This is a genomic window from Nocardiopsis sp. CA-288880 (assembly GCF_050955985.1).
Classification (GTDB): Bacteria; Actinomycetota; Actinomycetes; order Streptosporangiales; family Streptosporangiaceae; genus Nocardiopsis; species Nocardiopsis tropica.
Genome location: NZ_CP192105.1, coordinates 1,593,811 through 1,821,679, shown reverse-complemented (window position 1 = coordinate 1,821,679; position 227,869 = coordinate 1,593,811). Strand labels below are relative to the sequence as shown.

Below are 227,869 nucleotides of genomic sequence, written 5' to 3'. Positions count from 1 at the left end.
GTCAACGAGGACCACCAGGGGGAGACCATGACAGAACAGGCGCTGAGACTGGACGAGGCCGAACTCCGCGGCCTTCTGGACGGCCGCTGGGCCCGCGTCCGCGAACACATCCGCGACACCGTCCGCGGGGATCTGTTCGCCCCCGTCCACGGCCTGTCCGTGGAGGACCACCGGGCCCGCACGCTCGCCCAGCTCAAGGCCCTGGCCAAGACGGACCTTCCCGCGTACGGCTTTCCCGAGTCGGTGGGCGGCAGCGACGACGTCGGCGCCTCCGTCGTCGGCTTCGAGATGCTGGTCGCCGACCTGTCCCTGATGGTGAAGACGGGCGTGCAGTGGGGGCTCTTCGGCGGTGCGATCCGCGCCCTGGGCACCGACCGCCACCACGCCGAGTACCTGCCCGGCGTGATGTCGGTGGAGCTCCCGGGGTGCTTCGCCATGACCGAGACCGGCCACGGGTCGGACGTCCAGCACCTGCGCACCCGGGCGGTCTACGACCCGGCCGCCGAGGAGTTCGTCGTCCACACCCCGGACGAGTCGGCGCGCAAGGACTACATCGGCAACGCGGCCCGCGACGGCCGCATGGCGGTCGTGTTCGCCCAGTTGGAGGTCGACGGCGAGGAGCAGGGCGTGCACGCCCTGATGGTCCCGATCCGGGACGGCGAGGGACGGCCCGCGCCGGGGGTGCGCATCGAGGACTGCGGGCCCAAGGCCGGGCTCAACGGCGTGGACAACGGCCGCCTGTGGTTCGACCGGGTGAGGGTGCCGCGCACCAACCTGCTCAACCGGTACGGGGACGTGGCCCCCGACGGCACCTACTCCAGCCCCATCGGGAGCAAGAACCGGCGCTTCTTCACCATGCTCGGCACGCTCATCCGGGGCCGGATCAGCGTGGCCGGCGGCGCGGGCAGTGCGGCCAAGGCCGCGCTGGCCATCGCCCTGCGCTACTCCGACACCCGCCGCCAGTTCACCCGCCCGGGCGTGGACGGCGAGCCGGAGCAGGAGGTGCGCGTCCTGGACTACCTGGCGCAGCAGCGCAAACTGCTGCCCGCGCTGGCCCGCACCTACGCCCTGCACTTCGCGCAGGAGGAGCTGGTCACCCGGCTGCACGAGCTGTCGCGGTCCGCGGAGGGCGACGACCACGCCCAGCGCGAGCTGGAGTCGCGGGCGGCGGGGCTCAAGGCGGTGGCCACCTGGCACGCCACAGCGACCATCCAGACGTGCCGGGAGGCCTGCGGGGGCGCCGGGTACCTCTCCGAGAACCGCATCCCGCAGCTCAAGGCCGACTCCGACATCTTCACCACGTTCGAGGGCGACAACACCGTCCTGCTGCAGCAGCTCACCAAGGGCCTGCTGACCAACTTCCAGGACTCGTTCGGCGACCTGGACCAGCTGGGCCTGGCCCGGTTCATGGCGGGCAAGGTGTTCGAGACGGTCATCGAGCGCACCGCCGCGCTCCCGCTGATCGACCGCCTGATCGACGCCGCGCCGGGACGCGGCGAGGAGGCCAGCCTCTACAACCGGGGCTGGCAGCTGGAGCTCCTGGAGGACCGGGAGAAGCACGTCGTCGAGGGCCTGGCCGGGCGCCTGCGCCGGGCGCGCAAGGACGGCAGCGACGCCTTCGAGGTGTTCAACCGGGCACAGGACCACGTGCTCGCCGCGGGCCGCGCGCACATGGACCGGGTGGTCCTGGAGGCGTTCGTGGCGGGGATCGACCGCTGCGGCGACAAGGCGACCGCCAAGCTCCTCAACCGGCTGTGCGACCTGTACGTGCTGTCGGTCGTGGAGGAGGACCGCGCCTGGTTCCTGGAGCACGAGCGCCTGTCCACCGCGCGGGCCAAGGCGGTCACCCAGGCGGTGAACGACCTGTGCCGGGGCCTGCGGCCGTACGCGGTCCGGCTCGCCGACGGGTTCGGGCTGCGCGACGAGTGGCTGGCCGCGCCGATCGCGCTGGGCTCCGAGCACGCCCGCCAGGGCGACCCGCAGCCCCCGCGCGGCTGATCCGCCGTCCCGCTGCCGCCCGCGCCCCCGTGCCGGGACCCGTCCGGGCACGGGGGCGCGGGCGGGGGTCGGCGGGATCCGCGAGGCGACAGCAAGCGGAAGATATGCTAGTCAAAGTTGAATAGCGCAGAACGCGCAGAACGCGCAGAACGCGCAGAACGCGCAGAACGCGCAGAACGCGCAGAACGCGCAGAACGCGCAGAACGCGCAGAACGCGCTGGTGAGATGAGGGGTGTGGATGTCGGCCATCCGGTTGCTGGTCCTCGGGGCGGTCCGGCTCCACGGGCGGGCGCACGGCTACCAGGTGCGCAACGACCTGGAGTTCTGGGGCGCGCACGAGTGGTCCACCGCCAAGCCCGGGTCGATCTACCACGCCCTCAAGCAGATGGCGGGGCAGGGGCTGCTGATCGCCCACGAGACGGCCCCCTCCACCGCGGGCGGTCCGCCACGGACCGAGTACGAGATCACGGAGCGGGGCGACGGGGAGTACTTCGCCCTGCTGCGCCGGGCGGTGTCCTCGCACAACGAGCGCGTGGACGTGCTCTCGGCCGGTCTGGGGTTCATCGTCGACCTGCCCCGGCAGGAGGCCCTGGACCTCCTGCGGGAGCGGGTGCGGGGCCTGGAGGGCTGGCGGGTGAGCGTGACCGAGTACTACCTGCCGGAGGAGGGGTCCGAGGAGATGGGGCACATCGGCGAGATCATGGGCATGTGGGTGCACTCCGCGGAGTCGGACGCCGCGTGGACGCGCGGGCTGATCGGGCGGATCGAGAGGGGTGCGTACGTCTTCGCCGGCGAGAGGGGCGAGCCCTACGCGGGGGTCCTCGCCGACGACCCCGTCCACCTCGACGGCGAGGAGCACCGGCCCGGGACCCCGTAGGGCGAGACCCGCCCCACGGTCGTCGCGCACGCCCCGTCCTCCGGGCCGCACAGTGTGCGGCCCGGAGGACGGGGGCCGGGGCCGGGGTCCTCAGCCGCCCAGTCCGCGGAAGCGGGCCGCGGCGAGCGGGAACGCGACCGCGAGCAGCGCCGCGGGCCACAGGACCGCCAGGAGCAGGGCGTTCTCCGCGGGCCAGGACGTCCCTGCCGCGCCGGGGTTGCCGAACAGCTCGCGCACGGCGGTGGCGGTGGCCGACATGGGGTTCCACTCCGCGAGCGCGCCGAGCCACCCGGGCATCGACTCCGGCGAGGCGAAGGCGCTGGAGGTGAACGCCACCGGCCAGACCAGGATCTGCACGGCCATCACCAGCCCCGGCCTGCCGACGATCATCCCGAGCCAGATCCCGCACCACAGCATCGCGAAGCGCAGCAGGAGCAGCAGCCCCACCCCGCCCAGGGCGGCGGCGAGCGAGCCGTGCCAGCGCCAGCCGATCAGGAGTCCGGCGCCGACCATGACGGCCAGCCCGACCACGGACTCCAGCATGTCCGCGACGCTGCGGCCCACCAGGAACGCGGTCGGCGCCATCGGCATGGACCGGAAGCGGTCGACCACCCCCTTCTGGAGGTCCTGGGTGATCGCGGTCATCGTGCCCTCCAGCCCGAAGGCCATGGTGAGCACGAACATGCCCGGGACGAGGAACTCGCCGTAGTCGCCTCCCCCCGCGACCGTCATGCTGCCGCCGAGGAAGAGCGCGAACATGACCAGCATCATCACCGGGAAGGCCAGTCCGATCACGACCCCGACCGGCCGGCGCGCCCAGCGGGCGAGCTCGCGCCGGGTCATGGTCCAGGAGTCGGCCAGCCACCAGCCGAACGCCGGGGCGGGGCCCGGCGCCCGGGAGGGGGCCGGGGGCGCGGCGGACGGTGTCGCGGAGCTCATGCGGACACCTTCCCGCCGTGGCCGGACCGGTCGGCGCGCGCCGCTCCGCCCGCCCGGTCGACCCGGTCGGCGGGACCGCCGGTGAGGTGCATGAACACCTCGTCCAGGGTGGGGCGGCGGACGGAGAGGTCCTCCGCCTCGATCCCGCGGTCGTGGAGCGCCCGGACCACGTGGGTGAGGGCGGCCATCCGGTCGGCGACGGGCGCGCTGACCCTGCGCGCGTCCCCGTCCGTCTCGACGGCCCCGGCCACGGCGACCTCCGCCAGGACGGCGGCGGCCCCGGGCAGCCCGGCCCGGTCGCGCAGGACGACGTCGACGCGGTCGCCGCCCACCATGGCCTTGAGCGTGTCGGCGGTGCCCTCCGCGATCACCCGGCCCCCGTCGAGCACGGAGATGCGGTCGGCGAGCTGGTCGGCCTCCTCCAGGTACTGGGTGGTGAGCAGCACGGTCGTGCCGCCCCCGACCAGTGAACGGACCGCGTTCCACACCTCGGTGCGTCCCCGCGGGTCCAGGCCGGTGGTGGGCTCGTCCAGGAAGAGGACCTCCGGGTCGACGATGAGCGAGGCGGCCAGGTCCAGGCGGCGCCGCATCCCGCCGCTGTAGGCGCCGACGGCCTTGTGCCCGGTCTCCTCCAGCCCGAACCGCTCCAGGAGGGCGTCGGCCCGGGCCGCGGCGCGGGACCGGCCCAGGTGGTGGAGGCGGCCGAACATCTCCAGGTTCTGGCGGCCGGACAGCTCCTCGTCGACCGCCGCGTGCTGTCCGAGGAGGCCGATGCGCCTCCGCACCTCCCGAGGCCGGGCGCCGACGTCGATCCCCGCCACCTCGGCGCGGCCCCGCTCCACCCGCGCCAGGGTGGCCAGGGTGCGGACGAGCGTGGTCTTCCCGGACCCGTTGGGTCCGAGCACCCCGTGCACCGTGCCGCGCGGCACGGTCATGTCGAGCCCGTCGAGGGCCCTCTTGTCCCCGTAGGTCCTGCGCAGGCCCTCGGTTCGGACCGCTGGTACGTGTTCCGTCACGGAACCTCCTATTGATCAAATTTGACTAGTTACTTGTGCGAGCACCCGGGCACACGCGGCCGTGCCGTTTCCCCCCGCCCCCGTCCCGGCCGCGCGCGGCGGAGTCCGCACGCATCCGCGGCACGGGGCCTCCGGACCCCGTGCGCCGCCGGGACCCCGCGGGCGCCCGAGCCCGGAGCGGCGCGGGCCCGCCCCCGGAACGGGCACTACGCCCGGTCGGCGCCCCCGCCGTCCCCGTCCAGCCAGTCGCGCAGGGCGTCGGCGTTGCCCAGCTCCGCCTCGACCCGCTCGCGCTCCTCCCCGGTGAGCACGGTCCCGGCGAGCCTTTCCCGCCACTCCCGCGCCCCCGCCTCGTCGCCCAGCGCGACGGAGAGCTCGACCAGGGTCGCGTACGCCAGCGCCCGGTCCGCGACGGGAGCCCCGTCCCCGTGGCGGCGCAGCGCCGACCTGGCCCTGCGGTGGGCGGCCCGGTCGTCGTTCTTGAACTCCCTGAAGACCCGCACCTGGCCGAGCGCCCCGGCCAGCCCCTCCGGGGAGGCGGGCCCGCCGTACCCCGGTTCGGCGGGCTCGTCCCGCCGGATGAAGATGATCGAGTTCCCCGAGGGGTCCATCAAGGTGAAGCGGCTCGCCCCGGGCCGGTGGCGGGTGATGCGGGGCAGCCCCCTGCCGAGGACCTTCCCGTAGGCGGCGCGCATCGCCCGCGTGAGCTCGGCGTGGTAGGGCGCGACCTCGTCGACCATCACCAGGCAGCCGCCGCTGGTCTCCAGGGCCGGGTCCAACCCCTCCGGCGCCCTGCCGAAGTGCAGGTCGAACCCGCTCCACCGGAACGCCAGGTACAGGTACGGCCTCGTCTGCTCGTGGGTGACCTCGAAGCCGAGGGCCCGGTAGAACGCCAGGGTCTCCTCCGCCGAGACACAGGGCAGCACGGGCACCGTCGTCTCGTCGGGCCGCATCCGCCCCTCCGGTTCCCCGGCCGCCACCGGCCCGGTTCCCGCCATGAGTCCCACCCCCTCGCGATTGATCAAATTTGACTACCGAGCGAGGCTAGGCCCCCGCGCAGAATTAGTCAAACTTGACTACATCGGCGTCCCGGAGTGGCCGGGTTCCGCCCGGGGCCTTCCGCCCCCGGCACGCCCCACCTAACATGAGACGAATTCACGTTAGGTAGGTCACACGTGCGCACACCCCCCGCGCAGCCCTCCCCCGACCCCTTCGCCCCGGTCCCGGACGTCCTGGCCGAACCCGACCGGCCGGTCCGGCGCCTGTGGGTGGCCGGGATCAGCCTCGCCAACCTGGGGATGTGGATGGCCTTCTTCGGCCCCCTCCAGGTCCTGCTCCCCGAACAGGTCGGGATGATCGCCCCCGGCTCCAAGGAGACCGCCCTGGCCTGGGTGACGGGGGTCGGCGCGGTGTTCTCCACGCTGGGCACCCCCCTCGCGGGCGCGCTGTCGGACCGCACCACGGGCCGGTTCGGCCGCCGCCGCCCCTGGATCCTGGCCGGGGCCGCCCTCGGCGGGACCGGCCTCGTGGTCCTGGGACGGCAGGACGACCTGACGGGCGTCCTGCTGGGCTGGTCGTTCGTCCAGGCCGCGCTGTCCTGCCTGAACGCGACCCTGCTCGCGGCCGTGCCCGACCGCGTGCCGGTCCGCCAGCGCGGCGCCGTGTCCGGCTGGATCGGCGTCCCCCAGTCGGCCGGCGTGGTCGTCGCGGTGCTCCTGGTGACCGTGGCGGTCAGCGGGGTCGCCCCCGGCTACGCCCTGATCGGCGCCCTCACGCTGGCGTGCGCCCTGCCGTTCGCGCTGCTGGCGCCCGATCCCCCGCTCCCGCCGGAGGCGCGCCCGCCCTGGCGCGCGTTCGCGCGCGGCCTCTGGGTGTCGCCGCGGCGCCACCCCGACTTCGGGTGGGCGTGGCTGACCCGCTTCCTCATGCAGACCGGCAACGCCATGTTCACGCTCTACCTGCTGTACTTCCTGCGCGACGGGGTGGGCTACGAGGAGCTGTTCCCCGGCTCCTCGGCGGCGGACGGCCTGCTGGTGCTGATCCTCGTCTACACGGCCGCCGTCGTGTCCACCACCGTGGCCGCCGGGCTCGTGTCGGACCGGATCGGCCGCCGCCGGGGGCCGGTGTGCCTGTCCGGCGTCGTGTCGGCCGTCCCGGCGTTCCTGCTCGCCGCGTACCCGACGTGGACGATGAGCCTCGCGTGCGCGGTGGTGCTGGGAGTGGGCTTCGGCATCTACCTGTCCGTGGACAACGCGCTGGTCACCGAGGTCCTGCCGACGGCAGAGGGCCGGGCCAAGGACCTGGGGATCGTCAACATCGCCAGCGCCGGCCCCCAGGTGCTCGCCCCCGCGGTCGCCGGGCCGATCGTCGTCCACCTGGGCGGCTACCCCGTGCTGTACACCGTGTGCGGGCTGCTCACCCTGCTGGGGGCCGCGCTGGTCTGGCGGATCAGGGGGGTCGCCTGACCCCCGGGCGGGGCCCCGCGGACCGCTCCGGGCCCGCGACCGCCGGACCGCCCCACGCCGGCCGACCGCACCCGGACAGCCCGCGCGGCCGGCCCGGACCCGCGCCGCCCGCCGCCCGCCGCCGGACACGTCACCGCACCCGACAGCACCACAGCCGCGACCACACGAAAGGCAGGTCCGTCCATGTCGTCACCGTTCCTGTGGGGGGTGGCCTCCTCCGCCTTCCAGATCGAGGGTGCCCTGGCCGAGGACGGGCGCGCCGCGTCCGTCTGGGACACCTTCGCCCGGAGGCCCGGCGCGATCCGCGACGGCCACAGCCCCGCCGCGGCCTGCGACCACTACCACCGGTGGGAGGAGGACGTGGAGCTGCTGGACCGGCTGGGCGTGAACGCCTACCGGTTCTCGATCGCCTGGCCGCGGGTGGTCCCCCGGGGGCGCGGAGCGGTGAACGGGGCGGGGCTGGACTTCTACGACCGGCTCGTGGACGCCCTGCTGGCCCGGGGCGTCACCCCGCTCCCGACCCTGTTCCACTGGGACCTGCCGCAGGCGCTGGAGGACGGTGGAGGGTGGAGGTCGCGCGACACCGCGCACGCGTTCGCCGAGTACGCCGCGGCGGCGGCCGACCGCCTCGGCGACCGCGTGGGACGGTGGATCACCCTCAACGAACCCCTGGTGCACATGGCGTACGGGCACGCGTTCGGCGTGCACGCCCCCGGCCTGGCCCTGGACGTGCCCGAGGTCCTGGGCGTGGCCCACCACCTCCTGCTCGCGCACGGCCTCGCCGCCCGCGAGCTGCGCTCGCGGGGTCTGGAGTGCCTGCTCACCAACAACCTCTCCCCCGTGCGCCCGGCGACCGCGTCCGCCGGCGACGCCGACGCGGCCGCCGCCTACGACGCACTGCACAACCGGCTGTTCACCGACCCGGTGCTGACGGGCGCCTACCCCGACCTGTCGGCCTTCGGGGCCGACCGCGTGCCCGGGGTGCTCGACGGCGACCTGGAACTGGTCCGCGGCAGCGCCGACGGCATCGGCGTCAACTACTACAACCCGAGCGTCGTCACCGCGCCGGGCCCGGACCCGGGCCTGCCGTTCGACTTCGGCGAGGTCCCCGGGGCCGCGACGACGGCGTTCGGCTGGCCGGTGGCGCCCGAGGGGCTCGCCGACATGCTCGACCTGCTGGTGGAGCGCTACGGCGACGCGCTGCCGCCCCTCTACGTCACCGAGAACGGGGCCTCCTACGCCGACTCCGTCGCACCCGACGGGAGTGTGGCCGACCCCGAGCGGATCGCCTACCTGGAGGGGCACGTGGGGGCGGTCGAGGCGGCGCGCGGGCGCGGCGTCGACGTACGCGGGTACTTCGTGTGGACGCTCACGGACAACTTCGAGTGGGCCGAGGGGTACCACCAGCGCTTCGGGCTCGTGCACGTGGACCACGCGACGCAGGTCCGCACGCCGAAGCACTCGTTCGCCTGGTACCGGGACCTCATCGCCTCGCGTACCGGTTCCTGACCGCCGCCGCGCCTCGGAACCGGCCCCGGGGCGCGGCGGGGGCCGGCGGTGCGGGCACGGCCGTCACGGACGCGCCGGGCCGGGACCGTGTCACCGTCTCCGGTCCGCTCCCGGCCGGCCCCTTTCATCGGGGGTGGCGCGCAGCATCCAGGTCGTCAGGAGCATGAGCGGGAATCCGACCACCGCCATGAACACCGCGAAGAAGGTCGACCGCTGCCAGGACTCGTCGAACAGGAAGTAGCGGACAGGCCACATGACGAGGCCCGTGAACAGGGCCACCGGCAAGGCCGAGAGGACGCGGCCCCTCAGGGTGGACCAGGGGAAGGAGGGCTCGGCCATGCTGCTCCGGGGGACGCGGCGGAAGGGGGCGGGCGGCGGGGTCAGTCGCCGACGGCGTCGAGCGTGCCGCTGTCCACGCGGTCGGGCGCGTCCTCGCCGCGCAGGCGCGCGGGCTCCCACCACCACCAGTGCGTCTCGGGCACCCAGTCGGGCACCTCCTCCTCGCTGACCGGGCTCGCGCTCCCCGCCACCCCGGCGAGGGCCTCGTCGATGCGCGGGACGGCGTCCAGGTCCACGGGGCGGAGGAACTCCTGCCAGGGCACGAACTCGTCGCCGAGCAGCTGGAGCATGGACCGGCGCCAGCAGGCCGGGCGGTACCCCTCGTGGCGGCCGTTCTCGGCCGCCGTCTGGCTGCGCACCACGTACAGGCTGAGCCGGTCGGGGTTGTTGCCGCTCACCAGCAGTCCGGCCAGGGTGGCGTTGAAGCGGCGCCCCGCCGGGGACTGCCGCTCGGACCGCGACGTCGCGCGGTACAGGTCGAAGAGCGCCGCGAAGGCGGTGTCCACCAGGGAATCGCGGTCCCTGCGCCGTGCGGCGCTCTCCGCGAACGCGTCCGCGGCCCGCCTGGCCAGGCCGGGGAGGTCTCTGCCCGGATCCGCGCTCACCAGTCACACCGCCTTGTCCTGTCGGGGGCCCGGCTGCCGGGGGCGGTCGGCCGGGGCTCTCTCGTCCTGTCGGGGCCGTGCCCGACGGGGTTCGATCATAATCTCCCTCCGTGCCGGGCCGGAAGCGGATTCAGCCCGGCGCGCCGCGCAGCTCCGCGTCGAGCACGCGCGCCCACCGGCGCACGATCCGGCGGCGGCGCGGGCCGTCGTCGGCGAGGAGGTTCGCGAGCCCGAGTCCGCGGGCCAGGTCGAGGGTGGCCTGGACCGTCTCCCGGACCCCGGGCGCCGACTCGTCGGCGCCCAGCAGGTCCACGGCGGCACGGTGGACCTCGCGTCCCATCTGCTCCTCCATGGGGAGGATGCGCTCGCGCAGGACGGGGTCGCTGGCGGCGGCGGCCCACAGCTGGAGGGCGGCCTGGAAGTCCACTCCGCTGAACGCGTCCACGACCATCTGCACGACGGCCTCGGTGCGCCCCGGCCCCTCGGGCACGGCGGCGGCGCCGCGCCTGAGCTCCTCCCCCCGGTTGTCGAGCATGTACCGCAGGGCCGCGAGGAACAGGTCCTCGCGGGTGGGGAAGTGGTGCTGGGCGGCCCCCCTGGACACGCCCGCGCGTTCGGCGACCGCGCCCACGGTGGCCCCGGCCGCGCCCCGCTCGGCCAGGCAGGCCACGGCGGCGTCGAGCAGCCGGGCACGGGTGGCCCGGCTGCGTTCCTGCCTCGGCTCGCGGCCGGCTCCGGTGTCCACGGTCGCGTCCCCTCGCTGCGCTGGGCGGGTCCCGGGCCGGTGCGGCGGACGGGATCCCGCGTCCGGCCGCCGGACCGGGCGCGGGGACGCGCCGACGGTCCGCCGGCCGCCGTTCAGTACGACTTGGGCAGGCCGAGGGACTGCTGGGCCACGTAGTTGAGGACCATCTCCCGGCTGACCGGGGCGATGCGCGCCAGGCGGGCGGCGGCGATCGCCGACCCCAGCCCGTACTCGCTCGCCAGCCCGTTGCCGCCGAGGGTCTGCACGGCCTGGTCGACCGCGCGCACGCACGCCTCGGCGGCGGCGTACTTGGCCATGTTGGCCGCCTCGCCCGCCCCCGCGTCGTCGCCGGAATCGTAGCGGAGCGCCGCGTGCTGGGTCATCAGGCGTGCCTGCTCCAGTTCGATCTTGACCTGGGCGAGGGGATGCGCGAGCCCCTGGTGGGCGCCGATGGGCCTGTCCCCCCACACGGTGCGCTCCCTGGCGTAGGCGACGGCCTTGTCGAGGGCGTGCCGCGCGCTCCCGGCGGCCAGGGACGCGGCCATGATGCGTTCGGGGTTGAGGCCGGCGAACAGCTGGAGGAGCCCGGCCTCGGGGTCGCCGACCAGGGCGTCGCCGGGCAGGCGCACGTCGTCCATGAACAGCTGGAACTGGTGGTCGGGGCTGACCAGGTCCATCTCGATCCGCCTGGCCTCGAACCCGGGGGCGCCGGTGGGGACGGCGAAGAGGGCGGCCGACAGGGTGCCGGAGCCCTCGTCCCGGATCCGGGCGACCACGAGGACGGCGTCGGCGACGTCCACGCCGGAGATGAAGGTCTTGCGGCCGGAGAGAACCCACCCGTCGCCGTCGCGGCGGGCGGTGGTGGTGATGCGGTGGGAGTTGGAGCCCGCGTCGGGCTCGGTGATGGCGAAGGCCATGATGGTCCTGCCCGTGGCCAGGCCCGGGAGCCACCGGCGCCGCTGGTCGGGTGTGCCGAAGCGGGCCAGGACGGTGCCGCAGATCGCCGGGGAGACCACCATCATGAGGGTGGGGCATCCGGCCGCGCTCAGCTCTTCCAGGACGGCGGCGAGGTCGCCGATGCCGCCCCCTCCGCCCCCGTACTCCTCGGGGATGTTGACGCCCAGGTAGCCGAGTTCCCCGGCCTCGCGCCACAGCTCGGTGAGGTACTCGCCCTCCCCGGCCCTGGCCCTGTAGTAGCCGGACCCGTATCCGGCGGCGAAGTCGGCCACGACTGCGCGCAGCTCGACGCGTTCGGCGGGTTCGTTGAAGGTCATGGCACCGGTCACGGGTGGGGCCCTTCGTAGTCGAGTACGGCGAGGGGCGCCCCTGCGGGGACCCTCTGGCCCGCCGCGACCGGGATCTCCCGGACGGCGCCGGCGGCGGGTGCGGTGATGCGGTGCTCCATCTTCATGGCCTCGATGCGCAGCAGGGTCTGCCCCTCGGCCACCCGGTCGCCCTCGCGGACGTCCACGGCGACGACGGTGCCGGGCATCGGCGCGGGCAGGGCGCCGGGGTCGACCGCGGCCTCGGGTTCGGGGAGGGGGTCGACGGGGGTGAGGGTGACGGATCCGAGCGAGGACTCGACGTGGACGTCGGGGTCGCCCCCGTAGGTGTGGACGGTGAGGGCGCGCCGCAGGCCGTCCGCCTCCAGGACGACGAGGCCGGGGGCCGCGGAGAGGACGCGCACGCCGGGCTGTTCGGGCTCGTAGGCTCCCCGGACGGTCCGGTAGGCGGTGGTGATCCGGCGGCCTCCGCCGCCCCCGGCGGTGTGGACCCGGGTGTGGGCCCCGGAGGGGAGGTTGCGCCAGTTGGCGGGGATCCCCGCGGGGAGGGGGCTGCCGGGCCCCGGGGCGGCGCCGCCGGCTCCCCCCGGCACGGCCCGGGGGGAGCGGGCCGCCTCGGCCGCGGCCAGGGAGGCGGCGAGCGCGGCGAGGCGTTCGGCGGCCGGGTCGGCGAGAGGCTGGGCGAGCGCCGTGAGCCGGTCGGCGCCGAGGTAGCCGGTGTGGAGCCCGTCCGGGTGCTCGTCGGCGGCCCCGAACGCGGGGTGGCGGAGCACCCGGACGAGCAGGTCGCGGTTGGTCCCCACCCCGTGGACGCGGGCGCCGGCCAGGGCGGAGGCCAGGCGGCGGACCGCGTCGCGGCGGTCGCGTCCGTGGGCGACGACCTTGGCGAGCATGGGGTCGAAGTCGGCGCCGACGGTGTCGCCCGGCTCGACCCCGCTGTCCAGGCGCACGCCGTGCCCGTCGGGGTTCGTGAACCGGGCGGTCGCGTCGGGCACGTCGAAGGCCCGCAGGGTCCCGGTGCGGGGCCGCCAGCCGTCGCGGGGGTCCTCGGCGTACAGCCGCGCCTCGACGGCGTGGCCGCGCGGCGCGGGCGGGCCGCCCCCGGGCAGGGCCCCGCCCTCGGCGATCCGGATCTGCCACTCGACCAGGTCCAGCCCGGTGACGCACTCGGTGACGGGGTGTTCGACCTGGAGGCGGGTGTTCATCTCCAGGAAGACGGGGTCGCCGAGGACGCCGCCGCCGACGGGGACGAGGAACTCGGCGGTCCCGGCCCCGGTGTAGCCGATGGCGCGGGCCAGGGCCCTCGCCGCCTCGTGCAGCCGTTCGCGCAGGTCGCCGGGGAGGCCGGGGGCCGGCGTCTCCTCGACGACCTTCTGGTGCCGGCGCTGGACGGAGCAGTCGCGCTCCCCCAGCGCCCAGACGGCGCCGTGGGAGTCGGCGAGGATCTGGACCTCGACGTGGCGCCCGCGGCGGACGTAGGGCTCGCAGAACACGGCCGGGTCGCCGAACGCCGACGCGGCCTCCGCCCGGGCCGCGGCGGCCTCGGCCGGCAGGTCGGCGAGGTCGTGGACGACCCGCATACCGCGTCCGCCTCCCCCGGAGACGGCCTTGACCAGGACGGGCAGGTGCTCGGGGCGCACGTCCTCGGGGTCGAGGGCGTCGGCGACGGGCACCCCCGCCTCGCGGGCGATCCGCTTGGCGAGGGTCTTGGCGCCCATGCGCTCGACCGCGTCGGCGGAGGGCCCCACCCAGGTGAGCCCGGCCCCGGTGACGGCGCGGGCGAACCCGGGGTTCTCGGACAGGAACCCGTAGCCGGGGTGGACGGCGTCCGCCCCCGCGGAGCGAGCGGCGCGGACCAGGGCGTGCGGGTCGAGGTAGGCGTCGACGGGGCCCCCGCCGCCGGGGACCGGCAGGCGCACCGCAGTGTCGGCCTCGGACACGTGGGCGGCGCCCTCCTCACCGGGTGCGTGGACCGCGACGGTCCCGATGCCCATGGTGCGGCAGGTGCGGAGGACCCGGCGGGCGATCTCGCCGCGGTTGGCGACGAGGAGACGGGTGACGGGGCGGGGCGGGGTGCGGTTCACGGTCTTCTGCCTCACATCCGGAAGACGCCGAAGCGGTCGGTGCCGCGCACCGGCGCGTTGTGGGCGTGGGACAGGCACAGGCCCAGGACGGTGCGCGTGTCCCGGGGGTCGATGACCCCGTCGTCGTAGACCCGGCCGGAGAGGAACAGGGGCAGCGACTCGGCCTCGATCTGGTTCTCGACCATCTCGCGGACGGCGGCGTCCTGCTCCTCGTCGTAGGGGCGCCCCCGCGCGGCCGCGGACCGGCGGGCGACGGTGGACAGGACCTCGGCGAGCTGTCTGGGCCCCATGACGGCGGAGCGCGCGCTGGGCCAGGCGAACAGGAACCGGGGGTCGTAGGCCCTGCCGCACATCCCGTAGTGGCCCGCGCCGTAGGAGGCGCCGATGAGCACCGAGAAATGGGGCACGGTGCTGTTGGAGACGGCGTTGATCATCATGGAGCCGTGCTTGATGATGCCGCCCTGCTCGTACTCCCGGCCGACCATGTAGCCGGTGGTGTTGTGCAGGAACACGAGCGGGGTGTCGGCGCGGTTGGCCAGCTGTATGAACTGGGTGGCCTTGTGCGCCTCGGCGCTGAAGAGCACGCCGTTGTCGTTGGCGAGGACGCCGACGGGGTAGCCGTGCAGCTCGGCCCAGCCGGTGACGAGCCCGCTGCCGTAGGCGGGCTTGAACTCGTCGAACTCCGAGCCGTCCACGATCCGGGCGACGACCTCGCGCGGATCGACCGGCACCTTGAGGTCGGGCGGCATGACGCCGATCAGGTCCTCGGCGGGGTGGAGGGGCTCCGCGGCGGCCCCTCGCGGGGCGGGCCCCTGTTTGCGGTGGTTGAGCCGGGCGACGATCCTCCGTCCGAGGCGCAGGGCGTCGTGCTCGTCCTCGGCGAGGTGGTCGGCGAGCCCGGAGACCTCGGCGTGCATGCGGGCCCCGCCCAGGGACTCCTCGTCGCTGTCCTCGCCGGTGGCCGCCTTGACGAGCGGCGGCCCGCCGAGGAACACCTTGGCGCGGTCGCGGACCATGACCACGTGGTCGCTCATGCCGGGGACGTAGGCGCCGCCCGCGGTGGAGTTGCCGAACACCAGGGCGACGGTGGGGATCCCGGCCGCGGAGAGGCGCGTCAGGTCGCGGAAGGTCCGTCCGCCCGGGACGAAGATCTCCTTCTGCGTGGGCAGGTCGGCGCCGCCGGACTCGACCAGGCTGATCATCGGCATGCGGTTCTGCTCGGCGATCTCGGCGGCCCGCGCCGACTTCCGCAGCGTCCACGGGTTGCTGGACCCGCCGCGGACGGTGGGGTCGTTGGCGACGACGACGCACTCGACGCCGGAGACCACCCCGACACCGGTGACGACGCTCGCGCCGACGTGGAAGTCGCTCCCCCAGGCGGCCAGGGGTGACAGCTCCAGGAAGGGGCTGCCCTCGTCCAGGAGGAGTTCGATCCGCTCCCGGGGCAGCAGCTTGCCCCGGGAGCGGTGGCGTTCGACGTACTTCTCCCCGCCTCCGGCCAGGGCCCTGGCGTGTTCGGCGCCGATCTCGGCGAGCTTGGCGAGCATGGCCTCGCGGGCCTCGGCGTACGCGGGCGAGGCGGGATCGAGCCGGGTTCCCAGGACGCTCACGGCCGCTCCGTCCCCGGCGGGGGCCGGTGCGCTCGGCGGGGCCCGGGGAGGGCGGGGGTCGGGGCGTTCACTGCCGTGCCACCTCCGGGAGGAGCTTCTCGGGGATCAGGGTCCTGCGCGCCCGCAGCCACTCCCCCAGCCCCTTGGCCTGCGGGTCCGGACCCTCGCGCCGGGCGCTGCCGGGGGCGAGCATGCCCTCGATCCAGAAGTTGGCCGCGCGCAGGTTGGGCAGCAGGTGGCGGGTGACCACGAGGTCGGCGGTCTCGGGCAGCAGCTCGCGCAGCAGGGGGACGGTGAGGATGTGGGCGAGCCAGCGCCAGGCGTCGTCGTCGGCCGCCCACACGCCGAGGTTGGCGTCGGCGCCCTTGTCCCCGCTGCGCGCCCCCAGGACCAGGCCGAGCGGCGCCTCGCGCAGCGTCCCCTCCGCGAGGGGCGGTGGGAGCGGGGGTTCGGGGACCTCGGCCAACCGCCGGGTCCGGGGGGCGGGTGCGACGGACACCCGGGCCCCGTCGGGGAGGACGGCGGTGTGCTCCACCTCGCCGGCGGGCACGAGCGCGTGCGTGGCGGCGACGCCGTCCGGGCGCGCGTCGCGCGGCGGCGAGGTGAGGTGGAGACCGGCGTACCCGGCCAGGGCCAGCTCGACGGCGGCCGCCCCGAAGGCCCTGCCGACCCTGGACGCGTCGTGGTCGCGCGCGGTCACCCGCAGCCGCGCGGTGGCGGCGTCCTGGGCGGGCCCGTGCGGGTCCTCGGCGGGAACGAACGCGAAGCGCAGGTCCTCGGGGCGGCGGTGGGCGAGCGCGGCGCGCATCTGTCGTTCGGCGAGCGCCGCCTTGTCCTCGGCGTCCAGCCCGGTGATCAGGAACTCGACGTCGTTGCGGAACCCGGTGAGGCCGGTCAGCCCCACCTTGAGCTCGGCGGGCGGGCGCTCGCCGCGCGTGCCGCTGATCCGGACCCGGTCGGGGCCCTCCTGGGTGAGGCGGACGGTGTCCAGGCGCGTGGTGACGTCGGGCCCGGGGTAGCGGGCGCCCGCGATCTCGTAGACGAGCTGGGCGGTGACGGTCCCGGTGGTGACCGCTCCCCCGGTGCCGGGGTGCTTGGTGACGACCGCGCTGCCGTCGGCGCCGATCTCGGCGATCGGGAAGCCGGGGCGGTCCAGGTCGTGCCCCTCGCGCAGGAGGGCGGCCGCGTAGGCGTAGTTGCCGCCGGTGGCCTGGGCCCCGCACTCGATGACGTGCCCGGCGGCCGTGGCCCCGGCGAGCGCGTCGAGGTCGTCCGGGGTCCACCCGAAGTGGGAGACGGCGGGCCCGACGGTCAGGGAGGCGTCGGTGACCCGTCCGGTGACGACGATGTCGGCCCCGGCGTCCAGGCAGGCGGCGATGCCGAAGGCGCCCAGGTAGGCGTTGGCGGTCAGGGGGCTGCCGAGGTCGAGCTCCTCCGCCCGGTGGAGGAGGTCGTCGCCCGTGACGCAGGCGATGCGGGGGTCGAGGCCGAGCCCGTCGGCGAGCTCGGTGAGCCTGTCGGCCAGGCCACGGGGGTTGAGGCCGCCGGCGTTGGCGACCACCTTGACGCGGCGTTCCGTGATCAGGGCCAGGCAGTCCCGCATCTGGCCGAGGAAGGTCCTGGCGTAGCCGCGCCCCGGGTCGGCGAGCTGGTCGCGACCGAGGATGGCCATGGTGAGTTCGGCCAGGTAGTCGCCGGTGAGGACGTCCACCGGGCCGCCCGTGAGCATCTCGTGGACGGCGGCGAAGCGGTCCCCGTAGAAACCGGAGGCGTTCGCGACCCGCAGGGGGGACGTAGCGGTCATGGACACGAGGGTGACACCGGACACACCGAAAAACAAGCGTGGGTGATTGTTTTTCCCGGGAGGGCCGTGTGTCACGCCGTGGCCGGAACCGGCCACGGAGGGTGGGTTGCAGACCGGGGGAGCGGGCACGCGCGCGGGGTAGTTTGGCGCCGTGAGTACCTCCCCTGAAGACACGAACCCCACCGACGAGACCCCCGGCGCGGCGGCCGGGGACACGAGGGCCGCGGGCGAGACCGGCGCGGCGGCCGAGGACACGAGGGCCGCGGGCGGCACCGGCGCGGGCAGCGCCTTCCTCGAAGGAACCCCGGTCGGCCCGCCGCCCGCCCCGGGCGGGCTCTTCGCCGCCGAGACCTTCAGCGTCATCGGCCTGCTGCTGTTCGCCCTCACCACCGTGCACACCCGGCTGTTCGAGCTCTTCAGCTGGTTCTTCCTCAGCGGCGCGGCCCCGTCGCACAGCGCCCAGCAGGCGGCCGTGCTCTCGGCCGAGGTCGCCGTCGCGGGCGGCCTGAGCGCCTTGTCCGTGCTCGCCGCGGCCGTGGCCCTGTTCCGCGGCGGCGCCGCCACCCGGGCGTGGAGCCGCTGGTGCGCGGCCGCCACCGTCGTCGTGGGCAGCCTGATGCTGATCGTCTCCGTGCTGACCTTCGCCGGCCTGCCCTCCGGGTCCTGAGCCCCGGCCGCGCCGGCGTCCGGCACGGTCCCCGTCCGGGGCGGGCCGGACCGACTGCGGCCCCCGGGCACGACACGGCTGGGCCGTCCCTTAGGCCCCTCTTACGGTGACCAGCGGGTACGTTGGCCGCGTGAGTACCGCACCAGGAGACAACGACAGCCCCGACCGCAACCCCCTCACCCCGAACGAGGCCCCGAAGCCGACGTTCGAGCCCGGGGTCGCGCCGGAAGTGCCCGACTCCGGGGCGGCCCACCCGTCCGACTCCGGCCCACCGACCGGCGAGGCCGCCGACACGAGGGAGGCCGAGGCCGAGGCCGCCGCGGTGACCGCGGCGCCGCACGCACCGGCGGCCTCCGGCGTGTTCTCGACGGAGACCTTCGGCATCGTCGGACTCGTGCTCCTCGCCGTGACCCTGTTCTCCGGCCAGCTGCTGGAGATCCTCACCAGCATGCTCCTCGTCGGCGGCCAGCCCATCGGCGCGGACCAGATCACGCAGATCCGCACGCAGATCATGCTCGGCGGCGCCGTGGCGCTGCTCACCGTGGTGGTGTCCGCGCTCGCGCTGGTGCTCGCCGACGCGAGGACCCGGCCGTGGGGGCGCTGGGTGGCCGCGGCCGCGCTGGTCACCGGACTCCTGTTCGTGGCCGTCGCCGCCGTGTCCTACCTGCTCATCCCCGAGGCGGCCCCGATGATGCCGCCCGTGATGGAGTGACCGAGGGCCCGGTCTGGCGCGCACGGGCCCGGCCGCGGGGCGGCGTCGGACCCGGGCGCCGCGGGGCGGCCGCCCGACCGGCGGCCGCCCCGCGACCGGTCCCGGTCCGCGAGGGGTCCGGGCTCAGGCGATGCGGTCGATGACCAGCGGCGTGGCCTCGTGGCGCCCGTCCGGGTCGATCCCGAACGCGCCCTCCAGGGCCTGCGCCGCCCGCTCGAACCGCTCCTCCTCGTCCGCGTGCAGGGTGAACAGGGGCTCACCCGCCTGCACACGCTCCCCCGGTTTGGCGTGCAGCGTCACCCCCGCGCCGAAGGACACCGCGTCCTCCTTGCGCGCCCTGCCCGCGCCCAGCCGCCACGCCGCCAGCCCGACCCGGTAGGCGTCCAGACGGGTGACGGTGCCCGACGCCGGGGAGAGCACCGCGCGCCGCTCGGCGGCCACCGGCAGGGGTGCGTCCGGGTCGCCCCCCTGCGCCCGGATCAGCCGCTTCCACGACGCCAGCGCGCTCCCGTCCCGCAGGGCCTCGGCCGGGTCCTTGACACCGTTCACACCGGGGGTGAGTCCGGCCGCGGCCAGCATCTCCCGGGCCAGGGCCACGGTCAGCTCCACGACGTCGGCGGGGCCGCCACCGGAGAGGACCTCCACCGCCTCGGCGACCTCCAGGGCGTTGCCGACCTGGCGCCCCAGCGGCGCCTCCATGTCGGTGAGCAGCGCGACGGTGCGGACCCCGTGGTCGTTGCCGATGTCCACCATGGTGCGGGCCAGCTCGCGGGCGGACACGGCGTCCTTCATGAACGCGCCCGATCCCACCTTGACGTCGAGGACGAGCGCCCCGGTCCCCTCGGCGAGCTTCTTGCTCATGATGGAGGCGGCGATGAGCGGGATCGACTCGACCGTCCCGGTGACGTCGCGCAGCGCGTACAGCTTGCGGTCGGCGGGGGCCAGACCGGTCCCCGCCGCGCAGATCACGCCGCCCGTGGCCTCCAGCACGCCGCGCATCTCCTCCGCGGTCAGCGACGCGCGCCACCCGGGGATCGACTCCAGCTTGTCCAGCGTGCCGCCGGTGTGGCCGAGCCCGCGTCCGGACAGCTGCGGCACGGCTGCCCCGCACGCGGCGACGGTCGGGGTGAGCGGCAGGGTGATCTTGTCGCCGACCCCGCCGGTGGAGTGCTTGTCGGTGGTGGGCCGGTCCAGGCCGGAGAAGTCCAGCCGGTCCCCGGACGCGAGCATCGCCTCGGTCCACCGGCCCACCTCGGCACGGTTCATCCCGCGCAGGAAGACCGCCATGGCCAGCGCCGACATCTGCTCCTCGGCCACCGCCCCCCGCGTGTAGGCGTCGATCACCCAGTCGATCTGCCCGGGGGTGAGCTCTCCCCCGTCGCGCTTGGCCCGGATGATCTCGATGACGTCCATGTCTGTTCCTTTCACGTGGCGGGAACTTCGGCGGCACACAGGTCTCCCCGGCCGCCGCCGGGTCGGCGGGGACCGGGGAGACGGCGGGCGCCGGCTATGCGAGGTTGTCCGGACCGAAGGCCTGCGGCAGGATCCGGTCCATGGACAGGATCCCCTCCGGGGTGTCCACGAGCAGGTGCGGCCCGCCGTGCTCGAACAGGAGCTGCCGGCAGCGGCCGCACGGCATGAGGACGCCGCCCCGCCCGTCCACGCAGGCGAACGCCGTCAGGCGCCCTCCCCCGGAGGCGTGCAGGGCGCTGACGAGCCCGCACTCGGCGCACAGTCCGACGCCGTACGAGGCGTTCTCCACGTTGCAGCCGCTGACCACCCGGCCGTCGTCGACCAGGGCCGCCGCTCCCACCGGGTAGTTCGAGTAGGGCGCGTAGGCGTGCGACATGGCCTCGCGGGCGGCGGCCCGCAGCGCCTCCCAGTCCACCGTGTCCGCGCCGGGCGTACCGGCCGTCGGTGTGTGGCTCATGACCGGCTCGCCCTCCACTGCTTGCCGACCCCGGCGGGGGGCCGGAGCCTCTGGGAGGCCAGCGAGAGCACCAGGAGCGTCGCGATGTGCGGGCTGTAGGTGGCCAGCTCGCGCGGCAGGGAGTCGGTCGAGAGGTACCAGAGCAGCAGCAGGACGCCGGTGAGCACGGCGGCGACCGCCAGGCCCTTGCGGTCCTTGCGCACCTGCCAGACCGCCACCGCGAGCAGCGCCACCGCCAGGAGCAGCAGCAGGGCGTGGATCGCGGCACCGCCGCCGCGGATCTGGAGGGCGTCGGTGTAGCCGAACAGGCCCGCGCCCATGGCGAGGCCTCCCGGGCGCCAGTTGCCGAAGATCATGGCGGCCAGGCCGATGTAGCCGCGGCCGCCGGTCTGCCCCTCCTGGTAGATCTGCGACGCCACGATGGCCAGGAACACCCCGCCCATGCCGGCGAGCCCGCCGGAGACGACCACGGCGACGTACTTGAGGCTGTACACCGGCACGCCGAGGGACTCGGCGGCGTCGGGGTTCTCGCCCACCGAGCGCAGCCGCAGGCCGAAGGTGGTCCGCCACAGCACGAGGTAGGTCACCGGGATCATCATGATCGCGATGAACGTCAGGGCCGACATGCGGGTGGTCAGGCCGATCACCAGCGATGCCAGGTCGCTGACCACGAAGATCCCGCTGCCCGCCACGGGCGCGAGCGCGTCGGCGACGAACGGGAGGTTCCACACCGGGAACGGCGGCGTGGTCGGCGACTGCGCGGCTCCCGCGCCGGGCACGTCGGAGTAGACCAGGATCGACAGGTAGCGCATCGCGCCGAGCATGAGGATGTTGATGGCCACGCCGGACACGATGTGGTCGACCGCGAAGGTGACCGTCGCCACGGCGTGCAGCAGCCCCCCGGCCATGCCGGCCAGGACACCGGCCAGCAGGCCCATCCACGGGTTGTCGGTCGACCAGGCGAAGTAGGCGCCGAACCAGGTGCCCAGGATCATCATGCCTTCGAGGCCGATGTTGATGACGCCCGCCCGCTCGGCCCACAGTCCGCCCAGGGCCGCCAGGCCGATGGGCACCGCGAAGGTGATGGTGGTGCGGATGGTGCCCGCGTCGGTGAGCATGTCCTGGCCGGTGATGACGCGCAGCCCCGCCAGGGACACCAGCACCGCGCCGAACAGGGTGAGGAAGCGCCAGCGCGACCAGCCTCCCGGCCTGGGCGGCGCCTTGACCGGTTCCATCACGTTGAGTTCCTGGCTCACTGGGCCTCCCCGCCGCGCTTGCCGTCGGAGCCGGGGGCCGTGTCGCCCCCGCCGTCGGCGGACCCGTCCTCGGGCGCCGTGCCGGAGGGCACGGCCTGCGCGGGTTCAGTGGTGGACTCGGCGGTGGTGCCGAGCTGGTTGCCGATCTGCTGCTGCTGGTAGCGGCGGCCCCAGCGGTGCACGACCTCGTAGACCACGACGACGGTGAGCACGATGGTGGCCTGGGAGATGACCGCGATCTCCTGGGGGATCCCGTCGAAGGGCAGGATGCCCGCCGCCTGGTTGAGGAACGACCAGAAGAGGGCGGCGAAGACGATGCCGACCGGGTGGTTGCGGCCCAGCAGCGCGATGGCGATGCCGATGAAGCCGATGCCGGTCGGGAAGTCCAGGGCGTAGTAGTGCGAGCTGCCCAGCAGCTGGGGCAGGCCGACCAGCCCGGCGACCATGCCCGAGAAGAGCATGGACAGGAACACCATCTTCTTGACGTTGACGCCGCTGGCCTCGGCGGCCGACTGCGACTGGCCGGTGGCCCGCAGCTCGAACCCGAAGCGGGTGCGGTTGAGCATCACCCAGTAGCCGATGCCCACGGCGACCGCGAGGAGGACGAAGCCGAAGATCTCCTGCTCGGAGCCGAGGAAGCCCGCCGGGATGCCGGGCACCCACGAGGACTCGGGCATCGGCGGGGTGCCGATGTTGTTGGTGCTGATCTCCACCGCGAGGCGGTCGGTGCTGAGCAGGTAGGCGGTGATGCCGGTGGCGATGGCGTTGAGCATGATCGTGGAGATCACCTCGGAGACGCCCCTGGCCACCTTGAGGTACCCCGCGATGCCCGCCCACGCGCCGCCGACGGCGACGGCCGTGGCGATGACGACGATCTGGCTGAGCACCGGGGGCAGGACCACGTAGCCGCCGACGGCGGCCGCGAGCAGGGCCGCGAGCCGGTACTGCCCGTCCACGCCGATGTTGAACAGCTTCATCTTGAAGCCGATCGCCACGGCCACGGCGGCCAGGTAGTAGGTGGTGCCGTCGTTGATGATCTTGACCAGGCTGTTGGGCCTGGTGCCGTACTCGATCATCCGCGCGAAGGTGGGCAGCGGCGAGATGCCGCTGAAGAAGAGGACGGCGGCCGTGACGCCGATCGCGATGACCCCGGCGGCGAGGACCGCGGCGAAGGACAGCGCGAGCATGGCGGACAGCCGGTGGAACAGCGTGAACGCCACGGCAGAGCCGACGAGCGCGCCCAGGGCGGCGGCGACCGGCTCGATCAGGGACAGGTCCAGGAACCAGGCGGACAGCAGCCCGGAGGCCAACGCCAGCACCAGCGCGGTCGGCACGACCAGGGTCGTGTGGATCGTGGTGCCCTGCTCCTTCGTGCCGTCGGCGCCGGCCCTGCGCTCGTCCGGGACCAGCGGTCCGGACCAGGCCACGAAGGCGAAGGCCGCCGCGACGCCGATGATCAGCGCGGCCCACCACAGCAGCGCGAGATCGAGGGCGGCGGTGACCCCGACGCCGAGGACGACGGCGACGGCCGCCGCGGCCGGGGCGGGCAGGGTCCTGTCGGGGCGGGGAATCCTACTCATGATCCGCCCTCGTTCCCGTTTCGGTCGGCACCGTCAGCACCGCTGTCACCTTCTGTGCTCGCGTCGCCCCCGCCCAGCCCGGCCCCGGTCATGGCGGAGCCCAGCTGTTCGGGTGTGACGGTGGTCGGGTCGGCCTGCGCGACCAGTCGGCCGCGCAGGATCACGTGCAGGGTGTCGGACATGCCGATCAGCTCGTCCAGGTCGGCGGAGACCAGCAGCACCGCCAGGCCGGCCGCGCGGGCGTCGCGCAGCTGCTCCCAGATGGCGGCCTGGGCGCCGACGTCCACACCGCGGGTGGGGTGGGCGGCCACCAGGAAGCGCGGGGAGCCGCTCATCTCCCGGCCGATGATGAACTTCTGCTGGTTGCCGCCGGACAGGGCGTCGGCGATCACGTCGATGTTGGGGGTGCGCACGTCGTACTCGGCGACGATGCGCTCGGAGTCGGCGCGCGCCCCGGCCCTGTCGATCCAGGGGCCGCGCACGCTGGGCGCCTTGGTCTGGTGGCCGAGGATCCGGTTCTCCCACAGGGGGGACTCCAGCAGCACGCCGTGCCGGTGCCGGTCCTCGGGGATGTAGCCGACCCCCGCCTCGCGGATGCGCAGCGTGGACCAGGACGTGATGTCGTCCGTGCCCAGGGAGATCGTCCCCGAGGTCAGCGGGCGCATGCCCATGATGGCCTCGATCAGCTCCGACTGGCCGTTGCCCTCGACGCCGGCGATGCCGACGATCTCGCCCTCGCGGATGTCCACGGTGACGCCGTCGACGACGGCGCGGCCGTCGGCGGAGCTGACGGTGACCCCGTCCAGGGCCAGGACGACGTTGTCGGTGACGGTCGACTCGCGCAGCTCGGGGACGGGGAGCTCGCCGCCCACCATCAGCGTGGCCAGTTCCCGGGCGGTGGTGGTGCCCGGGTCGGCCGTGGCCACGGTGGTTCCCCGCCGGATCACGGTGATCTCGTCGGCGACGGAGAGCACCTCGTCCAGCTTGTGCGAGATGAAGATGACGGTGAGGCCCTCGCGCTTGAGCTCGCGCAGGTTGTCGAACAGCTCGTCGACCTCCTGCGGGACCAGGACCGCGGTGGGCTCGTCGAGGATGATCGTCCGGGCGCCCCGGTAGAGCACCTTGAGGATCTCCACCCGCTGGCGCTCCCCGACGCCCAGGTCCTCCATGAGCCGGTCGGGGTCGACCCCGAGCCCGTACTGGGAGGAGAGCTCCCGGATGTGCGCGCGGGCGCGGTTGCCGATGCCGAAGCGGCGTTCGGCGCCGAGCACCACGTTTTCCAGCACGGTCAGGTTGTCGGCGAGCATGAAGTGCTGGTGCACCATGCCGATGCCGTGCCTGATGGCGTCGGAGGGCGAGTTGAGCCGGACCTCCGCGCCCCTGACGTAGATCTGTCCCTCGTCCGGCCGGTGCATGCCGTACAGGGTCTTCATCAGCGTGGACTTCCCGGCACCGTTCTCGCCGACGATGGCGTGCACGGTGCCCGGGGCCACGGTGATGTCGATGTCGTGGTTGGCCACGACCCCGGGAAAACGCTTGGTGATCCCGCGCAGCTCAACGGCGGGGGGCGCCGGGGCCCCGTTGCCCGATGGCGTGCTGCTCATCTGTCTCCTCGTGAACGTGCGGCGTGGCGCGGACCGCCGGGCCGGGGGCTCCCGGCGGGCGCCACCGTCGCGGAACGGCAACCGGGGCGGTACCGGACCGGGGGACTCCCCCGGTCCGGTACCGCCCTTGGATGCGGCCGCCGTGGGTCCAACCCGCGGCGGCTCCGCGCGGGGCGCGGCCCCCGGACACCCATCCTGCTACGCGAGCGGCGGTATCCGCGGGACACGCCCGGAGGGCGCGGCCTACGGCGCGGTCGGGACCTCGATCTCGCCGTCGATGATCTGCTGCTTGATCGCGTCCAGCTCCTCCTGGATGGGGCTGATCGCCTCTTCGTTGGAGGTCGTGTAGTCCACACCGCCGTCGGCCAGCTCGAAGCGCTGGATGCCGCCCTCGGGGGTGCCCTCCACCGTGCTGCTGATGAGCTCGAACACGGCGACGTCCACCTGCTTGATGGCGGAGGTGAGCACGTACGGCTTCTGGTTGTCCTCGGCGTTCTCGTACTGGTCGCTGTCCACGCCGATGAAGGTGAAGTCGTTCTCCACCGCGGACTCCAGGACGCCGTTGCCGGAGGCGCCGGCGGCGTGGTAGATCACGTCCGCGCCGCGGTCGTACTGGGCCTGGGCCAGCTCGCGCCCCTTGGCCGGGTCGCTGAAGCCGCTGAAGTCCGGCGGCTGGCTGAGGTAGTCGACCTCGACCGTGATGTCCTCGGTGACGTGCTCGGCGCCCGCGACGTAGCCGGCCTCGAACTTGTGGATCAGCGGGGTCTCGACGCCGCCCACGAAGCCGACGTGGTCCTCCTCGGAGGTCAGGGCGGCGGCGGCGCCGGCCAGGAAGGAGGCCTGCTCCTCGGCGAAGACCAGGCTGGTGACGTTGTCGACGTCCTCGATCTCGGAGTCGACGATGGCGAAGTGCACGTCCGGGTACTCGGGCGCGACGGCCCGGACGGCCCCGTCGTAGGCGAACCCGACGGCGATGACCAGGTCGTAGCCCTCGTCGGCCATGGTCGCCAGGCGCTCCTCCTTGGCGGAGTCGGCCTCTCCGTCGGAGGGCTCGAAGTCCTGGGTCTCGACGCCGAGCTCCTCGGCGGCCTGCTCGAGGCCGCGGTAGGCGGAGTCGTTGAACGAGCGGTCGCCGCGGCCGCCGACGTCGTAGGCCAGGCCGACGCGCACGTCGGCCGAGTCCCCCTCGCCGCCGTCGCCGGAACCGTCGGCCTCCTCCGCTGCACTGTCGCACGCGGTGAGGGCCAGCACACCCGCCGCCGCCACCGCGGCGAACTTGACTGCGTTGCTGCGCTTCACTGGTAACTCTCCCCTTCGCCCTCTCAGCGGCCCACATTCCGTACGACCGAACTGAGTTCTGCGGTCGGACAATATCCGGTGGCCGAAAGTACACCTAACCAACAGGCGGAGTTGTTATGAAGGCGAGAGCGTAGTGAAACGGGGTCTTACCCGGAAGTTACCGAGCACTCACCGGAAGCGGTCGGCCGGGTTTGTGTTCCGGGTTTTGACCTCCCGTTCCCCGGACCCGGCGGGTATTACTACGCATTGCTCCGCGGCGTTCACCCGTTGTCACACCAGCACGTGGGGACATACCGGTCTAGACCGGTATGCGCCGCCTCAGGCGAGGAGGAAGTCCACGACCGCCTGCCGGAAGGCGCGGGAGGACACGGCGTTGCCGTGGTCGCGCCCGGGAACCTCCACGTGCACGCCGCCGCAGCGCCCGGCGAGCCCGGCGGCGCCCTCCGCGACGGCGTCCCGCTCCCCCGAGACGAGCAGGAGCGGAACGCCGTTCAGCAGCGGGTCGGCACTGAAGGGGCGGGAGGCCTGACCGCGCGCGCACGCCGCGAGCGCCGCGGTGTCGTTGCCGGGGAGGGCCGAGACCGCGCGGTAGACGCGGTCGAACGGGGAGTCGCCGGAACCAAGCTCGGACAGGTCGGTCCCGGCGAAGGCGTTAACGGGTCCGAAACCGCCCAGGGCCACACGCCTCACCCGTTCCCGCATGGTCAGCGCCAGTTCCCACCCCAGGCGGGAACCCATCGAGTAGCCCACCACGTCGACCCTCTCCACGCCCAACTCGTCGAGCAGGGAAACGAGATCCGCGACAAAGTGTTCGGGCAGGTAGAAAGCCTCCTCCACGGGTTTGTCACTGGAACCGTGGCCGCGCAGATCCGGACCGATCACCCGTAGCCCTGCGGACTCCAGCGCCCGGGTCCACCCGGTGGCACGCCAATTCATGTCGAAATCGGTGCCGAAACCGTGCAGCAGAAGAACCGGCACCGCATCCGCCGGAGCACTCGGAGGCAAATCCACATAGCGCATTGTCACGTCGCCGGTGAGTTTTGCGGACATGAATCCCCACTCCATTAAATTCTGAAGAACTTGCCGGGCCGCCCGAGGCCCTTTCGGATATTCCTATGAACGGCGCCCCCGTCGGGGCGCCGCCGTTCGTGCGGACCTCCCAACGGCCCCGGCGGCCGGCCCGCGCGGCGGCGGGTCAGGCCGTCGGGGGCTTCAGGCGCACCCGGCGGGCGGGCCGGGCCTCCTCCGGGGGGACCCGGCCGACGATGCCCGCCCGGGGCGCCTCGTCCGCCGCCTCCACCGCGAAGGTCACCAGGGGGTCGCCCACCGGGACCACCTGGTCCTCCGCCGCGTGCAGTTCGGCGATCCGGCCGGCCCGGGGCGAGGGGATGACGACGGCCGACTTGGTCGTCTCCACCTCCACGAGGGGGGCGTTGCGCGCCACGACGTCGCCGACGGCGACCTGCCACTCCAGGACCGTCGCCTCGACGAGCCCCTCTCCCAGGTCGGGGAGGGTGAAGGTGATGCTCTCTTCTGCCATGGTCTGTCTAGTACTCCAGGGTCCGTTGGACCGCGAGCAGGATGCGGTCGATGGTCGGCAGGTACTGGCCCTCCAGGGGCCCGGCCGGGTAGGGCACGTCGAACCCGGTGACGCGCTGGACGGGCGCGGACAGGTCGCGGAAGCAGTTCTCGGTGACGAGCGCGGCGACCTCCGCCCCGAGCCCGGCGGTCAGCGGCGCCTCGTGCACGACTACGGCGCGCCCGGTGCGCGACACCGACGCGGCGAGCCCCGCGGTGTCGACGGGCTTGAGCCAGCGCAGGTCCAGGACCTCCAGCTCCACCCCGTCCTCGGCGGCCAGTTCGGCCACCTGGAGGCACTTGTGCACCATGGCGCCCCAGGCGACGAGGGTGGCGTGGCCGCCCTCGCGCACCACCCGGCTGGTGCCGATGGGGTCGCTGGGCTCGCGCAACCGGACGGGCCTGCGGTCCCAGTAGCGGGCCTTGGGCTCCATGAAGACGACGGGGTCGTCGGAGCGCACCGACTGGAGCAGCAGGGTGTAGGCCTCGGCCGGGTCGGAGGGCGCGACGACCTTGAGCCCGGGGGTGTGCGCGAAGAGCGCCTCCAGGCTCTCCCCGTGGTGCTCGGGCGCCTGGATGCCGCCGAAGGAGGGCAGCCGGAGCGTGATCGGCATCGGCGCCGATCCCCGCGTCCGGTAGTTCATGCGCGCCACCTGGTTCACGATCTGGTCGATCGCCGGATAGGCGAAGCCGTCGAACTGGAGCTCGGGAACGGGCCTCCAGCCGTTCATCGCCAGTCCCACCGCCATCCCCATGATCGCGGACTCGGCCAGGGGGGTGTCGAAGACACGCTTGTCGCCGAACTCCCGCTGGAGCCCGTCGGTGACGCGGAAGACCCCGCCGAGGGCGCCGACGTCCTCGCCGAAGACCAGGACGTCCGGGTCCTCGGCGAGCAGGGTGCGCAGGGCGCGGTTGACGGCCTGCTGCATGGACAGCTCGACGGGCGGGGCTCCGGCGGCGTCGTGGCCGGCGCCGGCCCGTTCGATCAGCTCGGTCACAGCTCGACCTCTTCCTGCCAGGTGCGGTGCTGACGGGTCAGCTCCTCGGTGGTCTCCCGGAAGACGTGGGTGAAGAGCTCGGAGCCGTGGGGCTCCGGGGCCCCGGCCACGCCGTCGCGGATCTCCTCCGCGCGCCCGGCGGCCTCGGCGTCGGCCTCGGCCAGGTCGGCCTCGTCGGCGTGCCCGGCCGCGAGGACGGCCGCGCGCAGCAGGGCGACGGGGTCGCGGTGCACCCGCCAGTGCTCCGCCTCGGTGTCCTCCCGGTAGCGGCCGGGGTCGTCGGAGGTCGAGTGCGGCTCCACCCGGTAGGTGAGCGCCTCGATGAGCGTCGGCCCCCCGCCGGAGCGGGCGCGGGCTACCGCCTCGGCGGTGGCCTCGTACACGGCCCCCGCGTCGTTGCCGTCGACGACGGCCCCGGGCATGCCGTAGCCCTCGGCCCGCGCGGCGACGGAGCCCCCGGCGATCTGGCGCTCGTTGGGCACCGACAGCGCCCACCGGTTGTTCTGGCAGAAGAACACGACCGGCGCCCCGAAGACCCCGGCGAAGTTCATCGCCTCGTGGACGTCGCCCTCGGAGCTGGCGCCGTCGCCGAAGTAGGAGAGGGCCACCCCGTCGCCGCCGCGCAGCCGCTCACCCACGGCCCAGCCGACGGCGTGGGGGACGGGCCCGCCGACCACGGCGTTGACCGCGCCGAACCGGGAGGCCATGACGTCGTAGAGGCCGCCGTGCCACAGGGCGCGGTGGCTCGCCATGTAGCCGACCATGTCCACGCCGTAGGCCAGCGCGGAGGCCATCTCGCGGTAGGTCGGGAAGACGAAGTCGCGCTCGGGGTCGAGCGCGGTGGCGCTCGCGACCTGGGCGGCCTCCTGTCCCCGCACGGACACGTAGGCGGGGAACACGCCCTGGCGCTGGAGGGCGACCGCCTCGGCGTCGAGGTCGCGCGCCGTCCGCATGTCCTGGTACAGGGCGCGGGTGAGGTCCGGATGGAGGTGGTCCACGCTGATGGGTCCGGGTGCGGCCGGCGCGTGGGCGGGCGGGCCTGGGCGCACAGTGCCTCCGTCGAGGGGGGTGTCCCCGTGCTTCCCCCGGAGCGGGCCCCGGGGCGATGGTGAGCGGCGGGCGGGCATGTCGAGCGGCTCCCAACGTGGCCCGCCGCGCGTGGTGGCGCGCCCGGACCGGGTGGTGTCTGTCCTCTACAGCGATTCTCCGGACAACTCGACACTTGCGCTAGATATCCAGGAATAATTGAAACAAAAGAGGACGAAGACTGCCATCACGTTCCTGAATGTCCAACATACGACCTGGTTCACCTGCGAAAACGACATGGTGACCTATACAGCGCTTACTGTCACCAACCCTCACTAACCCCGGAGCATCACCCGAAAACCCCTCGGTTCAGTCGGAGGTAGGGCCTATCATCACGGAACCATCGCGGTTGACTACCAGGGGTGCGTGTTCGACGCCGAGCGCGTACGTTCGGAGCAGCCCGACCACCGAGCCAGGGAACGCCCCCCACGACACGACACATGAGGCCGGAAACGGCCGCCGAGCAAGAAGTCCCGTCACGGCCCGGACACGCCGGCGCGGTTACCCGCCGGTCGGGGAAACCCGCCGCCCGCCGCCCGCGTCAACCATGGGTACAGTCGGACTCCCCGTCGACACGCGCCCCGCACCCCGGATCTCCCGAGACGGTTCCCCCACCCCCGCCCCCCGGTACGCCACCTCCCGGTGACCGGTCGGACACCCATCCGGACGCCATCTCGCCGGCTGAGACTCCGATGGACGCAAACAACGTTTACCTGGTAGTTCGTTAGCCCCGGTCCACGAAGAGGGAAGGGGCTCCATCCTGAGAACAAGAGCACACGAGGAGACCCACATGGCCATGGGCGACCAGCGCAGGAACGGCCGGCGGCCGGACACGACCGACCAGACGATCCTGAGCGCCCTCGCCAAGGACGCGCGAACAGGCATCACCGAGATCGCCGCCCTGGCCAACGTCTCCCGAGCCACGGCCTACAACCGCATCAAGCGGCTCACCGACGAGGGCGTCATCCGCGGGTACTCCGTGGTGACCGACCACTCCAAGATGGGGCTCGGCGTCACCGCGCTCGTCCTCATCTCGGGCAGCCAGCCGGACTGGCGGGCCAACCGGGAGATCCTGTCCTCGTACCCCGAGATCGAGTACTGCTGGTACGTGGTCGGCTCGGCGGACATCGTCCTCCTCGTCCGCGTGGCCAACACCAACCAGCTGCGCGACCTCATCCTGACCCGTCTGCAGTCGCTTCCCGGTGTGACGTCCACCCAGACGCTCACCGTCATCGACGAGGTCGTGCACCGGCCGGTCGTGGAACCCTCGGACGGCGAGTGAGGCCCCTCATCCCCTGACCGCCCCGGCGACCGAGGCCATCAGCTCGGCGAGCATGTCCGAGCCACGCGCGCGGATGGCCGCGACGTCGTCCCCCACCTCCAGCACCACCTCGGCGTACGCCTTCAGCTTGGGCTCGGTCCCCGAGGGACGCAACGTCACGCGTCCCCACGCCCCGCCCTCCAGCCGGAAGCGCAGTGCGTCCGTCGGCGGCAGTCCCGCGTGTCCGCCGGCGAAGTCGTCGACCCCCGCGACCGCGAGGGGGCCGAACGCGGTGGGCGGTTCGGCGCGCAGCCGCCGCATCGCCGCGGAGATGACCGACAGGTCGTCCACCCGCACCGAGAGCTGGTCGCTCAGGTGCAGTCCGTACCGGCGGGCCTGGTCGTCGAGCAGGTCGACCAGGGACCTGCCGCCCCTCTTCGCGTCGTCCGCGAGCGCCGCCGCCACCAGGGCCGCTCCCACCCCGTCCTTGTCGGCGACCGGGCGGCCCCCGTCCCCTCCCACGCAGTAGCCGAGGGCCTCCTCGAAGGCGAAGACCCGCCGCTGCCCGGGACCCCCCGCGCGGGCCAGCCACTTGAAGCCCGTCAGCGTCTCCTCGTAGTGCACGCCGCGGTCGGCGGCGATCTTGCCCAGCAGGCTGGACGAGACGATCGAGGTGGCCACCACGCGGTCCGGCCCGGAGGTGTGGTCCAGCACGTACTCGGCGAGCAGTCCCCCGACCTCGTTGCCGGTGAGCAGGCCGTGCCCGGGGACGGCGAGCGCGAGCCGGTCGGCGTCCGGGTCGTTGGCGATGACCAGGTCGGCGCCGTCGGCGGCGCCGGCCGCCGTCGCCAGGTCCATCGCACCGGGTTCCTCGGGGTTGGGGAACTCCACGGTCGGGAAGTCGGGGTCCGGGTCGAACTGCTCCCGGACCACGGACGGGCGGGCGAACCCGGCCCGCTCCATCGCGGCGAGGAGCACCCTGCCGCCCACCCCGTGCATGGCGGTGTAGGTGGTGGCCAGCGCGCGCTCGCGCCGGGGGACGAGCGCGGTGACCGCCGCCAGGTAGCGGTCCACGGCCTCCTCCCCCAGCACCGTCCACCCCTCCCCCAGGGGGAGGTCGCCGACCGGCCCCGCGGCGTCGATGGCGGCGGAGATCTCGGTGTCCACCGGGGAGACGATCTGGGCCCCCGCGTCGTCCCCCGTCCCGCCGGCGTACACCTTGTAGCCGTTGTCCTGCGGCGGGTTGTGGCTCGCGGTCACCATGATCCCGGCGTCCGCCCCCAGGTCCCGGACGGCGAACGCCAGCACGGGGGTGGGCAGCGGCCCGGGCATCAGGGACACCCGGTGCCCGGCCCCGGTGAGCACGGCGGCGCTGTCGCGGGCGAAGTCCGCCGACCGGTGCCGGGCGTCGTAGCCGACGACCACGTGGGCCCCGGCCCCGCCCCGGCCCCGCAGCCAGGCGGCGACGCCGGCCGCGGCCCGCATCACCACCACGCGGTTCATCCTGTTGGGGCCCGCCCCCAGGGCTCCGCGCAGGCCGGCGGTCCCGAACTCCAGGCGTGCGCCGAAGCGGTCGGCGAGATCGGCCAGGGCGGCGGCCTCGCCCCTGCCGGCGCGCTCCAGCAGCCCCCGCAGCTCCTCGCGGGTGGCGGGGTCGGGGTCCTGGGCGAGCCACTCCCGGGCGAGGGCGGCGGTGTCGGCGGTCATCGGTCCCGTTCCCTCAGAGCCCGGCGACGATGTCGGCGAGCAGTCGGCCGACGGTGCCCGCGGACTCCCGGCCCGTGGCGAGCACGTCCTCGTGGTCGAGGTTGGCGCCCTCCAGCCCGGCGGCGATGTTGGTGACGAGCGACAGACCGAGGACCTGGGCGCCCGCCTCGCGGGCGGCGATGGCCTCCAGGACGGTGGACATGCCGACCAGGTCGGCTCCCATGGCGCGGAGCATGCGGATCTCGGCGGGGGTCTCGAAGTGCGGGCCGGGCATGGCCGCGTAGACGCCCTCGGGCAGGCCCGGGTCCACCCTGCGGGCCAGCTCGCGCAGGGCCGGGGTGTAGGTCTCGGTGAGGTCCACGAAGGTGGCGCCGGTGAGCGGCGACCTCGCGGTCATGTTGAGGTGGTCGGCGATCAGCACCGGGGAGCCCACCGCGTAGGCGGGGTTGATGCCGCCCGCGGCGTTGGTCAGGACGACGGTCCGGGCCCCGGCGGCCACGGCCGTGCGCACGCCGTGCACGACCGCGTCCGTGCCGTGGCCCTCGTACAGGTGGGTGCGGCCCAGGAAGGCGAGCACGCTGCGGCCGCCGTCGCGGATGCTGCGGATCGTGCCGCTGTGCCCCTCCACCGCGGGGGGCCGGAAGCCCGGCAGGTCCGAGGCGGCCAGCTCGTGCCCCGAGTCGCCGAGCAGGTCGGCGGCGGGCGCCCACCCCGATCCCATGACCAGGGCGACGTCGTACTCGTCGACGCCGGTGCGCGAGCGCAGCTCCGCGGCGGCGTCCTCTGCGGCGGCCTGGGGTGTGCGAGTCACTGGGTGCTCTCCGTTCGTTCGTGCCGCGCCGGCGGCGCGGGGTGTCGCCCCGGTGTGCGGGGGCGGGACATGACCGGTCGGGGGCGGTCCGACCCGTCCGCCGGTCCGTGGGCGCCGCCGCTCCTGCGCGCGCGGACCGGCGCCCCGCTCCGGCGCCCCGCTCCGGGGCGCCGGTCCCTCTTCTCTACACCCCGACGGGGTGCCACACCGTCTTGGTCTCCAGGAAGGGGGTCATCCGCGAGGTTCCCGGGTCGGGGTCGAGCCAGGCGTCCTCGCCCCCGCCGGGCGCGGGCCGGGGCCGCAGCACCCGGGTGAGGGTGGTCGCCGCCGCCCGCTCGAACTCGACCGCCAGCTCCCCGGAGCCGGCGAGGTCCAGGGCGTTGACGTCGGCGTGGGAGGCCAGGTGCGGTCCGATCTCGCCCACCCTGCCGGTCAGCAGGTTGACCACCCCGCCGGGGAGGTCGGACGTGGCGAGCACCTCGGCCAGGTCGACGGCGGCCAGGGGCGCGGTCTCGGACGCGACCACCACCGCCGTGTTGCCGGTGGCGATCACCGGCGCGATCACGGAGGTCAGGCCGAGCAGCGGCGCGTCCTGGGGCGCGAACACGGCCACCACGCCGGTCGGCTCGGGGGCCGAGTGGTTGTAGAAGGGGCCGGCCACGGGGTTGGCGCCGCCGAGCACCTGGGCGAACTTGTCGGTCCAGCCGGCGTAGTACACCCACCGGTCGACGGCGGCGGAGACCACCCGGTCGGCGTCCGCGCGGGACAGCCCCTGCGCGGCCGCCGCCTGGGCGGCGAACTGCCCCCGCCGGCCCTCCAGGACCTCCGCGACCCGGTACAGGACCTGGCCCCGGTTGTAGGCGGTGCGCGACGACCAGCCCCCGAAGGCCTTGCGGGCCGCGGTGACGGCGTCGCGCGCGTCCTTGCGCGACGCGAGGGAGGCGTTGGCCAGGTGTTCGCCGTTCGAGGAGGTCACGGGGTAGCTCCTGCCCGACTCCGAGCGGGGGAAGGCCCCGCCCACGTAGAGCTTGTAGGTCTTGCGGACCGCGAGGCGCGCGGGCACGCCGGACGCGGGGGCCGCGCTCCCTCCCCGGCCCTCGGCGGCCCCGGCCGCGCCCCTGCCGGCCTTGCCGGTGCTCCGCCGCTCAGCCAAGGTAGGCCTCCAATCCGTGCCGTCCGCCCTCGCGGCCGTATCCCGACTCCTTGTAGCCGCCGAAGGGGCTGGTGGGGTCGAACTTGTTGAACGTGTTGGACCAGACCACGCCCGCGCGCAGGCGCTCGGCGGTCCACAGCATGCGGGAGCCCTTCTCGGTCCACACGCCCGCGGAGAGGCCGTAGGGGGTGTTGTTGGCCTTCTCCACCGCCTCCTCGGGGGTACGGAAGGTCAGGACGGACAGGACGGGCCCGAAGATCTCCTCGCGGGCGACCCGGTGGGCCTGGCTGACGCCGGTCAGGACCGTGGGGGCGAACCAGTAGCCGTTCTCCGGCAGGTCGCAGGCGGGCGACCAGCGCTCGGCGCCCTCGGCCTCCCCGGTGTCGGTGATCTCGCGGATCCGCTCCAGCTGGGCGGCGGAGTTGATCGCCCCGATGTCGGTGTTCTTGTCCAGGGGGTCGCCCAGGCGCAGCTTGGAGATCCGCGCCTTGAGCAGCGGGAGGAACTCCTCGGCGACCGACTCCTGGACCAGCAGCCGGGAGCCCGCGCAGCACACGTGGCCCTGGTTGAAGAAGATGCCCGAGACGACGCCCTCGACGGCCTGGTCGATCGCCGCGTCGTCGTAGACGATGTTGGCGCCCTTGCCGCCCAGTTCGAGGGTGAGGCGCTTGCCGGTGCCCGCGACGGAGCGGGCGATCCGGCGCCCCACCCCGGTGGAGCCGGTGAAGGCCACCTTGTCGGCGCCGGGGTGCTCGACCAGGGCCTGCCCGGTCTCGCCCGCGCCGGTCAGGATGTTGACCACGCCCGGGGGCAGTTCGGCCTCCTGGCAGATCTGCGCGAAGACCATCGCGGTGAGCGGGGTGGTCTCGGCCGGCTTGAGGACCACGGTGTTGCCGGTGGCCAGGGCGGGGGCGACCTTCCACGCGAGCATGAGCAGCGGGAAGTTCCACGGGATGACCTGCGCGGCGACGCCGAGCGGCTTCGGGTCCGGGCCGAGGCCCGCGTGCGCGAGCTTGTCGGCCCACCCGGCGTAGTAGAAGAAGTGCGCGGCGACCAGCGGCACGTCGACGTCGCGGGTCTCCTTGATGGGCTTGCCGTTGTCCAGCGACTCCAGCACGGCCAGTTCGCGCGAGCGCTCCTGGACGATGCGGGCGATGCGGAACAGGTACTTGCCGCGTTCGGCCCCGCTCATCCGGCCCCACACGGTCTCCTGGGCGCGGCGGGCGGCGGCGACGGCGCGGTCGACGTCGGCGGGCCCGGCGACGGCGACCCGGGCGAGCCCGGTCCCGTCGGCGGGGTTGAGGGTGGTGAGGTACTCCCCGCCCTCGGCGGGGGCGAACCCTCCGTCGACGAACAGGTCGTAGGTCTCGCGCAGGGCGACGACGGAGCGGGACTCCGGTGCGGGCGCGTACTCGAAGATCACGGCTCTAGTCCAGCGTGTAGTAGTCGGGGCCCGGGTAGGTGCCGGTGGTCAGCCTGGTGCGCTGCATGAGCAGGTCGTTGAGGAGGCTGGAGGCGCCGATCCGGAACAGGTCGGGGGTCAGCCAGTCGGGACCGGCGACCTCGTTGACCATGACCAGGTTGCGGATGGCGTCCTTGGTGGTGCGGATGCCCCCGGCGGGTTTGACGCCCACGCGCCGCCCGGTGTCGGCGTGGTGGTCGCGGACGGCCTCCAGCATCACCAGGGTGACCGGCGGCGTCGCGGCCGGGGACACCTTGCCGGTGGAGGTCTTGACGAAGTCGGCCCCGGCCCGGATCGCCAGGTGCGAGGCGCGCCGGACGTTGTCGTAGGTGACGAGTTCGCCGGTCTCCAGGATGACCTTGAGGTGCGCGGCGCCGCAGGCCTCCTTGACGGCGGCGATCTCCTCGAAGACCTTGAGGTAGTCGCCGGACAGGAACGCCCCCCGGTCGATGACCATGTCGATCTCGCTCGCGCCGTCGGCGACGGCGCGGCGGGTGTCGGCGAGCTTGACCTCCATCGGGGCCCGGCCGGACGGGAAGGCGGTGGCCACCGAGGCCACCCCGATCCCGGTGCCGCCCAGCGCCGCGACGGCGGTGGCGACCATGTCCGGGTAGACGCACACGGCGCCGACGCGCGGCACGGTGCGGTCCGAGGGGTCGGGGTTGGCGGCCTTGGCGCACAGGGCCCGGACCTTGCCGACGGTGTCGGCCCCCTCCAGGGTGGTCAGGTCGACCATGCTGATGGCCAGGTCGACGGCCCTGGCCTTGGCGGTGGTCTTGATCGACCGGGTCGCCAGGTCCTGGGCCCGGGACCGCGCGCCGACCTCGTCCACGCCCGGAAGTCCGTGCAGGAACGCCCTGAGGGCGCGGTTGGTCGTCGCCTCGGGCGCGAATGCGGTGTGGGGCACGGGCACCTACTGCTCGATCGGGTTGCTGGCCGGTCCGCCCGCCGAGGTCGGCGGAAGCGGTTCGGGGAAGCGTGCGCGAAGACCCGTTCCCCGGGCGTCCGGCCGGGGTCGCCCCCGGGGCCGGGCACTCAGGCAGTCACCATAACCCCGGGCGGTGCGGCCGTCAGTATCCGCCCTGAGGGCATTGCCGAAGGTTGGAGAAGCCTCCAACCAGGGCCGGTGTCCCGGGTGGTGGTTTCCTCCAACCGGGGTGGGAAAATCCCTGAAAACGGACACTCGGGCCGGGACCTCACCGACATCGGGGGCTTGCGCGGTCTAGACCGGGGTACTCCTCCGCGCCGCCCGGACGGAGTGCGAGACTGGCCCCTTCCGGCCCCCCGCCGGGCTCCGGAAGGGGCCCGGCCGAGTCGACGGGAGCGAGCGGTGGCACCAGCGGACACGACGGGGCGGACCGGTCCGCGCACGGGGGACGGGGACGGGGACGGCGCCGCAGACCGGCCCGGCGCCCGGCGGCCCGGCCCCCCGGGGCTGCGCCTGGTGCGCCTGGACCGGGGAACCGCCGAGTCCGCCCTGCTCAGGGCGGCCGTGCTGGAGCACCGTCCGCTGCCCGGACGGCGCGGGTACGCGAGGGCGCCCGCGGCCACGCTCCCCCTCGCCGACGCCGACCCGGCGCGCACCCCCTTCGCGGTCGTGGCGGGGCCCGAACCGGTGCGGGACGCGGCCGGGGCGCGTGCCTCCTGCGCGGGTTTCGGCGTCCTGGACCGGGCGGTGCACGCGCGCGACCTGGTGCCGGATCCCGCGCACGCGGTGCTGCTGCGCGCCTTCCACGTCGCCCCGGACTGGGAGGGGAGGGGGGTGGGCCGGGCCTCGTGCTCGGCCCCGCTGCTGGACCGGCTCGCGGCGGAGGTCGCGCCGGACGCCTCCGAGCTGGTGCTGTGCGTCGACGAGGCCAACCGGCGGGCGGCTCGGGTGTACGGGGCCGCCGGTTTCTCCTTCACCGGTCGGCGCCTCTTCACCGAGCCGGACGGCATACAGCTGGTGATGGTCCGGCCGCTCGCCGCCGGGGGCGGGTCCTGACACGCCGCCGCCGGGGTCGGCGTACGCTTGCCCCATGGCGGAGTTCCGGATCAGCACCGACGACGACCGCGTCGACCTGCGCAGGATGGCGGCTGCCCTCGTCGAGTCCCAGAGGTGGGCGCGCGACGACGTGAGCATCTGGGACAACCGGCGCGGCGAGGTGATCGTGACGGTCGACGACGCGCTGCTGCGCAAGCCCGAGGCCGACCCGATGCACCGCCCCCGGCACACGCCCCGGGACGTCCACGACGCCTGCGAGACCCTGCGCCGGGAGGACCCGTCGCTGCGCCGCGTGGACTTCCGGTTCCTGCGCGAGGAGACGGCGCGCTTCTTCTCCGCCGGGTGGACCGTCTCCGACGTGCTCCACGCCCTGGGCCACCGCCCAGACGGGGCGCCCTGGCCCCTCGGTCCGGAGCGGCAGGGCACCGACTGGCTCCGCGAGCGCATGCGGGCGTGGCGCACCCCCGACGGGGACATCCGCCCCTCGCAGTCGCAGGAGGGCGCCCAGCTCCGGGTGATCAGCCGCGCGGGTCTGCCGGTGGACATCGGCCTGCCCGAGGACGCCGAGGTGTCCCAGCGGCCCGTGGCGAGCCGGTCGGCGGCGCGCTCCGCGGCCGACGACGCCCGGCGGCTCATCCGGCAGAACTCCCGCACCAGCAGCGACTCCCTCGCCCACCGGGACCGCACCTCCGCGAACATCACCCGCCGGGACGGCCTCCGCTAGCCCGTCTTCGCTCGTCGACGAGGGCGACCGCCCCGTTCGCCGCCTCGCCGAGGAGGAGTTCGGCCGGCCCCCTGCCGACGAGCAGCCTCCAGAGGGTGGCGAACAGGAGGGCTCCGAGGACGAACCACTCCAGCAGCCACGGGGAGGCCCACGCGGATCCGGCGGCCCCGATGACCACCGCCAGGACGAGGATGTGCCCGCTGTAGACGGTGAGCGGCATCCGGCCGACCGAGGTCAGCGGGTACATGGCGATCCGGAACCGGTCGCACAGGAACAGGCAGGCCACGAGCACGAGGAGGCCCTGGCCGACCGCCTCGGCGATCTCGAAGGTGGTGCCGGTGTGCGGCGTGTTGACCGCCAGCCACCACCAGGTGTCGGTCGGGACCTGCCCCGAGATCGACTCCGCGTGGTCGGTGACCGCGTACCGCACCTGCTCCGCCACCGCCGGATCGGCGGCGGCCTCCGGTGTCAGGCCGGTGAGCTCCGGGCCGCTGGCCGCGACGAGCCGGTCCAGTCCGCCCAGGGGGCCGAGTGCCAGCCACGACCCCCCGTAGGCGAACACGGACAGCGCCGCGCCCGTGACCGCCAGGCGCACCCTGACGGCGGTGGCGGTGAGGTCGAGCCGTCCGACGGCCATGCCCGCGACCACGTAGACCATGAAGGTGACCGCCGGGTAGTAGCCGGTCAGGAAGAACTCCGTGAGCGTCGGCACCGAGCCGCTCCGCAGCTGCGGGGGGAAGAAGGCCTCGCGCAGCGCGAACGACAGGAACGGTCCGACGGCGGCCAGGGCGCCCGCCGCCGCCCACAGCGCTCCCGAACGCAGCTTCACCAGCGGCAGAGCCAGCAGGAAGAACCCGGCGTAGTAGGTGAGGATGATCGCGATCGGCACCGCCATGACGTCCAGGACCGCGCCGAGGAGCCCGATGAGGACGGCCCGGGTGAGGATGCGCGCGACCGCCCGGCGCAGCGGTTCCCCGGCGGCGGGGACGGTGCGCCCGGTCATGAGCGCCAGGGAGACCCCGGCGAGGAGGGCGAAGAGCGCCGAGGAGTTGCCCCGCACGATGCCGTGCAGGTCCCACGCGTAGTTCTCGGGTGACAGGAAACCCATCGAGGCCACCCCGAGGTGGACGACGAACATCCCGAAGACGGCGAGGGCGCGGGCCGCGTCGATGCCGTCGATCCGCGCCTTCGGCGAGGGCGGTCCGGCGGGGGCCGTGGAGGTGTCGTCAGACTGGTTCTGTGCCACGCCCGTCAGGCTATGCCCGTTCTGTCCCCCGCAACAATGCGCGGCGCCGCCGCCGCGTGGCCACAGACGGCCACGCGCGGGACGCCGTTCCGCCGGGCCGGTGAGCGGTCACGGCGACGGCCGCGGAGCGGGCGCGGCGAGGAGGATGTCGAGCAGGCCGGGGAAGCGCCCGTCGACGTCCGTCCGGCGCAGGACGAGGTAGAGCCTGCGGCCGTCGGGCCGCTGGCGGATGACCCCGCTCTCCCGGAGCACGCGCAGGTGGTGGGTCATGCTCGACTTCGGGATCTCGGGGACGACCTCGCCGCAGAACCGCTCCTCGCCGTCGGCGAGTGTGCGGGCGACCTCCATCCGGACGGGGTGGCCCAGGGCGGCGAGCACGTCGACGAGCTCGATGTCGGCGGCGTCGGGGTGGTGGAGTCCTGCCATGCGACCACTGTACGGGAATACCGTACGAACAGCGGCCCGAGGGCCTTGACAGCCGGCGCACATCCATACGAGGATCTCGTACAGTTCGTTTGTACGGTTTTTTCGTACAAAAGGACGGCCGCAGCCCCCGGACAGAGGACCCCCACATGACCACGGTCGACCCCCTGAGCGACACCGCGCTCGCACACTCGCTCGACGGCGGCTTCACCAGCCGCCACGCCGACGTCGACGGCGTCCGGCTGCACTACGTCTCCGGCGGCGGCGGGGACGGGGATCCCCTGATCCTGCTGGGCGGCTGGCCGCAGACCTGGTGGCAGTGGAACAAGGTGATGCCCGCGCTGGCGCGCCGCCGGCGGGTGATCGCCGTGGACCTGCGCGGCATGGGCTCCTCCGCCAGGCCCGAGGGGGGCTACGACAAGAGGACCATGGCGCGCGACGTCCACGCCCTCGCCGAACACCTCGGGCTGGCCCGCGTCGACATCGCGGGGCACGACATCGGCGCGATGGTCGCCTACGCCCACGCAGCCCTCTTCCCGGAGGCGACCGGCCGGGTCTGCCTCCTGGACGTCCCCCACCCGGACGGGGACTGGTCCTCCTTCACCCTCCTGCCCGGACCGCACCAGTACGTCGGCCCCGACCGGGCGAGCGTGTCCGGCTCCTACCTGTGGTGGTTCGCCCTCAACCAGGTGCAGGGCCTGCCGGAGGCGTTGCTGGAGGGCCGCTACCGTCTGCTCTCCGACTGGCTCTTCGACCACTCGGCCAAGGACCCCGCCTCGATCGACGAACGCTCCCGGCAGGTCTACGGCCGCGCCTACTCCACGGCGGACGCCATCCGCTCCGGCAACGCCTGGTACCGCGCCTTCAACACCGACATCGAGCACGAGAGGGACTACGGGAAGGTGGAGGCGCCGCTCCTCGCCCTGGGCGGCGACGAGAGCAACTACGCCTACCTGAGGGACATGATGCCCTCCAAGGGCGTCGACGTCCGGGTGGCCGAGATCGCCGGCTGCGGGCACTACCTGCCCGAGGAGCAGCCGGAGGCCGTGGTCGACGCGCTGGAGTCCTTCCTGCGCTGAGGCCGCCCCGGCGCGGGGGGCCGGGCCCGCCTCCGCGGCGGCGCCCGGCCCCCCGGGCGCGTTCGGCGTGGTCCGTCCCGGCAGGCCGGCTGCGCGGGCGGAGGGCCCCGGTCAGCCCTTCAGTTCGCTGAAGCGGTCCAGGGCCTCCGGGTTGGCCAGGGAGTCGCGGCTGGCGACCTTCTCGGGGTCCTCGCCCATGAGGATGCGCTTGACCGGGACCTCCAGCACCTTCCCGGACAGGGTCCGGGGCACGGCCGCGATGGCGCGCACGCGGTCGGGCACGTGGCGGGGCGAGCAGTCGGTGCGGATGCGCCGGGCGATCTCCCCGGGCAGGTCGCCCTCCAGGTCGGCCCCCTCGCGCAGGACGGTGAACAGCTCGATCCTGGAGGAGCCGTCCTCCTGGGGCACGTCCACCACGAGGGCGTCCACGACGTCGTCGAGGGCGAGGACCGCGCGGTAGATCTCGCTGGTGCCCATGCGGACGCCGCCGCGGTTGATGGTGGAGTCCGAGCGGCCGTAGATGATCGCCGTGCCGCGGTCGGTGATCTCGATCCAGTCGCCGTGCCGCCAGATCCCCGGGTAGACGGAAAAGTAGCTGTCGCGGAGGCGTTCACCGTCCTCGTCCCCCCAGAAGAAGACGGGCATGGACGGCGCGGGCTGCGTGACGACGAGCTCGCCCACCTCGCCGGTGAGCTCCCTGCCCTCGGGGTCCCAGGAGGCGACCGCCATGCCGAGCGCCCGGGACTGGATCTCGCCCTCGTAGACCGGCAGCGTGGGCGTTCCGCCGACCAGGCAGCTGCACACGTCGGTGCCGCCGGAGGTCGAGAACAGCCAGAGGTCCGCGCCGAACTCGTCGTAGGCCCAGGAGAACGCCTCGGGGCTGAGGGGGGAGCCGGTGGAGCCGATGGCCTTGAGGCGGGAGAGGTCGCGCCCCTCGCGGGGGTGGACGCCCTCCTTCATCGAGGAGGCCAGGAAGCCCGCGCTGGTACCGAAGACGGTCACCCCTGCGTCGGCGGCCAGGTCCCAGAGCGCGCCCATGTCGGGCGCCGCCGGGCTGCCGTCGTACAGGACGATGGAGGCCGGGGTCAGCAGGACGCTGACCAGGAAGTTCCACATCATCCAGCCGGTGGTGGTGAACCAGAAGACCCGGTCGTCCTCGCGGGCGTCCAGGTGGAGGTGGAGGTTCTTGAGCTGTTCCAGGAGAATGCCGCCGTGTCCGTGCACGATGGCCTTGGGCAGCCCGGTGGTCCCGGAGGAGTAGAGCACCCAGAGGGGGTGGTCGAAGGGGACCGGGGTGAACTCCAGTTCGGCCCCGGCGCCGGACTCCTCCAACCGCCCCCAGGACATGGTGCCGTCGAGGAGGGCGCCGGGGACGAGGTGGTCGAGGAGGACGGTGTGCTCGGCGGTGGGCAGTGCGGCGCGCAGCTCGTCGACCACGGGGCGCCGGTCGAAGTCCTTGCCGCCGTAGCGGTAGCCGTCGACGGCGAGGAGGACCTTCGGCTCGATCTGCGCGAAGCGGTCGATGACGCTGCGGACCCCGAAGTCGGGCGAGCACGAGGACCACACGGCGCCGAGGGAGGCGACGGCGTAGAACGCGGCGACCGTCTCGGGGAGGTTGGGCAGGTACGCGGCCACGCGGTCGCCCGGGCCGACCCCCAGTCCGCGCAGCCCTGCGGCGATGGCGGCGGTGCGCCGACGGAGTTCGCCCCAGGTCCACTCGCCGAGTCCGCGCAGCTCGGTGGCGTGCCGGATGGCGACGCGGGCGTCGTCGCGGCCCTCGAAGACGTGTCGGGCGTAGTTGAGGGTCGCCCCCGGGAACCACGAGGCGCCGGGCATGGCGCGTTCGGCCAGCACCTGCTCGTAGGGGGTCTCGGACCGGACTCCGTAGTACTCCCAGACCGCTTCCCAGAAGCCGTCGACGTCGGTGACCGACCAGCGCCAGAGGGAGTCGTAGTCGAAGGACGCGGCCGGGGAGCCCTCCTCCCCGCCGAACGCACGGACCCCCTTGTTCTCCGAGGCCCACCGGGCGAACGCGACGATGTTCGAGGACTCGGTCCGCGCCTCGTCGGGCTCCCAGAGCACACGGGGCACTCTGCTCTCCGTCATTGGCCCGCCTTCCCAATCGCGTGGCTGTGTGTTGCTGTGAGACCCATCTAACAACACCCCACGGCCGCCGCCGCGCCCCGGCCTCGCGACAGGGAGGACCGGGGCGTGTGGTAGGCGTGCAGGTCACCGGCGCGGCGGTCGCGGCCGGCCCCGGCCCGGGACGCGGTCGGGACGGGCTCCCGCGAGGGGCCGCGCGCTCCCGTGGGAACCGGTCACGGGACGTCCGCGGCCGCGGCGGGTCAGGCGGCGAGCAGAGCCGCGACGGCGGCCACCGGGGAGTCGACCACGGGGGAGCCCGTGGCCTCCAGCCGCTCGCGCGCCATCAGTCCGCTGGCGACCAGGACGGACCTGGCGCCCGCCTCGCGGGCGGCGCGCGCGTCGTCGTCGATGTCGCCGATCAGCACGACGCCGGCCGGGTCGATGCCCTGGTGGTCGAGGTGGCGCACCAGGTGTTCGGCCTTGGAGTCGTGCTCGGTGGCGAACCTGCGGCCGTCGACCCGCGTGAAGTGGGAGGTGAGCCCGCGCTCGGTGACCAGGGGCACCAGGTGCTCGTGCGAGGCCATGGAGAGCAGGGACTGCGTTCCGCCGCCGCCGGACCACCGGTGCAGCACGTCCGGGACGCCCTCGCTCAGCTCGCAGGTGTGCAGGTGCTCCAGGTAGCTGCTGTCGTAGAGCCGCTCCGCGTGCTCCCACTCGCCGTCGGCGAAGGGTCGGCCGAGGAGGTCCTCGTAGCAGGGGATGAGGGGCCGCCGGAAGACGGAGCGCCAGTAGTCCATCTCCACGGGCTCGCGGCCGAACCGCGCGCAGACGGCGTTCACCGCCGCGAGGTTGGCGTGGTTGTCGTCCAGGAGGGTGCCGTTCCAGTCCCAGACGATGTGGGTGATACCGGTTCGGTCGAAGGTCGTTTCAGTCATCGCCAGCACTTTACGGCCCCTCGCCCCGGTTCGTGAATGCGTTTTCGGCCACCTCACCTCGGGTGACCGGGGTCCGGGGCGTCCGGGACGCGGGCCGCGCGCCGCTCCGCCCGGGTCCGGCGCACGCGCCGGACCAGCAGGACGCCGCCGACGACCATCACGGGGAAGAGGACGAGGACGAGCAGCGGCACCAGGATCGCGAGCAGCGAGGTGACCAGGCTGACGAAGTCCTCCAGGAGGGAGACGAGGGGGGCCGAGCAGCCGAGCGAGACGCCGTTGGTCACGACCCGCGCCATCGCCTTGGCGACGTGGAAGAGCAGGGCGACCACCACGCCGGCGATCACCGGGATCCAGGAGACCCCGGTCCCGTCCTCCGCCGCGGCGCCGGAAGCGGCGCCGGTGATCTCGGACAGCTCGACCGTCGAGGCCCCCGCGCCGAAGACGATGCCTCCCGAGGTGGGCCGCACCACGGTCTGGATGACGTCGTTGACGCTGTCGACGGCGGGGAACTTGTCGGCGGCGAACTCCACGACGAGCAGCACGCCGAGGGTCACGAGGGTGACGGGGTGCTCGAGCCACAGCCAGGCGTCGCCGAGCGGGACGAGGTCGGTGAAGCGGGCGAGCAGGCCGACCGCGAGGAGGGGGATGTAGGCGTTGAGCCCCGCCGCGGAGGCCAGGCCCAACCCGGTGAGAGTGGCGAACATGCTCTTCCTTCTGTGCTCCAGGGGGGACGGGGGCCGTGCGCGCGCACGGCCCCCGTCCCGGCGCCGGTGTCACCGTGTGACGCTCACGGGGCACATGAAGTTTCGCCTCGGGCTGCCCGGAACCGCCGGGGCTACTGGCGGTAGTTCTCGACCTCGGAGGCGGGGCGGACCCGGGCCTCGTCCGGGTCCTGGCCGAACTCGCTGCGGGCCCGCCGCTGCCGGAGCAGGTCCCAGCACTGGTCCAGCGCGGCCTCCACCTCCTCCATGCGGCCGCGCTCCTCCGGCTCCAGTCCCCCGGCGGCGGAGCGGAGCGCGTGCTCCTCGTCCATCAGTCCCCGGATGGTGGCCATGATGTCGTTCTCGGCGCTTTCGCTCATACGGCCATCGTCGGCTCGGCCGGTGGCGGGGGCAAGGCCCCGGCCCCGGGCTTGCCCAGATCAGACCGGACGTTTACGGCCCGGGACGGCGAGGCGATCGACCCTCGTTCGTCTGGGAAACTCCTACTACGGCCGCATTGACCACCACGCGCACGGGGCCGGGACGGCGGAATGCGTTCCACACCCCCGCGGTTGGATACCTGTAGGGGGTATGGTAATGGCATCTGGGCAGGAACAACACGGAAGCGGGACCATGGCTGCGACCCACGGTTACAGCAACGACAAGCAGAGTCACATCAACCGGCTGCGCCGGATCGAGGGACAGATCCGCGGGCTCCAGCGCATGGTCGAGGACGACCAGTACTGCATCGACATCCTGACCCAGACGTCGGCCGTGAACAAGGCGCTGCGGTCCTTCTCCCTCGCCATCCTCGACGAGCACCTCAAGCACTGCGTGGCCCACGCCGTCGCCAACGGCGGCGAGGAGGCCGACGAGAAGGTCCGCGAGGCCTCCGAGGCCATCGCCCGCCTCGTCCGCTCCTAGGAGGCGCCCCCGGACTCCCCCCGAGCCGCGGCCGGACACGGCCCGGCCGGCCGCCGGAGCCCCGACGGCCGGGCCCCGCCCGGGGCCCGGCGCACGCCGCCGGCCCGCGCGGCCTCAGTCCTCTCCGTAGCGCTCCCGCTCGTTCTCCAGCAGGCGCGCCCCCTCCTTGCCCGAGGACGCGGCGTCCAGGTAGTCGACCGCCTCGTTGGCGACGAACGACGAGGGGCGGCCGTCGTCGGCGAAGCCCAGCCGCGACACCTCTCCGCCGGTGAACGCCCGGATCCCCCAGTTGGCCAGGATGCGGGCCCGGGCGGTCGGGGACGGCACCGCCATCATGTGGTAGCCGCGGGTGACCCCCAGCGCGGGGAGGCCGGTCAGGTCGAACTTGAGGACCCGCGCGAGCGCGTCCCTGCCGCTCAGGTCCACCACCAGTCCCATGTCCTTGTGCCGGAAATCGCGCAGCGGGCGCCCCAGCAGGGAGGCGACGACGTTCTCGGCGGCGGTGGCGGCCTGGCGGGTGGCGTACTGCGCGGTCGGCGGGCAGTAGGCGCCGCCGTCCTCGGCGAGGTTGGGCACCGCCGCGGCGTCACCGATGGCGAACACCTCCGGGACCCCGGGCACGCGCAGGTCGGCGCCCACCTCCAGACGGCCCCGCTGGGTGGGCCTGTCCAGGGTCTCCATGAGCGGGCTGGGCGAGACGCCCGCCGTCCAGATCAGCGTCCGGCAGGGCAGGGCCCGGCCGTCGGTGAGGACCACCTTGTCGGCGCTCACCTCGCGCACGGACACCTTGAGCTTGACCTCGATCCCCAGGGACCGCAGCAGGTCGAGCGCCTTGCGCCCCAGCCGGTCGCCGAGCTCGGGCAGCACCTTGGGCGCGATGTCGACGAGGTGCCAGCGGATCACCGAGCGCAGCTCCGGGTAGCGCTTGGCCGCCTCCTGGCAGAGCCGCATCAGGGAGGCGGCGGTCTCGACGCCGGTGTAGCCCCCGCCGACCACGACGAAGCGGCAGCGCTCCTCCCGCTCGGCGGGGTCGCGGGTGTCGTTGGCCAGTTCCAGCTGGGCGAGGACGTGGTCGCGCAGGAGCACGGCCTCCGCCAGGGTCTTGGCGCCGTAGGCGTGCTCGGTGAGCCCGGGGATGTCGAAGGCCCGGGTGAGACCCCCGGGCGCGAGCACCAGCCGGTCGTAGCGGAGGGGCGCGAGCTCACCGGTGGGCCGGCGGACGAGGACGACGCGGTCACGGGTGTCCACGCCGACCGCGTGTCCCGGGACGAGCCTGGTCTCCCTGGTGAGCCGGTGCACGGACATGGCGACCGACTGGGGTGTGAGCAGCCCTGAGGCGACCTGGGGCAGCAGCGGGCTGTAGAGCATGTAGTCGTGCGGGGCGACGAGGGCGATGTCGGCCGCCCCCGTCGGGATACGGCGTTCGAGGTGACGCAGGGTGTGGAGTCCACCGAAACCCGCGCCGACCACCACGATCCGAGGCCGAGACATATGTACACCGCTCCTTCTCCGTGTCGTGGTACGGGACGTCATGGTGTGCCTGGGGGACGTTGGACGCAGGCGTACCCACTATCACCGCGGCCAAATGTACGACCGGAGGAGGCGATCCGGGACGTTTCCCGCCGGGGGTCCCGGGGACTTTGTCGCCTCTTGGCCCGGGACGGAAAAGGCATACGCGTCCTTCATCCCCGCGAAACCCGGGGATGACCTGCGATCCGGAACACTGGTGACCGTATGTAACGACACGATCACGAACCGTGTCGCCGCCTAACCTGGAAGGAGCAGTGAAAAAGCATGCGCGCGTTCACCAGGATCGCCGCCACCACCGCCCTGGCCGGAGGACTGACCGTGCTCGGCGCGGGCGCCGCCCTCGCCGCCTCGGCGGAGGGCCCCGGGGAGTGGTCTCCCCACGGGACCTTCGAGGCCGTCACCGCCCAGGCCCTCGTGGACTGGATCGACCGCAACGCCTCCGCCCCCGGGAAGGACGCCGACCCCGTTCCGGCGGACGTTCCCGGGGCACAGGCCCCCGAGGGCGCGCAGGGGCCGACCGGTCCGGCCGGGCCGAGCCAGGGGAACCCTGCGCAGGAGGCTCCGGGCCAGGAGGCTCCGGGCCAGCAGGCGCCCGGACAGCAGGCCCCGGGCCAGGAGGCCCCGGCACAACAGACGCCCGGACAGCAGGCCCCGGGCCAGGAGGCTCCGGGCCAGCAGGCGCCCGGACAGCAGGCGCCCGGGTCCGCCGCCGGGAACGGCGCTCCCGACGGGGCGACCGGCCCCGTGAGGCCGCAGGAGGACGCGCCCGCCGACGCCGACGCCCCGGCGCAGGCCCCGACCGGTGTGGTCGAAGCCCCGTCCGAGGCCACCGCGGAGGAGGCGCCCGCCGACGCGGCCGCCCCGGCGCAGGCCCCGGCGAAGCCCTCCGACGCGACCGGCGCGCGGCCGTAGGCGCGCCGCCGGGAGACCCCTCCGCGGGGAGTCCCGGCGCACTCCCGTGGGGGGCGGGGACGGGCGGCAGGCCGGCCGCCCGTCCCCGCCCGTTCCGCTCACCCGGGACCGGCGCCCCCTCACCGCCCCGGAGCCGGGACCCGCCCGGCGGTCGCCGCCGATCGCCGCTGGACCCCGCCTCACGTCTGCAGGCGCACCCGCACGACCCCCGTCCCCCCCAGGTCCACCCAGACGCTGTCGGGGGTGCGCACCAGCCGCAGGACCAGGGTCCGGCACACCGGGCAGCTCGCCACCAGCCCCGGGCCGTCCACCATCACGTGCAGCTCCGCGAACACCCCGCACGCCCCGCACACCGAGCACCGCCGCTCGGCGGCGGTCAGGTCCACGGACAGGATCTCCGACAGCGGGCCCGCCAGGGCGTTGGCGTCGACGTGCTCCGGTTCGGTCATCTGGCACCTCCACCGGATCCGAACCGCTCGGTCCGGACCCGTCTCGGGTCGTGCCCCAGGGCCACGAGGGCGTCGGACGCCGTCTCCACGAAACCGGTCGGCCCGCACACGAAGCACACCGGGGCGAACTCGGCCGGGAACCCGTGGGTGTTCAGCTCGGCCGCGCCCAGGCGCCCGGGTCCGCGGGGCGAGGCCTCCGGGGTCCGGCGCGTGTAGGCGACGAACAGGTCCACTCCCCCGTCTCCGGGCCGGTGGGCGCCCAACTCCCCCCGGTAGTACCGGTCCTCCGGCGTGCGCACCGAGTACAGGACCCGGAAGAGCGCCCGGCTCCCCACCCTGCGCCGCTCACGCACCATCGCCATCAGGGGCACCACCCCGGAGCCGCCGCCCACCAGGACCACCGGGTCCGGGGACTTGGCGTCCCACACGAACCAGCCGCCCAGCGGGCCGCGCACCTCCACCGCGTCCCCCGGCGCGAACACGTCCACGAGGTAGGGGGAGACCTCCCCGCCCTCCACCCGCTGCACGGTGAGCTCGATCCGCTCCCCCTCGTCGGCAGAGGCCACCGAGTAGCCGCGCTGGGCGGTGTAGCCGTCCTCGGCGGTCAGCCGGACGTCCACGTGCTGGCCCGCGCGGTGGCCGGGCCAGCCGGGCACGTCGAGCACCAGCGTCCGGGCGCTGTCGGTCTCCCAGCGGTCGGCCACCAGGGTCGCGGGCCGCCACGCGACCATCAGTCGCCCCGGTAGCGCTGCTCGCGCCACGGGTCGCCGTAGTCGTGGTACCCGGCCTGCTCCCAGAACCCGGGCTCGTCCTGGTGGAGCAGGCTGATCCCGCGCACCCACTTGGCCGACTTCCAGAAGTACAGGTGCGGCACGATCAGCCGGGCCGGTCCCCCGTGCTCGGGGGCGAGCGGCTCTCCGTCGAAGGTGTGCACGATCCACGCCTGCCCGTCGGTGAGGTCCTGGAGCGGGAGGTTCGTGGTGTAGCCGCCGTAGCTGGACGCGAGGGCGTACTCGGCGGTGGTCTCCACGTCCTCCAGCAGGACGTCGAGGCTGACGCCCTCCCAGTCGGTGTCCAGCTTGGACCAGCGGGTGACGCAGTGGATGTCGACGCGGGGGCGCTCCTGGGGCAGGGCCCGGAACTCCTCCCAGGTCCACACCCGTGTCTGCCCCGTCTCCGCCTCGACCGAGAAGGTCCACTCCCCGGTGTCCACCCGGGGCGTGGGTCCGGCGGACAGCACGGGGAAGTCGTGCGTCTCGTACTGCCCCGGGGGAACCCTCTCGGGGTCCTGGCCCCCGCGCCCGCGAAAGCCCCTGGTCACCACGTTCATGTCCGCCTCCCTGGATCGGTGTCCGGCGGGTCTACCCCGGCCGGGGTCACCCCACGGCATCGCCTCCGCCAAATCCCGGCACCCGCGGCCGGGCCGTCGCCCCCGGCGGCGGTGCAGGAGCGCGGGACCGGGGGACCGGGGGACCGGGGGACCGCGGGCGCAGCGGGGCGCCGGCCCCGCGCTACACGGCCGGAGGCGCGGTGTCGGGGGAGGTGAGGGCGGCGCGGCCCATGGAGAGCAGCAGCTCGGCCATGTGCGGCCGGGGCAGCTCGCCCCTGCTGTGGGGGGTGGAGTTGAGCAGGCCGAACACGGCGTGCACGGCGGCGCGGAGCACGGTCGGGGACGCCCCGGGCCGCAGCTCGGCGAGCACGCCCACCCACTCCTCGACGTAGCCGCGCTGGAGGCGGCGCACGCGCCGCCGGTCGGGTTCGGTGAGGTTGCCCAGCTCCCGGTCGTGCACGGTGATCAGGGAGGGCTCGTCCAGGGCGAACGCGATGTGTCCGCGCAGCAGCGCGTCCAGGGCGCCGTCCGCGCTCGCCGCCTCCGCCACCAGCTCCCTGCCCTGCCTCGCCAGGCGGTCGCTGATGTCGACCAGCACCTCGCCGAGGAGCGCCTGCTTGCCGGGGAAGTGCCGGTACAGGGCGGGGCCGGTGGTGCCGACGGCGCGGCCGAGGTCGTCGATGGACACCCCCCGGTAGCCGCGTTCGGCGAAGAGCCCCGCCGCCGCGCCCAGGATCGCCGTCCGGCGCTCGCCCGTCGGTCTCGGCCCCATCCGCTCCGCCCCTCCTCGCCCGCGGGTGGCTCCGGGGTGACTCGCGCCTCCCGGGCCCTGGACACCCATGTTAGTAGTTACTAACATCACGGTTGTTAGTGAGCATTAACATCCCTCCACGAGAGGACACCATGAGCAGGGCACCAGTGCTCGGCTCGGCGGTGGACACCGCCGGGCCCGCGTTCGCCGCCAACGACGCGGCGAACCGCGCCCTCGCCCTGGAGCTGCGCGAGCGGATCGCCGCCGCCGCGCCGGGCGGCCCGGAGAAGGCCCGGGCACGGCACGTCGGGCGCGGCAAGCTCCTGCCGCGCGACCGCGTCGACCTCCTCCTCGACCCCGGCTCCCCCTTCCTGGAGATCTCCCCGCTGGCCGCCGACGGGCTCTACGGCGAGGACGGACGGGACGCGCCCGGCGCCGGGATGATCGCCGGCGTGGGCCGGGTCACGGGCCGACCGGTGGTCGTGGTCGCCAACGACGCCACGGTCAAGGGCGGCAGCTACTACCCGATGACCGTCAAGAAGCACCTGCGCGCCCAGGAGGTGGCGCTGCACAACCGCCTCCCGTGCGTCTACCTCGCCGACTCGGGCGGCGCGTTCCTGCCGATGCAGGACGACGTCTTCCCCGACCGCGAGCACTTCGGGCGGATCTTCTACAACCAGGCCACCATGTCGAAGCTGGGCATCCCGCAGATCGCCGCGGTGCTGGGCTCGTGCACGGCGGGCGGCGCCTACGTCCCGGCGATGAGCGACGAGGCGGTCATCGTCCGCGACCAGGGGACCGTCTTCCTGGGCGGCCCCCCGCTGGTGAAGGCCGCCACGGGCGAGGTCGTGACCGCCGAGGAGCTGGGCGGCGGCGACCTGCACTCGCGGGTGTCGGGGGTCACCGACCACCTGGCCGACGACGACGCCCACGCGCTCACCATCGTGCGGCGCATCGCCGACACCCTCGCTCCGCCCGGCCCGCCCGCGTGGGAGACGCGCGGGCCGCGGCCGCCCGCGCTGGACCCGGACGAGCTCTACGGGGTGGTCCCCGCCGACACACGCACCCCGTACGACGTGCGGGAGGTGATCGGCCGGATCGTGGACGGCAGCGAGTTCACCGAGTTCAAGGCCGAGTACGGGACGACCCTGGTCACGGGGTTCGCCCACCTCCACGGCCACCCGGTCGGGATCATCGCCAACAACGGCATCCTCTTCGCCGAGTCCGCGCTCAAGGGCGCCCACTTCATCGAGCTGTGCGACCGGCGCGGCGTCCCCCTCGTCTTCCTCCAGAACATCTCCGGGTTCATGGTGGGCCGCGACTACGAGGCGGGCGGCATCGCCAAGCACGGGGCGAAGATGGTCACCGCCGTGGCCTGCGCCCGCGTCCCCAAGTTCACCGTCGTCATCGGCGGGTCGTTCGGCGCGGGCAACTACAGCATGTGCGGCCGGGCGTACTCCCCCCGGTTCCTGTGGATGTGGCCCAACGCCCGCATCTCGGTGATGGGCGGGGAACAGGCCGCCTCGGTGCTGTCCACGGTCCGCCGCGACCAGCTGGAGGGGCGCGGCGAGGCGTGGTCCGCGGAGGACGAGGAGGCCTTCAAGGCGCCCGTCCGCGACCGGTACGAGGAGCAGGGCAGCCCGTACTACTCCACCGCCCGCCTGTGGGACGACGGCGTCATCGACCCCGCCGACACCCGCGACGTGCTCGCCATGGCCCTGTCCGCCGCCCGCCACGCGCCACTGGACCCGGTGGGCTACGGCGTCTTCCGGATGTGAGGAACCCTTGACCACGACGCCACGAACGTCCCACTCCCCCGCGACCGTGCTGGTCGCCAACCGGGGCGAGATCGCCCTGCGGATCATCCGCACCCTGAAGCGCATGGGGATCGGCTCGGTGGCCGTGCACACCGACGCCGACGCCGGCGCACCCCACACGCTCGCCGCCGACCTCGCCCTGCGCGTGGACGGCTACCTGGACTCCGGCGCGATCGTCGCGGCGGCCCTGGAGTCGGGCGCCTCCATGGTGCACCCCGGCTACGGCTTCCTGTCGGAGAACGCCGGGTTCGCCCGGGCCTGCGCCGGGGCGGGCCTGGTCTTCGTCGGACCTCCCGCCCCGGCGATCGAGGCGATGGGCGACAAGATCCGCGCCAAGGACACGGTGGCCGCCGCGGGCGTTCCGGTCCTGGGCGGGTTCGCCGAGGAGCCCGGACAGCCGCTGGACGACGACGCGCTGCTGCACGCCGCCGCGGAGACCGGGTACCCCCTGCTCATCAAGCCCTCCGCGGGCGGCGGCGGCAAGGGCATGCGGGCCGTCCACTCCCCCGACGACCTGGTGGCCGCCGCCGCGGCCGCCCGGCGGGAGGCCCTCGCGTCGTTCGGCGACCCCACCCTGCTGGTGGAGCGCCTGGTCCGGCGGCCCCGGCACATCGAGGTGCAGGTCCTCGCCGACGGCCACGGCAACGTCGTCCACCTCGGCGAGCGCGAGTGCAGCCTCCAGCGCCGCCACCAGAAGGTGGTGGAGGAGGCCCCTTCCCCCCTGCTCACCGCCGCCCAGCGGGAGGCCATGGGCGGGGCGGCCGTGGCCGCCGCGCGCTCGTGCGGCTACACGGGCGCGGGGACGGTCGAGTTCATCGCCGAGGCGTCCGGGGGCGGCGGGGGGCCGGAGCTCTCGTTCTCGTTCCTGGAGATGAACACCCGGCTCCAGGTGGAGCACCCGGTCACCGAGGAGGTCGTCGCGATCCGAGGCGGGCGCGGCATCGACCTGGTCGAGCTCCAGGTCCGGATCGCCCTGGGCGACCCGCTCCCCTTCGGCCAGGACGACGTGTCCTGGCAGGGGCACGCGGTGGAGTCGCGGATCTACGCCGAGGACGCCGACCGGGGGTTCCTGCCCACCGGCGGCCCCGTCCTGGCACTGTCCGAGCCCTCCGGCGCCCGGGTGGACTCCGGTGTCGCGGCGGGGGGCGAGGTGACCTCCGCGTTCGACCCGATGCTCGCCAAGGTCATCACCTGGGGCCCGGACCGGGCCGAGGCGCTGCGCCGGATGGACGCCGCCCTGGGCGCGTACGTGCTGCTGGGGTGCGTCACCAACACCGCGTTCCTGCGCAGGCTGCTGCGCCACCCGCGTGTGGCGGCGGGCGACCTGAGCACCGACCTGATCGAGACGGATCCGCCGGAGCCCGCGCCCGGGGCGCTTCCCGAGCACGTGTACGCGGCGGCGGCCCTGGACCACCAGCTCGACCTGGAACCCGCAGGGGCGGGCCCCTCGGCGGACCGGTTCGCCACCCCCGACGGGTGGCGGATGGGCGGCCCGGCGTGGACCCCGTGGCGCCTGCGCGCGCCCCGGCACGACTCAGCGGTCGTCCGGGTCCGGCGCGACGGCGCGGCCGGGGCCTACCTGGTGCGGGTGGACGACGGCGCGCCCGTCCCCGCGACGGCACGCCGCTCCGCGGACGGATCCCGCCTGACCGTCACCCACGCGGGGCGTACCCGCACCTACGCGCGCGCCGACGACCCCGCCACCGGGCACCGCTGGCTGGGCGCCGGGGGCACGGCGTGGACCCTGCACGAGGAGCCGGTGGCGGCGGCGCTGCGCGACGACGACGCGGCGGTCGACGGCACCGTGCGCAGCCCCATGCCGGGGACGGTGCTGGCCGTCCCCGTTCAGGTGGGCCAGGCGGTCCTCGCCGGGACCCCGCTCGCCGTCGTGGAGGCCATGAAGATGGAGCACTCCGTCCCCTCCCCCTTCGACGGCACCGTCACCGGCGTGGCGGTGCGGCCGGGCGCGTCCGTACCCATGGACGCGCCCCTGGTCACCGTCGAACCCGTCCGGGCCGAGCCCGGCGCCACCCCGCCGGACCCGTCCGTTCCCACCCCCGCCACCAGCGAGGAGCACACGTCATGAGCCGTCACGAGCTGTCGACCGAGCACGCCGACCTCCGGGCCGCCGTGGAGGAGTTCGCCCGGACCGAGGTCGCCCCGGTGATCGGCGACTTCTACGAGCGGGGCGCGTTCCCGTACGAGATCGTCGCCAAGATGGGCCGGATGGGCCTGTTCGGGCTGCCGTTCCCCGAGGAGCACGGGGGGATGGGCGGCGACTACTTCGCCCTGTGCCTGGCCCTGGAGGAGCTCGCCCGGGTGGACTCGTCGGTGGCCATCACCCTGGAGGCGGGGGTGTCGCTGGGCGCCATGCCCATCTACCGGTTCGGCACCGACGAGCAGAGGAAGGCGCACCTGCCCCGGCTCACCTCCGGTGAGGCCCTCGGCGCCTTCGGGCTCACCGAGCCGGGCGGCGGCTCCGACGCCGGGGCGACCCGGACCACTGCGCGGCTGGAGGGCGGCGAGTGGGTGATCAACGGGACCAAGTCGTTCATCACGAACTCGGGCACGGACATCACCTCCCTCGTCACCGTCACCGCCGTCACGGGCCGGCGCGAGGACGGGCGGCCGGAGATCTCCTCGATCCTGGTGCCGAAGGGCACGCCGGGCTTCTCCGTGGGCCAGAAGTACTCCAAGGTCGGGTGGAACGCCTCCGACACCAACGAGCTGGTCTTCGAGGACTGCCGGGTGCCCGAGGCCAACCTGGTGGGCGAACGCGGACGCGGGTACGCGCAGTTCCTGCGGATCCTGGACGAGGGCCGCATCGCCATCGCCGCGCTCTCCGTCGGCCTGGCGCAGGGGTGCGTGGACGAGAGCGTGCGCTACGCCCACGAGCGGCACGCCTTCGGCCACCCGATCGGGCACTACCAGGCGATCCAGTTCAAGATCGCCGAGATGGAGTCGCGTGTGCACGGGGCGCGGCTGGCGTACTACGACGCGGCGTCGCGCATGCTGGCGGGCGAGCCCTTCAAGAAGGAGGCGGCGATCGCGAAGCTGCTGGCCTCCAACGCGGCCATGGACAACGCCCGTGACGCCACGCAGGTGTTCGGCGGCTACGGGTTCATGAACGACTACCCGGTGGGCCGGTTCTACCGCGACGCGAAGATCCTGGAGGTCGGCGAGGGGACGAGCGAGGTGCAGAAGATGCTCATCGCCCGCGAGCTGGGGCTCCCCGCCTAGGTGTACCGACCGGAAGCGGTGCCGGTGCGGCGCCCGGCCGACCGCTACCCGCGGCGCGGCCGGGCGGCCGGGGCGAACAGGTCCACGACGTCGTCCATGACGACGACGAGGAGCCCGGCGACGCCCCCCGCCAGAACGGCCAGCAGCACACCGGCCGGCTCGGGCGCCGCCGCCGGGGCCGGGGCCAGCGCCCCCGCCGCGGCGACGGCGCCCAGCACGGCGTTGCGCGCCACGTGGCGCGGCGCGTAGGCCGCCCCCGCCCTCCCGAAGCAGTGGCAGCGCGCCGACGGCCCGCGCCGGAGGGACGACACGATCACCACCGTGAACACGCACAGCAGGGCGAACGAGCCCCCGAAGGCGACCCGGCCCAGCTGTTCGGCCCCCGACGCGCAGCCCCCGAAGGCCGCGACCACGGCGGCCTCCGCGGCGGGGACGGACCGCGTCGCGAGGGGCAGCAGCCGCGGCGGCAGCAGTCGCAGGGGTTCCAGCGACGCGGCGAAGCCGCGGGGGTCCCGGGCCTTGCCGAACGCCGAGGCGGCGAAGACCGTCGCGAGCAGGGCCGCCGCGCCGGGCAGCAGGTGGTCCCACGGCATCGGCGTCATCCCTCCAACCGGCGCAGCACGGTTCCGACGACGCGGCCCACCGGGACCGGGCCGAACCCGCGCGAGTCGAGGCTGTGGCCCGGGTTGTCGCCCAGGACCACCACGCAGCCCTCCGGGACGGTCCGGGTCCCCCCGGGGCCCGCGACACCGGCGGGCAGCGGGTCGCCGGCCACCGCCGCCACCCGCTTGACCAGGTAGTTGGGCCTGCGCCGGTTGCGCTCGTCACGGATCACCGGGGTCTGCGGATCGCTCAGGACCACGAGTTGGCGCGGGGCGATCACCGTGCCCCTGTTCGTGCGCGCGGAGAGCATCCGGTCCCCGTGGCGGAGCGTGGGCAGCATGCTCTCCCCCGACACCACCGCGACGAAGATCCTGCGGCGGACCCACAGGAGCGCCCCCAGCGCGGCGGCCGGGAGGGCGAGCGCGACCGCCGCGCCGATCGCGGTCAGCACGGGGCCCCCTCGTCCCGGCGACGCCTCTCGTCCTCGTGGTCGCCCCCGTCCCGGCGGTACCCCTCGGCCTGGATCGAGAACAGCCGGGCGTACACGCCGTCCACCGCCATCAGCTCCCCGTGCGTCCCCGACTCGGCGATCGTCCCGCCGTCGAGCACGACGATGCGGTCCGCGTCGCGCAGGGCGCCGAGCCGGTGGGAGACCAGGAGGCTGGTGCGGCCCCGGCGCTGCTCCCTGAGCCGCGTGTGCAGTTCGTACTCGGCCTCCGCGTCCAGCCCGGCGCTGGGCTCGTCGAGGATGAGCAGGTCCCGCTCCTCGCGGAGCAGGGCGCGGGCGATCGCGACCCTCTGCTGCTGCCCGCCGGAGAGGTCGACCCCCTGCCCGTTCCCGTCCCCCTGGTAGAAGATCCGGGTGATGAGCGTGTCGTACCCGTGGGGGAGGGCGGCGACCGCGTCGTGGACACCCGCGCGGCGGGCCGCGGCCTCGATCGCCGCACGGTCCCCGGCCCGGGACCGGTCGCCCAGCCCGATGTTCTCGGCGGCGGTCATGTCATAGGTCATGTAGTCCTGGAACACGGCGCCGATCCGCTCGCGCAGGACCGCGGGGGCGACGTCGCGGATGTCGGTCCCGTCCCAGGCGATGGTGCCGCGGTCGGGGTCGTAGAACCGGCACAGCAGCTTGACGAGGGTGCTCTTGCCCGATCCGTTGAGCCCCACCAGGCCCAGGGCCGTCCCCGCCGGGATGTCCAGGTCCACGCCGCGCAGGACCCAGGGCTGGTCGGGGGTGTAGCGGAACCACACGTCGCGCAGCTCGATACGGCCGGTCAGCGGGCCGACCCCGCCCGTCCCGGAGGCCAGGTCCGGTTCGACCGCGACGACGTCGCGGTAGTGGGTGAACAGGAGCAGGCGCTGGTGGGCCTGGGCCAGGAGCGAGATCATGCCCGCCATCCCCTGCTGCACCGCGCCGACCGCGGCGATGTACAGCGCCACGTCCCCCACGGCCCCCGAGCCGGCGTCCGCCCGGAGGACCACCCACACCAGCCCCCCGCCGGAGATCAGGGCGGACAGGAGTCCGGCGGCGACCTGGACGGACATGTCGCGCCGGTCCATGCGCCGGTTCTCGTCGTTGGCCCTGCGCCGTTCGGTCAGCATGCGCCCGCGGAGCATGTCGCCGAGCCCGAAGAGGCGGATCTCCTTCGCGGCCTCCGCACTCGACATCAGGTCGCGGTAGAACAGCTCCCTGCGCTCGACCGGGCCCAGCCTCCAGATCATGGCGGCCCGTCTGCGCGACAGCCCGAGCTGCCCCCACAGCGCGGGCAGGGTCCCGAGGAGGACGACCCCGGCCAGCACCGGGTGGATCACCACGAGGGAGCCGACGAAGCCGAGGACCGTCACGAGCCCGGCGACCAGCCCGAGAGCGGCCTGGAGGACCTGTGTCGGGGTCTGCCCGCCGTTGTCGGCCGCCAGCCGCAGGCGGTCGAGGAAGGCCGGGTCCTCGAACCGCCCGAGGCCGGGGAGCCGGTTGACGGCCGTGAACAGGCGGTCGTCCGCGTGGAGGCCGACCCTGCGGCCCAGCTCGTCCTCGGCGTACGCCTGCAGCGCCGTGGTCACGGCCGTCGCGACTCCGAGGACCGCCAGCGCGGCGGCCGCGGCGAGGACGGCCGCCGGCGCCGCGCCCACGGCGAGGTCGTTGAGCACCGTGCGCATGAGCCAGGCGTTGGCGACCGGTACCGCGCCCGCCGTCACGGCCAGCGCCGTCAGGCCGAGCGCCCACCAGCGGCCCGCACCCCACACGAGCCGGAGGGCGGGGGGAAGGCCCGCGGCGACCTGGCGCCGGCCGTTCCCGTGCCGCCCGTGCGCGTCCTCCATCGCTCACCCGGCCGCCGGGCCGAGGGCCACGCCGCCGGGCCGGGGCGCGAAGACGCTGGTGGCCGTCACCACGCCCCCGACCACCGTCACGAAGCAGGGGGTCCCCCGGACGTCGAGGAGGCGGGGCAGCGCACCGTCCCAGGGTTCGACCACCACCGGCACGGCCGGCTCCAGCAGGGCGACCATCCCGTCCTCGAGCCCGCCCTCCTCGATCACCACGGCGAGGACCCGCTCGCCCGGACGCCGGGCGGCGTGGTCGAGGACGAGGGGCAGGCGTTCACGGCACGGGGAGCAGTCGGGGGACAGGACGGCCACCAGGAGGGGGACGGCCGTCTCCTCGAAGGCGAGTTCGCAGCCCAGGGTGGAGCGCGCCCGGAACGCGCCGACCCGGGTCCCGACGGGGGCCGCCGACGCGGGGAGGTCGTCGTCGGCCGCACCCGGACGCCCCTCCAGCAGTGCGGTGTGCTCCCGCAGCCTGCGCACCACCCCGATCGCCAACAACAGGTTCAGGATCCCCAGTGCGCCGACCAGGGCCACTGCGACGACCACGAAGACCACGACGTACCTCCTCGTTGCGCACCGGACGGGGGTGGCGGAGCGGGGCCCCGCCACCGGGTCGGCGCCCCGCGCGGGGCGGCCCGACTAGCAGGTGCCGCAGTCCAGCTCGCGCACCTGGGTCTCGCTGCCGCAGGTGCGCTTCTGGTACTGGACCTTGTTGGTCCAGAAGAAGCCGCAGCGGTTGCAGTGCGAGTCCCTCCACGGGCCGCAGGCGGCCGCCTCGACCCTGACCTGCGGAACGACCGACCGGAGTATGCGATCGCCCAGCGACGCGATCATGCTGACCATGTTCGGTTCCTTTCTCGGTGTGCGCCTGGTTGGCAATCGACAGACAACCACCGGCGGGTACACCGGGGGTACACTCCGGATTCATTTCTCCACCCGGCCCGCGGAGCTCTTTTACGGACAGTCCGAATGCCGTAGTATTCGAGGCCCGGACGGCCGGGACCGGCCATTCACGGCTGCCGATCGTGACCCCGTGTTACTCTTCGCACACCATCGGACATGGCCTGTTTGCGCACCAACGGGCGGGTCAGAACGTGAGAAGAATCGGCACTCCGGCCGACAGTCCTGTTTCATGGCGGCGCGCCGGAACGACGACGATCAGAGATACTCATGGACTTCAGATTGCTCGGTCCGCTCGAAGTCATGGACGATTCCGGTAATTCCATACCGATCAACCGCAAAAAGCACCGGCAACTCCTCGCCGCCCTCCTCGTGCGCGCGAATACGGCGGTCCCCTGCGTGCAGTTGATCAACAACGTCTGGGGCGACGGTCCGCCCCGTTCCGCCCGGGGCAACCTCAAGACCTACGTCTCGCAGCTGCGGCAGCGGATCGACCGCATCGAGACCAGCGGGGAGGGCTACCGCATCCGGGTCGGGGAGCACGAGCTGGACTCCGCCGTCTTCGCCGCCATGCTGCGGCGGGGGCTGCGCACGCTCGAGGGGGGACGGCCGGCCGAGGCCGCGCGGACCCTGGAGGAGGCGCTCGGCCTGTGGCGCGGCGCCACCCTCCAGGACACGCCTCTCGACGGCGACCTGGCCCTCACCCACACGCACCTGGACGAACAGCGGCTCACCTGCTTCGAGACCCTCATGGACATCCACCTCTCCCAGGGGCGGCACACCGAGGTCCTCGCGCGGCTGTACCCGGTGATCGGCTCCCACCCGCTGCACGAACGCCTCTGGGGCCTCCAGATGACGGCCCTGTACCGCGACGGCCGCTGCGCCGAGGCGCTCGCCGCGTACCGGACCATGCGCGCCCGCCTGGTGGAGGAGCTGGGGGTGGACCCGAGCCCCGAGCTGGAACGGCTGCACGGCCAGATCCTGGCCCGCGACCCGGCGCTGTCCTCCCCCGCCGGCCTCCCCCCGCGGCCCGCGCCCCGTCGCCCCGCCCCGCGGGCACAGGTCGACGCGCCCGTGGTCTGACGCCCGGACCGTCGCCGCGGAGGCGGCCCCCGGCGCCTCCCCTGCCGCCGCCGTGCCCGGCCGCCCATGCCCGGGAGGTCCGGGGCCGGTCGCGGAGGAGGTGCCATCATGGAGGTGCAGCCCCTCGCCCCGGCCGCGGAGGAGGACCCGGTGGACGACGACGCGAACACCCCCGAACGCCTGCGCGAGGCCCTGGTGGACGGGGTCGCGGCCCGGAGCGCGCGGCTCGGCCGCCCCCTGGCGCCCCGGGTCGAGGCCGCCCTGCGGACGGTGCCCCGCCACCTCTTCCTCCCCGGCCGGTCCCTGGAGCGGGCCTACGCCGACATCCCCGTCGTCACCAGGACGGACCCCGCGGGGCTCCCCACGAGCTCGGTCTCCCAACCGGCCATGGTCGCCACGATGCTCGACCAGCTCCGGGTCGAACCGGGCCACCGCGTCCTGGAGATCGGCTCGGGCGGCTACAACGCCGCCCTGCTCAGCGAACTGGTCGGCCCCGCGGGCTCGGTCACCACCGTCGACATCGACCCCGGCGTCACCGCCCGGGCCCGCTCCGCGCTGGACGGGGCGGGCCACGGCCGGGTGGACGTCGTCCTCGCGGACGGCGAGTTCGGCCTCCCCGACCGCGCGCCCTTCGACCGGATCGTCGTCACCGTCGGAACCTGGGACATCCCGCCCGCGTGGCCCGGACAGCTGGCCCCGGGCGGCCGGATCGTCGCACCGCTCCGCCTGCGCGGCCTCACCCGCTCCCTCGCCCTGGAACCGGACGGCGGCCACCTCGTGAGCCGGTCCGAGGAACCGTGCGGGTTCGTGCCGATGCAGGGGGCGGGCGAGAGCGCCGTGCTCCGCGTGCCGCTGCACGGCGACGAGGTGGGCCTGCTCGTCGAGGACGGTCCGGCCCCCGACGCGGCGCCCCTGGCGGACGCGGCGGCCTCCCCGCGCGTGGACCTGCGCTCGGGGGTCGCGCCCGGGCACGCCGACCCCTTCACCGGACCGGACCTGTGGCTGGCCACCGCCCTTCCGGGCTTCTGCCTGCTCACCGCCACGCCGCAGGCCGTCGCCCGCGGCCTGGTCCGTCCCGCCTGGTCCACGGGCACCCCCGCCCTGGCGGAGGACGGCGGCTTCGCCTACCTGGGCGCGCCCGGGCACGCGGGCGCCGGGACGGGGCGTCCGGAGTTCGTCGTCCACGCGCACGGACGCCGCGCCGAGGACCTCGCGGCCCGGCTCGCGGGACGGATGCGGGACTGGGACCGCGACCACCGGTCCGGTCCGGGCCCGGTCTTCACCGTCCACCCGGCCGGCGTCCCCGACCGGGCGCTCCCGGACGGGTTCGTCATCGACAAGCGCCACACCCGGGTGGTCGTCACCTGGCCCTGAGCCCTCCCGGCCCCGGGAGCGCCGGGACCGGCCGTGCCCCCGCACGGCCGGTCCCGCGGGACGTCAGCGCTTCATGCCGTGCTCGATGGCCTCGATGATCCTCGGCCGCAGTTCGGCGGCGCTGATGATCGCGTCCACCGAGCCGACCTCGACGGCGCGCTGGATGCTGTGCACCGCGTCGAACTCCGCGGCGACCTCACCGAGCTTCTCCGCCCTGACCGCGGACTGCACCTCGGCCAGACGGGCGCTCAGCGCCGCCCGCTCGGCGGCGTCGGCCGCCGAGACCCGGGCGTGCAGCTCCGTCACCCTCGGGTCGTTCGCCGTCCGCTTGTTCACCTCGCCGGAGAACACCACGGCCGCCGCGGGGGCGCCGCCGAGCACGGAGGCGTAGGAGCCCTCCAGCGCCAGCACCGTCATGTTCGGGTTGAGCGCCTTGGAGAACACCACGAACGCGCCGCCGTGGTAGCGGGAGATCACGCAGAACACGATGGGCCCGTCGAAGTTCACGATCGCCCGGCCGATCTCCGCCCCGTACTCCAGCTGGAGGTTGCGCATCGACTCCGGGGAACCGTCGAACCCGGACAGGTTGGCCAGCACGACCAGCGGCCGGTTGCCGGAGGCCGCGTTGATCGCCCGCGCGGTCTTCTTCGACGACCGCGGGAACAGCGTGCCCGCGGTGTAGGTGTCCGGCCCGTCGGTGGGCGGGAAGCCGCGCCGTGCCACCGACCGCGACTCGATGCCGATCAGGCAGACCGGCCAGCCGCCGATGTGCACGTCCTGGACCGCCGACGTGTCGGCGTCGGCCATCCCCGCCCAGCGCTCCAGCGTCAGGTGGTCCTGGTCGGAGAGGGCGCGCATCACCGTGCGGATGTCGAACGGCTTCTTGCGGTCCGGGTTGTGCTCGACGGAGAAGATCTGGCCGACCGTGGTGAAGTCGCTGCCGTCGATCTCGTGCGGGAAGTCCGAGACGTCGCGGTCGACCGGGTCGACCGTGTCCGCCTTGCGCGGCGCCCCCTCCCCCGGGACCACGTAGGTGTGGTCGTAGTGCGCCATCAGCACGTCCCGGGCGGCCGGCAGGTTGGGCGCCCAGTACTGGGCCTGGCCGTTCGGCCCCATCACGCGGTCGTAGCCGCCGATGCCGAAGTTGTCCTCGGCCGACACGCCGCCGGAGAAGTCCAGCGACTGCTTGCCGGTGAGCACCATCGCCGAGTCCGGCGTCATCACGAGGATGCCCTTGGTGTGCATGAGCATCGTCGCCTCGGCGTTCCAGTACGGCTGCGCGCCGACGTTGATGCCCGCGACCACGATGTTGATCTCGCCGCCGTCCTGGGTGTAGGTGACGATCCGCTTCAGAGCGGCCGCGACCCAGTCCATGTTCTCGGTTCCCGAGGACATCGAGATGCGCGCGCCCGCGGAGAGGGCGAACCACTCCAGGGGGACCCGCATCCGCTCGGCCAGGTCGATCGCGGCGACGACCCGCCTGCACTCCGGCTCCGACAGCGCGCCCAGCGCCTTGGTGGGGTCCCCGAGCAGCACGACGCGGGTGACGCCCTCGGGGTGCCGCGCGGTGGGCGTCGTGACGACGCCCGCGACGATCGCCGCGGTGTTCCCGCCCCTGGGCCGGTCCACCGGCGCGAGGACGCCGTGCTCGTCGAGGTCGTGCTCGACGAAGCGGCCCTCCGGGCCGGCGAGCAGGCCGGTCAGCTCGTACGGGTAGGTGGTGCCGCGGCGGGCCGCGCGCAGCACCTTCTGGCGGTAGTCGTCCAGCGGCGGCACCGGTTCGGTCGAGGGCTTGTCGACGTGCATGCGCGCGCCGTGGCCCGGGTCGAGGGTGATCCGCACGGCGACCTCGGTCAGCTCGCCCTCGGCGGTGCGCTGGCGGGCGACGAACTGGACCTCCTCCAGTCCGGCCCCCTCCGTGGTGGGCAGGATGCGCTGGACCAGCGTGTCGAGCTCCTCGGGGGTCAGCTCGGTCGCCGGCCAGACGTACATCATGATCCGGTTGGTGTCGAAGCGCCGGTTCTGCGGCCCCTGCGCCCGGATGTTGCGGATCGCGTCCAGGCAGCCCGCGATCGTGTCCTCCACCACGGGCAGTGCGACGAGGCGGCCGTCGGCGTCGCGCAGCGGCGTCAGGTCGCGGACCTGCCCCATCGCGATGAGGCGCTCGTCGGCCGGGTTGCCGCGCGCCACGGCCTTGAAGAGGTAGATCTCCTCGTCGGCCGACGGCAGGCGCGTGAGGTCGAACTCGCGCAGCCGCTGCAGCTGGAGGCGGCGGGCGATCTGCGGGTGCAGCCCGCGGATCAGCCGGTCCTCGGTGAGGCCGTCGTCGCCGGGCCGGAAGGTGAAGTGGTGGTGCATCACCGCGCCGCTGGTGCCCGCGACGGTGGTGGTGATCCGGCGGACGCCCTCGGGGAGCGGGTGCTCGGTGAGGATCCGTCCGAGCCGCACCGCCATCTCGTCGGCGTCCGGCTGGCCGTCCCACGTGACGTAGAGGTCGGCGACCAGGCCGCGCCCGGCGGCGTCGTCGGCGAACCCGCCGACCGCCCCGACCGCGTCGGGCAGGGAGGCGATGTCGACAGCGGTGGTCACCAGGCGCGTCGCCCCTTCGTGGCCGGTGTGGTCGGCGGTGACGAACCGGCAGCCCGCGGCCTCCCGGACGGCGACGTCGGACAGCCCCCGGTTGCCGTAGTAGCGGCGGGTCAGGACCTCCAGCAGCGGCGCGTGGTCGCGGCCGGGCCGCCCGATCCGCTGGCCGATCAGCCTGACCAGCGGTTCGGCGCTGGCCACCATGGTCTGGATCCGCTCCGCGCGGTCCGGCGCGTCCGGGTTGCGGTCCAGGTAGCGCAGACCGTCGCGCACGGAGGCGTAGACCTCGGCGCGGTTGCGGCGCAGCAGCGGCTGGGCGAACCAGCGGAACACCACGCCGCGGGCGAGGTCGGACACCGCGGGGAAGCGCACCTGCGTGGCCTCGACGAGGTGTTCCAGGGCGCGTCCGGCCCGCTCCCCCAGCGACTCCAGGGGCAGTGGCCCGGCCAGCCAGCGGCGCAGCAGCTCCGACACGACCGCGACGTCGGTCGGCATCCGGTGGAGCGCCAGGCAGATCCGGAAGACCGCGGCCTCCAGCTCGGGCGTGCGGTCGAGGTCGGTGATGCCGTAGTGGGCGAGGACCGTGCGGAGCTTGGTCCGGAAGCTCTCGGGGAGCCCGGCCCGCTCGACGTCCAGGCTCTGGAGGTAGCTGTGGAAGAACTCGCGCGGGCTGTGCACGGGGCTGCGCGGCTCGGTCTCGGTGTCGCCGGCCGGCTTGTTGCGGCTCAGCTCGGACAGGTCGGCGAACACCGTGATCAGGTCCAGCTCGCCCTCGACCGGCCGCCCGCCCAGCTCGGCCCGCGCGGCCAGGTAGTCCGACAGCACGCGCCGGCGGTCGTGGGGGTCCACGTCGAAGCCGAGCAGCAGGCTGCGCAGGTCCTGGAGTCCGCGCTCGACCCGCTCGGCCGCGGACACCGCCTCGGGCTCCGCGGGGAGCTCGATCTCGGCGGTCTCGGCGGTGGCCGCGGCGCCCTCCTCCGCCCCCTCGTCCGCGAGGGGCTCCAGGCGCATCAGCGGGGCGCCGGACTCGACCTGGCTGCCCACCGCCACCGGGCACTCGCGCACCCGGGCACGGAACGGCGCGCGCAGCACCGTCTCCATCTTCATGCTCTCCAGCACCAGGATGGGCGCGCCCGACTCGACCTCGTCACCGACGGCCAAGGGCGTCGACACGACCAGCGCGGGCGCGGGCGAGCGCACGACGCCGCCCTCGTCGCGGCTGATCCGGTGGGTGACCCCGTCGACCTCCACCAGGTGGATCGGCCCGTGGGTGGCCGTCACCAGCCGGAAGCGGCGGCCGTTGACGACGATGCGGCCGCTGTGCTCGTCGAAGCGTTCGACCTCGACGTCCGCCGGGTGCACGTCGCCGCCGCCGGAGACCCCGACGCGGAAGCGCCTCTGTCCGACGCGGGCGACGGCGACGCGGTAGCCCACTCCGCGGAGCTTGAGGTCCAGCGGGCGGCCGCTCTCGTGCTGCACCTGCGGACGGCCGCCGTGGGCGCTGGACAGCAGCCGCCGGCGGCTGACGTCCTCCTCGTCCTGGTAGGCCTCGATCGCGGCGGCCGCCAGGGCGACGGCGGCGTGCCGGTGGCTGGTCAGGCGGCCCTCGGCGCGCACCCTGTCGATCCAGCCGGTGTCGGCGCTGGCGTCGATCACCTCGGGCTGGTCGAGCAGGTCGACGACGAAGCCCTTGTTGGTCGCGCCGCCGTCGATGATGACGGTGGTCTCGGCCATCGCGCGGCGCAGGCGGGCCAGCGCCTGCTCGCGGTCGCGGCCGTAGGCGATGATCTTCGCGATCATCGAGTCGAAGTCGGCCGGGATGGTGTCGCCCTCGCTGACACCGGTGTCGACGCGGATGCCGGGCCCCGCGGGCAGGATCAGGCGGGCGATGCGGCCGGGGGCGGGGGCGAAGTCGCGGTCGGGGTCCTCGGCGTTGAGGCGGGCCTCGACGGCGTGCCCGGTCTCGGAGGGCTGGACGCCGTCCAGCCGCTCCCCGCTCGCCACCTGCAGCTGCAGCCGGACCAGGTCGGTGCCGGTGGTGATCTCGGTGATCGGGTGCTCGACCTGGAGCCGGGTGTTGACCTCCAGGAACGCGAACAGCTTCTCGCCCGGGTGGTAGAGGAACTCCACGGTGCAGGCGCCCCGGTAGCCGACGGCCACGGCGAGGCGTTCGGCGGAGGCCTTGAGCTCCGTGGTCTGCTCCGGGCCCAGGACGGGGGAGGCGGACTCCTCGATGACCTTCTGGTTGCGCCGCTGCACCGAGCAGTCGCGGACGCCCAGGGCCCACGCGGTGCCCTGGCCGTCGGCGATGACCTGGACCTCGACGTGCCGGGCGCCGGTGACCAGGCGCTCCAGGAAGACGACGCCGGAGCCGAAGGCGCGCAGCGCCTCCTGGCTGGTGCGCTCGTAGGCCTCGGCCAGGTCCTCGCCCGAGGCGACCATGCGGATGCCCCGCCCGCCGCCGCCCGCGGTCGCCTTGAGCATCAGCGGGTAGCCGATCTCGTCCCCGGCGCGCAGGGCGTCCTCCAGCGTCGCGACCTCGCCGCGGCTCCAGGGGGCGACGGGGACGCCGACCTCCTCGGCGATGAGCTTGGCGCCGATCTTGTCACCGAGCCTGCGCATCGCCTCCGCGCTCGGACCGACGAAGGTGACGCCGATCTTCTCGCACAGCTCCGCGAAGGCCGGATCCTCGGCGACGAAGCCCCAGCCGACCCAGGCGGCGTCGGCCCCGGTCTCGACCAGGGCCCGCTCCAGGACGGCGTGGTCGAGGTAGGGGCGCGCCGAGGCCGGGCCCAGCGAGTGGGCGATGTCCGCCTCGCGGACGAAGGTCGCGTTGCGGTCGGCGTCGGTGTAGAGGGCGACCGTCTCGATCCGCGTCCCGATCTCCGCGGAAAGATCCCGAACTGCGTGGATGAGGCGCATCGCGGCCTCTCCACGGTTGACGATGGCGACACGACTGAACACCGGTTGAGCCTCCCAAGTACCCACGCACAGAAGGCGACCTCCAAAGCCCGGAGCGTCGCCTCCACCTATCTATACCTTGCTCGATCGCCACCGGGTACAGCAATGTCCCGAATCGCCCATGGCGGATCTGCTGTGTTGTGGGAACCCCACAAAAAGTGCCCGTGGTCCCCCTGCCCGACCCCGGTTCCATGCGAGGTGTGCCACAAAACGGGCGCGCGTCCGCGACGGCACGGCGGGAGTGTCGCACGAGGGCGCCCGGGCCGGGACGGCGGCGCCGGCTCCCCGCGGCGCGACCGCCGGGGGCCCGCCGCCGGGGACCGGCGCGGCTCGGGTCCGCGCCGGGGCCGCCCCGGAGCCGCGGGGACCGGCGCGGCCCCGTCCCCTCCGGACTCCGCGCGCCCGGCGGACCGTGCCGCTCCCCGGGGAACGGCGTTTCGGGCCGCGCTTCACGGACGGCCCCCGTGACCGGTTCCGGACAATTCTCACCCTGAGTGCCTATTGAATCACCTGCAGTTCTGGCGAATGTGGAGAAAGCGCGTCGGCCGAGACCCGGGAATGTCCGCGGACGCGGCGGCCGCGGGCTTTCGCGCAGGTCGCGGCCGGTGCCTCGCATGTGCTTTCGGCGGCGCTCCGCATGTTTCGGGAGGGTATGGGGACAGCTCCACGGGTACGTGAACTCCGCGGTTCACCGGGGGACGACGCCAAGGGGTGACAAGTAACAGCAATGAGCACAGAATGGACCCGTACGGCCAGAGCGGGTCCCTTGTTTTCCGGGCCCGGAAGGCCCGGCCCGCCGCGGCGGGCCCCTCGGGTCCTCGGCCGCCCCACGTTCCCCAGCCGGAGGAGACACCGGATGGAAGGCGCCCTGCCTGTGATCGCTCTGGTCGTCGTCGTGGTGTCGGCCGGCGCGATCGCGGTCGCCGCGCACTTTCGCAAGGAACGCGTCGCGGAGCTCCGCGGCTGGGCCCGCGAGCACGGGTGGGCCTACGCCGAGCACCAGCCGGCCCCGCTGGGCGAAGCGGTCCTGCCGCGTTCCACCAACGGCCCCCACCCGCGCGTCCAGCACGTCCTCTCCGGGCGCCGCGGCCGGCACCCGGTCGTCATCTTCGAGCACACCCACAAGCCGAGGCACGGCGCGGCCGGGGGCCGCCAGGCCTACCGGATCGTCGCGGTCCGCACCCCCGGCCCCAACGCCGAGCTGGAGATCCGCCGCAGGGACCGCCTCACGCCGTCCGACGACGCCTTCGACAGAGCCTTCCACGCCGTCGGCGACGCCGGGTTCGCCCGGGCCGTCCTCGACCGCGCCATGACCGCGTGGCTGCTCTCGGATCCGCGGTCGCGGTCGCTGCCGGTACGCTTCAGCGGCGACTACGTCCTCACCTGGGCCGCCATGCGCCTGGACCCCGACCGGTCCCTCACCGCCGCCGACTACCTGATCGACATGGTGGAGCGCATCCCCGCGGAGGCGTGGAAGCGGCACACCGCGGGCCCCTGACCGGGGTCACGGCTCCCTGCACCCGAACCCGGGCAGGCGGACTCCCCCGCAGGAGACGGATAAGATCCGCTGTGCCACGAAGCAATTAGGAGTAGCAACCCTCATGAGCGACCCCAACTCGACGCACCGCATCTCGCGCGCGGACCTCTTCCGCGACGACGAGGAGGAGCAGAACGCCCCGGACCCCAACGCGACCGCGCGCATCTCCCGCGCGGACCTCTTCCGCGACGACGACGAGTCCACGGCGCCGCGAGAGCAGCGCTGACCCCGTCGCCGCGGCCGCGGCGACGGGTGGAACGGGGAAGCGCCCGCCCGGAGGACCGGGTGGGCGCTCTGCCGTGCGCGTCCGGCGCCGTCCGGGGCCTCTCCCCGGCGGCGCGACGGCGCCCTACCTGCGCTCGCGGACGGCGGCGACGATCTCGGCCACGGCCTCGTCGACCGGCACGCCGTTGTTCTGCGAGCCGTCCCGGAAGCGGAAGGACACCGCGCCCTTGCTGATGTCCTCGTCGCCGGCCAGCAGCATGAAGGGCACCTTCTGTTTCTGGGCGTTGCGGATCTTCTTCTGCATGCGGTCGTCCCCGGCGTCCACCTCGACGCGGATGCCCTCGGCGCGCAGCTTGGCCGCGACCTCCTGGAGGTAGGGCACGTGCTCGTCCGCGATGGGGATGCCCACCGCCTGCACCGGGGCCAGCCAGGCGGGGAAGGCGCCGGCGTAGTGCTCCAGCAGGACGGCGAAGAAGCGCTCGATGGAGCCGAACAGGGCGCGGTGGATCATCACCGGCCGCCGGCGGGAGCCGTCCGGGGCGGTGTACTCCAGGTCGAAGCGCTCGGGCAGGTTGAAGTCCAGCTGGATCGTGGACATCTGCCAGGTGCGGCCGATGGCGTCCTTGGCCTGGACCGAGATCTTGGGGCCGTAGAAGGCGGCGCCCCCCGGGTCCATGACCAGTTCGAGCCCCTGCTTCTCGGCGGCCTCGCGCAGGGTGGCGGTGGCCGTGTCCCAGACCGCGTCGTCCCCGATGTACTTCTCCGGGTCCTTGGTGGACAGCTCCAGGTAGAAGTCGTCCAGGCCGTAGTCGCGCAGCAGCTCCAGCACGAAGGTCAGCAGCGAGTCGAGCTCGTCCGCCATCTGCTCCTCGGTGCAGTAGATGTGGGCGTCGTCCTGGGTGAAGCCCCGGGCCCGGGTCAGGCCGTGCACCACGCCCGACTTCTCGTACCGGTACACGGTGCCGAACTCGAACAGGCGCAGCGGCAGCTCCCGGTAGGAGCGCCCGCGCGCGTCGAAGATCAGGTTGTGCATCGGGCAGTTCATCGGCTTCAGGTAGTAGTCCTGGCCGCCGTCGAGCTTCATGGGGGGGTACATGCCGTCCGCGTACCAGTCCAGGTGCCCCGACTTCTCGAACAGGGTGCTCTTGGTGGCGTGCGGGGAGTAGACGAACTCGTAGCCGCTCTCCTCGTGCCGCTTGCGCGAGTAGTCCTCCATCACCCGGCGGATGATGCCGCCCCGGGGGTGGAAGACCGCGAGGCCGGAGCCGATCTCGTCCGGGATGGAGAACAGGTCCAGCTCGGCGCCGAGCTTGCGGTGGTCCCGCTTCTCGGCCTCCTCCAGGAAGGTCAGGTAGTCCTTGAGGGCTTCCTTGGTCTCCCAGGCGGTGCCGTAGACGCGCTGGAGCTGCGGGTTGGTCTCCTTGCCGCGCCAGTAGGCGGCGGCGGTGCGCATGAGCTTGAACGCGGGGACGGCCCTGGTGGTGGGCAGGTGCGGCCCGCGGCACAGGTCCTTCCAGCACTGCTCGCCGGTGCGCGGGTGGACGTTGTCGTAGATGGTGAGCTCGCCGGCCCCCACCTCGACCCCGGCGCCCTCGGCGGCCTCGGTGGCGCCGCCCTTGAGGCCGATCAGCTCCAGCTTGTAGGGCTCGGTGGCCAGCTCGGCCCGCGCGCCCTCCTCGGTGACGACGCGGCGGTCGAAGCGCTGCCCCTGCTTGATGATCTGCTGCATCTTCTTCTCGATGCTCTTGAGATCGGCGGGGGTGAACGGCTCGGCGACGTCGAAGTCGTAGTAGAAGCCGTTCTCGACGGGCGGGCCGATGCCCAGCCGGGCCTCCGGGAAGAGCTCCTGGACCGCCTGCGCGAGGATGTGCGCGGTGGAGTGGCGCAGGATCGCCCTGCCCTCGTCGGAGTCGATCGCGATCGGCTCGACGACGTCGCCCTCGTGCAGCTCCCGGTCCAGGTCGCGCGGCTCGCCGTTGACGAGCGCCGCGACGACGGTCCTGCCGTCGGCCTCCAGTGCCTGCCCCGCCGTAGTGGTGGCCGCCACCGCACGCGGGGTTCCGGCGAGGGTGATGTGCAGCTCAGGCGCGGCGGACACGGTGACTCCTAAGGACGTGGATGGCGGTCTGACGCGTACCGACCGCCCCGTGGGGCGGCCAGGCGTTTCCCCCCCGATGCTATCGGCTCCGGCGTGGCTCCGCCCCGGCCGTCCACAGGTCCGACGGCGTGCGCCCGGGGCCCGCGCGCCCTCTTCCGGGGCCGCCCGCGCGGCCCCGGGAGCGCACCCCGGAGCGGTTCCGCCCCCGGTGATTCGGTCGGGGAATTCGGCCGTGTCCGCCCAGGCCGACCGGTGCCACCACATCCCGGCGGAACGGTGACAGAAGGGAACCCTCTCCCCCTGGGAAGACGTTCTGTCAAAGAACGTCACCTTTCAGGAAGCTGTCCACAGCCACACCAAAGACCATTGATCCGGGGTTCGAGATCGGTGAGAATCAGCAGACATCCGACCACCGGCCACCGCGGACCCGAATACACCCAGTCTCTGCGACCGAATACTGTGAGCGCATGTCACCGAGCCCACCGACCGGCCCACCGGCCCCGGAGACATCCCCCTCCCGCCGTGCCCACGCGAGGCGGTGGCGACGGCTGCGGGCCAGGCTCCGCCTCTTCCGCAGACGTATGCACACCCACCCGGCGCTGCACCTGCCCTGGCGCATCCTCGTCGGCACGGTCGGCACGCTGGTGATCCTCGCCGGGCTCCTGATGATGGTGATCCCCGGCCCGGGGCTGGCGTCGGTCATCCTGGGGCTGGTCGTCTTCAGCACCGAGTTCCGGTGGGCCCAGAGGCTCGTGCGCCCCGCGCGCGTGTGGTTCCTGCGCGCCGAACAGCTGGGGATGCGCCTCAGGGACGAGGCCTTCCGCCGCTTCCGGGAGCGGCGGGACCGGAGGCGGCGGCGCGCGCTGCCCTGCACCCCGCCGCACGAATAGGCGCGGGCCCCCGCCGGGCGCGGGCCCTTGCCCCGCCCGTGATGCGGACACGACGAAAAGAGGGAGGGCCGGATCCGCTTCACGCGGATCCGGCCCTCCCCTGCTGTGGGCGATACTGGACTCGAACCAGTGACCTCGTCGGTGTGAACGACGCGCTCTAGCCAACTGAGCTAATCGCCCTGAACTGCTGCGCTGCCCGCCCTCTCGGCCGGACAAGAAAAACTTTAGCGCATGTTCGGGGGTGCTCGACGCACACGGCCTGCCCGACGCACCCACCAACCTGTGACAGAGGTCACACGTTACTACCGGCGGGTTCGTGGGAGTGTCTTCTGTCGGTGGTGATTCCCGCCCTGAGAAGGAGTTCCCGCCCCCGTGGCCCCGTCGAGTACCGCCGCGACATTACCTCCGCGTGACGCGGACCACCCGACATGGGGAAATCTTTGGTTTCTCCTGGTCATTACAGTGACGAAGGATCGTGGAGCCGCGTTGCGGCGAGCTGGGCCCGCTGGGCGGGCAGCGAGACCTCCGGTCCCATCCGACCAAGAAAGTCTCCGTACTCACGTCATGTTCCGCGGGAAGCCGCGTTGGAGCGGGTGAGACGGCAACCGACCCGCGCCGCAACGAGCAGGGCCGGACGAGAAAAGGTTTGGCGAACATGAACAGTAGCGACACCACTGCCACCGCCGAGCTGGGCCTGCGGCTCGTGGTTCCCGAACGCACCTCGGTTCCGCTGGTCGCGCGGCTGGACTACAGCTCGGACGACCCCTACGCGATCCGGGTCGCGTTCCACACCGGCGAGGACAACCCCGTCGAGTGGATCTTCGCGCGCGAACTCCTCACCGTCGGCATCGTGCGCCCCGTGGGCGAGGGCGACGTGCGCGTGTGGCCCTCCAAGGACGAGAGCGGCGAGCGCAGCGTGAGCATCGCGCTCTCCTCGCCCTTCGGCCAGGCGGAGTTCGACACCCAGGTCTCCCCGCTGGCGGAGTTCCTGCACAGGACCTACGAGATCGTGCCCGCGGGCCAGGAGGCCCAGTTCGTGGACCTCGACGGGGAGATCCAGCAGCACCTCCACTCCTGAGGCCCCGTACGGGACCCGGGAACCCCTGACACGACGGAGGGGCGGCGCGCCGTGCGCCGCCCCTCCGTCGTGCCGGAGCCCCGCCTCAGGGGGCGCAGGGCCCGCCGCGCCGCCCCCGGTCCGGCCCGCCGCCCGTCACGGGTCGAGGTCGGCGGCGGAGCGCTCCGCGAACACCGCCGCGGCCTCGGCCGTCACCGGGCCCACCCCGGCGGAGACCCGCCTGCCGTCGATGTGCAGGATCGGCTGGACGTCGCGCCCCGTGGAGGTCAGGAACGCCTCGGAGACGTCCGGCAGGCGCTCCATGGGCACGTCGGCCTCCTCCCCGCCGAACCACTCCAGGACCAGCTCCCGGGTGATGCCCGCCAGCGGTCCCGCCGACAGGGGCGGGGTGACCAGGACCCCGTCGAGCACCACGAAGACGTTGCTGCCGGTGCCCTCGCACAGGTTCCCGCTCACGTTGCGGAAGACCGCCTCGCTCGCGCCCCTCTCCTTGGCGTGGGCCAGGGCCCGCACGTTGTCCGCGTAGGAGGTGGTCTTGAGGCCCGCCAGGGCGCCGAACTCGTTGCGCGGCCAGGGGGCCAGCGCCACGTCCGTGTGCGGCGGGATCCCCGGGAAGGGACCCAGCGCCACGATGACGGTCTGCTCGCCCGGCGAGCGGTCCGAGCCCAGCGGCCCCGCGCCGTCGGTCACGGTGATGCGCACACGGGCGTCGGCCAGCTCGGGGTTGGCGGCCACGGCCAGGCCGACGCCGTCGGCGATCAGCTCCAGGTCCGGCTCGGCCATCCCCAGGCCGGAGGCGGAGCGGGCCAGCCTCCGCAGGTGGCGGGTGAGCGCGAACGGGCGGCCGTTCCGGGACCGGACCGTCTCGAACACCCCGTCCCCCACGGTGATCCCGTGGTCGAGCGCGGGGATGCGCGCCTCGCTCTCGTCGACGACGGCGCCGCGGCCGTACCCGGCACCCGCGATCCACACCCTCATTCCAACCCCCAAGTTCTCAAGTGCCCAGGTCGGGCCGGTGTCTTCCCGATACTCCCACCCCGGAGGGCCCCCGAACCCCGGAACCTCCCTACCCGCCGCCCCTCCGGATTGGCAAGGGAAGTGACCGGCACCGGCCTCCGGTCCGGTCCCGGACCCGCCCGAACCCGCCCATCGCGACTGGTCACACGCCTCGGTTCGGAGCGCGGCCCACCCGGTACCCACCGTGTCGGCCGGACAGATAAGTTACGAATGACTATCATCTGGGCAACGCTTATGCGGGACCGGTCGCAGCTGATCAGAACTCTCCCTCCCGGCCGATCCCGCCGCACCCCCAGTGCGCGTGTCCCGGCACGCCCCGACAACCGACAGAGCAAAGAGAGACATGACCCCACCGAGCACCGCCCGCGGAGAACTCAGCTGGCTGCTGGACGACCTCCTCACGCGCGCCTCCGGAACACAGCACGCCATCGTCCTGTCCACCGACGGACTCCTCATGGCCACCTCCAGCGGCCTGGACCGCCCCGCCGCCGAGCACCTGTCGGCCATCGCCTCGGGGCTGCACAGCCTCGCGGGCGGTGCGAGCAAGCAGTTCTCCGCCGGCGACATCCGCCAGAGCATCATCGAGATGGACCGCGCCTTCCTCTTCGTCGCCGCGGCGGGCGAGGGCGCGTGCATGGCGCTGATGTCCGACTCCGACAGCGACGTGGGCCTGATCGCCTACGAGATGAACAAGGTCATCGAGCGGGTCGGCCAGTACCTGTCCGCGCCTCCCCGCCCCGACATGCCCTCCACGCCCGCACACGTGGAGAACTGACTCCTGCCGCCGCGGCAGGTCGTCCGCAGGGCCTGCCACGGCAGGGCGCGGGCGCGTTCCCGCGTGCGCCCCGCCGAATCCGATTTCGCGCTTGGCCGGGAATCCGCTAGAGTTCTTAACGCAGCGAGGGGGACGCACGAGGGAGACCTCGGGGGTCGCCACCACTCGCCGCGCGGACGTGGCTCAGCTGGTAGAGCATCACCTTGCCAAGGTGAGGGTCGCGGGTTCGAATCCCGTCGTCCGCTCGCGAACGGTTCGGCTCCACCATTTCCGGATGGTGGAGCGGTACCGGTGCCGGGTCGTCAGCCCGGCGCACATGCGGACGTGGCTCAGCTGGTAGAGCATCACCTTGCCAAGGTGAGGGTCGCGGGTTCGAATCCCGTCGTCCGCTCGGAGAGGCCCGCATGGGTGTCACTCGACGTTCCCCATGTCGTTTCCTGGCGGAGTGGCCGAGTGGTTGAGGCAAGGGACTGCAAATCCCTGCACACGGGTTCGATTCCCGTCTCCGCCTCGCAGTGCGCAGTACCTCATCCCCCGATGAGGGCGATTAGCTCAGTTGGTTAGAGCGCTACCTCGACACGGTAGAGGTCACAGGTTCGAGTCCTGTATCGCCCACCGGCATCACCCAAGGCCAGAGCTTCGGCTCTGGCCTTCGGCGTTTCCAGGACCCGTACCCCCGGGACCGTTCCGGGAGGCCGTCTCCGGGGCCCGTCCGCCCGGAGGGCGCCGGGCCGACGACGCGGCCCCCTCCCCTCGGGGTCGGCGACCACGCGCAGGAGGCCGGACGGGGACGCGGGGGCGCGTGCCGTCCCCGGCACGGGGGCGCGGACGGCGGGGCCCGCCGGTACCGCGTGCCGGGGAGGAAGCGGTGCGCGCCGGCGCTCAGGCGCCGGTGTGCCCCCCGGGCCCCGGTTCGCCGTCCCGGGCGGGGCCGGAGACCCCGGAGCGGTAGCGGTCGTGCTCCCGGAGCCAGCGCACGAGGGAGGCGGCGACCAGGCTCAGGACGACGATCAGCGGGAAGGCGGTCACGACCGACAGGGTCTGCAACGCGTCGGTTCCGCCCGCGGACATCACCGAGACCGACACCGCCGCGAGGACGAGGGCCCAGAGCACGCGGTTGGGCCGTGAGGGCTCGACCTCGTTCGGCAGGTCGCGGGAGGTGGCCGCTCCCATGGTGTAGGACGCCGAGTCCAGGGTCGTGGCCAGGAAGACCAGCAACAGCAGCAGGAACAGCGGGGTGATGGCCCAGCTGAGCGGGAACGCCTCCAGCGTGGCGAAGATGGCGGACACCGCGCCCTCGGTCTCCAGCGTTTCGACGACCGGGGCCTCCCCCCGCAGCTCGAACGCCATGCCGGAGTTGCCGAGCAGCGCGAACGACAGCCAGCAGCCCAGGCTTCCGAAGCCGCACATGCCGACGATGATCTGCCTGACGGTGCGGCCCTTGGAGATCTTGGCGCAGAACATGCCGACGAAGGGCCCGTAGGAGATCCACCAGCCCCAGTAGAAGACGGTCCAGACCTCCTCGAAGCCCGAGCCGCCGACGGGGTCGGTGTAGGTGCTCATCCGCACGATGTTCTGGGCGAGCAGGCCGACGCTGTTGGTGAAGGTGTCGATGACGAAGACCGTCGGGCCCACCGCCAGGACCAGGGCGCCCAGGGCGGCGGCCAGGTAGAGGTTGAGGTTGGCGAGGCGCTTCAGGCCGCGGTGCAGGCCCAGGGCGACGCTCCCGGCGAACAGCAGGGTCCACAGGCCGATGACGACGGTGTTGAGCGTGGCGCCCGGCTCGACCCCCAGCATGCGGGAGGCGCCCTCCGCGACGGTGGGCACGGCCAGGGCCAGCGAGGTCCCCGCCGCGCCGATCATCCCGAGGATGAAGAAGACGTCGATCACCCGCCCCGGCCAGCCGTCGACGCGGTCGCCGAGCACGCCGCGGCACGCCTCGCTCAGGCGCAGGCGGCGGACCCTGCGTACGTGGTAGGCGTAGGCGAGGGCGAGGGTGGGGACGCAGAAGACCGCCCAGGCGGTGGGGCCCCAGTGGAAGAGGGGGTAGGTCGCCGACCACTCGGCGGCCTCGGTGCCGTGCGGCTCGAGCTGGTACGGGGGAGCCCCGTGGTAGTGCGCCCACTCGATGATCCCCCAGTACATGAGGCCGCCGCCGATCGCGGCGGTGAAGATCATCGCGAGCCAGGTGGGGGTGGAGAACTCGGGACGGTCGTCGGGGTCGCCCATCCTGATGCGGCCGTACCTGCTGAGGACCAGCCAGACGAGCAGTACCGCGAGCCCGGCGACGAACCACATGTAGGCCCAGCCCAGGTCGGACTGGAGCCGGGACAGGACGGCGCCGAGCAGGCGTTCACCCGTCCTCGGCGCGATCACGAACGGCGCGCTGAAGCCGATCACCATGATCAGCGCGGGCCAGAAGACTTTGTTGTCGATGTTCCATCGGATGACTCGGGTCACCTCCGGGTTCGAGGGCGCGGACCATCCAGTTACTACTGTGTTGCGTTTGACTAATCAACCAGTCGGTTATCGCATCGTTGCACTTCACCTCGCCCTCCGATCGCCGTCGGATCACGGAAAGCACATGGCAGTAAGAGCTTCATGGGTTCTTCGCTGTCAAGCCGACGCTTCTACAACGAAGTGGCAACCATGCATGCGTTGCGAAAATCGCTACATCGCTGTTACGTTCTCCCCGTGAGCGACAACGTGGCCGACGACGTGCGCGGCAGGGCCCGCGAGGCGATCCGCCGATCCGGCCTCTCCCAGCGGCAGTTCGCGGCCAGACTCGGCATCGACCCCACCAAACTCTCCAAGTCCCTGACCGGCGCCCGGCGTTTCACCGCCCTGGAACTGGCGGGCATCGCCGACGAGACCGGGGTGACGGTCAACTGGCTGCTCAACGGCCGGGACGACGCCGAGACCGTCTCCGCGGCGCCGCGCGACTCGTCGGCGGTGAGGCCGCCGCCCGCGAGCCTGGCCGACCACCCGGGGGCCGCCCGGGAGCACAACCGCAAGCTCCAGATCATCGAGGCCGCCTGGACCCTCATCGCCGAGCACGGGTACCACTCGGTCCGCGTCGCCCAGGTGGCCCGGGCCTGCGGGACGTCCAGCGCCACCGTCCACTACCACTTCCCCACCCTGGAACACCTCCTCGTGGAGGCGCTGCGCCACTCGGTGAAGCAGGCGTTCGACCGCCAGGTCGCGGGGCTGCACACCGTCGGCGACCCGTACGAGCGCCTCCTCCGGCTCATCGAGCTCCAGCTCCCCGGTTCGGACCGGCTGCGGCTGGAGTGGTCGATCTGGCTCCAGGTCTGGACGGCCGCTGCGCTGGACCCCGAGATGCGGGAGCTGCACGCCGCCTCCTACCGGCGCTGGCACGAGACCATCGCCCGCACCCTCCGGGAGGGGAAGGAGAGCGGGGTCTTCGGGGATTTCGACGTCGAGGAGATGACCCGGCGCCTCACCGCCCTCATCGACGGCCTGGGGATCCAGGTCATGACCGGGATGCCCGGGCGATCCGTCGAGCACATGCGCGACACCCTGCGGTCGGTCATCGACCGCGACGTCCTGGGGCACTGAGCCCTCCGGCGCCCCGCCCCTTCGGACCGCACGGCCCGGCCGCGCCCCTCGCGGTGCCCGACGGCCCGCCCGGTCCGAGCCCGAGAAGCCGCACCCACAGAGACGGAGCACCGCCGTGAGCGACACCATGAACCACAAGCCCATCCTGACCTGCGCCCTCACCGGCGCGGGGGACACCGTCGGCCGGAGCGAGCACGTCCCCGTGACGCCCGCGCAGATCGCCGCCGCCGCGGTCGAGGCGGCCGGAGCCGGCGCCAGCGCGGTGCACATCCACGTCCGCGACCCCGAGACGGGCGCCCCCTCGCGGGACGGCGCCCTCTACCGGGAGGTCGTCGACCGCATCCGCCAGACCGGCACCGACATCGTCATCAACCTCACCGCGGGGATGGGAGGCGACCTGGTGATCGGGCAGGAGGACCCCCTCCGGTTCGAGGAGGGCACCGACCTCGTCAACGGGCTGGACCGCCTGCCGCACGTGGAGGAGCTGCTGCCCGACATCTGCACCCTGGACTGCGGCAGCCTGAACTTCGGCGACGGCAGTCATGTCTACATCTCCACCCCGGACATGCTGCGCGCGGGCGCCAGGCGCATCCAGGAGCTCGGGGTCCGCCCCGAGCTGGAGATCTTCGACACCGGCCAGCTGTGGTTCGCCAGGACCATGCACGCGGAGGGCCTGATCGACGACCCGACGATGTTCCAGCTGTGCACCGGCATCCCCTACGGCGCGCCGTCGGACCCGGGCGTCCTCCTGTCGATGGTGAACATGCTCCCGGCGGGCGCGCAGTGGGCGAGCTTCTCCATCGGCCGCAAGCAGATGCCGTGGGTGGCGCAGTCGGTGCTGCTCGGCGGGCACGCCCGGGTGGGCCTGGAGGACAACCTCTACCTCAGCCGCGGGGTGAAGGCCACCAACGGCCAGCTCACCGAGAAGGCCGTCGGCATCATCGAGCAGCTCGGCGCCCGGGTGGCCACACCGGACGAGACCCGCGCCATGCTCGGACTCCGCGGCGCGGCCTGACCCGCGTCCGACGACGAACGCCACCGCACAACGCCACCACATGAGGAGCACGATGACGGAGAACGCGAGAACCGCCCCCGGGGCCGTGCGCACGGTCGCCTGCGTCGGAGCGGGTGTCATCGGGGGCGGCTGGGTCGCCCACTTCCTGGGCCGCGGCTACCGGGTGGTCGCCTGGGACCCCGCCCCGGACGCCGGGAGGAGGCTGCGCGGGCTGGTCGCCTCGGCCTGGCCCGCCCTGGAGAGCCTGGGCCTGGCGGAGGGGGCCTCCACGGCGAACCTGCGGGTCGCCGACACGCTGGCCGACGCCGTCTCCGGGGCGGACTTCGTCCAGGAGAGCGCACCGGAGCGCCTCGACCTGAAGATCGACCTGCTGGCCGAGATCGACGCCGCCACCCCCGAGGGCGTGGTCATCGCCTCGTCCACCTCCGGCTACAGCATGAGCGAGATGCAGGTGGGGGCGCGCACGCCGGAACGGCTCGTGGTCGGCCACCCGTTCAACCCGCCCTACCTCGTCCCCCTGGTCGAGGTCGTCGGCGGTGCGCGGAGCGAGCGGTGGGCCGTCGACTGGGCCTCGGACTTCTACCGCGCCGCGGGCAAGTCGGTGATCACCATGGAGCAGGAGCTCCCGGGGTTCATCGGCAACCGGATCCAGGAGGCCGCCTGGCGCGAGGCCCTGCACATGGTCGCCGAGGGAGAGGCGACCGTGGAGCAGATCGACCTGGCGATGACCAGCGGCCCCGGGCTGCGCTGGGCCTTCTTCGGCCCCTGCCTGACCTTCCACCTCGCCGGGGGAGAGGGCGGCATGGCGCACATGCTCGACCACTTCGGCCCGTCCCTGAAGTCCCCGTGGACCCGCCTGGAGGCGCCCGAGCTCACCGCCGAACTGCGGGACCGCATGGTGGCGGGCACCGACGAGGTCGTGGCCGGGCGCTCCACCGCCGAGCTGATCGCCCAGCGCGACCGCCGCCTGATCGCGGTGGCCCGGGCGCTCGAGGAGGTCGAACGCGCGGAGGCCGCCGAGCGGGCGGGGGGACAGGCGTGAGCGCGACCCTCGTCCGGCGGCTCCGCCCCGAGTGGATCGACTACAACGGCCACCTCAGCGAGGCCTACTACGTCCTGCTCTTCGGGTTCGCGACGGACGCGCTGATGGACCGGGTCGGCCTGGACGCCGCCTACCGGGAGCGGACCGGCTGTTCGCTGTACACGGTCGAGGCGCACGTGCGGTACCTGCACGAAGTCGCCGCCGACGCCGAGGTCGAGATCCGCACCCGGGTGGTCGGCCCCGGTCCGGACGGCCCCGCCGCCAAGAAGGCGCGGCTCTGCCACGAGATGCGGGTCGGCGGTGTGCTGGCGGCGACCGAGGAGCTCATGGCGCTCCACGTGGACCGGGGCCCGGGCCGGGCGGTGCCCTTCCCCGAGGACGTCGCGGCGGGCCTCGCGGCCCTCGCCGAGCCGGCTCCCGACTACGCGGGCCGCGCCGTCGGCCGGTAGCGCTCCCCCGGCCCGCGTCCGTCAGCAGGGGCGTCGCGGGCCGGGGAGGCCCGTGCCGGGGTGTGCCGCACCCAGGACCGCCCGGTCCGGGCAGAGCGCGTCCTGGCCGGGCCGGCCCGGAAGGTGGACGGTGGATCACGACGGCGCCGCCCCGGCCCGCGAGGCCGGGGCGGCGCCCGTATCCGACCGACCCCCGAGAGAGGGCACACCCGTATGAACCACGCCACGCCTGTCCCCAAGAGTGTTCTGATCACCGGCGCGAGCAGCGGCATCGGCGAGGCGACCGCACGGCGCCTCGCGGCCGACGGCCACCGCGTCTTCCTGGGCGCCCGGCGCACCGACCGCCTCACCCGCCTGGTGGACGAGCTGACGGGGGGCGGCGCGACCGCCGCCTGCCGGCGCCTCGACGTGACCGACGCGGGCTCGGTGGACGCCTTCGTCACCGCGGCGCGGGACGCCTTCGGCCGGGTCGACGTCCTCGTCAACAATGCCGGGGTGATGCCGCTCTCCCCCTTGTCGGCCGGCCTCACCGACGAGTGGGAGCGGATGGTCGACGTGAACGTGCGGGGCGTGCTGCACGGCATCGGCGCCGCACTGCCGGTGATGCGGGCGCAGGGCTCCGGGCACGTGGTGAACGTGGCGTCCGTGGGGGCGTACGAGGTCTCCCCGACCGCGGCCGTCTACTGCGCGAGCAAGTTCGCCGTGCGGGCCCTGACGGAGGGGCTGCGCCAGGAGTCCGGCGGGGCGGTGCGGGTCACGCTCGTCTCGCCCGGTGTGACCGAGTCCGAGCTGGCCGACGGCATCACCGACCCCGAGGCCCGGGAGGCGATGCGGACCTACCGCGCGGTGGCCCTGCCCGCGGCGGCGGTCGCGGACGCCATCGCCTACGCGGTGTCCGCCGCACCCGGCGTCGACGTCAACGAGATCGTGCTGCGCCCGGTCGGGAGCGCGCAGTGAGCCCGGCGCGGGACGGTGTACGGCCCGGTCCCGCGGACGCGGCCGGAACGGTGCGGCGCCTCGGCCTCCTGGAGGACCGCCTGCGCGTCCTGGAGGACCTCGCGGTCAAGGAGTCCCTGCGCGAACTGCTGGTGCGGGGGTGGCGCGCCCTCGACGCGCAGGATTGGGACGCCTGGATCGCCTGCTGGGCGGAGGACGCGGTCCTGGAGTTCGGACCGTGGGAGGCGGTGCGCGGCCGGGAGGAGATCCTGCGCACGGTGCGGGACGCGGAGGAGGCGTACGCGCACATGCAGCACCACCTGCTGAACACGGCGTTCGAGGTGGCGGGCGACCGGGCGACGGGGATCGGCTACATGTGGTTCGTGGCGGTCGGCGGAGAGGCGGACCCGGGCGGGCCGTTCCAGATGGGCGGGCCCTACGACTGGGACTTCGTGCGGACGGACGCGGGGTGGCTGGTGGCGCGGCAGCGGCTCGGGGTGTGGTGGCGGGCCGGGGAGGACCCGGTGGGCAGGCTGTCCTGAACGCGCCCGCGGGGCCGGGCCGGGCCTCCGCCGGCCCGGCGGGTCCGCCCGCCGGGCGCCGCCGACCCTCCTCCGGCGCCGGGGCGCTGCTGCCATGACGGTGCCCCGGCGGCGCGGGCCGCCGCGCCCCGCGCCCGCGAACGTCAGGAAGGCGTCAGGATCCCGGCCCGAACCCGCATGGAAACCGTGAGGACCCGCCCCCGCGCCCCAGGAATCCCCTTCGATGGTTCCGGCGGACCGGACGCGCCGGCCGCGCCGAGCGCCGGCCCCTCCCCCTCGGCACCGGCGGGGACCGCCGGACGCGGGCCCGGCCCCGGCGGCGGGGTCCCGGAACGGAAGGGGGAGGATGGAGCGGATTCCAGGGGTCCTGGTGGTCGACGACGACCTCACCGTCCGGAGGACGCTCGGCATGAACCTCCGCGCGCGGGGGTACGCGCCCCTCTACGCGGCGACCGGGGAGCAGGCGCTGGCCCTGGCCTCCGAACACCGCCCCGACGCGGTCCTCCTCGACCTGTGCCTGCCGTCCCTGGGCGGGTTGGGCGTCCTGCGGAGCCTGCGGGTGTGGAGCGAGGCCCCCGTCCTGGTGGTGTCGGGCGACGACGCGGCCGCGACCAAGGTGGAGGCGCTGGACGCGGGCGCGGACGACTACGTCACCAAGCCCTTCTCCATGGGCGAGCTCTTCGCCCGCCTGCGCTCGGTCATGCGGCGGCGGGCGGCGCCGGACCCGCCCCCTCCCCCGCTCGTCACCGCGGACTTCACCATCGACTTCCGGGCCGAGCGCGTCACGCGGCAGGGGCGGCCCGTGCCCCTGACGCCCCGGCAGTGGCGCATCGTCGAGGTGCTGGCGGCCGAGCCCGGCGCCCTGGTCGGGCGGGACAGGCTGCTGCGTGAGGTGTGGGGGCCCGGGTACGGTACCGAACACCACTACCTGCGCGTGTTCATGTCCCACATCAGGAGGCGGCTGGAACCGGATCCGCGACGGCCACGCTACTTCGTCACCGAGACGGGGGCGGGGTTCCGCTTCCTGCCGGGCGAACCGCCCGGCGGGGACCGGCGGTGAACCCGGGCCGCCCGCCCCGGGCACGTGATCCCCGCGAGGAAAGGAACGACGACATGGGTATCGGCGCACGCGAGATCATGATCCTGCTGGTGATCGCGCTCCTGCTGTTCGGCGCGAGCAGGCTGCCCGCGCTGGCGCGGTCGCTCGGGCGCAGCGCACGGATCCTCAAGGCCGAGGCCAAGGGGCTCAGCGACGAGAACGACCGCCCCGACGGGGAGGCGGCGGCTCCGCCCGACCCCCGGGCCGGGCACGAGCAGGGGCAGCCGCCGGCGGAGCGGACCGGGCACGTCCCGCCCCACGCGCCCTCCCCGGGGTACGACCGGCCCGAGCCGCACGACCCCGGCCGGCACCCGTACCACCAGGCACGGCCTGTCCCCCGGGCCTCCCTGGAGGGACCGGCGCACCGCCCCGGGGACGGGGAGGAGTTCCCGCAGGAGCGGCCCGCCACCGACCGCTGATCCGCGGCCGGCCCCGGCTACGCACGAATAGCGGGGCCGGGGCCGGGGTCGGCGCGGAACCGCGACGGCACGGAGCACCCGCGTCGGCGGCGGCCACGCGCCCCGTGGTTACCGCCGCGGCACACGGGTAGACGGGTAGCTCCCGGGAACACACCCACCACCCCCTCGGAGGCCCCGTGTTCGCCACCGCCGCCGCGGTCCTGTTCGGACTCGCCCTGCTCCTCGAACTCCTCGGGACGGGCATCCAGGACCTCGTCACCACGAGAACCCTCGCCCTCGCCGGCCTGCTGTGCCTCGCACTGCACGTGGCGGGCTACGGCTCCGGCTGGGGGCGCCGCCGCCGGTGACCCCGCCGGTCCGCCGGGGCGGACGGCCCCCGCCCCGGCGCCCGCCGGACCTGCGCACACGCCACGGGAAAACACGGTTTACTCCGGGGCGGACCATCCCCTAAAGTGGCGCACGTCCTGTTGTCGACGACAGAGGTGGACGTTGCGCATCTGAGGTTCGCGATCACCACGCGGTACGGCCCGGCCCGTACACCGGTCACACCCCGACTGGCTTCCACGCCGTCGGTGACCCCGCGTGCTTGCGACCTCGGCGCAGGACGTCCCCGATGCTCCCGGGACCCTTCCCGTCTCCTCAGACGCGGCCGCCGCGTGGTGCTCGCCCACGAAGCCACCCATTCACAGCGCTTGCGACCGCGAGGAACACCATGCCGAGTACGCCCGCCACCGGCGTCTCCCTGACCTGCTCCGCCCTCTCCTTCCGATGGGCGGACGGCACACCCGTCTTCGACGGGCTCTCACTCTCCGTCGGCCGGGGCCGCACCGGGCTCGTCGGGGCCAACGGCGCCGGCAAGTCCACCCTGCTGCGGCTGCTCGCCGGCCGGCTGAGCCCGGCCGGGGGCTCGGTGTCCGCGGGCGGCAGCCTGGCCTACCTTCCGCAGGACGTCACCCTGGACACGTCGCTGCGCGTCGACCAGGCCCTGGGCGTCGCCGAGCGGCGCGCCGCGCTGCGCGCCATCGAGGCCGGGGACGTGGACGAGGCGCACTTCGACGCGGTCGGCGACGACTGGGACGTCGAGGAGCGGGCCCTGGCCACCCTGGGCTCGCTCGGCCTGGGCCACGTCGAGCTGGACCGCACCGTGGAGCAGATGTCCGGCGGGGAGACCGTCCTGCTGCGCCTGGCCGCCCTGCTGCTGGAGCGCCCCGACATCCTCCTCCTGGACGAGCCCACCAACAACCTCGACGTGTTCGCCCGCCGCAGGCTGTACGAGGCCGTCGACGACTGGCGCTCCGGGGTGCTGGTCGTGGTGAGCCACGACCGGGAGCTGCTGGAGCGCGTGGACCGCGTCGCCGAGCTGCGGGCGGGCTCGGTCACCTGGTACGGGGGCAACCTGTCCGCGTACGAGGAGGCGCTGGCCGCCCAGCAGGAGGCGGCGGAGCGGACCCTGCGGGCCGCCGACGCGGACGTGCGCAGGCAGAGGCGCGAGCTGGAGGAGACCCGGATGAAACTGGCCCGCCGCCAGCGCAACGGCAAGCGCCTGGACGCCCGGGGCGGCATCCCCAAGATCATCGCGGGAGGTCTCAAGAGGTCCGCGCAGGAGTCCGCGGGCAAGCTGCGCGGCGTGCACGAGGAGCGCCTCGACGAGGCGCGCGAGCGTCGGGAGGAGGCGGCGGACGCGGTCCGCGACGACGCGGAGATCAGGGTGGACCTCCCGCACACCGCCGTGCCCGGGAGCCGCGTGGTCCTGCGGGCCCGGGGGCTGTCCCTGCCGTACGGGAGCCTGCGGGAGGGGGACCTGGAGCTGCGCGGCCCCGAGCGCGTCGCGCTGATCGGACGCAACGGGGCGGGGAAGACCACGCTGCTGCGCACGCTCTCCGGCCTGCTGGAGCCCTCCTCCGGCGAGGCCGAGGCGTTCGTGCCCCTGCGGTTCCTGCCGCAGCGCCTGGACGTGCTCGACGAGGAGCTGAGCGTGGTGGAGAACGTGTCGCGCATGGCGCCGGGGGTCACCGACCAGCACATCCGGTCCCAGCTCGCGCGGTTCCTGTTCAAGGGCAAGCGCGCCGAGCAGCCCGCGGGCACCCTCTCGGGAGGGGAGCGCTTCCGCGCCGCCCTCGCCGCGACGATGCTCGCCGCGCCCGCCCCGCAGCTGGTCATGCTGGACGAGCCGACCAACAACCTCGACATGGCCAGCGTGCGGCAGCTCTCGGGAGCGCTCGAGTCCTACGAGGGCGCGCTCGTGGTCGCCAGCCACAACCTGCCGTTCCTGGAGTCGATCGGCATCACCCGCTGGCTGCTCCTAGACGAGGAGCTGCGGGAGACCACCGCCGAGGGGGTGCGCGGGGCACTGGCCGGGGAGGAGTGGTCCCGGCCGGTCAGCGGGTCGCGTTCCGATCCGGTGTCCGGTGAGTAGCGTGGTCGCCATGAGCAACGGAGAGAGCGCTGTCCCCGAGATCGACCCGTCCGTCCCGCCGAGCGGGACCGGCTGCCAGGAGTGCCTCGAGGGCGGGGGGTGGTGGGTCCACCTGCGCCGGTGCGCCGCCTGCGGGCACGTCGGCTGCTGCGACTCCTCGCCCGGGCGGCACGCCACGCGCCACCACGAGGGCACCGGGCACCCGATCATCCAGAGCTTCGAGCCGGGCGAGGACTGGTTCTTCGACTTCCGGGGGCAGCAGATGGCGATCGGCCCGGAGCTGGCCCCGCCGAGCAGCCACCCGTCGGACCAGCCCGTTCCCGGACCGGAGGGGCGGGTCCCGCCCGACTGGACGGAGCGCGTCAACCCCTGAGGCCGGGGCGGGCGGGCCCCGGCCGCCGCACCGGCGGGCGCCCGGCGGGGCGACCCGCCGGCCCCACGAAGGGCGCACCCCAGGTGGCGGCCGGGCCCCGCCGTGTGGCTAGGGTGCCCGTGATCCACCCTCCCGTGGGCCCCGGCAACGGCGCCGGACCATGCGCCCCGGCATCACACCTGAACGATCAGGAGGAACCCGGCATGTTCCGCAAAGTGCTCGTGGCCAACCGGGGCGAGATCGCCATCCGCGCCCTGCGCGCCGGATACGAACTCGGCGCCCGCACCGTCGCCGTCTTCCCCCACGAGGACCGCAACTCGCTCCACCGGCTCAAGGCCGACGAGGCCTACCAGATCGGCGAGCCCGGCCACCCGGTCCGCGCCTACCTCTCCGTGGACGAGATCGTCCGCGCCGCCCGCGAGGCCGGGGCGGACGCCGTCTACCCCGGCTACGGCTTCCTGTCCGAGAACCCCGAGCTCGCCCGCTCCTGCGAGAGGGCCGGGATCACCTTCGTCGGTCCCCCCGCCGACGTGCTGGACCTGACCGGCAACAAGGCGAGCGCCGTGGCCGCGGCGAGGGCCGCGGGCGTCCCCGTCCTGGAGTCCAGCGAACCGTCCTCCGACGTGGACGAGCTCGTGGCCGCCGCCGAGGGGATCGGCTTCCCGCTGTTCGTCAAGGCCGTCGCGGGCGGCGGCGGGCGCGGTATGCGCCGCGTCCCGGACGCCGGGCGGCTGCGCGAGTCGGTCGAGGCCGCGATGCGCGAGGCCACCACCGCGTTCGGGGACGCCACGGTGTTCCTGGAGAGGGCCGTGGTGAACCCCCGCCACATCGAGGTGCAGATCCTCGCCGACGGCAGCGGCGGCGTCGTCCACCTCTACGAGCGCGACTGCTCGCTCCAGCGGCGCCACCAGAAGGTCATCGAGCTGGCCCCCGCGCCCAACCTCGACCCCGGCCTGCGGGACCGCATCTGCGCCGACGCCGTGCGCTTCGCCCGGGAGATCGGCTACCGCAACGCGGGCACGGTCGAGTTCCTGGTCGGCGAGGACGGCAGCCACGTCTTCATCGAGATGAACCCGCGCATCCAGGTCGAGCACACGGTGACGGAGGAGGTCACCGACGTCGACCTGGTCCAGGCCCAGCTGAGGATCGCCTCCGGCGAGACCCTGGACGACCTCGGCATCGCCCAGGAGACCGTCTACCTGCGCGGCGCCGCGCTCCAGTGCCGCATCACCACCGAGGACCCGGCCAACGGCTTCCGCCCCGACACGGGCATCATCAGCGCCTACCGCTCCCCCGGCGGCTCGGGCATCCGCCTGGACGGCGGCACCTCGGCCGCGGGCACCGAGATCAGCCCCCACTTCGACTCCCTGCTGGTCAAGCTGACCTGCCGCGGCCGGGACCTGGCCACGGCGGTGAGCCGGGCCCGGAGGGCCGTGGCCGAGTTCCGCATCCGCGGCATCGCCACCAACATCCCCTTCCTCCAGGCGGTGCTGGAGGACCCCGACTTCCAGGCCGGGAGGGCCACCACCTCCTTCATCGAGGAGCGGCCGCAGCTGCTGACCGCCCGGCCCTCCGCGGACCGCGGCACCCGGCTGCTCACCTACCTGGCCGACGTGACCGTGAACAAGCCGCACGGGGAGCGCCCGCACCTGGTGGACCCGGCCACGAAGCTGCCGGCGCTGCCCGCCGGCTCCCCGCCCCCGGGGACGCGCCAGCGCCTGGCCGAGCTGGGGCCGGAGGGGTTCTCGCGCTGGCTGCGCGACTCGCCGCGCCTGGGGGTCACCGACACGACGTTCCGGGACGCCCACCAGTCCCTGCTGGCCACCCGGGTCCGCACCAGGGACCTGCTCGCGGTGGCGCCCGCGGTCGCGCACACCATGCCCGAACTGCTGTCCCTGGAGGCCTGGGGCGGCGCCACCTACGACGTGGCCCTGCGCTTCCTGGCCGAGGACCCCTGGGAGCGGCTGGCCGCGCTCCGCGAGGCCGTGCCCAACATCTGCCTCCAGATGCTGCTGCGCGGTCGCAACACCGTGGGCTACACCCCCTACCCGACCGAGGTGACCGACGCCTTCGTCGGGGAGGCCGCCGCCACGGGCGTGGACATCTTCCGCATCTTCGACGCCCTCAACGACGTCGAGCAGATGCGCCCGGCCATCGAGGCGGTACGCGCGACCGGCACCGGGGTCGCGGAGGTGGCGCTGTGCTACACCTCCGACCTGTCCGACCCCTCGGAGAAGCTGTACACGCTGGACTACTACCTGAGGCTCGCCGAGCGGATCGTCGCCGCGGGCGCGCACGTGATCGCGGTCAAGGACATGGCCGGGCTGCTGCGCGCCCCGGCCGCGGCGCGGCTGGTCTCGGCCCTGCGCCGCGAGTTCGAGCTGCCGGTGCACGTCCACACCCACGACACGACGGGCGGCCAGCTGGCCACCTACCTCGCGGCGGTCGACGCGGGCGCGGACGCCGTGGACGGGGCCGTGTCGTCGATGGCGGGCACGACCTCGCAGCCGTCGCTGTCGGCCGTCGTGGCCGCCTTCGACCACACCGGGCGCGCCACCGGCCTGAGCCTGGACGCGGTCAACGAGATGGAGCCGTACTGGGAGGCCGTGCGCCGGGTCTACGCGCCCTTCGAGGCCGGGCTGACCTCGCCGACGGGACGGGTCTACCACCACGAGATCCCGGGCGGCCAGCTGTCCAACCTGCGCACCCAGGCGGTCGCGCTGGGGCTGGGCGACCACTTCGAGGACGTGGAGGCGATGTACGCCGCCGCCGACCGGATGCTCGGCCACCTCGTGAAGGTCACGCCCTCCTCCAAGGTGGTGGGCGACCTGGCCCTGCACCTGGTCGGCGCCGGGGTGGACCCGGCCGACTTCGAGGCCGATCCGGGCAGGTTCGACGTGCCGGACTCGGTGGTCGGGTTCCTGCGCGGCGAGCTGGGCGTCCCGCCCGGCGGCTGGCCCGAGCCCTTCCGCACGCGGGCCCTGGCCGGCCGCGCGGAGGCGCGCCCCGTGGCGGAGCTGACCGAGGAGGACAGGGCCGGTCTGGCCGAGAACACCCGGGCGACGCTCAACCGGCTGCTGTTCCCCGGCCCGACCAGGGAGTTCGAGGAGCACCGCGACGCCTACGGCGACACCAGCGTGCTGTCCAGCGCGGACTTCTTCTACGGCCTGCGCGCCGGGGAGGAGCACTCGGTCGACCTGTCACCGGGCGTGCGGCTCCTGATCGAGCTGGAGGCCCTGGGCGAGGCCGACGAGCGCGGGGTGCGCACGGTGATGGCGACCCTCAACGACCAGTTGCGGCCGCTCCAGATCCGGGACCGGGCGCTGGCGTCGAAGGTGCGCACGGCGGAGAAGGCGAACAGGTCCGACGCGGGGCACGTCGCCGCCCCCTTCGCGGGCGTGGTCACGCTGGCCGTCGCCGAGGGCGACGAGGTCGAGGCCGGTGCGACGGTGGCCACCATCGAGGCGATGAAGATGGAGGCCTCGATCACCGCGCCGAAGGCGGGGACCGTGTCCCGTCTGGCGATCGACGCCGTGGCCCGGGTGGAGGGCGGCGACCTGCTGGTCTGCCTCGCCTGACCCGTCCGCCGGGCCGCCCGCACGGCGGCCCGGCGCCGCGGCCCCGGGGGCCGGGGCCCTGCGAGGCCGCACGGTCCCCGCCGCCCGGACCGGGACGGAGGGGTCCGGGACGGCGCCCGCAGGGGACGCGCGGGCGGCCGGGGTCCGCTCCGGCCGGCCGCGTACCCTCGAGGGGTGACGACAACACTCGATTCCGTCGACCCCGAGGTCGCGGCGGCCCGGATGCGCGAGGCCCTGGGCCCGGGCCCGGTGGTCGCGCTGACCGGGGCGGGTGTCTCCACGGACTCCGGGATCCCCGACTACCGTGGCCCCGGTTCCCCGCCGCGCAAGCCGATGACGTACCAGCAGTTCGTCGGCGACGCCGCGTTCCGCCGCCACTACTGGGCCCGCAACCACGTCGGCTGGCGCCACGTGCACCGCACCCGGCCCAACGACGGGCACCGGGCGCTGGCCGACCTGGAGGCGGCGGGCGCGGTGTCCGCCGTCATCACGCAGAACGTGGACACCCTGCACGAGGCTGCGGGCAGCCGGAGGGTGGTCGACCTGCACGGCCGCTACGACCGGGTGGTCTGCCTGGGCTGCTCCGAGGTCGTCAGCCGGGCGAGCCTGGCGGAGCGACTCTCCGCCCTGAACCCCGGCTTCGCGGACGGCGTCGCCGACGTCGAGGTGGCGCCGGACGCGGACGCGGTCCTCGCGTCCACCGAGGGGTTCCGGGTGGCCGACTGCGGGGCCTGCGGGGGCATGCTCAAGCCGGACATCGTGTACTTCGGCGAGAACGTGCCCAAGCCGCGTGTGATGGAGGGCTACCGGCTCGTGGACGACGCGTCGGCCCTGCTGGTGGCGGGTTCGTCGCTGACGGTCTTCTCGGGTCGCAGGTACGTCAAGCGCGCCGTCGAGCAGGGCAAGCCGGTGGTGGTCCTGAACAGGGGGGAGACCCGTGCGGACGGCGTGGCCGCGCTCACGGTGGACGCGGGCTGCTCCCAGGTCCTGCGCTCCCTCGCCGGCGCCTACACCGCCTGACCCGTTCCCGGGGCCGGGGCGGCACGCCGCGGCGTGCCGCCCCCGAGCCGCCGGGCGCTGCCCGCGCCCTCGCCGCCCCGGCCGCTCCTCCGGGCCGGGAGGGCGCCGGCTACTCCGCCCCGCCCTCCGCCTCGACGTGGGCGAGGAAGTCCAGGAGGGCCGCGTTGACCTCGTCCGGCCGCTCCTGCTGCGTCCAGTGGCCGCAGCCGGGCAGGGTGACGTCCGCGTGCAGCCGGGGGGCGATCAGGGGCAGGACCTCCCGCAGTTCCGGGATTCCCCGCATGACGGTCACCAGGTCCATGTCCCCCACCATGTAGAGCGCGGGGACGTCGATGCCGCGCCCCTGGAAGGGGGCCATGAGCTCCTGGTTGCGCTCGGTGTTGCGGTACCAGTCGAGTCCGCCGGTGAAGGCCCGGGCCCCGTGCGCCGCGTGGTCGCGGGCGAAGGCCGCCACGTCCTCCTCGGTGAGCCAGGAGGGCAGCTCGTCCGCCGGCGGCAGGGCGTCCAGGAGCGTCCCGCCCTCGGGGACCGTCCACAGGCGGGGCTCGTCCGTCTCGGGGTTGTCGCCGGAGGCGCCGACCAGGATGCGGCGCATGAACGAGGCGGGATCGGCGGCCAGTTCGGCGTCGGCGCGCCCGGGCTCCTGGAAGTAGACCTGGTAGAAGCCCTCCCCGTACATGTGGCGGTTGGCCGAGGGCGCGGGCATCATCGCGGGCGGGAACGGCGGGACGCTCAGTCCCGCGACGCCGCGGACGAGGTCGGGCCGCATCATGGCGGTGGCCCAGGCCACGGGGGCGCCCCAGTCGTGCCCGACGAGGACGGCCTCCTTCTCGCCGAGCGCGGCGATCAGGCCGACGACGTCGCCGACCAGGTGCGGCAGCGTGTAGGAGGCGACGTCCTCGGGCCGGTCGCTGCGGGCGTAGCCGCGCTGGTCGGGGGCGACCACCCGGTACCCGGCCCCGACGAGCGGATCGAACTGGTGGCGCCAGGAGTACCAGGTCTCGGGGAAGCCGTGCAGGAGCAGCACGAGCGGGCCGCTCCCCTGCTCGGCGACGTGCAGCCGAACCCCGTTGACCTCGATGTCCCTGTGTTCGACGTTCATCGTGTGCTCCTCGGTGCCGTGGGCGACAGTGCTGGACACGCTATCCCAGGCGCAGCAGGCCCTCCCGGCCCCCGGAGGGGGACGGGAGGCGGTGCCGTGGGCCGCGGGGTCAGCCCGCGGCGGGGCTCCCGTCCACGGCGGCGGCCCGGCGGTCGAGGAGGGCCAGCACCCTCTCCCCCCAGCGGATGTTCTCCTCCTCCAGGGAGATTCCGCCCAGGAGGGTGAGGTAGGGGCCGATCCGCTCGGCGCGGGCGACGTGCTCGTCCTCGGTGCGCCCGTCGAGGAGTCGCAGGCGCAGGCGTTCGTAGCGGGCCAGCTTGCCGCGCGCCCACGCGACCCGCTCGGCGACGGAGGCGCGGACGGCGTCCGCGTCGCCCGCGTCCACCGCTTGGAGCTGGACGAGGAGTTCGTCGCGCAGGGCGGCGGGGCGGGGACTGCGCTCCGTGTACTCGCGCAGTGCCCGGTACCCGGCGGCGGTCAGGGAGAAGACCCGCTTGTCGGGGCGCCTCTCCTGGCGGACGACGACGGCGTCGATCAGCCCGTCCGCCTCCATCCGGTCCAGCTCGCGGTAGAGCTGCTGGGGGGTGGCCATCCAGAAGTTGGCCACGGAGGCGTCGAAGTTCTTCGCCAGGTCGTATCCGGACGCCGCGCCGTCCAGCAGCGCGGCCATCACAGCGTTGCGCAGTGCCATCCGGGCAGCATAGCCCTTCGATGGTCAACGACGCGTGTAGACAACTCGTTGTCCTTCAGGGCGGGCCCGGTCGCTCCGGGAGGCCACCGCCCCCGCCCCGCAGCCGGACGGGAACGGGCACGGCCGGAGCGGGGAGCGCGGGGGCCGCGCCGACCCCCTTGTCCCGGTCGGCGATCTCGTCGGCGACGACGACCTCCGGCAGGGAGCGCGACCGCGCGCCGGTCCCCGGCGCGCGGTCGTCCCGTGCGGGCGACCCCGGCAGGTCATGGACCGGTCTGCCCGCAACGCGGTCCGGCGCCCGCGCCCCGGCTCACACGAGCACCACGAGGGCGAGCCCGAGCACGAGGAGGACCGCGCCGCCGGCCGCGGAGGCCCTGCGCGTGCCGGCCGCCCCGTCCTCGCCGCGCCGGGGCAGCTCAGGCCAGCGGAACGCCGCGCCGGACAGCGCCGCCGCCACCGGGAGGACCACCAGCCACCACAGGGCCCCGGGCAGGTGGCCCCACTGCACGACGACGAGGAGCAGGAGGGCCGTCGCGGCGAGGTGGAGCGCACGGGACAGGGCGTCCCAGCGGTCCGCGAAGCGGAGGCGGCCCCTGCCGCGCCAGCCGCGGAGCGCGATCAGCGCGGCGTCCAGGGCGAGCCAGGCGACGAGGGCGGCGCCGACGACGAGGGGGAGCCAGGCTGTCACGCGTCCTCCAGGAGCAGGGTGAGGCCGATGTCGTCCACCGGCAGGGAGGAATCGGCCAGGACGACGACCGCCCGGCCTCCCTCCCGGTCCAGGGCGAACATCGAGGAGAACCCGCCGGTGCCGCCGTTGTGCCAGGTCACCGCGGTTCCGTCGTGGTCGTCGATCCACCAGCCGAGGCCGACCTCGCCGCCGTCCCCCGCGTCCCAGCGCGGTTCCATGGCGTCGGCGCCGGGGACGGCCCCCTCCAGCAGGGCGCGGGCCAGGAGCTCCATGTCCCCGGGGGTGGAGCGCACGCCGCCCATCGGGGCGTAGGCGTGGGAGGTCCACGGATCGGCGGTGCGCCCCCGGGCACCGTGTCCGACGGACGCGTCCTCGGGGAGGCCGTCCGGGGTGACGGGCAGCGTGGTCGCGTCCATGCCCACCGGGTCGAGGAGCCGCTCCCGCAGCAGGGTGCGGTAGTCGGTCCCCGCGGCCTCGGCCACGGCCTGGCCGAGGACGGCTGCGCCCATGTTGGAGTAGGCGACCTCGCCGCGGCCCTCCGTCCCGGCCGCCGCGACCTGGGCGACGAGCGCGGCCCGGTCGGCCCGGTAGGGATCGCTCCCCCGGTAGGCCGCGACGGCCGTGCCGACGGTCTCGGCGAGGCCCGTGGGGAGGCGGGGCAGGCCGGAGCGGTGGCTTGCCAGCTCCGCGAGGGTGACCGACGCGGCGGGCGCGTCCCCCAGGTCGAGGATCGCGCCGAGTTCGGTGTCCTCGGCGACCTCGCCCCTCTCCACGGCGTCGGCCAGGAGGAGGGCGGTCATGCCCTTGGTCACCGAGCCGATCTCGTAGACGGTGCCGCCGTCGGCGCCGAAGTGGGCGACGCGGGTCCGGTCTCCGTCGATCACCACGACGCTGGCGCGCTCGCGCGCGTCCGCGGCGAGCAGGGGGCGGGCGCGGTCGAGCAGGCCGGGATCCCCCGACTCCCGGTCCGACAGGGACGGGACCTGCGGGCGCACGGCGAACCCGAGCAGCAGGACCAGGACGGCCACGGCGCAGGCGGCCGCGACGCCGGGCCCGCGCCCCTCCGCGCCCCCTCCTCCCGCGGCGTTCAGGAGGCACCGCCCGCGGCCGTGAGGACGGCCAGCAGGGGGACGACCCGCTCCGGGGGGACGATGTAGTGCCCGCGCCGGACGGTGGTGAGCCATCCGGCCGCCACGAGCAGGTTGACGTGGTGGTAGATCTGGCCGGTGGTGCCGAAGCCGGAGAGCTCGGACAGGCCGGCCACCGTCCCCGTGCCCTCCCAGACCGCGTGCAGCAGGTTGAGCCGGACGGGGTGGCCCAGGGCGTCGAGGACGGAGGCCGCGCGGGACCAGTCGGCCCCGGCCAGCCGGTCCACGGGCAGGCCCTGCTGCCACTCGATCGCGTCCTCGCCGTCCCCGTCCCGGACGATGCCGGCGAAGACCACGGCCCCCCGCCCCGCGGCGTGCCCCCGGAGCGCCTCCAGGGCGAAGAACGCTCCCCCGGGCGCGCCTTCCGCGCCCCCGCCTCCCCCGGGCTGCGCGGGCGCCGCCCCGGCCCGGCCCTCCAGTTCGGCGACCCGGGCCTCCAGGTCGGCCAGACGCTGCTCGGTCGTTCGGTCCACCACGCCCCCAGATAATTCGAAATTCCGTAACTACGTAAAAACCACCTTACCCCTGTGCGGAGCACGCCCGTCCCCGCCCCTCCGCGACACGGGAGATTTGCCCTATCGGGTACGAACAGTGAGATACCGATGACCGGCAGGGGCGGATCATGGAGGGGCGGCGCGCGGCCCGCGCACACGCCAGGGACACCCGAGGGGCCGCCCCGGCCCGGACCGGCAGCACCCCGGGCGCCCGGGCGGCCGGTGAGGAGCCGACATGCGGACAGAGGCAGCCAACGGCTGGCAGTTCTTCGTCGCCACACTCTTGATCGTCATCGGGGCGGTCAACATCATCCAGGGGATGGTGGCGCTGTTCTCCCCCGACTTCTACATCGCCACGGGCACGGACATGCTCTTCCTCGAGTACGGGTCCTGGGGCGTCCTGCTCGGGCTGTGGGGCGTGGTCATGGTCGCCGCAGGCGCCGCCGTGCTGTCCGGCCGCACCTGGGCGCGGGTGTTCGGCATCGTCCTCGCCTCCCTGAACGCCCTCGCGCAGCTGGCCTTCGTGGTGGCCATGCCCCTGTGGTCGATGGTGGCCATCGCCGTGGACATCCTGGTGATCTTCGGGCTGACCGCGGGCTGGCCGACCCGGGCGGGGGGCGCGTCCCCGCGGTCCGACGAGGCCGTCTACCGCAGCGGCTACCGGGCGTCCCACGAGGCGCCGCGCCCGACGCGTTCGCCGGAGCAGCACACCGGCGGGCAGCGGACCACGGGCCAGGGCTCCTGAGCGCGGCCGCCCCCGCCCCCGTTCCGCGGAACGGGGGCGGTTCCGCGCGTCCGCGCCCGCTGCCGGAGGAGGCGGGCACACGCTCCCGCGCGGCCCCCGGGGAGCGGTGCCCCTCGGCCGCCCCCGGAGCGGCCCGCCCCGGGTCGGCGGCCCCCGTCCTCCGCCCCGGGAGGGCGCGCGGCCCGGGGCACGCCCGACGGCTCAGTCCCCGTACAGCGCCGCCAGCGCGTCACCGTACCTCTCCCGGACGACCCGCCGCCGGAGCTTGAGCGACGGCGTCAGCTCACCGGTGTCCGGCCCCCACTCCTCGGCGAGCGACCGGTGGGACTTGACCTGCTCGGCCCGGTTGAGCCGCCTGTTGGCCGCCTCGACCGCGCGCCCCAGCTCCGCCGCCACCTCCGGGTGGGCGGCCAGCGCCTCCCAGTCCCCGCCGGTGTCGATGCCCCGCGCCTCGGCCCACACCGGGGCCGTCTCGCGGTCCAGCACGAGCAGCGCCACGAGGTAGGGCCGCCGGTCGCCGTGGGCGTACGCCTGGCCGATCAGCGGATGCTCCTTCAGCGTGTTCTCCACGAGGGCCGGCGAGACGTTCTTGCCGTTGGAGGTGACGATCAGCTCCTTCTTGCGGTCGGTGATCCACAGGTAGCCGTCCTCGTCCAGGCGCCCCACGTCGCCGGTGGCGAACCACCCGTCCGCGTCGGCGGCGGGCAGGATCCGCCCGTCCGGCCCCAGGTAGCCGCCGAACACCGACTCCCCCCGCAGCAGGATCTCGCCGTCGTCGGCGAGGCGCAGCTCCACACTGCCGATGGGGCGGCCCACCGAACCCAGCCGGAACCCCGAGGAGGGGGCGTTGGCCGTGGCCACGCCCACGGACTCGGTCAGTCCCCAGGCGTCCATGACCAGGATCCCCAGGCCGGCCCAGAACCGCACGACGTCCATCGGCATGGGCGCCGACGCGCTCGACGCCCAGGTGACCCGGTCCAGGCCGACCCCGGCCAGCAGGGGCCGGAAGACCTGCGCCCGGGCCTCGTCGAAGCGCTCCTGGAGTTCGGCGGGCACCCGGCCGCCCCGCTCCCGCACCTCCGCGTGCTCGGTGGCGACGGCCGTCGCCTCCTCCACCGCGGCGCGCCCCTCCGCCGGCAGCCGGGCGATCCCCGCCCGCAGGGCCGACGCCAGCTTCTCCCACACCCGCGGGACGCCGAAGAACTGGGGCGGGCGCACCGCCCGGAGGACGCCCACCACGTCCCCCGGGTCCGGGCACATCCACACGTGGGAGGCGCGCAGCACCGGGAGGTAGATGCCGAGGACCCGCTCGGCGATGTGGGCCAGCGGGAGGTAGCAGATGTGGTCGGGGAACTCCGGCAGGTCCACGACCGCGTCCAGGGCGGCGGCGTTGGCGAGCATGCCGCTGTGGGTGATCGCCACGCCCTTCGGGTCCCCGGTCGTCCCCGACGTGTAGAGGACGGTGAGCAGGTCGTCGGGGTCCAGGTCCCGCCACCGTCCGAACGCGGCGCCGGCCGGGGCGCCGAGCAGGTGCCCGTAGGGGGTGTGGCCGCGCCCGGTGTCGGCTCCCTCGACCACGACCAGGGTCGCCAGGGGCGTGCCGGGGTCGGCGACCAGGTGCTCCCAGGCGGCCGCGGTCGCGGCGCTCTCGACCACCGCGAGCCGGGCCCGGCTGTGCCGGACGATGTGGGCCACCTGTTCCGGCGCGGCGGTGTTGTAGACGGAGGTGGGGACGGCGCCCGCGTGGACCACGGCGAGGTCGCAGAGCCAGTGCTCCGGCCGGTTGCCCATCATCAGCAGGACGTGGTCGCCGGGTTCGACGCCGTGGGCGGCGAAGCCCTCGGTGAGCTCGCCGACCCGGTCGCGTACCTGGGACCAGGTGAGCGTGGACCACCCGGGGGGTCCGTCCGGGGCTCCGGTTCCGCGCCAGGACAGCGCGGGCGCTTCGGGGTGCTCGGCCGCGGTGCGCGCGAGCAGGCTCGGAAGGGTTCGGTCGGTGGGGACAGTGGGGGGCATGCGTGCTCCTGGCGGTCGTCCTGACACTGTGACCTGAAACACACCGGACTTTATCATTTCCCCTGCCGCGCGGATATTCTCCTTCGCCCTTTGTTTTTCCGATAAAACCTCGGATAAACAGGGCGGTCCGCCCCGGGCGGCACGGCCGGGGGTGCGGGAAATGCGCAGGTGGAAGCGGAGCGAGAGGGGGATCGGGCGTGGTCCGGGCCCTTCCGCGGAAGGGCCCGGACCACGCGGCCTGGGCCGCCGGCCCGCGCCCTCCGCCCGGTCAGTTCGCGGGCGGGTGCAGGTGGCTGGTGACCGCGAGCCGGTTGTACAGGTTGATCATCGCGATCGCGGACATGAGCGCGGCCAGCTGCTGGTCGTCGAAGTGCTCGGCGGCGGCGTCGTAGGTCTCGTCGGACACCCCGTGCTCGCCCAGGCGGGTCATCTCGTCGGTGAGCGCGAGGGCGGCCCGCTCCGCGTCGGTGAAGACGGCCCCCGCCTCGTACCAGGCGGAGACGAGGAACAGCCGCCGCTGGGTCTCCCCCTGTTTGAGGGCGACCCGGGTGTGCAGGTCGACGCAGAAGGAGCAGCCGTTGATCACCGAGGAGCGCAGCTTCACCAGCTCCAGGAGGCTCCCCTCCAGGTGGCCGGCGATGACCTTGTCGATCTCGTCCAGCTTGCTGTAGACCTCCGGGAGCTTCTTCGCCCAGATCACACGCGTCCTGGCCACGGAGGACCGCCTTCCTCGTCGGGCGCCCCTCCCCGGACGGGGCGGGGCGTCACGGGTGCACTGGGGTCAAAGCTACCAACTCCCCCGTCGGCGGAGCGGCCCCGGACCGTTTTCTGCCCCTGTTCGCCCTTGGCGGGAAAAATGTCCTCTGATATCGGAGGTCGCCTTTTTGCGGTTCCTCCTTTCGTGGCCGGAGGCGCTACTTTTCTTGGCGTTCACCGACACCCCGGGAGAGAGAACATGCCGGCGAATTCTCCGGGCGGCGGGGGCCGCGAGGCCTCCCCGACCGTCGGGGCCCTGACCCGCGGGATCGCGGGCAAGGCCCTCCCCCTCTACCTCTCCATGCTCGCGACGACGGCGGGCGGCATGGTGACCGCCGCGGTGCTGGGCAACTCCGGCACCGCCGAACTGGCGGCGTACGCGCTGGTCGTCACGGTGGCCAACCCGGCGCTGACGGCGGTGCAGGGAGCTCTGCGCGGGTCCATGCCGTTCATCGCCGAGAACGAGGGCGACGCCGCCTCCCTGGCCCCGGTGGTCCGGAGCGGTCTGTGGCTGGCCCTGCTCCTGGGAGCGCCCGGCGGGCTGCTGGTCGCCTCCACTGCGCTGTGGGGGCGGCTGATCGGCGTGGCCGCCCCGACCCTCGCCGCGCTCGGCCCGTACCCGGTGCTCATGGGCCTGTTCGTGGTCGCGGCGTCGGTGAGGGCGTCGTTGACCGTGCTCCTCATCGGGCTGGGCCACAGCCGCTCCGTGCTGGTCCTGAGCCTCGTCGGCACCGTCCTCGCAGTGGTGCTGACGCCCGCCCTCGTCCTGGGCGCCGGCCCGCTCCCCGCGCTGGGGCTGGCCGGGGCCGGGGTGTCGGCGCTCGCCGAGGGGTCCGCCACGGTCGCCCTGGCCCTGTACGCCTCGCGCCGCCGGACCGTCCTGCGGGGGCACCGGGTCCGGGCGGGGCTCCCCCGCTGGGCCGACGTCGTGGAGATCGCGCGGGTGGGCCTGCCCTCGGGGGCGACGCTGCTGGTCAAGTTCGGGTCGCTGAGCGTGCTCGCGCTGGCGGTCGCCCGGGTCGGCGCCGCGGACGCCGCCGCCCACCAGCTGCTCGTGGTCATCGCCGCCTTCGCGTTCCTCCCCGCGGCCGCGGCGGGCCAGGCCTGTGTGCCGTTCGTCGCGCGTGCCGCCGGGAGGGGGGACCGGGACGGGGTCCGGCGCACGGTCCTGGCGGGCTACGCGGTGGCGGTCCCGGTGGTCGCGGCGGCCATCGGGGCCGTGTGGGCGCTGTCCGGACCGTTCGCGGCCCTGCTCACCGGCGACCCGGAGGTGGCCTCGACCGTGGCGGCCCTGGTCCCGGTGCTGTTCGCCGTGGTCGTGGCGGACGCACTCCAGTCGTTCCCCGGGATGGCCCTGCTGGGGTTGAAGGACCCGCGGCCCTCGCTGTACGCGTTCGCGGCCTGCTACGGCCTGATGGCGGTGGTGTCGGTACCCCTGGCCGGGGCAGGCGGGCTGGAACCGCTCTGGTGGGCGTACGCGGTGGCGACGGCCGGCCTGGTGGTGGGCCAGGGCGTCGCGTTCCGGCGTTCGTCGGCCCGGGTCTGACCGCCGGCTCAGGGCCGCGGCCCGCCCGCCTCCGCTCCGGCCCACTGCCGGAGCACGGTCCGCTCCTCCTCCGCGTCGGGGTGCGCGTCGTCCCACGCGGCGTAGCCGTCGGGGCGCACCAGGAGGACCTCCGCCCCGCCGGGCAGGTCGCCCCTGACCCGCAGGATCCGGACCCGGTCCGCCCAGGGCAGGGCCGCCTCGGCCGCGGCCCCGCCGGGGGAGGCGTCGAGCAGGGTGAAGCGGACGCCGTCCATCAGCTCGTACAGCCGCGCGGGCCGGCCCTCGACGGTGAGCGGCAGGTCGTCCACGCGCGTGCCCGTGGTGTCGGAGACGGTGAGGCCGTCGGGGAGCTCGTAGGAGTGGCCGAGCCCCGCGAGCCGCAGGCGGACCCTGTCCGCGAACGCGTGGACGCCGGCCAGCGCCGGAACCACCCGGGAGCGCACCGCGCGCACGGGCGCCGGGGCGACGGCCGCGCGCAGGATCATGTCGCTGAGGCGGAGGGTGGCGCGGCCGGCCCGGTGGCGCTCGGCCTCGTAGGAGTCGAGGAGCCAGGCGGGGGCCCACCCCTTCTCCGCGGCCGCGAGCTTCCAGGAGAGGTTGGCCGCGTCCTGGAGGCCGGCGCTCGTGCCCATGGCGCCCATGGGCGAGTGGACGTGCGCGGCGTCCCCGGCGAGCAGGACCCTGCCGACGCGGTAGTCCCTCGCCTGACGGCGTTCGCTGAGGAGGCGCTCCGACCAGCGCACCTCCGCGACGTCCACGGCGCCGCCGGAGAGCCGCCGGAGGGACTCGGCGACCTCCTCCGCGTCGACCGGTCCGCCCGGCGGGGCGTCCTGGCGGGCGCGGTCCCAGACGGTGGCGCGGTACCAGCCGTCGCCGTAGGGCGGGAGGAGGGCGACGCCGTCGGGTCCGACGAACGGGTTGACCGCCGGCGGCAGTTCCCGTCCGAGCCGGACGTCGGCGAGCAGGATGCGCGTGTCGTAGCCGTGGCCGCCGAACCGCACCCCCGAAAGCTCCCGGACGGTGCTGTGCGCGCCGTCCGTTCCGACGACGCGGCCGGCCCGTTCGGTGCGCTCGCCGTCGGCGGTGCGGACGGTGAGGTCGACGCCGTCCTCGTCCTGGGCGAGCCCGGTGACCTCGGCGCCCCGGACCACGGGCACGCCGAGCCGTTCGACCCGCTGCCGGAGGAGGGCCTCGGTACGGTTCTGCCGGACCATGAGGACGAACGGGAAGCGGCTCTCGGGGTGGCGCATGTCGAGGGTGAGCCCGCGGCCGTCTCCGAAGGCGACGCGCACCTCGGGGACGGGGAAGCCCTGGCCGACGAGGGTGTCGGCGAGCCCCCGCACGTCGAGCAGTTCGAGGGCGCGGGCGTGGACGGCGAACCCGCGGTCGGGGCCGGTCTCCCGGGCGCGCTTCTCCAGGACCCGGACGTCGATCCCGGCCTCGGCCAGGTCTCCGGCGAGCATGAGGCCGGTGGGCCCCGCTCCGACGATGGTGACGCTCATGGCTGTGCTCCTCGGGGGGCGCGGCGGCTGGTACGCCTCTTCCGGTACTCTGGGTACCGGAACTCCGAGTACCGATACTACGAGTACCTCTACTGCTGTCAAGGCCCGGGAGGAAGCATCATGGGCACCGCGGGAAATGGGGCCAGGGGCGGCCGCCGTCCCGATCCGGCCGTGGACGAGGCGATCCGCGCCGCGGCGCTGGAACTGCTGGTGGAGCGCGGATTCGGGCTGACCTTCGACGAGGTGGCGGCCCGGGCGGGGGTCGGGCGCACGAGTGTGTTCCGGCGCTACCCGACCAAGCGGGACCTGGTGGCGGCCGTCGCCGGGCAGGTCGGCGCCGACCGGATGGAGGTGCCCGACACCGGGTCGCTGGAGGGCGACCTCACCGCAGCGGTCGGCGTCGTCCAGGGGGTGTTCGGCGGGACTCCGCTCCAGGCCCTGGCCCGGCACGCGCTCTCCGACGCCCTCCGGGACGGGGAGGGCGCCGCGGTCCTGCGCTCGCTCCTGGAGCAGCGGACGACCCTGGTCCGGGAGGTCCTCGCCCGCGCCGCCGCGCGCGGGGAGGTCTCCGACCCCGACCGCGCCCCGCTGGTCGCCGACCTGCTGTCCGGGGCGGTCCTGGTCCGCCTGGCCACCGGCACCCCCTTCCCCGAGGGCGGCGAGGCGGACCGCCTCGCGCGGGCCCTGGTCGCGGCCGCCCGGGACTGAGCCCGGCCGACGCGAGCGGCGGAGTGGCGGGACGGCGGGACGGGCGGACGTTCCCGCTCCGGGGCACGCCCGGGGCCGCCGACGGAGGGGCCGCGCGGGCGACCGACGACGGCGGGGCCGCGGCGCGATGCCCGCGGGCGGGTGCGGCGGGCGGGGGCCGCGACCGGGCACGCCCGCCCCCCGCGGCGTCGACGCGCCGTCCACAGGCCCGGGAACCGTCTGGCGCCCCGGGGCGGCGTGCGGTTCGCTGGGAACAGGGGGGTCCCCGGGCCTGCCCCACTCCGCCGTGCCCGGGGCCCGCCCCGCCGTGCCCGGCGCGCGCCGCACCGCTCCGGTCAGTCCTCCGACCGCGCGTCGTGGGTGAGCAGGGCCAGCTGCACGCGGCCGGTCAGGTCCAGCTTGGCGAGCGCGCTGGACACGTGGGACTTCACCGTCCCCATGGACATGTACAGGCGTTCCGCGATCTCCGCGTTGGACAGCCCCGCGGTCACGGCCTCGGCGACCTCCCGCTCCCGCTCCGTGAGCAGCTCCAACCTCTGCCGTGCCCGTTCCCTGCGGGTGGGCGCCTCGGAGCGCTCGGCCGGGTCCTCCCCGGCCACCCGGTCCATCAGCGCGCGGGCCACGCCCGGCGAGAGCACGGGCTCGCCGGCCGCGGCGCGGAGCACCGACTCCACGATGCGCGCGGGCTCGGTGTGCTTGAGCAGGTATCCGGCGGCGCCCGCCCGCAGGGCCCGCACCACCGTGGCGTCGGCGTCGAACGTGGTCAGGACGATGACTTGGGGCCGTGCGCCTTCCCCGCCCGGCGCTCCGCCGCGCAGGCCCTCGGTGGCGGTGATCCCGTCCACGCCGGGCATGCGCACGTCCATCAGCACCACGTCGGGGCGGTGCTCGGCGACGGCCGCGGCGACCTCGGAGCCGTCGCCCGCCCCGCCCACGACCTCGATGCGGTCGTCGCCGGAGAGCATGATCCGCAGCCCCGCACGCACCAGGGGGTCGTCGTCGACGAGGAGTACGCGCACGGGGTCGGTAGGCACGGCCACCACTATGGCACCTCCGGGGGTTCCGGCCACGGCAGGGTCGCGGACAGGCGGAACACCCCGCCCTCCGCCCCGTGGAACAGCTCGCCGCCCTCCAGCGCGACCCGCTCGGCCAGCCCGGTCAGGCCCGCGCCCGCGCCCGGGATCTCGCCGGAGACCACCCCGACCGGCAGTGCGCTGGTCACCGACACCTCCACGCCCCGCCCCGGGCCGCCGGCCACCCGCACGGCCACCCTGGCCCCCGGGGCGTGCTTGCGCGTGTTGGTCAGCCCCTCCTGCACCACCCGGTAGACGGTGCGCGCCACCTGTCCCCCCGGCTCGGCCCCGGCGGGGACGTCGAGCTCCCACCCCACCCGCTGCCCCGCGGCGACCGCCTCCCCGACCAGCCGCCCGGCGCCGGCGAGCCCCGCCGCGGGCGCGGCGGTGCCGGCGTGGTCGTCCGCCCCGCCCGGCAGGGTGTCCGTGGAGCGCAGGACCTCCAGGACCCCGCTGAGCTCCTCCAGGGCGCGGTGCGCGTTGTCCCGGATGACCCGGACCGCGGCGCCGAGCTCCGCGGCCTCCAGCGGCGCGGCGGCGCCCGCCTCGGCCCGTTCGGTCCTGTAGGCGAGGGCTCCGGCGTGCACCGACAGCAGGGACATGCGGTGCGCGACCACGTCGTGCATCTCCCTGGCGATACGGCGCCGTTCCTCGGAGCGGGCGTCCTCCAGCCGCCGATCCCGGTCCGCGCGTTCGCGCCGGACGTCGGCCCGCAGGCGCTCCACCAGCTGGCGGCGGGCGCGGACGGCGACGCCCCAGCCGACGCTGCCCGTGACGAGGGAGGCCGCGAGCGCGACGGAGAGGACGCTCTCGACCCGGCCGGGCGGCACGGTGACGAGCCAGGGCAGGCCCAGGAGCATGGTCAGCGCCACCACCCACGCCGCCTGCTGCCAGGGGCGGCGGATGGCGAGGCCGACGAGGCCGACGACCAGGGCGGCGGTGACCGAGTTGGAGAAGGCCGCCAGGACGCACAGGACCAGGGCCACGGCGAGGGGGCGCCTGCGGCGCAGGAGGAGCACCAGGCAGCCGAGCGCCCCGGAGACGGCGTCGGGCACGAAGAGCCACTCCGGCACATAGTGCGACAGGCCGATGAGGTGCCCGGCGAAGTAGCCGACGGAGACGTTCAGCCACCACAGGAAGGCGGTGGCGAACAGGAGGGCGTCCACGGCCGTGTCCCGCCACCGCCGGCGGGAGCCCCCGGGCGTCCCCGCGGCCCCGGGCGCCGCCCCTTCCCCGTCCTTCCCCCCGGTCGCCGCCGGCGTGGTGCGCACTGGCCGCCCTCCCTCTCGTCGCCACCAGCCTAGAACCGCCGCCCCCCGTCCGCCTCTGTCCGGGGACCGCCCCCCGGGCGGCCGATCGGCCGATCGGCCATGACCACTCGGACGATGCGCCCGGGTCCCCGCAGCGTGAGCATGGGGGTATGAGCGACGACGTGCCCGCGCTGGAACTGGACGGGCTGACCAAGACCTTCAACGAGACCAGGGCGGCCGACGGGGTGTCCCTGTCCGTCCCGCGCGGGGCGATGCTCGGGCTGGTCGGCCCCAACGGGGCCGGCAAGACCACGTCGCTGTCCATGGCGGTGGGGCTGCTCCGCCCGGACAGCGGGACCGCGCGGGTCCTGGGCACGGACGTGTGGGGGGACCCGGTCTCCGCCAAGCGCCTGCTGGGGGTGCTGCCGGACGGCCTGGCCCTGCCGGAGCGCCTGACCGGCGGCGAGCTCCTCGATTACTGGGGGCGGTTGCGGGGGCTCGGACGGGAGGTGGTCCGGGCCCGGACCGAGGAACTGCTGCGCGTGCTGGAGCTGGACGGGGCCGAGGCGGACTCGGTCCTGGTCGCGGAGTACTCGACCGGCATGCGCAAGAAGATCGGCCTGGCCACCGCCCTGCTGCACGCCCCGAAGGTCCTCGTGCTCGACGAGCCGTACGAGGCGGTGGACCCGGTGTCGGCGAGGGTGCTGACGGCGATCCTGCGGCGGTTCACCGACGGCGGCGGCACGGTGGTGGTCTCCAGCCACGTGATGGCGCTGGTGGAGCAGCTGACCGACCGGGTGGCCGTCATCGCCCGGGGCCGGGTGCTGGCCGACGGGTCCCTGGCGGACGTGCGGGGGGCGGACGCCACCCTGGAGGACACCTTCGTCCGCCTGGTGGGCGCCCGCGAGGTCGGGGAGGGGGAACTGGCGTGGCTGTCCTCCTGATCCGGCTGAGGTTCACCCTGCTGGGCCACTCCCCGAGGGGGACGCGCCTGTTCGGGACCGCCCTCGCGGTCCTCGGTCTCGGCACCACCTGGTACTTCGCCCTGGCGGCCGGTTCGGACGCCGTGCGGGCGGACCTGCTGTCCCTGGTGTTCGCGGTGTGGGCCGCGGCGTGGATGCTCGGTCCGACCGTCGCCAACGGCACGGGGGTCCTGCGCTCGCAGTACTTCGCGCTGCTGCCCCTGGACCGGCGCCGTCTGGGCGCGATCCTGCTGCTGACCATGTTCTTCGACATCGGCCCCGCCCTGACCCTGGCGGCGCTGTCCGCCCTGGCCTGGCACGCGCTGGCGGTGGACCCGGCGGCCCTGCTGGTGGCGGTCCCGGGGGTCCTGCTGCTGTGGGTGTTCGTGGTCTCGCTGTCCCGGCTGGTGTTCCGCGCCCTGGGCGCGGCGATGCACTCGCGGCTGGGGATGGAGATCGCGTCGGTGCAGTGGGGCCTGATCCTCGCCGGGATCTTCTTCGGGTGGATGGCGGTCCAGCCCGCGTTCACAGCGACCCTGGCCCTGAGCGAGAACGGTCTGGGCGAGGGCGCGGTCGGCGCGGTGCTGTCCGCCCTGCCGACCTCCTGGCCGGTGCTCGCCGTCCAGGCCGCGGCCGCGGGGTCCTGGGGGGCGGCCTCCGCCTGGATCGGCGCGCTGGCGCTGCTCACCTGGGCGCTGGTCGCGGTGACCGCCGTACTGCTGGCCCCGCGGGTCGGGGCGCGCGGCGTGCGGCGCCGGGGCAGGCCCCTGGGCGCGCGCCCGCCGACGGCCCGCGGGCCCCGGTTCCCCCTGCTGCCGGACACCCCCCTGGGCGCGGTGGTCGGCAAGGAGCTGCGCCAGTGGTGGCGCGACCCGTGGCGCGGCCTGGAACTGCGCGCGTCGCTGTGGGCGGCGCTGTTCATCGGCCTGCTGGCCTGGTCCAGCGGCACGTTCTCCTTCTTCGCCCCGTTCGCCGGGGTGATCGCGGCCTTCATCATGGCGCTGGCCACCTCGAACATGTACGGGCACGACGGGACCGCGCTGTGGCTGTCGGTGGTCGGCCAGGGCCGGGACACGGTGCGGGCGGACGTGCGCGGCCGCCAGGTGGCGATCCTGCTGCTGACCGTGCCGGGCGCGTCCCTGCTGAGCGCGGTGTTCGTCGTGGCGACGGGCTCGCCCTGGGCGTGGCCGTACGCGGTCACCGGGATGGCGGTGTTCTTCGGCGTGGGGAGCGGGCTCGCGCTCCTGCTGTCGGTGGTGGCTCTCTCCCCCGGGGTGGACCCGCAGCTGAGGGTGGACGCCAACGACTCGGGCGACAACCAGGTGCAGGTGTGGATCGCGCTGGTGGCCCTGCCGCTGCTGTCGGCGCCCGCCGTGCTCGCCGCCGTGTTCCTCGGCCTGGCCGGCCTCCCGTGGGCGGCGGCGCCGGTGGGCGTGCTCAACGGGGCGCTCGCGGCGTGGTGGCTCGGCCGGGTCGCGTACCGGCGGTTGGAGGCGCGGCTCCCGGAGGCGTTCGCCCGGATCAGGTACGGCAAGGAGGTCGCCCTGCGGACCGTGCCGGCGAACGGCTCCCTGCTGGACCGGCTGGAGCGCACCGCCATCGAGGGCAACGCCGAGACGAGGCCGACCGGCTCCTGAGCCCGCGGGTCCGGGGACCCGGACAGCCGGCGCGGCGCGGTCCTGGACGGGGACCGCGCCGCGCCTTCCCGCGTGCGCGGTCAGTCGTGGGGTGTGACCCGCACCCTGGCGAAGACGTCGGTGAGCCCGTCCAGGAAGGCCGACAGGGCCAGCTCGAAGCTCGCGTCGTCGATCTCCGCGGCGTGCTCGGCGAGCCGGTGGGCCTGTGACAGGTTGGGGTAGCGGTCCCGGTAGACGCGCACGTCGTCGTCGAACCCCCGGGCGAAGGAGTTGGTCGCGGCTCCCACGATGAGGTACTTCGTGGAGGCGCCGATCATCGTGGCGTAGCGGGGCGGCCAGCCCGCGCCGACGAGCCCGCCGTGCACGGCGTCGGCGCGCCGCAGCGCCTCCTCCCGGCGGCCGGGGCCCGCGGACACGACCGGGAGCAGGTGGGGGTGCTCGGCGAGGGCGTCGCGGTAGGAGCGCGCCCAGACGGTGAGGCCCTCGCGCCAGTCTCCGCCGTCGAACCCCGAGACGTCGATGTGGGCGGTGACCTCGTCCGCGACCTCGGTGAGCAGCTCCTCCTTGGTCCGGTAGTGGCTGTAGAGGGAGGCGGCCTGCACGTCGAGCTCCTGGGCCAGCTTGCGCATCGACAGCCCGTCGAGACCGTCGCGGTCGATGAGCGTGAGCGCGGCCAGTCGGATGGCGGGTCTGCTCAGGATCGGCGTCCTGGGTCGGGCCACGGGGGATCCCTCTCTCCACTGCGGGAGGCGCCCGGTCCGTCCGGCGCCCGGCCCGATCATCGCACGTCAGTACGCGGCGCACGTCCGGCGCCGGGTCCCCGCGGTGTCGGCGGGGCGCTGCCGGGGGAGCCGGTCCCCGCCGGTCCGCGGCCGGAACGCGTGGGAACCCCGATGCCGCGACCTCTTGCACGCACGGCCGGGCACACCGTACCCTCAAATAACCGAACACTGTTAGGTTACTGGGGAGCAGGCCGTGATCGATTTCTCGTTGAGCGAAGAACAGCGCGCCGTACGCGACTGGGTGCGGACCTTCGTCGAGCGGGAGCTGATGCCGCTGGAGAACGAGGTGCTGCGCCGCGAGCGCGAGGGCCGCCCTCCCGGCCTGAACTCCGAGGAGCGCACCCGCCTGCGCGAACTGGCCCGCAAGTCCGACTTCTGGGGCGTGGAGACGCCGACCGAGTACGGCGGCATGGGCCTGGACCCGGTCACCGCGGCGATCATCGAGATCGAACTGGGCAGAACCTTCCTGACCTTCAAGTTCGGCGGCGAGGCCGACAACATCCTGTACCACGCCAACGAGGAGCAGAAGGAGCGCTACCTCCTGCCCACGATCGCCGGTGAGCGCCGCTCCTGCTTCGCCATCACCGAGCCCGGCGCGGGCTCCGACGCCAAGGCCATCCGCGCCCGCGCGGTCCGCGACGGCGACGAGTGGGTGATCAACGGCGAGAAGACCTTCATCACCGGGGGCAACGAGGCCGACTTCGCCATGGTCTTCGCGGTCACCGATCCGGAGAAGGGCGCCGACGGGGGCGTGACCTGCTTCCTCGTCGACCGCGACGCGGGCTGGACCTCCGAGCCCATCGACACCATGGGCGAGCGGCGCCCCGCCTCCCTGGTCTTCCAGGACGTGCGCGTGCCCCACGAGAACATCCTGGGCGAGGAGGGGCGCGGATTCTCCCTCGCCATGAAGTGGATCGGCAAGGGCCGCTACCTGCTGCCCGCCCGCGCGCTCGGCGGGTGCGAGCGCCTGCTGGACATGGCGATCGAGTACTCCCGGACCCGCGAGACGTTCGGGGCGCCCATCGCCGACCGCCAGGCCATCCAGTGGATGATCGCCGACTCCCAGACCGAGATCGAGGCCCTGCGCCTGCTCGTCCTGCACGCCGCCTGGCAGGTGTCGGTGGGGCGGGACTCGCGCCACGCGCAGTCCATCGCCAAGCTCTTCGGCGGGGTGAAGGCCAACGAGATCGTCGACCGGGTCATGCAGATCCACGGCGGCATGGGCTACACCCGCGAACTGCCGATCGAGCGCTTCTACCGCGACGTCCGGCTGCTGCGCATCTTCGAGGGGACCGACGAGATCCAGCGCCGCACGATCGCCCGCGACCTGCTCAAGGGCCACATCAAGGTGGGCGCAACCCTGGGCTAGGCGGACGGAGGGGCCCGCGCCGCGCCCGCGGGCGCGGCGCGGGCCCCTCCGCGCTCCGCGTGTCCGGGGGACCGGCCCCCGGCGCCGGTCGGGTCAGCGGACGCCGACGAGGTCGCAGACGAAGATCAGGGTCTCGCCCGGCTTGATGGCGCCGCCGGCGCCGCGGTCGCCGTAGGCCAGGTGCGGGGGGATGACCAGCTTGCGCCGGCCGCCCACGCGCATGCCCAGGACGCCCTGGTCCCAGCCGGCGATGACCTGGCGGGCGCCCAGCTGGAAGCTCAGCGGTCCTTCGCGGTTCCAGCTGGCGTCGAACTCCTCTCCGCTGGAGAAGGCGACGCCCACGTAGTGGACGTCGACGGTGCTGCCGTGGCCGGCCTGCGCGCCTTCGCCGACCTTGATGTCGGTGATCTCCAGGTCGGCGGGCGGCGGGCCCTCGATGAAGTCGATCTCCGGACGCTCGAGCGCCATGGTGGTACCCCTTGTGTGTTCGGTGGGAACAGAGAGGCCAAGGGTATCGGCGCGCGGACACCTCCCCGCGCGCCCGGGCCGCGCCGGCGCCCCCGTCCGACGCGTGCGGCGGACCGCTCCGTCAGCGGGAGCCGACCGTCGCCGCGACGACGTGCCCGTGCCCCTCGACCTTGATCGGCCCGCTGTCCGCCTGCACGAACACCGACTCCCCGCGTTCCAGGGTCAGGCCCTGGCCGACCTCCGCCACCAGTTCCACCCGCCCGTGCAGGGCCAGCACCACCGTGGGCCCCTCCCCCGGCAGGTGGGCCGCGACGCGGCCCGGCCCGATCTCGTGCAGGGCGAACTCGGGGGCGGCCGGGCGGAACTCCCGCCTCCCGTCCAGGAGGCCGGGCCGCGCGTAGGGGATCGGCAGCACCGAGAAGTCCACCACGTCCAGGAGTTCGGGGGCGTCCACGTGCTTGGCGGTCAGCCCCGCGCGCAGCACGTTGTCCGAGCTGGCCATCACCTCGACCGCCGTCCCCTGGAGGTAGGCGTGCAGGTTGCCGGCGGGCAGGAACAGGGCCTGCCCCGGCCCCAGGGTGACCCTGTTGAGCAGGAGCGACGCGACCGCGCCCGGATCGCCCGGGTAGCGGACGGCGAGGTCGGCGACGATGTCGCCGTGGGTCCCCCGGGGGCCGGACGCGGACCACTCGGCGACGAACTCGTCGAGCAGGCGCTCCCTGCCGCGGTCGGGGAGGGTGAGCAGGCGTGTGAGGGCCGCGCGCAGGGCCGCGTGGGTGTCGGGCACCGCCAGGTCCGCGCGCAGCAGCACGGCCAGCTCGCACGTGAGCCCGCGCAGCTCGGCGTGGGTGGCCGCGGGCTCGCGGAAGCCGCACAGCGCCTCGAAGGGCTCCAGGGCGAGCAGGAGCTCGGGTTTGTGGTGGGGGTCGCGGTAGTTGCGGTGGGGGGCGTCGAGGGGGATGCCCGCGCGCTCCTCGGCGTCGAACCCGGCCCGGGCGCGGGTGGCGTCGGGGTGCACCTGGAGGGAGAGGGGCGCCTCGGCGGCCAGGAACTTGAGGAGGAAGGGGAGCCGTCCGCCGAACCGCTCGGCGGTCCCGTGCCCCAGCACCCGGTGCGGGTCGTCGGCGATCAGGCGGGGCAGGGGCCTGGGCCCGTCCTCGCAGTGGGCGGTGCTGGGCGCGCCGTGGTGGGCGCCCAGCCAGAGCTCGGCCTGGGGCGTGCCGTCGGGGTCGGCGCCCAGCAGGCGCGGGATGGCCGTGCGCGCTCCCCAGGCGTACGGTCGTACCTGGTTGGTGAGCCTGTGCATCCGCCCCCCGCTTTCCCGTCTGCGTGTTCTCACCCCGTGGACGCTCCGGCGAGGTGGCAACAGTCTCGCGAAGGGGGCCGTCCCGGTCGACACGGCACGCCCCACTCGTAGAGGTAGTGCACACTTCACCTCGCGGGGTGGGCAGGCACCCGACTGCTGCGGGGCCCGGCGGCGGCTACGAAGTTACTGGGAAGTAAACCACGATCCCGGACACGTGAACAGCACCACATTGTCACCTTCCGGAGCTTGCGGCGACACCCGGACCGGGGTCCTGGGCGCCCCTCCCCGCGTGCCGGTCGTCGCACCGGACCGCTACCGTGTCCCGGTCATGATCGTTCCCCGAAGCGTGAGGCGGACACATGAGGCTACGGCAGGGAGGCCCGGCCGACCTACCGGCGGTGCTGGAGATGTTCGACCGCACCGTCGCGTGGCTGGCCGCGCGCGGGCGGTCGGGGCAGTGGGGCGACGCACCGTGGTCGCGCGACCCCGACCGGGTGCGGCTCGTCGAGGACCTGGTCTCCGACGGGATGTGGGTGGCCGAGGCGGAGGGCTCCCCGGCCGGGGTCCTGACCGTCCGCGAGGAGGCCCCCGCGTACGCGCCGCCGGCCGGGGAGCCCGAACTCTACGTGCGCCTCCTGCTGGTCTCCCGGGAGCACACCGGGGCCGGCGTCGGCGGCGAGCTGCTCGCCTTCGCCCGGAGGCGGGCCCTCGACCGGGGCATCGGCCTGGTGCGCGTGGACTGCTGGTCCGGCGGCGACGGGGCGCTCATCCGGTACTACGAGGGCCAGGGCTTCACCCCGACCGTGCGGGTCCCCGTGGGCGCGAGGGAGGTGCAGGTCCTCCAGCTCCGGCCCTGAGCCGGCGCCGCTCCCCGGGCCCGCCCTGCGGCGCGCGCCGGGGAGCCCGCGGCCCGCGCCGCCCCTCACCTGGGGCGGCGGACCCTGTCCGAGGCCTCGACCAGGCGGTCGATCATCTCCCGGGTGAGCGCGGGCTCGGGCTGAGGCAGGCCGGCGATCGCCGCCATGTACAGCCCGTCCCCGGCGCGCAGGATGATCTCGGCCAGGACGGGGTCGGTGAGCTCGTCGTGCAGCAGCTCCCCCCAGTGCGAGAACAGGTACTGCACCCTGCGGGTGGCCTCCTCCGGCATGTCCTCCCGGCCGCGCAGGGCGGCGATGACGGCCCAGTACAGCTCGCGCTCCTCGGGGCTCTGCGGCAGGGATGTGCGCAGGAACACGCGGACCACGCCCTCGGGGCCCTCCCGCGCCTCGCGGAACTCCTCCTCCGCCAGCGCGCTCAGGCGCTCGATCAGCCCGGTGAGCATCGCCGCCTTCGACGGGAAGTGGTAGAGCAGCCCTCCCTTGGACACCGAGGCGGCGCGGGCGACGGCCTCCAGGGTCACCCCGGAATAACCCTCGCCGATGAGGATGTCCTGGAGGGAGTCGAGAATTCGGTCGCGGGTGTTCGATGCGTTCACGATTGACACTGTACCGTCCGGACGGTACTGTACCGTCTGGACGGTTGAAGAGTCCTGCGGCGTGCCCGCGGTCGACCAGACTTCCCGCCCCTCCCGACCCGGAGTCCGCTGCCTCCCGTCGGGCCTCCACCGCGCCCCGGTCGGGGTGCCGCGCAACCAGCGATCACGTAACGAGGAAAGATGAGCTCCGCCAAGGCCGGAACCGGCCCCACCGACGCGCACGGACGCGACCGAGCGGCCCCGGCCCTCGCCGGGCCGCGGGAGTGGGCCGCCCTCGCCGTCCTGGTCCTGCCCGTGATCCTGATCTCGGTCGACTCGACCGTGCTCGGATTCGCCGTCCCCGCGCTGAGCGAGGACCTGCGGCCCACCGCGGGCCAGCTGCTGTGGATCGTCGACGTGTACGGCTTCGTCCTGGCCGGCCTGCTCATCACCATGGGCTCGCTCGGCGACCGGATCGGCCGCAGGCGCCTGCTCATGATCGGCTCGGCGGCGTTCGGCGCCGCCTCGCTGATCGCCGCGTTCTCACCCACGGCGCAGACCCTGGTCCTCGCCCGCGCCCTGCTCGGGCTGGCGGGCGCCTCGCTGATGCCGTCCACGCTGTCCCTGCTGCGCAACATCTTCCTCGACGCGCGCCAGCGGCTGCTCGCCATCGCCATCTGGGCCTCCGGGTTCTCCGGCGGCGCGGCGCTCGGCCCGATCCTGGGCGGCTGGCTCCTGGAGCACTTCTCCTGGGGTTCGGTCTTCCTGATCAACCTGCCCGTCATGGTGCTGATCCTGGTCCTGGTGCCGCTGCTGGTCCGCGAGTCGCGCAACCCGGACGCGGGGCGGCTGGACCTCCTGAGCGCGGTCCTGTCCATGGCCGCGATGCTGCCCGCCGTGTACGGGATCAAGAAGCTGGCCACCGAGGGGTTCGGCGTCGTGCCGATCGCCTCCCTGGCCGTCGGCCTCGGCCTGGGCTACCTGTTCGTGCGCCGCCAGCGGCAGCTCCGCGACCCGCTCATCGACGTGGGCCTGTTCCGCTACCGCGTGTTCAGCGTGGCCGTCGCCACGAACCTGATGATCGTGTTCTCGCTGGTGTCGTCGCTGTTCTTCCTGACGCAGTACCTCCAGCTGGTCCTCGGCATCTCGCCCATGCGGGCCGGCCTCGTGCTGGTCCCCGGCCTCGTCCTGTCGGTCCTCGCGGGCCTGGTGGCGGTGCGCCTGTCGCGGCACCTGAGCCTGGCCGCGGTGATTGGCGGGTCCCTGCTGACGACCGCGTCCGGGTTCGCCGTCCTGGTCCTGGCCCCGGAGAGCGGCGTGACCACGGGCGTGGTGACCGTGGCGCTCGGCTTCTCGCTCATCTCCACCGGCGCGGGCTTCGCCGAGACGCTGACCAACGGCGCGATCATGTCCGCGGCCCCGCCCGAGCGCGCGGGCGCGGCCTCGGCGATCTCCGAGACCGCCTACGAACTCGGGGCGGCCCTGGGCGTCGCCGTGCTGGGCAGCGTGCTGACCGCCTCCTACCGGTCGCAGCTGACCGGTGTGGAGGGCGTTCCGGCGGAGGCCGTCGACGCGGCCAGGGAGACCCTGGGCGGCGCCGCGAACGCCGCCGCCGACCTGGGCGGCGGCGCCGGCGACGCCCTCATGGGCGCGGCCCGGTCCGCGTTCACGGACGGGATGCACCTGACCAGCGTCATCGCCGTGGTGATCGTCCTGGCCGCCGCCACCCAGGTCTGGGTGCTGCTGCGGGGAGTGGGCGACCCGACCGTCGAGGCCCCGTCCTCCACCCCGGAGGACGGGGACGGCGCGGACGCGGTCGCGGTGGGCCCCGCCGGTACCGAGGTCCTCGCGGACACCCCGGACGGGGCCGGTACGGCCGGGAGCACGCCGGCCGCGGGGTCCGCGGCGGGCGGCCCGGACCGGGGCGCGCGGTAGCGGGGCGCGGCCGAGCCGCCCCGGCCCACGACGGTCCGGCGGGCGGTGGGGCCGGGCTCCCGCAGGCACCGCCGTCGACCGTGGACCGCCTGCGCGCGCCCGTCGTGCCGCACATGGGCTGGAACACCGCCCGGCCCCCGCGGACACGCGGCTCTTCGCCGGGCCCGAACGGACCACCGGACGGCCGGTGGGAGGAGAGAGGCCCCGTGGCCCCGGAGGACGCCCTCCGGGGCCACACGCGTGTCGGGCGCCGACGGGCAGGGGCCCGCGTCGGCGGCGGCCGGACGCCTCCGCCTCAGGGGAGGCCGACCAGTTCCACCTCGGCGCCGTCCCAGGCCGGGGGCACCACCGCGTAGGCGTCGGCCAGGGCCGCGCCCCGGAGGCTGCCGGGGCGGTCGTGGCCGACGGGCACGGCACGGCCGCCGACCAGGCGCACGGCGACCAGCCTGGTGTCCACCGGGTGGGCCTCGACCCCGCCGTCCAGGACGGCCGCGGGCAGGCTCCCCCGGGGTTCGGCCGCGCCCGCCATGGCCCGCAGCAGGGGCGCCAGCAGCGTCACCGCGGCGACCAGCGCCGCCCCCGGGTTGCCGGGCAGCCCCACGAAGACGGCGCCGTCCGTGTACGCCAGCAGCTGCGGGTGGCCGGGGCGGCAGGCGACCCCGTCCACCACGACGGTGGCCCCGAGGTCGTCCAGGACCGCGCGGAAGTGGTCGGCCGGGCCCCGGGAGGACGAGCCGCACACGGCGACGACGTCGGCGTCGGCGCCCCGCGCCGCCTCCCTGAGCGCCGACCGGTCGTCGCCCAGGTGCCGCACGGACACGAGAGCGCCCCCGGCCCAGTCGACGACCCCCGGCAGCAGCGGCCCGATGGCGTCGCGCACCCTCCCGTCCCCGGGCAGGCCCTCCGTGGCGACCTCGTCCCCCGTCACGAGGGCCGCCACCCGCGGGCGCGCCACGGGCAGGGTCGCGTGCCCCAGGCTCGCGGCCAGCCCGAGCGCCGCGGGTCCGATCACCGTCCCCCTCGTGAGAACGGTCTCACCGGGCGCGGTCTCCTCGCCCGCCCACCGCACGTGGCGGCCGCGCTCCACCCGGCCCTCCACCACGCCGCCGCGGACCGCCGAGCGCTCGTACGGCAGGACGCTCTCGGAGCCCTTGGGAACCCTCGCCCCCGTGGCGATCTCGACCGCCTCGCCGGGACGCAGGCCGGCGCCGTCCGCGGGGGCGCCCGCGAGCCGCCTGCCGACCAGCCGCCAGGGGCCCGGCCCCGCCACCGCGAAGCCGTCCATGGCGGAGGCGTCGAAGGCGGGCAGCCCCACCAGGGCCCGCACGTCCGCGCCGAGGACCCCGCCCAGCGACCGCTCCAGCGGGGTCTCGCGCGGCTCCGCGCCCCGCAGCCCGCCCAGCGCCACGGCCTCCGCGCGCGCCCGGGCCCATGAGAGGTGGGACCCGTGGTCCGCGTGTGTTCCGTGCGTCCGCCCGCCCTCGGGCGTCCCGTGTGTGCCCGGGGCCCCGCCCCGGGGGGCGTCGCCGCGGATGTCGCCGTTCCTGCCCATGCCGCCTCCCGGTCGTCGCACCAGCGCGCCCCCATTGTCCACCCGGGCGCCCCGGGGGCGGGCGCCACCGCTCCGGCCGTCCCGCACGGGGTTGCCGGCGCCGTCCCGCACGGGTCGGCGCCGGGCCGGAGCCGGCGGCGGACCCGGTCCTCCCTGCGTCGATTTGCCGTCTGACGACTTTCCGCTAAAGTTCTTATCAGCAGCACGGCGGGGCCGCGGAGGACGCGGGCACCGGCCAGGCAGCAAGCGGACGTGGCTCAGCTGGTAGAGCATCACCTTGCCAAGGTGAGGGTCGCGGGTTCGAATCCCGTCGTCCGCTCGGAGGAGACGCGAAGGCGCCCAGGCGCTTGCGTGTGACTCGGTGGAGTGGCCGAGAGGCGAGGCAGCGGCCTGCAAAGCCGTCTACACGGGTTCGAATCCCGTCTCCACCTCACACCGCTTCACGCGGGCGATTAGCTCAGTTGGTTAGAGCGCTACCTCGACACGGTAGAGGTCACAGGTTCGAGTCCTGTATCGCCCACCAGCATCACCCAAGGCCAGAGCTTCGGCTCTGGCCTTCGGCGTTCCCCGGGGCCGCCGCGCCGGGAGACGTCCCGGAGGGCGCCTTCCCGAGGGCTTCCGCCGGGGCACGCCCCCGCCCCCGCGGCGTGCCCGTCGAGCACCGGCGCCACGTCGGAGAGCCGCCGTCCGCCTCCCCGAGCCGAGGGGGAGCCGCCGCGCTCCCCCGCCACCGGACTCCGTGCGCACCGGGACCGCGCGGTGCACCGCGGCGTCGCCGCGGGAGGGCCGGGTCCGCGCCCCGGGAACCGGCCCCTCCTCCCGGGGTAAGGAGAATGTAGCCCCGGCCGTGGTCCGGTGGTCAGGGCGGGAGTGGTCCACTCACGGCGCGACCGGACCGGCGCCGCCGGGGACCGATCCCCCCGCTGTTCAGCGGGAACGCGCCGGAGGCCGACCGACCGGGCCGGGACCCCGCCGCCCCCGGGTGGTACCCCGCCCGGTACGGGGGCGGCCCGGCGCCGCGACCACCTCGACCCTTGACCGAGGGTCACGATCCGCCTACCTTCGCCTCACCCCCCGACCCGGGTCCTCCGCTCCCTGGTCATCGAGGAAAGGCTCCGCGCATGAAGCGCTCGTCCCCCCGCCGGCTCCGCGCCGCGACCGCCGTGGCGGCCGCCACCGCCCTCTTCTTCACCCTCATGCCCGCCGGCGTCGCGTCCGCGCACGGCTACGTCTCCAACCCCATGAGCCGCCAGGCCCAGTGCGCCGCGGGCACCGTGGAATGCGGCTCCATCCGCTGGGAGCCGCAGAGCGTCGAAGGCCCCAAGGGCCAGATGCGCTGCGACGGCGGCGTCGGACGGTTCTCCGAGCTCAACGACGACAGCCGCGGCTGGCGGGTCACCGACGTGGGCCGCTCCCAGACCTTCACCTGGACCCTGACGGTGTCGCACGCCACCAGCACCTGGGAGTACTTCATCGGGAACCAGAGGATCGCCGTGTTCAACGACAACGGCGCCCGTCCCGGGTCGACGGTGACCCACAACGTCGACCTGTCCGGGTACAACGGGCGGCACAAGCTCCTGGCCCGCTGGAACATCGCCGACACCGGCAACGCCTTCTACGCCTGCACCGACATCAACATCCGCTGATCCGCAGGGGCCCGTCCGGCGACGGGCCCCGACGGCAGGACGCGCCGACGCCCGCGCCCCCGGCCGCCGCCCCCGGGACCTCCCGGCCCGCGTCCTCCCCGTCCCCGCACCGCGCCAAGGCGGCACCGCGCCCCGGCACGGTGCGCGTCCTCGGCCGAAGCCCCGGTGTCCGGCATAATCTGCGGGGGCGGGACCACCTGCGGTGTCCCCGCGGCGAGGGGCGCTCCCGCCCCGGCCGCGAAGCCCCGGGCGCCCCGCGACCCCGCGGGACGCGCCCGTGTCCGACAGCGGAGGGTGGAAAGCCAGTGGAGCGGCAGGAGGGCGCGCCGGCGCCGGACCCCCGGGGATCCGGGGCGGACATCGGACCCATGGCGGTGGAGCACCTTCCCGAGGTCCTCGACCTGGGGCGCCGGGTGTACGAGACGAGCGCCCTGCCGTACACCGGCTGGTCGCTCACGGCGGCCGCCGTCCACCTGGACAGCCCCCGCTCCTCCTGCCGGGTGGCGCTGAGCGGCACGCGGGTCGTCGGGTTCGTCCTCGGCTCGATGGGCTTCGAGCACCGCGACGACTGGGGCTACATGGAGTGGATCGCCGTGGACCCCGGCCTCCGGGGCCACGGGATCGCCGGACGCCTGGTCCGTGAGTGCTGCGCGGGGCTGGAGGCCCTCGGGGCCTCCCGGATCCTCACCGACGTGGAGACGGGCAACACGGCCTCCCTCGCCCTCATGCGCGGCAGCGGGTTCTCGGAGAACACCACCGTCATGTACCTCGAACGGCGGGTCGGGCCGGAGCGGTAGCGCCGCAGGGCCTGCCCGCGCCGGACGGGACCGGGCGCCGGGCCGGCAGGAGCCCCGGCCGTCACCCCGCGTGCATGCCGCAGGGCCTCCCCGGGGCCCGTCCCCCGACCGGCCGCAGACCCCGCGGCGTGGAGGACTCCCCCTCCGCGGGCCCGGGTGGGCAGGAGCGCTCCTGACGGGAGCGCCCTCCTCGGCCCCGGCCCCGGTACGGCCCCGGCCGCCCTCCCCGCCCCGCGGCCGGATCCCCCGGTGGCACGTCCCCGCCGGGTCTTGCGCCGAGGGCCGTCGGCCCGGGGCCGTTGCTGCCCGCCACCTGTGATCATCGCGCGTCAGAGAAAAGAACTAACCACCACAAAAGCTGACGAAAGCCCCCTGAACGCCATCCCCAATGGTGACTCTCCGCAGTTAAACCATCTCGGCATGTAGGGATGGTCACAGTGCGAGCCCCTTTTTGTTAGGTTAGGCTCCCCTTGCTTGGATTTCGCATCCCTGCACAGCATCGACGCAGTTCATCCCCTCATGCCCACATCCGGCCAACGGATGCCTTTGGCATGCCCGCCTTCAGGAGGACGACCCATGACCTTCCTCGCGAGGTCCGTGCAGGACCCGCCGACCGGGGGACGCGGCTCCACGGACGCCGGGGCCGACGACGCCCCCGATACCCCGCCCGTCCAGGGGACCGACCACCGGGCCCACCTCTTCGACGCCCACAGCGCCGAGCGCTACCGCGTCCTCGCCGGCTCCGCCGTGGACCGGGTCGCCGCCCGGATCGCCCGGGTGGACCGGCCGTTCACGGGGGCCACCGCCGAGGACCTCCGCCCCGGAATGGACAAGGTCGACCTGGACCGCCCGCTCGACGACCCGGCCGCCGCCCTGGACGAGCTCGAGCACCTCTACCTCGACGACGCCGTCTACTTCCACCACCCCCGCTACATGGGCCACCTGAACTGCCCCGTGGTCCTGCCCGCCCTGCTGGGCGAGACCGTCCTGTCCGCCGTGAACTCCTCCCTCGACACCTGGGACCAGAGCGCCGGCGGAACCCTCATCGAACAGCGGCTGATCGACTGGACCGCCGGGCGCATCGGCTTCGGCGAGGACGCCGACGGGGTCTTCACCAGCGGCGGCAGCCAGTCCAACCTCCAGGCCCTGCTCATGGCCCGCGACGAGGCCCACGAGCGCCACGGGGGCCGCCTCTCCGAGCTCCTGCCGCGGATGCGCGTGCTGACGTCCGAGGTCGGGCACTTCAGCGTCGCCAAGTCGGCCGCGCTCCTCGGACTGGGCTACGAGTCCGTGATCACCGTGGCCTGCGACGACCGGCGCCGCATGCGCCCGGACGCCCTGGCGGCCGAGCTGCGCCGCTGCCTCCAGGAGGACCTGATCCCCGTCGCGGTGGTCGCCACGGCCGGGACCACCGACTTCGGCAGCATCGACCCCCTCCCCCGGATCGCCGACCTGTGCTCCCGCCACGGACTGTGGATGCACGTCGACGCGGCCTACGGCTGCGGACTGCTGGTCTCGCGCCACCGGCACCTGCTGAGCGGCGTCGAGCGCGCCGACTCGGTGACCGTGGACTTCCACAAGTCCTTCTTCCAGCCGGTCAGCTCCAGCGCCGTGGTGGTGCGCGAGGGGCGGTCCCTGCGCCACGTCACCTACCACGCCGACTACCTCAACTCCCGCTCCGACGGCAGCACCCCGGCCCTGGCCCCCAACCAGGTGGACAAGAGCCTCCAGACCACGCGCCGCTTCGACGCGCTCAAACTCTGGCTGACCCTGCGCACGATGGGCGCCGAGGGCGTGGGCGCGCTCTTCGACAGCGTGCTGGACCTGGCCGCCGCCGGGTGGTCGCTGCTCGACGCCGACCCCCGGTTCACCGTGGTCACACGGCCCACACTCAGCACCCTGGTGTTCCGGTGCGCCCTGCCCGGGGTCGACGAGGAGACCGCCGACGGCGCCAACCGGTACGCGCGGGAGGCCCTGCTGGCCTCGGGCCGCGCCGTCGCCGCCCGCACCACGGTCGACGGCCGCCCGTACCTGAAGCTCACCCTGCTCAACCCCCGGAGCACGCCGGAGGACGTCGCCGAGGTCCTGGACCTTCTCGCGGGACACGCCCAGCACTACGCCGCCGAGCACGGCGCGGCCGCCGGAACCGTCGGCGCACCGTCCACCGCGCCGACCGGCGCTCCGCACAACCCCGCGCACACCTCCGGGAGGACCCGTTGACAGGCGACCACAGCCCCGGCGCACACGGCGCGGACCGGGTCCACGACTTCGCCGCGATCGGCCTCGGCCCCTTCAACCTCGGCCTGGCCTGCCTGAGCGCGCCCATCGCCGAGCTGGACGGCCTCTTCCTCGACCAGAAGCCGGAGTTCGACTGGCACAGCGGCATGCTGCTGGAGGACGCCGAACTGCAGACCCCGTTCATGTCGGACCTGGTCACCCTGGCCGATCCCACCTCGCCGTACTCCTTCCTCAACTACCTGAAGGAGTCCGGGCGGCTGTACCCGTTCTACATCCGCGAGCGCTTCTACCCCCTCCGCGCGGAGTACAACGACTACTGCCGCTGGGCGTCCCGCAAGCTGGGCGACGCGGTCCGCTTCGGCCGACGGGTCGACGCCGTGGAGTACGACCCCGACCGGTCCCTCTACCTGCTGCACAGCACCGACACCGCGACCGGGGCGCCCGGCCTGCACCGCGCGCGCCGCCTGGTGCTCGGCACCGGGACCCCGCCCTACGTCCCCGAGTCCTGCCGGGGCCTGGGCGGGGACGCCGTGCACAGCTCGGACTACCTGTACGCCGGGGAGGACCTCCGGTCCAAGCGGAGCATCACGGTGGTCGGCAGCGGCCAGAGCGCCGCCGAGATCTTCCACGACCTGCTCCAGGACGTGGACAGGCACGGCTACCAGCTCAACTGGGTCACGCGCTCGCCGCGCTTCTTCCCGCTGGAGTACACCAAGCTCACCCTGGAGATGACCTCCCCGGAGTACGCCGACCACTTCCACTCCCTCCCGGACGCCACCCGCGACCGCCTGGTGAGCTCCCAGAAGAACCTGTACAAGGGCATCGACACCGAGGTGATCAACGCGATCTACGACCTGCTCTACGTCAAGAGCAGGCTCGGCCCGCCCCCCGTGCGCCTGCTGACCGGCACCGAGGTCACCGGGGCCTCCCGGGTGGCGGAGCGGGACGGCTACCGCCTGGAGCTGCGCAACACCGACCAGGGGCGCGACTTCACCCTGGACACGCAGGGACTGGTCCTGGCCACGGGCTACCAGTACCGGCGGCCGGACTTCCTGGGGCCCGTCTCCGACCGGCTGGCCTGGGACGCGGCCGGGCGCTTCCGGGTGCGCCGCGACTACCGGGTGGACGCGCAGGCCCACGGCGCCGGCGGGGACGCGGAGGGACCGGGCGCGCAGGCCCCACCCGGGGCGGTGTTCGTGCAGAACGCCGAGCTGCACACCCACGGGTTCGTCTCCCCCGACCTGGGGATGGGCGCCTACCGCAACTCCTACATCCTCCGCGCGATGCTGGGCCGCGAGCCCTACGCCGTGGAGCGCTCGATCGCCTTCCAGGAGTTCGGCGCGCCCGCGCCGCGGGACCCCGGGGCCCGGGACGGGGGCTCCGCCCCCGCGGGGCCGGACGCGGTGCCGGAGGTGGTCGACCGATGAGCCGCCCCGCGCCTGCCGCCCGTTTCCCGACCGGGCTGACCAGGGACGACCCCGAGCTGGGCCGGTTCGGTGTCCGCCCCGTCGACCCCGACGCCGACATACCGCTCCTGCACGGGTGGCTGACCGAGCCCCGGGCCCGCTTCTGGCTGATGACCGAGGCCGACGAGGAGGACGTGGCCCGCCAGTTCCGGGCCGTGCACGCCTCCGACCACGAGCAGGCCTACATCGGCGCGTGGGAGGGCCGGCCCGTCTTCCTCGCGGAGCTCTACTCGCCCGCGGACAGCGAACTGGCCCACCACTACGAGGTGCTGCCGGGCGACATCGGGATGCACTTCCTGGTGGCGCCCGCCGACACCCCGGTCCACGGGTTCACCCGCGCCGTCATCACGACGGTCATGGAACTGGCCTTCGCGGCCCCGGGGGCCGAGCGCGTCGTCGTCGAGCCGGACGTGCGCAACCGACCCGTCCACGCGCTCAACGAGGCGGTGGGGTTCCGGGTCGAGTCCACCGTCTCCCTCCGGGAGAGCGGCAAGGACGCCTACCTGAGCACCTGTACCCGCGACCGGTTCCGCTCCGCCCTGGCGGCGGCCGCGACCATGAGAGGAGTCGACAGATGACCGTCAGCCACCCCGGTGGGACCTTCACGGCGGAGCCCTCCCCGGGCGTCCGCGCGGCGGACCCCGCCGGCCCCTCGGACACCGCCCGCGAACCGCGGGCCCCCCGGCCGGGCGGGGCCCCGACCGACCCCCGCGAGGGCGTCGCCCACCTGTCCCCGGACCTGTGGGAGCGCGCCAACCGGCTGCTCGTCCGCAAGGCCCTGGCCGAGTTCTCCCACGAACGGCTGCTCACCCCCGAACGCGGCGCCGACGGCGCGTACACCGTCCGCTGCGACAGCGGGGCCGAGTACCGGTTCACGGCGCGCGTCATGGCCCTGGACCACTGGCGGATCGACGCCGACAGCATCGTCCGCCGCGCCCCCGGCGGCGACGGCTCCCCGGCGGCGACGGACGGCCTGGACGCGCTGGAGCTCGTGCTGGACCTGCGCGACACCCTCGGCCTGGGGAAGGAGGTCCTGCCGGTCTACCTGGAGGAGATCACCAGCACCCTGGCGAGCAGCGCCTTCCGCATGGCGGGCGCGCAGCCGGACGCCGCGGAGCTGGCGCGCTCCGGTTTCCAGGCGATCGAGGCGGGGATGACCGAGGGCCACCCGTGCTTCGTCGCCAACAACGGGCGCCTGGGCTTCGGGTCCGACGAGTACCTGGCCTACGCCCCCGAGGCCGCGGCCCCGGTGCGCCTGGTGTGGGTGGCCGCGCGGCGCTCGCGCACCACCTTCTCCCACTCCGCCGACACCGACCCCGGCTCCTTCCTGCGCTCGGAGCTCGGCGACCGCGTCCTGGCCGCCTTCCACGCCGAGCTGGCCGGCCTGGGCCTGGACCCGGGCGACTACCACCTGGTGCCGGTGCACCCGTGGCAGTGGTGGAACCGGCTCTCGGTGACCTTCGCCGCCGACCTGGCCCGCCGCGACCTGGTGTGCCTGGGGTACGGGCCGGACGAGTACCGGGCCCAGCAGTCCATCCGCACCTTCTTCAACGCCTCCGAGCCGGAGAGGCACTACGTCAAGACGGCCCTGTCGGTGCTGAACATGGGGTTCCTGCGCGGGCTGTCGGCGGAGTACATGGAGGCCACCCCGGCGATCAACGACTGGCTGGCCGACCTGGTCGGCAAGGACCCGGTGCTGCGCGCGACCGGGGTCGGGGTGCTGCGCGAGCGCGCCGCGGTGGGCTACCGGACCTCGCACTACGCGCGGGCCGCCGCCAAGGGCTCGCCGTACCTGAAGATGATCGCCGGGCTGTGGCGCGAGAGCCCGGTGCCGAGGCTCGGCCGGGGGGAGCGGCTCGCGACGATGGCGTCGCTGCTGCACACCGACGCGGACGGCGGCTCCCTCGCCGGGGCGCTCATCGCCGAGTCGGGCCTGGCCCCGGCCGTGTGGCTGCGCCGCTACCTGGACGCCTACCTGGTCCCGCTGCTGCACGCGTTCTACGCGCACGACCTGGTGTTCATGCCCCACGGGGAGAACGTGATCCTCGTCCTGCGCGACGGGGTCCCCCAGCGGGTGCTGATGAAGGACATCGCCGAGGAGATCGTGGTGATGGGCGCGGACGCGGAGCTGCCCGAGGCGGTGGAGCGCATCCGCGCCGACGTCCCCGAGGACACGAGGCTGCTGTCGCTCTTCACCGACGTCTTCGACTGCTTCCTGCGGTTCCTCAACGGCATCCTCGCCGACGAGGGCGCCCTGGCGGAGGAGGACTTCTGGCGGACGGTGGCGGAGTGCGTCGCCGACTACCAGGCGTCGGTCCCGTACCTGTCCGAGCGCTTCGAGCGCTACGACGTGTTCGCGGACCGTTTCGCGCTCTCCTGCCTGAACCGGCTCCAGCTCCGCGACAACCGCCAGATGGTGAACCTGGACGACCCCGCGGGGGCCCTCCAGCTGGTCGGCACGCTGGAGAACCCGATCGCCGCCCACCGCCCGGGACGGCTCCCCGGGTAGGGCGCGCCCGGCGGGCGGCGCCCGCCGGGCAGCGGGGCGGGTGTCCGTCCTCCCGTGCCCGGGGCCCCGGGCGCGGGAGGACGACCCGCGGCGGCGGACGGCGCCGTCCGCCGCCGCGGCCCGGGTCATGCGGGGCGGCGGCCCCGCACGGAGTAGACCACGCAGGAGCAGGCCCGGAACGACGGGTCGTCCAGCAGGTCCCGCACCCGTGCCAGCCGCTCGTCCGTCATCCCCTCGCGCACGAACGCGTCGCGCAGGTGCAGGGTGTGGTGGCGGATCAGGCGGACCCCCGGGGAGCCGGCGTCCCACAGTTCCACGTGCGGCCGGGGGTCGACGCCGACCAGCCCGGCGCCGCGCATCGCCTCGGCGGCGTTCCTCCCCCAGGCCGGGTCGGCCCCGGCCCGGGTCATCAGCCGGATCTTCGCCTCCAGGAACTCCTCGTACAGCTCGCGGGCCCCGGCGTCGGGCATGAGCAGCGACGGCCCGTAGGTGATGTCGAACTCGTCCAGCTGCAGCACCCCGCCCGGCTTGAGCGCGCGCACGAGGCGGTTCAGGACCTCGATCCGCTCGGGCAGGTGCAGGAGCACCAGCCGCGAGTGGACGAGGTCGAAGGCCGCCTCCGGCAGGGGGTCCCGGGTGATGTCGTGCTTCCACACCTCCAACCCCTCGGCCGGGGCGATGTGGTCGGGTTTGATGTCGGTGGCGACCACCCCGCCGCCGGGCGCGACTCGCCCCGCCAGCCAGCGGGCGACGCCGCCTCCGCCCGCGCCCACCTCCAGGCAGCGCCACCCGGGTCCGACCCCGGTCTCCGCCAGTCTTCCGGTGGTCAGCGGGTCGTAGGCGGCGGCCAGGAACCGGTGCTGGTCACCGGCGTTCTCGTTGTGGTTGTCGAAGACGTAGCCGGGTCCGGCGGTGGCTGTGTCCGTCATCGTGGGCCTCCTGGGAGTACGGTCGGTCGGTCGCGGACCGCGTCGGCCGCGATCCGGGCCAGGGTGGACGTGCACACCTTCCCGGTCGGGCCGAGCGGCAGCGCGGGGAGGAACAGCACGTGCTCGGGCAGGGCGCGGACGTCCACGCCGTGCCCGTCGCGCAGGTGGGCGAGCAGTTCGCCGCCCGTGGGCGGGTCCACCCCCGGCAGGGGGCAGACGCAGGCGCACATGCGCTCGCCCAGGTCGGGGTCGGGCACGGGGACGCACTGCGCCTCGCCCAGGGCGGGGTGGGCGGCCAGGGCGCGCTCCACCTCGGCGGGGAAGAGGGTGACGCCGCCCCGGATCACCGTGCGGCGCAGGCGGTCCACGACCCACAGCGTCCCGTCGCCGTCCAGGCGGCCCGCGTCACCGGTGCGGACCCATCCGCCGGGGTCGCGCCGCTCGGCGTCGAGTGCGGGGTCCGCGACGTGGCACAGGGGCGTCATCGGTCCCCGTGCCCGGATCTCGCCGACCTCCCCCGGCGGCAGCGGCCGCCCCCGTGGGTCGCACACCCGGATCGCGGCGACGGCCGGGTCGGGGCGCCCGGCCATGCCCGGCTCCCACGCCCCGGGGTCGTGCGCGGTGTGGCAGTTGACCCCGTCGGTGGAGCCGTAGACGTTCACGACCGGTCGGCCGAAACGGCGTTCGCACAGGTCGCGCACCTCCCGGTGCAGGGGGGCGCCGCTGGCCACGAGCGCCCGCAGCGACCCGGTGTCGGCCTCCTCCCCGACCAGCGCGGTGCGCCTGAGCATGGTGGGCACGCCGATCAGGTGGGTGGGGCGGTCCCGTTCGACCGAGCGCAGCACGGCCACGGGGTCGAACCGCCCCGGAAGGACGAGGGTGGCCCCGAGCCGGACCAGGGACACGATGCCCAGCGAGCCGAAGGAGGAGGCCAGCGGCACCGGGATGAGGGCGCGGACGGGCCCGGCGCCCAGCACGGCCCGCGCGTAGTTGCCCCTCCCCCCGGCCATGGCGTTGTGCGAGTAGGCGACCATGGTCGGCTCGCCCTCGGATCCCGAGGAGACGAGGATGCGCGCGGGCGATTCGGCGTCGGGGCGCGCCGGCTCGGGCGCCCTCGCCCCCGCGAGGGGGCCGTCGGGGTCCAGCGTCCCGGCGTCCGCGCACCAGACCGGTGTGCCCGGCGCGTCGTCCGCGCGGGCGGGGGCGGTGACCAGGAGCGCGGCGCGGGAGCGCGCCAGCAGGGAGAGCACGTCGGTGCGGGAGCGCCCGTACGGGACCGGCAGGGCGACCGCCCCGAGTGCGGCGACGGCGAGTTCGACCGCGATCGCGTCCCTGCCGTCGGGCAGCAGGACCGCGACGACGTCGCGCTCGCCGCACCCCCTGGCGGCCAGGGCCGCGGCGGCCCGCCGGGCCCTGGCCGCGAGCCCGGCGCGGTCCAGGCTTCCGCGGCCGTCCACGACCGCCTCGCGCGCGGGGTCCTCCCGTACCCGGTCGAGGAACAGGGAGTACAGGTCCCGGCCGGGGCACAGGCCCTCCGCGACCCACCGGGCGCGCTCCTCGGCGGGGACGAGGTCCGCCAGGACCAGCCCCGCCCCGGAGGTCCAGGCCGTCACAGGTCCTCCCCGTCCAGGGGGGCGAACGTCCACGGGGCGCGCGGGAGGGAGGCCCCGCCGACCGTCGTGAAGGCCCCCGGGAAGGCGTCGGCCGCCTGGGCCGGGCCGGCGACCGGCGGCGTGCCGGAGCGGGGCAGGTGGGCGGTGCCGCGCCCGGCCCACCGGAGCAGGCGCGCGGCGTCGACCAGCCCCGTCCTCGCCACCGCGCCGGTCCCGGTGCGGGCGCGCAGCAGCAGGCCGGCCAGGGCCGCCTCGGCCGCGATGAGGCCGCCGAGCACATCCGTGAGGGTGACCAGGGAGGGGGCGGCGGGCGCTCCGCCGACGGACACCAGGTCCGCGATCCCGCCGTCGGCCTGGACCAGGAAGTCGGTGGCCGGGATCCCCGGCCCGGGGTCCTCGCCGGCCCACCCGTCGGCGTGGACGTGGACCAGTCCCGGGGCGCGGGCGGAGAGGTCGTCCGCCCCCAGCCCGAACCGCTCGGCCCGGCCCGGCGGCCAGTTGTAGAGCAGGACGTGGCCGGAGGCCGCCAGGTCGGCGGCCGCGCGGCGGCCCCCGGGGGCCTTGAGGTCCAGACGGACAGCGTCCTTGCCCCGGTTGAGGGCGGCGAAGCGGGCGGAGAGGTCTCCGGCCAGGGGCGGGACACCGCGCATGGGGTCGCCGCCCGGCGGCTCGACGCGCACGGTGTCGGCGCCGAGGAGGGTCAGCAGCAGACCCGCCAGGGGCCCCTGGACCCGGTTGGTGGCCTCGACCACCCGCAGCCCTGCCAGCGGCCCCGTCCCGGAGGCCGGCCACGGCGGCAGGCCCGGTCCGGGCTCCCCGCCGGCGCCGCGGAGCCGCCACGGCGAGGCGGGGCCCTCCCCGGCGACCTCGGCCAGGGGGCGCAGCGGGACCACGCCCACCCCGCACTCCCGGCCGGTGTCGCGGACGACGGCGAGCGGCAGCGCCGCGAGGGTCGCGAACAGCGCGGCGGGCAGCGGGCACACGGCGGTGGCGAACCTGCGCTGGAAGGGCGCCCATCCGGTGGCGACCGCCCGCGCGGGCGCGCCCAGGGCCTCCCAGAACCGGAGCCACGCCTCGGGGTCGAGGGTCTCGATCTCGAACCGGACGCCGTCGGCGGAGCGGAAGGGCGGCGGTTCGCCCTCCGCCGGGGCGGGCGGCGCCCCCCGCGCGGCGGTGGCGTCGGCGACGTACGGGGCGACCGCGAGGAGCGCCGCACCGGCCACGGAGACCGACGCCCGCAGCGCCGGCCCCCCGCGCAGCGCGCAGAGCACCGCCGCCGCCACCGCCTGCGCCGCGAGCACCCCGGCGCACACCGACGCGTGGTCGACGGGCAGGAAGCGCGGTCCTCCCACGGCGAGGCCGTGCAGGTGCGCCAGGCCGCACGCGGCCTGGACGTCGCGCTCGTCGGCCAACGGCTCCGGGGACGCCGACCACACCAGGTCGCACCCGGCCCGGCCGCCCCCCGGACCGGTGAGCAGGTCGATCCGGCCCGCGGGGGCGCCCGCCGCTGCGGGCCCCCGCACGACCTCGCACCCCAGTGCCCTCAGGCGTGCCGCCGCGACGCGCACCGGTACCGCGTCGCCCGAGGCCAGGACCGCGGTCCCCGCCAGCGGAGGAGCGGCGATCGCCGTCGAGGTCACGTCCACCTCCCCTTGCCGGGGGCGTCGGGGCCCAGGCCGAGGCTCTCCCGCAGCGCGCCCCGGCGGACCTTGCCGGTACCGGTGCGCGGCAGGTCGCCCCAGGTGAGGACCACCGGTTCGGCCATCGTCGGCAGGTCGACGACGGCCTCCTTCCAGATCCCCGGGGCGAGGGTGCCGTCCTCCGTGGCCACGACCGGCACGGGCGGGCCGTCGGCGACCCCCAGCACGACGCAGTCCAGCGCCTGGGGGAGCCGTTCGTCGACGACGTCCTCGATCTCCAGGCAGCCGCCGTCGGACAGGGAGTCCACCTCCCGGTCCACCAGGCGGACCGCGCCGGTGCGGTCGACGGAGCCGATGTCCCCGGTGCTCCACCACTGGCCGACGAGCTTGGAGCGCCAGCGCCCCTCCTCCCCGACGTAGCCGAGGCACAGCGCGTCGGTGCGGCAGAACAGCAGGCCGGGCTCGCCCGCCGGGAGGGGGCGCAGGGTCCTCGTGTCGACGGCGCGCAGCCGGGTCCGCCCGGGGACGGGCCGCCCCAGGTTGCGGGTGGTGGGGTCGACCCACTGCCTGCGGGCCAGCGACCGGCGGGTGAGGAAGCGGAAGGTCAGCGGACCCGTCTCGCTCTGGCCCCACCCCTGCATCCACACCGGCGCCCGCCGGCGGCTGGCGTTGAGGAAGGTGCGGACGGTGGACGGGTGCACGGCGTCGAAGGTGCTGACGAACAACCGCACACGCCCGAACTCCTCCCCCTTCCCGTCGACGTGCCGCTGCCAGCGCACCAGGGTGGAGGGCTGGGCCTCCAGGGTGGTGGGCCGGTGGCGGCGCAGCGCGGGACCGGCCTCGTCCCAGTCGGGCGAGGTGATCAGCGAGACCGCCGCCGGGAACATCCACAGCACCCCGGCCGTCCAGGCCAGGGCACGTCCGTGGGCGTAGGAGAAGGAGGTGGCGACCGTGTCGTCGCGCCGGCTGCCCAGCACCGGCCACCGGTGGGACTCGAAGCCCGCCAGCCGGCGCAGGATGGTGCGTGTGGAGTGCACGGCCAGTTTCGGGACGCCGGTGGTCCCGGAGGTGTGCATGACGGCGAGCGGTGCGTCCAGGTGCGGACGGCGCGGCGGCGGCGCGGAGCCCCCGCGCACGTCGTCCGTGCACAGGGCCCGCTCGGCGCGGCCCCCCACCACCAGGGTGCGCGCGGCGTGGGCGGAGGGGTCGTGCCCCGCGCCGCGGGCGGCCTCCAGCAGGGCGGCGTCGGTGACCAGGAGCGCCGGTTCCAGCCTGCGGAGGAGGATGCCCAGGGTCTCGGGGGACAGGTGGGCCGACAGTGACGCGGGGACGGCGCCCAGGCGTGCGGCGGCGCAGGCCAGAAGCACGTAGTCCCAGTGGTTGCGCTTGGCGATGGCGACGCGGTCGCCCGGCCGCACCCCCGCCTCGGCGAACCAGCCGGAGACCCGGCGCACCAGGTCGGCGGCGGCCGGCACGTCGAGTTCGGAGCCCGCCTCGGGGGCGATGTCCAGGGGCCTGCTCAGCCGCACGGCGGTGGTGGAGCCGCGCGCCGCCAGGTCGTCGAAGAGGGTGCCCAGGTGGAGGGGTTTGCTCAGGAGTGTCATGGCGCCTCGGTCGTGATCGGTTCGCGGGAGGTGGAGAGCAGGGCCGACGTGCGTTCGGCGGCCGTGAAGGCCGAGGCCACCGCCCCCTCGCTGCACGGGCGCAGGGCGGTCCAGTCGCCGGCGTAGTCGACGGGGGCCAGGGGCCGGTCGGCGAAGGCGGGGCGGGCGGCCAGCGCCCGCGGTTCGGGCAGGGGCAGGCCGTGCCGGAAGCGGTGCACGATCGTCCTCCTCACGCGCTCCCCCACCCCGGGCATGAGGCGCTCGGCGCGTGCGGTGAGGCGCGCGCCCACCTCGTCGTCGGGTGCGTCGATGAGGTCGCGCGCCGCCTGCGGGGAGGCGACCAGGGACACCAGGCCGCGTCCCCTGGGCGCCCGGCCGGGGTGCTTGGCGTGGTCCGCGGTGACCACGGCGAGCACGGGGTCGTCGGGCACCAGGACGGCGAAACCGCGGCGCGCCCCGCGCGGGGCCGTGGGGGCGTCCAGCAGCAGGGACACCCGGAGCATGGGCGCGTATCCGCAGGCCTCCAGGTACTCCCGCTCGGCCGGGGGCGCCCCGGGGTGGAGGCGCAGGGCGACGGGGGCCGGCACGGCCAGGACGACGGCGCGCGCGGTCACCGCTCCCCTCGGGGAGTCCAGGCGCACCCCGCCGGGGGCGTGCGCGACACCGGTCACCGGGTGGCCGGTGCGCACGTCCAGCCGGGCCGCCAGCGCCCGGGGCAGCGTGTCCATCCCGTCCCGGTAGGTGCGCCAGGTGGCGGTGCTGCCGGAGGCGGCCAGGTGGGCGGCGAAGGGCGCGGCGGCGGCCCGTTCCGGCGGCCAGCCGAAGAACCCCGCGGCGAGCGGGCCCAGGAGGCGGTCGCGCACCTGCGGGTGGTACCTCCGCAGGAGGTCGGCCACGGTCTCCTCCCCCAGCGCCGCCCTCTCGGGGCGGTCGGGGTCCAGCCCGGCGCGGTCCAGGCGCCGCAACAGGCGTGCGAGGTCGAGACGGGCCCTTGCGGACAGTCCCATGCCGGTGAGCAGCCCCAGGGGGCGTCCGGCGTGGGGGCGGGCGCGCCCGTCCCACCAGACCGCGAGGGCGTCGCGCACCAGGGGGACCGCCTCGGGGTCGGAGTCCAGGCCGGTGGCGCGCACGAGCCGCCAGGTCGCCGGGTAGGCGTCGGCCGAGGGGATCATCTCGGCGCCGGTGTCGACGAGGTAGCCGTCGGAGCGCAGTGTGCGCGTCCTGCCCCCCACGGCGTCGGCGGCCTCCAGGACCCGCACCGTGTGTCCTGCGGCGGCCAGCAGGTGCGCGGTGGCGAGCCCGGCGGGCCCCGCGCCCACCACCGCCGCGTCGAGCGGCGCGCTCACAGGGCGCCCGGCAGGAACGGGGCGAGCAGGTTGGCCCCGATGAGGAGCACGGCCGTGGCCCGGTGCGTGTGGATGGCCGTGCGGCGCGCCCGCAGGATGTCGCCGAGGACGAAACCGGTGTAGAGCTGGACGACCCGCAGGGCGATGACCGGCAGCAGGGCGACGGTGAACCACCAGGGGGCGATCCCGAGCAGGTGGGACCCGGTGACGAGCAGGGTCTCCGTCGCGGTGAGCGCGACGATGAAGGCCGTGTTGGCGCGCGGGGACACCCTCGCGGCGACGGTGATGCGTCCCGCGGCCCGGTCGCCCGCGGCGTCGTTGGTGTTGGAGTACAGGCCGAAGATCATCGGGCCGCCGCCGAACACCAGCGCCTGGACGATCACGAAGCCGTCGACGTGCCCGACGAGCAGGCCGTAGGGGACCAGGACCCAGCCCACCCCCAGGCCGCAGAGGAAGATCTCCTGGAAGCCCCGGTAGCTGAGCTTCAGCCCCCAGGAGTACTGGACCGACGCGACCAGGCACAGGGCCGCCCCGACGACGGCCCACAGGGGCCGGTGCGGGGCCAGCGCGACCACCAGGGCCCACAGGACGACGCTCGCGGCGGTCGCCGCCCGCCCGAAGCGGAGCGCCTGGGGTTCGGTGAGGGTCCCGTGGACCAGGGGTTTGCGGGCGAGCCGGCGCCGCGCGGCGTCGGAGCCGTAGTTGGCGGCGTCCGAGCCGTCACGGTAGCCGGTGACGTCGTCGAAGGAGACCATGGCGGCCACCACCGCCACCTCGGCCACCAGGACGAGCAGGAGGAAACCGAGGGTGTCGGCGCGCGCCCCCAGCAGGGGCAGCGTCATGGCGAACACCAGCGGCAGGCCGATGTAGTAGTCGACGATGTCGAGTTTGGCGAGCCTGGCGTAGGCGCCCGCGGTGGGCCGGGGCGGGGCGGGTGGCGCGGCGGGCGGCGCGGCGGGCGGCGCGGGGGGCGCGGTCGTGCGGTCGGTCATCGGTTCCTCCCGTGGGCGAACGCGCGCACGGCGGTGACCACGTGCTCGACGCGTTCGTCGGTCAGGTGCGGGTACAGGGGCAGGGAGATGTTGCGGCGCGCCGCGTCCCGCGCCCGGGGCCACTGCCCGCCGGGGCGGGCGTGGGGGGCGAAGGCGGGCTGCTCGGGCAGGGCTCGGGGGTAGTAGACGTGGGTGTCGATCCCTTCGGTGGCCAGGTGGTCCCGCAGCCCGTCGCGGTCCTCGCACAGGAGCGTGTAGACGTAGGGGAAGCGTCCGTCCCCGCCCGCGGGGGGCGCCACGACCCCGTCCCCGCGCAGGTCGGCCAGGTGCTCGGAGTAATACGAGCAGATGGCGTTCCGGCGGGCCACGCGCTCCTCCAGCCCCGCCAGGCGGTGCAGCTGGAAGGCGGCCATCACCTCGTCGAACCGGCTGTTGTGGCCGATGCGGTGGTGCAGGAACCGGTGTCGGCCGTCCTGGCCGTGGTTGCGCAGCATCCGCACCCGGTCGGCGAGCCCGGCGTCGGCCGACAGGACCACGCCGCCCTCGCCGGGCATGCCGAAGACCTTGACCTGGACGAAGGAGTACACCCCGGCGTCGCCCCACAGGCCGGCGGGGCGGCCCCGGAGCGTGCCGCCCTGGGCCAGCGCCGCGTCCTCGACGAGCCGCACCCCCGCACGGGAGGCCAGATCGCGCAGGCGGGGCATGTCGGCCATGACGGAGAACATGTGGGCGGGCATGAGGGCCCGGGTCCCGGCGGTGAGGAGCTGCTCGGCGTGGTCGGGGTCCATGGTCAGCGTCACGGGGTCGACGTCGGCGAAGACCGGGGTCGCGCCGCACGACAGGACGGTGCTCGCCAGGGGGGCGCAGCCGAAGGCCGGGACGACCACCTCGTCACCGGGCCCGATGTCCATGGCGGCAAGGACGAGGGTCAGCGCCGAGGTCCCGCTGGAGCAGGCCACGACGTCGCCGGCGCCCAGGGAGTCGCGCAGCGCCTCCTCGAACCGCGCGGTGCGGCGCCCGAGGATGAACTTCTGCTCGGGGTCCGTGCCGACCTCGTACAGGGCCGCGAGGAGCGCCTCGCGCTCGGTCTCGAAGAGGTCGGGGGCGAAGAACGGGACGGTCCGCCCGGTGGCCGCGGTCATCGGGTCCTCCCGGCGAGGAAGCGCTCGATCTCGTCGCAGACCCGGTCGACCCGCTCCTCGGACAGGTCGGCGTACAGCGGCAGCGCCACGGCCGACCGGCACACCTCCTCGGCGCGGGGCAGGTCGCCCGGCCGGTGGCCCAGGTGGGCGAAGCACGGCTGCAGGTGCAGCGGGCGGGGGTAGTAGACCTCGGTGCCCACACCCGCGGCGTCCAGGTGCGCGACGAGGCCGTCGCGGTCGTCCACCTCGACGAGGTGGACGTACACCGCGCGCTCCTCGCCGGGCCGGGCCGCGGCGTCGCCGGGGACGGTCCGTACCCCGGGCAGGCCGCGCAACCGCTCGTCGTAGCGGCGCGACAGTTCGGCGCGGCGCCGGATGTCGGCGTCCAGGCGGGTGAGCTTGGCCAGCAGGACGGCGGCCTGGAGGTCGTCCATCTTGCTGTTGCCGCCGACGACGACCGTCGGGTTGGAGATGCCGGGGAACTCGGCCAGGGTGCGCCCGGACCGGCCGTGGTGGCGCAGCATCCGCGCGGTTTCGGCGACGGCGTCGTCGTCGGTGAGCAGGGCCCCGGCGTCGCCGACGGCCCCCAGGGTCTTGGCGGGGAAGAAGGAGAGGACGCCGCCGGCGCCGAGCAGTCCCGCGTGCTTGCCGTGGAGGCGCATGCCGACGGCCTCCGCGCTGTCCTCCACCACGGTCAGCCCGTGGGCGCGGGCGACCCGGCCGATGCCCTCCATGTCGGCGAGCCGGTCGAAGAGGTGGACCGGCATGACCATGCGGGTGCGCGGGGTGACGGCGTCCGCGACCGCGTCGGGGGAGAGCCCGTACCCGTGCGCCTCGATGTCGGCGAAGACGGGGACGCCGCCGGCGTGCACGACGGCGGTGGCGGTGGCGACGAACGTGTAGGCGGGGACGATCACCTCGTCGCCGGGGCGCAGCCCTGCGGCGCGCAGGAGAATGACGAGCGCGTCGGTCCCCGAATTGACGCCGACGACGTGCCGGGCGCCGGTGTAGCGCTCCATTTCCCGCTCGAATTCAGCCACCATGGAGCCGTGCGAGAACTTACCGTCGTCCATGACGCGGACACAGTTCTCCTCGATCTCCGGCCACAGTCTTCGGAAGGTGTCCGACTGGTCGAAGAAGGGAATGCGCGAACGACCCCCGCCGCGTTCGCCCGCAGCGGGGGAGGAGAGTGCCGACTTCATTTCTTCCGTTCTGCGTGTGGGGGGCCGGAGCCCGGCCGCGCCGTGGCGCGGCCGGGCCGGAAGGGGGACGGGACCCGAGGGGGGTCAGACGCCCAGGAGGGGGATGTCGTTCTTGCCGAGGTGGTAGTCGCGCACCGCGGCGACCAGCTCGGTGACGGTGAGGACGCCGTCGTTGTCGGTGTCGATCTCACCGAAGGCGTCGGCGGCCTGGGCGGTGCTCAGGCCGATGGCGTCGAACCACCGCTCCAGCTCGGTCGGGCTGATCCGGCCGTCGCCGTCGGTGTCGGCGATGGCCATGATCGCCTGGATGGTCGGCTGGAGGACCTCCGAGAAACCGGCGTCGCCCTTGCTGACGATCTCGCTCTCGGCGGCCCGGACGAAGTCCTCCTTGCTCATCCGCTCGGTGCCCGCGGACCGCGCCAGGCGGTCGAACAGGCCGAGGTAGGCGCCACGGAGGCCCTCCGCGCCGGGGGCCGAGGCCTCGACGCCGAAGCGGCTGAGGATGCCCTCGACCTCCTGCTCGAAGTCAGCGCGCTCGATCACGCCGTTGCCGTTGTGGTCCCACAGGCGGAAGCGCTCTTCGAGGCGGTCGTTGGCCTTGACGGCGGTCGTCATCCGTTCTCCTTCAAGAGAATAGTTGGAAACAACAAATGAATAGCAGGGGAAAGGGGACTCGAATGCGATTCGAGAATCACCTTCCCCCGACTCGAATATTACCGAGCCCGGGACCCCGGAAAAGCCAATCCGGGAAAATCATCGATGCTGCGTGAAATTTATTTCGGACATTCTTCGACATTTTTCGCGGACGGTGTCCGGAAGAGCTCGGCCACGGTCCGGGGGCTCCCCTGCCGGAACACCACCGGCTCCTCCGGTCGCAGCGCCAGCTCGCGCCCCGTGGGGGCCGGGTCCGCGTGGATGAGCACGTTGTAGTGGTTCGGCGTGTGGCAGGCGTCGAACCCCAGCACCACGCCCACCCGGCGCGGACCGATCCACACCTCGTCGCCCCGGTCCACGACGCCGGCGGCGGTGATCTCGGCGAACCCCAGGAACCCGACGCGGTCGATCCGGGCGCCCTCCGAGGTGTCGGTGTGGTCGGTGGCGACCAGCTCGTGGACCTCTCCCGCGCGCACGCACCGGCTCGCGAACGGTTCCAGCCGCATGCCGCGCTCGGTCCTGCTGTGGACCAGGACCTTGAGCAGGGTGGCGGCCACGTCGCGCTTGGCTCCGTCCTCGTGCGGGTTCACCGGCCGACCCTCTCCCCGAGCTCCGCCGCGCGGTAGGCCTCGCCGACCAGGCGCAGCGCCGACACCCCCGCGCCGTCGTCGGTCCGCCCTTCGCGCACCCGGCGCGCGAAGTCGGCGGCGATGCCCTCGTACTCGTGCCACAGGGACTCCTTGAAGGCGGGGCGGCCGGCCAGCAGGTCGGCCGCCCACACCTGCCCGTCCGCCGTTCTCACCACCACGTCCTTGCACTCCCCCGGATGGGACCAGTCCAGCAGCACCCGGGCGCGGGCTCCCCCCGCCCGCAGGGCGACGTCCGCCCTCCGGTCCACCCCCGCGCCGTCGTACTCCACCCGGGCCCCGGTCACCTCGGCCCGGCCCAGCAGGGTCTCCACCAGGTCGAAGGCGTTGGGTCCGTTGTCGGCCACGCAGCCGCCGCCGCAGCGGCCCGGATCCAGGTACCAGGTGTCCTCCCCGGCGTGCTCCTCGATCCGCTCCAGGTAGCGCACGGTCACCTCCGCCACCTCGCTCTCCCCGATCCGGTGCCGCAGCGCGGCGAACCCGGAGTTGTACCGGCGGTGGAAGGCCGTGGTCAACGGCACCCCCCGCTCCCGGGACAGGGTGGCCAGGGCCTCCCCCTCCGCGAGGTCCAGGGCGAGCGGCTTCTCCGCGCACACCGCGACACCGGCCGCGAGGGCGTCGGCGCAGATCCGGGCGTGCGCGTCGTTGGGGGCCGTGACCACGACCGCGGCCAGGTCCGCCTCCGCCAGCATCCGCGTGTGGTCGGTGTAGCCCACCGCCCCCGGCGGCGGGTCCGCGATCCTCGACGGGTTCAGGTCGCACACGGCCGCGAGCTCCCAGTCGGCGGAGTCCGAGAGCGCCGCCAGGTGGAACCGGGAGATGACCCCCAGGCCGACCACTCCCACGCGCAGGGGCTCCCTCATCGGCCCTCCCCCGCGCGCGCCGGCGCCGGGATCCCCGCCCGCGCGGCCACGTCCGCCAGTTCGGCGTACAGGCCGGCGGCCAGCGGCACCCCCTTGGCGCGGCGCTCCCGCGCCGTGCGGTGCTCGTGCCAGCCGGGGTAGCGCACCGGGTCGCCGGGGGCGGCCGGAGGGCACGCCGTCACCACGCCGAACAGCTCCTCGGCGTCGGCCGGCGCCCCCTCGCGCAGCGCGTCGGGGGCGATCGCCAGCATCAGGAAGCCGATGTCGTCGTCCCGGCCGGAGGGCCCGCCGTCCCCGGCCAGGGCGTCGGGGTCCGGGCCCCGCCCGGCGCCGGAGACCACCGCGGACAGCACCTCCACCAGCAGTCCGAGGCCGAAGCCCTTGAACCGCCCCGCCTCGCCGCCCAGCCACATCAGGTGCGCACGCCCGGCGTCGAACGCCGCCGGGTCGGTGACGGGGGCGCCGTGGTCGTCGCACAGCACCCCCTCCGGCAGCCGCCGGCCCTCGCGGGCGGCCTGCCGGACCCGGCCGGTGGGCGCCGCCGTGGTGCTCATGTCCAGCAGGAACGGCGGATGCGCACCGGCAGGGGCCGCGGCGCTGAGCGGGTTGGTCCCCAACAGGGCCACGGCCCCGCCCGGCGGCCGCGCGATGCGCTGGCGGCCGCAGTTGCTCGCGACCACGCCGATCATGCCGCGTTCGACGGCGCGCAGTGCGTGGTAGCCGGCGCAGCCCAGGTGCGTGGCCCCGCGTACCGACACCAGGCCCACCCCGTGCTCCCCGGCCCGCTGCGCGGCGAGGTCCATCGCCTCCGACGCGGCCCACAGGCCGAGGGAGCGCCGGGCGTCGAGCAGCACGGCGGCGCCGAGGTCGGCCAGCACGCGGGGTTCCGCGCCGGGGTCGGCCCTCCCCTCGTCGAGCAGGGGGAGGTAGAGCCCGGCCAGGTTGGCGACCCCGTGGGAGTCCATTCCGGTGAGGTCACCGTGGCACAGGGCGCGCGCCGCCTCCGCGGCCCGGCCGTGGGGCAGGCCCCGGCCGGCGAAGACCTCCGTGAGGAAGGCGAGCAGCGCGTCGTGGTCGACCGTCACGGTCGCCCGTTCCTGTGCCGGCGGTGACTCTGGGGAGAGGGTGGTCACGATCCTCCGTCGGTGTCGTCGGTGAAGGCGGTCAGGAGACGGGCCACCGTGTCGGCGTACCCGTCGAGGTCGCTGAGGCGGACGCGCTCGTCGTCGCCGTGCGCGCCGTCGGCGTCCAGGTCGCCCGGTCCCAGCACGACGGTGCAGGTGTCCGGGACGTCCGCCATCCAGATGGCGTCGCAGGTGAAGGCCGGTTCGCCGGCCGGCCAGGCGGGCACCCCCGCCCGGCGCAGCAGGTCGTGCCCCCACCGGTCGCGGTCGTCCAGGACCGGCAGGCCGCGCTTGGGCCAGTCCAGGCGGGTGAGGCGGCGCGCGTCGGCCGCGGTCCGGGCGAAGAGGGCGGTGTCGGCGAAGGCGGAGCCGAACTCCGCCAGCGCGGTGTCGAAGGCGCCCCGCACCGCCTCCTCCAGGGTCCTGCCGGCGCGGGCGTCGGCGTAGGACAGGTTGAGGAGCAGGTCGCCGGAGCCGTACACGCGGTTGTGCAGTGTGCCCGTGTGCAGCCCGGCCACGCACACCGCGCCGTTCCGGGCGTGGGCGTCCAGGGCGCGGCCCATGCGCTGGGCGAGGAACCCCAGCAGCACCGAGGCGTTGTGCCCGCTGTGGGGCCGGTCGTCCACGGCGTCGTCGCCGCGCACCGAGACACGGGCGGTCATCGAGGCCGTGGAGCGGGTGAGGAACCGCCCGGACGTGGGTTCGCAGAACACGTTGACGCGGCCGGTGTGACCCAGCCCGACCAGGGGGCGGGTGCCCAGGACGCCCATGGCGCCGCCCTCCTCCCCCGCGACCGCCTGGACGAGGACGGCGGTGTCGCGGCCCAGGGCCGGCGAGCGCTCCAGGGCGGCGCGCACCCCGGCCAGGAGCGCCACCGCGGGCCCCTTGGCGTCGACGGCGCCGCGTCCGCGGAAGACCTCGCCGTCGAAGGAGGGGGCGGGGCCGCCCGCGACGGTGTCCATGTGCACGTTGAACATCACCGTGCGCTCGCGCGGCACGGCGTCGGGGCCGAGCCTCAGGACCAGGCTGGGCTGGCAGGCGAGGAAGCCGGGGTCGGCTGCGGCCTCGCGCACCGTCTCGGGCACGCCGGGCGCCTCCAGGTCGGCGGGGTCGGCGGGGGCGTGGCGGACCACCCGGAACCCGAGCCGCCCGGCGGCGCGGGCGTAGTCGCGCTGGGCCTCCCACAGCCGGGGCGCCGGGCCCGCGGCCCCGGTCTCCAGGGGGCCGGCCGTGGGAGCGGCCAGCAGCCGCATCAGCAGGGAGCGCTCGTCACCGGTGAGCGTCATCGGACCGCCTCCGTGCGCCAGACCCGGCGCACCGTCTCCTCCAGGGCCCGCCCGTACTCGACGAACCCGGCCGCGTCCCCCCGGCCGGGGTCGCCGCCGGTTCCCCGGAGGTGGGGGCGCAGGTGCAGGTGGGGTTCGATGGACAGTGCGCCCCGGTAGCCGTGGCCGGCCAGGATCCGCAGGCACTCGTCCACCCCGGCCCGTCCCCGGCCGGGCAGCACGTAGGCGGTGTCCCCTCCGGGGGCGTCGACGGCGTCCTTGACGTGGACGTGGGCCACGTACTCCACGAGCGGGCGCAGCATCGCGGCGGCGTCGTAGCCGTGGGCGACGCCGTTGCCGGTGTCGAACAGCACCCGCAGCGCCGGGCTGTCGACGTGGGCCAGCAGGTCTAGGACGCGGGCGGCGTCCTCCCCCGCCCATCCGGCGCAGTTCTCGTGCGCCAGGACCAGGCCGGCGTCCTCGGCGCGGTCGGCCAGCACGCGCATCCGCGTGCGGACCGCGCGCCCCCACTCGGGCTCGGCCAGGCCCCCGGAGGGGAAGGACATGATCCGCACCGTGCGCGTGCCCAGGACCGCGCAGCGCCGGGCGAGCACGTCCAGCTCGGCCAGGTCGACGGCGAAGTCCCCGGTGGCGGGCCGGGACCAGTCGCCGATCTTGGCGGCGACGGCGACCACCTCCACCCCTGCCGCGCGGATGCGCTCCGCGGCCCTCGCGAAGGCGGCGTCGTCCGTCTCGGCGAGCGGCACGCCGTCCAGGGTGCGCAGCTCCAGCAGGTTCCAGCCGAGCGCGCGCACGGCGGCGATCTGGCCGGGCAGCCCGGGGGCGGCCTCGTCGCCGATCCCCGCCAGGCGGGGTGTCTCAGACGCGGACGGCACTGTCGGCCTCCCGGGGGTCGTCGGTGCGGGGGGAGCAGAGGTTCTTCGCCTCGGACAGCAGGCGGACGGCCTCCACGTGGACGGGCAGGTCTCCCCTGGCGCGCCGGGGCCGGGAGTAGCGGGTGTAGCAGGCGCGCAGGAACGCGGTGAAGGCGTCGTCGTGGAAGACCGAGCGGGTGGGGGCCCGTCCCGGCACCGCCACCGACAGCTGGGCGGTGTGGTCGGCCTCGCTGCACGGGTAGTGGCCGGTCAGGACGACCTCGTCGAACTCCAGCACGATGCGCCGCTCGCGCAGCGGGGAGGTCAGGTCGGACTCGATCCGGGTGAGCACGCCGGTGTGGTGCACGAGGTCCAGGCGGGCTCCGCCCAGGCCCGGCAGGCGCGTCCCGTCGACGACCATGTCCTCCAGTCCGGCCGCGGCGACGTCGGCGCCTCCCGCGAGCGCCACGACCACGGCGAGGGCGTGGGGGACCTCGATGTCGAAGGCGGTGGGGTGCCCCGGCGACCCCAGGGACCTGGTGAACCGGGGCTTGTGCTGGAGCACCGTGATCGCGCGCAGCGCCCCGAAGGCGCCGGAGCGCCGGGCCGCCGACAGCCGCCTGCTCAACGCGCTGGCCGACCAGGGGGTGGAGACGGCGAGGTCGAGGTCCCAGCGGCGGCGCAGCCGCGCGATCGCGGCGAGTTCGACGAGGTCCAGGGCCAGCGGCTTCTCCACGATGATGCTGCGGTAGCCCAGGCGGGCCAGGGCCTCCAGCGGCTCCGCGCGCAGGTGGGGCGGGGTGCACAGGTGGACCACGGTGTCCCGCGGCGGGAGGCGGCGCGCCGCCTCCTCGGGGGAGGCGACCGCCAGGAGCCCGTCCGCCCCGGGACACAGGGGGTCGTGGCCCATCACCGGGCCCGGCGCGAAGAGGGAGGGGGCCGCCGCCCGCGCCTTGGCGAGCGACGGCAGGTGCAGCCCTCTTCCCGATCTGCCCAGGCCGACGATGAGGGTGTGCAGCATGGAGGGTGCGCGCCTTTCCGTTCGCCGTCATCCTCGTTCCGCGCCCTTCCGGACGGGCGGAACCATCGAACGGAGACCCAGCGTGGAGCACCACGGAAAAAGCGTCAAAACGCGAAACCTCCACCCGCGTCCCAAACCCTACCCCCAACTACTCCTTAATCGAGGGAAACAAGCGGACAAAGCAGGCGTATTGGGAATGCTTGAATTTGCCGCTTTGTCCGGTATTCGCGGGTCAGGCCACGGAGAAGCTGAACAGGCCGCTGGGCGGGGCGTGCCAGCCCCGGTCGGGCGCCACGGTCACCCCGGGCCCCAGGCACCGCGTCCCGGCGTGGAGGCGCACGTCCGCGTCGGTCAGGTTGACCAGGACGTGGGCCGTCCCGGGGAGGCGCACGCAGCTTCCCGAGGCGGGGTCGGAGTAGCGCACGAGATCCTCGAACTCGGTCGTGAAGACCACGACCTCACCGGTCGCCGCCTGGGCGGGAGAGGCCCCCAGGAGGACACTGCCCAGGAGCGCCGCGGCCACGGTGGACGAAAACTTCATTCCACCATCCTTTCTGATTTCATGTGCGTTTCACGGAGGCGACCTCCTCGCCCGGGGAGGACGCGGAGGTTCGCCGGAACGATCTTCTCCGAAACCCTCGCCCTGCACAACCGGAATGCCGAAAGGCATTTTCGGTCCACCGGCCGACCGTGGATAGAAGCATCACGACGTGGCTACATAAAATCAATAAATGCAATCTTATGCTGACGAAACGGACCCGATTCGGCGCCTTCTCCGACCGTGCGGGGCAGGGGCCCCCGGAGCTCGCGGAAGTCCCGTCCGACGGCCTTCCCCGGCAACGGCCGGGGGCGGCGGCCCGGCACGTGTGCCCCGTCCGGAGGGACGCGGGCCTCCCGGCCCCGGCGTCGCGGCCTGGCGGCCCCGGCGCCGTTCCCCCACGCCGCGCACCCGCCCCTCGGCGTCGCGCGGGACGCGGCCCCGCGGCGGCCCCGGCGTCGCGTCCTCGGGCCGCCGCCCCGGAGGGCTCCGCCCGCGGCCCCGCGGCGCTCTCCGCCCCCGGCGGTGTGCACCGTCCGGACGGTACGGTTCCTCTGGGGGGCTCCACGGCCCGTGGACGGCTCCCACACGCAGCGGGCGAGGCGGACGGGTCCCCGGCCTCGCCCCCGACCCGGAGGATTCGAGTGCCGATCAGGAACAGGAACGTGCTCATCGCGGGCGGCGGGGCGGCCGGCCCCGTGCTCGCCCACTGGCTGGCCCGGCACGGGTTCGCGCCGACGGTCGTCGAACGCGCGCCGGAGCCGGCCGCGGGCGGCCACCTCGTCGAGGTGTCCCCGCAGGGGATGGGCGTGCTGGACCGGATGGGCGTGGGCGAGAGGGTCCGGGCCGAGGGCGGGCCCCTCCCCGACGTGCACTCCTACATCAGCGGGCGCGAACGGCCGATCGTGCTGCCGCAGGGGCACGTGGGCGCGGTCGCGATCAGGAGCGGGAACCTGTCCCGCCTCCTGCGCGACCGCGCGGGGGACGGCGTCGAGTACCTCTTCGGCGACTCCGTCACCTCCCTGGACGAGGACGCCGACGGCGTGGACGTCGGCTTCGCGCACGCGCCCGGACGCCGCTTCGACCTGGTGGTGGGCGCCGACGGCCCGGACTCCCCCGTCCGCCGGCTGGTGTTCGGCTCCGACGCCGACGGACGGGTCGAGCACCTGGACGCCAACCTCGCCGCCTTCGAGATCGACAACCACCTCGGCGTCAGCGACGTGATGATGTGCCGCGTGTGGCCCTACCGGGGGTGCGTCGTCACGACGTTCCCCGGCAACGACCGGCTGGAGGTGGAGTTCCTGATGCGCAACAGGACCCCGGCCGCCCCGGCCGAGATGGACATGGAGGCGAGGTACCGCTTCCTGGAGGAGGTCTACGGGGAGGACGGCTGGGAGGTTCCCGGCCTGCTGCGGGCCATGCGCGGGGCGGACGTGCGCCTCGCTCCGTCGACCCAGGTCAGGCTGGACGTGTGGAGCAGGGGCCGGACCGTCCTGGTGGGCGACGCGGCCCACGCCGCGGACCCGATGGCGGGCCAGGGGACGGCCCTGGCCCTGATGGGCGCGACGGCGCTGGCCGGGGAGCTGGTCTTCGCCGAGGGCGACCACGAGCGCGCCTACTTCTCGTACGAGGCGTCCATGCGCGGGACGGTGCGGGAGGCGCAGAGCCTGGGGCCCGCCCTCACCAGGGACTACGCGCCGGAGGGCAGCAGGGGGGAGGTGTGGCTGCGCGAGCGGGCCGATGCCGCCCTGCTGCTGGGCAGCCGCCTCATGGCCCAGTACGGCGCGCGGTCCGGCTACGAGTACGTGGGCGACGGCTTCCCCGCCGACCGCTACGCGCGCGTCCTCTCCCCCTGACCGGCCCCCGGGGGGGACCCGCCCGGACCGGCGCGGTGAGCCCCACCGGTCCGGGCCGGGCGCGGGTCAGCCGCAGTTGGTGGCGGGCAGGGTGATCGTGGCGTTGCCGATCGTGCCGCCCCAGTTCATGCAGTACCCCGCCCCGCTGCGGTAGACCGGCCCGGCGTAGGTGGTGTAGTCGCCGGAGTCGCGCACCCAGGCGCTCTCCCCCGTCCTGCGGACCATGGCCTCCATGTGGGTGGCGGCGCCGGGGTTCGCGCGCACGGTCACCACGCAGTTGTAGCCGTTGGAACTGTTGTAGGTCAGGAACGCGGTCCCCCGGTTGTCGGGGAACTCGATCCTGTTGACCACGGCGTACCCGCTGCCGCAGGCGCCGTTGTAGGCGGCGGCCGCGGCCGGGGCCGCCGAGAGGAGCGAACCCGCGGCGACGGCCGCGCAGAGCACACTTGTGGCGATGGTTTTCCGGAGCTTGTCCATGTCACTTCCCCGCATCTGTCGCGCCGGGTCCGGCGCGGGGGACATCGTCTCCGGGACGGCTTCCGTTCCCCTTCTCATCCGCTTGCGTCCGGTCCTCCGTCCGGCGGGCGCGGCCGGGGCGTGCCGGAGGACCGGCGGCCCCGCGCGGACGGCCGGAGCGGGCGGCCCCCCGTGGCGGGCATCGGGGACCCGGCGCCCGAACCGGACGACCCGGCGCGCTTCGGCGAGGCCGTGGTCGGCGCGGCCCAGCTGGTCGCCGGCGTGCCGCACCTGCCCCGGGCCCCGGCCCCGGGGCGTCCCCGGGGGCGGCGCGCAGGACCGGACGCGGCGGAAGGGTCCGCCCCGTGTCCCGGACGGATCGCCCCGCCTCCGCGCGGTGCGTACGCTGGCGGCGTCGGCGGATTCCGGAGGACGGGTCCGCCGGCCTGTCGACGGACCCCGGGCACGGCCCGCCGGGGCCCACCCCTCCCCCAGGGCCCGAGTGGAGACCGCCCCGTGAGGATCAGCACCGAGTTCACCGTGAACGCGCCGGTCGGGCGCGTGTGGCGCCTGCTCACCGACGTGGAGGCGGTGGCCCCCTGCGTGCCCGGCGTGAGACTGACCGGCGTCGACGGCCCCCTGTACTCCGGTGCGGTGCGGGTGAAGGTCGGCCCGCTCGTGGCCGCCTACTCCGGTACCGCCCGTTTCACGGAGCTGGACGAGGGGGCGCGCCGTGCGGTGGTCGAGGCGTCCGGCCGGGCCAGCCGGGGCGCGGGAGGCGCCTCGGCGACGGTGACCGCGCGGCTGCGGGCCGAGGCCGGGAGGACGGTCGTCGGCGTCGACACCGACCTGGTCCTCACCGGCCGGTTCGCCGAACTGGACGCCGGCACGGTCAGCGCCGTGTCGGCCTCGCTGGCGGCGCGCTTCGCCGCGGCCCTGGAGGAGAAGTACGGCTTCGCCCCCGCCGGGCCCGGGAGCACGGAGGCGCCCCCTCCGGCCGTCCCCGACGCACCGCAGGACGCCGCTCCCGGTTCGCCCCGCGGGGCGGCCGCGCCCGGGAGCACGGAGGCGGCCGGGCCGGAGGGTGCCCCGGAACCCCTCGGGGCCGGACCGGAGGAGCCGCCGGAGGCCGGCCGGAGCAGGGAGGACGCCGGGACGGGCGCGGTCGTCGGGGCCGCCGGAACACGGGAGACACCTCGGTCGGACCACGCCTTTCCGGACGCGGCCAGAAAAAGAATGACAAAGAACCCCGAGCCCTCCGCCGGGGAGGAACAGCGCTCCGACCAGGCAGAATACGGGGACTCCGACCCCCGCCCCGCTGCCTCCGGGGCCGGGGAGGGCTCCGCGGGACCCGCCGTGTCTGGTATCACAGGCGATGTGACCGGTGCGCAGAAGTTCCCCGACCATGCGGATATCTCCCCCTCGGCCCCGGCGGCCTCCGCCGCGGGGACCGTCGCCGACCGGCTCTGGCCGCTCCTGGCCGTCGTGGTCGTGGCGGGCGGGATGATCCTGGGCTACGTCCTCTTCACCTGAGCCCGCGCCTCCGCGTCCCCGGCCCCCCGTTCCGCGGCGGGCCCCCCGTTCCGCAGCGGGGCCGTCCGGGCCCGCGGCCCGGGACGGTCACCGCGCCCGGCGCCTCCCGGGGGCCACTCCTCAGGCTCCGCCCGGGGTCGTGCCGGGCAGCCGGGTGGCCAGCCACTGGTCGTCGGAGTCCTGGCGCATCTCCAGGACTCCGGGGTCGTCCTCCCCCGGGAAGACCAGGGTGACCGTGGCGATCGGGGTGTCCCCGTCCAGGTCGGTCCCCATCACGGCGTCCCCGACCTCGGCCCCCTCCGCGTCCGGGAGGGACTCGGCGTAGGCGGGGAAGGCCTCGGCGCAGTCGGCGCCCCCGTGCTCCTCGACCAGCACGTTCCGGGCGGCGGGGTCGATCAGGGCGCAGCCCGCCTCGCCGTCGACGGCCTGGAGCGAGGCGACGAACCCCCCGGCGGCGCGCAGGGCCTCGGCCTCGGCGCCGGCGTCCGGCGCCGCGCCCCCTCCCGTCCCCGCGCCGGTCTCCTCCGTCTGCCCGGCGGCCTCCTCCCGCTCCTCCCCTCCCGCGCAGGCCGTCACGGCGAGGAGCAGTGCCAGGGGCAGGGCGGGCAGCAGCCGTCGCATAGGGGGCCTTCCGAAGGGGGCGGGCGGGGCGTCCGCACCATTGTTACCGCATCCACCCGGCCGGTGACCACCGGTGCGCGCCGCCGGGTTCCCGGCGCCCTCCGGGCGGGGCGCGGTCCTCCCCGCCCCGCCCGCCCCTGCGGAGGCGCGCCGCCGACGGGCCCGTCCGGGCTCCCGGCGCCGCACGCCCCGGGCGGACGCGCGGAGGGCGCGCGACGCGGACGGCCCCCGCGACGCGGACGGGGCGGACCCCGGACCGGGCGCCGCCGGCCTCCGGCGGCGCCCTCCCCGGCGGGGGCGGGGTTGTCCGCGCGTCCGGGCTCTGGTGATATGGAACCGTGTGGTACCCGTCACCGCGTCGGGTCCCGCCGAGACCCGTACTTTCTGGCGCACAGAGCACGCGCGGGCGTGCCACGGGCGGCTCCGCCGCGCGTCCGCGCCGGAGGTGACATGACCCATCCACTGCGGGAGGACCGCGGGACGGAACCGTTCTCGCGGATCCCGCCGGAACTCGGCGCGCGGCTGCGCGCACAGGTCCCCTCCCTCGTCGAGGAGGCCCTGGAGGACCTCCGGCGCAGGTCGCGTGAGCACTCGGCCCCCCTGGGGCCCGCCGACGCCGAGAGGCTGCGCCGGGCGCTCGCGGCCGGTGTGCACGGCTTCCTGGACCGGGTGGAGGTCGGCGGCCCCTCCCCCGTGCTCGCGGACGCGCTGGCCTCGGAGTTCCGGGCGCTGGGCGCCGCCGAGGCACGGCACGGGCGCACCCTGGAGTGCCTGCACACGGGGATGCGCGCGGCGGCCGCCGTGGCGTGGCGGAGGCTCGCCGCCGCGGACGCCCTCACCCGCGAGCACATGGGCGTGGTGGGCGAGGCGATCTTCGTGTTCCAGGAGGAGGTCTCGGGCGCCGCCGCCGAGGGGCACGCCCAGGTACGCGGCGCCGGGGCGGACGCCCTGCACCGGCGCCGGCTCCGCCTCCTGGAGGCGCTGCTGGCCGAGACGGGCACGGAGTACGACGCCCGCGCGGTGTCGGCGCTGGCCGGGGCCGCCCGGTGGCGGGCCCCCGGGCGGGTGGCCGTGGCCCTGCTGCTCCGGGACGGCCCGGCCGGCCGGACGGCCGCCCTGCCCCCGGACGTGCTGGCCGATCTGGACCGGGCGGAGCCGTGCGCGCTGGTGCCCGATCCGGAGGGGCCCGGCAGGCTGCGGTCGCTGGAGCGCTCGCTGCGCGGGGCCGACGCGGTGCTCGGTCCGAGCGTCCCCCTGGACCGGGTGCCCGTGTCGCTGGCGCGTGCCCGCGACCTCGCCGAGCTGGTGAGGGCCGGGCTCGTCGCCGGCGGGGGCGTGCTGCGGTGGAGCGACCACCTCCCCGCCCTGCTGCTGACGCGCGACCCGGCGCTGGTCGGCGAGATGGCGCGGACCCGGCTGGCTCCGCTGGCGGGGCTCCGCGCGCCGCAGCGCGAGCGCATGGCCGACACCCTGCTGGCCTGGCTGGAGTCGGGGCTGAACGCCAACGAGGCGGCGGACCGGCTGCGCATCCACCCCCAGACGGTGCGCTACCGGATGCGCCGGCTGGAGGAGCTGTTCGGCGAGCGGCTGCGCGACCCGGCCGAGCGCTTCGAGCTGGAGCTGGTGCTGCGGGCGCGCGGCCTGCTCGGTCCCCTGGCGGAGGGCGGCGGGTAGCGGCCTCCGCCGCCCCGGGCGCTCCGGTCAGTCCCCGGGGGCCAGGGCCCGCACGAGGGCCGCCGGGTCCGCGGACTCCTGCCCGATGGGGGCGAGCACCGGGGTCGTCACACCGTTGTCCGCGTAGGCGCGCACGCGCTCGCGGCAGTACTCGGCTGGACCGTGCACGATCAGCTCGTCCACCACCCGGTCGGGGATCGCGGCCAGGGCCCCCTTGCGGTCCCCCTCGTCCCACCTGCTCCACATCGGGTTCAGCTCCTCGCGCCCCAGCCACTCGTGGAAGGCCCGGTACACGGGGACGTTGAGGTAGGCGGCCACGGCCCGCCGGCCGACCCCGCGGGCGGTGTCCGGGTCGGTGTCGGGGGCGACGAAGATCCTGGCCACGATCTCCTTGTCCTCCCCGGCCCCGCGGACGTACGGGGCGACCGTGCGCACGTCCTCGGCCGAGAGCCAGTTGACGACGGCGCCGTCGCCCTCGCGGCCCGCGAGCCTGAGCATGCCCGGCCGCAGGGCCGCCACCAGCAGCGGCGGGGCCTGCTCGGGGACCGCGCCGAGGGTGAAGCCCCGGACGCTGAACGTGTCGTAGTCGGCCGTGACCTTCCGGCCGGTGAACGCGGTCCGCAGGAAACGCACGGTGTCGCGCACCTTCTTGTACGGCTCGTCGAACGGGATGGAGTTCCAGCGTTCCACGATCACGTTGGAGGAGGTGCCGATACCCAGGGCGAACCTGCCCGGCGCCGCCGCGGCCATGGTCGCCGCGCTCATCGCCAGGGTGGCGGGGCCGCGCGTGTACGCGGGCACGATCGCCGTGCCGAGGCGCAGCGCGGGCGCCCAGACGCTGGCCAGGGCCAGCGGGGTGAACGCGTCGGTGCCGGCGGCCTCGGCCGACCACACGTCGGTGTACCCCAGGTCCGGCATCTGCTCGACGACGGCGCGCTGGTCGGGCAGCGGGACGCCCTCCAGCGGGATGGTGATGCCCCAGCGAGTGGTCATGGCGACTCCCTGTCGGTGTCCGGGGACCGGCTCGGGTGCGTTCCCCCGTGTCGACAAGCACCGTACCGCCCGGTCGGTTTGTTGTCTGCTCCCCCTCCCCGCCATCCGCCGGGGCGGGCCGCGCGGCCGGCCCCGGCGGGCTCACCCTCCGGGCAGGCCGACACGGGGCCGCGGCCCGCAGCGGGCACGGCCGCCGGGGCGTATGTTCGTAGGGTCCGCCCTCCGGGCCCGCCCGGCCGGGCGGAGGCAGCCGACCCAGACGAACGAAGGAGGCCCCTTCCGTGGCCACGCCACCCTCCCCCTACGACTTCCTGCCCCAGGTCGCGCCGTTCACCGTGACCAGCGACGACGTCGCCGACGGGCAGACCCTGCCCACCGCCCAGGTCAGCGGGATCATGGGCGCCGGAGGCGAGGACGCCTCGCCGCACCTGGCCTGGAGCGGCTTCCCCGAGGGGACGCGGAGTTTCGCCGTCACCTGCTTCGACCCCGACGCGCCCACCGCCAGCGGCTTCTGGCACTGGGCCGTGGCGAACATCCCCGTCGGGGTCACGGAACTGGCGACGGGCGCCGGTGACGGTTCCGGACTCCCCGAGGGGGCCGTCACCCTCCGCAACGACGCCGGCGGCCACCGCTACGTGGGCGCCGCTCCGCCCGCCGGGCACGGACCGCACCGCTACTTCTTCGCGGTGCACGCGGTGGACGTCCCCCGCCTCGACGTGGACGGGTCGGCGAGCCCGGCCTTCCTCGGCTTCAACCTGTTCTCGCACGCGATCGGCCGCGCCCTCGTCACACCGGTGTACGAGCAGGAGTAGGTCCGCGGACGGATCCCGCGTGAACCCGAGGGGGCGGTCGGCGCGACACGGCGCCGACCGCCCCCGGCCCTTTCCTCCCGGGGGCTCCTGATACACGCGCAACCCGCCCGTCCGGTTGTCCCGGCAACCGGATCCGGCCAATCACGGGCTTCCCGGCGCCTCGCGGTCTAGGCTCGGGCTGTCCCCCGGCCCGCCTCCCGAACACGCTTGGAAGGGTGCAACCGGTGCCACAGCAGACGCCGAGCAAACCGACCGTCGTCGTCACGACAGCGGGGTCCGCTCCCACCCCCGGCACCATCCTCCACCTGCGGGAACAGGGGTTCCGTGTGGTGGCCACCGACATCGACCCCGCCGCTCCGGGCCTGTACCTCGCCGACCGAGGCCGCCTGGTCCCGCCCGGGGACAGCGAGGCGTTCCTGCCGCGGATGAGGGCCCTGTGCGCCGAGGAGGGGGCCGTCGCGATCGTCCCGCTCGTGGACGAGGAGCTGACCCGGGCCGGCGAGCTCTCCGGGGACGGCCTGTCCGTGCTCCTGCCCCGGCCGGAGTTCGTCGCCGCCTGCCTGGACAAGTACGTCCTCATGCGGGAGCTGGAGCGCGCCGGCATCGGGACCCCCCGCACCTGGCTCGCCTCGGAGCGGCCCTGCGCGCCGGAGCCCGCGGCCCCGGACGGCCTCGTCGTCAAACCGCGCAGAGGGCGCGGCAGCCGCGGGGTGACGGTCGTCGAGTCGGTCCGCGACGTGGCACGGGCCGTGGCCGAGAGCGGCTACGCGGCCGACGAGCTCATCGTGCAGGAGCGGATCACCGGACCGGAGTACACGGTCTCGGTGGTGGTGTGGCGCGACGGAGCCGTCCAGGCCGTCGTGCCCAAGGAGGTCCTCCTCAAGCAGGGGGTCACCAGGTACGCGGTGACGCGGCGCCACTGCGGCGTGGACCGGACCTGCCGGGCCGTCCAGGCCGCGATGCGCGCCGACGGGCCCTTCAACGTGCAGCTGGCCCTGGACGGGGCGGGCCGTCCGAGGGTCTTCGAGATCAACCCGCGCTTCTCCTCGACGACGGCGCTGACCGCGGCCGCCGGGGTGGACGAGATCGCCGGGCTGCTCCGGCAGGCCGTCTCCGGCGGCCCCAGGCTCACCGACGAATGGCGTGAGGGCGTGGCGATGGTGCGGCGGTGGACGGACGAGTTCATCAGCGAGGCCAGCTTCGCCTCGCACGGCCTCTCCCCCGCCCCGGCGGGCACGCGCGCCCCCGCGCCTCCGGAGCCGCCCGGGGGGCCGGCTCCGGCCGCCGTCCCCGCCGCCCCGGCGCGTGCGCGGTGACCCCCGGTCCGTACCCGAGCCCCTCCCACCCCCTGTCGGAGGCGATGGCCGAGGCGGTCGTGGCGGTCGGCGACCGGCTCCGCGCATGGCGCTCCGACCCGGCCGCGCGCGGCGGGGCCTGGGACGGGGACCAGTTCAAGGCCGGGGCCGACGCCCTGGCCCACCGGGCGCTGTCGGAGCGCCTGGCCGCGATCGACGGCCGCATCCCCGTGGTCAGCGAGGAGGACCCCGCGTCGCTGCGCCGGGAGCGGCCGCCCCGGTACTGGCTGATCGACCCGGTCGACGGGACGGCGAGCTACGCGCACGGGTTCCCCGGGTACGTCACCCAGGCCGCGCTGGTGATCGGGGGGCGGCCGGAGGTCGCCGCGGTGTTCGCACCGGAGTCGGAGACCCTGTACACCGCCGTGCGCGGGCAGGGCGCGCGCCGCGACGGGCGCTCCCTCCCCCCGCTCGGAGCCGCCCCGCCCGGCCGGGGCGTGCTCACCGACAACACCCCCGAGCCCCGGGGGATCGCCCGCCGGGTCCGGGAGCGCTTCGGCTACGGCGGGTACCTGGAGAGCGGGAGCATCTCCCTGAAGCTGTGCCTGATCGCCGACGGATCGGCGCACCTGTTCGTGAAGGACGTGCCGGTGCGCGACTGGGACGTGGCCGCGCCCGCGCTCGTCCTGGAGGAGGTGGGCGGTCTGGTCACCCGTCTGGACGGCTCCCCCTTCGGGTACCGGGGGCCCTACGAGCACACCGGCCTGGTCGGCGGCGCGGACCCCTCCGCCTGCCGCGCCGTCGCCCGCTGGCTGGCCTCCTGACCTGCGGTTCGACAGGACCTCGCAAGGCGTCTCAACGAGTGGCGCGGATCCCTTTTCCCCGCCGGTCGTGGCGCGTATCGTGTGGTCACCAACTCGCGCCTCTGGGGGTGGGACGTGGAAGGCCGAACTCTGCCGCCGAACCGGATACGCGCCTCTGACGCCGAGCGCGACCAGGCGGTCGACCGCCTCACCGTCGCGTTCGTCGAGGGCCGCCTGGACCACGAGGAGTACGACCGCCGGGTGGGCCTGGCCCTCACCGCGGTGCTCGTCGGCGACCTGCGGCCGCTGACGGAGGACCTCCCCGGCCCCGGTCCGGGGACGCCCCTCGCGGATCCGCGCCGCGACCCCCGGTTCCGCGAGGCGCCCTCCGGGGGCGACCTGTCCGTCCTCTCCCTGCCCCGGCGGGAGTGGGGGGACGAGTGGCGCTGGTGGACGGGGGTGGCGGTCGCCCTCACCGGCGTGTGGGGGACGGTCAGCCTGATGGGCGGCGAACTCGTGCCCTACTGGCCGCTGGTGCCCCTGGGGATCTGGGCCGCCGTCCTGCTGGCCTCGGTCATCTGGCCCGGCGGGGAGGATCCCCCCTGAGGCCGCTCCGGCGTCCGGGCGCGCGCCGGGACGGGGACGGGCAAGGGCCCGCGCCCGTTCCGGCGCGGCGGCCCGCGGGGCGTCCCGGAGGCGCCGGAAGGGGCGCACCCGCCCCGGCGCGCGCGGCGTCCAGCAGGTTCTCCCGGGCGATCCCCGCGTCCCGCCCACCCCGGCGCGCGGCGCGGCGCCCGGCCCCGGGTCAGCCCACGGCGTGGAGCCAGCGGACGGGCGCGCCGTCGCCCGCGTAGCGGAACGGCTCCAGCTCCTCGTCCCACGAGCGCCCGGTGAGCAGTTCGATCTCGGCCGCGAGGTCGGTCCCGTCGGCGGCGGCACGCTCCATGGCGTGGCGCAGCCGCCCCTCGGGAACGAGGACCTCGCCGGCGGCACTGGTGACGGCGGTGAACATTCCGAGCGACGGCGTGTAGCTGTAGCGCACGCCGTCGCACCCGGGCGACCCCTCCTCGGTCACCTCGAAGCGCAGGCGCTGCCATTCGTTCAGCGCCGAGGCCACCGCGCCCGCGGTCCCCGGCTTCCCCTGCCAGTTGAGCTCGGCCCGGTGGTTGCCGGGAGCCGCCGGTTGGGCGACCCAGTCGAGTTTCACGGGTACTCCAACGACGCCCGCGACCGCCCACTCGACATGTGGGCACAGCGCCGCCGGCGCGGAGTGGACGTACAAGACGCCACGTGCGGACACCGAACCTCCTGATACGAACGAGTGCGCTTCCCCGACGCCCTCGTACCACGAGAAGGTTGCATACCCGCCTGAATACTTTTGCCCCATTGTGCCCCAAGGGCACCCTGAGAACCAGCTCACCAGCTGGTATTTTCCAGCGTTCCCCTCCCTGACCGCGGCCCCAGGGATTAGCGTGGGCCACGGACGAGCAGGGAGTCCGATCATAGTGGGGGCGGGTTTGTCAGACCAGTCGCACGAGGACATCCGTGGCACCCAGGCATCTCCTCAAACCGTACTTTCGACCCCTTCGGGGGAGGAAGCCCCCCTCCTGTTGTCGGTTTCGGCCAGAACCGGCCCCGCTCCCGCCTTCGCCGAACCGCCCGACCCCCTCGCCCCGGACCGCGCGCGAACCGGCCCCGTCCCCGCCGACGGACCCGCCGCCCGCACCGGCGGAGGGCGGCCCCCGCCCGCCCACGGCGCCGGTCCCCCGCACGTGAGGGCCGACCGGTCCCCGCGGGACGCATCGGGCGACCCCCCGGACGGGTCGGCGGAGGACGCCGACCTGGTGCGGCGCGCGCTGCGCGGCGACCACCTCGCCTGGGAGGGGATCGTGGACCGCCACCTGCCGGTGGTGAACGCCATCGCCCGCTCCTACCGGCTCTCCGGGCCCGACCGGGAGGACGCCGTGCAGACGGTGTGGCTCACCCTCAACCAGCACCTGCCCCGCCTGCGCCACCCCGGACGGCTCCGCGCCTGGCTGCGCCGGGTCGCCCACCGGACCTGCGCCCGCCAGCGGCGCACCGGGTCCCTCGACCGCGCCGTGGACCCCCACGACCTGGCGGCCCTCCCGCTCGCCGGGGCGCCGGACCCCGAGGCGGAGTACCTGCGCGGGGAGCGCGACGAGGAGCTCCACCGCGCGATCCGCGGCCTCACCGACCCGGCCGAGCGGCGCGCCGCCCTCGCCTACCTCGCCGACCCGCCCGGCCCCGGCTCCGCCGGCCGGACCGCGCTCCCGGAGGGGGGCGACGGCCCCGCGAACCCCCGGGCGGCCTCGAACCAGCGGCGCCGCGTGTTCCGCAGACTCCGCCGCCTCCTGGAGGAACCCACGTGAGGAACCGTCCCGACACCGGCCCCGCCTCCCGGCCCCCGCACGCGGAGGACGGGAGGGCCGCCGCCCTGGCGGCCTTCGACCGCTCGGACGACGCGGCGGACCTGGCACGGACCCGCGCGGACACGGTCCCGGCCACCGAGGCGGCACGCGCGGAGGACGGCGCCGTGACCGCCGCTCTGCGGTTCGAGCACGGGGGCGTGGCCGTGGACCTCCAGGTCCGGGCGCACGGGCGTACGCGCTCGCTGTCCGGACTCGTCACCGGGGACTTCGAGCACGCCGTCCTGCGCGTGCGCCGCCCCGGCGCCACCGCCAGCCCGCCCGTGGGCGAGGACGGCCGGTTCTCCCTGGACGGGCTGCCGCGGGGGCCGATCAGCCTGTCCCTGCTCAGGACGGGGCGCCCTCCGGTGGTCACCGCCTGGTTCACCGTGTGACGACGGGCCGGGGCCGTCCACCCGGAACAGGACGCTCCGAACCCGGATTGGGGACGCGCGCGAACCCGCTCCCCTTCGTCCGCGCCCGCACCGCTTCGTCCGTTTTCGCTCCCCCCGGTTCGTCCACAGCGGCGCGGACACCGTTCCCCCGCGGACTCCGACCCTGCTATCACTGGTTCCGGCCCGCCCCTCGGCGAAAGGCAGCCGGTCGTGTCCCTCGGTCCACCGACGTCCCCCTCCGCCTCCCCTCCCGCGCTCCGGCCCGGCGACCGCGTGTCGCGCTCCGGAGGATCCCTCCTCTCCCGGGTCACCCACGGGGTCCGGCTCGCCCAGGACGGCAGGTTCGAGGAGACCGTGGACCTCCTCACCGACACCCGCCTGCGCCTGGACGGCCATCCCGTGTCCGAGGCGGCCCAGGTGGTTCCCGGGCTCCTCGTCAACCTCGGCCTGGCGCAGATCCTGTGCGGCCGCTTCGACCGGGCCGAGGACCAGTTGCGCGAAGCCCTCTCCCTCACCGAGGAGCGGGGGCTGCCCCTGCTGGGCATGGTGGCCGGCCAGAACCTGGGCTGCCTCAGCCTCTACCGGGGCGACGCCTCCGCGGCCATCGCGGCGTTCCACGCGCTCGCCCCGCGCCTGCCCTCCTCCCGGAGGGAGGCCCTGCACGTGGACCTGGCGGAGGCGCTGCTGGCCGAGGGGCTGGTGGAGGAGGCCGCGGAGGTCCTCGCGGACGGCCCCTGGGCGGACGGGGGGTCGTCATCGGCGAGCACGCTGCTGGTGGAGGCCAAGCTGTGGCTCCTGCGGGGCGACCACCGCCGCGCGGCGGAGCTGGCCCGCCGCGTCCGCCGCGGTTTCGGCGGGGGATCGCTCTGGCACCGGCTGGCCGCCCGCCTGGAGCACAGGGCCCTGCGCGAGGCCCGCCCCCGCCCGCTGTCACCCGTCGAGCGGGCCGAGAACGCCCTGGCGGCGAGGGTCCCGCTGGCCGTCACCGCGCGGGGCGCGCCGACCGCCCGGCACGGGGCGCCGGTCCCGGCGGGCGGGCCTGCCGCGCCCCGGCCGGGCGGGCCGGTCGAGGACCCGCACGTCGTACGGGCGGGGCTGGAGAGCGCCCTGGCGGCCGGGGACGCGTCCGCCGCCGTGGAATGGGCGGAGCTGGCCCGCACCTGGGCCGTGCCGCGCGTGCCCGGCCCCCTGGCGCACGACCCCGGGACGGCCGCGCTGGCGGACCGGTACCGCGAGGCACTGGTCCACGACCGGGACGCGGACGCGGCGGCCCGCCTCTGGGAGTCGGCGCGCTGGCGGGCCCACCACGCGGCCCGGGCCGCGGGAGAACCCGGCGACGCCCCCTTCCCCCGTCAGGCCGGGGACCGGCGGCGGGGCCGACCGCCCCGTACCGCCCCCGCACCCCGTCCGGGCGCCCCGGAGCGCGCCGACCGTCCGCGCCCCGTCACCGGCCCCCTCCTGGAGCGGCTCGGGGACAGGGCGTTCCTGCGGTACACCAGGGCAGCGGGGGACGCGGTGGTGCTCGTCGCGGTGGCCGGGCGCGTACACGCACGCGTCCTGGGCCCGCTCCCCCGGGTGGCGCGGGCCCTCTCCCGGTTCGTCCACCCGCTCCTCGTCCCCGGCCGCCCGCCCGGCGCGACGGCGCGCGAGGCGGCCGCCCTCGCCACCCGGGCCCTGCTCGGCCCCGCCCTGCCGCTGGTCGGGGACCGGCCGCTGGTCGTGGCCAGCGACCCCTTCCTGGGCGACCCGCCCTGGGGCATGCTGCCGGCGCTGCGCGGACGCCCCGTGAACCTGGTGCCCACCGCCCGCTTCTGGCTGGACCGCCGACGGGAGCCCGGCCCGGTCGCGCCCCGCCCCGGGCGCGTCCTCCTGGTGGCCGCCCCCGAACCCGGCGGAGCCGTCCGCGAGGTCTCCCGGCTGGCGGACCTCTACCCGGGGGCGCGGGTGCTCGCCGGCGACCGGGCCAGGCGCGGGGAGGTGCTGGCCGGGATCGGGCGGGCCGACCTGGCGCACGTGGCCGGGCACGGGCGCGTACCCGACCGCTCGCCCATGCTGGCCTCCGTCGGCCTCTCCGACGGTCCGATGCTCGCCTGCGACCTGTCGGCCCTCCCGCGTGTGCCGGACACCGTGGTCCTGTCCACCTGCTGGAGCGGCAGGGACTTCGCGGGGCGGACCGGCGCTCCGCTGGGGTTCGCCGGCGTCCTCCTGGCCGCCGGGGCCCGCACCGTCGTGGCCAGCCCCGTCCCCGTGGGCGACTCCGGGACCGGCGAGGCCATGCGCCGCTTCCACCGCGCCCTGGCCGGCGGCGTGCCCGCGCCCGAGGCGGTGGCCGTGCACCTCGGGCGGGCGGGCTTCTGCTGCTTCGGCGCCTGAGCCGCGCCGCGGGGCCGTGCGCCCCGGGGGCGGCGGCAGCCGCTCCGCCGCGGGGGCGCCGTCACCAGCCGCGTTCGCGCCACTCCCCGAGATGGGGCCGCTCGGCGCCCAGGGTGGTGTCGGCGCCGTGCCCGGGGTAGACCCAGGTGTCGTCGGCGAGCGCTCCGAACACGCGCTCCTCCACGTCCCCGAAGAGGGTGCGGAAGTCCTCGTCCGACCACGTGCGGCCGACACCGCCCGGGAAGAGCGAGTCGCCCGTGAAGAGGTGGGTGCGGCCGTCCGGGTCGTCGTAGCGCAGCGCGATCGACCCGGGCGTGTGCCCGCGGAGGTGGATGACGGTGAGGGAGCTCTCGCCGACCGGGATCCGGGTCCCGTGGACGACGGGCTCGTCCACCGACACCGGGAGCTCCTCCCCGTCGTCGGGATGGGCCACCGTCCGGGCCCCGGTCTGGCCGACCACCTCCGCGAGGGCCGTCCAGTGGTCCTGGTGGCGGTGGGTGGTGATCACCCGCGCGAGTCCGCCCTCGCCGACCATGTCCAGGATCCGGTCCGGCTCCGCGGCGGCGTCGATGAGTACCGCCTCACCGGTGGAGTGGCAACGCAGCAGGTAGGCGTTGTTGTCCATCGGGCCGACGGTGAGTTTGCTGATCGTCAGGTTGGTCAGTCGTCGCAGGTCGGCGGGGCCGCCGACCCTCGTATCTCCGGAGTAGCTCACCCGACCATTGTGGCCTGCCGGGGGGAGCGGGCGCACCCGGGCCGCGCATGCCGGACGGCCGACGGTCCGGACGCCCCGCCTCCCGGCCGGGGCCGCCCCGTTCCGGGCCTGCGCTACCGCGCCCACCGGGGGGCGCGCTTCTCGAAGAAGGCCGCCCGCCCCTCGGCGGCGTCCTCCCCGGAGAAGAACTCGGCGGACAGCTCGCCCATCCGCGTGAACGCCTCCTTGCGCCGTTCGGGCGCGGCCAGCGCGCCCGAGCCGAGCTCCCCCAGGAGCTCCTTGGTGCGGGAGAGCGCGCGCGGGGCCGCCCCCCTCAGCCCCTGGAGGACCGCGTCCACGGCGTGGGCCATGTCGCGGTCGGGGACGGCCTGGGTGAGCAGGCCCGCCTTGGCCGCGGCCGAGGCGTCGAACAGCTCACCGGTGAGGAAGTAGCGGCTCAGCTGGCGCGAGTGCATGCGCGCGGACACCGGCACGGAGATGACGGCGGGGACCACGCCGATCCGCACCTCCGTGAAGGCGAAGGTGGCGCTCTTGGGGGCGAGCGCGATGTCGGCGGCGGCGACCAGCCCGATCCCCCCGGCGCGGGCGGCGCCGTTGAGGACGGCGATCACCGGTTTGGGGGCGCCCATGACCTGCTCGAAGATCTCGGGGAGTTCGGGGGCCGGTTCGGTCGGGGCGCCCTGGAGCGCCGCCGCGACCTCCTTCAGGTCGGCCCCCGCGCAGAACACGGGGCCCGTGCCGGTGAGCACGATCCCCCGCACCCCGTCGTCGGCCACCGCCTCGGCGAGGGCCGCGGACAGTTCGGAGCGCAGCCGCGCGGAGAGCGCGTTGCGGTTGCCGGGGGAGTCGAGGGTGACCGTGGCGATGGCGCGGTCGACGGACAGGCGCACCAGGGGGGCGTCGTCCGGGGGCATCGGGGACGGGTGCTGCGTCATCGCAGGCTGACCTTTCTCCGTGTCCATCCCCGCGTGCGCGGAGAGGGGGTGAACCGCGCGCGGACCTGTCGGACCCGGCGTGCGTACGCAGGCGGCTCGTGACCGGTCGCGTCTCGCTTGTGGCGGTATGCGCGAATCCGCTTCCACCTTAGACGGACCGATCGCCGAGGCACCACGCTTCGTCACGCCCGGTTCGTTAAGTCCCCGTCACACCCCGACGCGGGAATGTTACGCGAACCGGCGGAGCCGGCCCCTCGCCGCCGCCGACCGTGGCCGCGACCCCGCACGCACGCCCGGGGGCGCGGACCGGTCCGGTCCGCGCCCCCGGGAGGACGGCCCGCCCCGCCGGGCGGGTCAGCGCGTGGTGGCCGTGGACAGGGCCTCGGCGAAGTGCATCATCGCGGAGACCGCCGCGGCGCCGTCGGCGGCCTCGCTCACCCGCAGCGTGAGGGGCTCGGCCGTGATGGCGCCGGTGTAGCCGTGGTCGAGCTCGCACGTCTCGTCGGCGCAGGCGGCCGGTTCGAGGTCGATGTTGGCGACGGCGCCCCAGTTGACCGACAGGTTGACGCTCAGCACCAGTTCGCTCGGCAGGCTGCCCGGGGTGTACTGGGCCGGGTTGGGCACCACCCTGGTCAGGGCGACCGACTGGATGTTGCCCATCTGGATGCTGTCCGTCGTGGTGGACGCGTGCGAGGTGCCCTCCGTCTCGTTCGGCGGGTGCTCGTCCGTGTGGCACACCACGAGCCGGGTCGCGGTCAGCAGCATCACGGTGATGTGCCGCCGCATCTCCATCGCCGGGTCGAAGGTCGCCTCGTGGTGCACGATGAACGCCTCGGCGCTCTCGCCGCCCAGGGCCTGGGCGACGGCGTCGATCACCAGCGCGGGGTAGTACCCGCTGCGTTCGATCTCCAGTCGCCAGTCCGTGGACACGGCACGTGTTTTCCTCATACCCCTATCCTGCCCCTTTCCCGTGACACTTCGCGACCGGGCCGAGAAGCGGGCGGACCACCCCCTGATCAGAACGTCACCCCGCGCAGCCTCCGCGGCCCCGCGTCGGGCCGTACCTCGGGCGCCTCCCGCAGCCACATGCGCGCGCCCAGCACGTGGGCCCCGGTGGCGTTGACGAGGACCGGGTCCAGGTCCACGTAGCCGATCTCGGGGAACGCCTCCACCAGGCGCGACACCCGGATGAGGAGTTCCTCCAGCGCCTCCACGTCGGGCTGCTCCGCGAGCGAGGTCGCGCCCGCGGGGAGGCCGAACAGCAGGGGCGCCGCACGCACCGCGTGGATGAGGTCGGCGGCGTCCATGTCGGTGAGGGGGGCCAGGCGGAACGCCCGGTCGTCCAGGAGCTCGGCGGTCACGTCGGCCAGGCCGAACGAGACCACCGACCCGAAGGACTGGTTGTCCCCCGCACGGATCACCGTGGGCACGCCGGGCGCGGCCATGCGCTGGACGACGAGCCCCGCCTCCGCGCCGAACCGGTCGTACAGCGACAGGAAGGCGCTGCGCACGTCCTCCGGGGTGCGCAGGTCCGCCCGGACGAACGCGCCCCCCGCACGGACCCGCAGGTCGGGCGAGTCGGCCTTGACGACCACCGGGTAGCCGAGGTGCCCGGCGGCGACCACGGCGCCCTCCGCCGAGGACACCGGGATGTCCGGGTAGGCGGTGATGCCGTAGCAGGACAGCAGATCGCGGGCGTCCTCGCCGGAGATCGCCGTCTCCTCGTCGTAGCGGCGCTCGCCGCCGAACCAGGCGACGTCGTCCGCGGACGGCTTGGCGTTCCTGAGCGCGCGGACCAGCGTCGCGCGGGCACGGGCCCCGTCGATGTCGGGCAGTTCGGGGTGGCGTCCCGGCTTGCGGTTGCGCCACTGCGTGTAGCGGGTCGCGTAGGCCAGGGCGCGGACCGCGTCCTCGGGCGAGGGGTAGGAGGGGACCGATCCGCGCAGGGTCTCGCCGCTGTCGCCGACGTGGCGCAGCTCCTCTGGGAGCCCCTGGCGTCCCAGGTAGGTGGCCACGATGGGCTTGTCGGAGCCGAGCGAGCGCGCTCTGAGGACCCGCGCGACGTCGTCGGAGATGGGGTGGAGCGCGGGGATGAACACGACCACGACCGAGTGCACGTCGTCGGCCGCCAGGGCCGTCTCCAACGCGAGGTCGAAGTCCTCGGCGGTGGCCTGGGGGCCGAGGTTGACCGGGTCGTGGGGCTTGAGGCCCTGACGCACCGCGGCGTCCTTGACCAGCAGTTCCAGGGAGTCGGAGTTGCCGATGACGCCCACCCGGGGCCCCTTGGGCAGGGGCTGGTAGGCGAACACCTGGGCGGCGTCGAACATCTGCGTGATGTCGTCGACCCGGACCACCCCGGCCTGCTGGAACAGCGAGGTGACGGCGTAGTCGGGCAGGGCGAGACCCCCCGCCGCGTGGCCGGTGGGGGTGGTCTGCGCGGAACCGCCGCTGCGCACCGCCACGACGGGCTTCTGCTTGGCGAGGCGCCGGGCCAGGCGCGTGAACTTGCGCGGGTTGCCGAGCGACTCCAGGTACTGCAGGACGACCTCGGTGGCGGGGTCCTCCTGCCAGTACTGCATGAGGTCGTTGCCGGACACGTCGGCGCGGTTGCCCGCGGAGACGAACGTGGACAGGCCCATCCCGCGCTCGGCCACCCGCTGGAGGATGGCCCGCCCCAGGGCGCCGGACTGGGAGAAGAAGCCGATCGACCCCACCGGGGGCAGGTCGGGCGACAGGGTCGCGTTGAGCGACACCCGGGGGTCGCTGTTGGCGATGCCCAGGCAGTTGGGGCCGACGACGCGCATGCCGGCGGCGCGGGCGGTGCGCACCAGCTCGTCCTGGCGCGCGCGGCCCTCCGGGCCGGTCTCGCCGAACCCGGAGCTGACCACGACCAGCCCGAGCACGCCCTTGTCCGCGCACTGCTCGACGACGTCGACGACCATGTCGGCGCGGACCGCCACGACGGCGAGGTCCACCTGGTCGGGGATGTCCAGGACCGAGGGGTAGGCGCGCACGCCCACGACGGCCTTGGCCTCGGGGTGCACCGGGTAGACGGGCCCCTGGAACTCGCCTCCGAGGAGGTTGCGCAGGGCCGTCTGGCCGATGGTGTGGGCGGTCCGGCTCGCGCCGATGACGGCGACCGAGTCGGGGAAGAGGAGCCGGGCGATGGAGCGCGACTCCGCGCGCTGCTCGCGGGCCCGCATGACCTCGGTGGAGTCGTCCGTGGGCTGGAGGTCCAGCGTGAGGCGGATGACCCCCTCGTCGAAGGTCTGCTGGGCGGTGTACCCGGCTTCGCGGAAGACGTTGATCATCCGCCGGTTCTCGGGCAGCACGTCGGCGATGAAGCGGCGCACCCCCCGTTCGCGCGCGGCCGCGCCGATGTGCTCCAGCAGCACCGACGCCAGGCCGCGGCCCTGGTGGCCGTCCTCCACGACGAAGGCGACCTCGGCCTCCTCGGGCGCGACCTTGTCGTAGCGCACCACGGAGACCAGGGAGTCGGAGATAGTGGCGACCAGGGCCACGCGGTCCTCGTAGTCGACCGTCGTGAACCGTTTCACATCGCGGTCGGAGAGCTTGGGGTAGGGCGCGAAGAACCGGTAGTAGATCGTCTCCGGGGAGAGGCGTGCGTGGAACTCGCGCAGCAGGTCGGCGTCTTCAGGGGTGATGGGGCGCAGGTGCGCGGTGCCTCCGTCGGTCAGGACGACGTCGGCTTCCCAGTGATTCGGGTAGGACTGCACGACTGCGAGACTAGACGACAATCGGTCGAATCCGGGGAAAGTCCATGCGGGCACCGCGAAAACGCCCCGGGGCGTCCGCACGGTACGCCCTCCCCGGCCCCCGGTCGGCCCGTGCGGGCCACCGGCCCCACGTGACGCAATGCTCATCGCGGAGGGCTCCCGGGGCGCGGCGACGCCCTCCACAGCGGCGATCGGCGTCCTTCCGCCGACGTGTGGCCGGGGCGCGTTCAGTTCGTTACACGCCGCTGACGGTTCACCTGTTAACGTCGTGCGAGCACGGATTCTTATAACCCTCGGTGGTGGCTGGCGAAATGACACGAGTGGTCGTGATCGGTGACCTGATGACCGACGCCGTCGCGCGCGCGTTCCACCCGTTGGCCCGCGGCAGCGACACTCCGGCGTCCGTGATCATGTATGGCGGGGGCTCCGGGGCGAACATCGCCTCGTGGCTGGCCGTGGAGGGTACCGACACCACCTTCGTCGGCCGCCGCGGCTCCGACATCACCGGCCGGACCCGTGAGATGGAGCTCATGGGCTACGGTCTGGACTCGCGCATGGTGATGGACCCCGAGCGGCCCACGGGGACCTGCGTGGTGATGATCACCCACCGGGGCGACCGCACGATGCTGAGCGACCCCGGCGCCAACGCCCGCCTCCAGCCCGAGGACCTCCCCCGCGACGTGTTCGGCCCCGACGGGCACCTGCACGTGTCGGGGTACACCCTGATCAACGCCGACTCCCGGCGCGCGGCCCGGGTGGCGCTGCGGATGGCCCGCGAGAGCGGGATGTCGATCTCGGTCGACGGCGGCTCGCACGCACCGCTGGAGCGCGCGGGCGCCGAGAACTTCCTGGACTGGACCCAGGGCGCGCGGCTGCTGTTCGCCAACGTCGACCAAGCCAGGGTGCTGACCGGCCGGGAGGACCCCGAGGCCGCGGCGAAGGTGCTGACCGCCTGGTTCCCCAACGTGGTGCTCAAGCTGGGCCAGGGCGGCGGCCTGTGGGCGTCCAAGACCCGTGACGACTGCGTGACCGCTCCCGCCGAGCCGGTGGAGCCCTCCCCCGGTTCCGTGGGGGCCGGCGACGCCTTCATCGCGGGGTTCCTCCCGGCGTGGCTCGCCGGCCGCCATCCCAAGGAGGCGCTGGGCCGCGCCCACCGCCTGGCCGCGCGGGCCCTGCACCAGCCGGGCGCCCGGCCCGACCTGGGGGAGGGCCAGCCCGTCCGGCGCGGCGCCCCCCGCGGCCAGCGCATCCGCTGACCCCGCACGCCTCCGTTCCGGCGGGTGTGCCGCGGCTAGCGCCGCGGCACACCCGCCGGTCCGCGTCGGGGGACGGCGGGCCCGCACCCCGCGGCGGCGCTCAGCCCCCGGTGGTGGCCAGGGTCAGCGGCAGCACCTCGGGGGCGCCCGCGCTCCTGAGCAGGGCGGCGCCCACGGTCAGGCTCCAGCCGGTGTCGGTGTAGTCGTCCACCAGCAGGACCGGTCCGGGCGTCTCGGCCTGGACCGCCGCCAGCCGCTCGCGCAGCTCGTCGCCGACGCGCAGGGACGCGTACACCTGGGCCAGGCGCATGGCGCTGTTGTGCTTCCTCTGCTCCACGGCCCCTCCGTACTCCAGCGCCCCGACCGGGGTCAGCCTCCCCAGCCGGGACAGGCGGGAGGCGAGGTCGTCGATCAGGGCGGGCCGTGTGCGGGACGGCATCACGACGACGCCGACCGGCCGGCGCTCCCAGCCCCACGTGGCGAGGACCCGCACGACGCCCTGGAGCATCCGCTCGTCCACCGGGGCGTCCGGCGCGTCGTCCGCGAGCACGCGCCTCAGCTCGTTGCCCCACCCGATGTCGGTGAGGCGGCCCAGGGCCCGTCCCTCGCCCGCGCGGAGGTCGTCCTTGATCTTCCCGGTCAGGCCCACCCCCAGGGTGTCCATGCCGGACGGCCACTGCCGCCTCGGGGCGATGGGCGTGCCCGGCCGGTCGAGGTGCTCCGCCGCGGCCTCACGGCGCCCGGGGTCCACGTCGGTGCTCCAGTACTCGCCCGTGCACACGTCGCAGCGCCCGCAGGCGACGCTCTCGGGGTCGTCCAGCTGGCGGCGCAGGAACTCCATGCGGCAGGTGTCGAGGTCGATGTAGTCGAGCATGGCGCGCTGCTCCCGCTCACGCGCCTCGGTGACGGCCGCGTACCGCTCCGCGTCGTAGCTCCACGGCCGACCGGTGGCCTCCCACCCGCCGCGGACCCGGCGGACCGCGCCGTCCACGTCCAGGACCTTCAGCATCTGCTCCAGCCGGGTGCGGCGCAGGTCCACCCGGGTCTCCAGCGCGGCCACGGACAGGGGCCGGCCCTCCGCCGCGAGCACGTCCAGGGTCTGGCGCACGGTCTGCTCCGGCGGGAACGAGAGCCCCGCGAAGTACTCCCAGATCTGGGTGTCCTCGCGGCCGGGCAGCAGGACCACCTCGGCGCGCTCCACGCCGCGTCCGGCGCGGCCGACCTGCTGGTAGTAGGAGATCGGGGACTGCGGCGCGCCGAGGTGCACGACGAACCCCAGGTCGGGCTTGTCGAAGCCCATGCCGAGCGCGCTGGTGGCCACCAGCGCCTTGACCCGGTTGGCGAGGAGGTCGTCCTCGGCCTCCCGGCGCTCGTCGGGGTCGGTCTGCCCGGTGTAGGCGCGCACCTCCAGCCCCTGCTCCCGGAGGAAGCGGGCGGTCTCCTGGGCGGCGCTGACGGTCAGCGTGTACACGATCCCCGACCCGTGGATCTTGGGGAGGTGCTCCGCGAGCCAGCTGAGCCTGGCCGTGGGGTCGGGCAGCCGCGCCACGGCCAGCCGCAGGCTCTCCCTCTCCAGCGAGCCGCGCAGCACCAGGGTGTCCTGGCGCTCGCCGCCCGCCTGGAGCTGCTCGGCGACGTCGCGGGTGACCCGCTCGTTCGCCGTGGCCGTGGTGGCCAGGACGGGCACCCCGTCCGGCAGGTCGTGCAGCAGGGACCGGATGCGCCGGTAGTCGGGGCGGAAGTCGTGGCCCCAGTCGGAGACGCAGTGGGCCTCGTCGATGACGACCAGGCCCGCGCCCGCGGCGAGCTCCGGCAGGACCCGGTCGCGGAACTCCGGGTTGTTGAGCCGCTCGGGGCTGACCAGCAGGACGTCGACCTCGCCCGCGGCGACGTCGGCGTAGGTCGCCTCCCACGCGGTGGTGTTGGAGCTGTTGATGGTCCGGGCCCGGATGCCGGCCCGCTCAGCGGCCGAGATCTGGTTGCGCATCAGGGCCAGGAGCGGCGAGACGATGACGGTCGGGCCCGCGCCCTCCGCCCGGCGCAGGGCGGTGGCGACGAAGTACACCGCCGACTTGCCCCAGCCGGTGCGCTGGACGACGAGTGCCCTGCGGTGTTCGGCGACCAGGGCGCGGATGGCGGTCCACTGGTCCTCGCGCAGCCGTGCGGAGTCCCCGGCCAGGGCCCGGAGGTGCGCCTCGGCCTGCTCGCGGAGCGCGCCGCCGGAGGCGTCGGCGGGGACGGTGGTGTCAGCGGTGGGTGTGGCCATGTCCTCCTTGGTACCAGAGCCGGAGGACATCGGAGGGGTCGTCCACAGGCAGAACGCGCGAGGACCTCCGCTCCGGCGCGGCGCCGGGGCGCCCGCCGCACCCGGTCCCCGGGGGGACCGCATCCGGAAAGAGCCCCAGAACACTCCGCGTAACGAAACGGAAACTATCCGTCTTCCCGGCATTGCACTCCCGAACCGGTATCTGAACACTCGACGCCAGGGCTCACGTCTGGGGCGCTCGCGTCTGGGAGCGCTCCCGACTCCTCGCGACACGCACCGCGGAAGGACACGGACATGCACCGACCACGGGGCCGTACCGGCCCCCGACACGCCTCCCCCGAGGCCCCGGCCCGACGACGGGGAGGGCCCGCCCGGCCCGCGCTCCTGGCGGCCGGCGCCGCCCTCCTCCTCACCGGCGCCGCCCTCCCGGCGCTCACCGGGCCCGTCCCCGCGACCACCGCGGCGGCCACGGGCGCCGCGGCCGTCCCCGTGGGATCCGGCAGCTACACCGACACCCTCCCGGCCGGGGCCTCCGGCCCCTCCGACCTCAGCGGCGCACCGGCCTCCCCCAAGGTCACCGACGACTACGAGGGCGCGGCCCCCACCAACGAGTGGTGGTCCTCCCTCATCTTCCAGCGCTACCCGGAGAACCCCCACGGCGAGAACCTCTTCGCCCACCCCGCCAGCTACCACCCCCACGAGGGCGGCCTGGAGATGGGCTACCCCGACACCCCCCGGCTCGTGGCCGACGGCCTCAAGTACGAGTTCCCCCACGTCCCCGACCTCTCCCTGGGCGCGGTCGGCCTCGACTCCCCCGACACCCGGGTCGCCGACAGCGGCGACTGGACGGTCACCGCCGAGTGGGCGGGCGGCGGCCCCACCCTCCGCGTCACCATCGGGCAGGGCCTGCCCTTCGCCTACGCCGAGACCAGCGGCGGCGACGCCGAGGTGAGCTTCAGCGGCGCACCCGACGTGTGGCACGAGGACGGCTCCGTCGTCGGCGCGAGCGTCGGCGGCCGCCACTACGCGCTGTTCGCGCCGTCGGGTTCCCCCTGGACCCGGTCGGGCGACACCTTCACCGCCGCCACCGGCGACGGCGGCCACTACTCCGTCGCCGTCCTCCCCTCCCCCGAAGACCTGGACGCCTTCGCCCCCTACGCCCACTCCGTCGTCACCGGCTCCGTGGTCGACTACGACTACGACGAGGCCGGGGCCACCCTGACCAGCACCTACCGGGTGGAGACCGAGGCGGTCGAGGGCGACCGCACCGGCACCCTCATGGCGCTCTACCCCCACCAGTGGGACAACGCCGTCACCGACGTGACCGGCCTGTCCTACACGTCCCCGCGCGGCGAGATGCGCGTCGCGGAGGGCGGGAGCTTCACGACGGAGCTGACCACCAACGGCATGCTGCCCGGCCTGCCCACGGCCGAGGGCGCCGACCGCGACCGGATGCGGCAGCTCATCGACGAGGTCCTCGCCGACGGCGAGCCGTTCCCCGAGCCCGGCGACACCTACTGGGACGGCAAGGCCATGGGCCGCCTCGCCCAGCTCGTCCCCATCGCCGACTCCATCGGCCACACCGAGGCCCGTGACGAGCTCCTCGACCTGGTCAGGGGCCGTCTGGAGGACTGGCTGACGGCCGGGGGCTCCCGCCAGTTCCACTACGACGCCGAGTGGGGGACCATGCTCGGCTACCCCGACAGCTTCGGAGCCGCCCAGGAGCTCAACGACCACGACTTCCACTACGGCTACATCGTCTCGGCCGCCGCCGTCGTCGCCCGCTACGACCGCGCGTGGGCGGCCGAGGACGCCTGGGGCGGCATGGTCCGCCTCCTGATCCGCGACGTGGCCGCCACCGACCCCGACGACCCGATGTTCCCGCGCCTGCGCTCCTTCTCGCCCTACGCCGGGCACGGGTGGGCGTCCGGGCACGCCGGCTTCGCCGCGGGCAACAACCAGGAGTCCTCCTCCGAGGGCATGCACTTCGCCGCCGCCACCACCCTGTTCGGCTCCCTGACCGGCGACGAGGAGATCCGCGACCTCGGCGTGTACCTGCACACCACGCAGGCCTCCACCGTCTCCCGCTACTGGCAGAACGGGGACGGGGGCGCGTTCCCCGAGGACTTCGGGCACGACGTCGTCGGCATGGTGTGGGGCGACGGCGGCGACTACCGCATCTGGTGGGACGGCGGGGACGAGGAGCACTACGGCATCAACTACCTGCCCATCACCGCCGGGTCGCTCTACCTCGGCCACGACCCCGAACACGCCGGGACCGTCTACCGGTCGCTCGTGGACAGGCTGGGTCGCGAGCCGGAGATCTGGAGGGACATCCACTGGGCGCACCGGGCCCTCTCCGACGGCGACGACGCCCTGCGCATGTTCGAGGAGCAGTGGCAGAGCTACGAGCCCGAGGCGGGCAGCTCCAAGCCGCACACCTACCAGTGGGTCTCCACCCTCGCCGAGGCCGGCACCGTCGACGCCTCCGTCACCGCCGACACCGCCCACTACGCGGTGTTCGACGACGGCGGGACCCGCACCTACACCGCCTTCAACCCGGGCCCGTCCCCGGTGACCGTCACCTTCTCCGACGGGGCCTCGCTCGAGGTCCCCGCCGGCGAACAGGCCGTGACCCGCGGCTGACCGGGCATCCCGGTCACGCGACGTGGTTTTCGCCCCCTCCGCGCATCCGGGGCGAAAACCACGTCGCAAGGGGTCAAAACCCCTCAGTCGCGCGACTCACACACGTCCAACCACGCGTCCGCGTACGTTTCAGTCTCCGGCACAGGCCAGAATTACGGACATGGCCCGTACTACTTCCCGTCCCCCCGAGGATCTCGCCGAGAAGATCATCGACATCGACGTCTCCGAGGAGATGCGAGGCAGCTTCCTGGAGTACGCGTACTCGGTCATCTACCAACGCGCGCTCCCCGACGCCCGCGACGGCATGAAGCCGGTTCAGCGGCGCATCCTCTACCAGATGAACGAGATGGGGCTCCGCCACGACCGCGGGCACGTCAAGTGCGCCCGTGTGGTCGGGGACGTGATGGGACGGCTCCACCCCCACGGTGACAGCGCCATCTACGACGCCCTCGTCCGCCTCAGCCAGTCCTTCGCCATGCGCGTGCCCCTGGTCGACGGCCACGGCAACTTCGGTTCGCTGGGCGGCGACGACGCCCCCGCCGCCATGCGCTACACCGAGGCCCGTCTGGACCGCGCCGCCGAGCTGCTGGTCTCGTCCATCGACGAGAACGTCGTCGACTTCAAGCCCAACTACGACGGCCAGGAGACCGAACCCGAGGTCCTCCCCGCCGCCTTCCCCAACCTGCTGGTCAACGGGGCGTCCGGCATCGCCGTGGGCATGGCCACCAACATGGCCCCCCACAACCTGGGCGAGGTCATCGCCGCCGCACGCCACCTGATCTCCCACCCCGACGCGACCCTGGAGGAGCTCACCGAGTTCGTGCCCGGCCCGGACCTGCCCACGGGCGGCACCATCGTCGGGCTGGACGGCATCCGCGACGCCTACCGCAGCGGCCGGGGCACCTTCAAGACGCGCGCCACCGTCGCCATCGAGAAGGTCTCCGCGCGCCGTACCGGCCTGGTCGTCACGGCCCTCCCCTACAACGTGGGCCCCGAGAAGGTCGTCAGCCGCATCAAGGAGCTGGTGCAGTCCAAGAAGCTCCAGGGCATCTCGGACCTGAAGGACCTCACCGACCGCACCCAGGGCCTGCGCCTGGTCATCGAGCTCAAGAACGGCTTCAACCCCGAGGCCGTGCTGGAGGAGCTCTACCGGCTCACGCCGATGGAGGAGTCCTTCGGCATCAACAACGTCGCCCTCGTGGAAGGCCAGCCCCAGACCCTGGGCCTGCGCGAACTCCTCGAGGTGTACGTCAACCACCGCCTGGAGGTCGTCCGCCGCCGCAGCGAGTTCCGCCGCGCGAAGCGGCAGGAGCGCCTGCACCTGGTGGACGGCCTGGTCACGGCCCTGCTGGACATCGACCGCGTCATCGCCCTCATCCGCGAGGCCGACGACACGGCGGCGGCCCGCGAGTCCCTGATGGGCGCCTACGGCCTGTCCGACACCCAGGCCCGCTACATCCTGGACACCCCGCTGCGCCGCCTGACCCGGTTCGACAGACTGGAGCTGGAGACCGAGCGGGAGAAGCTCAACCAGGAGATCGACTCCCTCACCGCGATCCTGGAGTCGGACAAGAAGCTGCGCCGCGTGGTCTCCAAGGAGCTCGCCGACGTCTCCAAGGAGTTCGCCACCCCGCGCCGCACCCAGCTGCGGGAGAGCGACGGGGCCGCCCGCAGCGCGGTCGTCCCGCTGGAGATGGCCGACCAGCCCTGCCACGTGCTGTTCGGCGTCGACGGCGCCATCGGCCGCAGCAAGGGCGCCGCGGCGCCGCGCGTCTACGAGGGGCTGCGCACCCGGCACGACGCGATCCACGTGTCGGTGCCCACCACCTCGCGCTCGGACGTCGGCCTGGTCACCGACCTCGGCCGGATGATCCGCGTCCCGGTGGTGGAGCTGCCCGAGCTGCCGGACCGCGACGACGAGCGCCCGCCCCTGGCCTCCGGCCTGGACGTCGGGGAGTTCGTCCAGCTCGAGGAGGGCGAGCGCGTCGTGTCGGTGGTGGCCATGGACGCGTCGGGCCCCGGCTTCGCCGTGGGCACGGTCGGCGGCGTGGTCAAGCGCGTCGCCCCGGACTACCCGCCCAACAAGGACGACTTCGAGGTCATCGCGCTCAAGGACGACGACCGCGTCATCGGCGTCACACAGCTCTCCTCCGGCGAGGAGGACCTCGCCTTCATCACCTCGGAGGCCCAGCTGCTGCGCTTCTCCGCGAGCACCGTGCGCCCGCAGGGCAGGCCGGCGGGGGGCGTGGCGGGCGTGCGCCTGTCGGAGGAGGCCCGCGTGCTCTGGTTCGGCGCCGTCCCGAGCCCGGAGGACTCGGTGGTGGTCACCGTCTCCGGTTCCTCCAGCGCACTGGAGGGCACACAGGCCGGTTCGGCCAAGGTGACGCCGTTCGAGACCTATCCGACGAAGGGCCGCGCCACGGGCGGCGTGCGGTGCCACCGCTACCTGAAGGGCGAGGACACCCTGCTGTTCGGCTGGATCGGCCGGGCCCCGGCCCGCGCCTCGCGGGCGGACGGCAAGCCCGTCCGGCTTCCCGACACCAGCGACCGTCGGGACGGGTCGGGTGACGCCCTCCCGAGGGCGATCGTTACTGTTGGTAGCGGTCAGACCGACTCCGGGATCTCCGGCCCCGGCGCCTGACCCCTCCACCCCGTGCCGTGCGCACCGGAGTGCTCCGGTGCGCACGGCACAGCTGTGACCAAGGACAAGGGAGTGACTCCACGTGGGTGACAACAACGGTGCCGTCCCCTCCGCAGGCGCCTTCGACGACGTGTTCGCGGCCAACGCGGACTACGCGGCCGGCTTCTCGCTGGCCGGGCTCAAACCGGTCGCGGGGCGCGGCCTCGCCCTGGTGACCTGCATGGACTCCAGGATCGAGCCCCTGGACATGCTCGGTCTGGAGCCGGGCGACGCCAAGATCCTGCGCAACGCGGGCGCCCGGGTGACCGACGACACGCTGCGCACCCTGGTGCTGGCGGTGTACCTGCTCGGGGTCGAGCGGGTGCTGGTCCTTCCGCACACCCGCTGCAAGATGGCGTCGGTGCCCGGCGACGACGCCGTCCACGACCTCATCCAGCAGGAGTACGGGGTCGACACGCGGAGCCTGGAGTTCCACACGAACAGCGACCAGCTGGGCGCGCTGGGGCACGATCTGGAGCGCATCCGCCACCATCCGCTGCTCCCCGCCGGCCTGCCCGTCGCGGGCGCGATCTACGACGTGGACACCGGGCGGATCTCCCCCACGGACCTCTGACGACGCGGCGCGGAGCGCCGTCCGCGCCTCCCGGGCCCCGGCCCGGAGGGCGGATCGCGTGTGCGGGCCCCGTGTGCGGGGATCTCTCTGATGGGGGTGGTGGCGCCAATGGGTCACACCAGACCTCACCAAGCGCCTCCACCCCACACGCCACACCAGGGAATGCGGCCAGACCCCTGGCCGTTGTGATCCGGGACGGTTCGCACCGTCGGAAGGAGCACCGTGGAAGAGAGCACCTACGAGACCTACAACCGCGCCCGCATGTTCATGGAACTGGGCGACCCGATCTACGCGGCCCGCACCCTCGAACCCGTCGTCGAGCACGATCCCGACAGCAGGTCGCTGCTGGAGCTGCTCGGACGCGCCTACTTCCACTCCGCTCAGCTCAACAAGGCCGAGAGGACCTTCCGCAGGATCATCGAGCTGGACCCGGTGGACAACTGGGCGCACATCGCGCTCGCCCGCACGCTGGAGCGCCAGAGCCGCCACGACGAGGCGGCCACCTACCGGCGCATGTACTCGGTGATGTCCGGGGGATCGCTGGACTGAGGCGCGCCGCCCGGCGCGCCCTCCCCCGCACCGGGGCCGCCGGCCGGGCGGCCGCGCCCCCGCGACCCGGGCCGGGCCCGAGGGGCCCGGCCTCCCGTGTGCCGGGGAGGCCGCGGGGGACCGGCGCCCGCTCCCGGGGCGCGGAGGGGCCGGGGACCCGGGAGGGCTACCCTGCTGACCATGGCATCCTCACCAACCGGTCCGGAACCGGACGACGCCGCCCCGTGGGTGGACCGCAGCGACGACGGTACCCGCGCCTGGGTCGACGAGGCGGTCCGCAAGGTCGTGGCGGACGCGAACCGTTCGGCCGACACCCACCTGCACGTGTTCCCCCTGCCCCCGGAATGGGGCATCGACCTGTACCTGAAGGACGAGTCGGTGCACCCCACCGGCAGCCTCAAGCACCGGCTGGCGCGTTCGCTGTTCCTGTACGGGCTCGCCAACGGGTGGATCCGCGAGGGCACCACGATCGTGGAGGCCAGCTCGGGGTCCACCGCGGTCTCGGAGGCCTACTTCGCGCAGCTGATCGGGCTGGACTTCATCACGGTCATCCCGCGCAGGACCAGTCCGGAGAAGATCGCCCTCATCGAGCGGTACGGCGGCCGGTGCCACTTCGTGGACAGCCCGCCCGCGATGTACACCGAGGCGGAGCGGCTCGCGGCGGAGAGCGGCGGCCACTACATGGACCAGTTCACCTACGCCGAGCGGGCCACCGACTGGCGCGGGAACAACAACATCGCCGAGTCGATCTTCGAGCAGCTCGGCATGGAGCGCTACCCCTGTCCCGACTGGATCGTGGTGGGGGCGGGCACCGGGGGCACGTCCGCGACCATCGGGCGGTACCTGCGGTACCGGCGGATGGACACCCGGCTGGCCGTGGTGGACCCGGAGAACTCGGCGTTCTTCCCCGGCTGGGTCACCGGCGCCCCGGACTACGCCACGGGGATGCCCTCCAGGATCGAGGGGATCGGCCGCCCCCGGATGGAGCCGAGCTTCGTCCCCTCCGTGATCGACCTCATGATCCCCGTGCCCGACGCGGCGAGCATCGCCGCGATGCGGCACCTGTACGACCACACCGGCCTGTCCGCCGGCGGCTCGACGGGCACCAGCCTGTGGGGGGTGTGGCACCTCGTCGCCAGGATGCTCCGTGAGGGCCGCAGGGGCAGTGTGGTCACCCTGATCTGCGACGGCGGCGAACGCTACCAGCACAGCTACTACGACGACGGCTGGGTGGCGCAGAAGGGCCTGGACCCCGCCCCCTACCGGGCCTCCATCGACCGGTTCCTCGGGGAGGGCGTGTGGGAGCCCCCCGCCGCCCCCTGAGGACGCGCGAAGGGCCCGCACCGGGGTGCGGGCCCTTCGCGCGGGGGCCTCGCGGCCCCCGTCCCGGTCAGATGTCGACGCGGGCGATGTCCAGCTCCTGGGCGCCCTGCTGGATGAACTTGCGGCGCGGCGCCACCTCGTTGCCCATCAGCAGGTTGAACACGGCCGCGGCCTCCTCGGCCTGCTCGACCCGGATCCGGCGCAGGGTCCGGTGGCGCGGGTCCATGGTGGTCTCCGCCAGCTGGTCGGCGTCCATCTCGCCCAGGCCCTTGTACCGCTGCACCGGCTCCTTCCAGCCGACCTTGCGCTTCTCCAGGTCCAGCAGCGTGCGCTGGAGCTCGGCGTCGGAGTAGGTGTAGATGTAGCGGTCCTCGGGCTTGGCGCCCCGCTTGCGCCGGACGTTGGTCAGCTCGATGCGGTGCAGCGGCGGCACCGCCGCGAACACCCGGCCGGCCTCCAGCATCGGCCGCATGTAGCGGTAGATGAGCGTGAGCAGCAGGCAGCGGATGTGCGCGCCGTCCACGTCCGCGTCTGCCATGAGGATCATCCGGCCGTAGCGGGCGGCGTCGATGTCGAAGGTCCGGCCCGACCCCGCCCCGATGACCTGGAGGATCGCGGCGCACTCGGCGTTCTTGAGCATGTCGGTGACCGACGACTTCTGCACGTTGAGGATCTTGCCCCGGATCGGCAGCAGCGCCTGGAACTCCGAGTTGCGCGCGAGCTTGGCGGTGCCCAGCGCGGAGTCCCCCTCGACGATGAACAGCTCGCTGTGCTCCAGCCCCTCGCTGCGGCAGTCCACCAGCTTGGCGGGCAGCGCCGAGTTCTCCAGGGCGTTCTTGCGCCGCTGGGTCTCCCTCTGCTGGCGGGCGGCCAGGCGCGCCTTGGCGGCGCCCACGACCTTCTCCAGCACGGTGCGGGCCTTGGCCTTCTCCAGCTTCTTGGTGGAGGTGAGGAACTCGCGGAGCTCCTTGCCGACCACCTGGGAGACGATGCGGGTCGCGGCGGAGGTGCCGAGGATCTCCTTGGTCTGGCCCTCGAACTGCGGTTCGGGCAGGCGGACGGTGACGACCGCGGTGAGCCCCTCCTGCGTGTCGTCCTTGGTGACGGGGTCGTCGCTGTTCCGGAGCAGCTTGGTGGCGCGCAGCTGGTCGTTGACGACCCGCACCAGGGCGCGCTCGAAGCCGTTGATGTGGGTACCGCCCTTGGGGGTGGCGATCACGTTGACGAAGGAGCGCACGGTGGTGTCGTAGCCGGTGCCCCAGCGCAGGGCGACGTCGACGTCGAGGCGGCGCTCGACGTCGGCGGGCACCATGTGGCCGGCGTCGTCGAGGACGGGGACGGTCTCGGTGAAGCTCCCGCTGCCCTGGATGCGCAGGACGTCGCTGATCGGGTCGTCCGGTGCCAGGAAGGTGCAGAACTCGCCGATGCCGCCGTCGAAGCGGAACTCCTCCTCGTGGGCGGGCACGCCCTCCGCGCGCTCGTCGCGCACCGAGATGGTCAGCCCCGGGACGAGGAAGGCGGTCTGGCGGGCCCGGTCCAGCAGGTTCTCGCGGGCGATCTCCGCGTCCTTGAGGAAGATCTGCATGTCCGGCCAGAACCGGATGCGGGTGCCGGTGGTCCTCTGGGCGACCTTGCGGATCTGGTCCAGGCCGGACGAGGGGGTGAACTCGGCGTCGGGCCCGGGGCCCGCGAAGCGGCCGGGGATGCCCCGGCGGAAGCTCATCGCGTGGGTGCGGCCCTGGCGGTCCACCTCCACGTCGACCCGGGCGGAGAGGGCGTTGACGACCGAGGCGCCGACGCCGTGCAGACCGCCGGAGGCGGTGTAGGAGCCGGAGCCGAACTTGCCGCCCGCGTGGAGCTTGGTCATGACCAGCTCCACGCCGGAGAGCCCGGACTTGGGCTCGAGGTCGACCGGGATGCCGCGTCCGTCGTCGCTCACCGCCACCGAGCCGTCGGCGTGGAGCGTGACGTCGATCCGGCCGCAGAAGTCACCCAGGGCCTCGTCCACGGAGTTGTCGATGATCTCCCACATGCAGTGGGTGAGGCCGCGGCTGTCGGTGGACCCGATGTACATGCCCGGGCGTTTGCGCACCGCCTCCAGACCCTCGAGGACCGACAGGTGCCGGGCTGAGTAGTCCCCCGGGTCGTGGACGGCTGCGGTCAAGGCGGTCACTCGGACATCTCCTGCGTTTCGAGGGCCATCGGGGTCTGATGCGGTGCGTGCCCTTTGTACCGCGCCGCACCGACGAAAGGGGGGCCTGGCCGCGGCGCGCCGGTCGCTTTCCGTCGCACGTGGCGGGCTGGGCGGGCGTGCGCCGCCGGGGCGCCGTCCGGCGTCGTCGCCGGGAGCGCACGAGCGTGTTCCGCTGGTACAGGGGCGAAGGGAGCACGGGTCCCGCCCCGCGCGAGACTACCACCTCTGGTGGATGCGACCTGGATACTCCCCTTTTCCGGGGATGCAGGGCCCTCCCCGGGGTAGAACGAGACCGAGAGCAGACGACCGACGAGAAAGGTCCCAAAGCGTTCCTTCCAGGCACCAACCAGGCAGATTCCGCTGTCGGCGTACACGGCGGCTGGTTGGGAACGTCTGGGTCGGGTTAGATGTTGTCAGAGGTGACTAACGCCGAGTATTGAGGATGGCGAAGTGACTGGAACCCTTGCCCCCACCCAGCCGCTGACGGCTGCTGACCGTTGCGACCGCTGTGGTGCACAGGCTTACGTCCGGGTGCTGCTGAACTCCGGCGGCGAACTCCTGTTCTGCGCGCACCACATGCGCAAGCACGACGACTCTCTCCGAAAGATCGCTTCGGACATCCAGGACGAGACCGACAAGCTCACCGAGAGCAAGAACTCCGCGGACGAGCGTTAGCCACACGAGCACAAGAGAAGACGGCCTGACAGCGACGGCGGCCCCGCCAGGGGCCGCCGTCCCGTTGTGTGCGGGGTCACCTCCCCCTCAGCCCAGGACCCGGTTGTGGTAGCGGGAGACCGGGACGAACCCTGCGCCGCCGTACAGCCGCAGGGCGGGCTCGTTCCCCTCCACGACGCACAGGTAGGCGCTCCGCGCCCCCTCGTCGTACGCCCACCGCAGCAGGTCGGCGAGGAGGCCCGTGGCCACGCCCTTCCCGCGGGCCCCGGGGTCGGTGACCATGGCGCAGATCCCGACCGACTCCCCGTCCAGGACGGCGCAGCCCCGGCCCTCCCCCGAGGCGGCGACACCGTAGGCCGTGCCGACCTGTCCGAGGATGCGCGTGACGGTGCCCGCCGTGCGCGCGTCCACGCCCGTGCGCCCGAACAGGGCGGACCACGCGGGGGTGGGACGCGCGGTGATCAGGGAGGCGCCCTCGGCGGCGGGGCGCTCGTCCAGGCCGCGGGCGAGGACGAGGGTGGGCTCCACCACCTCGTAGCCGTGCTCGGCCAGCCTGGCGTCCACGGCCTCCTCCCCCGGCCACACCTGTGCGCAGGGCCTCACCCCGTGCCCGGTGTAGTAGGCGGTGACCTCGGCGACGTCCGCGCCGGGGTCCAGGACCAGCGCGGAGTTCGCCCGCTTGGTCACCCCGTCGGCGAGGCCGAGCCTCCAGCCACCGCGCGTCTCCACGGTGAACGCGGGCCAGTCCCGCGCCACCCTCGCCGCCCACTCGTGCATGCCCGCTCCCCGGAGTCCTCGTCGGAAGCGGACGATGCTACCGGGCGGCCCGCCGCGGCGGTCGCGCGACCCCGGGGGGCACGGGCCCGGCGTCCTCCCGCGGCCGGAGGACCGTCGTGCCTCCGGCCGCGGGAGGACGGCCCGCACGCCGCTCCGCGCACGCGGCGGCGGTCCCGGCAGGGCGGCGCTCCCCGTGCGGGGGCCGGCGGTCCGCCCCGGGACCGGGCGCCGCCGACCTCGCGGGCGGATCCCCGGGTATCCGCCCGGCACCGCCGAACACGCCCTAACATGGGCGGGAACCCACTGCCCCGCCCCTTCTGGAGTCCGCACCATGCTCGTCCTGCTGCCGCCGTCCGAGGGCAAGGCCGGTTCCGGGGAGGGGCCGCGCCTGGACCCGGGCTCGCTCACGCTGCCCGAGCTCGCACCGGCCCGCGAACAGGTGCTGGCGGCACTGACGGAGCTGTGCGCGGGCCCCGAGGACGTCGCCATGGACGTGCTGGGCCTGACCGCCAACCAGGCCGACGCCCTCAAGCGCAACCTGGACGCGGCCACCGCGCCGACGCTGCGCGCCGCCGAGCTGTACACGGGCGTCCTCTACGAGCGGCTGGGACTGCCCGGCCTCCTCGACTCCCCCGCGGCCGGCCGGGTCCGCGAGCGGGTGCTGGTCTTCTCCGGCCTGTGGGGCGTCGTCGGCCCCGCCGACCGGCTTCCGCCCTACCGGCTGTCCATGGGGGTGCGGCTGCCCCCTCTGGGTGGTCTGGGCGCCCACTGGCGACGTGCGCTGGCGGACCCCCTGGGCGGGCTCGCCGAGGGGCGGCTGCTGGTGGACTGCCGTTCGGCCGCCTACGCGGCGGCCTTCAGGCCGACCGGCGCCGCGGCCGGGCGCACCGTCGCGGTGCGCGTGCTGCGCGAGCGCGAGGTGGGCGGGACCGTCGAGCGGTCGGTGGTCAGCCACATGGCCAAGGCCACCCGGGGCGACATCGCCCGCGCGCTCCTGGTGGAGGGCGTGGACGCCGACACCCCGGAGGAGCTGGTGGCGGCTCTGCGGGACCTGGGGCACACCGCGGAGCTGGCGCCCGCGGCGCGGGCGGGGGCCCCTCGCGTCATGGACGTGGTCGTCCGCGACTGAGGCGGGAGCGTGAGGCGGGGGTGACCCACAGTCACTCCCCGCGACATAACGACTCGGTATCGCAACTTTATGCCGCACCTACAGCGCGTACGACACCATGGGCGGCGTCGGATGGATGAAGGACACACCCCGGGAGGCCGGACCCGCACGCGGGAAGGGACGCTCCACCGGGCGCCGGAGGACACGCGGGGGTCGCCACGCCCGTGGGCCGACCCGGCGCCGGAAGCCGTTGTGCCGCCCCGCACGCGGTCGGGACGGCACAACGGTCTCGGTCCTGCTTCGGTCGGGACTACCCGGGGGACCTAGTCCAGGTAGTCGCGGAGCACCTGCGAACGCGACGGGTGACGGAGCTTCGACATCGTCTTGCTCTCGATCTGCCGGATGCGCTCACGGGTGACCCCGTAGACCTTGCCGATCTCGTCTAAAGTCTTCGGCTGGCCGTCGGTGAGCCCGAACCGCATGGAGACGACGCCGGCCTCGCGCTCGGACAGGGTGTCCAGGACCGAGTGCAGCTGCTCCTGGAGCAGGGTGAAGCTGACGGCCTCGCCCGGCTGGATCGCCTCGGAGTCCTCGATGAGGTCACCGAACTCGCTGTCGCCGTCCTCGCCCAGCGGGGTGTGCAGGGAGATCGGCTCGCGACCGTACTTCTGCACCTCGACGACCTTCTCCGGGGTCATGTCGAGTTCCTTGGCCAGCTCCTCCGGGGTGGGCTCGCGGCCCAGGTCCTGGAGCATCTGGCGCTGGACGCGGGCCAGCTTGTTGATGACCTCGACCATGTGCACCGGGATGCGGATGGTGCGGGCCTGGTCGGCCATCGCGCGGGTGATCGCCTGGCGGATCCACCACGTGGCGTAGGTCGAGAACTTGAAGCCCTTGGTGTAGTCGAACTTCTCCACCGCGCGGATCAGGCCGAGGTTGCCCTCCTGGATCAGGTCCAGGAACAGCATGCCGCGCCCCGTGTAGCGCTTGGCGAGCGACACGACCAGCCGGAGGTTGGCCTCCAACAGGTGCTTCTTGGCCCGGCCGCCGTCCTCGGCGATCCACTCCAGCTCGTCGCGCAGCTCGAAGGTGAGGATGTCGGCCTCGTCGGAGAGCTTCTCCTCGGCGAACAGGCCGGCCTCGATCCGCTTGGCGAGCTCGACCTCCTGCTCGGCGTTGAGGAGCGGCACCTTGCCGATCTGCTTCAGGTAGTCCTTGACCGGGTCCGCGGTGGCTCCGGCCGCGACCACCTGGGCTGCGGGGGCGTCGTCGTCATCGTCGTAGAGGACGAAGGACTCGTCCTCCTTGTCGGGCTTCTTGGACGGCGCGCCCACGGCCTCGGGCTTGGCCGGCTTGGCGTCCTTGTCCGAGGGGTCCGGGGTGTCCGGGGTGTCCTCGACCAGCTCCAGCTCGGCGCCGGTGTGCTCGAGGTCGTCCAGGACCTCGTCGTCGTCCTCGAACTCGCCCTCCGCGGCCAGTTCGAGGTCCTTCTTGCCCGCCTTCTTGGCGGTCGCGGTCTTCTTGGCCGCCGGGCCCTTGGACGCGGTCGTCTTCTTGGCCGCCGCGGCCTTCTTGGGGGCGGTCGCCTTCTTGGCGGTCGCGGCCTTCTTGGCCGCGGGCTTGCGGGCGGCGCCGGAGGCGTCCTCCGCGGAGTCGACCACCGCGGTGACCGTCTCGGGCTGCTCGTGGGCGGCCGCGGCGCGCACGGGCTTGGCGGCCCGGCTCGTCGTGGTCGTCGTGGTGGACTTGGTCGAGGTGGACCGCGTGGTCGCCGTCTTGCGCCGCGGGGCCTTGCGCCGGGAGGAGGCCGACTCGGGAACGAGTACGGTCACACCCTCCTTGGCGAGGCTGCGGAGCACGGACTGCGCCTGCGACATCGGAATTTCGGCCTCTTCGAAGGCACGGCGCACGTCCTCGGGCTCAAGAAAGCCCTGGGACCGCCCACGCTCGATCAGCTGCTGAATGACGGGCTCTTGCAGTGACTCGGACTGCTTCGAGCGAGTCGAACTGGCAGATGACACAAACACCTCTCGAACGGACGTGTGGCGAGATTGTCGGACCCGGTGGTCCGCCCGGTCGGGACCGGGCACGACACCCTCTCCCACCTGCGGCCTGGGATCGTCCCCACTGGGGCGGGGAAGCCGTTTGTCTTTCAAGCGTATGCGCTCCCGGAGGTCATCCCCCTGGGGGATCACCGCCGCGTCGCGGGGCGGAACGGCTTCTTCACTGTAGGCAAGGCAATGGACTTGTTCGTACGGTCTACCGCTCCGACACGGGATCGATCACCGGAAGCTGAACGGCGAGCAGAGTGACGTCGTCGTCCTGCTCATACCCATCGAGCATGCTCTCAACAAGGTACTCCAGCATCTGCTGTGGATCGCCCACCACCTCCGGAGGAGCCGACGCCGCCACGCTGACGAGCTCGTCGAGTCCGGAGTCGACGGACCGTTTGCGGTTCTCAACCAGTCCATCGGAGTACAGGGCGACGGTGTTACCGGGTTGCACGAAGAATTTGTGGTGACCTCGTGGCGAGCTGATCCCGAGTGGTGTGTCGGGTTCGGTGTCGAGCAGTGAAGGCCCGGCGCTGCCGGCCACGACCAGCGGCGGGAGGTGTCCCGCGTTGCTGAGGTCGAGCTGGCCGGTGACGGGGTCGAGGACGAAGTAGACCAGTGTGGTGACCTGGTCCATACCCTCCGTCGCGGTGAACATGCGGTCGAGTCCGGTCAGGACGTCGGCAGGCTCCGGCATGGAGAACGCCAGTGCCCGCAACGCGTTCCGGATGCGACTCATTCCCGCCGCGGCCGGGATCCCCTTGCCCATGACGTCGCCGAGCACCCCGGCCACGCGTCCGTCGGGCAGCGGGAAGGCGTCGTACCAGTCGCCCCCGACCTGCACGTTCTGGGAGCCGGACCGGTAGTAGGCGGCGAGCCGCAGGCCCCGGATCGCCGGCAGCTCCTCCGGCAGCAGGCTGCGCTGGAGCTCCTCCGCGGTGCTGTGCTCCTGCTCGTAGAGGGTGGCGCGGCCGATCGCGAGCGCGCACTGGCCCGCCAGGGCCTCCAGGAACACGCGCTCCTCGTCGGTGACCTCGCGCGGCGTGGAGAAGGCGAAGCGCAGCGCCCCGATGGGCCGTCCGGCGACCATCATCGGCAGCGCCACCCAGGCGCGCTCGGATGTGGACCGGACGAGTTCGGCGGCCATGGGCGCGTCGTCGAGCAGCACGGCGAGCTCGGCCGGGTTGGCGGCCAGGCGGGGCTGGCCGTCGGCGACCGCCCGGGCCGCGACGTCCGGGTGGTCCAGGGGGAACACGGGCCTGGGCAGCGGGTGGGCCTGCGCGGCGGCGATGGTGCGGAGGCGCAGGCGGTCGCGGTCGAGCAGGACCACGCAGGTGTGGTCGGCTCCCACTCCGGAGCGGCCGATCTCCGACATGGCGTTGACGACCTCGTCGGCGGTGAGCGCCTCGGCGAGGTCGGAGGTGGCCTTCTGGAGGCGCGCGGTCCGCATGGCCGCCTCGCTGAGCTGCTGGTTGAGACGCTGGCGCAGCTCGTCCGCCTCGCGCTCGGTGGTGATGTCGACGAGGGTGCCGACCCATTCGGCCGTCTCGGCGCCGTCCATGATCGGGTTGGCGCGCGCACGGTAGTGGCTGTAGGCGCCGGAGCGGGTGCGCACCCGGAACATGGCGTCGAAGGGCGTGATGTCGAGGACGGCGTCGTCCCAGGCGCGTTCGACGCGGGGGCGGTCGTCGGGGTGGAGCGCGTCGAGCCAGCCGCGGCCGAGGTAGCGGTCGAGGTCCTGGCCGGTGACGGCCCTCCACTGGGGGCAGTCCTCGTGGACGTCGCCGCCGGAGCCGGCGGCCCAGACGATCTGGTTGCCCGCCTGGAGCAGGGCCCGCAGCCGCTGCTCGTCCCGGCGGGTGGTGCCGCCGTCGTGCGCGGCGATGAGGGCGACGTGCTCGTCCCCCGTGCCGGGGTCGGTGACGGGGAACCAGGTCAGGTCCCAGACCTGCCCGGAGGGCGTGCGGTGGCGGTCGCGGATCGCGTGCCCGCTCTCGCGGACGCCGGCCAGCGAGGCGCGGTGGCTGGCGGCGGCGACCCGGTCGCCGCTCTCCTCCAGGAGGTCGTCGGGCGTCCGGCCGAGGCATTCGGCGGGGGTCCGTCCGAGGAGGACGGCGAGCCGCTGGTTGACCGTGCCGAAGACGTCGTCGGGGCCGAGGAGGGCGAATCCGATCGGGGAGTCGGTGAGAAGGGATTTCACCGCGTCGGGGAGTTGCGCCCTGCTGAGCCGGGGCGGGGGAATGGACGTCTCGGCGCTCAACTGCTCGACACCTCCGGAACCGTCGGATTCCCCACCCGTTTTTCGCTGGGGCTTCTGCCTTGGCCGCGTGGCCTCCGTCGACCGCGCGGGCCGTCCACGGGGTGGAACCGGAGGGTGCGGCGCCGAGGGGGATCGGAGGCTCCGCGGCTCCCGGGAGTCACGCTCCATGACCCCTCTCGGCCGCTGTCACGGCTCAAGCATAAGACACACCCGCCCGCGCGCAACGGCCCTCGTGCCGGCGGCCGCCCGTGGCGGCGGAAGGTAAATGCTAGGTCACCGGGCGGTCCGGACACGGCGGACCGGCGGTTTCCCCGGCGTGTTTTCCCGCAATTACCGTCAATGGGTGATGGATGTCGGTTTGACCTCGAACCTCTGAAACGCGAATGTTATCCGCCCGATTGATCCCTTTCGCCACCTTGACCTGGGGGAACTGCGGGCTCCGGGTAAACGGCGCATCCATGTTTTTTTATCGGCCGCGTGCCGTAGGAGGGGTTGACAGCACGTCCAGAACAAGTGGAATGGGTGGAGGTCACCGTCCAGGCCATCTCCAGCTAGGGGTGTGAGCACGCATGCTCCCGACCTTCCCGGTCCAGGATCTCAGACGGATCTCGGCACGGCTCCACCACGAGTTCGGCGGTCTGTCCCACCGCTGTGTCGAGCGCCGGGTCCGCGACACCTGGCAGTGCTTCGAGCACCTGGGCATCACGGTCACGCCCGACCTGGTCGAGCGGGTCGCCCGGGAGCACCTGCGGGCGATGGTGAACTCCGTGCCGCCCTCCCAGGCCGTCCGGCAGGCGCCGCTCAGGACCGGGGCCGCGCTCCTCGCCGGACACCGCGCCGCCCCCCGCACCCGCTGAACCCCTCCCCCGGCCCGGACCCCGGGCGCCGCGCCCCGGGGGATGCGGCTCCCCGCCCGCGTCCGGCCGCGGAGGGACCCGCCGCCGGATCGCGCGGACGGGGAGCCCCACGCCCGGGGCTGTCATACGCTCGGACGGTGCCCTCCCCTACACCTCCCACGCCCACAGGTCCGGAACCGGTGCCCGGCGCCGTCTTCGACGAGATGCTGCGCGCCTCCCGGGCCATGCTCGCCATGCGCCATCCCCTCGACGCCGAACTGGCGTTCAGCGAACTGCTCGGCAGCTGGTGGGGCGAGCGGATGCCGGGCGTGGACGTCGGGCGGCTGCTCGGGGAGGGCCTGATCGCGCACGCCACCGCCTCCGGCAAGCCGGCCGGCCTCGGCGTCCTGGCGGCGGTCGCCGCGCTGGGCACGTCCTCCGAGCAGCGCGAGCTCGCCGGGCAGGGCGTGATCGCCCTCCAGGAACGCGGTCTCCAGGTACCCGGCTGGGCGTCCCAGCTGGGCGCGGTCACCCCGGTGGCCGCCTATGTCAACAGCGACCAGTTCGGCGACACCGACGACGTGGTGTGCGTGTTCAGCCGCGACGGGGACCGCGCCCCCGACGCCGGGCCGCCCCCTCCCGAGCACGCGCTGATCCTGGTCCTGGACCACAACGGCGGCGGCGTCCTCCGCGACGCCTGGGTCACCACCAAGGTCGACCGGCTGCTCGACCGCTGCCGCGAGCGGGCCGACGCGGACGAGTTCGCCCGGTTCTCCCGGGTCGAGCTCACGGAGGCGCGGGCCCTGCTGTCCCGGGCCCTGGAGCGCACCGAGCGCATGGTGGCGGGGGCGTCCACCGACCGGTCCTCGGGGCCGACCGTCGAGCCGATCGGCCTGACCGTCTCCGATCTGACCGGGGGCTCACTGGCCTCCCACTTCGCCCTGGCCAGCGCACGGGTGCGCACGCTGCCCGGCCCGCACCCCGGGGCCGGCGACCCGCAGGCCCCCGTGTGGCGGCGCGACCGGCGCGCCGTGCTGGCCGCCCGCTTCCTGGCCTCGGACGAGGCGGCCGAGCTCTCCGACTCGTACGCGGCGAGCCGCTGCGCCGACCACATCATCGCGCACGGCTGCGACGTCGACAGCGGCCGCCCGACGCGGATCAGCCCGCGCAAGGTGGAGTCCTTTCTCCTGCACTGGCTGCCCGGCCGCGTGGTGCTGCTGCCGGAGGAGCAGGAGGCCATGCCGCACGTGCTGGCCGCGTGGGTGCGCTGGGCGGGCGCCCGGGGCGGGCTTCCGGACGTGGCCGTGGGCGCCACCCTGGACGCGGTGTGGGAGTCCACCGCGGAGTTCGCCCGGGTCTACCGCGACCCGGCGCGCCCGCTGGGGCTGCGCCAGGAGGCGGTGCGCCGGCTGCTGCCGGACGGCGACTTCGCGTCGCTGGCCCGACGGATGTTCGCGTTCCCCCTGCTGGCGAGCGAGATGGTGACCTGGGCCCCGGAGGAGTTCGACCCGGACACCCCGCACGGCCGCCGGGCGCTGCTGCGGCTGGACCACTACGGCGAGTACGAGGCGGCCACGCCGCACAGCGGCCGCCACTCCAGCGGCCGGGACCGGTGGTACCGGCCGGTCACCGGCGACGACCCCGAACGGGAGAGGGAGCTGGACCGCCACGAGCGCCTGGCCCGGCGGCTGTGGCACGGGAGGCCCGCGAACCTGTGGGCCGCGGCCCGGCGGATGCTGGACCGCGGCGTGGCCCGCCCCGCGGTGCTGGCCGCCCTGGGCGAGGTCCTGGACACGGCGACCTGCGAGAGCGACCTGCGCCGTCGCCTGGACTCCCTGTAGGGCGGCCCCTCCCCCGCCGTCCGGACGCGGACCCCGGAGGGCGCTACCGGAGCATGCGCTCCCGGAGCAGGTCCACGGTGCCGCCGGACAGCTCGAGGCCGTCCACGACGTAGTTGTCGAAGGAGCCGTACACCTCGTCGATGTGGCGGAACGAGGTGTCCAGGTACTCGGCCCGGACCCGGGTCATCGGCACGACCTCCTCCCAGGGCAGGCCGCTGTTCTCGGCCAGCAGCCGCATCCACTTGTCGGTGTTCGCCTGGCGCTCGTTGCTGGCCAGGTAGTCTGTGACCACCGTCTCGCGGTCCACCCCCAGCAGGCCGAGCAGCAGTGCGGCGCCCCAGCCCGTGCGGTCCTTGCCCGCGCTGCAGTGGAAGACCAGGGCGGTCGGGCCCTTGGCCGCCCGTTCGACCAGGTCGCGGTAGCCGGTGAGCGCCTCGGCGTCGGTGACCAGCTCGCGGTAGACGCCGTGCATGAAGCGCTCGGCGGCGCCGTCGGCGAACATGCGCCGGGCGACCTCGGGATCGGTGAGCGCGGCGGAGAAGTTGGCGCCCGCCGCCTCCGGGTTCTGCACGGACACGGCGGTGTACGCGGCGCCCTCGGGCGTGATGTCGGGCAGGCTCTCCCGCTCGTGGGGGGTGCGCAGGTCCACGAGCTGCCGGATGCCCAGGCCGTTGTAGACCGCCACCTCCTCCTCGGAGACCGAGTGGAGGGCGTCGGAGCGGTACAGCAGGCCGTGGCGCACCGTACGCCCGGTCGCGGTGCGGAGCCCGCCCAGGTCGCGGAAGTTGGGGACACTGGAGAGGATGAAACCGTCATTCGTCACGTCCGTGACGATACCCACCCGCCCCGGTGTCCCGTCGGCCCGTGCCCGGCTCGCCGGGCGGGGTCACTCCCCGCCGCGCATGGCGGTGATCTCCTCCCCCGCCTCCTTGACGTCCTTGGCGGTGTCCACGCCGCGCCAGAACCCGTCGATCCGGTACGCCGTCAGACGCCCCTCCGCGGCCAGCTCGGGGAAGGTCGAGGACTCGTGGTCGCCCTTCTCCGGCAGCAGCGGCGTGATGCCCGGCTCGAACAGGTACACGCCGGCGTTGATCCACACCGGCAGCAGCGGGCTCTGGGTGAACCCCTCGATCCGGTCCTGGTCGTCCACGTCCACGATGCCCCAGGTCGTGCGGAACTGGGCGAGGGCGAGGGTGGCCAGGCCGTCCTTGGCCCGGTGGTGGGCGGCCAGCTCGTCCAGCGGGAACCACGTGAGCACGTCGCCGTTGAGCGCGAAGTAGGCGGCGTCCTGGTCGCGCAGGCCGGTCGCGGCGTAGCGCAGGGCGCCGCCGCGTCCCAGCGGCTCGTCCTCGACCAGGAGCGTCACCTCCGGCCCGTCCCCGCGCGCGGCGAGGTGCTCGCGCAGGACCTCGGCCTTGTATCCGCAGGACACCACGACCTGCTCGACGCCGTGGCCGGCCAGCCACTCCAGCTGGTAGTCGATGATGGGCCGTCCGGCCACCTCCACCATCGCCTTGGGGCGGGTGTCGGTGTAGGGCCGCAGCCGGGTGGCCTGCCCACCGGCGAGGATGAGCGCCTGGGTGACGGGGGACGCGGAGGATGAGGGTGCAGCGGTCATGCGTCGGACACTAGCACCACGCCTCCGGGCGCCCCGGAGCGCCCGGAGGCCGTCCTCACGGGCCGGCCGGACACGTCGCCGGCGGGGTGTGGGGGGACCCGGTCCGGAGAGCGGGCGGCGGGCCGAAGGGGTTCACCGGCCCGCCGTCCGGCGGGGAGGCGTCGCGGCGGAGGGGCGGGGCCGAACCCTCCCGTCCGCCGCCGGGGCGTGGCCCGCGGGTGCTCCCGGCGGGCCCGGAACGGTCCGCGGAGCACGGCCTACGTCTGCTGGGTGGCCTCGGCGTAGGCCTTGCGGACGTCCGCGCTCGTGACGAGGGTGAGCTCGACGGCCGTGGCGTCCTCTCCCCTCTCCTGGGACACCCGCAGGTCGCGGTGGGAGCACGCCTTCTCGAACAGGGAGCGCGCGAAGCGCCCGTTGCCCAGGTCGTCGATCCACCCGGCCCCGCACACGTGCCCGAAGATGCTGCGCAGGTCCTCGCGGGCGGTGTCGTCGAAGGTGTCGCCGGTGCGGGCGGCCACCGCCTCGGCGATCTCGGTGAGCTCGTCCGCGCTGTAGGAGGGGAAGCGCACCCGCACGTTGAAGCGGGAGGAGAGGCCGGCGTTGGAGGCCAGGAAGCGCTCCATCTCGGCCGGGTAGCCGGCGAGCACCACCACGAGCCGCGAGCGGTCGTCCTCGGCGCGCTTGAGCAGGGTCTGGATGGCCTCGGCCCCGAACGCGTCCCCGCCGCTGTAGCCGGGGTTGACGAGGGAGTACGCCTCGTCCACGAACAGCACCCCTCCCAGGGCGCGGTCCACCAGGCGGTTGGTCTTGACGGCGGTCGCCCCCAGGTGCTCGCCGACCAGGTCCGCCCGCTGGGCCTCGACCACGTCGGCGCGCCCGAGCAGGCCGAGGGCGGAGAACACCCGGCCGAGCACCCGGGCGACCGTGGTCTTGCCCGTGCCGGGCGGCCCCGAGAACACGAAGTGCCGCATGGGCGCCTGGTTGAGCAGGCCCTGCTCCTCGCGGAGCTTGGCCACCCTCAGCTGGGCCACGATGGAGCGGACCTGCTGCTTGACCGGTTCCAGCCCGATCATGGCGTCCAGTTCGGCCAGTGCCTCGTCGATCCCGGGCGCGGCCCCGAACCCCGGCAGGCGTGAGGTCAGCTCGGCATGGGCCGCCTCGACGTCGGCGGCGCGGACCGTGATGAGGTCCTCCGCCTCGGGGCGCGGCGCGGGCGTGTCCCCGTCCACCCCGGTGGTGACCACGCGCACGTCGCGGGCCTGGGCGGCCTTCTCCACCACGGAGCGGGCGAAGCGGCCGTTGCCCAGGTCGTCGACCACCTCCCGCTGGACCACCTGGTCGAATCTTCGCCTGAGGGCGCGCGCCGCGTCGGCCTCGAGGGTGTCGCCGCGCTGGTGGACGAGGGACTCGGCGATGCGGAACAGCTCGTCGGCGGAGTAGCTGGGAAAGCTGATCCGGGTGGCGAAGCGCGAGGCCAGGCCGGGGTTGGAGGCCAGGAAGGCGTCCATCTCCTTCTCGTACCCGGCGAGGACCACGACGAGCTGGTCGCGGTCGTCCTCCGCCCTCTTGAGCAGGGTCTGCACCGCCTCGTTGCCGAACCGGTCCGACTGGCCGTCCCCCTCGTTGACCAGCGAGTACGCCTCGTCGATGAACAGGACGCCGCCGAGTGAGCGGTCGATGAGCTCGTTGGTCTTGATGGCGGTGGCGCCCAGGTACTCCCCCACCAGGTCGGCGCGCTGGGCCTCGACCACCCGGGAGGTGGGCAGCAGGCCGAAGGAGTGGAAGATCGTGGCGAGGGTGCGGGCGACGCTGGTCTTGCCCGTGCCGGGCGGCCCGGAGAAGACCAGGTGGCGCAGCGGGCGCTCGACGGGGAACCCGGCGTCCGCGCGCAGCCGCGCCGCCTCGATGGAGGCCGCGATGCCGCGCACCTGCTGTTTGACCGGGTCGAGGCCGATCATGTCCTCCAGCTCGGCCAGGGCCTGGTCGACGGGGACCGGCTCGTCGTCGGGGGCCCCGCCCCCGGTCGGCCGGGCCGTGCCGGCGCCGGCGTCCGAGCGGCCGCGCAGCGGCTGCGGGCGGCCCCTGCGCTCCGTCCGGTCGGACCGGCGGGGGCGGTCGGAGCGGGACACGGGCATGGACGAGGCCGCCTCGCGCCGGTTGGCCTCGCTCTCCCGGGTGATCTGGCGGGAGGCGGAGAGGCGCCAGAGCAGGCACGCGCCCGCGGCGGCGTACAGCGCGACGATGCCCCAGGACGCGGAGAAGGGGTCGACGACCATCCCCGCCAGAGCCACCGAGAACCCGCCGATCAGCCCCGCGGTGAGGGAGAGCAGGGCGGTGTGCCAGACGGGGAACTCCCTGGCCCGCCCGGCGGCGAGCACGACGAGCAGCGGCAGCGGCAGCACGAGCAGGGTGACGGGTTCGCCGGTGAGGGGGATCTGGAAGAGGGGTACGGTCACCGCCAGCCACACGACGCACACCAGGACGGTGACGAAGGAGTCGAGGGAACGCATGAGCGCGGCGAACGCCGTCAGCAGGACGAGGGTCGCGCTGACCGCCCCCAGGACGGCGACGCCGGCGACCAGGGCGGTGACGGCGACGACCGTGACGAGGACCAGCGCCGCCACGAGCCTCCTGGGGAGGGGCACGCCGTGGTAGAGCGCGCGCATGCGGTCGAGCCCCGAGGCGCGTCCCGGCTCCGCGGCGGCGGTGGAGCGCATCTCGCGCGTCATCCGTGCCCCTTCCTGCGTGGGGGTCCGTGGGCGGTCGGCTCTCCTGGCCGTGGAGGGAGGGGCCGGTCGGCGTCGGGGGGACCGACGTCCACAGCCAAAGCCTTGCCCCAAGTGGGGCGGATGTCCAGTGCGGGGCGGCGTGTCGTGTGCGGCGGGCCGGGCCCGCCGCCCCCGCCGCGGGGTGGTTCCGCCCGGTCGGACGGTCTCAGAGGAGGGGGATCTGTCCCCCCGGGGCCGGGCGGATCCGGCGCAGGTGCTTCCATCGGGGCAGGTCGTCCAGGTAGGCCCAGCTCATGCGGTGGTGGGGGGTGGGCCCGGACTCGGCGAGCGCGGCCCGGTGCACGGGCGAGGGGTACCCGGCGGCCCTCTCGAACCCGTACCCGGGGTGGTCGGCGGCGAGTTCCGCCATGAGGTCGTCGCGGCAGACCTTGGCCAGGATCGCGGCGGCGGCGACGCTGACGCAGGTGAGGTCGCCCTTGACCTGGGTGCGGACCCTCCAGGGACGGCCGATGAAGTCGTGGACGCCGTCGAGGACGACGGCGTCCGGGCGCGGCGCGAGGGCGTCCAGGGCCCGGCGGGAGGCCCGATGGAGGGCCTCGGTCATGCCGCACTCGTCGATCTCCTCGGGCGCGGACCACCCGAAGGCGTGGTCGGCGACCCAGGGCCGGAGCTGCTCGGCGAGCTCGCGGCGGCGTTTGGGGGTGAGGCGCTTGGAGTCGGTCAGCCCGGCGGGCGGTTCCCCCTGGCCCGGGACGGCGGCGCAGACGAGGAGGGGCCCGGCCCAGGCGCCCCGGCCCACCTCGTCCACACCGGCGACCACCCGCGCCCCGAGCGAGCGGAGCTCGTTCTCGACGTCGAACGTGGGGGCGGCGGGCGGCGTGGCTGTCCTGGAAGTCGTCGGCACCCTCCCAGCCTAGGACGGGAGGGGACCCCCTCGTGCCCGTTCCCGGGAGGGGGCGGACAGCGGCAGGGCGGCCGTCGGCGCGGCGGCGTCCGCGGAGGGCACGGGGTCCCACGGGCTGTCGGGGGCTCCCGGGGACGCGCTCCCCGCGGCGGGACCGCTGACGGTGCCACGCCCTCCCGGGCGCCTCCCCACCGCGAGAACCGGCGCTCCCGCGCCGACCGGCGCCCCGCCCGCGTGCGCGGGCTCGGGGTCCTCCCGCGGGTCCGGGTCCTCCCTGCCGGTGTGCTCCACCCGCGTGCGCGGGCTCGGGCGACGGGGAGACCCCGTTGTCGAACGCCGGCTCGTCACTCCACCCGCGTGCGCGGGCACGGGGCGGGTCCGTCCCGGGGCGGTGCGGCTCCGGGGCCGGGGCGGCCCGGACCGCCTCCGGCGTTCTTTGCACGACTCGCCGTACGTCACAACGAGTCATGGGTGATTACTTTAGGTAGTTTCCGCTTGTGAGGACTGCCGTACCGGGTCGCCCGGGAGGAATGGACATGCAGCGCGCCAAGCCGTACCCCCGGCCGCGGATCCCCCGAGGACGCCTCTACGACGTCGTCGCCGCCCTCACCCGGGTGGGGGTCGGAGGGATGTTCGCCGAGTACGGCCTCGCGCTGCGGGGGCGGGAGGAGGCGGTGGCCGAGCACCTGTCCGCCTCGGGGATGCCCGGGGTGTCCTTCGGCGCGCAGATCGTCCCCGCGCTCCTCGTCTCCCTCTCACTCGCCTTCGCCGTGGGTCTGCTCACATGGCTCACCGGCCCGGTGCTCGCCGGGGCGGCGGTGCTCGGCACCCTCGCGGCAGGCTCCCCCGACCTGTCCCCGTTCTCCTCATGGGCCACGACGTCCCTGGTCACAGCGGTGTGCCTGCTGATGGCGGTCAGCGCAGGCCGGTGGTCCTGGGACTATCTCGTCCTGGCCCCGAAGGCGGTCGGGAGGCGCCGGGGACACGACCGCAAACACCCGGTAACACCGAGGAAATCCACCGCCGATTCCCCGCGCCGCCCCGAACACGCGCCGCCACTGCTCTATCCTGTGGGACAGGCCGCGCTACGACGGCCGTATCGCCTGTGACGCGGCCCCGCCCGGCCCCTCTCCATCGTGCCGCGGGCTCGCGTCTCCACACGGATTCGGTGGGGGAGAACGCCATGTCCGCCGCAGCTCCCGGCCCGACCCCTGACGGGTCCGTGGCCAAACTGATCGAGATCGCCGGCACGCCGACGCTCGGCCAGCGCATGATCAGCTGGGCCTCGCGCCCGCCCGGCCGGCTCTACATCCCCGCCTGCGGAGTGGTCGGCCTCCTCCTGCTGTTCGAGGACAGCGTCCCGGCCGGGCACCTGCCGACGTTCCTCGTCGGCCTGGTGGGCGGGCTCCTGCTCGCCGGGATGGGCGCCCTGCGCCTGGGGATCGCCCTGGCCGTCGCCCGGCCGATGATCCGCCACTACTGGCTCCGCTGGATCTCCGCGCCCCTGATCGCCGCGGCGGCGATCGGTGTGTCCGCGGCCGACCTCCCGCTCCAGGCGCGGATCCAGGCGTCCTCCGAGGACCTGCTGGCCCTGCGGCAGGAGGCGGAGGATCCCACCACCATCCCCCTCAACGGCGAGCAGGTGGGCCTGTACTCGCTGCGCAGCATCTCGGTCTCCGAGGACATCACGCACTTCGCGGTCGAGGGCTCGGGGCTCTTCGGCCCCTCCGGACTGGCCTACAGCACGGGCGAGGTGCCCGAGGGGGTCTTCGTCCCCGGCCAGGGGTCGAAGATCTACGAGCACGTCTCCGGCGACTGGTACGTGTGGGTCGACCACTGACCCGCTCCATCCGCACCCGCGGCGCCCCGGCGCCCCCGGCTCCCGGGGGCCCGGGGCGCCGTCGTCCCCCTATCCGGAGTGCCCGGCCCCGTCCGGCGGTCGGAGGTGTTCCCGCCCCGTTCTTTGCCGCTCCCTGTGCCGTTCCAACACTGCTCTCACCCTCACCGTGTACACAGGGGGCATCCCCCCGGCGAGGAGCGCGGCTCCTCCCGTGGCAGCGTCGCCAACACTGAGGAGATGCTTCATGCGCGAGTTCATGCTCACCCTTCACCTGCGCATCCACGATTCCGTCACCGCGCTGCACCGGGCGCACGCCGTCGGCGACGACGACCTGGCCAGCGCACAGGCGGGCGAGATCCAGGATCTGGTGGAGATCGCGGCCCGCCACGGGATCGACATCGACGCGGGCTACGCCGACCTCACCCTCGCGGGCTGAACCCGGGCCGCCGCGCCCCCGCCCCGGCCCCGTACGCACGAGGAGGACCCGCGCCCCGGGCGCGGGTCCTCCCCTGCTTCCGCCTCCGTCCCCGGGATCCCCGTCCGGGCCGGCGGTACGACCGGGCTAGCCCCGGCGGCCCTGGCCGCCGTAGCCCTCGCCGTTCTCGAACTGCCGCCGCATCGCGCCCTCCTGCCTGCGCTGGTACTCGTCCGCCATCTGCTGCTGGCGCTCCGCCGCGGCGGCGACCGCCCCCTGGGCCGATTCCATCGCCTCCCGCGCGACGTCCGACGACGGGCCCAGCGGCGTGCGCGGGGACCCCGCGCCGTTCAGCACCTGGGGCAGCAGCTGCGCGGTGATCAGCGTCGACAGCGCCGAACCGTCACCGGAGCCCGCCTCGGTCTGCACGACGACCGGGCGCGGGGCCCGCTCGGCCAGGACCGCGCCGACGTCCAGGCGGCGGCGCGCCAGCTCGTACTCCAGCACGGCCCGGTTGTCCCGGTAGGCGGTGGCGAGGCGCTGCTGCGCCTTGGCCTCGTTCTCCGCGGCGACCAGGTCGGCCCGGCCGCGCGTCTCGATCTCGTAGCGCACCCGCTGGGCCTCGGTCACCTGCTCCTCCAGCATCTGCGCGACGTCCTTGCGCGCCTTGTTGAGGGAGGCGTTGACCTCGACGATCTTCGCGTCGCGGGTCTTCTTGGAGCGCTCGATGTCCATCAGCAGGGTGTCGATGCGGCGCTTGCGCGTCAGCTCCCACTCCTGCTCGTAGGCCACCAGCTCCTTGGCGACCCGCTCGCGGGTGGCCAGGTGCTGCTGGTACTGGTTGGGCAGCTGCACGTCGGGGATGTTGCAGCCGGTGATCCGCACGCCGTACTTCTCCAGCTGGCCGTTGAGGAGGCGGCGCATGTCCTCGACGTTGGAGCCGCGCAGGTCGTAGGCCGACTCGGTGTTGACCTGGCGGCTGCGCTGGCGGATGGCGTCCTGCACCGCGCTGGACAGGACCAGGTCGAAGTTGCTGGCGCCGATGATCGTCACGAACCGGATCGGGTCGGTGATCTGGAACTTGAGGAAGAACTCGATCGACTTCAGCGGCACGTTCTCGCGCGTGGGGCAGGCCAGGACCGGAGCCGTGTAGGGGATCTCCGTCCGGGTGTCCACCACGAAGTCCACTCGCGACCAGGGGTGCCACAGGTAGTGGCGGCCCGGGCCGATCGGCCGCACGATCGCGCCGTACCTGGTGAGGATGCCGTGGGTGCCCTCCTCGATCTCGATGATCGAGCCGCGCCACCACCACAGCCCGGCGGCGGCGATGCTGAGCACGCCGACGATCAGCGTCGGGACGGACAGGACGCTGTAGGCGACCCCGGCCGCGACCCCGCCGACGAGGGCGTTGAGGGTCATCATCAGCGCCGAGCACAGGGCGAAGAAGCCGAACCAGACCAGGACCGTCCAGCGCAGGCCCCGGTTGTCGCGCGGTATGACGACCGGGACGATCGCGCCCTGGTCGCCGCCGCGCAGCAGGCCTGCCAGGTCGCCCCAGGAGGCGAGGGACTCCTTGATGCTGGAGCCGCTGCCGGCGTTCACGGAGTGGCTCATCTACTGACCTCCCTGGTTCGGGCCGGACCCCTGCGGACCGTGCTGCGACCACGGGGGCGGGGGCGGGTGCTCGGGGTTGTGGCGCGGTCCGCCGGAGGGCGCCGGGGCGTCGGACGGCGCGGCGGAGGCGTCCGCCTCCCCGTCCCCCCGGGGCTGCCGGGGCGCCTCGGCGAGGCGCTCGTCGATGGCCTGCTCGGAGACGGACTGGCGGATCTCCTCCACCAGGTCCTCGCCCGGGTCCTCCCCGGCCGACCGGCCCGCGGCGTCGCCGTCCTCCGCGAGGAGCGAGTCGATCTCCTGCTGGCGCTCGCCGATGCGGCCCCGGATGTCGCCCAGCCGGGAGCGGATGGCCTCCATGTCCTCCTGGGAGAACAGGGCGGTGTCGGCCTGGCCGATGATCTCCTGCGCGATGCGCAGGTAGTCGACGCTGGCGGCGTCGCCCGAGCCGATCCGCAGGACCTGCGGGAGGCTGTCGGCGACCGACTCCAGCTTGTCCAGGAGGTTCTCCCGGAAGCGGTAGTTGAGGATCTCGGGGGCCTCGGCCGCGCTGACCGCGCGGATGTCCAGGGCCTGCGCCTGGAGGAGCGCGGCGTTGGCGTTGGCCTCGGACTCGGCCTCGACGAAGCGCTGGCGGGCGGTGGCCCGCGCCCTGTTGGTCTCCCGCTCCAGCGCGGTGTCCATCTGCGCCTGGTACTGCGCGATGTCGGCCTGGATCGCGGAGAGGGTCTCGTTGAGGGTCGCGAGCTCCTTGTTCAGGTCGCCCTCGTTCTGCTCCTTGCGCAGCTGGAGCTCGTACTCGAACGTGTAGGCGTCCTTGGCCACGCGGACCATCTCCGGCGCCGCCAGGTCCATCCGGTACTCCTGGTTGGAGGGCTCGGCGTGGGTGATGTTGGCGCTGGTCAGCTCGACGATCCCGCTGAACTGCCGGTTGAGCTGCTCCACGAGGCTCTGCGTGTTGTCGCCGACCATGTCGTAGATCGCCGAGGCCTCCTGCTCGTAGACGAGGCTCCGGGTGGTCTCGCTGATCGCGTTGTTGAGCTTCTCCTGGAAGCCGTTCACCCCGCCCAGCGTGTAGACGAAGTCGGTCGCGTTCTTGATCCTGAACTGCACGAACAGGTCGATGGAGGCCTGCACGCCGCTCTTGGTGGGGGCCGAGCGGATCGGCGCGTTGAAGGGGTACTCCCGGGTGGTGTTGACGATGTAGGAGACGCGCTTCCACGGGTTGAGGAGCGTGACCCGGCCGGGCTGGTAGATGTTCTCCATCTTGCCGAACCGGGTGACGATCGCCTCGCAGCCCTCCGGCACCATCACCATGCCCTGGCGCCACCACATGAACGCGGCGATAGCGAGGGTGATGATCCAGTAGTGGAGGCCGAAGAACGGGTTGATCAGCGGGTTGCCGCCGGCGATGGCCTGCGGGAGGAGCACGGTGAAGGCGCCGATGACTCCCAGGACGAGGAGCAGGATCGCGGGGAGCATCGTCACGAGGGTGCGGCCCTTGGGGATCACCATCGTGCAGATGACGTGGACCGGGCCGCCGCTGCCGCGCTCGTAGTAGCTGCGGTTGAGCGCCTCGCCCGCGTTGTTGAGCGAGGTGCTCTTCTGCTCGATCCGGGTGCCCACGGAGTCGCCCTGTTCTCGGGCGGCGACGAAGTCGCGGGGGTCGAGGCCGCTGCCCTCGGTGGCCTGCGAGGAGGCCTGGTGGAGCGCGTCGGACACGGCCTGGCGCGGATCGCCCCCTTGGGCGACGGCGCCGGCCGCGCCGCGCACGGTCTGCGCGAACGACATAGGCGGGAACTCCTTGGTCGGGGGTCGGGAACTATCCGCTTCGACGCCGCGTACCGCGGTCCGGTTCCAGGTCGGGACCGGTTCTGTGCGCTGCGAGGCGTTAGGGGACAGCATCAACCCTGTCATGAGCTATGCCCGAAACCCAGCCCTCGTGTCCGGAGTGTGACAGGCGGGCTCTCCTGTCACCTCCCAGGTCACCGCCGTGCCCCTCCCCCGACGCATGCGCGCCGCGTGGCGCGCCCCCGGGCGCGGGGATAGCGTCGGTCCCGCACGCACCGCGCCGGCTCAGGCCGGCACGAGGGAAGGAAGCACGATGCCAGCAGTACCCAGCGCCGTTCTCACCACCGCGGGTCTGGTCGGCGGGTACTCGGTGGCCCGCGCCACCGGCAGCCGGCCGCTGGGCGGGGCGGTGCTGGCCGGTTTCGGCGCCGCGGCGTTCGAGACGTGGCGCCGCCGGTCCGGCGTGGGCACGGCGGTCGCGCTCACCGCGGTGTACGCGGGAGCGTTCGGCCTGGCGCACCCGCTGGCCAAAAAGGTCGGCTCGTGGCCCGCCGTGCTCGGCGTGACCGCCGCCACCGCGGCGGTCGCCGTCGCCGCGGGCGACCGCGACCGCGGCTGAGGCCCCGGCTGCCGACGGGCGGGCCCCTCCGGAATCGCCGCGGGGGCGGGGGCCGTGCGGCCCCCGCCCCCGGCGGGCGTGTCCCGGCCCCGGTCGGGGCCGTCGTCCGATCAGCTGCAGCCGCTGGTGGAGCCGCAGCCCTCGCAGGCGTAGCAGCTGCCGGAGGGCCGCATCCTGGTGCCGCAGGTGACGCACAGCGGCGCGTCGGCGACGAACCCCTGGCCGGCCAGCAGGTCCGCCGTGGAGTGCACCTCGGCGGGCTCCGCCGGGGACGCCTGCGGAGCGGGCGCGGCCGGGGTCCCGGGCGCCTCCGCCCCGTGGGTGGCGGCGGACTGGGCGTAGGACTCCACCTGGGCGGCGACCTGGGCCGGGTCCTCGCCCGCGAGCTGCGCCTGGCGCTCGGAGGCCGACAGGACGCCCAGGGCCGCGCGCTCCTCGTAGGGCAGGTGGTCCAGGGCCAGGCGGCGGAAGATGTAGTCCACCACCGACTGGGCCATGCGGATGTCCGGGTCGTCGGTCATGCCCGCCGGGTCGAACCGCATGTTGGTGAACTTGTCCACGTAGGTCTCCAGCGGCACCCCGTACTGGAGGGCGATGGAGATCGCGATGGAGAACGCGTCCATGACCCCGGCCAGGGTCGAACCCTGCTTGCCGAGCTTCATGAACACCTCGCCCAGGCCGTCGTCCGGGTAGGAGCCCGCCGTGATGTACCCCTCGGCGCCGCCGACGGAGAACGAGGTGGTCTCGCTCGGACGCTTCTTGGGCAGGCGGCGGCGGACCGGGCGGGCCACCTCGACGGTCCGCACCTCGGGCTCCGCCTCCTCCTTCTCCTCCGACGCGCCCGTCGACAGCGGCTGGCCGACCTTGCAGTTGTCGCGGTAGACGGCGAGCGCCTTCAGGCCCAGCTTCCAGCCCTGGAAGTAGATGTGCTCGAAGTCCTCGACCGTGGCGTCCTCCGGCACGTTCACCGTCTTGGAGATCGCGCCGGACAGGAACGGCTGCACGGCGGCCATCATCCGCACGTGGCCCATGGGCTTGATGTAGCGGCGGCCCATCGCGCAGTCGAACACCTCGTAGTGCTCGGGGCGCAGGGAGGGGGCGTCCACGACGTGGCCGTTGCCGGCGACGTACTCGACGATCGCCTCGGCCTGCTCGTCCTGGTAGCCCAGGTTCGCGAGCGCGCGCGGGATGGCCTGGTTGACGATCTGCATCGAACCGCCGCCGACCAGCTTCTTGAACTTGACCAGCGAGAAGTCGGGCTCGATGCCGGTGGTGTCGCAGTCCATCATGAAGCCGATGGTGCCGGTGGGCGCGAGCAGGCTCGCCTGGGCGTTGCGCCAGCCGTTGCGCTCCCCGACCCTGAGGCACTCGGCCCACTCGCGGGTGGCCGCGGCGTGGACGGGCTCCTCCAGGGAGGTCACCGTGCGCAGGTCGTCGTTGGCGGCGGCGTGCTTGCGCATGACGCGCTTGTGGGCCTGCTCGTTGCGCTTGTAGCCGTCGTAGGGGCCGACCACCCCGGCCAGCTCCGCGCTGCGGCGGTAGGCGGTGCCGGTCATCAGCGAGGTGACGGCGGCGGCGACGGCGCGGCCGCCGTCGGAGTCGTAGGCGTGGCCGGTGGCCATGAGGAGGGCGCCCAGGTTGGCGTAGCCGATGCCGAGCTGGCGGTAGGAGCGGGTCGTCTCACCGATCTTCTCGGTCGGGAAGTCGGCGAAGGTGATGGAGATGTCCATCGCCGTGATGACCAGCTCGGTGAGCCTGGTGAAGCCCTCGACGTCGAAGGTGTCGTCCTCGCGCAGGAACTTCAGCAGGTTGATCGAGGCCAGGTTGCAGGACGAGTCGTCCAGGGACAGGTACTCGCTGCACGGGTTGCTGGCGCTGATCCGCCCGGTCTCGGGGTTGGTGTGCCAGTCCTGGATGGTGCCGTCGTACTGGATGCCGGGGTCGGCGCACTCCCAGGCGGCCCTGGCCATCCGGGTGAAGAGGTCCTTGGCGTCCACGGTGGCGACGACCTCGCCGGTGGTGCGGGAGGTGAGGCCGAACTCCGACCCGGTGTCGACGGCGCGCATGAACGCGTCGGAGACGCGGACGGAGTTGTTGGCGTTCTGGTACTGGACGCTGAACATGTCGGCGCCGCCCAGGTCCACGTCGAAGCCGGCGTCGCGCAGGGCGCGGATCTTGTGCTCCTCGCGGGCCTTGGTCTCGACGAACTCCTCGATGTCGGGGTGGTCGACGTCCAGGACGACCATCTTGGCGGCCCGGCGGGTGGCTCCGCCGGACTTGATGGTCCCGGCCGAGGCGTCGGCCCCGCGCATGAAGGACACGGGTCCGGAGGCCGTGCCGCCCGAGGACAGCAGCTCCTTGCTGGAGCGGATGCGGGAGAGGTTCACACCCGCGCCGGACCCGCCCTTGAAGATGATCCCCTCTTCCTTGTACCAGTCGAGGATCGACTCCATGGTGTCGTCGACGGAGAGGATGAAGCACGCGCTGACCTGCTGCGCCGAGGCCGTCCCGACGTTGAACCACACCGGCGAGTTGAAGCTGAACAGCTGGTTGGCGAGGGCGTGCTTGAGCTCGTGGTCGAAGATCTCCGCGTCCTCGTCGCCGGCGAAGTAGCCGTTCTCGACGCCGGTCGCGGTGTAGACGCCGACGACGCGGTCGATGAGCTGCTTGAGGCTCCACTCGCGCTCGGGGGTGCCGACGGCTCCGCGGAAGTACTTGCTCGCCACGATCTGGGTGGCGTTCATGGACCAGGAGGCGGGGAACTCCACGCCGCGCTGCTCGAAGTTGACCGTGCCGTCACGCCAGTTGGTCATGACGACGTCGCGGCGCTCCCACTCCAGGGAGTCGTACGGGTGCGTCCCGGGGGTCGTGAAGATTCGCTTGATCTTCAGGCCCTTGCGGCTCCCCTTGCCCTTGCGTCCCGTCGAACCGCTGGCGGTTTCCGTCATCGTGGATTCTCCCCCTACCTCGTGGGCACGGCCTGCCCAACCGTGCACGGCGTCCTTGGAATACGGGACGGCCGGTCACGGGAGGACGTGTCCCGCGGTGTCCGGCCAGCCCCTGCGGCGCCCCGCCCGCGGCCCTCTCCCGGCCGCGGGGGCGCTACCCGCTGGTGGTGCTGCTCTCGGGGAGGGGGCCGGCCGCGCCGTCGCCGTCCTCCCGGTCCTGCCTCAGGCTGGCGATCTCGGCCTCGAAGTCGGCGAGGCTCTCGAAACCGCGGTAGACGCTGGCGAAGTGCAGGTAGGCCACCTCGTCCAGGTCACGCATCGGGCCGAGGATGGCCAGGCCGATCTCGTGGGCCGGCACCTCGGCGACGCCGCGTCCGCGGATCTCCTCCTCGACCTGCTGGCCGAGCTTGGCGAGCGCGTCCTCGGAGACGGGGCGGCCCTGGCAGGCCCGGCGCACACCGGCGATGATCTTGGTACGGCTGAAGGGCTCGGTGACCCCGGAGCGCTTGGCGACCATCAGCAGGACGGTCTCCTGCGTGGTGAACCTGCGCTCGCACACCGGGCAGGACCGGCGGCGCCTGATGGCCGCGCCGTCGTCGGTGGACCTGCTGTCGATCACCCTGGTGTCCGGATGGCGGCAGAACGGACAGTGCATCCTGGTTCACCTGCTTCCCTCACCGAATCGACACCCTGTATCTCTACTAAACCACAACTCCTGGGCAATCCATCCCTCGAGAGCACCAGATGTTGTGGTCGAACTTAGGCGCAGCGAGGGGTGGCCCGCAACTCCGCGGCCCGCGTGTCCCGCACGCGGGCACGCGACGCGGCCAAGTGGCACAGCGGCGACCCGGTCGGCCCGCGTGCCCGCGCGCGGGCACGCGACGGGACCCGCGGCGGACGGAGGGGACGGCATGGGGACGCCGGGCCGCCCCGGGGGCGCCCGGCTCCGTCGACAAGAATAGCGGCGGAGGCCCCCGGCGCCCGCTGCGACCGGCGGCCCGCCGCGCCCGGAAGCACGTCCCACGAGGGAGTTCCGGCGTCACCCCCGGGATCCGGGAGACCAGTCCCACATCCCCCGGAACCGCCCTCGGGGAGACGTGTTCGCGCATTCCGGGGACAACACCACGTGAACACGTGTACACACGTCGGTAGAGGCCGGAAATTGACCGCGAAAACACGCGGGACAATGGCCCGAACCATCGAACGCTTGTTTGATATCACCGTGCGCAACGTCTAATGTTGACTGTGATTTCACGCTGGTTTCGCCATCACGCGGACCCCAGGTCGGCGCGGTTGCGGACCGGTGGTGGCCAGTCACGCAATCAGGCCCTGACCGAACCGAATGCCGAGGAGGCCCGGCCGTGCCGGAGGAGAATCCCGGAACCGCAGATTCCACCGCCGTTCTCACCGCAGTGGGGAACACGGAGGGATCCACGCCCGAAGCCCCCAAACTCACCGCCCGACAGCAGAGCGTCCTGAACTGCATCCAGCGGTATGTGCGCGAGCGGGGCTTCCCCCCGTCCATAAGGGAAATCGGGGAAGCGGTCGGCCTCTCCAGCCCTTCCAGCGTGGCGCACCAGCTCAAGGTCCTCCAGCGCAAGGGCTACCTGCACCGGGACCAGAACAGGCCCCGGGCGGTGGAGCTGCGCTCGCCCGGCCGCTCCTCCGGCCAGACCGTGACCCCCGAGGACATCGACCCCTCGCGCGCCGCGGCCGTGCCCCTGGTCGGCCGCATCGCCGCCGGCGGGCCCATCCTGGCCGAGGAGTCGGTGGAGGACGTGCTCGCGCTGCCCCGCCAGCTGGTCGGGGAGGGACGCCTGTTCATGCTCACCGTGGTCGGCGACTCGATGATCGACGCCGCCATCACCGACGGCGACCTGGTCGTGGTCCGCCAGCAGCAGGACGCCAACAACGGTGACATCGTGGCGGCCCTGCTGGACGACGAGGCGACCGTCAAGGTCCTGCGCCGCGAGGAGGACGGCCACGTCTGGCTGATGCCGCGCAACGATGCCTACGAGCCGATCAACGGGGACGCCGCCACCGTCCTGGGCAAGGTCGTCGCGGTCATGCGACGCGTCTGACCCCGGCCCCACCGCCCCGCGCCTCCGGCGCCGTCCCGCGACGGCCCGGGGGCGCCGTGCCGTGCGCGGGCGGCCGGACCGGCCGGGGCCGCCCGGCCCGCGCACGGTCGCGGGATCCTCGGCACGTTCCCGGACCCCCGGGCACAGGCCGGCCCGCGCACGGTCGCGGGCCGGCCTGTGGACGACGGGGGCCCGCAGGGCGGGGCCGCTAGGCTGGAACCGTGTCCACACCACTCTCCTCCCCCTCCGCCCGGCCGCGCGCCGCACTGGTCGGCGGTGCCCTCGCAGTCCTGCTGTCCGCCGCCGCCTGCTCCCCGGCCGACACCGGCGGCGCCGAGCCCCCCGGTGCCGGCGGGGTCGAGCGCGAACTCGCCTTCGAGGGCGGCGGGCACGAGGTGTCCGCGAGCTTCCGCACACCGCACGACGCGTCCGGGAGGGTCCCCGGCGCACTCATCATCTCCGGCAGCGGTCCCACCGACCGCGACGGCAACGCGCCCGCGCGGCCCGACGCCGACACCAACCGCAACCTCTCCCGCGTACTCGCCGAAGCCGGTGTGGCCTCGCTGCGCTACGACAAGTTCGGCAGCGGCCCGGATCCGCAGACCGGGGAGGAGACCGGCCCCGGGGGCGTCCGGACGATCGCCCCGGTGGACCCCGAGGTCTTCGACCGGCAGGTCGTGGCGGCGTACGAGGAGCTCGTCGCGCAGCCCGAGGTGGACCCGGGGCGCGTGGTCGTCGTCGGCCACAGCGAGGGCGCCCTCTACGCCCTGCGCGCCCACGAGCTCATCGGCTCCGGGCGCCCCTCGCCCGCGCTGGTGCTGGCCGCCCCTCCGGGCACGCGCTACCTGGACCTCGTCGACCGCCAGGTCACCGAGCAGGTCCGCCTGGCGGAGGGGGCGGGCCAGATCGAGGAGGCGGAGGCCGTGCAGCTCCTCTCCGACATGCGCGCCGGGCGGGCCGCGGTCAGGGGAGGACGCGACCTCACGTCGCGGGAGAGCGACCAGCTCGGCGTCTACACGCCGTGGAACGCCGACTTCCTCTCGTTCATGGACGGCCTCGACCCCGTCGAACTCGGTCGCGGCCTGCCCGGGGGCACACCGGTCCTGGTCCTGTGGGGGGAGGACGACGCCCAGGTCTCGCGGGAGGACGTGGACCGGCTCATGACGGGTCTGGACGGCGCCGAACGCGTGGACCTGCCCGGTACCGACCACATCCTCCGGGCCTTCGAGGACGAGCCCGGAGCGGCCGTCCTGGACTCGGACAGACCCTTCGCCGAGGGGGTCGCCCCGGCGCTGGAGGAGTTCCTCGACACTGCCTGGTAGGGTTCCCGGCTTTCGGGGGCGCCCGGGGGGGGGCGCCGGTCCGTCACTCGGGGATCGACTCCGGGAGGGCCCCGACCACGGCCAGGGCGAGCTCCTCCGCGTCGGCGACGATACGCTCCTCGTCGGCCGGCCCGGTCGCGTCGTAGCCGGACGCCACGCTGTAGCAGGACTCCAGGTACAGGTTGGAGACCCGCGTCCCCACGCAGCCGACCGTGAACGGCTCCCCGCGGGTCCAGCGCACCGCCTCCTCGCCGACACCGTCCAGCCCGGCGGTGTCGTGCTGTTCCGTGGTCGCGCGCAGGTTGTCGGCGGCGGTCGTCACCCCGCCCGGGTTGGGGGCGGCCACCATCACCAGCATCGCCGTGGCCGGGACCGCCTCTCCCGGGCCCTGCGGGGTCGCCCAGCGGCACTGCCACCCGGACCCGGCCGGGTCCTCCGGGCCGCCGACCGGCTCCTCCAGCTCCAGTTCGTGCCCCGGCACCAGCGCGTCCAGCGTCTCCGTCGCGACGGCGGCGCACTCGGGGGCCGACTCGTACTCGCCCGTCTCCGGGGAGTCCCGCGTGACGACGTACCAGATCGCGCCGGCCGCGAGCAGGAGCAGGGCCAGGCCGGCGGCGACCACTCCCGCCGTCGCGCAGCCCCTGCTCTGCGGCTGCGCAGACGGCACCACCTCGGGAGGAGGGCCGTACGGGGGCTGGGCGGGGTACTGCGGGCTCACAGGGACTCCCCGATCCGTCCGGCGAACTCGGCGGCCAGGTCGGCCGCCTCCTCGGGGTCGACCGGCTCCTGCCCGGCCAGGCCCGCGTAGGACACGCGCACGAACAGGTTGTCGCTGTGGAAGGCGAGTTCGGCGGTGCCGGGCACCTGCCCGTGCCACACCGCGCCCTCGCCCGTCGGCAGGTCCACCTCCTCGGCGCGCACGGGCAGCAGTGCCGTGTACGCCTCCGCGGCACGGTCGGCCCCGGTCACCGGTTCCTCCCCCGTGGCGTCGGTGAAGAGCGCCGACACGTCGACGCGCAGTGCTCCCCCGTCGCCGCCGGGGGCCCCGGGCGAGGACCACGCGCACACGAGGTTGTCGCCGCCCTCCAGGGGGCCCTGCTCCCGGGGCTGCGCGACCGCCCCGGGCAGGCGCTCCGCGAGGAGTTCGCCGGTGACGGCGTCGCAGCCGGTCGCCGCGGCGTGCACGTCACCGCTCTCGGGGACGTCCGGGTCGTTCCCGGACAGCCACAGCCCGCCGCCGACGGCGGCCGCGGACAGCACCGCCGCGCCCGCACCGATCACGGCCACCCGCACGAGGGGACCCACCCGGCCACCCGCCTCCCTGTCGGTCACCGAGCCGACCGCGGGGGACGGCGGCCGCGCCCGGCGGCCGCCGTCCCGTTCCGGTCAGCCGACGACGATGTTCACCAGCTTCGGCGCGCGCACGATGACCTTGCGGATCTGCTTGTCGCCGATGAAGCCCTGGGCCCGCTCCGACGCCAGCGCCAGCTTCTCCAGCTCGGCGGGGTCGATGTCGGGCGCCACGGACAGCTTGTCACGGACCTTGCTCTGGACCTGCACGACACAGGTCACGGTCTCCTGCACCAGGAGGCCGGGGTCCGCCTCGGGCCAGTGGCCGACGGCGACGGTGCCCACGTGCCCCAGCTTCTCCCAGCCCTCCTCCGCCACGTAGGGCGCGAACAGGGACAGGGCGACGGCCACGAACTCGGCGGCCTCGCGCACCGCGGGGTCGCCCGCGCCGGGGCCGGAGTCGATGGCCTTGCGGGCCGCCGAGACCAGCTCCATGGTGCGGGCGATGGCCACGTTGAACCGCCGCGACTCGACCAGGTTCGTGATCTGGTCGATGGTGCGGTGCGTGACCCTGCGCAGGGCGGTGTCGCCCCCGGCGGGGTCGGTGCCGGGCTCGCTGGCCGCTCCCGCCTCGCTCATCACCCGGTAGGCGCGGTTGAGGAACTTCTGCGCCGCGACGGCGGACACGTCGGCCCAGTCGACGTCCTCCTCCGGGGGGGAGGCGAAGAGCATGGTCAGCCGGACGGCGTCCACGCCGTAGGCGTCGATCTCCTTGCCCAGGTCGACGCCGTTGCCCAGGGACTTGGACATCGCCCGGCCCTGGTTGATGACCTGCCCCTGGTTGGTCAGGCGGCGGAAGGGCTCGGTGAAGGACACCATGCCCAGGTCGTGCAGGACCTTGGTGAAGAAGCGGGCGTACATCAGGTGGAGCGTCGCGTGCTCCTTGCCGCCGATGTAGTGGTCGACCGGCCCCCACTTGTCGACCGCCTCGACGTCGAACGGGGCGGTGTCCAGGCGGGGCGAGCAGTAGCGCAGGAAGTACCAGGACGAGTCCACGAAGGTGTCCATGGTGTCGGTGTCCCGCAGGGCGGGGCCCGCGCAGGACGGGCAGTCCACGTTGACCCACTCCTCGGCCGAGGCCAGGGGCGACACGCCCTTGGGCGCCAGCTCGGCGCCCTTCAGCTCGGGGAGGGTGACGGGCAGCTGGTCGTCGGGGACCGCGACCTCGCCGCACGAGGGGCAGTGGACGATCGGGATGGGCGTGCCCCAGTAGCGCTGGCGGGACAGCAGCCAGTCGCGCAGCCGGTAGTTGACCGTGCCCTCGCCGGTGCCGCGCTCGGCGAGCACCCCGATGATGCGCTCGATCGCCTCGGCCTTGGCCAGGCCGTCCAGCGGACCGGAGTCGCGCAGCGTGCCCTCGCCCGCGGTGGCCACGCCGGTCTCCGCCGGGTCGGGCTCGCCGGTCTCCACCACGACCCTGACCGGCAGGTCGAAGGCCAGGGCGAAGTCGAGGTCGCGCTGGTCGTGCGCGGGCACCGCCATGATGGCGCCGTGGCCGTAGTCGGCCAGGACGTAGTCGGCGGCCCAGACGGGCATGCGCTCGCCGTTGACGGGGTTGACGGCGTAGCGGCCCAGGAAGACACCGGTCTTGGGGCGCTCGGTGGCCTGGCGCTCGATGTCGGAGAGCTTGGCGACCTCGGCGCGGTAGGCGTCGAAGGCCTCCCGCTGCTCGGGGGCGCACAGCTCCTCCGCCAGGTCGGCGTCGGCGGCCACCACGAAGAACGTGGCGCCGTAGAGGGTGTCCGGGCGCGTGGTGAACACCGTGACCGGCTCGTCGCGGCCCTCGATCCGGAAGTGCACGTCGGCGCCGGTGGAGCGGCCGATCCAGTTGCGCTGCATGGCCAGGATCTCGTCGGGCCAGCGGCCTCCGTCGAGCTGGTCCATGTCGTCCAGCAGGCGCTGGGCGTAGTCGGTGATCTTGAAGTACCACTGGTTCAGGCTGCGGCGGACGACGTCGGAGCCGCAGCGCTCGCACCTGCCCTGGACGACCTGCTCGTTGGCGAGCACCGTCTGGTCCTTGGGGCACCAGTTGACCTGGCCGTCCTTGCGGTAGGCCAGCCCGCGCTCGAAGAAGCGGGTGAACAGCCACTGGTTCCACTTGTAGTACTCGGGGTCCGAGGTGTGCAGGCGGCGCGACCAGTCCACGCCGATGCCGTAGCGCCGGAACGAGGCCGCCTGGGTCTCGATGTTGGCGTAGGTCCACTCGGCCGGGTGCGAGTCGTTCTTGATCGCCGCGTTCTCGGCGGGCAGCCCGAAGGAGTCCCAGCCGACGGGGTGCAGGACGTTGTCGCCGCGCTGGAAGCGGTAGCGGCCGATGACGTCGCCGATGGCGTACGCCTCCGCGTGACCCATGTGCAGGTCGCCGGAGGGGTAGGCAAACATGTCGACGATGTAGGAGCGCGGACGGGTGTCCCCGGGGTCCTCCTCGGCCTGGAACGGGAGCTCGGCGGCCCAGCGCGCCTGCCATTTGTCCTGGAGGGCGCGGGCGTCGTAGGTGTCGCCCGTCGTCTGGTCGCCGTCTACCGCTGTCATCGCTGAAGGTTCCTTAGCCGCGTCTGGGTGTACTTCCCACAGGTTAGCGGTTGGCGGGTCGGGCGCAGGACGCGTTCGCGCCCCCGGCCCGCGGACGGCCCCCGCCCGCCCGGGGGCCGGAAATCGTGACGGAGCGTAGCGAGAAGATCGGTGAGATTACGGACCCGCGTCCTCTCCACACCGACTGTTCGGTTTGTTACCCTGCCGTAAAAGTGGCACAGAACACGCGATCCCGGTCACACCGGTTCCCTTCGTGCGTGTCCTGACTTATCCGGACCCACCGGATTCATCTGCCTGCGGGAGGCCCCCATGTTCAACCTGTCCGTGCTTCTGGAGGACGGCGCCCGCTCGGCGCCCGAGAAGGAGTGCCTGGTCTTCGGGGACCTGCGCCTGAACTACGCCCTCACCGACATGATCGCCAACCAGGTAGCCGACCTCCTCGTCTCCCGGGGGATCAGACCCGGCGACCGGGTCGCACTCGCCAGTCCGAACGTGCCCTACTTCCCGTTCGTCTACTTCGGCGCCCTCAAGGCGGGCGCGGTGGTCGTCCCCCTGAACGTGCTGCTGACCCCCCGTGAGATCGCCTACCACCTGGAGGACTCCGGGGCCAAGGCGCTGTTCGCGTTCACCGGCACCCCGGAACTGCCGCTGGGCGCGCGCGCCCACGAGGCCTTCCAGCAGACGGACGGCTGCGACATCTACGTGGACCTCCCCGCCGTGCCCGGCGCCACCGAGTCCGCCATCGACGGCGCCGAGACCTTCTGGAAGGCGCTGGAGGGCCGGTCCGGCGAGTTCGAGAGCGTGCAGACGAGCGCCGAGGACACGGCGGTCATCATCTACACGAGCGGCACGACCGGCAAGCCCAAGGGCGCCGAGCTGAGCCACAACAACCTGATGATGAACGCCATCGGCTCGGCCAAGCTGGTGAACGCGCACCCGGAGGGCCGCGACGTCTCCCTGGTGGTCCTCCCGCTGTTCCACATCTTCGGCCAGACGGTCATGCTCAACGCCTGCCTGTACCGCCACGGGACCATGGTCCTCATGCCGCGCTTCGACGGGGGCGAGGCCCTGCGCCTCATGGAGAAGGAGGGCGTCACCGGGTTCGCGGGAGTGCCCACCATGTACTGGGGCCTGCTCAACGCGGTCCGGGGCGCCGGGGCCGGCGAGTACGACCTCGAGGGCATCGCCGCGAACATGGTCGACGCCGTCTCCGGCGGCGCCGCCCTGCCCGGCCAACTCGCCGAGGACTTCACCAAGGTGTTCGGCGTCGGCATCAAGGAGGGCTACGGCCTGTCCGAGACCTCGCCGGTCGCCTCCTTCAACAACCCCCGGGTCAAGGCCAAGACCGGTTCGATCGGCCGCCCGGTGTGGGGCGTGGAGATGAAGCTGATCGACCCGGACTGGAACGAGGTCGTCCAGGAGGAGGACAGGGAGCCGGTCGGGGAGATCGCCGTCCGCGGCCACCTGGTGATGAAGGGCTACCACAACCGCCCCGAGGTGAACGCCGAGGTCATCCGGGACGGATGGTTCCGTACCGGCGACATCGCCCGCCGGGACGAGGAGGGCTTCTACTTCATCATCGACCGCTCCAAGGACATGATCATCCGCGGCGGGTACAACGTGTACCCGCGCGAGGTCGAGGAGGTCCTGATGACCCACGACGCGGTCGGCCTCGCCGCGGTCGTCGGCGTCCCGCACGACACCCACGGCGAGGAGGTCAAGGCGTTCGTGATCCTCAAGGAGGGCGCCGACCTCACCGCCGACGAGCTCGTCTCCTGGTCCAAGGAGCGCCTGGCGGGCTACAAGTACCCGCGCGAGGTCGAGTTCCGCACCGAGCTGCCCATGACGTCCACCGGGAAGATCCTCAAGCGCGAGCTGCGCGGCTGACACGCGCCCCCACTTCTTCCCCGCGCGTGCGCGCACGCGCGGGGACGACCGGCGCGGGCGGCTCCGCCGCCGTCGGCCCGGGGGCGCGGGGCCGGTCCTCCCGGGGCCGGCCCCGCCCCTATCCCTTGACCGCGCCCTGGACCAGGCCGGAGACCAGGAAGCGCTGGACGAGGATGAAGAAGACCATGACCGGGAGGGTGATGAGGGTGGACGCGGCCATCACGTGCCCCCACTCGTTGGCGTACTGGCCGAAGAACTGGCGCAGGCCGACCGCGACGGTGTAGTTCTCGCTCTGGGTCATGAAGGTCAGAGCGAGCACGAACTCGTTCCAGGCCACGATGAACGAGAAGATCGCGGTCGCCACCAGGCCGGGCGCGACGAGTGGGAACAGGACCCTCCAGAACATCTGGAGCCAGGAGGCGCCGTCGATGTAGGCGGCCTCCTCCACCTCCACGGGCACGGCCGCGACGAAGCCCCGCATCATCCACACCGCCAGCGGCAGGGACAGGGCCACGTACACGATGCCCAGGCCGAGCAGGGTGTTGAGCATCTGGAGGTCGCGCACCTGGAGGAAGAGCGGGATGACCAGCGCCTCCAGCGGCACCATCTGCACGATGAGGATCATGACCAGCACGGCGGTGCGGAACCGGAAGCGGAACCGGGCCACCGCCACCGCGGCCAGCAGCGACAGCACGCACGCGCCCGCCACCGTGATGCAGGCGACCGCCAGCGAGTTGGCCATGTACGTGTCGAAGTTGCCCTCGGTCAGGACGTAGGCGAAGTTGTCCAGGGTCGGCGCGGTCGGCAGCAGCGCCCCGGTGCCCGAGGTGCTCCGGTCCGAGAACGCGCTCGTCAGCATGAAGTACACCGGGAACAGGGTGAACAGCAGCAGCGCGCCCACCGCGGCGCCCTTGGCCAGGAGGCGGCCGGAGCGGACGGCGCCGCCCCTGCGCCTGGCCCGGCGGACCCGTTCCTCCCAGTCGCGGTCGGCGGCGGCCGATACGTGTGCGGTCGTGCCCAACGGTCCTCCTCGTCAGCGGCGCCCGTAGGGCGGGATCGGGTTGTCCGGCGGCCGGGACGGGCCGTTAGAATCCACCTCTGCCCGGTGCGGGACGCCTGTCCGGCCCCGGCGGGCGAGGAGGGGTGAGGGCCGTGTCGCCAGGATGGTCGGGACCGCCGGAAGCGGCGGGGTAGCGCCGTGCACGACTCCCCGGGCCCCTCCCCCACCGAGGTCGTCATCAGCTGGATCCCGCACGACGCGCGGTTCCGCGACAGGGCGGTCCGGCACGCCCTCGCCGACACGGGCGGCCGGCTGCTGTTCGCGTACGTGGACAACCTGGTCAACCAGGACAACGACGACGGGCGCCCGCTCGACGAGTACGACCTGCGCACCATGTCCGCGGTCCGGGAGGACCTCAACCGGCGCTCGCTGGCCTCCGTGGACTGGCGCCGGGTGCGGGACAAGCTGGTCTCGGGCGTCCACTGAGCCGCGGTCCCCCGTGCCCGCCCCGAAGCCGCGCCCGGTCATCTCAGCCCGTCCTCTCGGAACAGCGCCCTGAGGTAGACCACCGTGACCACCAGCAGCAGCAGGGTGAGCAGGACGGCGATGGCCGCGCCCAGCCCGTAGTCGTTGTGGCCGAAGGACCTCACGTAGGACCACACGCCGAGGTTGAGCATGTCCGAGCCGCCGACGTCGCCGCCGGGCATCAGGTAGATCTGCGCGAACACCTTGAAGTCCCAGATCGTCGACAGCACCGTGACCACCGCGAACACGGGCCGCAGCACCGGGAACGTGACGTGCCAGAAGCGCTTCCAGGCCCCGGCCCCGTCGATCCGGGCCGCCTCGTGGAGTTCGGCGGGGACGGTGAGCAGCCCGGCCAGGACGGTGACCGCCACGAACGGGAAACCGCCGTGCACCACGTTGAGGGTGACGATGGCGTAGAAGAACAGCCGGTCGGCGAACCAGTTGTGCCCCGAGGGGTCGAGCAGCCCGAGGGAGGTCAGCGCCTGGGCGACGACGCCGTTGTCGACGTCGAAGATCCAGACCCAGACGTAGGTCCCGCTGACGGCGGGCATGGCCCAGGCGACCATGATGCAGGAGACCACGATGAGCCGGGGGACCGTGGACAGCGTCGACAGCAGCAGTGCCACGAGCGTGCCGACGACGATCGTGGCGAGGACCGCGACCACGGCGAACACGACCGTGTTCACCATGGCGACCTGCCACAGGTACGGGTCGGTCAGCAGCGCGACGTAGTTGTCCAGTCCGATGAAGTCGGACTCGCCGGACATCAGGTTGCGCAGCTTGAAGTCGCGGAAGGAGAGCCACAGGATCCGGCCGAGCGGGAACAGCAGGAGCAGCCCGATGACCGTCAGCGCGGGGGCCAGCAGCACCCACGGGAGGAGGGTCCTCCGTGCGCGCCGGCCCAGGAGCGGGGCCCGCCGCCCGGCCCCGGACCGCCTCGGGGACGGTCCGGAGGGGCGGCGGACGCCCTGCCCCGGTCCACTGGTTCCCAGCCCGACCGGTGTTCCCACTGCCTAACCCCCGTTGAGGATGCGCTCGATCTCCGCGGCGGTGTCCGCGGTGGCCTCGTCCACCGAGGCCTCGCCGTTGAGGATGGACTGCTGCATGCCGACCAGGAGCTTCTCGGCCTCGACCTGGGTCCAGGCCGGGGTCACCGGAACGCCGCGGCTCGCCTCGTTGAGCTGGACCGCGAACGGCCCCAGGATCGGGTCGGCCGACGCGGAGAACTCCTCGACCTCCGCGGTGACGCCGGGGAAGAACCCGGTCTCCTCGGACCACTGCATGGAGAACTCGTCGCCGGTGAGGTGCTGGACGTACTGCCAGGCCGCCTCCTCGTTGCCGGTGCCCTCGAAGACCGAGAGCAGGGATCCGCCGGCGAAGGAGGGCATGTACCCCTCCTCCTGGCCGGGGAGGGTGAAGGAGTCGATCCTGCCCTCCAGCTCGGGGTTGCTCTCCAGGATGGCCTTCGGGTTGGCGCTGCCGAGGATGGCCATCGCCGCCTCCTCGTTGGCGATCGACTCCATGACCTCGATCTCGGTCCAGTTGACCGCGCCCGTGGTGGAGGTGCCGTCCTCCAGGGCGAGGCCGGTGAAGAACTCGATCCCCGCCCGGCCCTCGGGGGTGTCGATCCCCGACACCCAGGTGCCGTCCGGCTGCTCGACGGCGATCTCCCCGCCGCCGCCCCAGATCCAGGGCATGACCGAGTACTGGGCGTCGCCGGGGACGGGGAAGGCGATCATGCCGTCCTCCGCCTCGACGAGGGCCGTCGCGGTCTCGCGCAGCTCCTCCCAGTTCTCCGGCACCTCCAGGCCGTGCTCCTCGAAGATGTCCGAGCGGTAGACCACGGAGCGGATGGAGGCGTACCAGGGGACGCCGTACACGCCGTCGCCCAGCCGGCCCATCTCCATGAGGCCGGGGATGTACTGGTCGGTGTCGATGTCGTACCCGGACAGGTCGTGCAGCGCCCCGGCGTCGGCGAACCCTGGGGTGAGCGTGTTGCCGAGCTCGACCACGTCGGGCGTGGTCCCTCCGGCGATGGCCGTGGAGATCTTGTTCTGGGCGTCCTGCCACGGGATGAACTCGACGTCGACCTCGACACCGGTCTCCTCGGTGAACGCGGCGTTGGCCTCCTCGAAGAACCCGGTCTCGTCGGGGTTGGTGCCCTGCATGATCCACACCGTGAGCCCGTCGGCGGCGGAGCCGCCGCCCCCGCCGGACCCGCACGCCGTGGCGGCCAGGACCAGCGCCACCGCGGCGGCGGGGAGTGGAACGTACTTGTGGGTTCGTCTGCGGGCCATCGGCACGCCTCCCGTTCCTTTCGAGGGTCCCCTGAGGGTTGGTAGGAAACCTACGTAAAGAACGGCCTCCAGTGAAGTAAACCACTGTGATTTGTGTCTGACCCGTTAGGGGTCGGGGCCCGGGAACCGGCTCACCGCGCGCCCCGGGGCACGCCCGACCCCTCCGCCACCGGGGTCCCGGACCCGCGTGTCGCCGCCCTACTCCGCCAGGCCGGTGACCTGACGCAGGACGGACAGGAGTTCGGCGCGCTTGTAGACGGCCAGGCCGATGGCGGCGCCGAACGCGGCGAGCATGTGGACGTAGACCATGGGGTCGCCCCGGGTGAAGCGCTCGGCGGCCTCCTCCTCTCCGACCGAGTGGGCCTCCCACGCGGTGGCGACCGCGAACTCCAGTTCGGGCGGGAGCATCTCGGCGACGGTACGGGCGACGGCCTCGCGGGAGTCGGCGGGCTTCCACACCACACCGGTCTGCTGCACCCTGCGGCCGAGGAAGGCGGCGACGACCTTCAGTTCCGACAGGACCTCGTCCACGTCGTCGGCGGCACGCGGGACGACCGCGTCGAGCGCCTCCCGGTCCCGGTCCGCGTAGGCCTCGATCAGCTCGATCGCGGTCCGCCGGACGCGGTCCGGCGTCTCCGGCGGCGGCGTCCTGCCGTCGCGGGGATCGTGGGATGGTCCGGAGAATGACTCTGAGGACACGGTGGTGGTCCCTTCTGGGTGGTGGGGCTCGGGTCCATGATGCCGCGAACGGGTCCCGGCGGAGCCCCGGACAGGCCGGGATCCCCTTCCGGCGAACAGGGGCCTGCGGGCCCCTGGCGGCGCGGCCCCCGGGGCGCCGGGGGCCGCGCCGGCGTCAGAACTCCGGGCGCAGGGGCATGTGGGCGGCGGTGCCGTCCAGCTTCACCCCGAGGATCTGGTGCAGCTGCACCACGTCCCGCTCGAACCCCAGCACGGACCCCGCCATGTAGAGCCGCCAGACCCGGGCCGTGCCCTCTCCGACCTCGGCGACCGCCTCGTCCCAGTTGCGCTCCAGGTTGGCGCCCCAGTGGCGGAGGGTGAGCGCGTAGTGCTCGCGCAGGTTCTCCTGGTGGCGGATCTCGAAGCCCGCGTCGTTCATCGCGGTCTGGATGCGGCCCGCCCCCTCCAGCTCCCCGTCGGGGAACACGTACCGGTTGATGACGCCGCCGGTGTCCATCGGCCGGAGGTTGTTGCGCGGCCGGGTGATGGAGTGGTTGAGCAGCCGGCCCCCGGGGACCAGCTTGGCGTACAGCGAGGCGAAGTAGGCGTCGAGGTTCCTGGCGCCGATGTGCTCGGTCAGGCCGATGGAGCTGATCCGGTCGTAGCTGCCGTCGGGCACGTCCCGGTAGTCCATGTGCCGGACCTCGGCCAGCTCCGACAGCCCCTCCTGGGCGATCTTCTTGCCCGCCCACTCGGCCTGCTCCTTGGACAGGGTGACGCCGAGGGCGCGGACCCCGTGCTCCCGGGCCGCGTGCATGACCATGCCGCCCCAGCCGCAGCCCACGTCGAGCAGGCGCATGCCCGGCTCCAGGCCGAGCTTGCGCGAGACCAGTGCGTACTTGCGGAACTGGGCGCTCTCCAGCGCCCCGTCCTCCCGCCCCACCCTGTCCAGGGCGCCGTCGGCGTCGTCGAAGACCGCGCACGTGTAGGTCATGGACGGACCCAGCACCAGTTCGTAGAACGCGTTGGAGACGTCGTAGTGGTGGTGGATCGCCTCGGCGTCGCGCTGCTTGGAGTGGCGCCAGCCCCGGGTCGCCAGCCGGCCGCGGGTCATCTCCTCCGGCGGCGGGGCCACCCGGTTGACGAACTTGACCCAGCCCACGGAGCGGACGATCTCGGCGAGGTCGCGGGCGGACACGTTGATCCCCTCGGCGAAGGCGAAGTCCGCCATGTGTCTGAGGGCGGTGTACATGTCGCCCTCCAGCTCCAGGTGGCCGGAGACGTACGCGCGGGTGAGCCCGAGCCCGTTCGGGGACTGGGCCAGGTAGTTGACGGCGACCGGTGTCCGCACGTGCAGGGCGACGTCGCTGTCCGGGTCCCCTGCGCTGCTGCCGTCGTAGGCGGTGAACCGGAGGGGCGCGTCAGGCCCGACGACGCGCTCGAAGATCTCGGCAAGACGCATGCTCTCTGTCCTTACCTCTCTCGGAGGCGGTCCGTCCCCGCGGACCGCGCCCCTGTGATGTCAGCGGTTTCGCACGCACTTGGCGTACAGGTCCAGCAGCCGCCCCCCGGGGTCGTACGCCTCCTTGAGCGCGGAGTACGCGGGACCGTTGTAGAGCCGCCAGAACTCGTCCTCGCCGTAGAAGGAGTCCGAGTACAGGGACTTGTGTCCGCCCAGGTCGGCGACGCGCTCCTCGACGAGCCGGTTGTGGTGGGCGCGGCGCTGGTTCGGTTTCATGTCGACGAGCCCCCAGAAACCGAAGTTCACGTAGAGGCGGCCGTCCTCCAGGGGGTAGAGCGGCCAGATGTGCTCGCCCTCCCCCAGCTCGGGCCGCCGGGGCTCGCGGAGCCGGAGGGGGCACATCCAGACGGGGGCCATGCCGATCTCGGAGTGGAAGAAGTCCAGGAACTCGGCCCCCCTCTCGACGCCGACCTCGACGTCCTGGATCAGGGGTTCCTGGGGGCGCTTGCCCCGGTAGTGGGTGAGGAGGCGGAAGAAGTCGGTCCGCCGGTCCCAGGCGACCAGCTTGCGGTACACGTCGGAGCGCTTCAGGGAGCGCGGCCACAGGGGGCGCACGAGCGGGTGCTGGGCGCCGAAGGCGCGCGAGCACCAGAACCAGTCGGTGTCCCAGCGCCACAGGTAGTCGTGGAGGGTGAGGTAGTCGCCCGGGCCGCGTCCCGCGTGGCGCCGGATGGACCGGTAGTAGATGTCGTTCCCGGTGTAGTCGCTGGTCCAGGGCGCCTGGTCGGTGAACCGGGCCAGGGTGAGGTACAGCTCGCCGGGCCCGAAGGCCACCCCGTCCACGAAGTCGACCGGCTGCCCCTCGTGCTCGAGGTCCTCGCAGATCCGGGCGAGCGCGTCCATGGCCTCGGCGGCTCCGTGGAAGCGCAGGTGGCGCAGGTGCACGTAGGGGGACGCGGGTTCGAGCTCGATGCGCAGGCGCAGGCTGTAGCCGAGCGTGCCGTAGGAGTTGGGGAAGCCGTGGAACAGGTCGCTGTGCTCGTTGTCCCGGGTGGCGGTGACGACGTCGCCCGTGGCGGTGAGGATCTCCATCTCCTGGACGCCCTCGTGCGGGAGGCCGTTGCGGAAGGAGGAGGACTCGATCCCCATGCCGGTGACGGCGCCCCCCAGGGTGATGGTGCGCAGCTGGGGGACGACGGTCGGCATCAGCCCGTGCGGGAGGGTGGCCGCGACGAGGTCCTCGTAGGTGGTCATGCCGCCGACGTCGGCGAGGCGCTCGACCGGGTCGATGGCGATGACGCCGGTGAAGCCGGAGGCGTCCAGGGCGGGGCCGGAGGAGGGCTCCCGGAAACGGAACAGGTTGGAGGTGGGTTTGGCCAGCCGGACCGGCGCGTCCCGCGGAAGCGCCCGGTAGTCGCGGCGGATCCGCTGGACCGCCGCTATGTGCTCGGCGAACCCCGTCCGCCGTCCGGCCGCGGTGCCGCTGCCCGTTCCCTGCTGTTGAGGAGTCATCCCAGTTCCCGTTCCGGTGTCGGCGACGCACAGTGTGGGTCGGATCGGCCCTGGCCGCCGGGAGCGGCTGGGATGGGCCGATCTCCTCAGTTCTACCTATCGGTAACGGTCTTGTGCCACCCCATTTGTGCCGTGTCTTCACAGAAGTCCGTCTACCTGGGGTGTTGTCCGGGTCACGTGTGCCCCGGGGTCGCCGGACCGGTGTGGGCGGCCGGGGGCGGGCACGACGTAGGATCTGGGTTCGTGCGTATCGCTCTCGTAGACTCCGGCATCGGCATGCTCTCGACCGCGGCGGCGCTGCACGCCGCCAGGCCGGACGCCGACCTGTTCCTGGCGATGGATCCGGACCACATGCCCTGGGGGCGGCGGACGCCGGACGAGGTGATCGCCCGCGCGCTGGCCGGGGCCCGCGCGGCGTCGGGCGCCGCGGGCGGCCGGGGGCTGGACGCGGTGGTCGTGCCGTGCAACACGGCCTCGGTCCACGGCCTCGCCGAGCTCCGCGCCGAGTTCGAGCCGGACGTGCCGGTGGTCGGGACGGTCCCCGCGATCAAACCCGCCGCCGCGGCCGGAGGGCCCATCGCCGTCTGGTCCACCGTGGCGACCACGCGCAGCGCCTACCAGCGCCGGCTGATCGAGACCTTCGCGGGCGGCGTGGACGTGACGCCGGTCGCCTGCGTCGGGCTCGCCGAGGCCGTGGAGTCCGCGGATCCCCGGCTCATCGACGACGCCGTCGCCTACGCCGCCGACCTCACCCCGGGGGACGTGCGCGGCGTCGTGCTGGGGTGCACCCACTACGACCTCGTGGACGAACGGATCTCCGCCGCGCTGGGCGGCCGGGCCGAGCTCTTCACCGCCGCCGGGGCGGTGGCCGCGCAGACACTGCGGCGCGTGGCCGACGCGGCGGCCCGTCCCGCCCCCGCGGACGGCGGTCGCAACCGTGCCGGCCTGGTGCGGGTACTGGCCAGCGGACGACCCGCCCGGCTGCCCTCTGCCGCCCTCGCCTACCCGGCCGGGCGCGCGATCGCCGGGGCCCAGCCCGCCGCGGCCGGGGTCGCGGGCCGGTCGGCGCCCGCCTGACCCCCGCGCCCGGGGGTCACCGGTCGCAGGGCCGTTCCCGACGGCGCCTAGAAGGCCGCCCCCGGGGCGGTCGCCAGGACCGGGGGCTCCGCGCCCGGACCGAACCCGGCCTCCGCGTCGGGGCCGCCGTTGAGGGCGCCGGCCGCGAGGGTGCGCACCAGGTCGCGCACGCCGGCGGTGTCGTTGTCGTGGAGCAGCGTCTCCAGGAGGGACAGCGCCGCCCGCTGGTCGCCGGGCTGTTCGCGCACGTGCCTCCACTGCGGCTCGGTGGCGGCGTCCGACAGCATGAGGGTGCGCCCGACCTGGCCGAGCGCGCTGAGGAGCGGCGTGTCGTGGGGGATCCTCTCCAGGGCCGCGTTGACCTGCTCGGCCTGGAACTCGGGATCGACCTGCTCGGCGGGCTGTGCGCGGAGGAACGCCAGGATCTGCTCGGCGGGCGCCGCCGGGGCGATCGGGGGGATCCCGCCGATCATCGCGCGGGCCTCGACCAGGTCCCCCAGGATCTCGTCGGTGCGGCCCAGCTCCCCGATCAGCCTCTCCGCGCGCTGGGCGGAGCAGGTCGCCACCCAGCGGGCCCCGCGGCCGGCGGCCAGGCGGGCGGCGGCCAGGGCCAGCTCCGCGCCGCGGCGGGGCGCCCCGACCCTCTCGAAGTAGCGGGACCACGTGGTCACCCGGACCCCGAGCCGCCAGTCGTTGCGGACGGCGCCCTGGCAGACGAGGTTCTCGACGGCCTCCACCCAGGCGGGCCGCAGGCTCGGGTGGGCCTCCGCCTCCTCGACCGTCGGGAGCGGGGCGATGGCCTCGCGGGGCGCGCACTGGCCGAGCCTGGTGAGCCAGGAGAGGAGCCGCGCCCGCTCGAAGCGGATGCGGCGGCGCAGGGCGTCGCGGCGCGGGTTCGCCTCGTCGAGGGCGAGCTCCGCCTCCATCCGGTCGAGGACCTCCAGGGCCTGTGTGTGCTTGTCCTGGTGGCGCAGCGCGCGCACGAGGGTGAAGACGCCGTCGGCGCCGAGCACCGCCGGTCCGGTGGCGGTGTGCTCGTAGCGCCGCAGCTCCGTCTCCGCCCGGTCGGCCAGGTCCTCGTCGATCAGCAGGTTGACCCGGGCCAGGGTGAGGGCGGGCCAGGCCGGGGTGCGCTCCCAGCCGGCCAGGCTGCGGGTGGACAGCAGGTCGCGGCGCAGGTCGGTGGTGCCCCTGGCGTCCACGTTCGCGTGGCAGCGCACGAGCGTCTCCTGGAGGGACACCGGCAGCGGGCCGTGCTCGTGCGGCGCCGGCTCGTCGGCGGCGGCCGCCGTCACCTGGGACAGGGCGCGCCTGCCCTCGGCGAGCACCCCGACCCGCACGGCCAGGGGCCAGTGCGCGAGGAAGAACAGCGTCGGCGGCCCGAAGACCCCCGGCACCGCGGCCTGCGCGCTCCCCGCCTCCGCGACCAGCCGGCGCGCGGTGCGCATCGCCGACCTGGCCACGGCCTCCACCCGTACCGCGTCCCCCGCCTCGCAGAGCACCGGCAGCGCCGTGACCCCGTCCGCCAGCTCGTCCTGCCCCGCCGCCCTGAGCCGGCGGGAGGTCTCCCCTGCCCACGTCCACATCGGCATGCTCTTCTCCCCCTGATGGTGCCGCGTGACAACAGAACGTAGCAGCGCGGTGACAGGACTGTCCGGGAAACGCGTGAGACCGGTGCCGGGCGGGGCCCGCACGCCCGATCCGTGTCGTTTGGGCGGGATAGACTCTGGGGCACCGCGGCCCCGGGGGAACCGGACACGGACCCCCGCTCCGCACTCCACCCGCAGCAGTACCTGAGGGGACAGAGCGCCGATGGGATGGCGAGACCGCTTCGGACTCCGCAAGGCCAACCGCAAGGGCAAGGCCCGTTTCGACCGGGCCTCCGAGGATTCGGACATCAAGGCGCTGATCGAGTTCTCGAAGAGCAGGGTGGGCGTGGAGTTCTTCGTCGAGCCCGAAACGTTCGCCACCCGGACCACGGCCGTCGCCGTGGCCACCGACGGCGAGTGGATCCGGCGCCGCTGCGGCTCCCCCGAGGTGATCCGCAAGGTCGCCCGTGACCTGGCCACCCCCGCCTACGACGTGCAGATCGTCGGTTACCCCCAGCGCATGCGCGACTGGAGCGCGCGCAACAAGCGCGGCCTGTCGATGGACGAGTAGCGCCGCCCCTGCGGAGTAGGACTCGCCACACCGGCGCATCGGGGAGGACGTGTCCGAAACCCTCTACCCGGTCATTTTGGGCATTGATGACGAGGCCTTGCCGCGACTTCCTCTCCGAACGGGTTCCCTAACGGGCTCCGTTCGTCGCATACTCGCCTGGGAGGGGGGACTCTGATGAAGCAGGATCTCACGGCCCTGTGTTGCGAATGCGGCATGATTCGCGAGGTGAGCGACTACCAGAGTGTGGGCGAGGCCCAGTCGGCCTACGGACTGGCCCGCTGTGTCGTCTGGCGCAAGTGCCGCACCTGCGGCTACCGCACCTACCACGCCTATCTGCGCACCGACGAGGACCGCGACGAGCTGGAGGACGCCCTCAGGCTGGACGGCGCCCTCGCGGCGGAGGCCCTCGACGAGGAGATGGAGCAGCTGCGGCTGTGCGGGATCGAGGTCGGCCACGCCCCCGTCCCCGCCATCTGGGACGGCCAGTCGGTCGGCATGGTCACCCAGCGGCTGACCGACCACGCCTACTCCATCGTCCTGGACCCCGAGTCGTCCGTGGTGTCACGCCTGAAGCTCATCGACATGATGTGGAACGAGCTCCTGGTCGGCGAGCACGACGACCGCTGGTTCATCCAGGAGTCCGAGGACGACGAGTCCCCCGCGTACGCGGTCCGCCTCTTCGGCTACCGCACCCGGGGCTGACCGGTCCGGTCCCACCGCCGGAGCGCGGAACGTCCCCGGCACCGCCCACGGCCTGCGGCCGGGCTCCCCTGACGGGCGCCCGGCCGCCGCGCGTCCCGGGGCGGGTGCGGTCGGCGGCCCTCAGCCCGCGGCCGGCTCGGGTGCCGCCCGCCGGGACAGCCGGCGCAGCGCCGACCGGGCCACCTCGGGGTCCGTGGTGCCCCAGTAGGGCGGCAGCGAGGCGCGCAGGAAGCCGCCGTAGCGGGCGGTGGCCAGGCGCGGGTCCAGGACCGCGATGACCCCGCGGTCGTCGGTGGAGCGCAGCAGCCGGCCGGTGCCCTGGGCGAGCAGCAGCGCCGCGTGGGTGGCCGCCACCGACAGGAACCCGTTGCCGCCGTGCGCGGCCACGGCCCGCTGGCGGGCGGAGGCGAGGGGGTCGTCCGGACGGGGGAACGGGATGCGGTCCACGATCACCAGCGACAGGGAGGGGCCCGGCACGTCCACGCCCTGCCACAGCGACAGGGTGCCGAACAGGCAGGACCTCTCGTCCTCGGCGAACCGCCGGACCAGCTGGCCGGTGGAGTCCTCGCCCTGGCACAGGATCGGCTGGTCGAGCCGGTCCCGGAGCTCGTCGCCGGCCTGCTGGGCGGCCCGCATGGAGGAGAAGAGGCCCAGGGCCCGGCCGTCGGCGGCCTCGATGAGCTCGGCGATCTCGTCGAGGTAGGAGGGCGCGAGCCCGTCGCGCCCGGGCGGCGGCAGGTGGGTGGCCACGTACAGGATGCCGCTGCGGGCGTGTTCGAAGGGCGACCCGACGTCCAGCGCGCGCCATCGGGGCTCGCCCGCCGCGCGGTGGGGGCCGTCGTCGTCCCCGTCCGGGCCGGCGGCCGGGGCGTCCCCGTCCCCGGTCTCCGCCCGCGCCGTCCCGGGGGCGCCCGCGGCGGCCCGTTCCGCAGCCTCCCGGGTGACCTCGCGGCCCAGGCCCCACTGGTTGGCCAGGGAGGTGAAGGAACCGCCGAGGGTGAGGGTGGCCGAGGTCAGCACGACGGTGCGGTCCCCGAAGAGCTTCTCCCGCAGCAGCCCGCCGACGGCGAGCGGGGCGACGTTGAGGGCGGGCTGGCGGCCCGGGGCCCTGGTGAGCCACACGACCTCGGTGCGGTCGCGCAGGGCGGGTTCGTAGGACTCCAGCACGCGCACGGCGGTCTCGCGCACCTCTTCGAGCGCGGCCAGGGCCAGGCGGCGGTCGCTGGCGCCGTCGGGGTCGAGCTCGCCGGGTGAGGGGCCGATGGCGGTGACGCAGGCGGAGGCGGCGTCGCGGGTGGCCGCGACCGCGTTGGCCAGGGCGTCGTCGATGTGGTCCAGTCGGCCGTCGGGCGACTCGGTGAACATCAGGGCGAGCCCGTCGGCGCACTCCGTGAGGCGCTCGCTGATCCCGGGCTCGACCAGGCGGGCGGCGCGCTTGGCCGCGGTGTTGACGACGCGCTCGCTCAGGCTGCCGGTGGAGACGGAGGTCGCCCGGTCCACGAGCTCGTGCGCCTCGTCGATCATGATCGTGTCGTGCTCGGGCAGGATGTGCCGGCCCTGCGCCATGTCGATGGAGAGCATGGCGTGGTTGGTGACCACCACGTCCACGCCCTGGGTGGCCTCGCGCGCGAACTCCGCGAAGCACTCCTGCCCGAAGGGGCAGATGCGGGCCCCCATGCACTCGTTGGCGCCCACGGACACCTGCCGCCAGGCGAGGTCGCTGACGCCGGGGACGAGCTCGTCGCGGTCGCCGGTGACGGTCTCCTCCGCCCACTCGTGCAGGCGGGCCACCTGGCGGCCGAGGGAGGAGAGCTGCCGGGGGTCGAACAGCTCGGCGTCCTCCGCGTCCTCGTCCGCGGTCTGGAGCCGGTTGCGGCACAGGTAGTTGCGGCGGCCCTTCAGCACGGCGAACGTGGGCTCGCGCGGCAGCAGCGAGGACAGCGCCCCGGCCAGGCGCGGCAGGTCCCGGTCGATGAGCTGGTTCTGGAGGGCGATGGTGGCGGTGGAGACCACCACGGTGTTCTTCCGGTCCATCGCGTGTCTGACCGCGGGTACCAGGTACGCCAGGGACTTGCCGGTGCCGGTACCGGCCTGGACCACCAGGTGCTCGCGTTCGTCGACCGCCGCGGCCACGGCGTCGGCCATGGCCGTCTGGCCCTCGCGGCGGCTGCCGCCGAGAGCGGTGACGGCGGCGTCGAGCAGGGTCGGAACGTCGGGAAGATCTGCCACGGATCGACAGTACCGGCCCGTGGGGACAGGACGGGCTCCGTCCACAGGCGGGATCGGCCGGGCCCTCCGGGGCGCGGCCGATCGGTCCGGCGGGTGTCAGGCGAGGCCGCGGACGAGCCTCTCCAGGGCGTCCAGCGACTGGGCCAGCCCTTCCTCCATGCCCGAGCTGACCATGCCGTCGCGGTCCTCGACCGTCTGGAACACGGAGATCGCCCGGTAGAGGGTGCGGCCGTCCTTCTCCTCCAGCATGTGGGTGTCCATCGCCACGTGGCCCGGCATCCCCTCGAACTCGAAGGTCTGCACGATGCGCTCGGGGGCGACCACGTCGTGGAAGACCCCGTGGAAGGCGTACTCCTCGCCGCCGGCGGCCTTCTCGACGAACCGCCAGGTGCCGCCGGGCCGCGCCTCGGCCCGGTCGACGACCGTGTCGGTCCCGTCCAGCCCCCACCACCGGGCCAGGTGCTCCGGCTCGGTCATGGCCTTGAACACCACGTCCCTGGGCGCGTCGAAGGTGCGGGTGATGACGATGTCCTGGCGACCGGGCTCGACGGTCACGGTGAGGTCACTCATGGGTCTTCTCTCCCTCGGTGCTGCGGTCTCCGGTTCCCTGCGCGTCCTGGATGCGGCGGATCTCCTCGTCCAGCCGGTCGAAGCGCTCCTCCCACTGGTCGTGGTACCGCCCGATCCACACCGACGCCTGCTCCAGAGGCGCGGTCTCCAGCCGGCAGGGACGCCACTGCGCGTCGCGGCCGCGGCTGATCAGGCCGGCCCGCTCCAGGACCTTCAGGTGTCTGGACACCGCCTGGAGGCTGATGGGGAACGGCTCCGCCAGGTCGTTGACGGTCGCCTCGCCCTCCGAGAGCCGCGCCAGCAGCGCCCGGCGGGTCGGATCCGCCAGCGCCGCGAACGTGAGGCTCAGGGGGTCACTCGCCATCTGCGCATTCAACTTTCTCGTTGATCAACCGTTATGTTGATTATGACCCACGACACACCCCGGGTCAAGGGGTGCGAGAGCTTCTCGAAGGGCCGCCGACCAGCAGGAACCCGCCCCGAACGTCCCCTCGGGGGCGGGGATCTCCCCCGGTAAACACGAAGGACGACCCGGCGAGCGCGGTCACGCGCGAGCAGGATCGTCCGAGCAGGGTCGCTGCGGAGAACACGGAACACAGGCAGCCCGTACGGAAAACCACCACGACCGGACGGGCGACGTCACCGACGACAGGTGCGGTACCGCCACCCCGCCGATCAACACGACCCCAACCACAGGGGGTCACCTCGGGGGGTTCGGGGGGTCTCCCCCCGGCAGACATGACGAAGGCGACCCCGCGAGAAGACCGAAGGCCCCCGAGCACATTCACCCCGAGAACACGGAACACAGGCAGCCCGTACGGAAAACCATCACGACCGAACGCGCGGATGCGCCGTTGCCGGAGTGGGAGAACACCACCCCGCCGATCAACACGACCCCAACCACAGGGGGTCACCTCGGGGGGTTCGGGGGGTCTCCCCCCGGTAAACACGAAGGACGACCCGGCGAGCGCGGTCACGCGCGAGCAGGATCGTCCTCAGTCCGTGGAGCTATGGGGATTCGAACCCCAGACCTCCTCCATGCCATGGAGGCGCGCTACCAACTGCGCCATAGCCCCGTGTGCCGTGCGGCAACGGTTCGATTCTATCGGACGCGGAAGGGTGGGGTGAACATTCGGGGTGTCGGGCGGCCCACACGGCGCGTCACGGGAGCCCGCACGGCCTCCGGCTTCCCGGAGCGCCCCGCCGCCCCGGGAAACGGGGCGCGCGATGGGGGCGGACTCCGCGTTCCGGGCATCATGGCACCATGAGCGACGAACGGAACCCGGTGGAGGTCCTGACCCGGTGGGAGGACCACGGCGCCGTGTGGCGCGTGGTGGACCGCTCCCCCTCGCGGGTGACGGTGGCCCTGTGCAGGTGCGACGGGGGCGAGGAGGTGGACCGCCTGGTCTCCGACGATCCGGACCTCCTCGCCTTCGTCGACGAACGGGTCAGGACTCCGCGATCTCCCTGATCCGGTACAGCCTCTTCTCCCAGGCCGTTCCGACGCGTTGGAGGTCGCGGCCGAGCTCGCTGAGCCGCGAGCCGACCGGCCGGTGCACGACCTCCCGGCCGCGCCGCTCCGACTCCACCAGTCCCACGGAGCGCAGCACGTCCAGGTGCTTGACGACGGCCTGCCGGCTCACGGGCAGCTCGCCCGCCAGCACCGAGGCGGAGGCGGGTTCGCGGGCCAGGCTCACGAGGATGCTCCAGCGGGTCTCGTCGCCCAGCGCGGCGAAGGCGGTGGCGTTCACGGGGCCCCCGCCCCCGACAGGTGCTCCGCCAGCGCGGCGAGCCCCCCGGCCCATCCCTCCTCCTCCGGCGCGACGTTGTCGGAGACCGCCCCGAAGCGCTCGTGCAGGGTGTCGAAGCCGTTCTGGACGACCGTGAGCAGGGAGCCGTCCCCCGACCTCCTGACCGTCATCGTCACCAGCGTGCCGACGCCCTCGCCGGGGTCGGTGTCCGGTTCGGCGGCGATCCGGTAGGCGAACGTCGAGGGCTCGTCCACCGTGACGACCCGCCCCCGGAAGGTGCCGTGCTCGTCCCAGCGCAGCTCCATGGGAGCGCCCGGCACGGCCTCGAACTCCGCCCCGCCGAAGGCGTACCAGGCCGCGAAGTGCTCGGGCCGCGTCAGCACCGGCCAGAGCCGTTCGGGCGCCACCCCGAGGTGGACGGAGCGCTCGACGGTCGAGGCGTCCAGGAAGGAACGCGCGGCGCCGAGTTCCTCCTCCCAGCCCCGGGTGTTCTCCCCGACGCGCCGGCGCCGCTCGGCCTCCGTCCCGCCCAGCGAGGAGAAGCCGCTCTCGGCCACGCGCAGGGTCACGCCGCCCGCCTCGAGCTCCTCGATCCAGAACTCGACCAGGGTGGACCCCCCTTCCTCGCCGCCGAGCCAGCGGAACGCCGCATAGCCGGGCGGGTCGAGCTTCTCGGTGCGTATGCGGGAGTCTCCGTGGACGGGGTCGCGCACCACGCTGACGTCGCCGTCCTGCTCGATCACGTGGTCGACGACCGCTCCGTCGTTGATGAACCATCCCGGGCGCGACACCAGCTCCCAGACGCGTCGCGCCGGCGCCGCGATGTCCACCTGTCGTTCGATCCGGTCCGGAACCCCGTCCATGGCGCCCTCCCTCTCCG

194 protein-coding genes and 9 tRNA genes are annotated in these 227,869 nt (G+C 74.1%); 88 read left to right on the top strand and 115 right to left on the bottom strand.

What is annotated here, in order from left to right; translation table 11 throughout:
* Positions 1-27 precede the first annotated feature (27 nt).
* Positions 28-1,998, top strand: coding sequence for an acyl-CoA dehydrogenase family protein (locus ACQPYD_RS08010; protein ID WP_433700425.1), 1,971 nt, complete (start codon positions 28-30; stop codon positions 1,996-1,998).
* A gap of 111 nt (positions 1,999-2,109) precedes the next feature.
* Here the strand turns inward: ACQPYD_RS08010 and ACQPYD_RS08005 are convergent, their stop codons facing one another.
* The gene (locus tag ACQPYD_RS08005) at positions 2,110-2,247 is read right to left on the bottom strand and encodes a hypothetical protein (protein WP_433700424.1); all 138 of its coding nucleotides are present in this window, start codon (positions 2,245-2,247) and stop codon (positions 2,110-2,112) included.
* Here ACQPYD_RS08005 and ACQPYD_RS08000 point away from each other — a divergent pair.
* A complete protein-coding gene (locus tag ACQPYD_RS08000; protein WP_433700423.1) occupies positions 2,237-2,875 on the top strand; it encodes a PadR family transcriptional regulator in 639 nt (212 codons plus the stop codon). The two genes, ACQPYD_RS08005 and ACQPYD_RS08000, sit on opposite strands and share 11 nt — an antisense overlap.
* Positions 2,876-2,965: 90 nt before the next feature.
* Here ACQPYD_RS08000 and ACQPYD_RS07995 read toward each other — a convergent pair whose 3' ends face one another.
* From ACQPYD_RS07995 to ACQPYD_RS07985, 3 genes are all read right to left on the bottom strand, one after another.
* Positions 2,966-3,814: an ABC transporter permease gene (locus ACQPYD_RS07995; RefSeq protein ID WP_433700422.1), complete on the bottom strand. Its 849-nt coding sequence runs from the start codon at positions 3,812-3,814 to the stop codon at positions 2,966-2,968.
* Positions 3,811-4,830 carry an ATP-binding cassette domain-containing protein gene (locus ACQPYD_RS07990; protein ID WP_433700421.1) on the bottom strand — a complete coding sequence of 340 codons (1,020 nt, stop codon included), beginning with the start codon at positions 4,828-4,830 and terminating at the stop codon, positions 3,811-3,813. Before ACQPYD_RS07990 ends, ACQPYD_RS07995 begins: the two co-directional genes overlap by 4 nt.
* Before the next feature lie 206 nt (positions 4,831-5,036).
* Positions 5,037-5,828 (bottom strand): glyoxalase, encoded by a 792-nt coding sequence (locus ACQPYD_RS07985; RefSeq protein ID WP_433700420.1) that lies wholly within the window; start codon positions 5,826-5,828, stop codon positions 5,037-5,039.
* A 177-nt stretch (positions 5,829-6,005) separates the two neighbouring features.
* Here ACQPYD_RS07985 and ACQPYD_RS07980 point away from each other — a divergent pair, with 177 nt between their 5' ends.
* Complete coding sequence (locus ACQPYD_RS07980; protein WP_433700419.1) at positions 6,006-7,295, top strand: MFS transporter; 1,290 nt, start codon at positions 6,006-6,008, stop codon at positions 7,293-7,295.
* A gap of 183 nt (positions 7,296-7,478) precedes the next feature.
* Complete coding sequence (locus ACQPYD_RS07975; protein ID WP_433700418.1) at positions 7,479-8,804, top strand: GH1 family beta-glucosidase; 1,326 nt, start codon at positions 7,479-7,481, stop codon at positions 8,802-8,804.
* A gap of 90 nt (positions 8,805-8,894) precedes the next feature.
* Here the strand turns inward: ACQPYD_RS07975 and ACQPYD_RS07970 are convergent, their stop codons facing one another.
* The 7 genes from ACQPYD_RS07970 to ACQPYD_RS07940 form a co-directional block, all read right to left on the bottom strand.
* Positions 8,895-9,143 (bottom strand): hypothetical protein, encoded by a 249-nt coding sequence (locus ACQPYD_RS07970; RefSeq protein ID WP_433700417.1) that lies wholly within the window; start codon positions 9,141-9,143, stop codon positions 8,895-8,897.
* 41 nt (positions 9,144-9,184) lie between these two features.
* Positions 9,185-9,748 carry a hypothetical protein gene (locus ACQPYD_RS07965; protein ID WP_433700416.1) on the bottom strand — a complete coding sequence of 188 codons (564 nt, stop codon included), beginning with the start codon at positions 9,746-9,748 and terminating at the stop codon, positions 9,185-9,187.
* A 130-nt stretch (positions 9,749-9,878) separates the two neighbouring features.
* Positions 9,879-10,493: a TetR family transcriptional regulator gene (locus ACQPYD_RS07960; protein ID WP_433700415.1), complete on the bottom strand. Its 615-nt coding sequence runs from the start codon at positions 10,491-10,493 to the stop codon at positions 9,879-9,881.
* A gap of 113 nt (positions 10,494-10,606) precedes the next feature.
* Complete coding sequence (locus tag ACQPYD_RS07955) at positions 10,607-11,779, bottom strand: acyl-CoA dehydrogenase family protein (protein WP_433700414.1); 1,173 nt, start codon at positions 11,777-11,779, stop codon at positions 10,607-10,609.
* A complete protein-coding gene (locus ACQPYD_RS07950) occupies positions 11,776-13,875 on the bottom strand; it encodes a biotin carboxylase N-terminal domain-containing protein (protein ID WP_433700413.1) in 2,100 nt (699 codons plus the stop codon). The genes ACQPYD_RS07955 and ACQPYD_RS07950 overlap by 4 nt, the downstream gene beginning before the upstream one ends.
* Positions 13,872-15,470: an acyl-CoA carboxylase subunit beta gene (locus ACQPYD_RS07945; protein ID WP_433700412.1), complete on the bottom strand. Its 1,599-nt coding sequence runs from the start codon at positions 15,468-15,470 to the stop codon at positions 13,872-13,874. The genes ACQPYD_RS07950 and ACQPYD_RS07945 overlap by 4 nt, the downstream gene beginning before the upstream one ends.
* A gap of 67 nt (positions 15,471-15,537) precedes the next feature.
* Positions 15,538-17,274 (bottom strand): acyclic terpene utilization AtuA family protein, encoded by a 1,737-nt coding sequence (locus ACQPYD_RS07940; protein ID WP_433700411.1) that lies wholly within the window; start codon positions 17,272-17,274, stop codon positions 15,538-15,540.
* Positions 17,275-17,425: 151 nt separating this feature from the next.
* Here ACQPYD_RS07940 and ACQPYD_RS07935 point away from each other — a divergent pair, with 151 nt between their 5' ends.
* Both ACQPYD_RS07935 and ACQPYD_RS07930 read left to right on the top strand, forming a co-directional pair.
* Positions 17,426-17,941, top strand: coding sequence for a hypothetical protein (locus tag ACQPYD_RS07935; protein ID WP_433700410.1), 516 nt, complete (start codon positions 17,426-17,428; stop codon positions 17,939-17,941).
* 130 nt (positions 17,942-18,071) lie between these two features.
* Positions 18,072-18,653 (top strand): hypothetical protein, encoded by a 582-nt coding sequence (locus ACQPYD_RS07930; RefSeq protein ID WP_433700409.1) that lies wholly within the window; start codon positions 18,072-18,074, stop codon positions 18,651-18,653.
* A gap of 123 nt (positions 18,654-18,776) precedes the next feature.
* Here ACQPYD_RS07930 and ACQPYD_RS07925 read toward each other — a convergent pair whose 3' ends face one another.
* From ACQPYD_RS07925 to ACQPYD_RS07880, 10 genes are all read right to left on the bottom strand, one after another.
* Positions 18,777-20,066, bottom strand: coding sequence for a thymidine phosphorylase (locus ACQPYD_RS07925; protein WP_433700408.1), 1,290 nt, complete (start codon positions 20,064-20,066; stop codon positions 18,777-18,779).
* A 94-nt stretch (positions 20,067-20,160) separates the two neighbouring features.
* Complete coding sequence (locus tag ACQPYD_RS07920; protein ID WP_433700407.1) at positions 20,161-20,601, bottom strand: cytidine deaminase; 441 nt, start codon at positions 20,599-20,601, stop codon at positions 20,161-20,163.
* Positions 20,580-21,839: an ABC transporter permease gene (locus tag ACQPYD_RS07915; protein ID WP_433700406.1), complete on the bottom strand. Its 1,260-nt coding sequence runs from the start codon at positions 21,837-21,839 to the stop codon at positions 20,580-20,582. The genes ACQPYD_RS07920 and ACQPYD_RS07915 overlap by 22 nt, the downstream gene beginning before the upstream one ends.
* Complete coding sequence (locus ACQPYD_RS07910; protein ID WP_433700405.1) at positions 21,836-23,419, bottom strand: ABC transporter permease; 1,584 nt, start codon at positions 23,417-23,419, stop codon at positions 21,836-21,838. Before ACQPYD_RS07910 ends, ACQPYD_RS07915 begins: the two co-directional genes overlap by 4 nt.
* Positions 23,416-25,023: an ABC transporter ATP-binding protein gene (locus tag ACQPYD_RS07905; protein ID WP_433700404.1), complete on the bottom strand. Its 1,608-nt coding sequence runs from the start codon at positions 25,021-25,023 to the stop codon at positions 23,416-23,418. The genes ACQPYD_RS07910 and ACQPYD_RS07905 overlap by 4 nt, the downstream gene beginning before the upstream one ends.
* Positions 25,024-25,266: 243 nt before the next feature.
* Positions 25,267-26,322 carry a BMP family lipoprotein gene (locus tag ACQPYD_RS07900; protein ID WP_433700403.1) on the bottom strand — a complete coding sequence of 352 codons (1,056 nt, stop codon included), beginning with the start codon at positions 26,320-26,322 and terminating at the stop codon, positions 25,267-25,269.
* A 318-nt stretch (positions 26,323-26,640) separates the two neighbouring features.
* Positions 26,641-27,372: an alpha/beta fold hydrolase gene (locus ACQPYD_RS07895; RefSeq protein ID WP_433700402.1), complete on the bottom strand. Its 732-nt coding sequence runs from the start codon at positions 27,370-27,372 to the stop codon at positions 26,641-26,643.
* 145 nt (positions 27,373-27,517) lie between these two features.
* On the bottom strand, positions 27,518-27,862 hold the full coding sequence (locus ACQPYD_RS07890) for a biotin/lipoyl-containing protein (protein WP_433700401.1): 345 nt from the start codon (positions 27,860-27,862) through the stop codon (positions 27,518-27,520).
* A gap of 7 nt (positions 27,863-27,869) precedes the next feature.
* Positions 27,870-28,898 (bottom strand): alpha-ketoacid dehydrogenase subunit beta, encoded by a 1,029-nt coding sequence (locus tag ACQPYD_RS07885; RefSeq protein WP_433700400.1) that lies wholly within the window; start codon positions 28,896-28,898, stop codon positions 27,870-27,872.
* Positions 28,895-29,896, bottom strand: coding sequence for a thiamine pyrophosphate-dependent dehydrogenase E1 component subunit alpha (locus ACQPYD_RS07880; protein WP_433700399.1), 1,002 nt, complete (start codon positions 29,894-29,896; stop codon positions 28,895-28,897). Before ACQPYD_RS07880 ends, ACQPYD_RS07885 begins: the two co-directional genes overlap by 4 nt.
* A gap of 878 nt (positions 29,897-30,774) precedes the next feature.
* Between ACQPYD_RS07880 and ACQPYD_RS07875 the strand changes: the two genes are divergently transcribed.
* Positions 30,775-31,266 (top strand): Lrp/AsnC family transcriptional regulator, encoded by a 492-nt coding sequence (locus ACQPYD_RS07875; RefSeq protein ID WP_267948797.1) that lies wholly within the window; start codon positions 30,775-30,777, stop codon positions 31,264-31,266.
* Between the two features lie 6 nt (positions 31,267-31,272).
* On the opposite strand, the gene ACQPYD_RS07870 is transcribed toward ACQPYD_RS07875, so the two are convergent.
* The 5 genes from ACQPYD_RS07870 to deoC form a co-directional block, all read right to left on the bottom strand.
* A complete protein-coding gene (locus tag ACQPYD_RS07870; protein WP_433700398.1) occupies positions 31,273-32,952 on the bottom strand; it encodes a phospho-sugar mutase in 1,680 nt (559 codons plus the stop codon).
* A gap of 13 nt (positions 32,953-32,965) precedes the next feature.
* Positions 32,966-33,763, bottom strand: coding sequence for a purine-nucleoside phosphorylase (locus ACQPYD_RS07865; RefSeq protein WP_433700397.1), 798 nt, complete (start codon positions 33,761-33,763; stop codon positions 32,966-32,968).
* Positions 33,764-33,947: 184 nt separating this feature from the next.
* Positions 33,948-34,916, bottom strand: coding sequence for an aldehyde dehydrogenase family protein (locus ACQPYD_RS07860; protein WP_433700396.1), 969 nt, complete (start codon positions 34,914-34,916; stop codon positions 33,948-33,950).
* Positions 34,909-36,339 (bottom strand): aldehyde dehydrogenase family protein, encoded by a 1,431-nt coding sequence (locus ACQPYD_RS07855; protein WP_433700395.1) that lies wholly within the window; start codon positions 36,337-36,339, stop codon positions 34,909-34,911. The genes ACQPYD_RS07860 and ACQPYD_RS07855 overlap by 8 nt, the downstream gene beginning before the upstream one ends.
* Positions 36,340-36,343: 4 nt before the next feature.
* A complete protein-coding gene (gene deoC, locus ACQPYD_RS07850) occupies positions 36,344-37,291 on the bottom strand; it encodes a deoxyribose-phosphate aldolase (RefSeq protein WP_433700394.1) in 948 nt (315 codons plus the stop codon).
* A 417-nt stretch (positions 37,292-37,708) separates the two neighbouring features.
* Here deoC and ACQPYD_RS07845 point away from each other — a divergent pair, with 417 nt between their 5' ends.
* The gene (locus ACQPYD_RS07845; protein WP_433700393.1) at positions 37,709-38,362 is read left to right on the top strand and encodes a GNAT family N-acetyltransferase; all 654 of its coding nucleotides are present in this window, start codon (positions 37,709-37,711) and stop codon (positions 38,360-38,362) included.
* 34 nt (positions 38,363-38,396) lie between these two features.
* Positions 38,397-39,086: a hypothetical protein gene (locus ACQPYD_RS07840; RefSeq protein ID WP_344179845.1), complete on the top strand. Its 690-nt coding sequence runs from the start codon at positions 38,397-38,399 to the stop codon at positions 39,084-39,086.
* On the opposite strand, the gene ACQPYD_RS07835 is transcribed toward ACQPYD_RS07840, so the two are convergent.
* Complete coding sequence (locus ACQPYD_RS07835) at positions 39,061-40,332, bottom strand: heparan-alpha-glucosaminide N-acetyltransferase domain-containing protein (RefSeq protein WP_433700392.1); 1,272 nt, start codon at positions 40,330-40,332, stop codon at positions 39,061-39,063. The genes ACQPYD_RS07840 and ACQPYD_RS07835 overlap by 26 nt on opposite strands.
* A 108-nt stretch (positions 40,333-40,440) precedes the next feature.
* On the bottom strand, positions 40,441-40,758 hold the full coding sequence (locus ACQPYD_RS07830; protein ID WP_433700391.1) for an ArsR/SmtB family transcription factor: 318 nt from the start codon (positions 40,756-40,758) through the stop codon (positions 40,441-40,443).
* A 146-nt stretch (positions 40,759-40,904) separates the two neighbouring features.
* On the opposite strand from ACQPYD_RS07830, the gene ACQPYD_RS07825 reads away from it, so the two are divergent.
* Positions 40,905-41,834 (top strand): alpha/beta fold hydrolase, encoded by a 930-nt coding sequence (locus ACQPYD_RS07825; protein WP_433700390.1) that lies wholly within the window; start codon positions 40,905-40,907, stop codon positions 41,832-41,834.
* 111 nt (positions 41,835-41,945) lie between these two features.
* On the opposite strand, the gene ACQPYD_RS07820 is transcribed toward ACQPYD_RS07825, so the two are convergent.
* From ACQPYD_RS07820 to ACQPYD_RS07805, 4 genes are all read right to left on the bottom strand, one after another.
* Positions 41,946-43,940 carry an acetoacetate--CoA ligase gene (locus ACQPYD_RS07820; RefSeq protein WP_433700389.1) on the bottom strand — a complete coding sequence of 665 codons (1,995 nt, stop codon included), beginning with the start codon at positions 43,938-43,940 and terminating at the stop codon, positions 41,946-41,948.
* A gap of 239 nt (positions 43,941-44,179) precedes the next feature.
* A complete protein-coding gene (locus ACQPYD_RS07815) occupies positions 44,180-44,854 on the bottom strand; it encodes an HAD family hydrolase (RefSeq protein WP_267948786.1) in 675 nt (224 codons plus the stop codon).
* A 53-nt stretch (positions 44,855-44,907) separates the two neighbouring features.
* On the bottom strand, positions 44,908-45,558 hold the full coding sequence (locus tag ACQPYD_RS07810; protein ID WP_433700388.1) for a DUF4126 domain-containing protein: 651 nt from the start codon (positions 45,556-45,558) through the stop codon (positions 44,908-44,910).
* 131 nt (positions 45,559-45,689) lie between these two features.
* The gene (locus ACQPYD_RS07805; RefSeq protein WP_433700387.1) at positions 45,690-45,935 is read right to left on the bottom strand and encodes a DUF2630 family protein; all 246 of its coding nucleotides are present in this window, start codon (positions 45,933-45,935) and stop codon (positions 45,690-45,692) included.
* Between the two features lie 253 nt (positions 45,936-46,188).
* Here ACQPYD_RS07805 and ACQPYD_RS07800 point away from each other — a divergent pair, with 253 nt between their 5' ends.
* Positions 46,189-46,479 carry a metal-sensitive transcriptional regulator gene (locus tag ACQPYD_RS07800; protein ID WP_267948783.1) on the top strand — a complete coding sequence of 97 codons (291 nt, stop codon included), beginning with the start codon at positions 46,189-46,191 and terminating at the stop codon, positions 46,477-46,479.
* 114 nt (positions 46,480-46,593) lie between these two features.
* Here ACQPYD_RS07800 and ACQPYD_RS07795 read toward each other — a convergent pair whose 3' ends face one another.
* Complete coding sequence (locus ACQPYD_RS07795; RefSeq protein WP_433700386.1) at positions 46,594-47,970, bottom strand: NAD(P)/FAD-dependent oxidoreductase; 1,377 nt, start codon at positions 47,968-47,970, stop codon at positions 46,594-46,596.
* A 303-nt stretch (positions 47,971-48,273) separates the two neighbouring features.
* Here ACQPYD_RS07795 and ACQPYD_RS07790 point away from each other — a divergent pair, with 303 nt between their 5' ends.
* Complete coding sequence (locus ACQPYD_RS07790) at positions 48,274-48,921, top strand: hypothetical protein (protein WP_433700385.1); 648 nt, start codon at positions 48,274-48,276, stop codon at positions 48,919-48,921.
* Positions 48,922-49,100: 179 nt separating this feature from the next.
* On the opposite strand, the gene ACQPYD_RS07785 is transcribed toward ACQPYD_RS07790, so the two are convergent.
* The 4 genes from ACQPYD_RS07785 to ACQPYD_RS07770 form a co-directional block, all read right to left on the bottom strand.
* A complete protein-coding gene (locus ACQPYD_RS07785) occupies positions 49,101-49,370 on the bottom strand; it encodes a DUF6510 family protein (protein ID WP_330156610.1) in 270 nt (89 codons plus the stop codon).
* Positions 49,367-50,101, bottom strand: a complete 735-nt coding sequence (locus tag ACQPYD_RS07780; protein WP_433700384.1) for an FAD-binding oxidoreductase — start codon at positions 50,099-50,101, stop codon at positions 49,367-49,369. Before ACQPYD_RS07780 ends, ACQPYD_RS07785 begins: the two co-directional genes overlap by 4 nt.
* Positions 50,101-50,700, bottom strand: a complete 600-nt coding sequence (locus ACQPYD_RS07775; protein ID WP_433700383.1) for a sulfite oxidase-like oxidoreductase — start codon at positions 50,698-50,700, stop codon at positions 50,101-50,103. The genes ACQPYD_RS07780 and ACQPYD_RS07775 overlap by 1 nt, the downstream gene beginning before the upstream one ends.
* 181 nt (positions 50,701-50,881) lie before the next feature.
* Complete coding sequence (locus ACQPYD_RS07770) at positions 50,882-51,472, bottom strand: SACE_7040 family transcriptional regulator (protein WP_433700382.1); 591 nt, start codon at positions 51,470-51,472, stop codon at positions 50,882-50,884.
* A 146-nt stretch (positions 51,473-51,618) separates the two neighbouring features.
* Here ACQPYD_RS07770 and ACQPYD_RS07765 point away from each other — a divergent pair, with 146 nt between their 5' ends.
* The 3 genes from ACQPYD_RS07765 to ACQPYD_RS07755 are packed head-to-tail and all read left to right on the top strand — an operon-like array spanning position 51,619 to position 56,508.
* Positions 51,619-53,229, top strand: coding sequence for a carboxyl transferase domain-containing protein (locus ACQPYD_RS07765; protein ID WP_433701984.1), 1,611 nt, complete (start codon positions 51,619-51,621; stop codon positions 53,227-53,229).
* A 7-nt stretch (positions 53,230-53,236) separates the two neighbouring features.
* A complete protein-coding gene (locus ACQPYD_RS07760) occupies positions 53,237-55,354 on the top strand; it encodes an acetyl/propionyl/methylcrotonyl-CoA carboxylase subunit alpha (protein ID WP_433700381.1) in 2,118 nt (705 codons plus the stop codon).
* On the top strand, positions 55,351-56,508 hold the full coding sequence (locus ACQPYD_RS07755) for an acyl-CoA dehydrogenase family protein (protein WP_267948775.1): 1,158 nt from the start codon (positions 55,351-55,353) through the stop codon (positions 56,506-56,508). The genes ACQPYD_RS07760 and ACQPYD_RS07755 overlap by 4 nt, the downstream gene beginning before the upstream one ends.
* 44 nt (positions 56,509-56,552) lie before the next feature.
* Here the strand turns inward: ACQPYD_RS07755 and ACQPYD_RS07750 are convergent, their stop codons facing one another.
* The 5 genes from ACQPYD_RS07750 to ACQPYD_RS07730 all read right to left on the bottom strand — a co-directional run bounded on the left by ACQPYD_RS07750 (position 56,553) and on the right by ACQPYD_RS07730 (position 60,276).
* Positions 56,553-57,101, bottom strand: coding sequence for a MauE/DoxX family redox-associated membrane protein (locus ACQPYD_RS07750; protein WP_433700380.1), 549 nt, complete (start codon positions 57,099-57,101; stop codon positions 56,553-56,555).
* A 5-nt stretch (positions 57,102-57,106) separates the two neighbouring features.
* The gene (locus tag ACQPYD_RS07745; RefSeq protein ID WP_433700379.1) at positions 57,107-57,562 is read right to left on the bottom strand and encodes a S26 family signal peptidase; all 456 of its coding nucleotides are present in this window, start codon (positions 57,560-57,562) and stop codon (positions 57,107-57,109) included.
* Entirely contained in the window at positions 57,556-59,430 is a 1,875-nt protein-coding gene (locus ACQPYD_RS07740) for an ABC transporter ATP-binding protein (protein ID WP_433700378.1), read from the bottom strand. Before ACQPYD_RS07740 ends, ACQPYD_RS07745 begins: the two co-directional genes overlap by 7 nt.
* 3 nt (positions 59,431-59,433) lie before the next feature.
* Positions 59,434-59,988 carry a hypothetical protein gene (locus ACQPYD_RS07735; RefSeq protein WP_433700377.1) on the bottom strand — a complete coding sequence of 185 codons (555 nt, stop codon included), beginning with the start codon at positions 59,986-59,988 and terminating at the stop codon, positions 59,434-59,436.
* 84 nt (positions 59,989-60,072) lie between these two features.
* Entirely contained in the window at positions 60,073-60,276 is a 204-nt protein-coding gene (locus ACQPYD_RS07730; protein WP_267948770.1) for a hypothetical protein, read from the bottom strand.
* A gap of 360 nt (positions 60,277-60,636) precedes the next feature.
* On the opposite strand from ACQPYD_RS07730, the gene ACQPYD_RS07725 reads away from it, so the two are divergent.
* Together ACQPYD_RS07725 and fxlM are read left to right on the top strand one after the other, a co-directional pair.
* Positions 60,637-61,416 carry an AfsR/SARP family transcriptional regulator gene (locus tag ACQPYD_RS07725; RefSeq protein WP_433700376.1) on the top strand — a complete coding sequence of 260 codons (780 nt, stop codon included), beginning with the start codon at positions 60,637-60,639 and terminating at the stop codon, positions 61,414-61,416.
* A 108-nt stretch (positions 61,417-61,524) separates the two neighbouring features.
* Positions 61,525-62,790, top strand: coding sequence for a methyltransferase, FxLD system (gene fxlM / locus ACQPYD_RS07720; RefSeq protein ID WP_433700375.1), 1,266 nt, complete (start codon positions 61,525-61,527; stop codon positions 62,788-62,790).
* A 63-nt stretch (positions 62,791-62,853) separates the two neighbouring features.
* On the opposite strand, the gene ACQPYD_RS07715 is transcribed toward fxlM, so the two are convergent.
* The gene (locus tag ACQPYD_RS07715) at positions 62,854-68,340 is read right to left on the bottom strand and encodes a carboxyl transferase domain-containing protein (protein ID WP_433700374.1); all 5,487 of its coding nucleotides are present in this window, start codon (positions 68,338-68,340) and stop codon (positions 62,854-62,856) included.
* Between the two features lie 853 nt (positions 68,341-69,193).
* On the opposite strand from ACQPYD_RS07715, the gene ACQPYD_RS07710 reads away from it, so the two are divergent.
* Positions 69,194-69,835: a hypothetical protein gene (locus ACQPYD_RS07710; protein WP_433700373.1), complete on the top strand. Its 642-nt coding sequence runs from the start codon at positions 69,194-69,196 to the stop codon at positions 69,833-69,835.
* Positions 69,836-69,938: 103 nt separating this feature from the next.
* Positions 69,939-70,100 (top strand): hypothetical protein, encoded by a 162-nt coding sequence (locus ACQPYD_RS07705; protein WP_267948765.1) that lies wholly within the window; start codon positions 69,939-69,941, stop codon positions 70,098-70,100.
* A gap of 123 nt (positions 70,101-70,223) precedes the next feature.
* Here ACQPYD_RS07705 and thrS read toward each other — a convergent pair whose 3' ends face one another.
* Positions 70,224-72,197, bottom strand: a complete 1,974-nt coding sequence (thrS, locus tag ACQPYD_RS07700; RefSeq protein ID WP_433700372.1) for a threonine--tRNA ligase — start codon at positions 72,195-72,197, stop codon at positions 70,224-70,226.
* A 581-nt stretch (positions 72,198-72,778) separates the two neighbouring features.
* Here thrS and ACQPYD_RS07695 point away from each other — a divergent pair.
* The gene (locus tag ACQPYD_RS07695) at positions 72,779-73,087 is read left to right on the top strand and encodes a PGPGW domain-containing protein (RefSeq protein ID WP_433700371.1); all 309 of its coding nucleotides are present in this window, start codon (positions 72,779-72,781) and stop codon (positions 73,085-73,087) included.
* Positions 73,088-73,193: 106 nt separating this feature from the next.
* On the opposite strand, the gene ACQPYD_RS07690 is transcribed toward ACQPYD_RS07695, so the two are convergent.
* Positions 73,194-73,267: transfer RNA gene (locus ACQPYD_RS07690), tRNA-Val, on the bottom strand.
* Positions 73,268-73,742: 475 nt separating this feature from the next.
* Here ACQPYD_RS07690 and ACQPYD_RS07685 point away from each other — a divergent pair.
* Positions 73,743-74,165: an SsgA family sporulation/cell division regulator gene (locus ACQPYD_RS07685; RefSeq protein ID WP_433700370.1), complete on the top strand. Its 423-nt coding sequence runs from the start codon at positions 73,743-73,745 to the stop codon at positions 74,163-74,165.
* 135 nt (positions 74,166-74,300) lie between these two features.
* On the opposite strand, the gene ACQPYD_RS07680 is transcribed toward ACQPYD_RS07685, so the two are convergent.
* Positions 74,301-75,143 (bottom strand): aminotransferase class IV, encoded by an 843-nt coding sequence (locus tag ACQPYD_RS07680; protein ID WP_433700369.1) that lies wholly within the window; start codon positions 75,141-75,143, stop codon positions 74,301-74,303.
* A 382-nt stretch (positions 75,144-75,525) separates the two neighbouring features.
* On the opposite strand from ACQPYD_RS07680, the gene ACQPYD_RS07675 reads away from it, so the two are divergent.
* The 5 genes from ACQPYD_RS07675 to ACQPYD_RS07655 all read left to right on the top strand — a co-directional run bounded on the left by ACQPYD_RS07675 (position 75,526) and on the right by ACQPYD_RS07655 (position 76,572).
* The gene (locus tag ACQPYD_RS07675; RefSeq protein ID WP_267948760.1) at positions 75,526-75,957 is read left to right on the top strand and encodes a roadblock/LC7 domain-containing protein; all 432 of its coding nucleotides are present in this window, start codon (positions 75,526-75,528) and stop codon (positions 75,955-75,957) included.
* Positions 75,958-76,129: 172 nt separating this feature from the next.
* Positions 76,130-76,202: transfer RNA gene (locus ACQPYD_RS07670), tRNA-Gly, on the top strand.
* Positions 76,203-76,275: 73 nt separating this feature from the next.
* A tRNA-Gly gene (locus tag ACQPYD_RS07665) sits at positions 76,276-76,348 on the top strand.
* Between the two features lie 48 nt (positions 76,349-76,396).
* A tRNA-Cys gene (locus ACQPYD_RS07660) sits at positions 76,397-76,468 on the top strand.
* A 30-nt stretch (positions 76,469-76,498) separates the two neighbouring features.
* Positions 76,499-76,572 (top strand) — tRNA-Val (locus ACQPYD_RS07655).
* A gap of 267 nt (positions 76,573-76,839) precedes the next feature.
* Here the strand turns inward: ACQPYD_RS07655 and ACQPYD_RS07650 are convergent.
* Positions 76,840-78,417 carry a BCCT family transporter gene (locus tag ACQPYD_RS07650; protein WP_433700368.1) on the bottom strand — a complete coding sequence of 526 codons (1,578 nt, stop codon included), beginning with the start codon at positions 78,415-78,417 and terminating at the stop codon, positions 76,840-76,842.
* Positions 78,418-78,651: 234 nt separating this feature from the next.
* On the opposite strand from ACQPYD_RS07650, the gene ACQPYD_RS07645 reads away from it, so the two are divergent.
* The 13 genes from ACQPYD_RS07645 to ACQPYD_RS07585 all read left to right on the top strand — a co-directional run bounded on the left by ACQPYD_RS07645 (position 78,652) and on the right by ACQPYD_RS07585 (position 92,425).
* Positions 78,652-79,536, top strand: a complete 885-nt coding sequence (locus ACQPYD_RS07645; RefSeq protein ID WP_433700367.1) for a TetR family transcriptional regulator C-terminal domain-containing protein — start codon at positions 78,652-78,654, stop codon at positions 79,534-79,536.
* A 115-nt stretch (positions 79,537-79,651) separates the two neighbouring features.
* Positions 79,652-80,551, top strand: coding sequence for a 3-keto-5-aminohexanoate cleavage protein (locus ACQPYD_RS07640; protein WP_355014749.1), 900 nt, complete (start codon positions 79,652-79,654; stop codon positions 80,549-80,551).
* A gap of 52 nt (positions 80,552-80,603) precedes the next feature.
* Positions 80,604-81,593, top strand: a complete 990-nt coding sequence (locus tag ACQPYD_RS07635) for a 3-hydroxyacyl-CoA dehydrogenase NAD-binding domain-containing protein (protein ID WP_433700366.1) — start codon at positions 80,604-80,606, stop codon at positions 81,591-81,593.
* Positions 81,590-82,042 carry a thioesterase family protein gene (locus ACQPYD_RS07630; RefSeq protein ID WP_433700365.1) on the top strand — a complete coding sequence of 151 codons (453 nt, stop codon included), beginning with the start codon at positions 81,590-81,592 and terminating at the stop codon, positions 82,040-82,042. The genes ACQPYD_RS07635 and ACQPYD_RS07630 overlap by 4 nt, the downstream gene beginning before the upstream one ends.
* Positions 82,043-82,255: 213 nt before the next feature.
* Positions 82,256-82,999, top strand: coding sequence for an SDR family oxidoreductase (locus ACQPYD_RS07625; RefSeq protein ID WP_433700364.1), 744 nt, complete (start codon positions 82,256-82,258; stop codon positions 82,997-82,999).
* Positions 82,996-83,520 (top strand): nuclear transport factor 2 family protein, encoded by a 525-nt coding sequence (locus ACQPYD_RS07620; RefSeq protein ID WP_433700363.1) that lies wholly within the window; start codon positions 82,996-82,998, stop codon positions 83,518-83,520. The genes ACQPYD_RS07625 and ACQPYD_RS07620 overlap by 4 nt, the downstream gene beginning before the upstream one ends.
* Positions 83,521-83,866: 346 nt before the next feature.
* Complete coding sequence (locus ACQPYD_RS07615) at positions 83,867-84,580, top strand: response regulator (protein ID WP_433700362.1); 714 nt, start codon at positions 83,867-83,869, stop codon at positions 84,578-84,580.
* Between the two features lie 53 nt (positions 84,581-84,633).
* Positions 84,634-85,038, top strand: coding sequence for a twin-arginine translocase TatA/TatE family subunit (locus tag ACQPYD_RS07610; RefSeq protein ID WP_433700361.1), 405 nt, complete (start codon positions 84,634-84,636; stop codon positions 85,036-85,038).
* 176 nt (positions 85,039-85,214) lie between these two features.
* Positions 85,215-85,385, top strand: a complete 171-nt coding sequence (locus ACQPYD_RS07605) for a hypothetical protein (protein ID WP_267948751.1) — start codon at positions 85,215-85,217, stop codon at positions 85,383-85,385.
* Positions 85,386-85,750: 365 nt separating this feature from the next.
* Positions 85,751-87,454 carry an ABC-F family ATP-binding cassette domain-containing protein gene (locus ACQPYD_RS07600; RefSeq protein WP_433700360.1) on the top strand — a complete coding sequence of 568 codons (1,704 nt, stop codon included), beginning with the start codon at positions 85,751-85,753 and terminating at the stop codon, positions 87,452-87,454.
* Positions 87,455-87,464: 10 nt separating this feature from the next.
* Positions 87,465-87,827, top strand: coding sequence for a UBP-type zinc finger domain-containing protein (locus ACQPYD_RS07595; RefSeq protein ID WP_344186289.1), 363 nt, complete (start codon positions 87,465-87,467; stop codon positions 87,825-87,827).
* 203 nt (positions 87,828-88,030) lie between these two features.
* A complete protein-coding gene (locus tag ACQPYD_RS07590) occupies positions 88,031-91,405 on the top strand; it encodes a pyruvate carboxylase (RefSeq protein ID WP_433700359.1) in 3,375 nt (1,124 codons plus the stop codon).
* A gap of 174 nt (positions 91,406-91,579) precedes the next feature.
* Positions 91,580-92,425, top strand: a complete 846-nt coding sequence (locus tag ACQPYD_RS07585) for an NAD-dependent protein deacetylase (RefSeq protein ID WP_433700358.1) — start codon at positions 91,580-91,582, stop codon at positions 92,423-92,425.
* A 109-nt stretch (positions 92,426-92,534) separates the two neighbouring features.
* On the opposite strand, the gene ACQPYD_RS07580 is transcribed toward ACQPYD_RS07585, so the two are convergent.
* From ACQPYD_RS07580 to ACQPYD_RS07560, 5 genes are all read right to left on the bottom strand, one after another.
* Positions 92,535-93,527: an alpha/beta fold hydrolase gene (locus tag ACQPYD_RS07580; RefSeq protein WP_433700357.1), complete on the bottom strand. Its 993-nt coding sequence runs from the start codon at positions 93,525-93,527 to the stop codon at positions 92,535-92,537.
* Between the two features lie 109 nt (positions 93,528-93,636).
* Positions 93,637-94,218, bottom strand: coding sequence for a PadR family transcriptional regulator (locus ACQPYD_RS07575; protein ID WP_433700356.1), 582 nt, complete (start codon positions 94,216-94,218; stop codon positions 93,637-93,639).
* Between the two features lie 310 nt (positions 94,219-94,528).
* On the bottom strand, positions 94,529-94,906 hold the full coding sequence (locus ACQPYD_RS07570) for a hypothetical protein (RefSeq protein WP_433700355.1): 378 nt from the start codon (positions 94,904-94,906) through the stop codon (positions 94,529-94,531).
* Positions 94,903-95,934, bottom strand: a complete 1,032-nt coding sequence (locus tag ACQPYD_RS07565) for a serine hydrolase domain-containing protein (RefSeq protein ID WP_433700354.1) — start codon at positions 95,932-95,934, stop codon at positions 94,903-94,905. Before ACQPYD_RS07565 ends, ACQPYD_RS07570 begins: the two co-directional genes overlap by 4 nt.
* Positions 95,935-95,993: 59 nt before the next feature.
* Positions 95,994-96,527, bottom strand: a complete 534-nt coding sequence (locus tag ACQPYD_RS07560) for an ArsR/SmtB family transcription factor (protein WP_433701983.1) — start codon at positions 96,525-96,527, stop codon at positions 95,994-95,996.
* A 256-nt stretch (positions 96,528-96,783) separates the two neighbouring features.
* On the opposite strand from ACQPYD_RS07560, the gene ACQPYD_RS07555 reads away from it, so the two are divergent.
* Complete coding sequence (locus ACQPYD_RS07555) at positions 96,784-97,293, top strand: DUF7144 family membrane protein (protein ID WP_433700353.1); 510 nt, start codon at positions 96,784-96,786, stop codon at positions 97,291-97,293.
* 201 nt (positions 97,294-97,494) lie between these two features.
* Here the strand turns inward: ACQPYD_RS07555 and ACQPYD_RS07550 are convergent, their stop codons facing one another.
* Positions 97,495-99,309, bottom strand: coding sequence for an AMP-dependent synthetase/ligase (locus ACQPYD_RS07550; protein ID WP_433700352.1), 1,815 nt, complete (start codon positions 99,307-99,309; stop codon positions 97,495-97,497).
* A 268-nt stretch (positions 99,310-99,577) separates the two neighbouring features.
* Positions 99,578-100,024: a carboxymuconolactone decarboxylase family protein gene (locus ACQPYD_RS07545; protein WP_267948740.1), complete on the bottom strand. Its 447-nt coding sequence runs from the start codon at positions 100,022-100,024 to the stop codon at positions 99,578-99,580.
* 240 nt (positions 100,025-100,264) lie between these two features.
* Between ACQPYD_RS07545 and ACQPYD_RS07540 the strand changes: the two genes are divergently transcribed.
* Positions 100,265-101,611, top strand: coding sequence for an MATE family efflux transporter (locus ACQPYD_RS07540; RefSeq protein ID WP_433700351.1), 1,347 nt, complete (start codon positions 100,265-100,267; stop codon positions 101,609-101,611).
* A gap of 8 nt (positions 101,612-101,619) precedes the next feature.
* Here the strand turns inward: ACQPYD_RS07540 and ACQPYD_RS07535 are convergent, their stop codons facing one another.
* The gene (locus ACQPYD_RS07535; RefSeq protein WP_433700350.1) at positions 101,620-103,113 is read right to left on the bottom strand and encodes an FAD-dependent monooxygenase; all 1,494 of its coding nucleotides are present in this window, start codon (positions 103,111-103,113) and stop codon (positions 101,620-101,622) included.
* 120 nt (positions 103,114-103,233) lie between these two features.
* Here ACQPYD_RS07535 and ACQPYD_RS07530 point away from each other — a divergent pair, with 120 nt between their 5' ends.
* The gene (locus tag ACQPYD_RS07530) at positions 103,234-103,821 is read left to right on the top strand and encodes a TetR/AcrR family transcriptional regulator (protein ID WP_267948738.1); all 588 of its coding nucleotides are present in this window, start codon (positions 103,234-103,236) and stop codon (positions 103,819-103,821) included.
* 335 nt (positions 103,822-104,156) lie between these two features.
* On the opposite strand, the gene ACQPYD_RS07525 is transcribed toward ACQPYD_RS07530, so the two are convergent.
* Both ACQPYD_RS07525 and ACQPYD_RS07520 read right to left on the bottom strand, forming a co-directional pair.
* Positions 104,157-104,864, bottom strand: coding sequence for a response regulator (locus tag ACQPYD_RS07525; RefSeq protein ID WP_433700349.1), 708 nt, complete (start codon positions 104,862-104,864; stop codon positions 104,157-104,159).
* Positions 104,864-106,060, bottom strand: coding sequence for a sensor histidine kinase (locus tag ACQPYD_RS07520; protein ID WP_433700348.1), 1,197 nt, complete (start codon positions 106,058-106,060; stop codon positions 104,864-104,866). The genes ACQPYD_RS07525 and ACQPYD_RS07520 overlap by 1 nt, the downstream gene beginning before the upstream one ends.
* A gap of 254 nt (positions 106,061-106,314) precedes the next feature.
* Between ACQPYD_RS07520 and ACQPYD_RS07515 the strand changes: the two genes are divergently transcribed.
* Together ACQPYD_RS07515 and ACQPYD_RS07510 are read left to right on the top strand one after the other, a co-directional pair.
* A complete protein-coding gene (locus ACQPYD_RS07515; RefSeq protein ID WP_433700347.1) occupies positions 106,315-107,088 on the top strand; it encodes an ABC transporter ATP-binding protein in 774 nt (257 codons plus the stop codon).
* Positions 107,073-108,743, top strand: a complete 1,671-nt coding sequence (locus ACQPYD_RS07510; RefSeq protein WP_433700346.1) for a hypothetical protein — start codon at positions 107,073-107,075, stop codon at positions 108,741-108,743. Before ACQPYD_RS07515 ends, ACQPYD_RS07510 begins: the two co-directional genes overlap by 16 nt.
* Positions 108,744-108,823: 80 nt before the next feature.
* On the opposite strand, the gene ACQPYD_RS07505 is transcribed toward ACQPYD_RS07510, so the two are convergent.
* Positions 108,824-109,465 (bottom strand): TetR/AcrR family transcriptional regulator, encoded by a 642-nt coding sequence (locus ACQPYD_RS07505; RefSeq protein WP_433700345.1) that lies wholly within the window; start codon positions 109,463-109,465, stop codon positions 108,824-108,826.
* 253 nt (positions 109,466-109,718) lie between these two features.
* Here ACQPYD_RS07505 and ACQPYD_RS07500 point away from each other — a divergent pair, with 253 nt between their 5' ends.
* On the top strand, positions 109,719-110,894 hold the full coding sequence (locus ACQPYD_RS07500; protein ID WP_433700344.1) for an acyl-CoA dehydrogenase family protein: 1,176 nt from the start codon (positions 109,719-109,721) through the stop codon (positions 110,892-110,894).
* Between the two features lie 93 nt (positions 110,895-110,987).
* Here the strand turns inward: ACQPYD_RS07500 and ACQPYD_RS07495 are convergent, their stop codons facing one another.
* Both ACQPYD_RS07495 and manA read right to left on the bottom strand, forming a co-directional pair.
* Positions 110,988-111,362 carry an FKBP-type peptidyl-prolyl cis-trans isomerase gene (locus tag ACQPYD_RS07495; RefSeq protein ID WP_433700343.1) on the bottom strand — a complete coding sequence of 125 codons (375 nt, stop codon included), beginning with the start codon at positions 111,360-111,362 and terminating at the stop codon, positions 110,988-110,990.
* Positions 111,363-111,483: 121 nt separating this feature from the next.
* The gene (gene manA, locus ACQPYD_RS07490) at positions 111,484-112,668 is read right to left on the bottom strand and encodes a mannose-6-phosphate isomerase, class I (protein ID WP_433700342.1); all 1,185 of its coding nucleotides are present in this window, start codon (positions 112,666-112,668) and stop codon (positions 111,484-111,486) included.
* A 359-nt stretch (positions 112,669-113,027) separates the two neighbouring features.
* Between manA and ACQPYD_RS07485 the strand changes: the two genes are divergently transcribed.
* Positions 113,028-113,525: a GNAT family N-acetyltransferase gene (locus tag ACQPYD_RS07485; protein ID WP_267948730.1), complete on the top strand. Its 498-nt coding sequence runs from the start codon at positions 113,028-113,030 to the stop codon at positions 113,523-113,525.
* A 65-nt stretch (positions 113,526-113,590) separates the two neighbouring features.
* Here the strand turns inward: ACQPYD_RS07485 and ACQPYD_RS07480 are convergent, their stop codons facing one another.
* On the bottom strand, positions 113,591-114,142 hold the full coding sequence (locus ACQPYD_RS07480) for a TetR/AcrR family transcriptional regulator (protein WP_433700341.1): 552 nt from the start codon (positions 114,140-114,142) through the stop codon (positions 113,591-113,593).
* Positions 114,143-114,322: 180 nt separating this feature from the next.
* On the opposite strand from ACQPYD_RS07480, the gene ACQPYD_RS07475 reads away from it, so the two are divergent.
* Positions 114,323-116,056 carry an MFS transporter gene (locus tag ACQPYD_RS07475; RefSeq protein WP_433700340.1) on the top strand — a complete coding sequence of 578 codons (1,734 nt, stop codon included), beginning with the start codon at positions 114,323-114,325 and terminating at the stop codon, positions 116,054-116,056.
* A 295-nt stretch (positions 116,057-116,351) separates the two neighbouring features.
* Here ACQPYD_RS07475 and ACQPYD_RS07470 read toward each other — a convergent pair whose 3' ends face one another.
* Positions 116,352-117,608 carry a molybdopterin molybdotransferase MoeA gene (locus tag ACQPYD_RS07470; protein ID WP_433700339.1) on the bottom strand — a complete coding sequence of 419 codons (1,257 nt, stop codon included), beginning with the start codon at positions 117,606-117,608 and terminating at the stop codon, positions 116,352-116,354.
* A 246-nt stretch (positions 117,609-117,854) separates the two neighbouring features.
* Between ACQPYD_RS07470 and ACQPYD_RS07465 the strand changes: the two genes are divergently transcribed.
* From ACQPYD_RS07465 to ACQPYD_RS07425, 9 genes are all read left to right on the top strand, one after another.
* A tRNA-Gly gene (locus ACQPYD_RS07465) sits at positions 117,855-117,927 on the top strand.
* A 41-nt stretch (positions 117,928-117,968) separates the two neighbouring features.
* Positions 117,969-118,039: transfer RNA gene (locus ACQPYD_RS07460), tRNA-Cys, on the top strand.
* A gap of 15 nt (positions 118,040-118,054) precedes the next feature.
* Positions 118,055-118,131, top strand: a tRNA-Val gene (locus tag ACQPYD_RS07455).
* Positions 118,132-118,729: 598 nt separating this feature from the next.
* Positions 118,730-119,254: a lytic polysaccharide monooxygenase auxiliary activity family 9 protein gene (locus ACQPYD_RS07450; RefSeq protein WP_433700338.1), complete on the top strand. Its 525-nt coding sequence runs from the start codon at positions 118,730-118,732 to the stop codon at positions 119,252-119,254.
* Positions 119,255-119,622: 368 nt separating this feature from the next.
* Positions 119,623-120,051, top strand: coding sequence for a GNAT family N-acetyltransferase (locus ACQPYD_RS07445; protein WP_433700337.1), 429 nt, complete (start codon positions 119,623-119,625; stop codon positions 120,049-120,051).
* Between the two features lie 576 nt (positions 120,052-120,627).
* Positions 120,628-122,271, top strand: coding sequence for a pyridoxal phosphate-dependent decarboxylase family protein (locus tag ACQPYD_RS07440; protein ID WP_433700336.1), 1,644 nt, complete (start codon positions 120,628-120,630; stop codon positions 122,269-122,271).
* Entirely contained in the window at positions 122,268-123,716 is a 1,449-nt protein-coding gene (locus tag ACQPYD_RS07435) for a lysine N(6)-hydroxylase/L-ornithine N(5)-oxygenase family protein (RefSeq protein ID WP_433700335.1), read from the top strand. Before ACQPYD_RS07440 ends, ACQPYD_RS07435 begins: the two co-directional genes overlap by 4 nt.
* A complete protein-coding gene (locus ACQPYD_RS07430; protein WP_433700334.1) occupies positions 123,713-124,333 on the top strand; it encodes a GNAT family N-acetyltransferase in 621 nt (206 codons plus the stop codon). Before ACQPYD_RS07435 ends, ACQPYD_RS07430 begins: the two co-directional genes overlap by 4 nt.
* Positions 124,330-126,264, top strand: a complete 1,935-nt coding sequence (locus tag ACQPYD_RS07425) for an IucA/IucC family protein (protein ID WP_433700333.1) — start codon at positions 124,330-124,332, stop codon at positions 126,262-126,264. Before ACQPYD_RS07430 ends, ACQPYD_RS07425 begins: the two co-directional genes overlap by 4 nt.
* A gap of 125 nt (positions 126,265-126,389) precedes the next feature.
* On the opposite strand, the gene ACQPYD_RS07420 is transcribed toward ACQPYD_RS07425, so the two are convergent.
* From ACQPYD_RS07420 to ACQPYD_RS07345, 16 genes are all read right to left on the bottom strand, one after another.
* Entirely contained in the window at positions 126,390-127,193 is an 804-nt protein-coding gene (locus tag ACQPYD_RS07420) for a class I SAM-dependent methyltransferase (protein WP_352983457.1), read from the bottom strand.
* Positions 127,190-128,806: a class I adenylate-forming enzyme family protein gene (locus ACQPYD_RS07415; RefSeq protein ID WP_433700332.1), complete on the bottom strand. Its 1,617-nt coding sequence runs from the start codon at positions 128,804-128,806 to the stop codon at positions 127,190-127,192. Before ACQPYD_RS07415 ends, ACQPYD_RS07420 begins: the two co-directional genes overlap by 4 nt.
* Complete coding sequence (locus ACQPYD_RS07410) at positions 128,803-130,446, bottom strand: CoA transferase (RefSeq protein WP_433700331.1); 1,644 nt, start codon at positions 130,444-130,446, stop codon at positions 128,803-128,805. Before ACQPYD_RS07410 ends, ACQPYD_RS07415 begins: the two co-directional genes overlap by 4 nt.
* Positions 130,443-132,050, bottom strand: coding sequence for a class I adenylate-forming enzyme family protein (locus ACQPYD_RS07405; RefSeq protein WP_433700330.1), 1,608 nt, complete (start codon positions 132,048-132,050; stop codon positions 130,443-130,445). The genes ACQPYD_RS07410 and ACQPYD_RS07405 overlap by 4 nt, the downstream gene beginning before the upstream one ends.
* Complete coding sequence (locus ACQPYD_RS07400) at positions 132,047-133,396, bottom strand: protoporphyrinogen/coproporphyrinogen oxidase (RefSeq protein WP_433700329.1); 1,350 nt, start codon at positions 133,394-133,396, stop codon at positions 132,047-132,049. Before ACQPYD_RS07400 ends, ACQPYD_RS07405 begins: the two co-directional genes overlap by 4 nt.
* Positions 133,393-134,388: a UbiA family prenyltransferase gene (locus ACQPYD_RS07395; RefSeq protein WP_433700328.1), complete on the bottom strand. Its 996-nt coding sequence runs from the start codon at positions 134,386-134,388 to the stop codon at positions 133,393-133,395. Before ACQPYD_RS07395 ends, ACQPYD_RS07400 begins: the two co-directional genes overlap by 4 nt.
* Positions 134,385-135,530 (bottom strand): DegT/DnrJ/EryC1/StrS family aminotransferase, encoded by a 1,146-nt coding sequence (locus ACQPYD_RS07390; RefSeq protein WP_433700327.1) that lies wholly within the window; start codon positions 135,528-135,530, stop codon positions 134,385-134,387. The genes ACQPYD_RS07395 and ACQPYD_RS07390 overlap by 4 nt, the downstream gene beginning before the upstream one ends.
* A complete protein-coding gene (locus ACQPYD_RS07385; protein ID WP_433700326.1) occupies positions 135,527-136,732 on the bottom strand; it encodes a DegT/DnrJ/EryC1/StrS family aminotransferase in 1,206 nt (401 codons plus the stop codon). Before ACQPYD_RS07385 ends, ACQPYD_RS07390 begins: the two co-directional genes overlap by 4 nt.
* Positions 136,733-136,816: 84 nt before the next feature.
* Complete coding sequence (locus ACQPYD_RS07380; RefSeq protein WP_433700325.1) at positions 136,817-137,347, bottom strand: EF-hand domain-containing protein; 531 nt, start codon at positions 137,345-137,347, stop codon at positions 136,817-136,819.
* Positions 137,348-137,505: 158 nt separating this feature from the next.
* A complete protein-coding gene (locus ACQPYD_RS07375) occupies positions 137,506-137,976 on the bottom strand; it encodes a DUF6917 domain-containing protein (protein ID WP_433700324.1) in 471 nt (156 codons plus the stop codon).
* Entirely contained in the window at positions 137,973-138,896 is a 924-nt protein-coding gene (locus tag ACQPYD_RS07370) for a Gfo/Idh/MocA family protein (RefSeq protein WP_433700323.1), read from the bottom strand. The genes ACQPYD_RS07375 and ACQPYD_RS07370 overlap by 4 nt, the downstream gene beginning before the upstream one ends.
* Positions 138,893-139,981 (bottom strand): Ldh family oxidoreductase, encoded by a 1,089-nt coding sequence (locus ACQPYD_RS07365; RefSeq protein WP_433700322.1) that lies wholly within the window; start codon positions 139,979-139,981, stop codon positions 138,893-138,895. Before ACQPYD_RS07365 ends, ACQPYD_RS07370 begins: the two co-directional genes overlap by 4 nt.
* A gap of 44 nt (positions 139,982-140,025) precedes the next feature.
* Entirely contained in the window at positions 140,026-141,306 is a 1,281-nt protein-coding gene (locus ACQPYD_RS07360) for a M20/M25/M40 family metallo-hydrolase (RefSeq protein WP_433700321.1), read from the bottom strand.
* Positions 141,303-142,181: a sugar phosphate isomerase/epimerase family protein gene (locus ACQPYD_RS07355; RefSeq protein ID WP_433700320.1), complete on the bottom strand. Its 879-nt coding sequence runs from the start codon at positions 142,179-142,181 to the stop codon at positions 141,303-141,305. The genes ACQPYD_RS07360 and ACQPYD_RS07355 overlap by 4 nt, the downstream gene beginning before the upstream one ends.
* Entirely contained in the window at positions 142,165-143,181 is a 1,017-nt protein-coding gene (locus ACQPYD_RS07350) for an oxidoreductase (RefSeq protein ID WP_433700319.1), read from the bottom strand. Before ACQPYD_RS07350 ends, ACQPYD_RS07355 begins: the two co-directional genes overlap by 17 nt.
* Before the next feature lie 232 nt (positions 143,182-143,413).
* Entirely contained in the window at positions 143,414-143,722 is a 309-nt protein-coding gene (locus tag ACQPYD_RS07345) for a hypothetical protein (protein ID WP_267948705.1), read from the bottom strand.
* Positions 143,723-144,363: 641 nt separating this feature from the next.
* On the opposite strand from ACQPYD_RS07345, the gene ACQPYD_RS07340 reads away from it, so the two are divergent.
* Entirely contained in the window at positions 144,364-145,575 is a 1,212-nt protein-coding gene (locus ACQPYD_RS07340; RefSeq protein WP_433700318.1) for an FAD-dependent monooxygenase, read from the top strand.
* Positions 145,576-145,641: 66 nt separating this feature from the next.
* Here the strand turns inward: ACQPYD_RS07340 and ACQPYD_RS07335 are convergent, their stop codons facing one another.
* Positions 145,642-146,052, bottom strand: a complete 411-nt coding sequence (locus tag ACQPYD_RS07335) for a spore-associated protein A (RefSeq protein WP_433700317.1) — start codon at positions 146,050-146,052, stop codon at positions 145,642-145,644.
* 495 nt (positions 146,053-146,547) lie between these two features.
* Between ACQPYD_RS07335 and ACQPYD_RS07330 the strand changes: the two genes are divergently transcribed.
* Entirely contained in the window at positions 146,548-147,564 is a 1,017-nt protein-coding gene (locus ACQPYD_RS07330) for an SRPBCC domain-containing protein (RefSeq protein ID WP_433700316.1), read from the top strand.
* A 120-nt stretch (positions 147,565-147,684) separates the two neighbouring features.
* Here ACQPYD_RS07330 and ACQPYD_RS07325 read toward each other — a convergent pair whose 3' ends face one another.
* Positions 147,685-148,185 (bottom strand): hypothetical protein, encoded by a 501-nt coding sequence (locus ACQPYD_RS07325; RefSeq protein ID WP_433700315.1) that lies wholly within the window; start codon positions 148,183-148,185, stop codon positions 147,685-147,687.
* Between the two features lie 450 nt (positions 148,186-148,635).
* Between ACQPYD_RS07325 and ACQPYD_RS07320 the strand changes: the two genes are divergently transcribed.
* Positions 148,636-149,859, top strand: coding sequence for a PucR family transcriptional regulator (locus ACQPYD_RS07320; protein WP_433700314.1), 1,224 nt, complete (start codon positions 148,636-148,638; stop codon positions 149,857-149,859).
* 27 nt (positions 149,860-149,886) lie between these two features.
* On the opposite strand, the gene ACQPYD_RS07315 is transcribed toward ACQPYD_RS07320, so the two are convergent.
* The gene (locus ACQPYD_RS07315; RefSeq protein ID WP_433700313.1) at positions 149,887-150,852 is read right to left on the bottom strand and encodes an LLM class F420-dependent oxidoreductase; all 966 of its coding nucleotides are present in this window, start codon (positions 150,850-150,852) and stop codon (positions 149,887-149,889) included.
* Between the two features lie 281 nt (positions 150,853-151,133).
* Here ACQPYD_RS07315 and ACQPYD_RS07310 point away from each other — a divergent pair, with 281 nt between their 5' ends.
* The 4 genes from ACQPYD_RS07310 (at position 151,134) to ACQPYD_RS07295 (ending at position 154,368) form a co-directional block, all read left to right on the top strand.
* Positions 151,134-151,664 (top strand): YbhB/YbcL family Raf kinase inhibitor-like protein, encoded by a 531-nt coding sequence (locus ACQPYD_RS07310; RefSeq protein WP_267948693.1) that lies wholly within the window; start codon positions 151,134-151,136, stop codon positions 151,662-151,664.
* A 224-nt stretch (positions 151,665-151,888) separates the two neighbouring features.
* Positions 151,889-152,980 (top strand): ATP-grasp domain-containing protein, encoded by a 1,092-nt coding sequence (locus ACQPYD_RS07305; protein ID WP_433700312.1) that lies wholly within the window; start codon positions 151,889-151,891, stop codon positions 152,978-152,980.
* A gap of 44 nt (positions 152,981-153,024) precedes the next feature.
* Entirely contained in the window at positions 153,025-153,783 is a 759-nt protein-coding gene (locus tag ACQPYD_RS07300) for an inositol monophosphatase family protein (protein WP_433701982.1), read from the top strand.
* A 114-nt stretch (positions 153,784-153,897) separates the two neighbouring features.
* Positions 153,898-154,368, top strand: coding sequence for a DUF1707 SHOCT-like domain-containing protein (locus ACQPYD_RS07295; RefSeq protein WP_433700311.1), 471 nt, complete (start codon positions 153,898-153,900; stop codon positions 154,366-154,368).
* Positions 154,369-154,567: 199 nt separating this feature from the next.
* Here ACQPYD_RS07295 and ACQPYD_RS07290 read toward each other — a convergent pair whose 3' ends face one another.
* A complete protein-coding gene (locus tag ACQPYD_RS07290) occupies positions 154,568-155,062 on the bottom strand; it encodes a DUF3145 domain-containing protein (protein WP_267948689.1) in 495 nt (164 codons plus the stop codon).
* Between the two features lie 310 nt (positions 155,063-155,372).
* Here ACQPYD_RS07290 and ACQPYD_RS07285 point away from each other — a divergent pair, with 310 nt between their 5' ends.
* The 3 genes from ACQPYD_RS07285 to ACQPYD_RS07275 all read left to right on the top strand — a co-directional run bounded on the left by ACQPYD_RS07285 (position 155,373) and on the right by ACQPYD_RS07275 (position 158,956).
* Positions 155,373-156,152 carry an RNA polymerase sigma factor gene (locus tag ACQPYD_RS07285; RefSeq protein WP_433700310.1) on the top strand — a complete coding sequence of 260 codons (780 nt, stop codon included), beginning with the start codon at positions 155,373-155,375 and terminating at the stop codon, positions 156,150-156,152.
* Entirely contained in the window at positions 156,149-156,583 is a 435-nt protein-coding gene (locus tag ACQPYD_RS07280; RefSeq protein WP_433700309.1) for a hypothetical protein, read from the top strand. The genes ACQPYD_RS07285 and ACQPYD_RS07280 overlap by 4 nt, the downstream gene beginning before the upstream one ends.
* 210 nt (positions 156,584-156,793) lie before the next feature.
* Positions 156,794-158,956: a CHAT domain-containing protein gene (locus ACQPYD_RS07275; protein ID WP_433700308.1), complete on the top strand. Its 2,163-nt coding sequence runs from the start codon at positions 156,794-156,796 to the stop codon at positions 158,954-158,956.
* A 61-nt stretch (positions 158,957-159,017) separates the two neighbouring features.
* Here ACQPYD_RS07275 and ACQPYD_RS07270 read toward each other — a convergent pair whose 3' ends face one another.
* The 4 genes from ACQPYD_RS07270 to ACQPYD_RS07255 all read right to left on the bottom strand — a co-directional run bounded on the left by ACQPYD_RS07270 (position 159,018) and on the right by ACQPYD_RS07255 (position 164,343).
* Entirely contained in the window at positions 159,018-159,671 is a 654-nt protein-coding gene (locus tag ACQPYD_RS07270) for an MBL fold metallo-hydrolase (RefSeq protein ID WP_433700307.1), read from the bottom strand.
* 113 nt (positions 159,672-159,784) lie between these two features.
* On the bottom strand, positions 159,785-160,606 hold the full coding sequence (locus ACQPYD_RS07265) for an enoyl-CoA hydratase-related protein (RefSeq protein ID WP_267948685.1): 822 nt from the start codon (positions 160,604-160,606) through the stop codon (positions 159,785-159,787).
* Positions 160,607-160,960: 354 nt separating this feature from the next.
* A complete protein-coding gene (locus tag ACQPYD_RS07260) occupies positions 160,961-161,536 on the bottom strand; it encodes a DUF5998 family protein (RefSeq protein WP_267950289.1) in 576 nt (191 codons plus the stop codon).
* Between the two features lie 86 nt (positions 161,537-161,622).
* The gene (locus tag ACQPYD_RS07255; RefSeq protein WP_433700306.1) at positions 161,623-164,343 is read right to left on the bottom strand and encodes a GNAT family N-acetyltransferase; all 2,721 of its coding nucleotides are present in this window, start codon (positions 164,341-164,343) and stop codon (positions 161,623-161,625) included.
* Positions 164,344-164,663: 320 nt separating this feature from the next.
* On the opposite strand from ACQPYD_RS07255, the gene ACQPYD_RS07250 reads away from it, so the two are divergent.
* The gene (locus tag ACQPYD_RS07250; protein ID WP_267950288.1) at positions 164,664-165,599 is read left to right on the top strand and encodes a carbohydrate kinase family protein; all 936 of its coding nucleotides are present in this window, start codon (positions 164,664-164,666) and stop codon (positions 165,597-165,599) included.
* A gap of 100 nt (positions 165,600-165,699) precedes the next feature.
* Here ACQPYD_RS07250 and ACQPYD_RS07245 read toward each other — a convergent pair whose 3' ends face one another.
* Complete coding sequence (locus tag ACQPYD_RS07245) at positions 165,700-167,865, bottom strand: RecQ family ATP-dependent DNA helicase (protein ID WP_433700305.1); 2,166 nt, start codon at positions 167,863-167,865, stop codon at positions 165,700-165,702.
* Between the two features lie 294 nt (positions 167,866-168,159).
* Here ACQPYD_RS07245 and ACQPYD_RS07240 point away from each other — a divergent pair, with 294 nt between their 5' ends.
* The 5 genes from ACQPYD_RS07240 (at position 168,160) to ACQPYD_RS07220 (ending at position 175,637) form a co-directional block, all read left to right on the top strand.
* Positions 168,160-170,511 carry a glycosyl hydrolase gene (locus tag ACQPYD_RS07240; protein ID WP_433700304.1) on the top strand — a complete coding sequence of 784 codons (2,352 nt, stop codon included), beginning with the start codon at positions 168,160-168,162 and terminating at the stop codon, positions 170,509-170,511.
* Positions 170,512-170,671: 160 nt separating this feature from the next.
* Positions 170,672-173,152, top strand: coding sequence for a DNA gyrase/topoisomerase IV subunit A (locus ACQPYD_RS07235; RefSeq protein ID WP_433700303.1), 2,481 nt, complete (start codon positions 170,672-170,674; stop codon positions 173,150-173,152).
* Between the two features lie 82 nt (positions 173,153-173,234).
* Positions 173,235-173,765, top strand: coding sequence for a beta-class carbonic anhydrase (locus tag ACQPYD_RS07230; protein ID WP_433700302.1), 531 nt, complete (start codon positions 173,235-173,237; stop codon positions 173,763-173,765).
* Between the two features lie 222 nt (positions 173,766-173,987).
* Entirely contained in the window at positions 173,988-174,314 is a 327-nt protein-coding gene (locus tag ACQPYD_RS07225; protein ID WP_330161432.1) for a tetratricopeptide repeat protein, read from the top strand.
* Between the two features lie 180 nt (positions 174,315-174,494).
* Entirely contained in the window at positions 174,495-175,637 is a 1,143-nt protein-coding gene (locus ACQPYD_RS07220; protein WP_433700301.1) for a PLP-dependent cysteine synthase family protein, read from the top strand.
* A 67-nt stretch (positions 175,638-175,704) separates the two neighbouring features.
* Here ACQPYD_RS07220 and ACQPYD_RS07215 read toward each other — a convergent pair whose 3' ends face one another.
* The gene (locus tag ACQPYD_RS07215; RefSeq protein WP_433700300.1) at positions 175,705-177,810 is read right to left on the bottom strand and encodes a DNA gyrase/topoisomerase IV subunit B; all 2,106 of its coding nucleotides are present in this window, start codon (positions 177,808-177,810) and stop codon (positions 175,705-175,707) included.
* 471 nt (positions 177,811-178,281) lie between these two features.
* Here ACQPYD_RS07215 and ACQPYD_RS07210 point away from each other — a divergent pair, with 471 nt between their 5' ends.
* Positions 178,282-178,506, top strand: coding sequence for a DUF7455 domain-containing protein (locus ACQPYD_RS07210; protein ID WP_267948676.1), 225 nt, complete (start codon positions 178,282-178,284; stop codon positions 178,504-178,506).
* Positions 178,507-178,593: 87 nt separating this feature from the next.
* Here ACQPYD_RS07210 and ACQPYD_RS07205 read toward each other — a convergent pair whose 3' ends face one another.
* Entirely contained in the window at positions 178,594-179,283 is a 690-nt protein-coding gene (locus tag ACQPYD_RS07205) for a GNAT family N-acetyltransferase (RefSeq protein WP_433700299.1), read from the bottom strand.
* A gap of 331 nt (positions 179,284-179,614) precedes the next feature.
* Here ACQPYD_RS07205 and yaaA point away from each other — a divergent pair, with 331 nt between their 5' ends.
* On the top strand, positions 179,615-180,412 hold the full coding sequence (gene yaaA / locus ACQPYD_RS07200) for a peroxide stress protein YaaA (protein ID WP_433700298.1): 798 nt from the start codon (positions 179,615-179,617) through the stop codon (positions 180,410-180,412).
* Between the two features lie 302 nt (positions 180,413-180,714).
* Here yaaA and ACQPYD_RS07195 read toward each other — a convergent pair whose 3' ends face one another.
* Both ACQPYD_RS07195 and ACQPYD_RS07190 read right to left on the bottom strand, forming a co-directional pair.
* Complete coding sequence (locus ACQPYD_RS07195) at positions 180,715-182,412, bottom strand: RNA polymerase sigma factor (protein WP_433700297.1); 1,698 nt, start codon at positions 182,410-182,412, stop codon at positions 180,715-180,717.
* A 238-nt stretch (positions 182,413-182,650) separates the two neighbouring features.
* Positions 182,651-184,702 carry a SpoIIE family protein phosphatase gene (locus tag ACQPYD_RS07190; RefSeq protein ID WP_433700296.1) on the bottom strand — a complete coding sequence of 684 codons (2,052 nt, stop codon included), beginning with the start codon at positions 184,700-184,702 and terminating at the stop codon, positions 182,651-182,653.
* A 569-nt stretch (positions 184,703-185,271) separates the two neighbouring features.
* Here ACQPYD_RS07190 and ACQPYD_RS07185 point away from each other — a divergent pair.
* Positions 185,272-185,559, top strand: a complete 288-nt coding sequence (locus ACQPYD_RS07185; RefSeq protein WP_433700295.1) for a hypothetical protein — start codon at positions 185,272-185,274, stop codon at positions 185,557-185,559.
* Positions 185,560-185,762: 203 nt separating this feature from the next.
* Positions 185,763-187,379 (top strand): hypothetical protein, encoded by a 1,617-nt coding sequence (locus tag ACQPYD_RS07180; protein WP_433701981.1) that lies wholly within the window; start codon positions 185,763-185,765, stop codon positions 187,377-187,379.
* Between the two features lie 43 nt (positions 187,380-187,422).
* Here the strand turns inward: ACQPYD_RS07180 and ACQPYD_RS07175 are convergent, their stop codons facing one another.
* The 4 genes from ACQPYD_RS07175 to ACQPYD_RS07160 form a co-directional block, all read right to left on the bottom strand.
* Complete coding sequence (locus ACQPYD_RS07175) at positions 187,423-188,220, bottom strand: tyrosine-protein phosphatase (protein WP_433700294.1); 798 nt, start codon at positions 188,218-188,220, stop codon at positions 187,423-187,425.
* Positions 188,221-188,265: 45 nt separating this feature from the next.
* On the bottom strand, positions 188,266-188,997 hold the full coding sequence (locus tag ACQPYD_RS07170; RefSeq protein WP_433700293.1) for a nucleotidyltransferase family protein: 732 nt from the start codon (positions 188,995-188,997) through the stop codon (positions 188,266-188,268).
* Between the two features lie 257 nt (positions 188,998-189,254).
* Positions 189,255-191,726 carry an AAA family ATPase gene (locus tag ACQPYD_RS07165; RefSeq protein WP_433700292.1) on the bottom strand — a complete coding sequence of 824 codons (2,472 nt, stop codon included), beginning with the start codon at positions 191,724-191,726 and terminating at the stop codon, positions 189,255-189,257.
* 205 nt (positions 191,727-191,931) lie between these two features.
* Complete coding sequence (locus tag ACQPYD_RS07160; RefSeq protein WP_433700291.1) at positions 191,932-192,630, bottom strand: ribonuclease HII; 699 nt, start codon at positions 192,628-192,630, stop codon at positions 191,932-191,934.
* Positions 192,631-193,166: 536 nt separating this feature from the next.
* Between ACQPYD_RS07160 and ACQPYD_RS07155 the strand changes: the two genes are divergently transcribed.
* The 3 genes from ACQPYD_RS07155 to ACQPYD_RS07145 all read left to right on the top strand — a co-directional run bounded on the left by ACQPYD_RS07155 (position 193,167) and on the right by ACQPYD_RS07145 (position 194,906).
* Positions 193,167-193,739 (top strand): DoxX family protein, encoded by a 573-nt coding sequence (locus tag ACQPYD_RS07155; protein WP_433700290.1) that lies wholly within the window; start codon positions 193,167-193,169, stop codon positions 193,737-193,739.
* Between the two features lie 74 nt (positions 193,740-193,813).
* Positions 193,814-194,470 (top strand): hypothetical protein, encoded by a 657-nt coding sequence (locus ACQPYD_RS07150; protein WP_433700289.1) that lies wholly within the window; start codon positions 193,814-193,816, stop codon positions 194,468-194,470.
* 244 nt (positions 194,471-194,714) lie between these two features.
* Positions 194,715-194,906 (top strand): hypothetical protein, encoded by a 192-nt coding sequence (locus tag ACQPYD_RS07145; RefSeq protein ID WP_433700288.1) that lies wholly within the window; start codon positions 194,715-194,717, stop codon positions 194,904-194,906.
* Between the two features lie 126 nt (positions 194,907-195,032).
* On the opposite strand, the gene ACQPYD_RS07140 is transcribed toward ACQPYD_RS07145, so the two are convergent.
* The gene (locus tag ACQPYD_RS07140) at positions 195,033-196,499 is read right to left on the bottom strand and encodes an SPFH domain-containing protein (RefSeq protein WP_433700287.1); all 1,467 of its coding nucleotides are present in this window, start codon (positions 196,497-196,499) and stop codon (positions 195,033-195,035) included.
* Complete coding sequence (locus tag ACQPYD_RS07135; protein WP_433700286.1) at positions 196,500-198,287, bottom strand: SPFH domain-containing protein; 1,788 nt, start codon at positions 198,285-198,287, stop codon at positions 196,500-196,502.
* 313 nt (positions 198,288-198,600) lie between these two features.
* Here ACQPYD_RS07135 and ACQPYD_RS07130 point away from each other — a divergent pair, with 313 nt between their 5' ends.
* Entirely contained in the window at positions 198,601-198,906 is a 306-nt protein-coding gene (locus ACQPYD_RS07130; RefSeq protein WP_433700285.1) for a hypothetical protein, read from the top strand.
* 110 nt (positions 198,907-199,016) lie between these two features.
* Here the strand turns inward: ACQPYD_RS07130 and ACQPYD_RS07125 are convergent, their stop codons facing one another.
* Together ACQPYD_RS07125 and nrdR are read right to left on the bottom strand one after the other, a co-directional pair.
* Positions 199,017-201,854: a vitamin B12-dependent ribonucleotide reductase gene (locus tag ACQPYD_RS07125; RefSeq protein WP_433700284.1), complete on the bottom strand. Its 2,838-nt coding sequence runs from the start codon at positions 201,852-201,854 to the stop codon at positions 199,017-199,019.
* 154 nt (positions 201,855-202,008) lie between these two features.
* The gene (gene nrdR, locus ACQPYD_RS07120; RefSeq protein ID WP_433700283.1) at positions 202,009-202,509 is read right to left on the bottom strand and encodes a transcriptional regulator NrdR; all 501 of its coding nucleotides are present in this window, start codon (positions 202,507-202,509) and stop codon (positions 202,009-202,011) included.
* A gap of 706 nt (positions 202,510-203,215) precedes the next feature.
* Here nrdR and lexA point away from each other — a divergent pair.
* Both lexA and ACQPYD_RS07110 read left to right on the top strand, forming a co-directional pair.
* Positions 203,216-203,935: a transcriptional repressor LexA gene (gene lexA / locus ACQPYD_RS07115; RefSeq protein ID WP_433700282.1), complete on the top strand. Its 720-nt coding sequence runs from the start codon at positions 203,216-203,218 to the stop codon at positions 203,933-203,935.
* Positions 203,936-204,156: 221 nt separating this feature from the next.
* On the top strand, positions 204,157-205,257 hold the full coding sequence (locus tag ACQPYD_RS07110) for an alpha/beta hydrolase family protein (protein WP_433700281.1): 1,101 nt from the start codon (positions 204,157-204,159) through the stop codon (positions 205,255-205,257).
* A gap of 43 nt (positions 205,258-205,300) precedes the next feature.
* Here the strand turns inward: ACQPYD_RS07110 and ACQPYD_RS07105 are convergent, their stop codons facing one another.
* The 3 genes from ACQPYD_RS07105 to leuS form a co-directional block, all read right to left on the bottom strand.
* Positions 205,301-205,927 carry a hypothetical protein gene (locus ACQPYD_RS07105; protein ID WP_433701980.1) on the bottom strand — a complete coding sequence of 209 codons (627 nt, stop codon included), beginning with the start codon at positions 205,925-205,927 and terminating at the stop codon, positions 205,301-205,303.
* Positions 205,928-205,971: 44 nt separating this feature from the next.
* The gene (locus tag ACQPYD_RS07100) at positions 205,972-206,544 is read right to left on the bottom strand and encodes a hypothetical protein (RefSeq protein WP_433700280.1); all 573 of its coding nucleotides are present in this window, start codon (positions 206,542-206,544) and stop codon (positions 205,972-205,974) included.
* Positions 206,545-206,643: 99 nt separating this feature from the next.
* Entirely contained in the window at positions 206,644-209,139 is a 2,496-nt protein-coding gene (leuS, locus tag ACQPYD_RS07095) for a leucine--tRNA ligase (protein ID WP_433700279.1), read from the bottom strand.
* 309 nt (positions 209,140-209,448) lie between these two features.
* Here leuS and ACQPYD_RS07090 point away from each other — a divergent pair, with 309 nt between their 5' ends.
* A complete protein-coding gene (locus tag ACQPYD_RS07090; protein ID WP_433700278.1) occupies positions 209,449-211,026 on the top strand; it encodes a long-chain-fatty-acid--CoA ligase in 1,578 nt (525 codons plus the stop codon).
* Positions 211,027-211,144: 118 nt separating this feature from the next.
* Here ACQPYD_RS07090 and ACQPYD_RS07085 read toward each other — a convergent pair whose 3' ends face one another.
* Positions 211,145-211,927 carry a carbohydrate ABC transporter permease gene (locus tag ACQPYD_RS07085; protein ID WP_433701979.1) on the bottom strand — a complete coding sequence of 261 codons (783 nt, stop codon included), beginning with the start codon at positions 211,925-211,927 and terminating at the stop codon, positions 211,145-211,147.
* 297 nt (positions 211,928-212,224) lie between these two features.
* On the opposite strand from ACQPYD_RS07085, the gene ACQPYD_RS07080 reads away from it, so the two are divergent.
* On the top strand, positions 212,225-212,512 hold the full coding sequence (locus ACQPYD_RS07080) for a hypothetical protein (protein ID WP_267948653.1): 288 nt from the start codon (positions 212,225-212,227) through the stop codon (positions 212,510-212,512).
* A 38-nt stretch (positions 212,513-212,550) separates the two neighbouring features.
* Here the strand turns inward: ACQPYD_RS07080 and ACQPYD_RS07075 are convergent, their stop codons facing one another.
* From ACQPYD_RS07075 to ACQPYD_RS07055, 5 genes are all read right to left on the bottom strand, one after another.
* Entirely contained in the window at positions 212,551-213,456 is a 906-nt protein-coding gene (locus tag ACQPYD_RS07075; protein ID WP_433701978.1) for a carbohydrate ABC transporter permease, read from the bottom strand.
* A gap of 108 nt (positions 213,457-213,564) precedes the next feature.
* Positions 213,565-214,848 (bottom strand): sugar ABC transporter substrate-binding protein, encoded by a 1,284-nt coding sequence (locus tag ACQPYD_RS07070; RefSeq protein ID WP_433700277.1) that lies wholly within the window; start codon positions 214,846-214,848, stop codon positions 213,565-213,567.
* A 198-nt stretch (positions 214,849-215,046) separates the two neighbouring features.
* A complete protein-coding gene (locus ACQPYD_RS07065) occupies positions 215,047-215,547 on the bottom strand; it encodes a hypothetical protein (RefSeq protein ID WP_267948651.1) in 501 nt (166 codons plus the stop codon).
* 154 nt (positions 215,548-215,701) lie between these two features.
* Positions 215,702-216,988, bottom strand: coding sequence for a class I SAM-dependent methyltransferase (locus tag ACQPYD_RS07060; protein WP_433700276.1), 1,287 nt, complete (start codon positions 216,986-216,988; stop codon positions 215,702-215,704).
* A 60-nt stretch (positions 216,989-217,048) separates the two neighbouring features.
* Positions 217,049-218,500, bottom strand: coding sequence for an FAD-binding oxidoreductase (locus tag ACQPYD_RS07055; RefSeq protein ID WP_433700275.1), 1,452 nt, complete (start codon positions 218,498-218,500; stop codon positions 217,049-217,051).
* 243 nt (positions 218,501-218,743) lie between these two features.
* On the opposite strand from ACQPYD_RS07055, the gene ACQPYD_RS07050 reads away from it, so the two are divergent.
* Positions 218,744-219,577, top strand: coding sequence for a glutamate racemase (locus tag ACQPYD_RS07050; RefSeq protein WP_433700274.1), 834 nt, complete (start codon positions 218,744-218,746; stop codon positions 219,575-219,577).
* A gap of 47 nt (positions 219,578-219,624) precedes the next feature.
* Here ACQPYD_RS07050 and ACQPYD_RS07045 read toward each other — a convergent pair whose 3' ends face one another.
* Positions 219,625-221,169: a hypothetical protein gene (locus tag ACQPYD_RS07045; protein WP_433700273.1), complete on the bottom strand. Its 1,545-nt coding sequence runs from the start codon at positions 221,167-221,169 to the stop codon at positions 219,625-219,627.
* Between the two features lie 220 nt (positions 221,170-221,389).
* Here ACQPYD_RS07045 and ACQPYD_RS07040 point away from each other — a divergent pair, with 220 nt between their 5' ends.
* Complete coding sequence (locus tag ACQPYD_RS07040) at positions 221,390-221,737, top strand: hypothetical protein (protein WP_433700272.1); 348 nt, start codon at positions 221,390-221,392, stop codon at positions 221,735-221,737.
* 174 nt (positions 221,738-221,911) lie between these two features.
* Positions 221,912-222,439 carry a DUF6315 family protein gene (locus tag ACQPYD_RS07035; RefSeq protein WP_267948645.1) on the top strand — a complete coding sequence of 176 codons (528 nt, stop codon included), beginning with the start codon at positions 221,912-221,914 and terminating at the stop codon, positions 222,437-222,439.
* 120 nt (positions 222,440-222,559) lie between these two features.
* Here the strand turns inward: ACQPYD_RS07035 and ACQPYD_RS07030 are convergent, their stop codons facing one another.
* From ACQPYD_RS07030 to ACQPYD_RS07015, 4 genes are all read right to left on the bottom strand, one after another.
* A complete protein-coding gene (locus tag ACQPYD_RS07030; RefSeq protein ID WP_433700271.1) occupies positions 222,560-224,668 on the bottom strand; it encodes an ATP-dependent DNA helicase in 2,109 nt (702 codons plus the stop codon).
* A 96-nt stretch (positions 224,669-224,764) separates the two neighbouring features.
* The gene (locus ACQPYD_RS07025; protein ID WP_433700270.1) at positions 224,765-225,238 is read right to left on the bottom strand and encodes an SRPBCC family protein; all 474 of its coding nucleotides are present in this window, start codon (positions 225,236-225,238) and stop codon (positions 224,765-224,767) included.
* The gene (locus ACQPYD_RS07020; RefSeq protein WP_330159075.1) at positions 225,231-225,602 is read right to left on the bottom strand and encodes an ArsR/SmtB family transcription factor; all 372 of its coding nucleotides are present in this window, start codon (positions 225,600-225,602) and stop codon (positions 225,231-225,233) included. The genes ACQPYD_RS07025 and ACQPYD_RS07020 overlap by 8 nt, the downstream gene beginning before the upstream one ends.
* A gap of 639 nt (positions 225,603-226,241) precedes the next feature.
* A tRNA-Ala gene (locus ACQPYD_RS07015) sits at positions 226,242-226,314 on the bottom strand.
* A gap of 188 nt (positions 226,315-226,502) precedes the next feature.
* On the opposite strand from ACQPYD_RS07015, the gene ACQPYD_RS07010 reads away from it, so the two are divergent.
* Entirely contained in the window at positions 226,503-226,709 is a 207-nt protein-coding gene (locus ACQPYD_RS07010) for a hypothetical protein (protein WP_355014274.1), read from the top strand.
* On the opposite strand, the gene ACQPYD_RS07005 is transcribed toward ACQPYD_RS07010, so the two are convergent.
* Both ACQPYD_RS07005 and ACQPYD_RS07000 read right to left on the bottom strand, forming a co-directional pair.
* A complete protein-coding gene (locus ACQPYD_RS07005; RefSeq protein WP_433700269.1) occupies positions 226,687-226,989 on the bottom strand; it encodes an ArsR/SmtB family transcription factor in 303 nt (100 codons plus the stop codon). The two genes, ACQPYD_RS07010 and ACQPYD_RS07005, sit on opposite strands and share 23 nt — an antisense overlap.
* Positions 226,986-227,852, bottom strand: a complete 867-nt coding sequence (locus tag ACQPYD_RS07000) for an SRPBCC domain-containing protein (protein ID WP_433700268.1) — start codon at positions 227,850-227,852, stop codon at positions 226,986-226,988. Before ACQPYD_RS07000 ends, ACQPYD_RS07005 begins: the two co-directional genes overlap by 4 nt.
* Positions 227,853-227,869 lie beyond the last annotated feature (17 nt).

What these genes read in the sequence shown, in the direction of transcription:
- ACQPYD_RS08010 (WP_433700425.1), top strand. Translation starts at nt 28, where the DNA reads ATGACAGAACAGGCGCTGAGACTGGACGAGGCCGAACTCCGCGGCCTT.
- ACQPYD_RS08000 (WP_433700423.1), top strand. Translation starts at nt 2,237, where the DNA reads ATGTCGGCCATCCGGTTGCTGGTCCTCGGGGCGGTCCGGCTCCACGGG.
- ACQPYD_RS08005 (WP_433700424.1), bottom strand. Translation starts at nt 2,247, where the DNA reads ATGGCCGACATCCACACCCCTCATCTCACCAGCGCGTTCTGCGCGTTC.
- ACQPYD_RS07995 (WP_433700422.1), bottom strand. Translation starts at nt 3,814, where the DNA reads ATGAGCTCCGCGACACCGTCCGCCGCGCCCCCGGCCCCCTCCCGGGCG.
- ACQPYD_RS07985 (WP_433700420.1), bottom strand. Translation starts at nt 5,828, where the DNA reads ATGGCGGGAACCGGGCCGGTGGCGGCCGGGGAACCGGAGGGGCGGATG.
- ACQPYD_RS07975 (WP_433700418.1), top strand. Translation starts at nt 7,479, where the DNA reads ATGTCGTCACCGTTCCTGTGGGGGGTGGCCTCCTCCGCCTTCCAGATC.
- ACQPYD_RS07970 (WP_433700417.1), bottom strand. Translation starts at nt 9,143, where the DNA reads ATGGCCGAGCCCTCCTTCCCCTGGTCCACCCTGAGGGGCCGCGTCCTC.
- ACQPYD_RS07940 (WP_433700411.1), bottom strand. Translation starts at nt 17,274, where the DNA reads ATGACCGCTACGTCCCCCCTGCGGGTCGCGAACGCCTCCGGTTTCTAC.
- ACQPYD_RS07925 (WP_433700408.1), bottom strand. Translation starts at nt 20,066, where the DNA reads ATGGACGTCATCGAGATCATCCGGGCCAAGCGCGACGGGGGAGAGCTC.
- ACQPYD_RS07910 (WP_433700405.1), bottom strand. Translation starts at nt 23,419, where the DNA reads ATGAGTAGGATTCCCCGCCCCGACAGGACCCTGCCCGCCCCGGCCGCG.
- ACQPYD_RS07905 (WP_433700404.1), bottom strand. Translation starts at nt 25,023, where the DNA reads ATGAGCAGCACGCCATCGGGCAACGGGGCCCCGGCGCCCCCCGCCGTT.
- ACQPYD_RS07895 (WP_433700402.1), bottom strand. Translation starts at nt 27,372, where the DNA reads ATGTCCGCAAAACTCACCGGCGACGTGACAATGCGCTATGTGGATTTG.
- ACQPYD_RS07890 (WP_433700401.1), bottom strand. Translation starts at nt 27,862, where the DNA reads ATGGCAGAAGAGAGCATCACCTTCACCCTCCCCGACCTGGGAGAGGGG.
- ACQPYD_RS07875 (WP_267948797.1), top strand. Translation starts at nt 30,775, where the DNA reads ATGGCCATGGGCGACCAGCGCAGGAACGGCCGGCGGCCGGACACGACC.
- ACQPYD_RS07870 (WP_433700398.1), bottom strand. Translation starts at nt 32,952, where the DNA reads ATGACCGCCGACACCGCCGCCCTCGCCCGGGAGTGGCTCGCCCAGGAC.
- ACQPYD_RS07840 (WP_344179845.1), top strand. Translation starts at nt 38,397, where the DNA reads ATGGCGGAGTTCCGGATCAGCACCGACGACGACCGCGTCGACCTGCGC.
- ACQPYD_RS07830 (WP_433700391.1), bottom strand. Translation starts at nt 40,758, where the DNA reads ATGGCAGGACTCCACCACCCCGACGCCGCCGACATCGAGCTCGTCGAC.
- ACQPYD_RS07825 (WP_433700390.1), top strand. Translation starts at nt 40,905, where the DNA reads ATGACCACGGTCGACCCCCTGAGCGACACCGCGCTCGCACACTCGCTC.
- ACQPYD_RS07820 (WP_433700389.1), bottom strand. Translation starts at nt 43,940, where the DNA reads ATGACGGAGAGCAGAGTGCCCCGTGTGCTCTGGGAGCCCGACGAGGCG.
- ACQPYD_RS07815 (WP_267948786.1), bottom strand. Translation starts at nt 44,854, where the DNA reads ATGACTGAAACGACCTTCGACCGAACCGGTATCACCCACATCGTCTGG.
- ACQPYD_RS07810 (WP_433700388.1), bottom strand. Translation starts at nt 45,558, where the DNA reads ATGTTCGCCACTCTCACCGGGTTGGGCCTGGCCTCCGCGGCGGGGCTC.
- ACQPYD_RS07805 (WP_433700387.1), bottom strand. Translation starts at nt 45,935, where the DNA reads ATGAGCGAAAGCGCCGAGAACGACATCATGGCCACCATCCGGGGACTG.
- ACQPYD_RS07800 (WP_267948783.1), top strand. Translation starts at nt 46,189, where the DNA reads ATGGCTGCGACCCACGGTTACAGCAACGACAAGCAGAGTCACATCAAC.
- ACQPYD_RS07795 (WP_433700386.1), bottom strand. Translation starts at nt 47,970, where the DNA reads ATGTCTCGGCCTCGGATCGTGGTGGTCGGCGCGGGTTTCGGTGGACTC.
- ACQPYD_RS07790 (WP_433700385.1), top strand. Translation starts at nt 48,274, where the DNA reads ATGCGCGCGTTCACCAGGATCGCCGCCACCACCGCCCTGGCCGGAGGA.
- ACQPYD_RS07785 (WP_330156610.1), bottom strand. Translation starts at nt 49,370, where the DNA reads ATGACCGAACCGGAGCACGTCGACGCCAACGCCCTGGCGGGCCCGCTG.
- ACQPYD_RS07780 (WP_433700384.1), bottom strand. Translation starts at nt 50,101, where the DNA reads ATGGTCGCGTGGCGGCCCGCGACCCTGGTGGCCGACCGCTGGGAGACC.
- ACQPYD_RS07775 (WP_433700383.1), bottom strand. Translation starts at nt 50,700, where the DNA reads ATGAACGTGGTGACCAGGGGCTTTCGCGGGCGCGGGGGCCAGGACCCC.
- ACQPYD_RS07770 (WP_433700382.1), bottom strand. Translation starts at nt 51,472, where the DNA reads ATGGGGCCGAGACCGACGGGCGAGCGCCGGACGGCGATCCTGGGCGCG.
- ACQPYD_RS07755 (WP_267948775.1), top strand. Translation starts at nt 55,351, where the DNA reads ATGAGCCGTCACGAGCTGTCGACCGAGCACGCCGACCTCCGGGCCGCC.
- ACQPYD_RS07750 (WP_433700380.1), bottom strand. Translation starts at nt 57,101, where the DNA reads ATGCCGTGGGACCACCTGCTGCCCGGCGCGGCGGCCCTGCTCGCGACG.
- ACQPYD_RS07740 (WP_433700378.1), bottom strand. Translation starts at nt 59,430, where the DNA reads ATGGAGGACGCGCACGGGCGGCACGGGAACGGCCGGCGCCAGGTCGCC.
- ACQPYD_RS07730 (WP_267948770.1), bottom strand. Translation starts at nt 60,276, where the DNA reads ATGGTCAGCATGATCGCGTCGCTGGGCGATCGCATACTCCGGTCGGTC.
- ACQPYD_RS07725 (WP_433700376.1), top strand. Translation starts at nt 60,637, where the DNA reads ATGGACGATTCCGGTAATTCCATACCGATCAACCGCAAAAAGCACCGG.
- fxlM (WP_433700375.1), top strand. Translation starts at nt 61,525, where the DNA reads ATGGAGGTGCAGCCCCTCGCCCCGGCCGCGGAGGAGGACCCGGTGGAC.
- ACQPYD_RS07710 (WP_433700373.1), top strand. Translation starts at nt 69,194, where the DNA reads ATGGAAGGCGCCCTGCCTGTGATCGCTCTGGTCGTCGTCGTGGTGTCG.
- ACQPYD_RS07705 (WP_267948765.1), top strand. Translation starts at nt 69,939, where the DNA reads ATGAGCGACCCCAACTCGACGCACCGCATCTCGCGCGCGGACCTCTTC.
- ACQPYD_RS07695 (WP_433700371.1), top strand. Translation starts at nt 72,779, where the DNA reads ATGCACACCCACCCGGCGCTGCACCTGCCCTGGCGCATCCTCGTCGGC.
- ACQPYD_RS07685 (WP_433700370.1), top strand. Translation starts at nt 73,743, where the DNA reads ATGAACAGTAGCGACACCACTGCCACCGCCGAGCTGGGCCTGCGGCTC.
- ACQPYD_RS07680 (WP_433700369.1), bottom strand. Translation starts at nt 75,143, where the DNA reads ATGAGGGTGTGGATCGCGGGTGCCGGGTACGGCCGCGGCGCCGTCGTC.
- ACQPYD_RS07675 (WP_267948760.1), top strand. Translation starts at nt 75,526, where the DNA reads ATGACCCCACCGAGCACCGCCCGCGGAGAACTCAGCTGGCTGCTGGAC.
- ACQPYD_RS07635 (WP_433700366.1), top strand. Translation starts at nt 80,604, where the DNA reads ATGACGGAGAACGCGAGAACCGCCCCCGGGGCCGTGCGCACGGTCGCC.
- ACQPYD_RS07625 (WP_433700364.1), top strand. Translation starts at nt 82,256, where the DNA reads ATGAACCACGCCACGCCTGTCCCCAAGAGTGTTCTGATCACCGGCGCG.
- ACQPYD_RS07615 (WP_433700362.1), top strand. Translation starts at nt 83,867, where the DNA reads ATGGAGCGGATTCCAGGGGTCCTGGTGGTCGACGACGACCTCACCGTC.
- ACQPYD_RS07610 (WP_433700361.1), top strand. Translation starts at nt 84,634, where the DNA reads ATGGGTATCGGCGCACGCGAGATCATGATCCTGCTGGTGATCGCGCTC.
- ACQPYD_RS07600 (WP_433700360.1), top strand. Translation starts at nt 85,751, where the DNA reads ATGCCGAGTACGCCCGCCACCGGCGTCTCCCTGACCTGCTCCGCCCTC.
- ACQPYD_RS07595 (WP_344186289.1), top strand. Translation starts at nt 87,465, where the DNA reads ATGAGCAACGGAGAGAGCGCTGTCCCCGAGATCGACCCGTCCGTCCCG.
- ACQPYD_RS07590 (WP_433700359.1), top strand. Translation starts at nt 88,031, where the DNA reads ATGTTCCGCAAAGTGCTCGTGGCCAACCGGGGCGAGATCGCCATCCGC.
- ACQPYD_RS07580 (WP_433700357.1), bottom strand. Translation starts at nt 93,527, where the DNA reads ATGAACGTCGAACACAGGGACATCGAGGTCAACGGGGTTCGGCTGCAC.
- ACQPYD_RS07575 (WP_433700356.1), bottom strand. Translation starts at nt 94,218, where the DNA reads ATGGCACTGCGCAACGCTGTGATGGCCGCGCTGCTGGACGGCGCGGCG.
- ACQPYD_RS07555 (WP_433700353.1), top strand. Translation starts at nt 96,784, where the DNA reads ATGCGGACAGAGGCAGCCAACGGCTGGCAGTTCTTCGTCGCCACACTC.
- ACQPYD_RS07550 (WP_433700352.1), bottom strand. Translation starts at nt 99,309, where the DNA reads ATGCCCCCCACTGTCCCCACCGACCGAACCCTTCCGAGCCTGCTCGCG.
- ACQPYD_RS07540 (WP_433700351.1), top strand. Translation starts at nt 100,265, where the DNA reads ATGCCGGCGAATTCTCCGGGCGGCGGGGGCCGCGAGGCCTCCCCGACC.
- ACQPYD_RS07535 (WP_433700350.1), bottom strand. Translation starts at nt 103,113, where the DNA reads ATGAGCGTCACCATCGTCGGAGCGGGGCCCACCGGCCTCATGCTCGCC.
- ACQPYD_RS07530 (WP_267948738.1), top strand. Translation starts at nt 103,234, where the DNA reads ATGGGCACCGCGGGAAATGGGGCCAGGGGCGGCCGCCGTCCCGATCCG.
- ACQPYD_RS07515 (WP_433700347.1), top strand. Translation starts at nt 106,315, where the DNA reads ATGAGCGACGACGTGCCCGCGCTGGAACTGGACGGGCTGACCAAGACC.
- ACQPYD_RS07495 (WP_433700343.1), bottom strand. Translation starts at nt 111,362, where the DNA reads ATGGCGCTCGAGCGTCCGGAGATCGACTTCATCGAGGGCCCGCCGCCC.
- manA (WP_433700342.1), bottom strand. Translation starts at nt 112,668, where the DNA reads ATGCACAGGCTCACCAACCAGGTACGACCGTACGCCTGGGGAGCGCGC.
- ACQPYD_RS07485 (WP_267948730.1), top strand. Translation starts at nt 113,028, where the DNA reads ATGAGGCTACGGCAGGGAGGCCCGGCCGACCTACCGGCGGTGCTGGAG.
- ACQPYD_RS07475 (WP_433700340.1), top strand. Translation starts at nt 114,323, where the DNA reads ATGAGCTCCGCCAAGGCCGGAACCGGCCCCACCGACGCGCACGGACGC.
- ACQPYD_RS07470 (WP_433700339.1), bottom strand. Translation starts at nt 117,608, where the DNA reads ATGGGCAGGAACGGCGACATCCGCGGCGACGCCCCCCGGGGCGGGGCC.
- ACQPYD_RS07450 (WP_433700338.1), top strand. Translation starts at nt 118,730, where the DNA reads ATGAAGCGCTCGTCCCCCCGCCGGCTCCGCGCCGCGACCGCCGTGGCG.
- ACQPYD_RS07445 (WP_433700337.1), top strand. Translation starts at nt 119,623, where the DNA reads ATGGCGGTGGAGCACCTTCCCGAGGTCCTCGACCTGGGGCGCCGGGTG.
- ACQPYD_RS07440 (WP_433700336.1), top strand. Translation starts at nt 120,628, where the DNA reads ATGACCTTCCTCGCGAGGTCCGTGCAGGACCCGCCGACCGGGGGACGC.
- ACQPYD_RS07430 (WP_433700334.1), top strand. Translation starts at nt 123,713, where the DNA reads ATGAGCCGCCCCGCGCCTGCCGCCCGTTTCCCGACCGGGCTGACCAGG.
- ACQPYD_RS07425 (WP_433700333.1), top strand. Translation starts at nt 124,330, where the DNA reads ATGACCGTCAGCCACCCCGGTGGGACCTTCACGGCGGAGCCCTCCCCG.
- ACQPYD_RS07420 (WP_352983457.1), bottom strand. Translation starts at nt 127,193, where the DNA reads ATGACGGACACAGCCACCGCCGGACCCGGCTACGTCTTCGACAACCAC.
- ACQPYD_RS07405 (WP_433700330.1), bottom strand. Translation starts at nt 132,050, where the DNA reads ATGACACTCCTGAGCAAACCCCTCCACCTGGGCACCCTCTTCGACGAC.
- ACQPYD_RS07395 (WP_433700328.1), bottom strand. Translation starts at nt 134,388, where the DNA reads ATGACCGACCGCACGACCGCGCCCCCCGCGCCGCCCGCCGCGCCGCCC.
- ACQPYD_RS07390 (WP_433700327.1), bottom strand. Translation starts at nt 135,530, where the DNA reads ATGACCGCGGCCACCGGGCGGACCGTCCCGTTCTTCGCCCCCGACCTC.
- ACQPYD_RS07385 (WP_433700326.1), bottom strand. Translation starts at nt 136,732, where the DNA reads ATGAAGTCGGCACTCTCCTCCCCCGCTGCGGGCGAACGCGGCGGGGGT.
- ACQPYD_RS07380 (WP_433700325.1), bottom strand. Translation starts at nt 137,347, where the DNA reads ATGACGACCGCCGTCAAGGCCAACGACCGCCTCGAAGAGCGCTTCCGC.
- ACQPYD_RS07370 (WP_433700323.1), bottom strand. Translation starts at nt 138,896, where the DNA reads ATGAGGGAGCCCCTGCGCGTGGGAGTGGTCGGCCTGGGGGTCATCTCC.
- ACQPYD_RS07360 (WP_433700321.1), bottom strand. Translation starts at nt 141,306, where the DNA reads ATGACGCTCACCGGTGACGAGCGCTCCCTGCTGATGCGGCTGCTGGCC.
- ACQPYD_RS07350 (WP_433700319.1), bottom strand. Translation starts at nt 143,181, where the DNA reads ATGCTGCACACCCTCATCGTCGGCCTGGGCAGATCGGGAAGAGGGCTG.
- ACQPYD_RS07345 (WP_267948705.1), bottom strand. Translation starts at nt 143,722, where the DNA reads ATGAAGTTTTCGTCCACCGTGGCCGCGGCGCTCCTGGGCAGTGTCCTC.
- ACQPYD_RS07335 (WP_433700317.1), bottom strand. Translation starts at nt 146,052, where the DNA reads ATGGACAAGCTCCGGAAAACCATCGCCACAAGTGTGCTCTGCGCGGCC.
- ACQPYD_RS07325 (WP_433700315.1), bottom strand. Translation starts at nt 148,185, where the DNA reads ATGCGACGGCTGCTGCCCGCCCTGCCCCTGGCACTGCTCCTCGCCGTG.
- ACQPYD_RS07320 (WP_433700314.1), top strand. Translation starts at nt 148,636, where the DNA reads ATGACCCATCCACTGCGGGAGGACCGCGGGACGGAACCGTTCTCGCGG.
- ACQPYD_RS07315 (WP_433700313.1), bottom strand. Translation starts at nt 150,852, where the DNA reads ATGACCACTCGCTGGGGCATCACCATCCCGCTGGAGGGCGTCCCGCTG.
- ACQPYD_RS07300 (WP_433701982.1), top strand. Translation starts at nt 153,025, where the DNA reads ATGGCCGAGGCGGTCGTGGCGGTCGGCGACCGGCTCCGCGCATGGCGC.
- ACQPYD_RS07265 (WP_267948685.1), bottom strand. Translation starts at nt 160,606, where the DNA reads ATGACGCAGCACCCGTCCCCGATGCCCCCGGACGACGCCCCCCTGGTG.
- ACQPYD_RS07245 (WP_433700305.1), bottom strand. Translation starts at nt 167,865, where the DNA reads ATGGCCACACCCACCGCTGACACCACCGTCCCCGCCGACGCCTCCGGC.
- ACQPYD_RS07240 (WP_433700304.1), top strand. Translation starts at nt 168,160, where the DNA reads ATGCACCGACCACGGGGCCGTACCGGCCCCCGACACGCCTCCCCCGAG.
- ACQPYD_RS07235 (WP_433700303.1), top strand. Translation starts at nt 170,672, where the DNA reads ATGGCCCGTACTACTTCCCGTCCCCCCGAGGATCTCGCCGAGAAGATC.
- ACQPYD_RS07220 (WP_433700301.1), top strand. Translation starts at nt 174,495, where the DNA reads ATGGCATCCTCACCAACCGGTCCGGAACCGGACGACGCCGCCCCGTGG.
- ACQPYD_RS07205 (WP_433700299.1), bottom strand. Translation starts at nt 179,283, where the DNA reads ATGCACGAGTGGGCGGCGAGGGTGGCGCGGGACTGGCCCGCGTTCACC.
- yaaA (WP_433700298.1), top strand. Translation starts at nt 179,615, where the DNA reads ATGCTCGTCCTGCTGCCGCCGTCCGAGGGCAAGGCCGGTTCCGGGGAG.
- ACQPYD_RS07185 (WP_433700295.1), top strand. Translation starts at nt 185,272, where the DNA reads ATGCTCCCGACCTTCCCGGTCCAGGATCTCAGACGGATCTCGGCACGG.
- ACQPYD_RS07180 (WP_433701981.1), top strand. Translation starts at nt 185,763, where the DNA reads ATGCTGCGCGCCTCCCGGGCCATGCTCGCCATGCGCCATCCCCTCGAC.
- ACQPYD_RS07170 (WP_433700293.1), bottom strand. Translation starts at nt 188,997, where the DNA reads ATGACCGCTGCACCCTCATCCTCCGCGTCCCCCGTCACCCAGGCGCTC.
- ACQPYD_RS07165 (WP_433700292.1), bottom strand. Translation starts at nt 191,726, where the DNA reads ATGACGCGCGAGATGCGCTCCACCGCCGCCGCGGAGCCGGGACGCGCC.
- ACQPYD_RS07155 (WP_433700290.1), top strand. Translation starts at nt 193,167, where the DNA reads ATGCAGCGCGCCAAGCCGTACCCCCGGCCGCGGATCCCCCGAGGACGC.
- ACQPYD_RS07150 (WP_433700289.1), top strand. Translation starts at nt 193,814, where the DNA reads ATGTCCGCCGCAGCTCCCGGCCCGACCCCTGACGGGTCCGTGGCCAAA.
- ACQPYD_RS07145 (WP_433700288.1), top strand. Translation starts at nt 194,715, where the DNA reads ATGCGCGAGTTCATGCTCACCCTTCACCTGCGCATCCACGATTCCGTC.
- ACQPYD_RS07140 (WP_433700287.1), bottom strand. Translation starts at nt 196,499, where the DNA reads ATGAGCCACTCCGTGAACGCCGGCAGCGGCTCCAGCATCAAGGAGTCC.
- ACQPYD_RS07135 (WP_433700286.1), bottom strand. Translation starts at nt 198,287, where the DNA reads ATGTCGTTCGCGCAGACCGTGCGCGGCGCGGCCGGCGCCGTCGCCCAA.
- ACQPYD_RS07130 (WP_433700285.1), top strand. Translation starts at nt 198,601, where the DNA reads ATGCCAGCAGTACCCAGCGCCGTTCTCACCACCGCGGGTCTGGTCGGC.
- ACQPYD_RS07125 (WP_433700284.1), bottom strand. Translation starts at nt 201,854, where the DNA reads ATGACGGAAACCGCCAGCGGTTCGACGGGACGCAAGGGCAAGGGGAGC.
- nrdR (WP_433700283.1), bottom strand. Translation starts at nt 202,509, where the DNA reads ATGCACTGTCCGTTCTGCCGCCATCCGGACACCAGGGTGATCGACAGC.
- leuS (WP_433700279.1), bottom strand. Translation starts at nt 209,139, where the DNA reads ATGACAGCGGTAGACGGCGACCAGACGACGGGCGACACCTACGACGCC.
- ACQPYD_RS07090 (WP_433700278.1), top strand. Translation starts at nt 209,449, where the DNA reads ATGTTCAACCTGTCCGTGCTTCTGGAGGACGGCGCCCGCTCGGCGCCC.
- ACQPYD_RS07070 (WP_433700277.1), bottom strand. Translation starts at nt 214,848, where the DNA reads ATGGCCCGCAGACGAACCCACAAGTACGTTCCACTCCCCGCCGCCGCG.
- ACQPYD_RS07060 (WP_433700276.1), bottom strand. Translation starts at nt 216,988, where the DNA reads ATGCGTCTTGCCGAGATCTTCGAGCGCGTCGTCGGGCCTGACGCGCCC.
- ACQPYD_RS07055 (WP_433700275.1), bottom strand. Translation starts at nt 218,500, where the DNA reads ATGACTCCTCAACAGCAGGGAACGGGCAGCGGCACCGCGGCCGGACGG.
- ACQPYD_RS07045 (WP_433700273.1), bottom strand. Translation starts at nt 221,169, where the DNA reads ATGCCGATGTGGACGTGGGCAGGGGAGACCTCCCGCCGGCTCAGGGCG.
- ACQPYD_RS07040 (WP_433700272.1), top strand. Translation starts at nt 221,390, where the DNA reads ATGGGATGGCGAGACCGCTTCGGACTCCGCAAGGCCAACCGCAAGGGC.
- ACQPYD_RS07035 (WP_267948645.1), top strand. Translation starts at nt 221,912, where the DNA reads ATGAAGCAGGATCTCACGGCCCTGTGTTGCGAATGCGGCATGATTCGC.
- ACQPYD_RS07025 (WP_433700270.1), bottom strand. Translation starts at nt 225,238, where the DNA reads ATGAGTGACCTCACCGTGACCGTCGAGCCCGGTCGCCAGGACATCGTC.
- ACQPYD_RS07020 (WP_330159075.1), bottom strand. Translation starts at nt 225,602, where the DNA reads ATGGCGAGTGACCCCCTGAGCCTCACGTTCGCGGCGCTGGCGGATCCG.
- ACQPYD_RS07010 (WP_355014274.1), top strand. Translation starts at nt 226,503, where the DNA reads ATGAGCGACGAACGGAACCCGGTGGAGGTCCTGACCCGGTGGGAGGAC.
- ACQPYD_RS07000 (WP_433700268.1), bottom strand. Translation starts at nt 227,852, where the DNA reads ATGGACGGGGTTCCGGACCGGATCGAACGACAGGTGGACATCGCGGCG.